Source organism: Roseibium sp. (assembly GCF_048261595.1).
Lineage (GTDB): Bacteria > Pseudomonadota > Alphaproteobacteria > Rhizobiales > Stappiaceae > Roseibium.
Genome location: NZ_JBLXFW010000006.1, coordinates 1 through 230,686 on the forward strand (window position 1 = coordinate 1; position 230,686 = coordinate 230,686).

Below are 230,686 nucleotides of genomic sequence, written 5' to 3' on the forward strand. Positions count from 1 at the left end.
AAAGCCTTCGGACCCTCGAGATTCACCTCCATCACTTCCAAAGGCTTGCCCGCACCAATAGCTACAGCTGCGCGTGTCCGCATAAAACAGTCTCCACATCCCCCCTGGCCACACGTCAGGCGCGTGGCTCATTCGATATTTCGACTATAAAAGCGCTCCCGCTTCTAACAATTGCGACCTTGGTGTGTGTTTTCCGGCATGGACAAGCGATGAAGAAAGATTACCCTTCGAACACGGGAGGTTTAAGCCATGAGAACTACATTCAAAGCTACCGCGGCGCTTCTCGCGCTGGTGGCATTCCAGGCCGAAAGCATTGCTGTTTCAATGGCTGCGACCTTCAATGACCCGACCTGGCCCTGCCTGCAGCGCAAGGTCGAAAACCTTTCACTCGGCCTGATGTGGCAAGGCGCATTGGACGAGGCGCCCAGCGCCGAAAAGCTGCCCGCAGACGCCGGCGATCTGGCTGTGAAGCTGTCCCTTCGGCGCATCTCCCTCGAAGAGGCCGAGCCCCTGGTCCTCGGCTTCGTGGAGACCCACCCTGGGGCCGACGAGGCACTCTTCGGACAGATCTTCAGTGCGGTGTTCAAGAAGGTGAACACCGACCGACGCAAGATCATTTCCGGGATTGCCAGCTACTCGGCCAAGCAGATTGCACTGGCAGAAAAGATCGACACGACGCGCAAGGAAATGGATGATCTGCTGGCGCAGACCGCTCCTGATTATGACCGTATCGACAAGCTGGAGGAGCAGCTCGACTGGGACGAGCGGATCTATCAGGACCGCGCGAAATCCCTGACCTACGTCTGCGAAACGCCGGTCCTTCTGGAAAAGCGCCTCTACGCCATTGCAAAGCTGCTATCGAGCGCGCCGCGATCGGGCAATTGAGCTCTTCCCATCTGAGGTGTCCACTGGGCACTACTCCCATTCAAGCTCGGTAAAGGCGGCCGTTGCATTGCGTGCATTGAACGCCTCGAACCGTTCCCAGCTTCCGGCCTCGGATTGACCTATCGTCCTGATCGCCTCGCTGAGACGCTTTCCGGTCGCAATGGCAGAGCGCGTATCTTGCTCGAGGGCCTGCAGATAGGACCGCACCGGTGCGGTCGCCTCATTTGCCGTGCCGAACGAGATTCGCCCATGCCCCGGAACGATCCGCCTTGGCATATCGATGTCGAGCCCGCTGAGCACGGCAAGCCAGCCTTTTAACGACCCATCCAGAACCGGAACGTGCCGATCAAAAATGATGTCGCCGGCAAAAAGCGTTCCGGTCTTCTCATCCAGGACACCCATGTCTGTCGGGCTATGTGCTGAGGGCCAGATGAAGGTTTCAAGGCGTCTCCCGCCAAGATCTATGGCAGAAGGCGGTTCCCCTTCGTCCGGAACCACCACGCGCGTACCAAGAAAGGCATTGTCTCCAATAAGCCTGCCATACCCTTCGATATAGCTGCCCGTTCTATCCAGAAGCGCCCGGCGCAAGGACGGATGCGCAACAATCTCGGCCCCAGCCTCGACGAACACCGAGGCGCCAAGAACGTGATCCGGGTGCATGTGCGTGAGAAAGACGTGGCTGACGGGTAGATCGCTCAGCCTTCTCACTGCACGGAGCAACGCCTCGCCCGCAGCTCTTGAGCCACCGGTATCGATGACGGCAATGGATCGTTCGCCGATGATCACCCCGAGATTCGCGATACCGCCGAGATTGTCCGGCCCGGCTTCCGCGACAACTCCCTGGTGCACGAAAAGTCCTGGCTGAATTTCGGTGAGGTACAAAGCGTGCCCCTGCTTCTCGCAGCGGCGCGTTTTCGTGATCACCACCCCTTGCGGCAGGACCGGACCATCCGCTTGAGACAATGCTGCGGCTTGCGTGCAGCTGTCCTGAGACCGGAACACCCGATCACTGGCCAGAAGATCGCGGCAGATCTCGGGCTGCGCCATGAGACAGGCCGTCACCACAATCTCGAACATCGCACCCATCTCTCCTCCCGAACGTCCGTGCAAGCGTGCCGCGGGTCATGAACAGATGGCAATGCATCCGGAAGGCTTAATTCCGGCTCCTTACGTTGCGTGATATAAATCGATGAAACTGAACAGCGCAGATGTGCCTTGCCTATCGGTTTTACGGGCGAGGCTGATAATCCATCCGCCGGCACGGCCGTGTTTCCGCCGCGCTGAAGGACGCCACGAAAAGAGCTGATCATGAGCGGTACCCAAAAACACTCGTTCGCCCTAAGCGCATTGCTGGCCCTGCCACTCGCCCTTACGGTGTCCCTGGTTGGCGCGCCAGACATGGTTCAGGCAAGTGAATCCGAAGCGGCGGCCAATCCACTCGTGGACGAGGGCAGCTGGGAGAGCATACGAGGCGACATTCTCGGCGACACAGTACCTGCCGCAGCGAAGGGCATCGTGACGCTTGAGGCACCCTATCGCGCGGACGATGCCGCAACCGTTCCCGTCATCCTGTCGCAGCCTGGTCCGACCAGTGCACCGATTTCGTCGGCGATCCTCGTCATTGATGAAAATCCCGCGCCCGTCGCAGCAGAACTCACATTCGGCCCTGCAATGCATCCGCTCAACATGGAATTGCGTGTCCGGGTGAACCAGTATTCGAACGTCCGTCTGATTGCCCGAACCCCGGATGGACCCGTCATGGATGGCCGGTTCGTAAAGGCCTCAGGCGGCTGCTCTGCCCCGGCAACCCGGGATCCGGAACTTGCCCTGTCGACCATGGGCGAGATCCGCGCCAAGCACTTCGCCCAGCGCGAGGCCGCATCCAGTCAGCGCCGGGAGGCGCAGATCATGATCCGGCATCCAAACTATTCCGGACTGCAGCGGGACCAGATCACCCAGTTGTTCATCGCCGCCCATTTTGTCGACAGGATCGAGGTCCTGCAGGGCGACGAATTGCTGTTCACTGCGGAAGGCGGAATTTCCCTGTCGGAGAACCCGGTCATACGCTTTGCCTACACGGACAATGGGTCGGATTCTCTGACCATTCGCGCCCAAGACACCGACGGCAACAGTTGGGAGAAGGTAGTTTCGAAAGGTCCGGCCAGCTGACTTCGGCGACCTGAATGCCATCAGCTTAAGTGGCTAGCTGCGCGCAATATCGTCGGCCGCCCCATCCACAGCGATCTGGGTTGCTCCCTCCGCTCGGCAAGAGGAGGACATAAAGGGAACATATATTGGGTGCAGCTGGTTGGAATTCCTAGAAACAGAGAATATCCGCCTCGGCCTGGGCACGGCGCAGATTCGCCACGAGGACCTTGGCATTCGCAGCGGTACGGAAAATCGACATGCGTTCCCCACCCACCAGTTGCAGCGACAGCACCGTCTCCGCCTCGACATACTTCTCGTACGGAAGGATTGACGCGATCAGATCGATCGAACAGGAACACCGTCTCAAGGTATCGCTGCTCTGTCCGTTTGCCGCCATGCAGGCGAAGACATAGTCCGCACGTGCAACTGTCGGATAGTCATTGAGGGACTCCGGCAGGCCCTGTGCCGCCGCGCTTCCACAAGCCAGTGCTGTTGCAAGGCCCACGGCCCACGCACCCGCGCGAAACGTTGCTACCAGCCCCTTCATTGCCCGGTCTCCAGCTTGTCGAGGGTTACCGATGACAGATAGACGGGCTTGACATCGTCATCGCCGGTCTTGGCGGTCAGGGAGTAATACCAGCCCGGAATCTTGTCGGACATGGTGATCGTCAGTGCAAGATCCCCGAAACCGCGCATACGCGCCCGATTGGGATCATCCTTGAACGGGTAGAGCGTGACCGAGCGGGCGGGAAGCTCCTGCCCCTGGTAAGTAACCGTCGTCTCCACCACCGGCACATCCTCCAGCAGCGAAGCCTTCACCCTGTTGCGGATGTAGAAGGGGCTTCCACCTGCAGTGCCCGCCATATCCCGTATGACCGTCTCGACGAAATACATGATCATCGGATTGCCGACCGTCGAAGGGAACTGCCCGATCTTGCGGTATTTCTCCCCTTGCAGGAATTTCAGCTCGGCCATGTCATCCGGCCCGAAACTCAACTGCACGGTTCCCGAGCTGCGCTCTCCAAGTTCCGCATCATTCTGGAACGCGACGTCGCGCTCGTATTTCAGGACGGAAACCCGCGACAGCTTGTCGAGCGTTCCGGTCTTGAACAGGAGATCGTAGACTTCCTCGGCGGACGCAACGCCAGGCCCCGCGCAAACGAAAGCCAACATCAGACCGATGACATGAGTGGTGTTTCTGATCCTTCGCATACGAAGCATCTCTTCCTCCCTGCACAAGTGCCCGAAATTTCCCGGGCTTTTGCAGCTAGCCTAGCTTGGTGGCCCTATCAGTCACCGCAGACTTTTGTCTACATTTCGGGGTGGCGTTACTCAAACGTCTCACCCCCTTTGCGTCTCACACGGCTTCCGGTCGCCTCGTCTTCCAGTCGATCAGCGGCCGCAATCTGGAAAGCTGAACAGGTTTCGTCAGAACCGTGAAGCCATGGCGTTGGCTGGCCTCAACGAGCGCTTCGTCGCGGCTTGCGGTGATCATGATCGCTGGTACGTTGGTATGGGTTTCCTCACGCACCGCGGTGATGGTGCGGATGCCATTGTCACCGTTATCCAGCTGGTAATCGGCGAGGATGATGTCAGGAGCCATACCGATCTCGCGAACCTGCTCCAAGGCTTCCTCGGTAGAAACTGCGGTGAGGACGCTGCCGCCCCAGCTTTCAACCTTCTGGGTCGTGGCATAGAGCACATCCGGATTGTTCTCGACGATCAGGACGATCAGGTCCATGTCCTCACTGGTCGCCACCAGGTCATGGGTCTCAGGGCGCTGACGGTCATCGTTTCTCGTTACGATCGGAAGCGTTATCGAGAAGACGGACCCGACTCCGGGTTTGGACCGAACCGACACGGGATGCCCAAGGCGCCTGCAGGCGCGGTCCACGATCGAAAGGCCAAGCCCCATGCCGAAGCCGGGCGTTTCCGACGAGATACGCGTGAACTCGGAAAAGATCCTTTGCTGATCTTTTTTCGAGATCCCGATCCCCGTGTCCCAGACTTCCAGAACCAGCCGATCGCCGCGCACCCGGCATCCAGCGAGCACCCGGCCGCGTTCGGTATACTGTATCGCGTTCACCACCAGGTTCTGAACGCAGCGAAGAAGATAGCGCTGGTCGCTGTGCACCCAATGGCTGCTCGGAACGACATCCAGGCGGATATCCTTTTCCTCTGCAAGCTGGCTGTAGTCGTCACGAACTGACCGCAGCAGGTCGCCGATGCAGAAATCGCCGACGCTCATTTCCGTGCCGGTCGAGTCGAGCCGGGAAATGTCAAGCAGGGCGTGAAGCAGCGACTCGATCGAATTGAACGAGCGACCAAGCCGTTGAACGGTGTCCGCGACAGGCGTTCCTGCAGCGCTTTCATTCAAGGTGGAAATCAGCAGCTTGGCTGCATTGATCGGCTGCAACAGGTCATGGCTGGCCGCCGCGAAGAACTTCGTCTTGGAAGACACCGCCTCCTCAGCGCGTTCCTTCGCCTGGCGCAGCTGTTCGTCGATCCGCGCCTGCTCCTCGTTCTGACGGCGAAGCCGCTCATTGGCTTCCGTCAGCTCGACGGTGCGTTCGCTCACCCTGCGCTCGAGCAGCTCCGTCGTCTGCACCTCGGCCGTTATATCCATCACGTTCATGATGAAGCCCTGATCCGGCAGGCGGTGGATCCGTACGTCGAGAATATCGCCGCTGACGTGACGCACCTTTTTCTCAAGACCGTTTCCGCCGCGAACGATCGCTATCCAGTCTTCCAGTTCCTCGTCAGGCGACAGGCTCTCCAGCAGATTGTGCTTGATGATGAACTCGAGGATCTGGCCAACGGCCGTTCCCTTGCGCACCAGTGAGAAAGGCAACCGAAGCAGTTCGCGAAAGCGCTCATTGTGGATCAACAGGGTGCCTTCCACCGAGAAGGTGCAGACCCCTTGCGCCATGTGATCGAAGGCCCCTTGCAGGAAAAGGGCCTGCTCGTCGATCAACCGGTCCTTTTCCAAACGGTTATGCCGAAGAATGCTGGTGATCTCTGTCGAGAGCAGAATGTCCTTGTTGGACCCGGTCCGCTTAGAGGTAATCTGGTACCAGCGGTCATTGCGGACGCCGATCACAGAGGGCGGTGACCCGGGACCCGCCGGACGAAGCCTGCCAAGGCGTGCGAGACCCCGCTCCTCTCCGCCGTCGGCATCGCCATGCGAGACCACTTCCCGGCTCTCTTCCAGCGCCTTGAAATAGTCGCCGAGCGTCAGACCCGCGATGAGACGTTCGCCAATATCGGGGACCATGCGTTTGAACTGATCGTTGCAGATCTCCAGCTTGCCTTCGGCGAAGAGCGCAAAGCCACCCTCCATGGCATCCAGAGCATCGGCCAGGTTCCGTTCGGTCTGCTCGCGTGCATACTCGGCGATCTTCAGCTGGTTGCTGGCGCGGCCGAGCGTGTCGAGAGCCCGTTCCAGATCGCGGGTCTTCTCCCAGACTTCCCCCTGAAGGGCGATTGCCGACTGAAACAGCGAATAGGCCGACCCGCCAATGTCGTGTTCGCGGTTGGCCCGCTGTATCAAGGCTTCGATGATCTTCGCCTGGCGCTCGACCTGTTGCTCGAGCGGAACACTGTCGTCGATCAAAACAGGCCTCCGTCAGAGGGCGGGAAGAATGCCACGCCCACGAATGTCTGGTTCACATGAACGCCGAGGTGCTGTTCCCCGTAGGTATTGAAGCCGACGACGCGATGCTGGCGCAACACGCCTGACGCCTCGCCCTGCAGATTGTTCTGCTCGATCTCCAGGCGCCGAAGCACACAGTCGAAGCCCAGGATGAAGTCCGGAGCGCGACCCTTTGGATCCGCTTGCGTAAGACCGGCCTCCAATGTTTGCAGGATCTCGGTCCCCTGACCCAGTGTCAGGACAAGACCGTCATCGATCGCGGACAGGAAATAGAGGCCGCCATTGTCTGCCACCTGCTGGATTGCACGCACATGCCAGCTCTTGCCGTTGCGAACGAGTACCGGGTTTTCCGCGAACACCTTCGGCGAAAGGTCCGCCACCGAGCAACCGACATAGCGGGCATATTCCTCAGCTGCCGGCGTACCGTTGATCTCAAGCACGAGCCGGTCCTCTGGCACCGCACGCGTCACCACCATTTGCTTGTCGGTGGGCAGGAAATGGTCGAATCCGATGCCCCGGAAACAGAGATCCGTTTCCAGAAGCAACAGCAAGGCTGCGTTGGAGTGGGTTTCGCCGCCGCGGATCACGAAGGTCTCGTCGAAAGCCAGCCCGTGTCCTGCGGAACCACCAAACACCGGGACGTCGCCGAGACCGGCCTCGAGCGCTGCGACCAGCATGTCTTCCTGCTTGGAAAGACCGTCGGCAATGACCAGCGCAACGCGCCTCCAGTTGGCTGTTCTCGGGAAGCGCGAGGCCAGCGTTCTCGCTTCAGAGGCAATCCGCTCGATCGACGCCGGATTGAGCGGCGAGATGAGGGCCGAGGAGCATCGGAAATGACGGCGCGGAAAAGCAATCATCACCAGCGCATTGTTCTCGTATCCCCCGGGGGTGATCTGGCCGGCTGTCGTGCAGCCGAAGACAGTGGTCGAGGGCATGATCGCGCTGGCGGCATCGGCGACTTCGCAGGCATCGAGATGATCGGGAATGAACATCATGACGAAACAGACCGAATGCAGTGGGAACTCGGCTGCCGCCTCGCTCACGGCATCAACTGCCGAAGGAGCGCGCGAAACACCGACCTTCGCTGTCTCAGGCAGGCTGCGGGGATGGATCGGCTGCTGGTTCATCGGTTTCGCCTCAGCTCAGCAGGGCCCGCGCTTCCGCATCCGACAGCTCCTGCCCTCCGTCGAGGCTGGCGCTTCGGACAAGAACCGCAGCTTGTGTCCTGTTGTTGACGCCGAGCCTGCGCAGCAGCGCCGTGATGTGCGCCTTCACCGTTGCTTCGGCCAATGACAGTTCATAGGCGATCTGCTTGTTCGGCTTGCCCGCACATATGAGCTTCATGATTCTGTTCTGCTGCGGCGTCAGATCGGCGATCTTGTGCGCGATCTGCTGGACGGTGACATCGGACCGTGCCGGGCGCTTGGGCGGTGTATATCCCGGCGGCACAAACCGCCGTCCCTCGCGAATTTCCAGAAGGGCCCGTTGAAGAACCTTGTGAGACGCATCCTTGGGAATAAACCCGGCAGCGCCTGCAGTCAGAAGCGCACTGATGGTCTCATCCGAAGATTCGGCAGAGATCACCAGTACCGGAACATCCGGCAAGCGGTCCTTGACCTTCAGGAAGCCGCTCAGCCCCGTCACATCCGGAAGCTTGAGGTCCAGCATGACCAGGTCCGGCTGGAATCGCGAACCGACCATGCGCAGCCCTTCCTTGAGCGAGGTCGCCTTCTTTACCGATCTGGACTTGAACAGCTTCTCGAGTGCCGAAGCCAGAGCGTCGCAATAGAGCGGATGATCGTCGATCACCAGAATCGAACGGATCACAACCTGTTCTTGCGGATCGCTGGTTTTGCTCATCCGTCTGTCTCCTCCCAAGAGAAGATCAGGATATCAACGAGTTGCGGGCATTCGCAAGACAAGTACCGAAAACAATTCCGACACCACTCGTCAAAAAACAAAGATGATTGCGACCAAAGTATGTATTTCTACGACAAACCGGACCGCACAACCTTACCACAACCAAAAGACGACGAATTTTCAACCGCGCTGGTTTGCGCTGTGGCGGAATAGTATATTGCACCACAGCAATTATTACTTCGCGCAGCAGGCTCCATCACATTCATCCGTTCCCCGGAGTTGCGCTCGCCGGCAAGTCCTAGAACTCGAAGGCAGCAACCGTCTTCCGCCGTCCAAGCGTAAAGGCATCGGCGACGTGGGTCATTGGCGAAAGATCCATGTCGATGCCGCAATTCTGAACGAGCTCTGCCATACGCTTGTAGAGGTTGGCATATTCGTGGTCGCTCGCCTGTTTCACGACAGAGCCATTCACGGACATGACCGCCCCGCCGTTCGCAAGCTTCAACGTCCCCTCATCCGTTTCAACGTCGATATCCCAGGTCTGCGGCCCTTCCTGCAGCCAGTCGAAATCGGCTGAAACCTCGGCACCTGTCGGATCTGTGAAAGTAAGTTGTGCTGCGATCGGAGTGTCGCGGTTGGCCGGAAACTCGAGGGTTGCTGCACTGACATGGACCGCATGCGGAAGGATCTCGGTCATGATGGACAAGGCATTGATGCCCGGATCGAAGACACCGAGCCCGCCCGGCTCGAAGATCCAGTCCTGTCCGGGATGCCATTTGCGGACGTCTTCCTTCCAGGTAATCACGAGCCGCTTGATACGGCGTTCCTTGAGCCATGCCTTGGCATCCGGCACGCAGTCCGCATAACGCGAGTGCCATGTCGCAAAGAGCGTGCACCCGTGTTCGCGAGCAGCAGCCTCAAGCGCATGACATTCGGCAAGGCTCTGGCCCGGTGGCTTTTCCAGCATCACGTGCCGGCCCGCCGCCAGCGCCGCAGCAGCGTAGTCGAAGCGAGGTTGAGGTGGAATAGCAAGGGAAATCGTGTCTATGTCCGGGCGCTTTTCAAGCAGCTCCTCGAGGGTGGTGAAGCTGTCCACGTCCTCGAGGGAGGCGTTGCGACTGACCACGGCCGCCAGTTCCCAATCCGGGTTTGCGGCAATCGCGGGCAAATGCTGGTCCCGGGCGATCTTGCCGATCCCTACGAGTGCAACCTTTCGCGCCATCAGTGCGAATCCTTTCCAACCGGCGAGCCCCGGCACCCTTTCAGAAACGCAAGGTCCGCGCCGGTATCGGCGCCTTCCACCTGCGAGTGATGCAGCCAGGCATAACCGGACCCGGGTTTCTCGACGAGCGGTTGCCACTTGGCGAGGCGCTCGGCGAGCTCTTCGTCCGATATATCCAGGTGAATGCGGCGGGCTTCCACATCGATCTCGATCATGTCGCCGTCGCGGACGACTGCAAGCGGACCGCCTGCGGCAGCTTCCGGAGAGGTATGCAGAACCACCGTGCCGTAGGCCGTGCCGGACATGCGTGCATCTGAAATGCGAACCATGTCCGTAATGCCCTTCTTCAGGACCTTCGGCGGTAGCCCCATGTTGCCGACTTCGGCCATGCCCGGATACCCCTTCGGGCCGCAGTTCTTCAGCACCATGACGCAGGTCTCGTCGATGTCCAGCGCCTCGTCGTTGATCTTTGCCTTGTAATCGTCAATGTCCTCGAAAACGACCGCACGGCCCCGATGCCGCAACAGATGCGGCGAGGCCGCGGACGGTTTCAGAACCGCCCCCTTGGGCGCAAGGTTACCCTTGAGTACGGCAATGCCGCCCTGCTGTGTCAGCGCCCTTTCGACGGGCAAAATGACGTCGTCATTATGGTTGATAGCGTCCTTGACCTCGTCCCAGATCGAGCTGCCCGAGACCGTCAGAGCATCCTTGTTGAGAAGCCCGGCTTCGCCCAGGTGCTTCAGGACGACAGGAAGCCCTCCGGCGTAGAAGAACTCCTCCATAAGATATTTGCCCGAAGGCATCAGGTTGACGATCGTCGCAACGCCCCGGCCCAGCTGGTCCCAGTCATCAAGTGTCAGATCGACGCCGACCCGGCCCGCGATCGCCAGCAGGTGGATCACCGCATTCGTCGATCCGCCGATCGCGCCATTGGTCCGGATCGCGTTGGCAAAGGCTTCCTTGGTCATGATGTCCGATGGTTTGAGATCATCCTTGACCATCTGCACGATCCGCCGACCGGACATCTGCGCCATGACCCGGCGGCGGCTGTCGACCGCCGGAATGGCGGCATTGCCCGAAAGGGCCATGCCGAGGGCCTCGGCCATCGACGCCATGGTCGAGGCGGTGCCCATGGTGTTGCAGGTGCCGGACGACCGCGACATCGATGCTTCTGCCTCCAGGAACTCGTCCTGGGTCATTTCGCCGGCCTTGACCGCCTCGGAGAACTTCCAAAGGTGCGTCCCCGAACCGACCCGTTCGCCCCGGAAATAGCCGTTCAGCATCGGACCGCCTGTAACGACGATGGACGGAATGTCCGTCGAGGCAGCTCCCATCAGCAGGCTGGGAGTGGTCTTGTCGCAGCCGACGAGGAGCACGGCACCGTCGATCGGCTGACCGCGCATGGCCTCCTCGACCGCAAGAGCCGCGAGGTTCCGATACATCATGGCTGTCGGGCGGAAGGTGTTTTCCGACGCGGAGAACACCGGCACCTCCACGGGGAAGCCTCCAGCCTCCCAGACGCCCGCTTTCACCTTCTCCGCCAACTCCCGGAGGTGGCCGTTGCACGGTGTCAGGTCGGACCATGTGTTCATGATCCCGATGACCGGCCGCCCGTCGAACAGGTCGTGCGGATAGCCCTGGTTCTTCATCCAGCCGCGATGGTAGATGACATCACGGGAGGTGCCGCCATACCATTCCTGCGAACGCAGTTTCCGGGGCCAGCTCTTCGGCTTGAAGGTCATGGATCAGAGCGCCTTAACCTGGACCATGCGGTCGTCCGTTTCCCTGGTGACAAGACGGTTGCGCAGTGCGACGCCGAAACCAGGTGCGGAAATTTCGAATTCGTCACCATCCTGGCAGGAGATCTTGTCTGCGAAGGAAAGGGTCGCCGTCCCGAACATGTGCACGTGGACGTCACCCGGCTGGCAGAAAAGCCCATACTTGAAATGATGGTGCTCCAGGTTGGCGAAGCTGTGGGACATGTTCTTCTCGCCGGAGAGGAACGGCTTTTCCCAGATAGCTTCACCGTCACGAAGGATCCGGCTGGTACCCTCGACATCCTGCGGAAGGTCGCCGACCAGGATTTCCGGACCAAAGGACGCCGGGCGCAACTTGGAATGCGCGAGATAAAGATAGTTCTGCCGCTCCATGACATGGTCGGAGAACTCGTTGGCAAGTGCAAAGCCCACACGGAACGGTGTGCCATCGGGCCCGACAACATAGATTCCGGCAAGTTCCGGCTCCTCGCCGCCATCTTCGGCAAAGCACGGACTGACAAGATCGCCCCCCGGAGCGACCGCGGCGATGCCATTGCCCTTGTAGAACCATTCCGGCTGGACCCCGCAATGACCGTTGGACGGCTTGCCGCCCTCAACGCCCATGCGGAACATCTTCATCGAATCTGTTTCCTTCGCAGCCTCTGCCGAATTGGCCGCATGCATGGCGTTGCGCGTGGAAGCGGAACCCAGATGGGTCAGACCGGTACCCGTCAGATGAAGATGGGCCGGATCCTCATGGTGGATCGGCAGGCAGAAACGCCCTTCCCGCGCGATCTGCTCAAGATCGACCGCGCTGCCGAGCGCGTGCGAGCGAATGCATTCGCCAAGCGACTGACCCTTTGCGATGGCCTCCTGAACGAGACTGTAGGTACTCTCGACCCCGGCAAGGACAAAAGCTTCCGAGCCGCTTCGAACGACGACACTGACGCTGTCATCGCCGTTTCGGATTTGCGAAATCAGCATGATCTCACCCCTGCTTGTTTTTGTTGTAGACATCAAAGATGACAGCAGCGAGCAGGACGAGGCCCTTGATCATCTGCTGGTAGTCGATGCCGATCCCCATGATCGACATTCCGTTGTTCATGACACCCATGATGAAGGCACCGACCACCGCGCCGACAATCTTGCCGACGCCGCCGGACATGGAGGCTCCGCCGATGAACACAGCGGCGATCACGTCCAGTTCGAATGCGACGCCCGCCTTCGGGGTCGCTGTGTTGAGACGTGCGGCAAAGATCAAGCCTGCCAGGGCCGCGAGCATGCCCATGTTGACGAAGGTCAGGAAGGTCAGACGCTCGGTCTTGATGCCCGACAGCTTGGCCGCCTTCTGGTTGCCACCGAGCGCATAGATCCGCCGGCCGAGCACGGTGCTTTCCGTGACGAAGGCATAGATGATCGTCAGAATGCCCATCGTGATCAGCACGTTCGGCAGGCCGCGGAAGGTCGACAGCTTGTAGGCGACGAAGACGATTGCCCCTGCGACCAGCGCGTTGCGGATAACAAAGAAGCTGAAGGGTTCACCCTCGATGCCATAGGCACGGTTGCGTGCACGCCCCCGCAAGCCCAACCAGATCAGGGTACCTGCGATGACGATGCCGGCGATAACGGCCAGGCCGTTCATCCGCTTCATCGCGAACATGTCTTTCAGGAACGGGAACAGATCGGGAATGAAGCCGGTCGACAGTGCCTGGAACTCACGCGGGAATGGGCCGACAGACTGGCCTTCGAGCAGCCAGAGCGAGGCACCACGGAAGACGAGCATGCCAGCCAGGGTCACGATGAAGGACGGAATCTTCCAATAGGCGATCCAGTACCCTTGTGCTGCGCCGATGGCGATGCCGATGGCAAGGCAAGCCGGGATCGTCAGATAGATCGACCAGCCCCAGTTGACCATCATCACTGCGGCAAGCGCCCCGACGAAGCCGACGACTGAACCGACCGAAAGGTCGATATGTCCGGCAACGATGACCAGCAGCATGCCCAGTGCCATGATGATGATATAGCTGTTCTGCAGGAACAGGTTTGTGATGTTGACGGGCTTGAGCAGCGTTCCGTCGGTCACGATCTGGAAGAACACCATGATGGCGATCAACGCCAGCAGCATGCCGTAGTCGCGCAGATGGCTGGCCAGATAACTGGCCGTGGAGCGGCGGCGATCCCCCGACTGCCCTGCCTCATTCTTGTCTGCAAGGTCCATGGTCATTCTCAACTCCTCACGATGAACGACATGATCCGCTCCTGGCTGGCTTCGGCTGCACTCAGCTCGCCGACCAGGGCACCTTCGTTCATCACGTAAATTCTGTCGCACATGCCCAAGAGCTCAGGCATTTCGGAAGAAATCATCAGAACACCCCGCCCTTCGTCGGCGAGCTGGTTCATGATCCCGTAGATTTCAAACTTGGCACCGACGTCGATGCCCCGCGTCGGCTCGTCGAGGATCAGAACCTCGGGACCGGCAAACAGCCATTTCGAAAGAACGACCTTCTGCTGATTGCCTCCCGAAAGGTTCACCACCTTTTGGAAAACGCTCGGAGTCCGGATGTTCATCGCCTTGCGGTATCCCTCGGAGACCTTCTGCTCCTCGGCATCATTCAGCACACCGGCGTGAGACACGCCCTCCAGGTTGGCGAGCGTGATGTTTTTCAGGATGGTCTCGTCGAGGACCAGCCCAAGCGCCTTGCGATCTTCGGTGACATAGGCAAGCCCGGCATCTATTGCCTTGCTGACCGTCGAAAGATCGACCGGCTTGCCGTGGACGAGCGCCTCTCCGGAAATATTTTGGCCGTAGCTGCGCCCGAACAGGCTCATGGCAAGTTCCGTGCGGCCAGACCCCATCAGTCCGGCAATGCCGACAATCTCGCCCTTCCCCACCAGGAAGTTTGCATTGCGGATCACCTGGCGGTCGGCATGGTCCTGATGGAAGACGTTCCAGTTCTTCACTTCAAACAGGGTCTCGCCGATCTTGCGTTCACGCTCCGGATAGCGGTGGGCCATGTCGCGGCCGACCATGTCGCGAATAATCCGCTCCTCGCTGATTTCCGCCTTGCGGGCGTGGAGGTTCGATACCGTCGTGCCGTCGCGGATGACGGTGATCCTGTCGGCAACCCGTTCAACCTCGTTCAGCTTGTGACTGATCAGGATCGAAGTGATGCCCTGCGACTTCAGCTCCAGAAGCAGGTCGAGAAGTGCCTGGCTGTCATCTTCCGAAAGGGCAGCCGTCGGCTCATCCAGAATGAGAAGCTTCACTTCCTTGGCCAGCGCCTTGGCGATCTCGACAAGCTGCTGCTTTCCGACGCCGAGCTTGTCGACCAGAGTGGTCGGCGCTTCCTTGAGCCCGACCTTCTTCAAGAGCTGTTCGGTCCGCCGGTAGGTCTGCGGCCAATCGATGACACCCCGGCTCGCGACCTCGTTGCCGAGAAACAGGTTCTCGGCAATGGATAGAAGCGGTACCAGGGCCAGTTCCTGGTGAATGATGATGATGCCGCGCTTCTCGCTGTCGGCAATTCCTGAAAAGGCTGCAAGATCGCCTTCGAAGCGGATCTCGCCATCATATTGTCCATGCGGATAGACACCGGACAATACCTTCATGAGAGTGGACTTGCCCGCGCCGTTTTCTCCGACGATGGCGTGGATTTCCCCCTCGAACACCTCCAGGTTGACCTGATCGAGCGCCTTCACGCCCGGAAAGGTCTTGGTGATGTTGTGCATATTCAAAAGCGGTGACATGACCTGCGTCGCCAATCGATCGGGATATTCGGGCCGTGAGAGTCCGGTTCGCCGCCCGATCGGGCACCGGGCGACGAACCGTCTCGTCAGAAGCTTCGGCGTGGGCTTGCCTCGGCTTCAGGCTGCTTACTTGACCTGGTCTGCGGTGTAGTAGCCGCTGCCGACCAGGATCTCTTCCCAATTGGAGGCATCGACGGAAACCGGCTCGAGCAGGTAGGACGGAACCACCTTGACGCCGTTGTTGTAGGTCTTGGTGTCGTTGATTTCCGGCTCGCCGCCGCCGAGCAGCGCGTCGACCATGCCGACAGTCACGCGTGCAAGTTCACGGGTGTCCTTGAAGACAGTCGAGTACTGCTCGCCGGCAAGGATCGACTTTACGGACGGAACTTCAGCGTCCTGACCGGTAACGATCGGCATCTTCAGATCACCGGAGCCGTAGCCAACGCCCTTGAGCGACGACAGGATACCGATGGACAGGCCGTCATAGGGGCTCAGAGCGCCATGCAGGACGTTGTCGGTGTAGTGAGCGGAAAGGAGGTTGTCCATGCGGGCCTGGGCAACAGCGCCGTCCCAGCGCAGGGTGCCGACAGTGTCCATTCCCATCTGGCCGGAAACGACCTTGATGGTGCCGGCATCGATCAGCGGCTGCAGGACCGACATGGCGCCGTCATAGAAGAAATATGCGTTGTTGTCGTCCGGCGAGCCGCCGAAGAGTTCAACGTTGTACGGACCGTCGCCGAAGCGCTCCTTCAGGCCGTTGACCAGTGAAGTTGCCTGCTGGACGCCAACCTTGAAGTTGTCGAAGGTGGCGTAGTAGTCGACGTTGCCGCTGTCGCGGATGAGACGGTCATAGGCAATGACCTTGATGTCGGCGGCTGCAGCGTTTTCCAGGGCGTTGGACAGCGTCGTGCCGTCGATTGCCGCGATGACCAGAACGTTGACGCCCTTGGTGATCATGTTCTCGATCTGGGCGAGCTGGTTCGGAATGTCGTCTTCAGCATACTGAAGATCTGTACCATACCCGGCAGCCTGGAACTGCTCGACCATGGAATTGCCATCGGAAATCCAGCGTGCGGACGACTTCGTCGGCATCGCGATACCAATGGTTCCCTTGTCCTGTGCGAGAGCCTGGTCGAATTGTCCTAGACCGGACACGACAAAGGCTGCGGCCGCAAAGGCGGCCAGCGTCTTCGATACGACTTTCATATTTTCCTCCCGGGCCGCCATCCCTAGCGGCCTTTAAAACCATCAAACTGGTTATGTGAACACGTTGAATGATCCCGTGTTCTGGCGGGAGTTTTCGGACAGACTTTTATATCGGTCAAATCATTTGTCATGATATAAATATATCACAATCGATATATCCGAGATGAAAGACCGAGAAGCATGACCATCGATCTGCTGCGCCGGGGATTGAAAATGTCGCATCTTCGGCTGTTTTCCGCCCTGTCCGAACACGGCACGCTGACGGAAGCCGCGGCATCCCTGACGATGACCCAACCGGCTGTGTCGCGGTTGATTTCGGAAGCCGAGAAACTGGTCGGTACGAAGCTCTACAACCGGACCGGCCGCGGCATACAGCTCACCCAGGCCGGCCAGCAGCTTGCGGTTCGAAGCACACGCATCCTGCAGGAAATCTGGGATGCAGGCCGTGACATCGAAGAACTGAGGCAAGGGATTTCCGGACGCGTCAAGATCGGCTCGGTGACCGGCCCTGCGATCGAGTATGTGCTGCCGGCCCTGCGCCAGATCCGGCTTAGCTACCCGTCGATCTCGCTGACGGTCGAGATCGGGACCAGTGACATGCTCGCCCCCATGCTGGCGGACGGTCGCCTGGACTTTTCACTCAGCCGGATCCCGGTCGATTACGACCCGGCGCTCTTCTCCGAGGTCCCGCAGATCGATGAACCGGCCTGCATGATTGCGCGGCAGGGACATCCGCTGGCGCGCGCCCAAGCTCCGATTCCAGCGGCACGGCTGCTCGAATACGACTGGGTTCTCCCCCCGGAAGGCTCACCCATCCGCACGACCGCAGAGCGCCGCTTGCGCAGCTTGGGTTTGACATTGCCCAAGCATGTGCTGACCACATCATCGTTTCTCTTCACGCTGGCGACCATCCGGCAAACCAACGCGGTGGCGCCCATCGCGCGATCCGTTGCCCTTTCCTTCGCCGCCGATGGAGACATCGGCACCGGTCTGGCTCTCCTGCCCTGCAATTTCGACCTCTCGGTCGAGACCTATTCCTTCCTGACGCGAGCCGGACAAATCCTGACCCCAGCAGCCGAGCTCGTTGCAACGGAAGTCAGGCGCACGTTGGGATCCGCTAAACCTGCAATAGAAAAACAGATCATGGCGACGTAGAGTACGGATCAAATCCGGCTCGCGGATTCGCCGAAAATGCCTTCTGTAGCACCCGTCGGCAGCACGGTGGAGATCAACGAACGGAACCTCATCAAGCGGGAGGCGTGATGACACTGTCCGAGAAAGAAGTACCGGCGCGGGTCGGCACCTCCAGCGAAGACAAGAGACCGGGACGTTCATCCCTGCCTCAATTCTATGCTTCCGCCACCGTTCTGTCGGCCAACGAACATGCCAACCTGCGCCTGAAGCCCCCGCAGTCCTACGGTTTTGCGGCGCGGGCCCGGTCGCTTCCCCTGAATGCCGTCGAGTTTGCCCATGCGGCCCTCAGCTATCCCATCGTCTTTGTCCCCGGCGGGAAGGCTCCCGCCGCACTGGCGGTGGTCGGCTTGCGCGAGAAGGAGAACCTCTTCGTCGACGATCTGGGACGCTGGGAACCCGATGCCTATGTCCCGGCGTATGCCAGACGATACCCGTTCATCGTCGCGCAGGTCGGCGCTGAAGCGAGCAATGGGGCGCAGTTCACGCTATGTGCCGACTTGGAAAGCGGGTTCTTCGCGCAGGATACCGGCAGCCCCCTGTTCGACGCGGGGAAACCGTCACGCCATGCCAAGGAAGCCCTGAGGTTTTGCCTGTCATATCAGCAGGGAACGGTAGCGACCGATACCTTCATTCAAAAGCTGCTCGAGTACGATCTTCTCGTCCCCAAGCAGGGGCGTTTTACCCTGGCGAGCGGCGAAGACCTGCACCCGCCGAACTTCCTGACCGTCTCGGAAGAACGCCTCAAGAAACTCGGCGATGCCGCCCATCTTGACTTGCGCCGGAACGGCTGGTTGCCGGTGATCCATGCCCAGCTCTTATCGCAGCTAAACTGGACACGCCTGCTCAGTAGAGCCGACCGGCGCTCATCCGGCTAGGCTGACCGAGCGTTTCCTCAACCGCGCCCGGCCACGTTGGCCGATTGGGCGAGCAAGGCGGCGTTGCCGCCTGCTGCCGTCGTGTCGATACAGACGTGCCGCTCGTGAAACACGTGACCAGCGTCGGGCAAATCACCGATCACGGGCAGGATGGGTCCATCCCGCTCGCTGAGCACAGTCGCGTAGGCTTTCGCCTTCTGCTCATCTCCCCACCAGACAAGCCCGGAAAATCCGTCGAGTTGCCGGAACGTCTCCGGCTCTACCGGACTTGCCACCTCGACGGCAATGCCACCCAGGCGCGCCACCTGCTCGGCCTGGGATCGGGCAGCTTCCGCGCCTGGACCAAGGCAAAGCAGAGGCGGACGCACGACCAGATTGAGCGTATTGCTTTCACCCGTCGGTCCGGGCATATCGATCTTGCGGACAGCAGGTTCGGCAGAAGCCGAGGCAATCAGGCGTTCAAGCTCCGAGGTCCCCATCAGCGACCCGTCGATTTCCGGCTCCGCCTCCACAACCCGTTCGGTAGCTGCGCGCGTGAAGCGCGCCAGGTAGTTCGGGCCGCCCGCCTTTGGACCGGTCCCCGACATGCCTTCGCCGCCGAAAGGCTGGCTGCCTACGATTGCGCCGATCTGGTTGCGGTTCACATAGATGTTCCCGACATGCATTCTGGAGGCAATGTCGGCCGCGCGCCCTGAGATGCGGGTGTGCAAGCCGAAGGTCAGGCCATAGCCACAGGCGTTGATGTCGTCGATGACCGTCTCGAGTTCTTCGGCCCTGAAGGTCGCAACATGAAGGACGGGACCGAAGATCTCCCGATCGAGATCGCCGATACCCGACACCCGAATGAGCGCAGGACCTACGAAATGCCCGCGCTTCGGTGCTTCCAGCTGCTTCAGAAGGCGGCCATCTGCTTCAGCTTCGTCAACATGGGCCTGGATGGATGAACGAGCAGCCTGATCGATCAACGGCCCGACGTCCGTTGTGAAGGACCGGGGATCGCCGACGGCAAGTTCGTCCATCGCGCCCTCGATCATTGCGATCAGATCGTGCGCGATATCTTGCTGCACGTACAGGCAGCGCAGAGCCGAGCAGCGCTGGCCTGCGGACTTGAAAGCGGAGCTGACAATGTCCCTTACCGCCTGTTCAGGCAGCGCCGTGCTGTCGACGATCATGGCATTGAGACCACCGGTCTCGGCGATGAGCGGCGCATCTGGCGCACCACCTGCGACCATGGCCCTTCGGATGCGCTTGGCCGTTGCGGTGGAGCCAGTAAAGGCCACGCCCGCAAGACGCGGATCGGAGGTCAGAGCTGTGCCGACCGTTGCGCCCGAACCGACAACGAGCTGAAGCGCTCTTGGTGGGACCCCGGCCTCGCGCAGCAGCTTCACTGCCTCGAACGCTATCAGGGCTGTCTGCTCGGCAGGTTTTGCCACTACTGCGTTGCCGGTCGCAAGGGCGGCCGCAATCTGGCCAGTGAAGATGGCAAGCGGGAAATTCCATGGACTGATGCAGGTAAAGACCCCACGCGCCGGATTGGCCTGTTCCGGCGCTCGAGCGGCGTAATAGCGGAGGAAGTCGACCGCCTCACGGACCTCGCCAACGGCATCGGCAATGGTCTTGCCTGCCTCCTGCGCCAACAGCGCATAGAACCGCCGGGCATGGCTTTCGTAAAGATCAGCTGCACGGTTCAATACCTCTGCCCGCTCCGACGCCGGAACATTCCAGGGCCAGGCAGACTCAAGGGCCACAGCGACATCGCTTTCGCGCGCACTCAGAACCTCGCCAATTGTCTCGCCCGTTGCCGGATTGATTACCGGATGCGGCTCGCCATCGGAAATCTGGCCGACGACCAGAGATGCGGCCTGACAAGGGCTTTCGAGCGAGTAGGCACCGGCGATATCATCCAGAACCACACCCGACGTCAGATCAATACCAACCGAGTTGCGCCGATCCGGACAAAAGAGCTCCGGTGCCGGTACGGTCATTTGTCCGGGCCGGCACTCCACTGCCTCGATCGCGGCGAATGGGCAGGATACGACAATTTCAGGGGCGATCCGATCGTCCACGATCTGGTTGACGAAGGACGAATTGGCTCCGTTCTCCAGAAGCCGTCGAACGAGATACGCCAGCAGATCCCGGTGGGCACCGACAGGAGCATAGATCCGGCAGCGCGTGCCCTTCTGCGCCTTCACGAGGTCATGCAACTTTTCGCCCATGCCATGCAGACGCTGGAACTCGTAAGACTGCGAAGGCATACCTTCTGCCATGCGCAGAACGGCCGCGACCGTGTGGGCATTGTGCGTGGCGAACTGCGGGTAGATGTAGTCGGTCATGCCGAGAAGCTTCCGGGCATTTGCGATGTAGCTGACATCGCTCGCGGCCTTTCGGGTAAAGACCGGAAAGCTGTCGAGCCCTTCGACCTGCGCGCGCTTGATCTCGCTGTCCCAATACGCTCCCTTCACGAGCCGCACCGTGATCTTCCGGTCGAGCTTTGAGGCAAGGTCATGGAGCCAGTCGATCACGACGCCGGCGCGCCGGCTGTAGGCCTGGACGACCACTCCAAGTCCGTCCCAGCCTGCAAGCCGTTCGTCCCGAAGCACCTTGTCGATGAGTTTCAGCGACAGCACCAGCCTGTCGGCTTCCTCGGCATCGATCGTCAGACCGATATTGGCGGCTTTCGCCTTGAGCGCCAGATCAAGCAGAACCGGAGCGAGCTCCGCGATGACCCGGTCTTCCTTGACGACCTCGTAACGCGGATGCAAGGCCGAGAGCTTGACCGAGACACCGGGATTTTCCCGGCAATCGGCACTCGAACTTACCTTGCCGATCGCCTCGATCGTATCAGCATAGGACTGACGGTAGTGATCGGCGGCCTGCCGCGTCATCGCCGCCTCGCCCAGCATGTCATAGGAATAGGTGAACCCTTTGGCTTCCATCCGCTCGGCTCGGTCCATTGCAGAAGAGATGGTCTCGCCGAGCACGAATTGCCGCCCCATTTCCCGCATGCCTTGTGCCACGGCCGCCCGGATCACCGGTTCGCCGAGCCGCTTGACCGCCCCTCTGACAATGCCGGCAAAACCCGGGCTGCGCCCGTCAAGAACCCTTGCCGTCAACTCCAGCCCGATGGTCGAGGAATTGACCAGCGCGGATCTGGACTTGCCGCGATGGCTCGACCAGTCATGAGGAAGGATCTTGTCCTCGATCAGCTCGTCGATCGTGTCTGCGTCCGGCACGCGCAACAAGGCCTCTGCCAGGCACATGAGCGCGATGCCTTCTTCGGTCGACAGGCCATATTCGGCGAGGAACACTTCCATGAGGCCCTGGCGCTGATCGCGGCGGATCTGCCGCACCAGATCGGCAGCCCTTGCAACGATCACCTCGCGCTCGTTTTCTGGCAAGGATGCTTGCGCAATCAGTTCCCTCAACAGCGCCGTTTCATCCTGCTGCTTCAGGGCATCGATCTGATCAAAAGGGTTGCGCATTGCGAGCATGGCCGCGTCTCCGGTTGCATTTCGACCATGATACGATTTAATGAAAATCCGATACGACCAAACATGATGAGAATGCGGTCCAAATGGCTATTTCAAAATCAGATAATCAGACGATTAGCACAATCATAACGAGCGATTTGGACAAATTGGACTACACGATCTTGCGCAGGCTTGCCGGCAACGCTCGCATTTCAATGACCAAACTGGCTGAAGCGGTGGGTCTGTCGAAGACGCCTGTGCTCGCTCGCGTCCGCCGATTGGAAAAGCTGGGCGTTATCACCGGTTACCGAACGATGATCTCGCCGGAAAAGCTCAATCTCGCCCATGTCGCCTTCGTTGAGGTGCGCATGACCGACACACGCGAAGCCGCGCTTCAGGCCTTCAACACCGCTGTTGCCGACGTTCCCGAGATCGAGGAATGCCACATGATCGCCGGCGGGTTCGACTATCTTTTGAAAGTCCGCACCCGCGACATTGCCAGCTATCGCCGCGTCATGGGCGAGAGCATCTCGAGCCTGCCCTATGTTGCCTCCACATCCACCTACGTTGCGATGGATACGATCCGGGAGTCTGGACCAAGAGCGCTATAAAAAACCGGGCGGTAGCTAACCGCCCGGCCAGGGATTTCGAGGATGCGACCAATCAGCGGCCGGTGATCCAGGGCGCCATGATCAGGATCGCCACTGCCAGGACCTGCAGGCCGATAAATGGCAGCAGGGAGCGGAAGATCGTTCCAAGCGAGATATCCGGCGGCGCGACGCTCTTCAGGTAGAAGGCTGCCGGTCCGAATGGCGGCGACAGGAACGACACCTGCATGTTCATGCAGAACAAAACGCCGAACCAGACAGGATCATATCCAAGGCTCACGATGATCGGCACGAAGATCGGCATGGTCAGAAGCGCGATCCCGACCCAATCGAGGAACATGCCCAGCACGAACAGCAGCAGCATCATGAACAAGAGGATGGTGGTCGGATCGTCCGAAATACCGGAAATCAGCGCCGAGACGAACTTGATTCCCCCCATCAGGTTGAAAACGCCAACCAGCGCACTTGCGCCGACGCCGATCCAGACGATCATCCCGACAGTCTGCAGCGTTTGAAGAGCTGCTCCCTTCAAGAGGCCGAACGTGAACTCGCCGCGTACGATAGTTGACAGCAGCACCCCGGCGACACCGACTGCCGACGCTTCCGTAACGCTCGCAATGCCGCCGTAGATCGACCCAAGAACGCCGGCCACGACCGCCATCGGCAAGACCAGCCCCTTGGCCAGCCGCAATTTCTCGGACGTCGTGACGGTCTCGTCATGAGCGGGAACCGGCGCGATGGACGGATTGAGCCAGGCACGGATCAGGACATAGGCGACGTAGAATCCGGCAAGCATGAGCCCGGGGACGAAGGCCGCCGTGAAAAGATCTCCGACCGAGACGTTGGCCGTCAGGCCATAAATGATCAGGACGATTGAAGGAGGGACCATCGTCCCGAGTGCACCGCCCGCGCAGACGACGCCGATGGCAAGGTGCTTGTCATAGCCAAGGCGTAGCATCTGCGGCAGGGCAACAAGCCCAAGCAGGACGACCTCGCCGCCGATGATGCCGCTCATGGCTGCGAGGATGACCGCGACGACAATGGTCTGGATTGCAACACCACCTCTCAGCCGTCCGCCGACAAGCTTCATGGCATCGAAGAGATCGCGCGCGATCCCCGATCGGTCGAGGATCGCGGCCATCAGGACGAACATCGGAACCGATACGAAGACAAAGGAAGATACGAAGGAATAGACCCGGCTCGTAATCAGCGGCACGACCATCGGGCCGAACCAGCCGAGTGCGAAGACGAGCGCTACGAGAAGCGTGACGAATGCGAGCGGAATGCCCGAAACCAGGAGGCCGAGCAGCATGACGAACATGAGCAGCGTGCCGCCCTCGATACCGAGGGCCTGGAAAGATCCGAAGATATCCATTACCGGCGCCCCCGCGCGTAATTGACTGCAAGGATCAGGAACTGCACCGCCATTGCCGCGAGCACAACGAGTAGGAAGACCTTGATCAGTCCCGGGAAGACAGGATCCCAGGCGCTTCCCGAACGTTCTAGCCGGAAGCTGCCATCGGGCCGAAAGGCCGCGCGCTGAACCATGAGCCACGCCGCCCAGGCAAACATCGCGCTGGCCGCAGCGCAGACAAGGGAGATGATCACGTCGAAAATCCGCCGGAACCCGGGAGGCAAGGCATCGTAGATCAGCACGACGCGGATGTGCCGGTCGCGAACGGTGCAATAGAGACCGCCATAGATAAAGGCGGCGCCGCAGAGAAAGATCGTTGTTTCATGCGCCCAGATCGTTGGCGCGTCGAACAGGTACCGCAGCAGCACCTCATTCAGCAAGATAAGCATCGACAGGACAATGCCGATGGCAAAGACTATACCGCCACGGTCAATCCAGCGGCCAAGAACGCCCGTCTCCGGGATTGCTCCGCCGTCTTCGGGACGCCCCGTTTCACTCTGGTGCTCCGACAATTCCTCCCCCTTCGCTCATGGACCGCCGTTTTCCGGCGTGTTGTTGTGCTTGTTGGCAAACGGGCGCCGGAGGCGCCCGTTCACTCAATCGGACAAGGCTTATTGCATCAAGCCGTTTTCCTTGAGGTAGCCAGTCAGAACGTCATAGACCTTCTGCGCGTTCTCGGAGCGGGCCGCCACTTTTTCCCACTCGCCGCGGGCAATGGTACGGAACTTCGCCCGCTCTTCCGCAGACCAGTCGGTGACTGTGATCTTGCCGCCAGCCTTCGCAGCTGCAACGGCTTCAAGGTCGCGCTCGGCAAGGGCCGCCACCTGGCTGACCGCGAACTCGGCGACGCTTTCCTCGATCAAGGCCTGGAGATCGGCCGGCAACGCATCCCATTTCGCCTTGTTCATGGAAACTTCGACGACCGGCATGGAGTGGAAGCCCGGATAGACAGGGTTCGGAGCAACATCGTGCATGCCCTGCGCCTGGTTGACGGAGAACACCGTGTAGTCGGCAGCATCGATGACGCCCTTGTCCAGCGCGGTGAAGACTTCAGATCCCGGCAGGTTGACGGGGGCTGCGCCTGCGGCCGCAAAGACCTGCTGCACGAGACCTTCAGGTGCCCGCATCTTCAGACCCTTGAGATCATCCACGCCGTTCAGCTGCTTCTTGGAAACGAAAGCCTCAAGACCCGGCGTGGTCGCACCGATGAAGTGCAGACCATAGGGCTCCAGCAGTTCGTTCATCAGTTCCTTGCCACCACCCTTGGCCATGAACTGGAACATCTGGTCCGGCGACGACCATGCGCCGACGGGGTTCGCGATCAGGCTGAAGGCCGGGTCCTTGCCGGCGAAATAGGACGTGTCGGTGACATGGCCGTCGAGGATCCCTGCTGCGATCGCATCCTGGGTCTCGTTGTGCGCGACAATCGACTGCACGGGCAGCAATTCGATCTCGACGCGACCACCGGTCTTTTCCTTGACCTTTTCGGTCCAGCCCTGCTGCAGGGTGAAGTTCGGGTTGCCCGCGGTGTCGGCAGACTGGAAACGGAACTTGAATTCCTGGGCGCTTGCGGCCGCGGTCAGGGCACCTGCCGCGACAGCAGCCAACGCCAGTTTGGTGATTGATTTCAGCATGAATTCCTCCCTTTCATGGATTGAACGCCTTCGTGCGCAGAGGCGTCGTTGCATGCGGTGCCACACGTAGCCCGCAACTCTTCCAGTGCCTTTTCGACGACTTCATCGGCAGACAGTGAAATATCGAGAGCAAACCCCGCCTCGTCCGCTTCGAGCGATTCGAGCACCGACAGCTGACTGAACAGCAGGTTGGCTCCAACAAAATGATTCTTCCGGCTCTGCAGCCGGGCCTCGATCAGGCCCGCTTCGCCGGTGAGATGAATGAAAAGACAGTCCTTGAGACCACCGCGCAGACGGTCCCGATAGATCCTGCGAAGGGACGAGCAGGCAACAACCACGCCACCGGCCTCAAGACAGCCTGTGCGGGCAGCGTGAATCACCGCGTCGAGCCACGGCATTCGGTCGGCGTCCGTTAGCGCTAACCCTTTCGACATTTTCGCCTTGTTCGAGGGACTGTGAAAGTCATCGGCTTCCACCATTGCCAGTCCGAGGGCCTGCGACAGGCGTTCGGCGACGAGGCTCTTTCCGACCCCGCAAACGCCCATCACCACCACGGTTTTCCCGTGCCCCATCCCTATTCCCTCACCTTCGCTAGGCAGTTCTACCTGCCAAAATCTTTCGGCCATAAAAATGATAGCGCTAACAATTGTCAATCCATTTTCTTCATGTAATATCGGCGGCGGGGGAGAAATCACGTCAAGCCGTTGAATTGGAACGAATTTGTGAGAGCGACAATTTCCGACGTGGCCCGCGAGGCAGGTGTTAGCGCCATGACGGTGTCGCGTGCCCTCCGCAGCCCCGACAAGGTTTCGGCAAAAACGCTCAGCAAAATCCGGGAGGTGGTCGAACGTCTCGGATATGTGCCCGATCCGGCGGCAAGCGCATTGGCAACGGGCAAGACCAACGTCATTGGCGTCATTGTGCCTTCCGTCACCAACAGCGTCTTCTCCGACGTGATGCGTGGCATCTACGAGACAGCCGAGGGTTTGAGCTGGCAAATTCAGCTCGGCAATTCGCGCTATTCGCCATTGGCAGAAGAACGGCTTGTGCGCACCTTCCTCAGCCAGAAGCCCGCGGGCCTCATGATCTCAGGCATCGACCAGTCGCGGGAGACAGCCGAGCTGCTTCGCGATGCGACCTGCCCGATCGTACAGATCATGGAATGCGGCCCCGCGCCCTTCGACATGATGATCGGCTTTTCGCATCTGGAAGCGTCAAGGGCAGCAACCCGCCACCTGTTGGAAGCGGGATACACGAAGCCTGGCTACATCGCGGCTCGCCTCGACCCGCGCAGCCAGCGCCGTCTCCAGGGTTTCAGGGATGTTGCCGGCGCAGCCGGTGTCCTCGATGAGGCACGCTTTGCCACAACCCCGCGCCCATCGACCGTCACACTGGGCTGCGAGCTGACGGCGGACCTCCTGTCACGAGCACCGGATACGGACGCGATCCTGTGCAACAACGATGACCTTGCGCTCGGCGCCCTGTTCGAATGCCAGCGCCGCGGCCTCAAGGTGCCGCAGGATATCGGCATTTGCGGCTTCAACGATCTGGAAATGATGGCCGTCGCGAACCCGTCGATCACGAGTGTGAAAACTCACCGGCTCGATATGGGGCGCGAGGCGATGTCGATGATGCTGGCGGCGTTGTCGGGCGACGCGCCGAGCCAGAAAGTGATCGATATGGGGTTCGAGCTTATCCCCCGGCAGAGCACTGCCCGAAGGTAGGACGCCGAGACCCGGCGACCCTGTCAGAGGGTAACGGTCACAAGGTTCGTCAGGACCGGACCTCTTCCATTGTTAGAAGGATGCTTGCCGGCTCGTTGGTGCGATTGAACAACGCCCGCGGTTCGCCGGGCGCTATCACGCAGGAATCGAGTGGACCGAGGACGACCTCCTCGGTCCCGTTGCTGACAGTCACCTGACCCGCAACAACCACATAGATCTTTTCCTGATCCGACGCCTTCAGCGAGGTATGCCCGCCCGGCAGGATATGCGACAGACCCACCCACATGGTGCGGGTTTCTGTCGCTTCCTTGCCCTGCAGGCGCAGGCAAGCCATGCCATAGTGCTCGGGCGCCTCATAGCTCGCGGCTTCTTTCAGGCGGGTGACCTTCATGGTGGCTTGCCTCGTCTTTCCGGTTGATTATCAGGGTTTCAGGATCACCCGGTCCGGCGTCGAGCGCAGAACGGAGGCATAGGCCTTTGCCGCATCCTCGAAGCCGTAGACCGACTTCGGATTGATCGGAAACGGCTTCAGCTTGCCCGCTTCGAACTGCGGCTTCAGCTTGTCGAAGATCTTGGCGCCGTAGACGCTGTCGAGCGCAAGCGTGTCGATGCCGATGAACTTGTGACGCCCCCGGAAGAAGGTGAAGATGTCGAAATCCACTGCCCGGTCGAAGGTGGAGATGAAGATCTGCCGGCCTTCCTTGGCCAAAGCCTTGTTCGCCATCTCGAAATACGGGCTACCGACCGTGTTGAAGATGATGTCCGCACCGCGACCGCCGGTCTTCTCGCGCACAATTGCGGCAACATCCTCGCTCGAGTTGTCGAATAGTTCCACGGGAGCGTTGGTGTGCCCCTGGATGGTGGTCGGCTTGTATTCTGCCGCGTAGACCGTCGCACCGGTCAGCGTCGCGAGCTGGATCGCTGCCTGTCCGACCTTTCCGTTGGCGCCGCACACGAGCACGGTGTCCCAAGGCTGAACCCCGCCGGCCTCGCGCAGGCCCTCGAAGGCCGTGATGAAGGGGACGCCGATCGACCCGGCTTCCTCGAAGCTCATGGTCGCCGGTTTTTCACGCACCGCCGCCTGCGGCAGGGCCATGTATTTGGCGTGGGAGCCGTTCTGGGTAATGCCCAGTTCGCCGCCGCCGCCCCACACTTCCTTGCCGAGCAGATGCGCTGGCCCCTCGACGACGACACCTGCGAAATCACGGCCCGGCACCCGCGGCCAGACGGCGTGCGGCATATGGCCGAGCGACGCCTTCACATCGGACGGGTTGACCCCCGCGGCCTTGATCTCGACGATCACCTGTCCGGGTCCGGGCTGCGGACGGGTTGGCTCGATCAGGTCGATCTTGAGATTGTCCAGATCGGCGGATTTCTCGGTCACCCAGAGCGCTTTTCCGGTCACCGTTTTTTGTTGAATGTTCATGGTTCCCTCCCCGTCATTTCCGTATCACTGCGCAAGGCCGAGCATCTGCCGGGCCTCTCCAGTGGTGGCGATCTCGCCTCCGAGTCTTTCGATGAATTCACGCGCGCGCGCCGTCAGCTCGCCATTGCCCGCAGTCAGCTGTCCCTTGCCGAGATAGACCGTGTCTTCCATTCCGATGCGCACATGGCCGCCGAGCAGCCAAGACTGAACCAGCATCGGGAAGGCAAAACGGCCGATCCCGAAACCGGTCCACTCGGTTCCCGCAAGCAGCATCCGCGACGCCATCGCCATGGCGTCCGGTGTACACGGCAAACCGTATTTCACCCCGGTGACCAGCGAGCACATGGCGGGCCCCTCGACGTGTCCGGCGGCGAGGAAGTCATTCGCCATCACGATGTCGCCGGTGTCGAAGAGCTCCAGCTCCGGCTTCACCCCATTGTCGCGGATGATCTCGGCCATGATCTTGACATTGCGCGGCGTGTTGATGACCACCTGCGCGCCGGAATTCATCGTGTTGAAATCGAGCGTGCAGATTTCCGGCCTGATCCTGGCGACATGCTCCACCCGCTTTTCCGGCGGCATGATGGTCGTTCCCGGACCTGCAACCGCAGGGTCCTCGTCCGACGGGACAAACCGGCCGCCTGGACCTGTGGTCAGGTTCAGGATCAGATCCGTGTTCTTTTCCCGGATCAGCTCGACGACCCTCTCGTAGAGGCCAATGTCCATCGACGGCTTTGCGGTCTCGGGATCGCGAACGTGAATATGGGCAATCGCCGCCCCGGCATCGGCCGCATCAAGACAGGCCTGGGCAATCTCCTCAGGTGTCGCCGGCAGGCCCGGATGCTGATCCCGGGTCGTCAGGTTGCCGGTCACAGCGCAGGTGATGATGGTCTTGCGCGCCATGACCTAGAGCCCCCGCCCGGCATCAACGACAATTCGCGTGCCCGTGGAATTGGTCAGATAGGCAACCGATGCGAATATCGCGTCGGCCACATCTTCCGGCTGGGTGACCTTCTGAAGCGGCGTTGCCGCCCCCGCCTTCTCGATCTGCTCGGAAGTCCGTCCCGGCACGAAGCCGGTCGCCACCATCCCCGGAGAGACGGACAGCACACGGATTTCAGGCCCAAGCGCCAATCCGAGGGTATGTGTCATGGAGTCGAGCGCCGCCTTTGCCCCGCAATAAGCCACGGACGAGCCGAAGCCCTTGAAGGCGGCAATCGACGACACGTTGATGATCACGCCGTCACCGCTTTCCTTCAGCATGGGCGTAAAGGCCCGGATCGTGGCAAAGACACCACGGAAATTGGACGCAAAGACCTCATCGATGATCCCGTCGGTAAGGCCGTCCAGATCCTTGTGCGCTACCGGCGTCGTCGTGCCTGCCGAATTGACGAGAATGTCGGCCCGCCCGTACTGGCCAGCGACCGCGTCACGCATGGCCTCGATGGTCTGCGTTTGCATCACGTCCACATGCATGGCGCTGTGTCCGTCGCCCGGCAGCTCGGAAACGAGCGCCTCGGCTGCGGCCTTGCCGGACCGGTAACCGATGACAACCGTCGCGCCAGCCTCGGCGAACAGGCGCACAGAGGCAGCCCCTATTCCGCCGGATCCGCCGACGACGACGGCAACCTTTCCCTTCAAAGAACGGCTCAAGATACTTTTCCCTTGATCGGCGGCTCCGGAAAGCTCGGAACGCCGGGTTTCAAAACGAAGTCGTAGACACAGGTGTAGAAAGGCGCCTGGTCCTGCGGATACTCGTCCAAAGGCGCCTCGTGCAGACGCAAGTTGCCCGCGATCTGATCCTTCGCGCCGAAAACCACGTCATTGACCATGGCGTCCTGGGTATCGGCAAAAATCTGGGTCACAAGGGTCTTGCAATCCGGTGCCGAGACGATGAAGTGAACGTGAGCGGGACGCATCGGCGTGCGGTTCTGTGCCCGCAGGAGGTCCCCGGTCGTCGTATGGGTCGGCACCGGATAGCCCGCCGGCTTGACCGTTCGGATCAGGTAGCGCCCGTCGCTGTCGGTGGTGAACTTGCCCCTAAGGTTGAAGTCCGCCTGATCCTTGTCCTGATTTTCATAAAGTCCATCCGGAGACGCCTGCCAGACGTCGAGGGTTGCGCCGGCGATCGGTTGCCCGTTCACGTCCACCACTCTTCCGCTCAAGATCAGCGGATCCCCCGGCGTTTCGGACCGGGCAATGGTTTCGCCAAAGCTGCATTCGGGCGCCGAACCACGGTAGAACGGCCCAAGCAACGCCGACATGGTCTCGCCCTGCATGCCGTCGTTGTTGATCAGGTCGATCAGTGTCGACGCTCCCAGAACATCGCAGAATAGTACCGCCTCATTGTGTGCGTCGTCGGTCTGCTGGCCGATGGTGTTGAGGATCTGCAGTCCCTTCTCGTATTCGGCCTCCGTCGGCCTGACTTCGCGAATGAAGGCATGCAGGTGACGCACCAAAGCGGTGACGATCTCCTTCAGCCTCGGATCGCTGGTGTCTTCCATCGCCGCCAGCACCGTTGGCGTGACATCGTCCTCGGTTGCGATGAGTTTTGTCTGATTGATGCGGCTGTCCATATTGTCCTCCCTCACGCGGATACCGCCTTGGACTTAGGGCATTCGCGCTCGGCTTTCAGCGCCTGCAGATGGGGATATTTCTCCGTCAGCAGCGAGCCGTGATAGTAGGTTGCGGTAAAGGCGGGCTCTTGCCGGATCCGGTCAAGCCATGCAGCGACAAGGGGCTTGTCGTCCCACGCCTGATGCAGGTTGATATCCTCCATTCGCACGATCACCGGCATGATGGCAACGTCGGCATGGCTTAGTGCCTTACCCATGAGCCATGGCCCAGCGCTGGCCGATAACCACTGGTTCATGCGTTCTACCCCGCGAGCCAGACGCCCGCTCGCTTCATCCATGTCGGCCTGCGGGAAACCCGTGCGTCCCATTTTCATGAGGAACTCGCGGCGCAAGGGCTTGCTGTCGCAAAGCGCCTGAAAATCCTCGGCGCTCATCGCCTGGAAATGCGGCAGAAACGCCAGATTGTAGGAGGGCACGCGAATGGCCGGCGTCGGCACTTCATCTATGAAGCGCACCATCGAACGCATCCGCGCCGCCTCGAAGGGGTCAGCAGGACGCATCGGCGCCGTATCGGGCACGATGTCGTCCAGGTACTCCATGATCACCGCGCTGTCGATAATGGGCCGGTCATCATGGACCAGCGCGGGAACAACGCCATTCGGGTTGATCGCCAGATATTCCGGCTTCAGCTGATCTCCGGAAAAGAGATCAAGCTTGTGTTCCTCGAAGGCCAGCCCCTTCGCATGAAGAACGAAGCGTACCCGTTGCGAACAGGTCGACTGCGGCGCGTTGTAAAGTTGGAAAGCCATCGCCCTAGTCCCAATTCAGGATGCGGGGCAAACGATCCTTTGCCGCGAGTGTGCCGATGATGCCGAGGGGGAAGAACATCAGCGCCAGAGCCATGATCAGACCGGTGGCAAGGATGTTGATCTCCGACGAGCCGAGCGTTGCCACGAAGATCTCGTTGAAGGCAACGATCAGCACCGCCCCGATCACGGGTCCTGCAACCGTGCCCTTGCCTCCCAGGATGCACATGAGAACCATGTTCACGCTGACGAGGATCATCAGAAAGATGTTCGGCCGGATGTAGGTCAGGTATTCGCCCCAGATCGCACCTGCCATGCCGACGAAGGCAGCGGAGATGGCAAAGGCAAGCGTCTTGTAGGTGCGTGTATCGATCCCGGCACTTTCGGCCTTGATCTCGTCCTTGGAGATCGCCCGCAGGCCGAGCCCGAACTTGGAATGCTTGATCTTGTAACTGACGAAGACGGCCAGAGCGGCAAGCACGACAAACGCGTAGTAGTAGGGAAGCTTCGCCCATTCTACGTTGAGATCATTTGCCGGCAAGGCAACACCGTTCGCTCCGCCGACGAAATGCCAGTTGTCGAACAGGATGCGAGCAATCATCACCAGGGCAAGCGAAGAGATGATGAAGCTGGGTCCGCGGGTCTTCAGCGTGACCCGGCCGATCAGATATCCAACCAGCGCACAGGCAACCCCGGCCAGCGGCGCCGTCAACAGCGTCGAAACCCCGAAGCGCGCCAGTAACATGCCGGAGAAGTATCCGCCAACGCAGAAGAAGACATTGTGGCCGAGCGAGATGTAACCGGTAAAACCGCCCAGAATGTTCCAGCCCGAAGCCATGGCCGCATAGCAGGCGGTGAACAGGATGAGGTGGATGACATAGTTGAAGTTGCCGACGAACTGCAGCGCCGGAACACAAAGCAGAACTGCCAGAGCGAGCCAGGGGAACCAGGTCGCCCGCGTCCGGTCTGCCCGGCGTGCGAGACGCTCGTTGTGAGCGGCCCGCGCCTCGAGGACACTGGAGGTTTCATTGAAGACAATGGACATTACGCAAGCTCCGGCTTTTCACCGAACAGCCCCTGGGGCCGCACCAGCAGAATGAGGAACAGGGCGAGGAAGAAGGTCATCGTCGACCAGGTTGCCCCGGCATATGTACCGACGAAGGCGGCAATGACGCTGAGCAGGAACGATGCCACGACGGTGCCAAGGAGAGAGCCCATCCCCCCCAGAACGACCAGCGACATCAGGACGGCAATCCACTCCCAGTGCTTTGCGGGGAAGAAAGAGAAGACGAAGGAAACCAGACTCCCGGCCGCTCCGGCGAGGCCAATCCCGATAGCAAAGCTGACAAGGGCCACCATGCTGACGTTGACGCCGAGCAGCTCTGCCGCTTCCCGGTTCTGGGTGGTGGCGCGGATGGCATATCCGAACCGCGAATATTTCAGGAAAAGCGCAAGCGCGCCGATGATCACCAGTGACAGGATTCCCGCATAGAGCTGGCCTGTCGGGATGAACACATCTCCGATGAAGATCGCGTCCGTTGCATAGTCTGGCGAGGTCACGCGCTGGGTATTGGAGAACATACCCCCGAGCGCCCCTTCCACGATCATTGCGATCGCAAAGGTCAGCAGCACGGTCATCTCGGAATATTTCGCCGAACGGGCTTCGCGCTCGAACACCAGCTTGTAGAGAACGATGCCGATTGCGGCGAGGACCACCATCGCGACCGGCAGCATGACCAGCGGGTCGATGCCATAGAGCCGAAAGCCCCAATAGGCCACATAGGCGCCGGTGATGATCAGAACCGGATGCGCCAGGTTGACGATCCGCATGACGCCGAAGACAAGGCTGAGGCCCGATCCCATCAGGGCGAAGACGCCGCCAAGCGCAAGGCCCAGGACGAGTGTTTGTATGATATCTGCCATTGAAATGCTTCCCGCTCACGCCGCCTTGCTGCCGCCCAGGTAAAGATCCTGGATCCGTGGATCGCGCAGCACCTGGTCTGCCGGTCCGGAAAACAGCGTCCGCCCGAGATCGAGGACGACTCCCCGATCGGCATTCTTGAGCCCCATCAGGGCATTCTGCTCCACCAGGAGGATGGTGATCCCCTCCTCCGCCATCATTCGCATGATGTCGAACATCTCCTGGACGATCTTGGGCGCCAGTCCCAGAGACGGTTCATCGAGCATGACGATGTCGGGCTTCAGGATCATTGTCCGCGCCATGGCGAGCGTCTGCTGCTGGCCTCCGGACATGGTGCCGGCGTGCTGGTCGCGGCGCTCCTTCAGGATCGGAAAGCGCTCCTCGATCTCGTCGATCCGTTTTTCGAGATCCGACGTGTCGGCGAGCGAAAATCCTCCCATGCGCATGTTCTCGCGCACTGTCATCTTCGGGAACAGCGCGCGCTCCTGCGGCACGAAGCATATGCCCTTCCTGAGAACCTGATCCGGCCGCAGTCCCTTCAGGCTCTCGCCCCGGAAACGGACGTCGCCTTGCCGGATTTTCAGCATGCCGCAGATCGCTTTCAGCAAGGTCGACTTTCCGGCACCGTTCGGCCCGATGATGCAATGAACCTTGCCCGGTTCCACGGTAAGCTCGGCGCCATCAAGGATGGCAGGACCGTCACCATATCCCGCGGTCAGGTTCGAGACGTGGAGAAGCTCGCTCATCACGCTGCCTCCTCGAGTACGCCACCCAGATAGGCATCGAGTACGTCCGGGTTCTCGCGCACTTCTTCCGGCGTACCATCGGCAATCACACGGCCCTGCGCCATCACGACGATCTTGTGCGACAGGCGCATGATCAGATCCATGTTGTGCTCGACGATCAGGACGGTAAGTCCATTCTCGTTGAGCTTGCGAATATGTCCGACGATCTCTTCCAAAAGCGTCGGATTGACCCCGCCGGCCGGCTCGTCCAGCAGGATGATCTTGGGGTCGCTCATGAGGAGCGCCGCCAGGTCCATGAGCTTTTTCTGTCCATAGGACAGGTTCGAGCCATCTTCATGGGCGATGCGAGTGATGCCCAGGAAGTCGAGGATCTCCATCGCCTTGTCGACCTCTTCCGCGCCAAGAGCCGGTTTGAAGAGATCCCGCCAGCCGCCGATCTTGGACTGGCAGATCACGTTTTCCAGCACCGTCATGTCCGCAAGGTTTCGGCTGATCTGAAAAGTGCGGCTAAGCCCCATGCGGGTGATCTTGTGAGGACGCAGATGGTCAATCCGCTGTCCGTCCAGGTAGACCTCCCCCGCACTCGGCTCCGTGGTTCGGCTGATGCAGTTGAACGCCGTCGTCTTTCCGGCCCCATTCGGGCCGATCAATGCGGTGATGCTGCCTTGGGGAACCGTAAAACTGCAACCGTCAACGGCGCGGATCCCGCCATAGTGCTTGGCGAGGTTTTTAACGTCGAGCATGTGGAAACACCTTGCTCCGGCAAGAAATCGGAAAAGAAGCCCGGGCGCAAAGGCCCGGGCAGTTGTCGGCTCTTAGAAAGAGCCTTTCGGATAGGTCATTGAGGCAACGCCCTCAAACTCATCCGTGGGGTAAACGAACTGCAGTTCGCCATCATTCCACTGGGTCATCAGGAACGGCTTGTTGGCCGGCAACCCGATCTCATCCCAGTTGAAGCGTCCAAGGATGGTCCGAACCGGCTCATCCTTGGTACGCGCGGACAACCACTTGCCCATGGCCTGATTGTCCGTGGAGCCGGCACCAATCATGGCCTGCTCGATGCCCTGGCAGACAGCAAAGGGGATGGCGGCATCTTCGTCCGGAGCACTGCCGAACTTCGCCTGGTAGGCTGCAACGAAGTCTGAGTTGGAGAAGTCCTTGCCGCCAAGGGTGGACTGGAAGGGGGCGTCCTTGTGCCAGGACGTGTGAACGAGAACGCCTTCGGCGCTCGAACCGGTTCCTTCCAGGTATTCTGCCTGGGTTCCCTGGCTGAAATAGACCAGCTTCGGCTCTGCACGCACGGTCTTGAGAGCGCGGGTCAACTGCACCGCCTCCTCAGCCGAGGCCGTCAGGCCGATGATCAGCTCTGCGCCGGAACGCTTGACCTGGTTGGCAAGGTTCAGCCAGTCGCTGAAGCCTTCTTCCGGCCAGCGCTCGGAGAACACCACCTCGATGCCATTGTCCTTCAGGTAGCCAGGGGAAAGATCGCGAACAAGGCTGCCGTCTGCCGGATCCATGACCTTTTCGCCCATGAGACCGGACCAGACGCCATTGGCGAAGAAGTCATCGGCGGATATCACCGCAGCCGTCTTGGGCGCTTCTCCTTCCGGGATCAGGTCCTTGATGACGCCGGCAAGCGATGCGCCGACATATTCAGCCGCATTCGGCTGGAAATAGAAGATGTTCTCATGCCCCTGGGTGTAGATCCGCAGGGCACCACCGGCTGGCAGCGCATGAACCATGTTGTTCTTGGCGAGCAGACTTGCGACCGGGAACGACAGGCGCGACGAGAAGGTGCCGTAGACGGCCTCGACACCGTCGACGTTGATGAAACGCTCGTACTGGTTGATTGCGGTTGCCGGATCCGAACGGTTGTCCGACACCAGTAGTTCGACCTGCCGGCCAAGAATACCGCCGCGCTCGTTGATCAGATCGACGCAAAGCTCATAGCCCTGCTGGTGCTTCTGTCCCGCGATCGAGAACCCGCCGGTCAGCGGCAGACTGGCACCGATTTTCAGCGCGTCAGCCGCCTGTGCACCGGTCAATGCGCTTGCGGCCATCAATGCCGCTGTGATTGCACCTGTCACCTTCCATTTCACGTTCTTCATCTTATTCCTCCCTGAAGATGATTGTGGGCCCTATGCGGTGGACCCAAGGCCGAACCCTCCCAAGTCCGTGCCAAACCGTTTGTTGCCTTGACTTCCTGCCTTCCGAACTTCGCGTGCCCTTCCACCGTACTCCTGATCACCCCGGTCAAATCCGGGATTATTGGACACTGCCCCCACCCGCAGATGGACCAATGCAATCGATTGCATAACTCTGCAATCGAAATCGCCCTGGTCCGAGTTTACGGGGCGTGCGAGACAATGTTGCCGGCCGACCGGCACCATCCGTAGCGAAGGCAGCGACCGCCAGTTCCCTCCCTCCCGGTCGCGCCTTCCGGAAACACCGGAGTATTTGGGCCTCCATGTTTCCGGCAATCGATACGCAGCTTCCCGGCATCAGCCGAACAGTGCAACCGGTATCCTGTTTCATGCCACTCAGCGGCACGACCCCGGAGCGATTGGCACCTCACGCAATCGATTGCATCATTCGTTAACATACGTATAAAAACACAGTCAACCGTTTTTGTGCAATCGTTTGCGGAACGCGTTCGAAACCGTTATAGACACTCCAAAGGAGTGACCATGACAAAGCGGACGACCCTCAAGGATATTGCGCGAGAAACCGGCGTACACGTCTCGACCGTCTCGCGCGCGCTCGATCCGCAAAAGAGAAGCTCTCTGACGGACGAAGTCGTCCGGAAGATCAAGAGCACAGCCGACCGTCTCGGCTACCGCCCAAATCGGATCGCCTTCAGCCTGCGCAAGCAGAAGACCATGACCATCGGCGTGATGATTCCCGACATCACCAACATGATCTTTCCCGCCATCGTACGCGGCATCGAGAGCGTCATGGAGCCCCTCGGCTATGCATCGATCATCGTCAATACCGACGGCGACAGCGCCCGGGAAAAACGTCTTCTGGAAACACTTCAGGATCGAGGGGTCGACGGCATCATCCATACGGCGGTGCTGCGCAGCGACCCGACCATCGTCGAGGCCGCGCGCCAGGGATTGCCGGTCGTTACCCTGAACCGAAAGGTCGAAGAGGCCGATATACCCTACGTGATCAATGACGAGGAAAGCGGCATCCGGAAGGTGTTCGACCTGCTCTACTGCTCAGGCCATCGAAAGATCGCACATCTCGCCGGTCCACGGGATCTATCAACCGGACTCCTACGCCGCCAGGCGTTCTGCGCAGTTGCGCGGGACTATGGCTTTGAGGAAAATTCGCTCGTCGTCGAGGAGGCCCAGCGCTTCGACGAAAGAGAAGGCAGGCGCTGTGCGAAGGCGATTCTGGAGCGCGCACCGGAAACAACCGCAATCCTGTGCGCCAACGACCGTCTGGGCCTCGGCGCCATCGACCAGTGCAACAGCATCGGCAGACCCTGTCCCGAAAGCATCTCGATCACAGGCTTCAACGACATGGCGCTGCTGGACCACATCCCACCCGGATTGACGACGATCCGGATCGAACAGTTCGAGGCGGGTGCAACCGCTGCTCGCCTCCTCGCAAGGATCCTTGACGGAAACGGCGACAGTGTTCCACGCGAGACCATATTGCCGGTTTCGCTCACACTCCGGAACAGCGTCGGCACAGTGGCCGACGCCCAGCTCTAGCGAAGATCTTCCGGCTCAGTTTTTCTTGATCCGGAACTCCCGATGGCACTCGGAACAGGTCTGAGCTGCCATCTTGAACAGGCCCTGCACCGGCATGTCGGCCAGGGCGACGGGGTTCCCCGTGGCTCCACGCTTTCCCATCATTCCGGACTGCCCCATCATGCCGCTACCACCATGACCGACGGCAAGGCCATTGTCGGCTGCACCTGCAAGCGCCGTAGCAAACTGCTCGAGCTGCTGGGAGAGCTCGGTAAACCGCTCCCATTCCGACCAGATTTCCTCGCGCGCCTCCGACGGACCGCTGATGCTCCCCTCGGGGAAGAGCCTGGTCAGGGCGTCGCCGGAATGCGCCCTGAGCGCCTCCGCCCCCTTCCTCACCGTATCGGCATCGTAGTCGACATCTCCACGAACGATGGGCGCCAGCGATTTCATCGCATCAGCAAGCATTCCCATTGCATCCATGCGCTCTTTCACAATGCCCTTCGCACCACCGTGGGAGTGAACGCTTGCGCCACCTGCAATCAGCAAGGCGCCTGATACCAGCAGGGTAATAATCTTCATATCTTGAATTTTCCTCATGTCCCTTTTCACCCGCCGGTCACAGGACCGCAGGCATGATCTGCATCAGGAAAATCGGCGTGGTGGCGGTGGATCGACAGATCCTGGCGCAGTCGTGACGCCAGCGGACAGAGAGAAGCTGATATCGGCAGATGACATGGCCACCATGCTGAACGCATCAACTACGAGAGCAAGAAGACTTGCACCGCAATGAACGACCTCCTGCGGCAGCTTGGTAAGCAGCTGACCGCCGTCATCGAGATGCTGATGATCGCCGCCCGCGACGCTCTCGTGGGCGTGTGAGTGACCGGCCGGCGCCAGAGAGTGGTTGAACGAACCGCCAGCAACCAGGAACGCCACAAGAGCGAGGCCGGTAAGGAGAATCGAGATCCGTTCTGGCAGGACTTGTCTCATACTTCTCTGGTCAAACCTTCCTGATCGTCTTCTTGGCGCTTCGATACAACAATCAGCGGAACCGCGCTCCGGGTCAAGACTACCGGCATCAGTAAGAATGAGCGCTCACGATCTCTATTCGGCAGGCACTGCCTTACCGGCAACCGACGCCGTCCGCTCCATTGCGCGCCGCTCGTCCATGGCTGGCGCCACACGGCGCAGGCGCAAGGCATTGGTCAACACGAAGACGGAGGAAAGAGCCATCGCGCCTGCAGCAAGTACGGGCGAAAGCAAAACTCCGAAAGCCGGATAGAGTGCACCAGCGGCCACCGGAACCAGCGCCGTGTTATAGGCGAATGCCCAGAACAGGTTCTCGCGGATATTTCGCATGGTACGCCTCGATACCTCGTAGGCATTGATGACCCCGCGTAGATCCCCGGACATGAGCACGACGTCTGCCGATTCGATGGCAACATCTGTCCCTGTACCGATCGCGATGCCGACATCCGCATGTGCCAGCGCCGGCGCATCGTTGATCCCGTCGCCGACAAAGGCGAGCTTCTTGCCGCCTTTGCGCAGACCCTCGAGAGCAGCAACCTTTCCGTCCGGCAGCACCCCGGCGATGACGGTATCGATGCCAGTTTCCGCAGCAATGGCCTCGGCAGTCTCGCGCTTGTCGCCAGTGATCATCGCAACCTCAAGCCCCTGGGCATGAAGTGCTTGCACCACCGCACGGCTGGATGCCTTGACCGGATCGGCAACGCCGATCACGGCAGCGATCCGCCCGTCAATCGCGGCGAACAGCGCAGTGCGTCCCTTCCGTGCCAAGGCATTTTCCTGGGCCGTCATCGGCGCCGTGTCGATGCCTTCGCGCGCCATCAAGCGGTCAGCCCCGACAAGCACTTTTGCGCCTGAAACGACGCCACTGACACCATGTCCGGTGATGGAAGCGAAGCTCGAAACATCTTCAAGGGTAAGGCGCTCTGCCTGACCGGCGCGGACAATCGCTTCGGCCACCGGGTGCTCGGACCGGGCTTCCAGCGCCGCCACCTTGGCAAGGACATCCATCCGTTCAAAGCCGTCCGCCAGAATGAGATCCGTCAGCTCCGGGCGTCCCTGCGTGACCGTCCCCGTCTTGTCGAGTGCAACGACATCGACGTCCGACAAGGCCTGCAGCGCATCGCCCTTGCGGAACAGCACGCCCAGTTCCGCCGCACGGCCTGTCCCGACCATGATCGACGTCGGCGTCGCCAGACCCATGGCGCAAGGACAAGCAATTATGAGCACCGAAACGCCTGCAACCAGCGCCAGCGTCACCGCCGGATCGGGACCGACGAAGAGCCAAACGAGCACCGTCAGGACGGCAACGGCCATGATGGCCGGAACGAACCAGAGCGTGATGCGGTCCACCAGCCCCTGGATGGGGAGTTTGGCCCCTTGAGCCTCTTCGACCATCCGGATGATCTGGGACAACGTCGTATCCGCCCCAACGCGCGTGGCGCGAAACTGCAGACCGCCAGCACCATTGACCGTGCCACCCGTCACAGAGCTTCCCTCGCCTTTTTCAACCGGAACCGGCTCGCCGGTGATCATGCTTTCGTCGACATGGGACTGCCCCTCGACGACTTCGCCGTCAACCGCAATGCGTTCGCCAGGGCGGACGATAACGATGTCGCCGGCGACGAGAGTGTCGATTGCGATTTCCCGGATCGCTCCGTCGCGCAGAACTCTTGCCGTCTTCACCTGAAGACCCAGGAGTTTCTGGATCGCAGCGCCGGTCTTCCCCTTGGCCCGCGCCTCCAGGAAGCGGCCAAGAAGGATCAGGACGACGATCACCGCAGCTGCCTCGAAATAGACCGCCCGCACGTCTGCCGGGATCACATCCGGCAGGAAGGTGGCTACGACCGAATAGAGATAGGCTGCCCCCGTACCGACGGCGACGAGGCTGTTCATGTCCGGCGCGCCGCGCATGAGCGCGGGAAAGCCCTTGATATAAAAACCGCGTCCCGGCCCGATCAAAACCGCCGTTGTCAGAACGAACTGAAGGATCCAGCTTGTCTGCTGGCCGATCGTGGCATTGATGAAGTGATGCAGTGCCGGGATGGCGTGTCCACCCATCTCGATGACAAACACCGGAATGGCAAGCGCCGCCGCCACAATGGTCTTGTTCAGCTGCTCGCGTGCTTCCTCGGCCTTGCGCTCGCTACGCTCGACCACCTGCTCTCCGCCTGACGCTGCGACGCTCGCAGGATATCCCCGCTCCGTAACGATCCTGGCAAGTTCCGCAGGCGTCACCACGCCCTCGGCGTATTCGACCGTCGCCGCTTCGGCCGCCAGATTGACATTGACACTCACAACACCCGGAACAGCTGCCAGAGCCTTGTCAACACGACCGACACAGGATGCGCAATTCATCGACTGGACGGCCAACGAGGTCGTGAGGGTCCGCGCCGGATAGCCGATTTTCTGTAACTCGGCGACGACGGTAGCAACCTTCTCCGGCTCTTCCGCGGCAAACTGTACGCTCTCGCTCGCCAGGTTCACCGCAACCTCATGAACCCCTTCGAGGCGGGACAGTCCACGCTCAACGCGGCCGACACAGGAGGCACAGGACATGCCTTCGACGGACAGGGTGATCTTGCTTTGTGCGGCCATGGCAGGCTCCATCATGAGAACTTCCTGTCTCATCACATGGACCTTCCAGTAAATGGAAGGTCAAGGGCGGACGCCGAAGTTTCCGCACCCTTCCGTGTTTCAACGTATATCCGGCACAAAGTTTCCTGCCCGGGCACCGGCTTTTTGAACGGAAGGACGCAAAAGCCCGCGCATCATCGGCGCGGGCTCAGAATCGCAAATAGATCGTTTCCCGACTTGGGACGAGGAATTCGGCTTATTCAGATCCCGGTGACGCGGAACCGCGAGACCTGGCGATAGGTTTCACCGGGCTGGAGCAGACTGGACGGATATTTCGGGTGATTGGCGGTATCCGGCCAGGTTTGCGGTTCGATGGCGACGCCGGCGAGACGGCCATAGGGCTTGCCGTTGTTCCCTTCGAAGGGAGCGGTATCCAACCCGACGCCAGCGTAGACCTGGAGCCCCGGCTCGGTCGATTCCACAGTCAGGCGCAGGGCCCCGGCCTCAAGCCGGCACATCTCGCAGAGATCGTGGCTTCGCGCTCCGTAAAGGCAGAAATTGTGATCAAGACCCGCATCCGGCGCCTTCGGCACGCGATAATCGAACACGGTTCCCGCAACCGGAGCCGGTGCGCCGAGCGGTATCAGCATATCATCGACCGGCAGGTAGGTTTCAGCGGGGACGGTAAGCCCGTGGCCGGTTACATCGGCAGTTCCGTCCAGGTTCCAGTAGCCATGGAAGGCCGGGGCGAAATGGGTCAGAGCATCGCTTTGCCCCTCAATCTCGATCAGGAGCGCTCCGTCATCTTCAAGCGTATAGCGAACGCGCACGTCAATATTTCCGGGAAAACCGCAAGTTCCGTCTGCATGACGATAGGCGAAGCTGCAGGAGGTGGCGCTGCACTCTGCCAAGGTCCAGTTCACCTGCCCGAAGCCCTTACTCCCGCCATGCAGGGTGGTCGCACCAGCTTCGTTCCGATCGAGAGAATAGGTCTTTCCGTTCAGCTCAAACCGGCCTTTCGCAACCCTGTTGGCGACAGGTCCGACGATGGCCCCGAAATAGAGCATCGGTCCGAAATAGGCAGCCGGGTCAGGACTGCCCAGGACAAGCGAGTGGTCGACACCCTCGCGCCGGAAGTCCTGAAGGCTGGCGCCCCAGGTCATGAAGGTGGCACGGCTGCCGCCGTTGGCAATGGTTGCCTGGAGTATGTCCTCGCCATCCGGAGAGGAACCGCAGTTTCGTATATCTGCGCCGGGAAACGTCGTTGTCATCAAATCTGTCAAGGGAAACTCCCATTGCAAACAAAGGCCTGGCTGGCTGCTCGTCGCGGCAGCCCTGCGCCAGAAGTGAAAAAAGAATTCTCAAGGTTTCAGCCGCGCTGGGGCCTGAACGTTACTCGACCAGAGACAGAGAGATTCGTCCGGATCTGAAGCGTCTGTACCAGAAGGACGCAGAATACAACACTGCCCCCAACAGCTCTGCCGGGTTTGATGCTCCCCAAGGACCACTTCGGCCCCGACCGAGGATCGTGGCAAACATTCGCCGGGGCCGCGGCACTCAATATACTGGAAAGATGCCTCAAACCGGATCATCCGCGAACCGCGAATTAGATGCACACGGCTACCGGACATCCCCGCCTGATATGTACTCGCCATAATTATTTGGCATTGGCCGGAATTAACCGGCATTGGAGGCGTATTTGCGGGAACAGCTGGGAATAAGTGGGAATTGATGATCTTGAAGGATCTGGAACAGCGGGATCATAATCCGCGTGTCGTGGGCTCGAGTTCCCCTTCCGCTGGAAATTTTTCCTATTGATTTATGACAGTTAGATCTCGCCGATCACGAATACTCCTGACCAGGAAAAGTCCGGATTTGAATACAGTGCAGTGGCTCGCCCCAACTATACTCTTCAGTCATTCGCCGCTCATATGTACCAAGATACTCTCGACAATCACAGCCGCGACGTCATGCCAGCTGGCACTTAACGTGCTGTTGGACACCCCACCTTCGCTTGACGACGGCGAGATAACGGACAAGGGCGCGGTCAACCAGCGGTGGGTCTTGACCCTGCGCAGTGCGACGGTTGAGGCTCTCTACGACGGCCAGATCGGCGCGGTTTCAGTTTAGCGCCCCAAGCCAGCCAAGCCTGCCAAAGCACAAGACCATGGACACGCCCAACCCAAGTCGGCGGCGTGGCAGGTGCCTGATCCGGACCTCGCCTGCGAGAGCGGCAATTGCCAACCGATTTCTCTGACCATGACACCGCAGTCAGCAGGTCTCCTCTTCCGCAGATTTCCGCCAATTTCAGGAGAAATCGCCAGACAATAGTTTCACTAATTTGAATATTTGAAGCTGAAACTCCAGTTATTTTTTGTCCAGTTGATCAAAGTCAAGTTGGCCGGTTACCAATCATGCGACGGAAGTTCCGAACACGAGAAATACTAGCGGTTCGGAGAATCTCCAGTGCTACGCCGTTTGCGCAAATTCGCAGTCACAGGTTCAGCAGCCCAACGTATTGGCCTCGCCATTGGCCTCTGGGCATTTGCATGCGCGATCGCCGGTACCATGCCCGCGCGCGCGGCAGATATCGGACGGTTTCTGGATGCGACGGCGGTCTCCGAACTGGTTCCTGGCGCTGATTCCTACGGCGCGCTTCGCAAGGACACACCGGTCGTTCCTGCGTTGAAAAATGGCGAAACCGTCGGCTGGGTCTTCCTGACATCGGACTTCGTTTCCACCACAGGCTACTCCGGCAAGCCGATCCATACGCTTGTCGGCATTGACCCGGACGCCGTACTGACCGGCGTTCGCCTCGTGAAACACTCAGAGCCCATCGTGCTGATCGGCATCCCCGAAAGCAAGATCAAGGCCGTCACCGAGAAATACGCTGGTGTCGACCTCAAGGTTGAGGCTGAAAGCGGCGGTTCCGCCCACGAACTCGACATCATCTCCGGCGCGACCGTCACCATCATGGTCATCGATGATTCCATCGTCCGGGCGGGCATCAAGGTGGCCCGGACGCTCAGGCTTGGCGGACTGTCCGAGGCTGCGGCCGACACCGGTCCACAGATGGTCATTGATGAAGACAACCAGGACATTGAGGACTGGATGACCCTGACGGGTGACGGATCAATCCGTCGCCTTTCGCTGGACGTCGGTCAGATCAACGAGGCCTTCCAGAACCAGGGCGACCCGAAAGCGATCGCCCGTCCCGAATCCGGCCCCGACACCGACGCCTATGTCGACATGTACGTGGCCCTGGTGGACGTTCCAAGCATCGGCCGCTCGCTGCTCGGCGACGCCGAGTACGCGAACCTGCGCAAGCGCATGAAGGAAGGCGACCATGCCATCGCCGTCTTCGGCCGCGGACGCTATTCGTTCAAGGGATCCGGCTATGTGCGTGGCGGCATCTTCGACCGTATCCAGCTGATCCAGGACGACATCTCTGTTCGTTTTCACGACCGCCAGCACCATCGCATTGGCGAGGTCACATCCGATGGCGCGCCGGCATTCACGGAGATGGATCTTTTCATCATTCCCGCTGACAGTGGTTTCGATCCAGCCGATGACTTCCGGCTTCAGTTGCTGGTTCAGCGCGCGATCGGCGCGATTGACAAGGTCTTCCTGACATTCGATCTCGGCTACCACCTTCCGGACGAGTATCTGGAGCCCGCAGAACCGGTTGCCGCTGCTGGTGCTGACAACCCGGCCAACACAGCTGCCACCAGTCTCAGCGACCAGGAAGCTATCCAGAAACTCTGGATGCGGATCTGGAACGATCGCAAGGTCGACATTGCAATCCTCGGCACTGCCGTGGCGGTTCTCACCCTCGTCTTCTTCTTCCAGATGCAGGTGACCAAAAGCGAGCGTTTCACCTTCTGGTTCCGCATCGGGTTCCTGACCTTCACACTAGTGTGGCTCGGCTGGATGGAGAATGCCCAGCTGTCGGTGGTAAACGTCCTTGCCTTTTTCTCCTCCCTGACCGGGGACTTCAGCTGGGACGCCTTCCTGATGGACCCGCTGGTCTTCCTCCTGTGGTTCTCGGTGGCAGCTGCGCTGTTGTTTTGGGGGCGCGGCGCCTATTGCGGCTGGTTATGTCCGTTCGGCGCCTTGCAGGAGCTGACCAACCGTCTGGCGAAGCTGGCGCGCATTCCGCAGTTCGAACTGCCATGGGGCCTGCACGAACGGCTCTGGCCGCTCAAGTACATGATCTTCCTGGTCCTGTTCGGCCTTTCGCTCTACTCGCTGGACGTCGCTGAACATTATGCCGAAGTCGAGCCTTTCAAGACCGCGATCATCCTCAAGTTCGAACGGGCGTGGCCATTCGTTGCCTTCGCCGTCGGTCTGCTGCTTGTCGGGCTTTTCGTCGAACGCTTCTACTGCCGCTACCTGTGCCCGCTCGGCGCGGCGCTTGCGATTCCGGCACGGCTGCGGATGTTCGACTGGCTGAAGCGCTATCGCGAGTGCGGCAACCCATGCGCCCGCTGCGCCAAGGAGTGCATGGTCCAGGCCATCCATCCGGAAGGCCACATCAATCCCAATGAGTGCCTGAACTGCCTGCACTGCCAGGTTCTGTACCAGCACGATCAGAAATGCCCCGTCTGCATCAAGAAACTCGCGCGACGCAAGCGCTTCGAGGTCCAGACGGGACTAGCACCTTCGACCAGTGGTTCCGCGGACGCGGTTCCCACACCGGCCGAATGAACTCCGAACGACGTACAAGGAGAGAAGTCATGACGGAGACATTGAAAGACAAGGCCCTTTCGCGCAGAGCCCTACTGGGGGGCACGGCAAAGACGGCGGTTGTTGCAGGCATGGGGGCCATGACCCTCGGCAGCGCCAACACCGCGTACGCCTCTGAAGGCGGCCAGAAGTGGGAACTGGCTCCGGGTGAGCTGGACGAATATTACGGCTTCTGGTCTTCAGGCCAGAGCGGCGAGCTCCGCATCCTGGGCATCCCGTCCATGCGCGAGCTGATGCGCGTGCCGGTGTTCAACCGTTGTTCGGCGACCGGATGGGGCCAGACCAACGAATCCAAGAAGATCCTGACAGAGGGCCTGCTGCCGGAAACCAAGGCATACCTGGCCGCACACGGCAAGGAAACCTACGACAACGGTGACCTTCACCACCCGCATATGTCGTTCACAGACGGCACCTATGACGGCCGCTACATCTTCGCAAACGACAAGGCCAACACGCGCGTCGCCCGTATCAACTGCACCACGATGAAGTGCGACAAGATCATCGAGATCCCGAACGCGCACGATATCCACGGAATGCGTCCGCAGAAGTATCCGCGCACCGGCTACATCTTTGCCAACGGCGAGCACGAAGCTCCGCTGGTCAACGACGGCAAGATCCTCGACGATCCGTCACAGTACGCCTGCATTTTCACCGCCATCGATGGCGACGAGATGAAGGTCGCGTGGCAGGTCATCGTCTCGGGCAACCTGGACAACACCGACTGCGACTATCAGGGCAAGTATGCCTTCTCGACGAGCTACAACTCGGAAATGGGCACGAACCTCGCCGAGATGACCGAGAGCGAGCAGGACCATGTTGTCATCTTCAACATCAAGGCCATTGAAGAGGCCGTGAAGGCCGGCAACTATCAGGAAATGAACGGTGTCCCCGTTGTTGACGGCCGCAAGGAGGCCAATTCCCAGTTCACCCGCTACATCCCGATCCCGAACAGTCCGCATGGCTGTAACGCGGCTCCGGACAAGAAGCACATCGTCATCAACGGCAAGCTGTCTCCGACCGTCTCCGTGATCGACGTGACCAAGGTGGACGCCCTGTTCAGCGACAACGCCGACCCGCGGTCCGCAATCGTCGCCGAACCGCAGCTGGGTCTTGGCCCGCTCCACACTGCCTTCGACAACAAGGGCAATGCCTACACGACCCTGTTCCTCGACAGCCAGGTGGTGAAGTGGAACATCGACAAGGCGATCCAGGCCTTCACGGACTCCAATGTCGACCCGATCATCTCGAAGGTCGACGTCCACTACCAGCCGGGTCACAACTCGACCTCGATGGGTGAAACCGCAGAGGCCGATGGGAAGTGGCTTGTGTCGATGAACAAGTTCTCCAAGGACCGGTTCCTGAACGTTGGACCGCTCAAGCCGGAGAACGAGCAGCTGATCGACATCTCGGGCGACGAAATGAAGGTTGTCCACGACGGCCCGACCTTCGCCGAGCCGCATGACAGCATCATCGTTCACCGCTCGAAGGTGAACCCGGCAGTCGTCTGGGAACGCAACGACCCGATGTTTGCGGATGCGGTCAAGCAGGCCGCTGCCGATGGTGTCGACCTGGAAGACGCTGCCGACGTCATCCGCGACGGCAACAAGGTTCGCGTCTACATGTCCTCCATGGCCCCGAACTTCAGCCTGGAGAAATTCACCGTCAAGCAGGGTGACGAAGTCACCGTCTATGTCACGAATATCGATGACATCGACGACCTGACCCACGGCTTCTGCCTGTCGAACTACGGCATCGCAATGGAAGTCGGACCGCAGGCAACTGCGTCGGTGACCTTCATCGCGGAACGTCCGGGTGTCCATTGGTTCTACTGCCAGTGGTTCTGCCACGCGCTTCACATGGAAATGCGCGGCCGGATGTTCGTGGAACCGCGGGCAGCCTGACGATGAGCATGCGCCTTTCGACAGTCTGGATGATCGGCCTGGCTCTTGTTTCGTGGAGCTTGGGAACGTCCCTTGCCCACGTCAGCGCCGGCGAAATCCATGTTCCGTCGGAAGGCGGCGCGCTCATCCGCGCAATCGAAACAGCGCAAGCCGGAGACATTCTCCGGCTTGCGCCCGGCACACACCAGGGCCCCATCAGCATCGAAAAGACAATAAGCATCGATGGTGACAGCAAGGCCCGGATCGTCGGGTCCGGTGTCGGAAGCGTGATCCGCATCGAAGCTCCTGACGTGAAGATCACCGGCCTGACGTTGACGGGATCCGGGCTTTCGCAAGACACGCTGGACGCGGGGATCAAGCTGCTCAAGACGGCTGACCGCGCAATCATTTCCCACAACAGGATCCTGGACAATCTCACTGGCGTCGACGTGCATGGTGCCGAAGATGTTCATGTCTTCGAGAACATCATCGAAGGCCGGCGGGACATGCGCGTGAACGAGCGCGGAAACGGCATCTATGTCTGGAACTCGCCAGGTCTCGTTGCAGAACGAAATACAATCCGCTACGGCCGGGACGGCGTTTTCGTGAACACTAGCCACCGGGACACCTTCCGCAACAACCGCTTTGAGCAGCTGCGTTTTGCCATCCACTACATGCATGGCAACCACGGCAAGATCAGCGGTAACGTCTCGACCGACAACGACATCGGCTATGCCCTGATGTTCTCCGACAAGCTTCGGGTGGAGAACAACGTCTCGATCGGCGACCGTTTCCACGGCCTCATGCTGAACTACGCGAATATGGCCAAGATCACCGGCAACCTTGTTCAGCGCGGCGGCGAGAAATGCCTGTTCATGTACAATGCCAACAAGAACGAGGTGACGGGCAATCGCTTCGAGGCCTGCCCGGTCGGAATCCACTTCACCGCGGGATCGGCTCGCAACACCTTTAAGGCCAATGCCTTCATCGGCAATGAAACCCAGGTCAAATACGTGGGATCGCGAAATCTGGACTGGAGTTCGGAGGAAGGCGGCAACTACTGGTCCGACCATGCAGCCTTCGATTTGAATGGCGACGGCTTTGCAGACACGGCCTACCGGCCAAACGACATGGTCGACCAGATCCTGTGGACTCAACCGGCAGCGAAAATGCTGATCGGCAGCCCGGCCATCCAGCTTCTTCACTGGACCCAATCCCAGTTTCCGGCGCTGTTGCCGGGCGGTATCGTAGACACCGCGCCGCTCATGCACGCACCGGTTATCGAACACCCCATCGCAGGAGCAAAGGGATGACCCAGTCTCCTCTTTCGACACTCACACTGCAGAACATCTCCAAGCATTTCGATGGCCGCACCGTCGTCGATGACGTCTCGTTCGACATCAAGCCGGGAGAACGCGTTGCCCTTCTCGGCCACAATGGCGCGGGCAAGACGACGTTGTTCAAGATAATGCTTGGCTTCCTTCGCAGCGAAAGCGGCAAGGTGACCGTTCTTGGCAAGGAGCCGGGCAGCGCGGCCGCGCGGGCTGCGAGCGCTTATCTGCCGGAAGCAGTCGCGTTCCAGAAATCCCTGACGGGGACCGAAGTCATCCGGTTCTACGCCCGCCTCAAGGGCGAGGACCCCAAAGCCGCCCTCACGCTTCTGGAGCGGGTCGGGCTCGGGGACGCCGCCAACCGCAGGGTTGGCACCTACTCGAAAGGAATGCGGCAGCGCATGGGACTTGCCCAGGCATTGATCGGCCATCCCCGCCTTGTTCTTCTGGACGAGCCGACAAGCGGGCTTGATCCGGTTTCGCGCCAGAATTTCTATGATCTGATCGAGAAAGTCGCCCACGACGGCGCTTCGGTGCTCCTGTCCTCCCATGCCCTCACCGAAGTCGAGGCGCGGACCGACCGGGTGCTGATCCTCTCACAGGGACGACTTGTTGCCGACGACACGCTTGCCGGCCTGAGCGCGCGTGCGCATCTGCCGATCCGGATGCGGATCCGCGGTTTTGAAGGCAAGGCCGACGACCTAGCCCAGTCTCTGGGCGGCCGCCGCCTCAATGGCCGGTCTGTCGAGCTGTTCTGCGCGCCGGATGAGAAGGTCTCCTGCCTCGCGAGGATCAGCGAGCACGGTGCATTGATCGATGACATAGACATGCATCTGCCGAGCCTCGACGATGTCTACCGGCACTACTCAAGCCTTCAGAACGGGGAGCAATAAGCCGTGCTGAAACGCATTCTAACCGTCGCAGAACAGGAAATGCGCATCGGGTTGCGCAATCGCTGGATCATGCTCGCGACACTCATCCTGGGTGCCTTCTCGCTCGCACTTGCCCTTCTCGGATCCGCGCCCGCGGGTACTCTCGGCGTCGACCGCATGACCATCACGGTTGCATCCCTGGCAAGCTTGTCCGTCTACCTGGTACCGCTGATCGCCCTGCTTCTGGCGTTTGACGCGATATCCGGAGAGATCGATCGCGGCACGTTACTGCTGATCTTTTCCTGTCCCATTTCACGCATGGAGTTTCTAACAGGCAAGGCGTTCGGCCATTTCCTTGTCCTGACGTTGGCCCTCGTTCTCGGTTACGGCGTCACCGCCCTCCTCCTGATGGCGACGGGCGCCGGGTCGTGGGCCGGCATGCTCGACTTTGCCCGCCTGATTGCGACCTCCTCGGCACTCGGACTGGCGTTCCTCGCGCTCGGTTATCTGCTCAGCGCGATGACCCGTCAGACCGCGACAGCGGCAGCCTTCGCCATCGGGGCGTGGCTGATCCTTGTCGTCCTCTATGACCTGGCCCTGCTCGGCCTCCTGATCGCCAATCCGGAAGGCTCGTTTGCGACCAGCGTCTTTCCCTACGCCATCCTGTTCAATCCGGCGGATGCCTTCCGCCTGTTCAACCTTGCAGCGCTTGGTGCAAGCAATCTCGTCGGCGGTATGGCCGGCGTGGCCGAAAGCCTGCCGTTTCCGGCCATCGGCGGACTGGTCTCCATCGGCATGTTTACGGCACTAACCCTTGCACTCGCCCTTTTGCGGATCCGGAGGATCACGCCATGATGAAAATTCTCGCAGCCGCTGCGGTCGCCCTCGCGCTGACAGCATGTCAGCAGGAAACCAAGGTCGAAAAGCCACTTCCCGTCGCAATGACCGTTGAGGCGACTGGCCACTATTGCCAGATGACGGTCCTAGAACACGACGGCCCCAAGGCTCAAATTCATCTGGCCGGGAATCCGTTTCCTCTCTGGTTCACCCAGATCCGCGATGCCGTTGCCTTCACCCGCTCGCCGGAGGAAGCCAAGGATTATGTCGCGGTCTATGTAAGCGACATGGGCAAGGCTCAGGATTGGGCGCAGCCTGGCGCGGAAAACTGGATTGATGCAGAAGAGGCCTGGTTCGTGATCGCAAGCCGCCAGCGCGGCGGCATGGGTGCGCCTGAAGCCATTCCGTTCGGCGTCGAGGATCAGGCACGCGCCTTCGCAGCCAGCAACGGCGGTGAGGTCGTCCGGCTTGCCGATATCCCATCCCAGTATGTTCTGGACTCCGTCCTGTCATCCGCCGACGGGGGTGACGACGCGACCATTCACCTCGCAGAGACGCATCATGACTGACATTCCTGGCAGCAAGCCGTTGACACGTCGCCGGTTTATCTGCATCAGTGCGGCCGCCGCCGGAACCGCCCTTGCCTGCGGCCCGGTGACAGCCGCCCCTACCCTTCACAGTTGGCGCGGCATCGCTCTTGGCGCCCAAGCCCAGATGCTCCTGAACCATCCGGACCAGGCCCATGCCACGGCGACGTTCCGAAAGATGGAGGCCGAGATCAGGCGGCTGGAGAAAATCTTCAGCCTTTACGACGCCGAAAGCGAGCTTTCGCGGCTGAACCGGGACGGCGTACTCACTTCTCCATCGAACGACATGCTTCAGCTCCTGTCGCAGGTCCGCACCATCCACGCCGCGACCGAGGGAGCATTTGACCCGACGATCCAGCCGCTCTGGGATCTTTACGCAAGATCGGCATCCATCGGACGCTCCCCCACAGCCAGCGAGATCCAGGCGGTTCTGGGAGCTGTCGGCTTGAAGAACGTGCGGATCGAACCGCAGAGCATCACCTTCACCAAGGATCGTATGGCCCTGACACTGAACGGAATTGCCCAAGGCTATATTACCGACCGGATCAGCGATTTACTCAGGACCGCAGGATTTGACGACATTCTCGTGAATCTGGGAGAAATCTCAGCCTTCGGCGACGGATCGGACGGCGAGACCGGCTGGCCTGTCTCGCTCCGCCCGGACCCGGTCAGTCCGCTTATAGCCACTGTCCTGCAAAACCGCTCTCTTGCCACATCGAACAGGTATGGAACCACGTTCGACCAGGACGGCACTCTGTCGCACATCCTCGACCCGCGTACCGGGTACCCGGCGTCCGCCGACTTGGTCGGCATCAGTGTGCTCGGCCCGAACGCTTCCATTGCCGATGGCCTTTCAACGGCGGGGCTGGTTTGCGGGGAAACAGCGCTTGTCAACGCGGCGCGCGCTTTCGATGAGGTTGAGATCCTCGGCGTTCGGGAGACGGACGGTAAGGTTCGCCGCCTGGGCTGACGCCTCGAGGGACGGCAGACATCAGTAGATCGAGGTTGCCATGGAAAAGTCTTCGGTTCCCGTATTCCTGACTGCAGGTTTCCGCTTTTTCTTCCTCGCCGCCGGTATCTTCGGTGCGGCGGCGATGGCGTTCTGGATCTTCTGGCTGACAATCCATCATCTCGGCGGGGCCTTTGTGTCTGCGCCCATGGCGATGGCTCCCCACCTCTGGCACGCCCATGAAATGATCTACGGGTATACGGTCGCGGTCATGGCAGGCTTCTTCCTGACCGCCGTTCCCAACTGGACGGGTGCGCCATCGGCCCGCGCGGCCTACATCAGCTTCACCGGGGTCATCTGGCTGGCCGGACGTTCAGCGATCTGGTTTTCGGCGCACCTGGATCCGCTTCTGGTTGCCGCAATCGATCTCGCCTTCATTCCGCTCTTGATGCAGAAGATCGGCGGCAACCTTCTGAAGAAGACGCAAGCCCGCAACCTGGTCTTCCTGGGCCTGCTCATCGCGATGCTGACCGGCAACATTCTCATGCATCTGGAATGGATTGGCTGGATCGACGATGGAACCTTTGCCGGTGCAAGGCTCGGCATCTTCACCAGCGCCGCCATGATCGTGATCATCGGCGGGCGCGTCGTGCCCGGGTTCACACGCAACGCCCTGAACCGGCGGGGTCATGTCGGTGCGATGCCGTCCAACCATCCCATCGTCGACCGGGTTGCCATCGCATCGTCAGTCCTTACGGCGGTGCTCAGCGCCTTTGCATCCGACAGCATCCTGTTTGCCGGGCTCTGTCTCGTGGCCGGCGCCGCAAATATCGCGCGGGTTGCCGGATGGCGCGGTCAACTGACCGTTCGCGAGCCGATCCTGTGGGTGCTGCACGCGGCCTTCGCGATGGTGGGACTGTCTTATCTCGGCTTCGCAACAAGTCACTTCCTGGCCTATCCCACCGAAGTCGGCGCATTGCATCTCATGGCAATCGGTGCCGTCGGCACGATGACCCTTGCAATGATGACGCGCGCATCGCTGGGCCATACCGGCCGTCAGCTCGTGGTCGCGCGGCCAATTGCTGGCGCCTATGTCGCAGTCCTTCTTGCCGCCGCGATCCGAGGTTTTGGTCCCGACCTGATCGGCTACTATCCGGCACTCTATGCATCGGGTTGCCTTTGGATCGCGGCCTTTTGCGTCTATGTCGCGCTCTATCTGCCGATTCTCGGTCGTGACAGACAGCCACGGGCCAACGTCGGAGCCGCTGAATCAGCTACGTGAGCGCAGGACCTCGGCGCGTTCCTGTTCGAAGAAGTCGCGCAGGCGCGCAATATCCTGGATCGTTGCCATGTTGCGTTTGACGCCGACGCCGTATTCCTTCAGCCGGGCAAAAGCCCGTGAAAGACTTTCGGGCTTCATCCCCAAATGTGCCGCGATCAGCGCCTTGTCGTACGGCAGCGCGATGGTACATGCGCCATCGTCTACGGGCGCATGGGAAAGCATGAACTCGGCAAGCCTTTGGGCGCCTGTATGTGCCTTGAGCTGCTGAACCTGATGGACGAGGGCATGCAAGTGCTGGGATGTGGAGGCCAACATCGACAGCCCGATTTCCGGACTGTTCCGGATACGGTCGAAGAGATGGTTCGACGGGATCATCAGCAACCGGCAGTCGGTGACACCTTCCGCACTGACCGGAAATTTTCCGGCTGTGAAGGCGGCAGCTTCTGCGAAACTCTGACCGGCCGTGAAGATACCAACCACGGCTTCTTCGCCGGCAACGGTCATGCGGTAGATCTTAACCCAGCCATCGAGAACGACGTAAAAGGCATTTGCAGGATCTCCCTGCATGAAGATGACCTCACCGCGTTCCGGGGTCTTCACCACACCGTCCGACAGCAACGCCGTGAGGGCGTCCTCGCCAAGGCCACCAAGAATGGCCGTCTTGCGAACAAGCTCAAGGTCGCGTCCGGTTAATCCGATTGCCAAGTTGGGATCTCCAAGTCAAACCGACGTCGCCGCACGCGGAAATTTCGCCATCCCGCAAGTATCTAGCGTGAATGGCGCCGCGGCAATTGATCTGGATCAATGACGACCGGCTTTCCCGTCTTGAAAGTCGCCAAAGACCGCCCGGCCCTGAAAACCGCGTGATGCCAGTCGCCATTTCATTCGCGCAGCGTTTCACTTCAGCCCAGTCCACCGAGGCAGTGCAGGCCCGGGGTCAATTCCCAGTGTCGCGACGATTCTGGCCGCCATCTGGCGCATGACTTCGTCCATGCTGGTCGCCGCAGCGTAAAAGGCCGGCACGGGCGGATAAACGATGCCGCCGAGTTGTGTCACCTTGAGCATCGCTTCCAGATGGCCTGCATGGAGTGGGGCCTCCCGCGCGACAAGAACGAGCCGCCGGCGCTCCTTCAAGCAGACGTCCGCAGCCCGGATCAGGAGCCCCTCCCCGCATCCACAAGAGATCGACGCCAGTGTCCTCATGGAACACGGGACGACGACCATGCCATCCGTCAGACAGGAGCCACTGGCAATTGACGCGCCGATTTCGTCAGGCGCAAATTCAACCGTCGCCAGTTCGCTGATTTCCCGGCGGCCCGATGCCCCAAGTTCCTGCTCGATGGTCTTTTCCGCGCTCGACGTCACGGTCAGCAGCGTTTCGCATTCGAGGTTCTTCAGGAGGCGCAGAACTTCCAGCCCGAGACCGGCTCCTGATGCCCCGGAAAGACCGACAATGATCCGACGGCTCATCAAGTGACCTCCTCATTCCGGCGTATTGGCTGGGTTCGGCCACTGACGATCCTGGAGAAAATCGTCTCCGCCCGTGCCACCACGTCAGCCGGCATGCGCAGTGCCTCAGCGAAGGGTCTTTGCGTCTCGGTTCCGATCTTGACCGTCGCGTCGATGCCGAGCTTGCCGCCAAGACCTTCGCGCGGGCTGGCGAAGTCAAGCTGATCTACAGGTGTCGAGTTGATCGTCAGGAGGTCACGTTCCGGGTCCGACCTGGTGGCAACCGCCCACATCACTTCGTCCCAATCCCGGATGTCCACGTCCGCATCCACGACGATGATGTACTTCGTCATCGAAAATTGCGGCAGAAGCGACCAGAACCCCATCATCACCCGGCGAGCCTGACCCGGATACGACTTGTCGATCTGGAGAACCGCAGTCCGGTAGGAACAGGTCGCTGGCGGCAAATGAAGATCGCGAATTTCCGGTATCGCCTGTTTCAGCAGTGGTAGGAACACATCGATCATCGCCTCGCCGATGACGGAAGGTTCATCGGGCGCACGGCCTGTGAAAGTCGACAGATAAGGGGCTCCGCGTCTGACCTTCATCGCCTCGAGGTGGAAGACGGGATAGGACGCGGCGTCGTTGTAGTAGCCTGTGTGGTCTCCGAAGGGTCCCTCCATCGCCATGTCGCCGGGTCGGACAGTTCCCTCCAGCACGATCTCTGCGCTCGCCGGCACATGCATCGCGATGTTTGAACAGGGCACGAGACGACTGGCTTCTCCCTGCAGGACCCCGGCAAGGGTCAACTCGCCGACATCGCCAGGGGCTGGCAGGACCGCAGACAGAAGCGTTGCGGGATCACAGCCGATGACGACTGCAACGGGCATGGGTTCATTTGTCCGGCTCCATTCCCGGTAGTGCTGGGCACCGCCGCGGAACGGCAGCCAGCGAAGAATTGCCCGCTGGCCGTCCAGAACCTGCATCCGGTAGACGCCGAGATTGTAATCCCGCGGGTCATCCGCGCCGGGCGGACGCGTTATGACGATCGGCCAGGTGATCAAAGGACCCGCATCGCCCGGCCAACACGTTTGTACCGGCAGGATGCCAAGATCGGGGTCGACATCTTCAAGATGCCTGTCCTGCCGGGTCAGCTTCGGACGGGACGACAAGCCAGCCTTTGCGACCGGTAGAAGGTCCCTGAAATCGCTTAGGTTTCTGGGTGGCTTGGGAGAGCGCAGGAAGCTCAGGAACTCACCCAGACCGGCAAGTCCGGACGGCTCCAGGCCGAGGCCTGCCGCAACGCGTTGACGTGTCCCGAACAGGTTGATCAGCAGGCCAAGGTCGTAGGCCGTGCCGTCGTCGCGCAGAGGACGCTCGACAAGAACCGCAGGGCCACCATCGGCAAGAAGCCTTTGATGAAGTGCGCTGGCCTCAAGCTTCACGCCAACCGGTTCATTTGTGGACAGGAAATCGCCACCGGATTCGAGGTGGCTCAAGAACGATCGAAGATCCGGAAATTTCGGTGTTTGACGTTTGAACATGAGCGTCGCGACATTCGCCGGCGATAGTGCCGACACGTGCCCTTGTTAAAAGATTATTCCCTTTGCGCCTTGACGTTAATCAAGTCCGACGATTGCCGCGGCGACTAGCATTCCCTCCAAAACAGCGAGTGCTTCATGCCGGAAAAATCATCTCTCAACGGACACCTCCCACCGTTTCTGTCTGCTCTGGCGAGACCATTGCCTCGACGACCGATGGAGATCCTTCTGGCACGGCTGATCGATGGGGTTCTCAAACGCCGTCCTTCCCTTGTCACCCGCCTTGGCGCTACAGCTAGCGTGCCGATCGCCGTCGTTCCGGACGATCTTCCCCATGCCTTCCTGCTGACGCTGTCAGACCCGGCCCCAGATGTCCGCATCGTCGAGAAAGACGACATCGCCGAGGCGAAGGCCACGATCCGTGGCCCTCTCCTCACGCTGCTCGGCCTGTTGGACGGCACCTATGACGGAGACGCGGTGTTCTTCAGCAGAAGCCTGCGGATCGAAGGTCGTACCGATCATGTACTGGCATTGAGGAACACCCTTGAGGAAGCGGATCTGACTCCGGCGGAATTCGTTGGCCTGAGTGGAAAACCGGCAGAACTGGCGAACAGCTTCGCTGGGGCGGCTCTTTCGACCGCCCGGCGCCTCACCGGAGCAACGCCCCAGCCCAAATCAGTGCGGGAGGACATGTTCGATGTTCACTAAGGCCGATCCGCTCCTTGAGCTGGTGTGTCCCGCGGGAACGCCAGCAGCGCTTCGCACGGCCGTCGACGCTGGCGCCCACGCGGTTTATTGCGGCTTCAACAACGAGACCAATGCCCGCAACTTCCCCGGGTTGAATTTCTCCGTCGCAGAACTGCGCGCGGGGGTGGCCTATGCGCATTCTGCGGGTACCAAGGTTCTGGTCGCAATTAACACCTTCGCGCGGCCCGGGGCAGTGGACATCTGGAAGCGTGCGGTCGACGATGCGGTCGCCTGCGGCGCGGACGCAATTATTGCAGCGGACATCGCCGTCCTTAGTCATGTGGCCGACAGGCATCCGGACACACGCCTTCACCTGTCGGTACAGGCGGCGGCGAATACGCCTGAGGCCATCGACTTCTACGCCCGGACCTTCGGCGTCAAACGCGTGGTTCTGCCAAGGGTCCTGTCGGTGGCTGAAATCGCGAGCGTCAACCGGGAGATCGACGTCGAGACGGAAGTCTTCGTCTTCGGCGGCCTTTGCGTCATGACCGAGGGCCGGTGCGCCCTCTCATCCTATGCGACGGGCAAGTCACCGAACCTGACCGGGGTATGCTCGCCTCCGGACCATGTTTCATACTCGGAAGATGCCTCCGGAAATCTGTTGGCACGGCTCGGCGGGTTTGCCATCGACCGCTTCGCCCAGGGCGAGCCGGCTGGCTACCCGACGCTGTGCAAGGGACAGTTTTCCGCCGATGGCAAGACGAGCCACCTGTTCGAGGATCCGGTAAGCCTCAACGCGGCAGATTTGCTGCCCGAACTGGCAAGGGCCGGTGTGACCGCTCTCAAGATCGAGGGACGCCAACGCGGCAAGGCCTATGTCGGTCAGGTCGTGCGCTCGTTCCGTGCGGCGATTGAGGCAATCCCGGACGGGCGTCCGCCGGCACCCGACATTGCCCTGCTCGACGGTCTGTCCGAAGGCGGCCGCCAGACGACCGGCTCCTATCAGAAAACCTGGCGCTAGGCGGAGGAACAATCATGATCGAACTCAGCCTTGGCCCGTGCCTCTTCAACTGGTCGGCCGACCACCTGAGTGACTTCTACGCGCGCATCGCCGATGAAGCGCCGGTCGAACGGGTGTATCTGGGGGAAGTGGTATGCGGCAAGCGCATGCCTTTCACCGACAAGATCTGGCCAGACTTGATCGAACGGCTGGAGCGTGGCGGCAAGACCGTCGTCCTGTCGACGCTGGCCCAGCCAAATACGGCACGCGAGCGAAAGACCCTGAGAGTGCAGGCCGATTACGACCTGCCGATCGAAATCAACGACATGTCGCTGGTGACGGCGCGCGCCGGGCGCGAGTTCACCGCCGGTCCGTTTCTCAACATCTACAACGAGGATGCCGTCCGCTTCCTTGCGGATCGAGGAGCGACCGACTGGTGTCCCCCGATAGAGATGCCACTGGCGTCGATCCAGCAGATTTCAGCAATGGTGCCCGAGGTTCGTGTCGAGCTCTTTGCTTTCGGCCGCCTGCCTCTGGCGCTATCGTCTCGCTGCTATCATGCCCGAAGCCATGGCCTGAGCAAGGATTCCTGCCAGTTCGTTTGCGACAGGGATCCTGATGGCATGGCGGTCCGGACGATCGAGAACCATGACTTCCTCGCGGTGAACGGCATCCAGACCCTTTCGAGCAACTATCAGGTTGCGGCTCTAAACCCGGATCACCTGATGAGCCTCGGCATATCGCGCTTGCGCCTGTCGCCCCACACGGCGGACATGGTCCGTGTTGCCGAACTCTACCGCTCCAGCCTTGACGGAGTAATCACCCCGACGGAGCTGGAGGCATGTGTGAACGAACTCGGCCTGCCGGCAGCCATCTGCAATGCCTACCTGAATGGACACGAGGGATGGAAACGAGAAGCAGTGATGTAGACCGTGAGAGATCCGACGGCCTGAGGCAATCAAATGGCGAATGGGTCGTCAGGGTTCAGCGGGCTCTTTCGGACCTCGACATGCCGTGTGGCTGCAAGGAGAAGCTCGACCAGACCATCGTTGCCATCGACGACTGGGAGGGGCGCCGCCTTCGGCGTCATCTCGTCAATCGCGTAACGGAGGACTACACCCAGCTTGAGACTGGCATCGCCTTTCTGGAGGACCTTTCTCGCTTGCAGCATGACCCCCTATCCCCTGAGATCCTGCGCGACCATGCCGAGAGCCTGAAATTTCTCGCCGACATCGCCGACCGCTGCGCACGAGCGGTCTCTTCTCTCGCATATGAGACCGATAAACAACCTCCTTAAATGCCGTCAGGCCATGAGTATCGTAATTGATCATGATCAATGGCTCGAAGTGGCTTTAGGTTCAGTGTGATGAAACATCATTTAGAACGGACAGCACTGCACAGGAACCCGAAGCATGTCTGAAAAATCGCCACTGGATTGTTGCTCTTCGAACAACAAGGATTGCGGCGCGCTCGCCAGTGTTGAACAGACGATCGAGAGTGCGATCGGACTGTGCACGCCTGTCACCGGCACCGAAACCGTCCAGATCAAGGATGCGGTCGGCAGAGTAGCCGCCTACGACGTGGTATCCCTGTTCAGCCTGCCATTGCGCGACCATTCCGCGGTGGACGGCTACGCGTTGGCAGGTCACGGCAGAGGTCCCTTCAGGATTGCCGGTACCGTGATTGCCGGCGATGCCCCGCCGGACCGGCTCGGTCGGGGCGAGGCCCTGCGGATCATGACCGGCGCGCCGATCCCGGCGGGCACCGAGTCTGTGGTCATGCAGGAGCATGTCAGCATCGCCGATGGCAACGTCAGCCCGACTTTCGATGTGCCGGCAGGAGACAACATCCGTCGAAAGGGTGAGGACGTTTCTTCCATGGATGTCCTGATCAAGGCTGGCACCCGCATCGACCCGCGCCACGTCGCCGTTCTGGCGGCCAGCGGCTACCAGGGGATCGAAGTCCGGCGCCGGTTGAAGATCGCACTGCTGTCGACAGGCAACGAATTGCGGGATCCCGGCGTCGGCATGGGACAGGGCAGCATCTTCGACACGAACCGTCCGATGCTCTCGGCACTTCTGTCCGAGGAAAACGTCGAGATCACCGACTTGGGCATCCGTCCCGACAACAGAGACATCATCAGCGAAACATTGGCGAAGGCCGCTGAGAACCATGACGTGATCATAACGTCAGGGGGCGTATCGGTGGGCGTTGAAGACCACCTGCGTCCGGCGGTCGTTCAAGCTGGCGGCAAGATCCGGAACTGGCGCATGGCGATCAAACCAGGCAAACCAATCACGATCGGAAGCTTGGGTCAGGCGATCTACCTTGGCCTGCCGGGCAACCCCCTCGCCTGTTTCGTGGACTTCCTCCTGGTATGCCGGCCGGTTCTGTCCGCTTTGTGCGGACGTCCACACGTCCCGGCGGCACCGCTCAATGCTACTGCCGCGTTCGAGCTGTCGCGGCGCGGCGGGCGACGGGAATTCTTCCCGGCGAGCGTGGTCGGGCTTTCTGAGAGCGGCTTGCCGGTGATCGAGAAGATCGGCAGGGCCGGATCGGCACGCCTGATGCCGTTGATCGAGGCCGACGGTCTCGGCGTCATCGACAGTGACTGCCAAACCGTGGAACCAGGCTCGAGCCTCCAGTTCTTCCCGTTCCGGTCCGAGTTGATCATCTAGAATACCGTACGCGTCAAACACACCTTTCGAGGTGGGCGAAGCGGCAGAGGCCTTTTAAGGCTTGGCCATATAGAGCGATGTTACAACGACAAAAAACCGGCGAAAATCGCCGGTTTTCTGGTCTTCAAGCGCATGACAGGCTTGCTACGCCTCGGACGTCAGCTCGCCTTGTTCGGGCGATAGGTCTTGAGCAGCCGCGGATCGGTTTCGATTGAACCGGCACCAATGACTTCAAGGCAATATGGCACTGCCGGGAACACCGTATTCAGGCAGACCTCAATGCTGGACGGCGCGCCTGGCAGGTTGATGATCATCGTCTTGCCACGAATGCCTGCAGTCTGACGGGAGAGAATTGCGGTTGGCACCTGATCGAGGCTGCTGCGCCGCATCAGTTCACCAAAGCCCGGAAGCTCCTTGACCATGACGGCACGCATCGCCTCGGGCGTGAGATCGCGCGGCGACGGCCCGGTGCCACCAGTGGTCAGGACAAGGTCAACGCGTTGCTGGTCGCACAGATCGATCAGCGCATCGCGAACTTCCTCAAATCCGTCCGGAATGACCTGTCGCGTGATCGTCATGGGGGTCGTAACAGTGGTCTTCAGCCACTTTTCAATCGCAGGCCCACCAAGGTCCGCGTACTCGCCGCGACTGGCGCGGTCCGAGATGGTCAAAATCGTGATTTTCATTTTCTCCCTCCAGAAAAGGAACGGCGGCAGTCTTTGCCGCTTCGAGCGATCTAGGTCTTTTGTCTTGGCACCGTTGCCGTCCCACGCACGACGTTGAGCTAGTGAGTAGCCTGAGTTTACGTGCGCCCTCGCTCCGTCCCATGATTTCAATCAAGGTTCGAGAAAATATCGACCGGGTTCGGCCGCTACTCTGCTGCTTTTTTAGTCAACCCGCATCTTCGGCAGAGACTACCTCGCAAGAACAACCGGTCCGGTGGCAGTTGAGATCCCGCAAGCGACCATCATTGAGGCCGTAGACCCATCCGTGAATCGCCAGTTGCTTACCGCGACGCCATGCCTGTTGAATAATCGGAGTGCGGGCCAGTGCGGATACTTGGGCTTCGATGCTGAGTTCGCACAGCCGATTGTGCCGTTCATCATCGCTCTTGAGTTGCCCAAGCTCTTTTTCGCTCTCGTCCGCGGCATCCCTGATTGGCTGCAGCCAATGATCGATGATGCCGTGCCGGTGTCCGTCCATGGCGGCCCGGACTCCTCCGCACCCATAGTGACCGCAGACGATGATGTGTTTGACCTCCAGGGCCTCTACGGCAAACTCCAGAACCGAGAGCAGGTTGAGGTCGGCTCGGTGCACGAGGTTGGCTACATTGCGATGCACGAATACCTCGCCCGGCTCCAGGCCGGTGATCACATTCGCCGGCACCCGGCTGTCGGAACAGCCGATCCAGAGGTACTCCGGTCGTTGGAGGGCGGACAGACGCCGGAAGTAATCCGGATCTTCGTTGGTCCGCTCATCGGCCCATTTGCGATTGTGTTCGAACAGATCAGACAGCATTTTCCGTCTCCGGAAGCGTGATGCCGCGCCTTGCTGCCATGCTCTGGCCGAGCGCGGTCAGATCGCTGGCCGTCAGGCGCGCGCGTGCTAGCGGCAAGACAATGGCATTTTCACGGGTGAGATGACGACGCTCGTTCTTGGCGAAGCGTCGGATAAGGTCTGCCGCATCAACCGGACAGGCAACGCGACCGTTGACGATGGAGAGGTTCCTGAGAACATCGATGATCTCGCCGGCTGCGCAATGATCACTCATGTGATCGTCCTTCAGCGTGGCAAGCAGCTCTTCGATACGGTCTTCCGGCGTCGCGCGCATGCGCATCAGCGCGTAGAGGTCCTCTTCCTCGTCGCGCAGATGCAGATCGAAGTCGGTCTCGAGAAAGGCAAGCATGGCGGTCAGGTCCTCTTCGTCGCTCCGACCGTCGACCGCCAGTTGCTCCAACATGTTGCACAACGTTCTATGCCGGAAGTGCTCGGCAAAGAGATACTCGATCGGAGCTTCGAACAGGCTTACCGGTGGCGGGACTGTCAGAGCTTCGAGAGCCAGTCTCCGTGCTTCGGTCGAGCTGTTCATTGTTCTTCTCCCCTACTGAACCAGTGGCCCGTCCGCTCCTTCAAGGGTGATGCCCTGGATGTCGGCCTGACTGGCAAGGATCGAGATGTACTGAGACACAGCGCGAGACCAACTGGAGGCCTCGAGCCAGGCGGCGATCTTTTCCTTCACGTGCTCAAAGGGCAGCTGGCGGGGCGGTACGATCTTGTCGAGAGCAATCACATGGAAACCGAACCGGCTTTCGACGGGTTGCTCCGAGATTTCGCCTTCGAGCATCTTTGTCAGAGCAAGGTCGAACTCCTCTGTGGTTTCGCCGCTCGCAATCTGGCCGATCCGGCCGCATTCCTGCGCAGAGGAGCAGGCCGAAAACTCTGCCGCCGCAGCTGAGAACCCTCCCGGGTTTTCATTCAGTCGCTTACACAGGGCAAGTGCGGTCAGCCGCGTCTTGTCCCAGGCAATGACATCTCCGTCGCGGTCTGCAGCCAGAAGGATGTGACGCACTTCGTAGAGCGCCGGAGTGCAGAACTTTGCAGCATTGATTTCAAAATAGCGGCGGCATTCGGCTTCAGTCGCCGCCGGCACGTCGACTTCCTCATCGAGCAGCGCCCGGATGCGTGCATCGTCCGGTGTTTCCCGCCCGTGGCCGTTCGTTTCGCATGCAACGTCACCGATGCCTTGCCGGCCGGCTTCCTGGAGCAGGAGTTCGCGGACGACAAGAGCCTTGGCGGCCGCTCGAACTGCCGCGCCGGGGTTTTCTGCCGGATGGTTCTGGGCCTCCGACAGGATATCGGCTTCCGCAATCACCACTCCGTCAACGCTGATCTCGTCCACGACGGGCTTGGCCTTCGGCGGGATCTTGGTGTCCGGCTCGATGTAGCCGTCATATCCCCGCTTCTCCCCGCCCGGAGTGTCCGGGCGGGTGTTGAGCGACGGGTTTGTATAGAGCGTTGCCATGATCGATCACTCCCCGGGAAGGCGCACGGTCAGCGGGCGGCGTTCCTTTGCCCGCACGACCTGGTAGCCGGGACGCCACAGGTAGCGGACCGGAACGCTGAGCATGTGAACCAGGCGTGTGAACGGGAACAGGAGCAGGATCGTCAGGCCGAGAACCAGGTGCAGCTTGAAGATGATCGACGCCTCGGCGACGTTGTCGGCGGCGCCAGACTGGAACGTAAAGATACCCTGTGCCCAGGTCATGAACTTGACCATCTCGTGGCCGTCCAGATGCTGGAGCGACACGGGGATCGTCAGCAGGCCGAGCGCGAGCTGAGCCCACAGCAGCATGATGATCAGGGTGTCCGACGTGCTGGACGCGGCACGAACCCGCGCATCGAAGAGCCGCCGGTGAACCAGCAGGCTTGCCCCGATGATCGCAATGATCCCGGCTACACCGCCGGCCACGATTGCCAGCATCTGCTTGGCGCCGTGGCTGATGCCCAGTGCGTCGAAGATCACAATCGGGGTCAGCAGGCCGACGAGATGCCCAAAGAAGATGACCAGAACGCCGACGTGAAACAGAACGGATCCGACGACCAGTTGCTTCCTTCGAAGCAGCTGGCTGGAACCGGAGCGCCAAGTGTAGGGTTCGCGGTCATAGCGGACAATGCTGCCCAGGATAAGAACGGCGAGGGCAATGTAGGGGTAGATGCCGAACAGCAAGGTGTTGAGGTAACCCGACATGGTATTTCCTCCTAAAGGGATGCTTGGGCCGAAACATCGGCCGGCTTGCGGGCCGCTGCCCGAATTTGCCGCTGAAGACGGTCGGGGCCGCAGGAGTTCTCACCGGAGTTGCCGCCAAAGGTGACAACCTCCTCTTCCCAAACGGCGTCCAGCGCTTCCAGATCGGCAGGATCGTCTTCCGGATGCTGCAGAAGCTCCTTGACCAGGGCTCGGTCAGGCTTTCCCAGCGCCAGGGACTCCAGCACGATGAAGAGGTTGCGATAGACCGACTTGCGCTTGCGCAGGCGTTCCTTCAGCACGGCCAGAATATGGGCGGTCTGGCCAAGCAGTTCGCTCGCCTCGTTCTCAGGCAGGACCGACAGGAATTCCAGGAACATCGGCAGGTAGTCCGGGAGTTCCTTTGCCCCGATCTCGAAGCCGGCAGCCTCGTAGGTTGCCATCAGGTCCACCATCGCCTGGCCGCGATCCCGGCTTTCGCCGTGAACGTGTTCGAACAGGTGCAGAGCAAGGGAACGCGTGCGATCGAACAGGAACACGTAGCGTTCCTGAAGATCGAACAGGTCCTTGGGCGCCAGATCGTCAATGAAGGAAAGGAGAAGGCGGCGCTGCCGATCTCCAAGCTTCTCGTCCGAGCGGAGGGCCTGGGCGAGTTCGCCCAAGCCTTCTTTCAGTTCCTCGGTCGGATAGGTTAGCAAGAGCGAGATGATCTTGAGGGTCGTATTCATCCGATCTGCTCCTTGAAGATATCGGTAGGCGTCTGGACCGTCTTGGTCCGCTTGGCTCCGAACAGATCCTGGGTGTTGGATCCACCGGAACAGCCATTGCCGAAGGAGAAGCCACAGGAGCCTCGAACGTCATAAGCGTCTTCGCTGATCTCGCGGTGCGACGTCGGAATGACGAAGCGATCCTCGTAGTTGGCGATCGCCATGACGTGGTACATGTCCTCGATCATCTGACCGGTCATGCCGACGCGTTCGGCCACCTGCTCGTCGATCACGCCATCGACGGTCTTGGACCGCATGTAGGACCGCATTGCCATCATGCGTTCCAGCGCATGGACGACCGGCTCTTCATTGCCTGCGGTGAGCAGGTTGGCGAGGTAGCGTACCGGGATACGCATGGACTTCACGTCTGGAACACCGCCATCCATGCCGATCTTGCCTGCTTCTGCAGCAGACTGTAGCGGCGACAGCGGCGGGATGTACCAGACCATCGGCAGCGTCCGGTATTCCGGATGCAGTGGGAAGGCGACCTTCCACTCCATCGCCATCTTGTAGACCGGCGAAGTCTTGGCAGCCTCCAGCCAGGCTTCCGGGATACCGTCCTTGCGAGCCTGTTCGATGACCTTCGGATCGTTCGGATCCAGGAAGATCTTCAGCTGTTGCTCATAGAGGTCCTTCTCGTCATAGCCCGAGGCCACTTCCTCGATGCGGTCTGCATCGTAGAGGATGACGCCGAGATACCGGATACGACCGACGCAGGTCTCGGAGCAGACGGTCGGATGACCGGCTTCAATGCGCGGGTAGCAGAACACGCACTTCTCGGACTTACCCGAAGACCAGTTGTAGTAGATCTTCTTGTAGGGGCAGCCGGAGACGCACATGCGCCAGCCGCGGCACTTTTCCTGGTCGATGAGAACGATGCCGTCGTCTTCGCGCTTGTAGATCGCTCCTGACGGGCAGGATGCGACACAGGCCGGGTTGAGGCAGTGCTCGCAAAGACGCGGCAGGTACATCATGAAGGTGTTTTCGAACTGGCCGTAGATCTCCTTCTCGACCCCTTCGAAGTTGACATCCTTCGACCGCTTGGAGAATTCACCGCCCAGGATTTCCTCCCAGTTCGGGCCCCACTCGATCTTTTCGATGCGTTCGCCGGAGACGAGCGAGCGCGGACGTGCGGTCGGGGTCGCCTGGCTTTCCTTGGCGGTCTGAAGGTGGCCGTAGTCGAAATCGAACGGCTCATAGTAGTCGTCGATTTCCGGCAGGTCCGGGTTGGCGAAGATATTCGCCAGGATCCGCCACTTGGCACCGGCCTTTGGCTGGATCTTGCCGTTCTTCTTGCGGACCCAGCCGCCGTTCCACTTCTTCTGGTTTTCCCATTCCTTGGGATAACCGATGCCGGGTTTCGTCTCGACGTTGTTGAACCAGGCGTATTCGACGCCTTCGCGGTTGGTCCAGACGTTCTTGCAGGTCACGGAGCAGGTGTGGCACCCGATGCATTTATCGAGGTTCAGCACCATGCCGATTTGTGCACGGATCTTCATTCTGCCGCCTCCTTGTTGTAAGCGACCGGCTCCTGATACGGACCTTCCAGCCAATCGATGTTGTCCAGCTTGCGCACGACCACGAATTCATCGCGGTTGGCGCCGACAGTGCCGTAGTAGTTGAAGCCATAGGATTGCTGCGCATACCCGCCGATCATGTGGGTCGGCTTGGTGATGGCGCGGGTCACGGAGTTATGGATCCCGCCACGCTGACCGGTACTGGGCGATCCTGGCGTGTTCACGATCTTTTCCTGAGCGTGATACATGAAGATCGTACCGTCCTTCATGCGCTGGGAGACCACCGCACGAGCGACGATCGCGCCGTTCACGTTGTAGACTTCAACCCAGTCGTTATCGACAATCCCGGCCGTGGCTGCATCGGTTTCCGAAACCCAGACCACCGGTCCGCCACGGTTGAGCGTGAGCATCATCAGGTTGTCCGAGTAGGTGGAGTGGATGCCCCACTTCTGGTGCGGCGTGATGAAGTTCAGCACGACTTGTTTCTGACCATCGTACTTCGCCTCAATCGCCGGCGTGACCGACTTGGTATCGATCGGAGGCCGGTAGACGCAGAACGCCTCGCCGAAGGCACGCATCCACAGGTGATCCTGATAGAGCTGCTGACGGCCGGTCAGCGTGCGCCAGGGGATCAGTTCATGGACGTTGGTGTAGCCGGCGTTGTAGCAGACCTTTTCCGACTCCAGACCTGACCAGGTCGGAGAGGAAATGATCTTGCGTGGCTGGGACACCACATCGCGGAACCGGATCTTCTCGTCTTCCTTGGGAATGGCGAGATGTGTGTGATCGCGACCGGTGTTCTTCGACAGGGCTTCCCATGCCTTCACCGCAACTTCACCGTTGGTTTCTGGCGCGAGCGTCAGGATGACTTCCGTCGCGTCGATGTCGCTTGAGATCTTCGGACGACCCTTGGTCGGGCCTTCCTCGGTCACGACACCGTTCAGCTTGCCGAGGAGTTCTACCTCGTGTTCCGTGTTCCAGGAGATTCCCTTACCACCGTTGCCCAGCTTGTCCATGAGCGGGCCAAGCGCGGTGAAACGCTTGTAGAGGTTCGGGTAGTCCCGTTCCACCACGGCGACCGTCGGCATGGTCTTGCCCGGCATCGGGTCGATTTCGCCCTTCTTCCAGTCCTTGACGTCGAACGGCTGGGCAAGCTCGCCGGCCGTATCGTGCAGGATCGGAACCATGACGACGTCCTTCTCTACACCGAGGATTTCCGGCGCGACGTCGGAGAACTTCCGGGCGATGCCCTTGAAGATGTCCCAGTCGCTCCGTGCATCCCATGCCGGATCCGCGGCGCTTGTCAGAGGATGGATGAACGGATGCATGTCCGAGGTGTTGAGATCGTTCTTTTCGTACCAGGTAGCGGTCGGCAGAACGATGTCGGAATAGACGCAGGTGGTCGACATGCGGAAGTCGAGCGTGACGAGCAGGTCCAGTTTTCCTTCCGGAGCCTCGTCGTGCCATTTGACTTCCTTGGAGTCCTGCAAGCCTTCAGCGCCCAGATCCTTGCCCATGACACCGTGGGACGTGCCCAGAAGGTGCTTGAGGAAGTACTCGTGGCCCTTGCCGGATGAGCCCAGCAGGTTCGAGCGCCAGACGAACATGTTGCGCGGCCAGTTGTGCTCGTCGTCCGGATCCTGGCAGGACATCTCCAGCGATCCGTCCTTGAGCGCCTTGGCGACGTAGTCCTTGGCTTCGACCCCTTCTGCGGCCGCTGCCTTGGCAACCTCCAGCGGATTGGTCTTCAGCTGCGGAGCCGAAGGCAACCAGCCCATCCGTTCTGCGCGGATGTTGTAGTCGATGAGGCTTGCGTTCCAATCGCCTTCCGGTGCTGTCGGAGACAGGATCTCGTCCACCTTCAGGGTTTCGTAGCGCCACTGATCCGTGTGGGCGTAGAAGAAGGAGGTCGAGTTCATGTGCCGCGGCGGACGGCCCCAATCCAGGCCGAAGGCCAGGGGCAGCCAGCCGGTCTGCGGGCGCAGCTTTTCCTGACCCACGTAGTGGCTCCAGCCACCGCCGGACTGACCGATACAGCCGCACATGATCAGGAGATTGATGATCCCCCGATAGTTCATGTCCATGTGGTACCAGTGGTTCAGGCCGGCGCCGAGGATGACCATGGAACGCCCATTGGTCTTCTCTGCATTGGTTGCGAATTCGCGGGCAACCGTGATGATGTTCTTGGCCGGAACACCCGTGATCTTCTCTGCCCATGCGGGCGTGTAGGGCAGGTTCTGGTCGTAGGAGGATGCCGAGTTCGGATCCTTCAGGCCGCGATCGAGGCCGTAGTTTGCCGCGAAGAGATCGAAGACGGTGGCGACGAGCGCTTCGCCGTCCTTGAGCTTCACCTTCTTGGCCGGGACCTTGCGAACCAGAACGCTGTCGTGGTCAGTGCCCTCGAAGAAGTCGTGCTCGCGGTTTCCGAAGTACGGGAAGGCAACATCGGCGATCTCGTCATGGTCGTCATCGAGGATGAGACTCATCTTGAGATCGATGTCATTGCCCTTGGCATCTTTCGATTCAAGGTTCCACTTGCCCTGCTCGCCCCAGCGGAAGCCGATGGAGCCGGTCGGGACGACAACGTCGCCGGACCCGGCCTCGATACCGACCGTCTTCCAGTCCGGATTGTTCTTCTCGCCGAGGCCACGGGCAAATTCCGAAGCGCGCAGGAGCGTGTCCGGAACAAGCTTGCCGTCCTTTTCGACGAGACGGACAAGTAGCGGCATGTCGGTGTAGCGTTTGCAGTAATCCTCGAAGTACTCGGCCTGGCGGTCCAGGTGGTATTCGCGCAGGATGACGTGGCCCATGGCCATGGCCAGAGCCGCGTCCGTACCCTGCTTGGGATGCAGCCACATGTCGGAGAATTTCGCAGCTTCCGAATAGTCCGGAGACACGACGACCGACTTCGTGCCCTTGTAGCGAACTTCCGTGTAGAAGTGCGCGTCCGGCGTACGGGTCTGGGGGACGTTGGATCCCCACAGCATCAGGAAGCCGGCATTGTACCAGTCAGCGGATTCCGGAACGTCGGTCTGCTCGCCCCAGGTCATTGGCGATGCCGGCGGAAGGTCGCAGTACCAGTCGTAGAAGGACATGCAGGTACCGCCCAGCAGCGACAGGTAGCGGGACCCGGCTGCGTAGGACACCATCGACATTGCCGGGATCGGCGAGAAGCCAATGACCCGGTCCGGGCCCCACTTCTTTGCCGTGTAGGCGTTGGCGGCCGCGATGATCTCGTTGACTTCGTCCCAGTCTGCTCGGACGAAACCGCCGTGACCACGAACCTTGATGTATTCGCTGCGCTTTGCCGGATCTTCCTGGATCGCGGTCCAGGCGCCGATCGGGGTCTTTACGGCCCTCTCTTTGCGCCACAGCTTGAGGAGCCGCGAGCGGATCAGCGGATGCTTCACCCGGTTGGCCGAATACATGTACCAGGAGTAGCTGGCGCCGCGCGAACATCCGCGCGGCTCATGGTTCGGCAGGTCCGGCCGCGTGCGCGGATAGTCGGTCTGCTGGGTTTCCCAGGTGACGATCCCGCCCTTGACGTAGATCTTCCACGAACAGGACCCGGTGCAGTTCGCTCCATGGGTCGAGCGAACGATTTTGTCGTGCTGCCAGCGCTTGCGGTACGCGTCTTCCCAAGTGCGGCTTTCATTGGTCGTGACCCCATGACCTTCCGAGAAGGTCTCGCTGGTCTTCCGAGACAGGAAGCTCAGGCGGTCAAGTAAATGCGACATTCTTGTTTCCTCTCCTCTTGGGGCACCGGTTCAGCAGGGAACCGGCGCGTTCTTGCGGGAGTAGTAGGCCCAGGTGATCACCGTGCAGACGGCGTAGAAGATGCCGAAGGTCCACAGAGCCGCTTCCGGTCCGCCTGTCAGGCTGATCGAAGAGCCGTACGCCTTGGGGATGAAGAAGGCGCCGTATGCGGCGATTGCCGAGGTGAAGGCGATGATTGCAGCACTCTCACGCTCAGACTGCTTCAGCGTCGCGGCCTGGTCGAGCTGCGGCATCAGACGCGGCACTTCCTGACGCATGATCGAGGGGATCATCTGGAAGGTCGACGCGTTGCCGACGCCAGTCAGGAAGAACAGGGCCATGAAGCAGGCGAAGAAGCCCCAGAATGCGCCCGGCTGTTCCTTGATGCCGAGGAAGAAGAGCACACCGCCGACGGCGACGATCATGCCGAGGAAGGTCCAGAAGGTAACGCGTCCGCCGCCGAACTTGTCGGAGATCCAGCCGGTTGCCGCACGGCTCAGGGCGCCAACGAGCGGGCCGAGAAAGGCGTATGCAAGAGCATCGACCGCCGGGAACTGCGTCTTCATCAGCAGCGGGAAGCCTGCGGAGTAACCGATAAAGCTACCGAAGGTGCCCGTGTAGAGGATGCACATGATCCAGTTGTGCTTGCGGCTGAAGATAACCGACTGTTCCTTGAAGCTGGCCTGGGCCGAAGCGATGTCGTTCATGCCGAACCACGCTGCGACGGCGCTGACGGCGATAAAGGGAACCCAGATGAAACCGGCGTTCTGGATCCAGAGTTGGGAACCGTCGGACAGGGTCTGAGGCTCGCCGCCGATGGCGCCGAAGACACCAGCCGTGATGACCAGCGGAACAACAAACTGCATGACCGAGACGCCGAGGTTGCCGAGGCCGGCGTTGAGCGCCAGGGCGTTGCCCTTGGTCTTCTTCGGGTAGAAGTAGGCGATGTTGGCCATCGAGGAGGCGAAGTTGCCGCCGCCGAAGCCGCACATCAGGGCCAGAACCAGGAATGTAACGTAGGTGGTTTCCGGGTTCTGTACGGCAAAACCGATGCCGATGGCCGGCAGGAGCAGGGATGCGGTCGACAGCGCCGTCCACTTGCGGCCGCCGAAGATCGGGATCATGAAGCTGTAGAAGATGCGCAAGGTCGCGCCCGAAAGGCCAGGAAGCGCCGCAAGCCAGAAGCGTTGGTCGACGGAGAAATCGAAGCCTATGGCCGGCATCTTCGCAACGACGACGGACCAGACCATCCAGACCGAGAAGGCCAGAAGCAGGTTCGGGATCGAGATCCACAGATTGCGCGTAGCAATGGACCTTCCTGTAGCGTCCCAGAAGGCGGGATCTTCAGGCCGCCAGTCTGTCAGGAGTGGCCCCTTTTGAGAGGCCTGAGCGGTTGCTGTTGCCATTTTCGTATTCCTTGATGGAGAAAATCGGGAGGCAGGCCGCCTGCGGCGGCCTGCCACGCCAGGTCATTGTGCCGGACTGGGACGTGCGGTACCTGAGACCTGACCTTGGGATGCGTCCGGCTTGGCAAGTGGCATCTCCGGGACATCCGAGAGATATTTTTCTTCTTCCAGGCCCGGGTGACGCTTCATTTCCATTCGGCGGATGGCGACGTGCATCCAGACTGTCGAAACGGCAACCAGCACGAACATCAGCATGAATGGGGCCGTCCAGACACCGGTTGCGTCGAGCAGGATCCCGAAGGCGATCGGAAGAACGAAACCGCCGAGCCCGCCAATCATGCCCACCAGACCACCGACCGAGCCGACGTGGTGTGGGTAGTAGACCGGGATGTGCTTGTAGACAGCTGCCTTACCAAGGCTCATGACGAAACCGAGGATGACCGTCAGGGCTACGAAGAGGGACAGTCCAATGCCGAACTGGAAGACGATCGTGCTCGAGATCCCCTGAACGGTGTACTGGGTCTGCGGGTAGCTCATGATGAACAGACACGCGAGCGAGACGATGAAGGTCAGATACATGACCCAACGGGCGCCCCAGCGGTCGGACATCCAGCCCCCAAGTGCACGGAAGACGGAGCCTGGCAGGGAGTAGAGACCTGCAAGGACGCCGGCGGTGGTCAGTTCAAGACCGTATGCTCCGACGTAGTAGCGCGGCAGGAACGATGCGAGCGCGACGAATGCGCCAAATACGAAGAAGTAATAGGTCGCGAAGCGCCAGACCTGAATGTTCTTAAGGGGAGCAAGCTGTTCCGCAGCGGAGACAGCTGAAGCACCGGTCTTCTTGCGTGCAGCCTGCGCGGGGTCATCTTTCGTGAGCACATAGAAGAGCACTGCAGTGATCGCCAGAACCACGGCATAGACCTTCGCAGTACCTTCCCAGCCGAGGGCAACGACAAGGAACGGGGCTGCAAAGTTCGTGACGGCAGCACCGACGTTACCGGCACCGAAGATGCCGAGTGCAGTACCCTGCTTTTCCTTTTCGAACCACTGGGACACATAGGCGACACCGATGATGAAGGAGCCGCCAGCGAGACCCAGACCGAGAGCAGCCAGGAGGAAGACTTCATATGTTCTTACGGAGGTCAGAAGCCAAACGCAGACAGCGGTGACGAGCATCTGGAGCGGGAACATGATGCGCCCGCCGAACTGCTCGGTCCAAACGCCAAGGAAGATTCGGCTGATGGATCCCGTAAGAACCGGCGTCGCGACCAGGAGACCGAACTGGGTATCGCTCAGACTCAGCTCTCCCTTGATCTTCACGCCGATGATCGAAAAAATCGTCCAGACAGCGAAACACACTGTGAACGCGAAGGTGCTTAGTCCAAGCGCCCGGTACTGATCCGAACGCGTGACGCCTTTCAGCGAATGCATCGTTCTACCCCTTATTTTGGGAGGCAAGACTGCATCTCCCGTTGCAGGTGGAAAGAACATCTTCATTCACGCGGAGTTTTTATTGACTTCGATCAAGTCGAAGCATGTTTCAGATCGAAACAAGGCCGAAGACAAGCCACATCAATTTTGTGCCTGCAAAGATCAAAATCATGATTGAGTTCGGCAAATCTAACTGCTAGTTCTGTCAATGGAGCTCTTGATATTTATCAAGTGTCGGAGAGGAACAGCAATGCGTGCGAGCGACTTGCCCGAAGTCCGCGAATTGAGTCTTTTCAGATCTATGTCGGACAGCAACTTCGATATGTTGATGCAGGCGGCCTACCTGCAGACATTTCCCGCACATCTTGATCTAATCAACGAGGGCGACCCGGCAGATTTTCTCTATGTTCTGATTGACGGCTGCGTCGAACTCTGCGCGTCGTCCAACGGACGCAATGCCACGATGGCCCTGGTGCGCCCCATCGGTACCTTCATCCTGGCAGCAGTCTTGAAAGATGCCGTCTATCTGATGTCCGCAAGGACCTGCGAAAAATCGAAAGTCCTGCTGATCCCGTCCGAAGATATCCGCAAGGCATTTTATGAAGACCCCGGCTTCGCACGTTCCATCGTGACCGAATTGGCGACCTGCTATCGGGGGGTCATCAAGGAATACAAGGACCTGAAACTTCGGTCGGCGGTCGAGCGCCTTGCCAACCGCCTGCTACGTTATCATCGGGAACAGGGCAGCACAGGCGTTCTGGAGCTGCCCCATGACAAGCGACGGTTGGCCTCCATTCTCGCGATGACGCCTGAAAATCTATCGAGGGCGTTCAACACCCTGGCTCCCTATGGCGTTGCCGTCTCCGGCAGCACGATCGAACTGACGGACATTCCTGCGCTCACGACTCTGGCACGGCCAAGCCCGCTCATCGACGACAATCAGGTGTGAGTGTAGGAGAGACCAGAGTTCCTTCACCTGAGGCCAGCCAAGACGATCATCCTTGCCACTCCTCGTATCAACGAGGAGACAGTTTAATTGTGCTTAGATCAAGAATCCTACGCGATCCAGACAAACCAGACTGTGACCAACACCTTCAAACCCGAATGGGGAAACTCCTACCGATCATGCACCTACAATCAACCGGGACCATTCAAGCGGGCTAATCAAACCGATCCGATGCGCCATTCACAAATAGCTCTCTACCGCTTTCGACTGTGGACGTGCGGTCACATCAACTGCTGCAAATTTAAAAAAACGAAGCTTACACTGACACGCGATCTCGTGTCATTTTGCGCACGCTCAGCTGAACGTCCCAACACCTGTATGATCATCTGCCCGCCAAAAGTTTCAAATCTTTCTTACTTCCATAAATCGTCAGGAACGCCGTTTTCAGGTGATGCATCTGAATGCTGCCCGACGCGCCTCTGAGCTGCTCGGCAAACGTCAGCAGCCGTACGAGATCACGAACGGATGTCTGGTGCCCGAAGTTGCGCAGGGCGTCGTAGGCGTCTTTTCCCTCCACGTCGAAATCAATGCCGATATTGCGGCAGTCCTCTTCCGTCGGAGCCCCGAGCTCCACCCGAAGCCCTAGGCGGCTGACGATCTGATCGAGCGCAGAATCCTGGATTCGGGTCCGCGCTAGACGTCTATCGTTGCCACTCAGAACAAGAGAAAAGCCGCACATTTCCTGTAACCGCAGAAGTTCCCTAAAGGCAGATAACTCCAGTGTCTGCACCTCATCGACAATAATCATCATAGGACCAAAATACTCGACCGAAAGCCGTTCGATAGCCGTTTCGCTCAAATCCTTGATGTATTGATAACCTGAGGAATAGCCCGTAGCGTCTATGAGCATCTTGAGCATCCCCTTGGTGCTTTTGCTTGCCTGCCCCGCTTCGCAATAAAATGTCCCCTTGTCTTCTGCGTGGTGCTTGAGCGCCGTCGTTTTTCCCATACCAGGCTTTGAGCTGATCAGTACCGGATATTGCGGAATATCCTTGGCGATTTCCATTGCCTTGCGGATTTCCCGGCTGGCCTCAATGTCCACGAACCGGTGTTTTGGTTTCCGGTCCCTGCTGCTCTTCGCTTCTAGCATCTGTCCCGTCCTATCGATTTGACAAAGGTGTCCCTCACCGCAGCAATTTCCCTACGCTGCTTTTCCTCTTCCGTCTCTTTGAACGGCTCGCCGTATTCCGGTTTAAAAGCCTGATCACATGTAGGTTCAGTTGTGACGCTGATCGTTCCATGGGGGGCATTCGGAACGACATCAGGCACACGTCTGCCAAGCTGAAGCAGCTCCCTACCGACATCGAGGGTCGGAGCGGACCTATCTGCTTGTTGAAGTGCCTTGTTCCGCGTCTTGACCCGTTCGGCGGAGCGTTTCGCGCCACGCGGATCTCGGAACTCAAATTCCTCTTCTGGCCGGGCTATCCCGATGAACTCACCGCTGGGACCAGTCAGCCTTAAGGCGTTGTAGCCGTGATACTGGGGGACATGGACTGTAATGGTGTCTTCAAAGTAAGCATCCAGTTCATCGCAGGTCCATCTCCGCCCTCCAACAGAGATGCCATGCTCCCTGACCTTCCGGGTCTCCGGTCGGGTGAAGACGGTATACAGCTGATTGGGATCGATGATTGTCGCCGCCCAGCCTTCTCTGACATGGGCTTCAAAAGCCTCTCTTGGAGACCTCCCCTTCAAAGCGCCTGATTGCGGCAAGACTTCATAGGCTTTTAAAAGCCCTTTGAAGAAGTTTTGAAAGGCCTCAAAACCACCATTAAACGGCTTGGGCAACTTTCCAAGTGCCGGACGCTTTGGGTCCATCCGATTGTCGCCGATGTAGCCCTGACACGTCTTCAAAAATTGTTGCTCAAAGTGACCGAACCAAGCTTCGATCGGTTTGGCCGCAGCATTGTAGGGCAAGGCCCGAATGACCCGCGACTTGCCCGGTTCTCCAGGTACCGGAAGCAATAGCTGCATGGCGTCGTTTAGAAAATCTGCAAAGAGATATTCGGCGCCATTGTCGCAATAAAGGGTCTGCGGCAAGCCGAAGGCCGAATGCCGGGCCATGGCGACAAAAGCCTCGATAACATCTGAATTGCGCACGCCGCCGCGGTGTTCGATAAACACAAGTTCCGCCCAAACCCGGCGGGTGGCGATATCCATAAAGGCCAGAAGTTTCGGTGTGGCCGTCGTACCGTTTTCCCGGCGAAGCAGAACATTGATGTGATGGACATCCATCACCACGCATTCCATCGGAACCATGCCCGCGGTTGTGCGCTTGACCCGAGGCCGGTCATCATCGCTTGCCTTCCGGTCGTGCTTGTGGCGATAGACCTTTTTATAATGCTGCTCGGAGCGAATGAGCGCCCGAGGAAACTTACAGATCCGATCGAGCACCTTCGGATCATTCGGCCGGAAGCCATTGGCACTCGTAATCTTCTTCAGGTAGTCAGAGGCCAGAGCAGCCACGATTTTGCCGGTTGCCCCGCTCTTGATCAGTCCCCGGACCTGCTGGCGAAGACCGGCGGCAATCTCCTGCTTCAGCGCATCGTCAAACCGCTCTGACACGGCATTGTCCCAGACACGTGAGACAACAACCCGCTTCTGGCCACGGTCAGAGCGGCGTTGGCGCGACAGAGCGGAAATCGATTGTTCCCGTTCATATGCTGCGCACCGACGCTGGATCTGACGGAAGCTCGGTAGGAAAGGCCTGCCGTTCCAATCGAACGTCTCGGTTCGGGCGAGCTTCCGCATAGCCTCGCCACGCTCCAAAGATCCCTTCGGTTTTGCAATAACTGGCTGTAGTAACGTTAGCCACCAATTGCGCTCTGCAAGTTTATTGTGACAAGAATCCGCGGTTCGACCGTCGAAAGTTTCCCGTTTTTCAAACTCAAACCGCAGCTGGATATGGCTCGGCAGACTTTCAAGCGCTATCTCATAGTTGATGCCGCTTCTGCCTCCCCGGCCCTTAACCACTCTGATTATCAATCTGCTTCCATGCCAACTCCGCTGCTCATTTTCCAGAATGGACTTGCAAATCTCTCTGATCCGGCGATCTGAAACACCGCCTGCCGCGGCTACTTTGCTTGCCGGTAGCCAGACTGTCATTTCTGCTCCAAACTCGCCTGGAGGATTCGTTCGCGCAACACATGGGCGGCTGGACCATTCCGAACACCGGTTAGCGCATGAGTGGCCCAAACCCGGTTTACTCCGTGGATTTGGCACCACTTGTTCAAAGATGATCCTTGGGCGATAAAACTCGCCCTAATTCGCAATAAGAGCTCACGGCCTGGGAGTGGCTGCTGAGAATCGGTGTTCATAGATTTCATTATGTAGTCTATGACTTCACACTCATACGTTGTCAAGAAATCAATGAGCGAACCCGTACGAGTTTACATAGAGCGAATGAAGTCGTTGTTCGGAGTTAAAACGGATCTAGAACTCGCTGAACACCTAGGTTGCTCCAAACAAGCAATTGCCAACTGGAGAAGACGGGACACAATTCCGTTTTCTGTGGAGGCTGATCTCGTCCAAAAATACGGTTCGGTTTTCGCCCGAAGCGAAGTCCTGCTGGGTATTAGTAAGGCGCAGGAAAAACAGGTATCTCATGCAGCGGCTACATATTGCCTGCATAAATTCTTGAGCCGATTAGACGAGCCAATCCCGGTACACACCGTAGCTTCGCTTGGTAACGTGCTTCCCATTCTCATCGAAGAGTTTAGACGGCTGCTATATTTCGAAGAGTATGATGCCCCTGTTGGCGACATCCTCACATCCCTTGAAAAGAAACAGCAAAACGGGCAACTCCCAGAAGTCGATCGCATTTTGGCTCAAATAGACCTGCGAACGTCTCCTCTTCCTAAAGGGTCAGCTTGAGGGGTTCCGCAATGGGTTCCGCAATCCAATCGGATTACGGCTCATCGACCTTTCGACTGCCTCAAGATTCGAAATGTTTTCAATATGTTCCGGAATTATTCGGCAATCTACGGCATTGCGGAACCCCATGTTCCGCAATCCATTTCTGGACATCGCGTTGATCTGCAAATGTTTTATTGGATCGAGTGTCGCTTAATTACGGCCAAACAAGACGGCTCCATTGCCGATTAATTCTGGCGAGTACAGATAACCGAGCGAACATGACAACCGTTCCTTAAGGCTTGCGGAACACAATAAGAACAGCTAAGCTACGTTCATGATTTGTACCAGGCTGTAAAACAGCAAAGAGGGTCAGGATGCTAACCCGCAAGCAATACGAGCTTCTCATGTTCATTCATGAGCGGCTGAAGGAAACCGGTGTTCCCCCTTCATTTGATGAAATGAAGGATGCACTCGACCTTCGCTCCAAATCCGGGATTCATCGCCTGATCACCGCGCTGGAAGAACGGGGCTTCATTCGCCGCTTGCCCAACCGGGCGCGCGCAATGGAAGTGATCCGGCTGCCCGATTCCATCGCCCCCGGGCTTGCGACACCGCCCTCGCGCGGAACCTTTGAACCCGAGGTCATCGAGGGATCAAAGGGCAAGTCGGAGCCCGTTGCAGCTCCGCCAGTCATTGAAGTGGCCGGGCATGAGATCCCCGTGATGGGCCGCATCGCCGCCGGCGTCCCGATCGAGGCGATCCAGACCCACAGTCATTCGATCACCGTTCCGCCGGAGCTGATCGGCAGGGGCGAACACTACGCTTTGGAAGTCCGTGGCGATTCCATGATTGAAGCCGGCATTCTCGACGGCGATACGGTGCTCATCCGCCGGACCGACACCGCTGACAGCGGGGACATCGTGGTTGCCCTTGTCGATGACGAGGAAGCGACGCTCAAGCGTCTGCGAAAGAAAGGCGCCTCGATTGCTCTCGAGGCGGCGAACCCTGCCTACGAGACACGCATTTTCGGCCCCGGCCGTGTTCGCGTACAAGGTCGTCTGGTAGCACTGTTCCGCCAGTACTGACCAAGGCGCTGCTGCCGCCTCGCCTCATGGCAAGGCCCTCGAAATTTTTGCGCGATCCGGTTTGACTTCCGGGTCGCGTTTTTTGTTCGCCGCCCCTCAGCCTCCCGCTCTGAAAGAATTCGGCCAAGTGCAAGGCATCCGGTCCGGAAGAGCGCGACGTATCCATCCACGCATCACGCTGGCCGGTCTTTTCCGGGCCGCCGAAACCCTCCGTTCGATCGTTGACGCGCAAAGCCCGGTTGCCAGCCTCCTTTTAGCCACCGATCAGCGATGCCAGGGACGCGCCGGGAAGGACAGCGCCCCTTTCCATTCAATTGCATAGGGTAGCGCTTTTGGATCGACCGGCTCCATTTCACGCTCATCACCGCGCCGGCCCCGCGTTTCCTGATCCCGTTTATGGCCGGGCAAGGCGTTCAGCCATATAGCCACCGCGCCATGGCGCGCACGAACGCCCCCGTCAACGACAAAGCCTGCGCCACACTCAATTGGAGCGATCAAATCGCTAACGATTATATCAGCAATATCGCAATCTGCCGCCATGGCCTCTGGTGTCTCGGGCAAGGCTACGAGGACTGGGCCTTCATGTCCCCCTGCCGCTGGCCAGGCCTTTACGACGCACCCACCGCCGTCGCAGAGGCGCTGCCCGCGCGCCATCTTGAGGCTTGCCGGGACCGCGCGCCCCTCCCCCTCAGCTTGCAGCCACATCTGAGTCTCAAAGCTGTCGCGCCCGGAAGAAAACTTGAGCCGACCAAGCTCATCTCGTGCTGCGATGGCGACACCGTCAGACGACAGCTGGATGTCGGGTGGCCGACCCATCACATGAAGGAAACTCGCAAGCAATAAAATCGGGAGCGATATGATCGCCTGAGATCGCCAGCCAAACAGGACCAGAACGAACATCGCGGAGACCATCAGCAGCGTTACACCACCCGACGGAGGCACCAGATACCCCTGCCCCTGATCAAGTTCGGCCGTCCACCTTGCAATCGCGAGCAGCATGTCCAACCCGAACGCCATCAGTTTCAATGGATAAAGGGCAAGCCCGAACGGCAGCAGGAAGAGAGCAAGGACCCCTATCGGCATAACCATGAGCGAGAAGATCGGCATGGCCAGGACATTCCCCACAAGCCCGAGCGGCGCATAGCGGCCGAAGTGATAGGCCCCGATGATACCCGTTGCGATGCCTGCGATGAGCGCCGTTGCCGCAAGTCCGGCAACGAACCCGGCGCTCTTGCGAAACACTCGCCACCACAAGGCCTGAGAAGAGCGGTCGTCGCTCCATCCGGCGGCTTGCTGCCGGTCCCTCCAGCGCTGGTAAACTGCTATGAGACAGATCACCGCCGCAAACGACATCTGGAACCCGGGATGCACGAGCCTCTCGGGTGCAAGAACAAGCAAGACCATGGCAGCCAGGGCCACACTATGCAGCGACAGCCCCTTGCGCGACACCAGGATGCCAAGAAAGACCAGCGCAATCATGAGGAAGGACCGCTGGGTCGCGATGGACGCACCGGAAATGGCCAGATAGGCAGTCGCAGAGGCCAGAGCGACGATCGCCGCGATCTTGTGGGTCGGCCAACGCAGCGCAACAGCCTCGACACACCCCAGCACCAGCAACACACCTGAAAACGCCCCTCCGGCGAACAACGCCATGTGCAGCCCGGAAATCGCAAGCACATGCGCCAGACCGGCTGCCCGCAGCGCCTCTTCGGTGTCCTCCGACAGGCCTGCCCTGTCCCCGATCAGAAGGGCGATCGCAAGGGCTCCTGCATCGGTAGCGCCAAGTAACTGCCCGATGGAGATAGACAGACTGCCCCTGAGATCATCCAGCCAGCGCGAGAAATGTCCGACGCCTGCCAACTGCTTGTGCCGCAGGATCTCCGGCGCCCCGTAAGTGAAACCGGTCGCACCGATCTTTTCGAAATAGGCGCGGAAGGAAAAGTCGTAGCCGCCGGGCCGCACCGGACCAGCGGGCGGAAAAAGCCGTACCTTGGCCTCGATCACGTCGCCGGTTTTCACCTGACTTGCCGCCGGGATGGCAACACGTACACGATGCGGAAACTCGCGGTCTCCTTGCCCGCCCACCCTCGACTGCCCGAAATCGTGAACCTCGAGCACAATGCGCGGACCTCGACGTGCGTCCTCGCGATCGATCACCCTCCCGGTCACCGACGTTGTCACCGCCGCCCCAAGCTTTGGCGCCTCGACCAGGGTTGTGCGCAGTGACCCGGCAAAGGCGCCCCCGGCGATCATTGCTGTCATCAGCAGCACCGAGGCCTCCCGGCCGTTTCGGTGTGCGTGAAACCAGAAACCGGCAAGCGAGATAAAAAGCGCAGCGAGCGCCGGCAGCGACGGCTCCGCAGGAAGGTTGAGATATCCGAGAATGCCTGCAGAGAAAGCGAAGGCGCAATTCAGCAAGCGCCTGTCGTCGGGCCTGAACGCGGTCGGTCGCACCCGCTTGTCCTGCCCTAATCCCGGCGCCACCCCAAGGCGTGCAGAAGAAGACGATCGCTGAAATATTAGGGGAAGGCCATGAAACGCTATCCTTCGCTTGCGAAGGTCATCATGCGCATCGCCTGCCCTCCCTTCATCTGCCGGATCCGGTCGCCGGATGGCCGGGCGGGAGTGCCTGCGCCTGTCTGTCTCGCCCTGCAGTTGCGCAGAGCCAGGCTCCGTGTTCCCCACGGTGAAACGCCTCCAGCCCCTTTGGACTTTCCCAAGGCTATGGTAAGACGCCGCCAACTTGGGCAGCATGCCCCCTCATCATTCTGGCAGAGACAGCACAAAACCACCATGGCCAATCAGATCGTCACCCGTTTCGCTCCCTCGCCGACAGGCTTCCTGCATATCGGCGGTGCTCGTACAGCCCTGTTCAACTGGCTTTTTGCCAAGCATCACGGCGGCAAGATGCTGCTACGCATCGAGGACACGGATCGCGCTCGTTCGACCGACGAGGCTGTTGACGCCATTCTCGACGGCCTGACATGGCTCGGCCTGGACTGGGACGGCGAACCGATCTCGCAGTTCGAGCGCGTCGCGCGACACAAGGAAGTGGTCGACCAGATGTTGGCCAACGGCACGGCCTATCGCTGCTATTCGACGCCGGAAGAACTCGACGCGATGCGCGAAAAGGCCCGCGCGGAAGGCAAGCCGCCCCGTTATGACGGCACCTGGCGCGACCGGGATGCATCGGAAGCTCCCGCCGGCGTTGACCCGGTCATCCGCCTGAAGGCTCCCGAGGACGGCGAAACCGTTGTCGACGACATGGTCCAGGGCCGTGTCGTGATCCCGAACAAGGATCTCGACGACCTCGTCCTGCTGCGCTCCGACGGCACGCCGACCTATATGCTTGCCGTGGTCGTCGACGATCACGACATGGGCATCACCCACATCATCCGCGGGGTCGACCACCTGACCAATGCGGCTCGCCAGACGCTGATCTTCCAGGCCATGGGCTGGGAAGTGCCGAAAATGGCGCATATCCCGTTGATCCACGGACCCGATGGCGCAAAGCTCTCCAAGCGCCACGGCGCGACTGGTGCGGAAGCCTATCGCGCCATGGGCTACCTGCCCCAGGCCATGCGCAACTATCTCGTTCGCCTCGGCTGGAGCCATGGCGATGAAGAAATCTTCTCCCTGGAGCAGATGGTCGAACTGTTCAACATGGACACGGTCGGTCAGTCTGCCGCCCGATTCGATTTCAAGAAGCTCGAGAACCTGAACGGGCACTATATGCGTTCGACGGACGATGCCGAACTCATGCAGCATTGGAAAGCCTGCCTGGCCCACAACGAGGGCGGTGATGCGGTGCTGGCCTGGTTGGCTCAAGGCGGCAACGAGGCAACGGCGCTGAGCGCCCTCCCCGGGCTCAAGGAGCGTGCGAAGACACTGGTGGAGCTCACCGAAAGCGCCAGCTACCTGTGGCGTCAACGCCCGCTCGACTGCGATGAAAAGGCCGCCAAGATCCTCGACGGAGAGGCCCGTGCGGTTCTGAAGGACCTCCACGAGGTGCTGGAACGGACCGCCGCCTGGGAGGCCGAGCCGCTCGAGGTCGCTGTGAAGGCCTATGCAGAGGAAAAGGAGCTGAAACTGGGCAAGGTCGCGCAACCGATCCGCGCCGCTCTGACCGGCCGTGGCACTTCCCCGGGCATCTACGATGTACTGGTCGCACTGGGGCGTGAAGAATCTCTCGCGCGCATTGCCGATCAGACAGCCTGACAACAAATATTGATGCAGGGCAGCATTACAGTGCCTTAACGATTTCAGAGGCTTCAACGACCTTTGACCAAAGCGTTAGGGAGCCCAGCTTGCGGCCCTGCACCAAATGGGATAGTCAAAGCGCGACCATTCCTCCAGCAGCATCCCGCTGGACCGCGTTCGACCATTACGAACCGCGGAAAAGCCGTCTGGATATTGTGAGGGAGTTTACAGAAGGGGGTTTCCTGAATGGCCGAAAACAACGCCAAACTGAACGTCGGTGGTTCCGACCACGAATTCAACGTTCTTGAAGGTTCGATTGGCCCGTCCGTCGTGAACATCTCGTCCTTGTACAAGGACACCGGCATGTTCACCTATGATCCGGGTTTCACGTCTACCGCTTCCTGCGAATCCAAGATCACCTACATCGATGGTGACGAGGGCACGCTTCTTTATCGCGGTTACCCGATCGAGCAGCTTGCGGATCACGGAGACTTCCTGGAATCCTGCTACCTGCTTCTGTATGGCGAGTTGCCGACGAAATCCCAGAAGGAAGACTTCGTTCAGCGTGTGACCTATCACACGATGATCCACGAGCAGATGAGCCGCTTTTTCTCCGGTTTCCGCCGCGACGCCCACCCGATGGCGATCATGGTTGGCACCGTGGGTGCTCTCTCCGCCTTCTACCACGACAGCACCGACATCTCCGATCCGCATCAGCGCATGGTCGCGTCGCTGCGAATGATCGCGAAGATGCCGACGATCGCTGCCATGGCCTACAAGTACCATGTCGGTCAGCCGTTCGTTTACCCGCGCAACGACCTGGACTACTCGTCCAACTTCCTGCGCATGTGCTTTGCGGTTCCTTGCGAAGAGTATGAAGTAAACCCGGTTCTGGCCCGCGCCATGGACCGTATCTTCATCCTCCATGCTGACCACGAGCAGAACGCTTCGACCTCGACGGTTCGCCTTGCCGGTTCTTCCGGTGCCAATCCGTTCGCCTGTATCGCAGCCGGGATTGCCTGCCTGTGGGGTCCGGCACACGGCGGCGCCAACGAGGCGGCCCTCAACATGCTGTCCGAGATCGGCTCTGTCGACCGCATTCCGGAATTCGTGGCACGCGCCAAGGACAAGAACGATCCGTTCCGTCTCATGGGCTTCGGTCACCGGGTCTACAAGAACTACGACCCGCGCGCCAAGATCATGCAGAAGACCTGCCACGAGGTTCTGGGCGAACTGGGCATCAAGGACGATCCGCTCCTCGACATTGCGATGGAACTGGAAAAGATCGCCCTCAACGACCCGTATTTCGTCGAGAAGAAGCTCTACCCGAACATCGACTTCTACTCCGGCATCACGCTGCGTGCGCTCGGTTTCCCGACCACCATGTTCACCGTGCTGTTCGCTCTGGCCCGTACCGTCGGCTGGATCGCACAGTGGAAGGAAATGGTGGAAGATCCGTCCCAGCGTATCGGTCGCCCGCGCCAGCTCTACACCGGCGCAACCAAGCGCGACTACACGCCGATCGAACAGCGCTAAGCGTCTCGAACCGAGTATGCCAAAGGGCGCCCCAGCGGGCGCCCTTTTTGCGTCTGGAAGTGTTACCAGTGCCGATAGACCAGATCTTCCGGATCTGGCGATTCTGCCGTTACATCCACGCTCGCCCCGAGCCGCTCCGCCAAGGCGCGTGAGCGCAGATTGTCCTTATCAATATAACTGACCAGAGTGGGAAGCTTCCGCTCCTTCAAAGCCCAGGTTCTCAGAACGGATGCGGCCTCGAAGGCGTAACCCTTGCCCTCAGCCTCGCCATAAACGAACCAGCCAAGTTCGTATTCGGGAAACAGAGGCCCTGAATTGATGCCTGCCTGCCCGACACAGCGCCCGGTCGTCTTGTAGTCGACCATCAATGCTCCGACCTCAAACAGCTGCCATTGAACCAGATCGTGGCAGAACATGCCCCAGGCGAAGGATTCCGCGTGCGGACCTCCCATACCCTTGGCGCGCTCCGACATCATCAGCTCCCGGTAAGCCGGCCAGTCGTCATGGGTTTGCGGGCGCAGGATCAGGCGCTCGGTTTCAAGTTTGGGAATGATCATGAAAGAAACCTGCTAGAGAAGAGGCGAACAACATTGCCCCGACCTCCTGGACAGGCTCAAGACGAATAGGTCTGCCCTGCGCGATCTCGTCCGAGAACCTCCAGCACGACGTCCGCAGCCGCCTCGCTCTGGGATTTGCCGTCAGGCAAACGCATTGCCTTGTCGAGCTCGCTCAATCCGGAAACTTGTGTCCGGCGCTCAGGGCTGTCATTCAGGAGCTTCAGCGTTTCCCCGGCAAGACGCTCGCTGGTCACCTCTTCGTCGAGGAATTCCGGAATGAGCTTGCGGCCAAGGATGATGTTCGGAAGCACGAACGACGTCAGCGACGATATCGGGAAGACCTTGTTGAGGTCCTTGATACGACGCATGAACCAGTCGACCTTATAGGCAACGACCATGGGAACACCGGAGATTGCAAGCTGGAGCGTAACCGTTCCCGATGCTGCAAGCGCAGCATTCGCACTCCGGAAGGCAGCCTGCTTTGCCTCCTCCCCACGAACGATCGTAGGCCGCACCGGCCAGCTTTGGGTTTGCGCCTCAATACGTTCTGCCAGATGAGCGACCGCCGGCAGCACGAAATCAACCTCCGGCCGTGCCGCCGCGATCTGAGCAACGGTTTCTCCGAACACCGGCAGGAGACGCTCGATCTCACTGCCTCGACTGCCAGGCAATACCAGAAGCACCGGCTTCCTCTCAGAGAGATCCTTCCGCTCGCCGACCTGAGGCCGCAGGTCGTCAAGGCGCTCGATCAGTGGATGACCGACGTAATGTGTCCTGGGTCCGCCAAGACGGGCGTGCACCCCCGGTTCGAATGGCAACAGCGCAAGCAGTTCGTCCACGTAGGCTTTCATCTTGCGCGCACGGCCTGAGCGCCACGCCCAGACGGACGGTGACACATAGCCGACAATCGGAATATGCGGGGCCCGTTTACGAACCCGCTTGGCAACCGCGTGGGTGAAGTCAGGACTGTCGATGATGATGAGCACATCGGGGTTTTCCGAGACAACGAAATCCACCGTCTCATGCACGCGTCTGATGATCAGGGGTAATCGCTTGAGCACAGCGGTGAGCCCCATCACGGATGTATCCGCGATGTCGAACAGGCTAGTCATCCCCTCGGCCATCATCCGCGCGCCGGCAACGCCACAAAACTGTGTCTCGCCGGGCAGTTTCGCCTTGAGCGATGCCATCAGTGCCGCACCAAGGAAGTCGCCGGACTCCTCACCAACGACGAGCGCGATCTTCGGTGCCTTGCCATCAGTACCGAAATCTCCGGGCCCTGCCTCCGTCACGGCTGACGCCCCTGCCCCTGTTCCGATACCAGACCAAAAAGAAACAGACCGGCACTGTCGGCTGCCGAAATTGTTGCCTGCCGCTCAGCGATCAGCGCGCCGCCCGCTTCGACCGCAATTCCCTCGAGCCCGGCAGCGACAGCAAGTTCCACCGTCTTCGGGCCGATGGTCGGCAGATCGACCCGCAGGTCCTGACCCGGCTTCACGGTCTTTACCAGCACACCACAGCGGCCCTTGGCGCGCACGCGGCCGCTCTTCAAAAGTTCGGCGCAGCGCTGGAGCATGGCATCGGTTCCCTCTGCCCCTTCCATTGCAATGACGCGCCCTCCAAGCGCAACGGCCGCCTGCCCTATATCCAGGTCTCCAAGGCGCCGTGTTGCCTCAAGCGCGAGCGCCATGTCGGCTTTTGCCGCTTCGCTTGGTCCAACCTTGCCGAGCGGTCCCTCACTCGCCAGAATCTCCGGAGCCACATCGTTGATACCAACCACCTGGAACCCCTCCTCTTCGAACAGGCCAATGACCTTGGTGAGGAGGCTGTCATCGCCACCAAGAAGGGCCTTCAGGATACGCGGCAGACGTCTGAGCGTTCCGAGATCGCCAACGATCGAGGTGAAATCTGGACGCTTTGAGACGCCCCCGATCAACACGACTTCCCGGCAGGCGCGCTGGCCAAGAAACTTGTAAAGCCGTCCGATCTCACCCCATCCAAGAACGGTATCGGCTCGCTCCAGCACTTTGGAGTCCGCCTCGCCGCGTATGGCGATCACGCAAGCCGCGCGGCCCCGGCGCTCCAATGCGGTCAACACCTGAAGCGGGATGGATCCGTTGCCCGATATGACGGCAACAGGCGCCGAGTTGTCGGCGCCCAATGCCAGGAGCTCTTCGGCAATCGTCGATCCGCTGGCCACCACTTCCGTCACTCCCCGCGCGGGGTGCAGAACCGGCGGTTTTCCTTCTCCAGGATGAAGTCCGTAACAGTCTTCACCAATGGCTCATTGGCACTTTCCGCGGCAACCTTTTCGGCACGCTCGCGCAAGGTTCCCTCTTCGCTCTCGAAGAGCTCGCGGTAGGCGGCGCGCAAGGCATGGATCTGCTCGCGCGGGAAGTTCTTGCGCTTGAGACCCACGAGGTTCAGCCCGGCGAGACGCGCCCGGTCGCCAATGACAGATCCGAAGGGAATGACGTCGAATTCGACACCGGTCATTCCGCCTACAATGGCACCCGTGCCGATACGGCTCCACTGGCGCACTGCACTCAAACCGCCCAGAATGACAAAGTCGGCAAGTTCGACGTGACCGGCAAGCGTCGCATTGTTGGCGAGGATCGCATGGTTGCCGACAATACAGTCATGGCCGACATGCGAGCCCATCATGAACAGGCAGTTGCTGCCGACGCGGGTAATGCCACCGCCGCCCGCGGTACCCGGGTTCATGGTCACATGCTCACGGATCTGGTTGTTCTCACCGATCTCCAGAGCAGTGTCCTCACCGGCGTATTTAAGATCCTGCGGCTGATGGCCGATCGATGCGAACGGAAAGATATGGGTGCCTGCGCCGATGGTCGTGCGACCGGCAACGGCTACATGTGCTTCAAGCCTGACACCTGCTCCAAGCGTCACTTTCGGCCCAATGACACAGTAAGGGCCGATCTCGCAACCTTCAGCGATCCGGGCACCGTCCTCGACAATCGCTGTGGGATGAATATTTGCCATCAAATCCTCACGCGTCCACAAGCATGGCGCTGATCTCGGCCTCGGCGACCTTCTGGCCATCAACCTTGGCAACCGCGTCAAACTTCCAGATGTTCGAGCGCTGCTTGGTCTTCGTCACGTGGAAGTGGACCTGATCCCCCGGAACAACGGGCTTGCGGAACTTTGCATTGTCTATGGTCATGAAATAGACCAGCGATGGCGGGCCGTCATTGCCGCGGGAATCCACGCAAATAGCCCCGGCAGTCTGTGCCATTGCCTCGATCAGGAGCACACCCGGGAAAACCGGCCGGCTCGGGAAGTGTCCGGTGAAATGCGGCTCGTTGATCGTCACGTTCTTGATGCCGATCGCGCTGCTGTCGCCGTCGATCTCGATGATCTTGTCGATCAGCAGGAACGGATAGCGATGCGGAAGCAACTCCATGATCCGCATGATGTCGGCAGTGCCCAGAGTTTTCTTTTCAGCTTCTTCCATCTCAAGCCCCTCGACGCCGAATGCGCCTCAATTTGTCACGATCGCCGAGCGATCTTCATGAATCATTGCCGCGTTCCGCAAGCTTGCGGATCGCAGCCAGTTCGCGGAACCATTGCTTGACCGGCTTGGCCGGAGTTCCACCGTATCTTCCCCCCGCCGGGACATCGTCATTGACGATGCTGACGCCGGCAATCTGCGCGCCCATTCCGATCCGCACGTGTCCACGCACACCGGTCTGCCCGCCAATGGCAACATAGTCCTCCAGCGTACAGCTGCCGGACAGGCCGACCTGAGAGACGATCACGCAATGGCGCCCGATGACAACGTTGTGGCCGACCTGAACCTGATTGTCGATCTTGGTTCCCTCGCCGATCACCGTATCCCGGTTCGCGCCCCGGTCGATCGTCGTGTTTGCACCGATCTCAACATTGTCCTGAATGATGACGCGGCCGATCTGAGGCACCTTCAGGTGCCCTCCAGGTCCCATCGCATATCCAAAACCGTCCTGACCAATGCAGACGCCCGGGTGGATGTAGACACGGTCGCCGATCAACGCGTGCTGAACGGAGCTGTTCGCGCCGACAACGCCATTGCGACCAATCCGTACGCCCTCTCCGATCACCGCATTCGCACGTACCACGGTGCCTGCTCCGACTTCGACGCCGGCACCGATGACTGCACCAGCCTCCACGACAACACCGTCTTCCAGCGCTGCCGATGGATCGACGATTGCACGAGCGTGAATGCCTGTCGCTTCCGCAGACTTTGGGACCATCGCCTCGGGATAGAGCCTTGCCAGAACCATGGCCCAGGATCGATAGGGTTCCTTGCAGACAAGAACTGCGGTCCCTTCAGGCACCTTGTCCTTGTGCTTCCGCCCAATCAGCACCCCGGCAGCCTTGGTCTCGGCAAGCTTGTCGAGATAAGCCGTATTGTCGAAAAACACCAAAGACCCGGGTACGGCATCTTCTACCGGAGCGACCCCGGTGATTTCCAGAGCTGCGTCACCCCTGACAATCTCCGCAGCAGCCCACTCGGCAATCTCCGACAGAGAGACGGGTGCGGGCGCGGGAAAAAATACGGGATCGGTCATGCTCATCTTCCAATAAAAAACGGCCGCCAAATTAGCGGCGGCCGTCTTATCTCACATATCGGCTGTCGTTAGAAGCGGGTACCACCGCTCAGGCGGAAGACCTGGGTCTTATCCGCATCATCCTTCAAGAGCGGCCAGGCGAAGTCGGCACGCAGCGGACCGAATGGCGAGTCCCAGCGAACGCCGGCGCCAACCGATGCGCGCAGGTCGAACTCATTGGAGATCACGCTGTTCGAGCCAACTACCTTGATGAGGTCACTGTCAGCATCCCAGACCGAACCCGCGTCCGCAAAGAGCGCTCCGCTCAGACCGAATTCCTTGGGAACGGCAGGGAACGGGAACGTGGTTTCGACGGTTGCCGCAACATACATGGTGCCGCCGATGGCATCACCCGTGTTCCGGTCACGCGGACCGATACCCTGGTTTTCAAAGCCGCGGATGATGTTGCCGCCAACCATGAACTGCTCGGATACCCGAAGACGCTCGTCACCGAAGGACGTGATGTGGCCACCCTTGACGCTCGCCTTGCCGACGACGCCGAAATCCGGAACGATCTCCTTGTACGCACGCGCTTCGGCAGTGGTCTTGATGTAGTAGGAGTCACCACCGATGCCGGCAAACTCCTGACCGAAGGAAGCATAGAAGCCATCGCTCGGGTTCAGGTTGTTGTTCAGCGTGTTGTGCACCAGCGTGTAACCGGCAAGAGACGTCAGGTAGGTCCCCAGGGAGTCACAGATCGCAGGCGACAGAGACGAGTTGGAAGAACAGTTGCTCAGGCCCGTTGCAAGGTTGTCCGGATCGGAGATCTTCTGCTGGAAGATCTGATAGTACAGGCGCAGTGTCAGCTCTTCCTCGCGAAGAGGCAGAGAGAAGCCGAAGCCACCACCGATCTTGTCTTCGTCATAGGAACGATAATCGTTCGCATCAGTGACACGCTTGTAGACATCCAGATCCAGAGCGATACGGCGACCAAGGAAGAACGGCTCGATGAAGGCGAACTCGTAGGTCTGCGTATCGGTACCGCCACCGACACCCAGCTTCACGTACTGGCCACGGCCGAGGAAGTTCTTCTCGGTGACCGAAATATCACCGATGACGCCGTCGGTCGTCGAGTAACCGATACCGAACGAGACCTCACCAGTCGGCTTTTCCTCGAGCTGAACGTTGATCACGACGCGGTCGGGAGCAGAGCCCTGAGCGGTGGTGACGTTCACACGCTCGAAGAACCCGAGATTGCGCAGGCGGCGCTCGGCCTTGTCGACCAGTGCACGGTTGAACGCATCACCTTCGGCCAGGTCGAACTCACGGCGAATGACATATTCGCGGGTGCGGTCGTTACCGATGATATTGATGCGCTCAACGTAGGCGCGCGGACCTTCCTCGATGTAGTAGGTCAGAGAGATGGTCTTGTTTTCGTAGTCACGCGAACCGCGCGGACGAACCTGTGCGAACGCATAGCCACTTTCGGCGACCTTCACCGTAATGTCTTCAACGCTCTGCTCTACCCTCAGGGAATTGAAGGTCTGGCCCGACTTGGTACGAACTTCGGAGCGCAGCGATTCAGCGTCGACTTCTGCAAGAGACGAAACCACCTCGACATCGCTGATCTTGTACTGATCGCCCTCATCCACGGTGAACGTGACATGGAAGACGTTCTGCTCGCGATCGAGGTCAGCGGAAGCCGATACGATGCGGAAGTCAGCGTAGCCCTTCTTGAAGTAGTACTGACGCAGCAGTTCCTGGTCGGCAGCAAGACGGTCCGGATCATAGGTATCCGTGCTGCGCAGCCAGCTGAGCAGGCCGCTCTCACGGGTACGGATCACGTCCTGAAGACGGTTATCGGAAAAAGCCTGATTGCCGATGAAGGTGATGCGCTCGACGCCGGTCTTGGCACCTTCGTCGATTTCAAAGACGAGATCGACGCGATTGCTGCCCCGGTCGATGATCTTCGGCTCGACGGCAGCGCCATAGCGGCCGGAGCGACGATACGCCTCGAGGATGTTCTGAACGTCGGTCTGGACCTTCGCGCGGGTCAGCATCGTGCGCTCGGTGGAGCGGACAGCCGTCTTCAGCGCGTCATCCTTGACCTTCTTGTTCCCCTCGAAGGAAACACGGTTGATGATCGGGTTCTCGGAGACCGTAACGACGACCGTTCCGCCCTGCGGGCTGATTTTGACGTCGGCAAAAAGACCGGTGGCAAACAGCGCCTTCAGTGACTCGTCAACGTCGGAGGCGTTGTAGGAACGCCCCGGCTGAATGGTCATGTAGCTGAGAACTGTCTCTTCCTCGATACGCGTGTTTCCGCGCACGACGATACTACGTGCAACAGCTGCCTCGGCGGCACCGACGGAGAGTGGACCAAATGCGTTTGGAAGGATCGCGCCCGTCGAAAAAACGGCTGCCGCAAGAATGGCGGCGCGAGTGAGTTTCTGCAATCGCTGCATAAGTGCGCTATGCCTTTGTCTTTTTAAAATCCCCATGCGCCGAGGCGCAGGGATAACCCCAGATTCTCAGCAACTGAAATCGTTTTACAGGCTTTTGCCAAATTGGCAACCACATGCGTGACCCGAAACGGATTTCATTTGAATGCGTTGCGACGATGCCACTACGGAAGGTGGAGACATCGTCTCTTCGCTCAAAGCCTTGTCAGATGAAGCACATCGTTCCATGTCGCGAAAACCATCAGCAATAGAACGATGCCGATCCCGATGCGGAAACCGAAGTCCTGAACCCGCTCGCTCAGCGGTTTTCCGCGAACAGCCTCGGCGAAGTAGAACACCAGATGTCCGCCATCCAGCATCGGAATCGGCATCAGGTTCAACAGCCCGATCGAAATCGAAAGGACAGCAGCGAGGCTCAGCAGAGGAATGATGCCCTGCGTTGCAACCTGCCCCGAGACCTGTGCCACGCGGATCGGTCCCCCGAGCTGATCGGCAGCCTCTCTGCCCGAAACGACGCCCCACAGGTAGTCCAGGGTACGAACAGCGATATAGACCGTCTCCTTCGAGCCCTCGGCAACCGCCTCGAGCGGGCCATAGGTCACCTGAATCAGGTCTTCGGGTTTCGGACTTTGGGATACACCAAGAAGACCGATCCTCTGCACATTGCCGAAGCGGTCCTTCAACTCCTTGTATTCCGGCGTCACCGTCAACGTCACGACGGTGTTGCTGCGCTCGACATCGAGGACGAGCGGCACGTCGGCACTCACGGAAACAACCCGCTGAAGATCGGCGAAAGTTCCAATCTCCTCCCCATCCACGGACAGGATGCGGTCGCCGGGAAGAAGACCACCAATCTCGGCAGCACTTCCAGGGCGGACGTCCTCGACCACGGGCAGCGTCACGATTTTGCCGAACGCCATGAAAATCATCGAGAAAATGACAACTGCGAGGACGAAATTCGCAAACGGCCCGGCCGCCACGACAGCTGCACGCTGCCATACCGGCTTGGCGATGAATGCCGTTTCCCTCTCCGCAGCGCTCATCGACGCAATGCGCTCGCGGTCGGGAACGCTGGCTGAATTCTCGTCGCCGGCAAACTTCACATAGCCGCCCAGCGGCACCAGAGACAGTTTCCAGCGCGTGCCCTTGGAGTCCGTCCGGCCAAAGATCTCGCGGCCGAATCCGACGGAAAAGGCATCAACCTTCACCCCGCACCAGCGCGCGACAAGGAAGTGCCCAAGTTCGTGAAAGAACACCACTATGGTCAGAACGAACAGGAACGGCACGATATAGCCGATGAGAAGATCGTAAGCGGAAATTAGAAGATCCATAACCGGGTCCCGTTCGAAGGGTCTGACTGCAGTTTGAGAACCATATAAGCCTAGGCAATTAAGGCAGGTTAAAGGTCAAACGCTTTTTTGAATTCCATTCAGCCTGCCCTCCCCGCATTACCTGCCCGCGATCCATTGACCACAGGTTTTGCGCGCCTCGGCGTCGACCGCAAGGACATCATCGACGTCCATCAGTTCTCTGCCGCCGTGACGGGCATCCAGCGCTTCAAGACAGCTCTCTACGACGGCGGGTATGTCCATGAAACCGATCTGTCCTGCAAGGAAGGCGGCGACCGCGACCTCATCGGCGGCATTCAGAATGGTCGTCGCCCCGCCGCCGCGTTTCATGGCCTCAAGCGCCAATCGCAATGCCGGGAACCTGACCTGATCCGGAGCCTCGAACGTGAGGCTGCCGATCTTTGCAAGGTCCAGCCGCTCGACCGGAACGCTCATGCGTTTGGGCCAGGCGAGACAATGGGCAATCGGCGTACGCATGTCAGGCGAACCGAGTTGGGCGAGCAGCGAGCCATCGCGATACTGCACGAGCCCATGAACCGCGGACTGCGGATGCACCAGTACCTCGAGCTGATCCTGACCAATCTGGAACAGGTGAAACGCCTCGATGACCTCGAAGCCCTTGTTCATCATCGTCGCACTGTCGATGGTAATCCGGCTTCCCATGTCCCAGTTCGGGTGTTTGAGAGCCTGCGCAGGGGTGACCTTGTGCATTGCATCGAGCGGCATCGTGCGGAACGGCCCACCGGAAGCGGTCAGGATGATCTTTTCGATCTGCTCGGCATTGCCATTCTCGAAAACCTGGAAGATCGCGCTGTGTTCGCTGTCGACCGGAAGAAGCGTCGTTCCGCTACGCCGAACCTCGGCCATGAACAATGCTCCAGCAGAAACAAGGCACTCCTTGTTTGCCAGGGCGACACTGTTTCCCTGGGCAACCGCGGCAAGTGTCGGCTTCAGACCAGCGGCACCTACGATGGCCCCGATCACCATGTCCGTCGGCCTTGCCGCCGCGTCCAGGACGGCAGCTTCACCGGCTGCCGCCTCGATACCCGACCCAGCGAGCGCATCCCTCAATTGGCCCAGACACTCCTCACGAGCGACAACAGCCAGCTTCGCACTCGTCTTGCGAGCCAGAATTGCCAGTTCTTCCGCATTGGAATTGGCCACAACCGCAACGACATCGAAGCGCCCCGGGTTGCGAAGCACGATGTCGATTGCGCTCTGACCGACAGAGCCGGTGGCACCAAGCACTGTCAAACGCATGGGCGGCAAGTCATACTCGTGGCCGGCTGCAGTCGGCTCTACCTGAGTGTCCATGAAAGGCTTCATCCTTGCCCGGCTGTGAAGATCAGCCGAGGCCTAGTCCGGAAATAGGGTCGATGAGCGATCCGCCCAGCACAACGCCGAGCAGAGCCGCGCCGATCGCGGCAGCGACGAGCCCGTCGATGCGATCCATGATACCCCCATGCCCCGGAATGAGATTGCTCGAATCCTTGACGTCGAAGCGCCTTTTGATCGCCGATTCCAGCAAATCGCCAGCTTGCGAGATGATAGATAGAAACGCCGCAAGTGCGCCCCATTGGACCAATTGTGTCATGCCGGCGAAGGCGACAAACCCGGTCCCGAGCACGACGGCGAAACACAGGCCACCGAGCGCTCCAGACCAGGTCTTGTTCGGAGAAACCTTCGGCCAAAGCTTTGGACCCCCGAAAGCACGGCCGACGAAATAGGCGAAGATGTCGGTCGCCCACACGACGATCAGCAGATAGAAGATGAAGACAACGCCCGAGCTTCCGCCGCGCGCGGCAAGCAGGGAAAGCATGGCAAGGCCCGAGTAGAGCATTCCTTCTGCACCCCAGCGAGCCGGCTTTGTCATTTTCCCGAGCAAGTAGACTGCACCCACTCCTGCAGAAACCAGCGCAAGCGCGATTTCAGGCTGTCCCAGGTGATAGGAGATACCGGCGGCGACCAGAAGTACGTAGCCCGCTACGGCGGAGACTGTCTTGTCTGCGGTGCCCGTGATCGAAAACCATTCGTGCTGAAACAGGATCGCGGCAACCAGAATCAAGCCTAGAAACGCAACGCCTCCGAAATAGGCAATGGCAAGAACCGCCGGCCCCAGAATTGCAGCTGAAATCAACCGAAGCTTCAGATCAGACATTTTCGACGACTGACCTTTTCTGGCGATGTCCCCCCGGTCTGCCATCTAGAGAGCTTTGGCCTTGAGCCCGCCGAACCGGCGCTCGCGTCCGGCATAGTCGGCAAGCGCCCTGTCGAATTCCACCTCGTCGAAATCAGGCCAGTGGCATTGGCAGAAATAGAATTCTGAATAGGCGGCCTGCCACATGAGAAAATTCGAAAGCCTCATTTCACCGCTGGTCCGAATAATCAGATCCGGGTCCGGGATACCGGCCGTGTCCAGTTCCTCCCCGATCATGTCGCCGGTGATATCCACCGGATTGATCTGCCCGGCCTCAACCTTTTTCGCCAGCGTTCTCACAGCACGGGTGATTTCGTCCCGCGAACCGTAGTTGAACGCCACGACGAGAGTCATGCCGGTGTTGTCGCGCGTAAGCTCTTCAGCGTCGACCAGAAGCTGCCGGATGCCCGGCTCGAGCGTTTCGCGGTCACCTATGACCCTGATTTTCACATTGGCCTGATGGATTTCGGAAAGATCACGCTGAACGAAGCGCCGCAACAAGGCCATCAGGAAGCTGACTTCCGTCTCCGGGCGGTTCCAGTTCTCGGACGAGAAGCTGTAGACGGTCACGAAACGGAGCCCGATGGCAACCGAGTGACGGATCATCCGACGGAGAGAATCGAGACCATGCCGGTGACCCTCGGTGCGGGAAAGGCCCCTGGCCTGCGCCCACCGGCCATTTCCGTCCATGATCACCCCGACGTGCCGAAGACCTCCCGGAAGGCAGGTCGCCTTCTGGCCGGGCTCCGTCACAACGTCGGGCTTTGCAATCATCGATTTCCCCAAGCTTGGTCAGGATTGCGTCGGACTGAAAATCAGACCTGGGAAATTTCCTGCTGTTTCTTCTCCAGCATCACATCGACTTCTGCGATCATGCTGTCGGTGAGCTTCTGGACCTCGTCGGACGCAACACGGCTGTCGTCCTGGCTGATGTCACCGTCTTTTTCGAGCTTCTTTGCCGTGTCCATGCCGTCACGGCGGACGTGACGGATCGCCACCTTGGCCTGCTCTGCATATTTGTGGGCGACCTTGATCAGCTCCTGACGACGTTCCTGATTGAGTTCAGGAATCGGAAGGCGCAGAAGCTGGCCGTCGACGACAGGGTTGAGGCCGAGGTTGGACTCCCGGATTGCCTTTTCGACGGCCGAGACCATGCCGCGGTCCCAGACCTGAACGGCAACCATGCGCGGTTCGGGCACGCTGACGGTCGCGACCTGATTGACCGGCATCTGCTGGCCATAGGCATCGACGGTGATCGCATCCAGCATGCTCGAGGACGCCCGGCCGGTCCGCAACCCGGAGAAATCGGTTTTCAGTACCGACAATGCACCCTGCATGCGGCGCTTCAGATCATCCAGGTCCAAACCTTCTACAGGCATAACTTCCTCGCTGAATTCTTGTTTTGTTGGCTTAATATCGAACAGCCGCCGCCAAGATCGCACACTCGCGCCGAAACTCAAGTGTGCAGGCGGTCCTTATTGGCAGATCTGTCAGTCGCCCACAACCGTGTAACGGCCAGTTTCCTGAAGAACGCTGACCAGAGCACCGGGAGAATGGATCGAGAAGACGATCACCGGAATGGAGTTGTCGCGCGCAAGGGCAATTGCCGTCGTGTCCATCACCTTCAGATTGCGCTTGATGACTTCCTCGTAGCCAAGGGTCTCGTAGCGCTCTGCATCCGGATTGGTCTTGGGATCGTCCGAGTAGACGCCGTCAACTTGGGTACCCTTTAGGAAGGCGTCGCAACGCATTTCGGCCGCGCGCAGGGCAGCACCAGAGTCGGTGGTGAAGAACGGGTTGCCGGTACCGCCCGCAAAGACGATGACGTCACCGTCTTCCATGTAACGCTCGGCGACGCGCTGGCTGAAGGTTTCGCAGATGGAGGGAACCGAAACCGCAGACAGGACACGGGCCTGAACCTTCAGACGGCGCAGGGCGTCTGCAATGGTCAGCGAGTTCATGATCGTCGCCAGCATGCCCATGTGGTCACCGGTAACCCGGTTGCCGCCCTTGGCCGCAACAGCAACGCCGCGGAAGATGTTCCCGCCGCCGACAACCACACCTACCTGAGCCCCTAGCGCAACGGCATCGGCGATTTCCTTGGCAATACGTTCCACGATCGCGGGATCGATCCCGAAAGCCTGGGAGCCCATCAGGGCTTCGCCGGAAAGTTTCAGCAGCACGCGCTTCCAACGGAGGGGCTTGGTCATTGTGTGGCCTCTTGTTTTTGGTCCTTCTACAAAAAAGGCGCCGGTTTTACCGGCGCCTTTCAAGAAGCTTAGTTTCCAGCGGCCGCTGCCACTTCGGCCGCGAAGTCCGTCTCTTCCTTCTCGATCCCCTCGCCAAGGGCGAAGCGAACGAAACCGGTGAGCTTGACGTCGGTACCGAGTTCCTTGGCCAGTTCCTCGACCGCCTTCTCGACGGTGAGGTCCGGATTGATCACGAAAGCCTGCTTTACGAGGGTTACTTCCTCGTAGAACTTGCGGATACGGCCTTCGACCATCTTTTCGATGATGTTGTCCGGCTTGCCGGATTCGCGGGCCTGCTCGATGAAGACGTTGCGCTCACGCTCGACAACAGTCGGGTCCAGCTCTTCGGTGTTCAGAGCCAGCGGGCTGGTTGCAGCAACGTGCATGGCGATCTGACGGCCAAGTGCGTTGAGCTTGTCTGCATCGCCGGAAGATTCCAGCGCGACCAGAACGCCGATCTTGCCAAGGCCATCGGTGACAGCACCATGGACATAGGAAGCAACTGCGCCGCTGGAGACTTCCAGAACGGCGGTACGGCGAAGTGTCATGTTTTCGCCGATCGTTGCGATCGCGTCAGTGATTGCCTCGGAAACCGGCTTGCCGCCGAGATCGGCAGCAGAAACAGCTTCAAGCGAACCGTCGGTTTCAGCAGCGATCTTTGCGACCTTGCCGACCAGTTCCTGGAAGCCTTCGTTGCGCGCAACGAAGTCGGTTTCGGAGTTCAGCTCGACAACGGCAGCCTTGGTGCCGTTGGAAGCAACGCCAACCAGACCTTCGGCAGCAACGCGGCCAGCCTTCTTGGCAGCCTTTGCCAGGCCCTTGGTGCGCAGCCAGTCAACAGCGGCTTCCATGTCGCCACCCGACTCAGTCAGGGCGGTCTTGCAGTCCATCATGCCAGCGCCGGATTTCTCGCGGAGCTCTTTTACCATCGCAGCGGTAATGCTCATCGATTGCCTCGTGGATGGGGGTTTAAGATCCATACGGTTTAGCCGACGGCCACCGTACCATTATGACGAAAGCGCAAAGATTAAGCGCAAATTCGCAATTAAAAGCCGCCCTCTGCCGAAAACCGGCAGAAGGCGCAATACTTTAGGCTTCAGCAGCCGCTTCTTCAGCGAGTGCTTCTTCCACCGGAGCCTCTTCGGAAGCGCCGACATCCATGCCGGATGCGCCCTGGGCACGGGAAATGCCGTCGATGGCAGCACGTGCGATCAGGTCGCAGTAGAGCGAGATCGCGCGGCCGGCGTCATCGTTACCCGGAACCGGGTAGGTGATGCCTTCCGGGCTGGAGTTGGAGTCCAGGATCGCAGCAACCGGGATGCCCAGACGGCGAGCTTCCTGGATGGCAATGGCTTCACGGTTGGTGTCGATCACGAAGATCAGGTCCGGAATGCCACCCATGTCCTTGATACCGCCGAGGTTCCGCTCGAGCTTTTCACGCTCGCGGTCCATGAACAGACGCTCTTTCTTGGTCAGAGCGTTTGCTGCGTCGGAGTTCAGGGTCTCTTCCAGCTTGCGCAGGCGCTGAATGGACTGGGAGATGGTCTTCCAGTTGGTCAGCATGCCGCCGAGCCAGCGAGCATTGACGAAGTACTGGGCAGAGTTGCGGGCTGCAGAAGCAACAGCTTCCTGCGCCTGACGCTTGGTGCCCACGATCAGGACGCGGCCACCGCCGGCGACGGTGTCGCTGACAGCCTTGAGCGCCTGATGGAAAAGCGGAACGGTCTGCGCCAGATCGATGATGTGGACATCGTTGCGAACGCCGAAGATGTACTGGCCCATGCGCGGGTTCCAGCGGTGCTTCTGGTGACCGAAGTGAACGCCTGCTTCCAGCAGCTGGCGCATGTTGATATCGGGAAGAGCCATTGCTCTTGTCTCCTGGTTTTCCGGTTGTACCTCCGCAAGAGGGTTTGGACGGTCGGCAATCCCGGCCGTCACCGGATGGAAGACATGATCAGCTCAGCTTCCGCCCCTTGCGTGTGGAATGGGCGCCTTATATGCGGAGCAATTCCCGAATTCAAGACCCGGCCCGGGGTTTTCTCGGCAAAAGCAGCCCGTGGTGCGGCTTCAATGGTCAGGGCGGCCAAGAAGCCGGCGGAACAGGCTGAAATGGCTCACGCGATCTGGACGTCGGTGACACCCGGGACCGCCTTCAGGGCGCCGGCGATTTCCGGTGAAAGCTTGAACCGGCCCGGCAGCTTCACCTCGACCTCGCGCGCACCGTTTTCCAGCATCACGACCACCGTCACGTCGCCCTCGCCCCGCTGGTTCAAATGCTTGGCAAGGGAGGGAATCGGCCGGTCGTCGCGCAGGAACACCCGCATGCTCTTCTGCACCCGGGCAGCGACCTTCTCGATCGGGTCCACCTGTTCAATGCGGATCGATGGTTCGTCGTCGCGCATGTCGGCTCCGACCAAAATGACCATGGACCGGCCCGGTTCCAGCACATCCCGGAACTGCTCGAGCTTTTCCTTGAACAACAGGCCCTCGAATTGGCCGGTCGAATCGGAGAAGCGGACGATGCCCATCTTGTTCCCCGTCTTGGTCTTGCGCTCCTGCTTCGACAGAACCGTTCCGGCAAGTCGTCCGGCCGAAGCCCCCTTTTTCACCGCTTCCGCGAATTTCGACCAGGGCTGGACACGCATCTTCTCCAGAAGCTCGCCGTATTCGTCGAGCGGGTGTGCTGAAAGATAGAAACCGATCGCCGAATGCTCGCGTTGCAGCCGCTCCTCTCCCGTCCAGCCATGGACGTCCGGCAGAACCAGCGGCTCCTCGCTGTCACTGCCGCCAAACATGTCGTTCTGGCCGAGGACCTTGTCCTCCTCGGTGCGCTGTGCAAGGCCCATGAGCCGGTCGAGTCCCTCGACAATGCGGGCCCGGTTCGGCTCCAGTTCATCGAAGGCGCCTGCCGCGATCAGGTTTTCCAGAGTTCTCTTGTTGAGCTGCCTCGGCGAGATCCGGCGCGCAAAGTCGCCAAGGCTCTTGAACGGCTTGTCGCCGCGGGCCTCGACAATGTGCTCGACAGCCTGCTCCCCCACACCCTTGATGGCGCCCATGGCATAGATAATCTTGCCGTCCTGGACGTCGAAATAGACCATCGAACGGTTGATCGAGGGTGGCACGATCTCGATGCCCATGCGGCGTGCTTCCTGCCGGAAGTCACCGAGCTTGTCCGTGTTGCCCAGATCAAGCGTCATGGAGGCGGCCATGAACTCGACCGGGTGGTTCGCCTTCAGCCATGCCGTATGATAGGAGACGAGCGCGTAAGCGGCCGCGTGCGACTTGTTGAAGCCGTAGTTTGCGAACTTCGCCACGAGATCGAAGATCGTCCCCGCCTGCCCCTTGTCGATGCCGCGTTCCACGGCGCCGTCAACGAAGCGGGCACGCTGGATTTCCATCTCCGCCGCGATCTTCTTGCCCATGGCCCGTCGCAGAAGGTCAGCTTCGCCGAGCGAGTAGCCTGACAGCACCTGCGCGATCTGCATCACCTGCTCCTGGTAGACGATGATCCCATTCGTCTCCATCAGGATCGGTTCCAGCAACGGATGCAGACAGTCCGGCTCCTGCTCACCGTGCTTGACGGCGTTGTAGACCGGGATGTTCTCCATAGGCCCCGGACGGTAGAGAGCCACAAGCGCGATGATGTCCTCGAACCGGTCAGGCCGCATGCCGGCGATCGCCCGGCGCATGCCCTGGCTTTCCAGCTGGAACACGCCGAAGGTCTCGCCCTTGGCCAAAAGCCTGTAGGTCGGCTCGTCGTCGATCGGAAGCGCTGCCACGTCGACCTTGATGCCGCGCCGCTCGATCAGCTTCACCGCCGTGTCGATGACTGTCAGCGTCTTCAGGCCGAGGAAGTCGAACTTCACCAGCCCTGCGTCCTCGACCATCTTCATGTTGAACTGGGCGACAGGCATGTCCGAGCGCGGGTCGCGGTAAAGCGGCACCAGCTGCTCAAGCGGCCGGTCTCCGATCACCACACCAGCGGCGTGGGTCGAGGCATGACGGTAAAGACCCTCGAGCTTCTGGGCGATGGTCAGAAGCTTGTCGACGATCTCTTCCTCGCGCGCAGCTTCCCGCAGACGCGGTTCATCCTGGATCGCCTGTGCCAAGGTGACCGGGTTGGCCGGGTTCGCCGGAACCAGCTTGCACAGCCGGTCGACCTGGCCGTAGGGCATCTGCAGGACACGGCCGACATCGCGCAGCACCGCGCGTGCCTGCAGGGATCCGAAGGTGATGATCTGGGCAACCTGCTGGCGGCCGTATTTCTCCTGAACGTAACGAATGACCTCTTCGCGCCGGCTCTGGCAGAAGTCGATATCGAAGTCCGGCATCGATACGCGTTCTGGATTGAGGAAGCGCTCGAACAGAAGCGAGAAGCGCATCGGATCAAGGTCGGTAATCGTGAGTGCCCAGGCCACCAGAGAGCCTGCGCCGGAGCCGCGGCCCGGACCGACCGGAATGTCATGATCCTTGCCCCACTTGATGAAGTCGGCAACGATCAGGAAGTAGCCCGGGAATTTCATCCGGTTGATGATGCCAAGCTCGTAGTCGAGCCGGTCCCAGTAGTCCTTCTCTTCAAGGCCAGGCGCCAGTCCGTGGGCATCGAGCCGGGCCTGCAATCCTTCGCGGGACTGGCGCTCAAGCTCTTCCGCCTCGGCCTTTTCCGCTTCTGCCGGGTCCGCATCGGCGCCTGCAAACCGCGGCAGGATGGGATCGCGACGCAAGGGGCGATAACTGCAACGCTGCGCGATCTCGACCGTTGAGGCCAAAGCCTCGGGTAGGTCGGAGAACAGCTCGACCATTTCCGCGCGCGATTTGAAATAATGTTCAGGTGTCAGGCGACGGCGATCATCCTCGATGATGACCCGGCCTTCCGAGATACAGATCAGCGCGTCATGGGCCTCATAGTCCTCGCGCTTTGGGAAGAAGGCCTCGTTGGTGGCTACGATCGGAAGACCAAGCTCATAGGCCAGTTGCAGGAAGCCATCCTCGGTCTTGCGTTCGGCCTCCATGCCGTGGCGCTGCAACTCCACGTAACACCGGCCCGGAAATGCCGCAGCCAGCTTTTCCAGCCTCTTGCGCGCAAGCGATGTGTTCCCGGTCAGAAGCGCCTTGCCGACAGGACCGCCAACACTGCCCGTCAGCAGTATGATGCCGTCGCTCTTCTGAAACAGGTACTCCAACGGCACATGGGCCTTCAGCCCGGTCTCCGTATCGAGAAACGCCCGCGAGCTGAGATCCATCAGGTTCTCGTAGCCCTTCTCGGAACTCGCCAGGACGATTACATCGGCCAGGTCGGGTCCGCGCCGGTCGTCGCCCTGCCCGTCATCAAGCGCGATCGACAGCTGGCTGCCGATGATGGGCTGGATGCCCGCCCCCCAGGCCTTCGCGGAAAACTCCTGGGCACCGAACAGATTGCCGGTGTCAGTGATCGCCAGGGCCGGCTGGTCGTCTTCCTTGGCAAGGTCCAGCAGCTTCTTAATTGGAAGCGCGCCCTCAAGCAGGGAGAGCGCCGAGTGCACGCGCAGATGTACAAAGCCCGGTCCTGCTCCGACAGCGGACTGCCCGTTCCCGGTCTGCAAATTTTCGGAAGCACTGGACATGAGACGACACCCGGCACACGCAGCATCGGCCGTTCATGACCACAGCTGCAGGAATTTCAGAATCGCCGCCAAGTGAAACGCGTCCGCTCTATCATGTCGACCCGCAGAGGACGCTGTCTGCGAGGTCATCACCGCTGTTCACCGATTTCTTCGACCCACGCCCCCTGTAGCCGGGAGCAGAAAGGTCATTTGAAATCGACACCTCGCTCTGGCGAGGCTACTAGCCACCGAAAGTCACGCAATCACCGGTGACCGTCAGTGGACTGTCTTAGCTCGACAGCCCCATAAGCACGTCACCCCAGACAAACAGGGTCGTACAAAAGGCAACCATGGAACCGAAAGCGGCAAAGTCACGAGCCATGTGGATCATCTGTCCCTCCAACACGCAAGGTCATCAACACCATGGAGAGACTATGTTCTAATTATGTTCTCCTTGCAAGCACTTTTTGTTCTCATCGCAATTCATGCGTAGAGAAGCCATCAACCAATTGATTCAATTGATAATTTAGAATAGGCAGATCAGAACAGCGGCCCCTTTGGGGTGCGGACGTAAACACTCAGCCTAGCGTCAGGTCGACGATATGGCCGTCGCGAAGGGTCACGCATCGATCCATCTGGCCGGCCAGTTCCATGTTGTGGGTCGCAAACAGCGTCGCCACGCCGGACGCACGCACCAGGGCCTTCAGCGCCTCGAAGACATAGTGAGCGGTTTCGGGGTCCAGGTTGCCCGTCGGTTCATCAAGCAGGAGCACCCGAGGCGCATTGGCAACGGCCCTTGCGACGGCAACGCGCTGCTGTTCACCGCCGGACAGTTCGGAGGGGCGATGGCTCGCCCTGGCGCCCATGCGCATGTATTCCAGCAGTTGTTGAGCCCGTTCGGCCGCCTCGACCTTGCCCAGTCCCGCAATCATCTGCGGCATCATGATGTTTTCAAGTGCCGTGAACTCCGGCAGCAGATGATGGAACTGGTAGACGAAACCGACATCGTGACGGCGGATCGCCGTTCGTTCGTCATCTGACAGCTGCGCGCAGTTGCGGCCGCAGATAAAGACGTCGCCGCTGTCGGGATGTTCCAGAAGGCCGGCAATATGTAGCAAGGTCGACTTGCCGGTACCCGATGGAGCAACGAGGGCGACCATTTCGCCGGGCTGAATGGCGAAGTCGACACCCTTGAGGATGTGCAGCTCGCGCTCGCCCTCTGAGAACGACCGGGTGATGCCGAGGAGGGCAAGTGCCGCTGTTTCGGCTTCTGCCTCGTGGACATGCATGTTCATGCTCTGACCTTCCCGCCCCATCACTCGTACCTCAGCGCGTCCACAGGATCGAGGCGCGCGGCACGCCATGCCGGGTATAGCGTCGCGATAAGCGAAAGGATCAGCGCCATGGCCAGGATCATCATGGTCTCGCCGGTGTCCATTTCGGCCGGAAGCCGTGACAGGAAATAGAGCGTGGGATCGAAGATCTGCGTTGCCGTCAGCCAGGAAACAAACTGCCGGATGCTCTCGATATTGAGGCACACCAGCAGCCCGAGCAGAAAGCCGGCAACAGTGCCGACAAAGCCAATGCTCGCGCCGGTGATCAGGAAGACACGCATGATCGCCCCCTGGGTCGCCCCCATGGTGCGCAGGATCGCGATGTCCCTGCCCTTGTCCTTCACCAGCATGATCAGGCCGGAAATGATATTGAGCGCGGCAACGAGAACGATGAGCGTCAGGATAATGAACATGACGTTCCGCTCGACCTCCAACGCGGAGAAGAAGGTCACGTTTCTCTGGCGCCAATCGGTGACGAATGCGGGCCGGCCCGCTCCGTCTTCGACCAGGGGACGCATGCCGCCGACGAGGTCCGGATCGGTCACATAGATCTCGACCCCGGTCGCCTTGTTCTCCATGTTGAAATAGGCCTGCGCCTCCTCGAAGGGCATGAAGACGAACGTGCTGTCGTACTCACTCATCCCGATCTCGAATATGGCCGTCACCGGATAGGCCTTGCGACGCGGCATGATCCCCATGGGCGTGACGCTGCCACCTGGCGTGGTCAGGGTCAGGTTGTCGCCCAGGACGATGCCGAGCTGCTGGGCCATGCGCGTGCCGATGGCAACGCCGCCGCCGACATCGAAATCGTCCAGCGTCCCCTGCCGGATGTTGTTGGCCACAAGCGGCAGGCGCCGGATATCGGCTTCCTGAAGGCCGCGGACCAGACCACCGAGGCTATTTGAGCGGCCGGTCACCAGCGCCTGCCCCTCGACAAAGGGAAGCGCGGAAACGACACCCGGGATATCCTCGATCCGGCGCGCGACATCGGCATGATCCGTGAGCGGCGTATCGATCGGCTGAACCAGCATGTGGCCGTTGATGCCCAGGATCTTGCCGAGCAGTTCCGCCCGGAACCCGTTCATCACGGCCATGACGATGATCAGGGTGGCAACACCCAGCATGATGCCCACAAAGGAAAAGCCGGCAATCACGGAGATGAAGGTCTCCTTGCGCCGCGAGCGAAGATAACGCCCGGCGATCATCCACTCGAACGGCGCAAAGGGACGCGTCGATTTCACCGACGCTGCCCCTTTGTCATCGACCTCGTGTCTCGTCGTACCTGACGTCATGACCACTCACCTGCCTTTCGCGCCCCCGCGAATCCTCAAGGGCGAGGATCGGCGAGGCGCCTCAAGCCGTCAATGCCGCAATCAGCTTGTTGACGGTCGCCTCGGCGGAGAGCATCTCTTTTTCACCGGTTTTCCGGTCCTTCACCTCAAGCAGGCCGTCCTTCAGGCCGCGCGGCCCGGCAACGACCTGGAACGGCAGACCGATCAGGTCCATCGTCGCGAACTTGGCGCCCGCACGCGAATCCGTATCGTCGTAAAGAACCTCGACACCGGCCTTTTCCAGCTGGGCGTAGAGATCTTCGCAGACCGGATCGGTCAGCTCGTCGCCCGGCTTCAGGTTGACGAGACCAACATGGAACGGGGCCACTTCCTTCGGCCAGATGATGCCATCATCGTCGTGACACGCCTCGATGATCGCACCCAGAAGGCGCGAGACCCCGACGCCATAAGACCCCATATGAACGGGCACTTCCGTTCCTTCCGCAGTCGCAACCTTGGCGCCCATGGGCTCAGAGTACTTCGTACCGAAATAGAAGGTCTGCCCGACCTCAATGCCTCGGGCGACAATGCGCTTGTCTTCCGGAACGGTTGCCTCAAACTCGGCCTTGTCGACAACGTCCTCGGTTGCGGCATAGAGCGATGTCCAGTCGCTGACGATACCGGACAGGTCGCCATTGAAGTCGACATCCTCGCCCGGCACGGCCTTTGCGAGATAATCCGCATGGCAATAGACCTCGCTCTCGCCGGTGTCGGCCAGAACGATGAACTCATGGGACAGGTCGCCGCCGATCGGGCCGGTTTCGGCCTTCATCGGGATAGCCGTCAGACCCATGCGCTTGTAGGTGCGCAGGTAGGCAACGAACATGCGGTTATAGGATTCGACCGCCTTTTCCTGGTCGAGGTCGAAGGAATAGGCATCCTTCATCAGGAACTCGCGCCCGCGCATGACGCCGAAACGCGGACGAACCTCGTCCCGGAACTTCCATTGGATGTGATAGAGGTTCAGCGGCAGGTCCTTGTAGGAACGCACATAGGACCGGAAGATGTCGGTGATCATCTCCTCGTTCGTCGGGCCGTAAAGAAGATCGCGCTCGTGACGGTCGGTGATGCGCAGCATTTCCTTGCCGTAGGCATCGTAACGCCCGCTTTCGCGCCACAGGTCAGCGGACTGCAGGGTCGGCATCAGCAGCTGGATCGCACCGGCGCGCGCCTGCTCTTCCTCGACGATGCGCTCGATCTTGCGCAGCACCCGATGGCCGAGCGGCAGCCAGGAGTAGATACCGGCCGACTGCTGGCGGATCATGCCGGCGCGCAGCATCAGACGGTGCGAAACGATTTCCGCTTCCTTGGGCGTTTCCTTCAGGATCGGAAGAAAATAGCGGGACAGGCGCATGGGGACTCTCTTGATTGAGGCGATTGCCGAATTGTTGCGCAGTGAAACCGCATGAACGAGCCAAAGACAAGTCCTGACCCAACAATTCGCGAAGAATTTTACACTGTTGTTTTATGCCGAATTGAAAGCACAAACTTGCGAATGAAAGGAATTCGAAAATGGGTCGAAGACTGACACTTTGATGCGCAAGCAAAAAAAATAAGCTAATGCGCACAAATAGGTGACAAGATGATTTCAATCCGTTAGTGTCACAAAACATAAGAAAAAGGGCTGTGGGTAAGCTTACCTACACCCGGACAGACATCGCGGTCTGAGTCTTGGGAGGAAGATCCCTCCGGCGCACCCTAACAGGTTCGCAGCCGACCCACTGGGCCCTTTTGGGACCGGTGAGGCATGAGGGGTATTAGACGCGGAACTTCAGAAAAGCAGGACTTCGGTCCTGCTTTTTTTTACGCAAATCGTTGATGGCAGTCCAATGTGCCATCTGCGCGCCTATAGCACCTCATCCATCACGCCCATCACCGCCGAAAACACAAAGACCGAACGAATGCTTCATGCGGCCTCTACTTTCACGATGACTGCGGCAGCGTCCGGCTGAAGCGGTCTGACCTAGCGCGCCGAGGGCGGCTTGAGAAACGGGATATCGTCGAGGCTGAAGCCGGACGTCCGCAAGAGGTAGAAGCCCCCGAAAATGGCTGTCGCGACGATGGTTGTCAAAATGATCACCCTCAGAAACCGCGGCCGCTCCGGAGCGCTTGCCTCGGAACCCGGAACAACCGCCCCCGCCTCCTCCTGGCTGCGCACGCGCCCAAACGGGAGGATCGCAAACAGAATGATCCACCAGATCATGAAATAGACGGCAATGGAGAAGGTTACGGTCATCTTGGCGACTTGTCGTTATCAGGCTTCTTCAAGCTCGGTGAGCGTGCCGAGGAAGTCCTTGGGATGCAGGAACAGAACCGGCTTGCCATGGGCGCCGATCTTAGGCTCCCCGTCCCCCAGAACCCTTGCGCCGTCGGCAACCAGCTTGTCACGCGCGGCGATGATATCATCGACCTCGTAACAGACATGGTGGATGCCGCCGGACGGATTCTTTTCGAGGAACTTGGCAATCGGCGAGTTTTCACCGAGCGGTTCCAGAAGTTCGATCTTGGTGTTCGGGAGATTGATGAACACCGTGCTGACGCCATGATCCGGCTGGCCGACTTTCTCGGAGACATCAGCCCCAAGCGTGTCGCGATAAACGGCAGTCGCTGCCTCGATATCCGAGACTGCGATCGCTACGTGATTCAGGCGTCCAATCATTCCTCAAAACTCCCAACCGGCTCGGCGAACGCCTACGAGCGCTTCCGAACAATCATCTCATAGCCGCGTCACCAGAACCTGGCAAAGCGTCTTCTTGCCCCATACCTCCAGCACCGCCGAACGGGCGGCCCTGCGTGCGGCTTCGCCGACCAGATCCTTGTCCTTGCGCCGTGCCTTCGGAATGCTGGTCACGGCACCGACGATGGCCTTGGAGACAATATCCTCCATCGGTTCACCCTCGTCGTCCGTGTCCGGAAGCCCGAGCAACGACATCTGCGGATCGTCCAGCAGTTCTCCCTGCTTGTTGATGACCAGAGACACCACCAGCGCCCCGGCATAGGAGAGCTTGCGCCGTTCCTTCACGCCGGTCACTTCCGGATCGTCAAGGATCGACCCGTCCTTAACCAGGATGCCGAACGGTGCTTCATCAATGATGCCCGCACGGCCCTGGTTCAGGCGGATGATGTCGCCGTTCTTGCCCCGGACAACTTCCGGCACCTTCATCGAGCGGGCGAACTCCGCATGGGCGGCAAGATGCAACGGTTCGCCGTGAACGGGAACCACGACTTTGGGAGTCAGCAATTTGTAGAGTTGCTCAAGCTCGCCGCGGCGCGGATGGCCGGAAACGTGAACAAGCGCATGAGAATCGGTGACGATCTCGACGTCGGACTTGGCGAGGTTGTTCATGACCTCGCCGACGGCCTTTTCGTTGCCCGGGATCGTGCGCGAGGAAAAGATCACCATGTCGCCCTTGGAAAGGGCAATGTTGCGATGATCGCCGGCCGCGACACGGGCGAGCGCTGCTCGCGCCTCCCCTTGCGAACCGGTGCATAGCAGCACGGTCTTTTCACGCGGCAGGTAGCCAAACGCCTCTTCGTCATGGAACGCCGGCAAGCCGTCCAGATAGCCGAGTTCTCCGGCCACCTCGATCACCCGGTGCATGGAACGGCCAACTACGACCACATCGCGCTCGCAGGCAGCGGCGGCTTCCGCAATGGCACGAATACGGGCAACGTTGGAAGCAAAGGTCGTCACTGCAATCCGGTGCTTGGCCCGCGCCATGACCTTCTTCAGCTCAGCTGCCACATCGCCTTCGCTCGGGCTGACCCCGTCCCGCGTCGCGTTGGTGCTGTCGCAAACGAGGGCCATGACGCCCTCGCGTCCGAGTTCGGCCAGACGGTCGAGATCGATCGGGTCGCCAATGCCCGGCGTGTGATCGATCTTCCAGTCGCCTGAATGGACCACAAGACCGGCTTCGGTCCGGATCGCCAGGGCGCAGGGTTCCGGGATCGAGTGCGTCATGGTGACGAACTCGACATTGAACGGACCGATATCGATGCGATCGCCTTGCTTGACGATGGTCACCGGCACCTTCTCGGCACCCGGCTCGCTCTCGAACTTTGCTTCCAGAAGACCGGCTGTGAAGGCCGTCGCATAGACCGGCACTTTCAGATAGGGCCAAAGGTGAACGATAGCGCCGTAATGGTCTTCATGGGCATGGGTGATGACCATGCCGACAATGTTGTCCGCTTCCTCTTCCAGGAACTTGATATCCGGAAAGACCAGATCGATCCCCGGCAATTCAGGTCCGGCGAAGGAAACGCCGCAATCGACCATGAGCCAGGAGCGGTTGTCTTCAGGTCCGACCCCATAAAGGGCCAGGTTCATTCCGATTTCACCCACGCCACCAAGCGGCAGAAAAACCATATCGTTGGCAGATGCCATTAATTACTCCAGATCCAATTCGGGATGCGAGGACGAGCCGTTTCAGGCTGCTAGCCCTTCAGAAAGACGTCACCGGCGAAAATAGTCTCCCGGCGACCATTCTCAAGTGAAAGAACGAGATGACCTCGCGGATCGAGGTCCTGAAAAGTCCCGGTCAGCTCCTGTTGACCGTTGCGAACAGTGATTTTCTGTCCAAGATGCGCCGCACGAGCGAGCCATGCCTTGCGCACCGTGTTGAACCCGTCACTCCGGCGCCAAATGCCCAACCAATTGTCGAGTTCGCGTGCGAGCACTGAGAATAGCCCTTCAGCACTGACACTGAAACCGAGCGCGGCAAGATCCGTACACGGATAAAGGCTTTCACGAGGATGGCTGACACAATTTACGCCGAGGCCCAGCACTACTGCTGTGCGGCTGTCCGGCATGGTCTCCGCTTCAAGCAGGATGCCTGACAGCTTTGCCCCATCGACCAAGAGATCGTTGGGCCACTTCAACTTTGCCAATTGGTATGTGCCGGCGCATTTGTCAATCGCTTCGGCAAGGGCAACGGCCGCCACAAGTGGCAATTCGCCAATCCGCTCGCGCGGGTCGGGTGCCAGCATCATGTAGCTGGCGAAGAGATTGCCGACCGGCGACGACCAGTCACGGCCACGGCGCCCCCGCCCAGCGGTCTGCTCGTCCGCAACGATCCAGATGTGACCCGGATCGCCGGCACGGGCCCTTTCGAAGGCGAGCGAATTCGTCGAGCCGACGCTAGTATGCCGCTCAACGCGCAAACCCGGCGCCAGAGACGCCGGGTCTGTGAATTCAAAGCCTGACGCAGACGCGATCAGAAGAGCGCCCCTGCGGCTGCATTTGCTGCTTCGACGATCGGTCCCGGCATCGCCGCGAAGAAAATCACGAACAGACCGGACAGTCCGAGCACGAAACGCAGCTCCATCGGCATCGGCTCGAAGGCTTCGACCGGCTCATCGAAGAACATGATCTTGATGATGCGCAGGTAGTAGTAGGCACCCACGACCGACATGACGACACCGATAACCGCCAGCGGGTAAAGGCCAACCTCGACGGCGGCCGAGAAGACAAACCACTTGGCGAAGAAGCCGACGAACGGCGGGATACCGGCAAGCGACCACAGCAGAATCGCAAGCAGGATCGCCATCGGCAGATTGGTCCGGGACAGGCCGGCCAGATCACTGATTTCCTCGACCATTCCGTCCTTGCGGCGCATGGACAGGATGCAGGCAAAAACGCCGAGGGTCATGGCAAGATAGGCGGTCATGTAGAAGACAACGCCTTCAACACCCACCTGCGTGCCGGCTGCGAGACCGACGAGCGCATACCCCATGTGACCGATGGATGAATAGGCCATCAGGCGCTTGATGTTCGACTGGCCGATCGCCGCGAACGCACCGAGCGCCATGGACGCAAGCGCCACGAAGACAATGACCTGCTGCCAGTCGGAGGTGACGGGCTGGAAGCCGTCGATCACGATGCGGATCAGCATGCCCATGGCAGCAACCTTGGGAGCTGCGGCAAGGAAAGCCGTGACCGGCGTCGGAGCCCCTTCATAGACGTCCGGCGTCCACATGTGGAACGGAACGGCGGAAATCTTGAATGCGATGCCAGCCAGGATGAAGGTCAGGCCGATGACAAGACCGATCGATGCGCCTTCATGAGCCAGAGCTTCCGCAATCTGCGGGAAACCGATCTGGCCGGAGAAGCCGTAGACCAGCGACATGCCGTAAAGCAGCATGCCCGACGACAACGAACCGAGCACGAAGTACTTCAGGCCTGCTTCCGTGGATCGCACGGACTCGCGGTTGATTGCCGCAATCACGTAAAGCGCCAGGGACTGAAGTTCCAGACCCAGATAGAGCGCGATCATGTCGTTTGCGGAAACCATCAGCAGCATGCCGAGGGTCGCGAGCACGATCAGCACCGGATATTCGAACTTGTCGAAGGACTGGCTCTTTGCGAAAGCCCATGACATGGCAATCGCGAAGAACGATCCGATCAGGATCAGGAGCTTCAGGTAGTAGGCATATTCATCGAGGATGAAGGATCCGCCGAAGGTTTCCCCGAGGCTCGCGCCGAACGGCAGGACGAACAGAGCCGTCGCCGCGATCAGGCCCATGGACATCCCGTTGACCAGGAAGCTGACCCGCTGACCACCGAAGGCACCGATCATCAGCAGAACGAGAGACCCGACGGCCAGGAAGATCTCTGGCAGAACCGGGAGCAGATCTGGCAATTGTGTCATGTCAGACATTGGCTTTCATCTCGCCTTCGGTACGTTAGTGCGCTGCGGCCGCGGCGTGCTGGATCTGGCCAGCCGCCTCGAGAGCTGCGTGATACTGCGTGAGCAGGTTGTCGACGGCACCCTGGGTCACATCAAGGATCGCCATCGGGTAGAACCCGAAGAAGATCGTCAGGATGATCATCGGGATCAGGATCACCTTCTCGCGCAAGTTCAGGTCAAGGAGGCCCTTGAGGCTTTCCTTTTCTAGCGCGCCGAAAACGACGCGGCGATAAAGGTAGAGCGCATAGGCGGCCGACAGGATGACACCGGAGGTCGCGAAGAAGGCAACCCAGGTATTTGCCTGGAAGGCACCCAGGAGCGTCATGATTTCACCGACGAACCCGGAGGTGCCCGGAAGGCCGACGTTGGCCATGGTGAAGATCAGGAACGCCACCGCGTATTTCGGCATCCGGTGGACCAGGCCGCCATAGGCCGCGATCTCGCGGGTATGCATGCGGTCGTAAATCACGCCGACGCAGAGGAACAGCGCTCCCGATACGATGCCGTGAGAGAGCATCTGGAAGATACCGCCCTGCACGCCCGCTTCAGTCATCGTGAAGATGCCCATGGTGACGTAGCCCATGTGAGCGACGGACGAATAGGCGATCAGCTTCTTGATGTCTTCCTGGGCCAGCGCCACCAGCGAGGTGTAGATGATGGCTACGACCGACAACGTGAACACGAACGGCGCGAACATGTCGGAGGCCAGCGGGAACATCGGCAGCGAGAAGCGCAGGAAGCCGTAGCCGCCAAGCTTCAGGAGAACGCCAGCCAGGATCACCGAACCAGCGGTCGGCGCTTCAACGTGGGCGTCCGGCAACCAGGTGTGAACCGGCCACATCGGCATCTTCACGGCAAAGCTTGCGAAGAAGGCGATCCAGAGCCAGGTCTGCATGCTTTCCGGGAACGGATGCGCCAGCAGCGTCGGAATGTCCGTCGTCCCTGCTTCCCAGTACATTGCCATGATCGCGATCAGCATCAGAACCGATCCGAGCAGCGTGTAGAGGAAGAACTTGTAGGAAGCGTAGACGCGGCGGGCACCACCCCAGACACCGATGATCAGGAACATCGGGATCAGACCGGCTTCGAAGAAGACGTAGAAGACTACCAGATCCAGCGCGCAGAAGACGCCGATCATCAGGGTTTCCAGAACCAGGAACGCGATCATGTATTCCTTCACGCGCTTCTGGACGCTCTCCCAGGAGGCGAGCACGCAGAACGGCATGAGGAAAGTGGACAGGATCACGAACAGTACGGAAATGCCGTCAACGCCCATCTTGTAGGAGATGGAACCGCCGAGCCAGTCCATGGTCTCGACCATCTGGAAGCCCGGGTTGTCGTAATCGAACCAGAGCCAGATGAACAGAGAGGCGACGAAGGTGAACAAAGTGGTCACCAGCGCGACCATGCGCACGCTGTGCTTGCCGGCTTCGTCTTCACCCGGCACCAGCAGGATGAACAGGACGCCGATCAGCGGCAGAAACGTGACCGTCGAGAGAATTGGCCAATCCATCAGTGAGCTCCTCCGGTACCGGCGCCGGTGAACATCGACCAGGTGATGAGCGCAGCAATACCGATCAGCATCGCAAAGGCGTAGTGGTAGAGATAGCCGGTCTGCAGCTTCACGACCCAGGTCGTGACGTTCTGGACCCGCGCTGCAACCGCGTTCGGGCCGTAACCGTCGATCACCGTGCCATCACCCTTCTTCCAGAGTTGACGGCCGATCCACAACGAGGGACGGACGAAGAGAACGTTGTAGAGCTCATCGAAATACCACTTGTTGAGCAGGAACTGGTAGAGGCCCGAATGTTCTTCGGCCAGCTTCTTCGGCGTTTCCGGAGAGCGGATGTAGAACTGGTAGGCAACCAGGAAACCACCGACCATCATGACAAAGGGCGACACCCTCACCCAGGCCGGAACCTCGTGCATGTCATGCAGCACATGGCTGGCGTCGAAGGCCGGCAGCGCGCCCTTCCAGAAAGCCTCATAGGAGGCTGCGTCGTAGAAGAACGAACCGTAGAAGACCATGCCTGCAAGCACGGCGCCGACGGACAGGATGAACAGCGGAACCGTCATCACCAGCGGCGATTCATGCACATGCTTCATCACATCGACGGAAGCACGCGGCTTGCCGTGGAAGGTCATGAAGGTCAGGCGCCAGGAGTAGAACGACGTCAGACCGGCAGCGATAACCGTCAGCCAGAAGCCGTACTGGGACATCGCGTTATGACCGGCGTAAGCCGCCTCGATCACCGCGTCCTTGGAGATGAACCCGGCAAAGCCGATATGAGTGAACGGAATGCCGACACCGGTCAGGGCAACTGTTCCGATGAACATCGTCCAGTAGGTGATCGGGATGTGCTTCCTGAGGCCGCCCATCTTGCGCATGTCCTGTTCGTCCGAAACGGCATGAATGACCGAACCCGCGCATAGGAACAGGAGAGCCTTGAAGAAGGCGTGCGTGAACAGGTGGAACACGGCGATGGAGTAGGCCCCCACGCCCAGAGCCACGAACATGTAGCCGAGCTGCGAACAGGTCGAATAGGCGATAACGCGCTTGATGTCGTTCTGCACGAGGCCGACCGTTGCAGCAAAGAACGCCGTCGTCGCACCGAAGAATGTCACGACCGTCAGGGCGGTGTGGGACAGCTCGAACAGCGGCGATAGACGCGCGACCATGAAGACACCTGCGGTCACCATCGTCGCGGCATGGATAAGAGCCGACACCGGGGTCGGGCCTTCCATCGCGTCCGGCAGCCAGGTGTGCAGCAGGAACTGCGCCGACTTGCCCATGGCGCCCATGAACAGCAGCAAGCAGACGACAGTCATCGCGGCATGCGCATCCAGGTGATAGCCGAGGAAGTTCAAAACCTCGCCATGGCCCTCGCCTTCCATCAGCGCCGGAGCGTTGGCGAAGATGGTCGAGTAATCGACCGTGTCGAACAGGTAGTAAACGCCGAAGATGCCAAGTGCGAAGCCGAAGTCACCCACGCGGTTGACCACGAATGCCTTCATGGCGGCCGCATTTGCGGACGGCTTGTGATACCAGAAACCGATCAGCAGGTAGGACGCAAGACCCACGCCTTCCCAGCCGAAGAACATCTGCAGCAGGTTGTCGGAGGTCACCAGCGTCAGCATGGCGAAGGTGAACAGCGACAGATAGGCAAAGAACCGCGGACGGTGGGGATCGTGGTGCATGTAGCCGATCGAATAGACATGCACGAGCGCGGACACTGTGTTGACCACGACAAGCATGACAACCGTCAGCGTGTCGACGCGGATCGACCAGGTAACGTCGAACGTACCGGCCGTGATCCAGCGCATGATCTCGATCTGGTAAAGGTTGGTCTCGCCGTAGCCAACGGTGACGAAGGCCACCCACGACAGCAGCGCTGCGATGATCACCAGCCCGCTGGTGATGTATTCGCAGGCCTTTGCACCGAGCACCCGACCGAACAGACCTGCAATGAGGAAGCCGATCAGAGGCAGGAATACGATTGCGGAGTACATTCGCCCCTAGCCTTTCATCATGTTGATGTCTTCCACGGCGATGGAGCCGCGGTTTCGGTGGAACACCACCAGGATTGCAAGGCCGATCGCCGCTTCTGCAGCGGCAACGGTCAGCACCAGCATGGTGAAGATCTGCCCCATCAGGTCGCCGAGATGCGACGAAAAGGCGACAAAGTTGATGTTCACCGACAGCAGGATGAGCTCGATGGACATCAGGATGACAATCACGTTTTTCCGGTTCAGGAAGATCCCGAAGATCCCGATCGTGAACAGGATGGCTGCGACTGACAGATAGTGCGACAGACCGATTTCCATGGGCGCCTCGCCGTGCTCCCCCTCGTTAAATCCCACCCGGACGAGGCGCGGAAGTCTCTCGCCGCCGTCCGGTACAAATGAAGTGCGCTTTAATGCGCGTTAGATACCCTTGCCCGACTCGACCTTGCGGATCTCGATCGCCGTTTCCGGCGTCCGTGCAACCTGCGTGGCAATGTCCTGGCGCTTGACGAAGTCCTTGTGGCGCAGCGTCAGTACGATCGCACCGATCATGGCGACAAGCAGCACCATCCCCGCCACCTGGAAGAAGAAGACATACTTGGTGTAGAGGACGCTGCCGATCAGGGAGACGTTGTTCTCCGCCCCGAGCCCCGCCATCGGTTCGGCCGTATGCCCGACCAGTTCCGGCGCGATCACCCAGGCACCCAGGCCCATGAGCAGCTCGACCAGCAAAATGATGCCGACCAGCGATCCGATCGGCAGGTACTGCAGGAAGCCCTGGCGCAATTCGACGAAGTCCACATCGAGCATCATCACGACGAACAGGAACAGAACCGCCACTGCGCCGACGTAGACGACGACAAGGAGCATCGCCAGGTATTCGGCGCCAAGCAGAACGAAGAGCCCGGCGGAATTACAGAACGCGAGGATCAGGAACAGAACCGAGTGCACCGGGTTGCGGGACGCGATGACCATGAAGGCCGACGCAACCGTCACCCCGGCAAACAGATAGAAGAAAAGCGCGTTCAGGATCATGGATAGACCTGCCTGTCGTCTGGCCGTTTCCGGCCTTGAGGAGACACCCGGCCGGATTGCCGTACCATCTCAATAAGTTGCGTCATGCTCCTAGCGGTAAGGAGCGTCCATTTCAATATTGCGGGCGATTTCCCGCTCCCAACGGTCACCGTTCGCGAGCAGCTTCTCTTTCGAGTAGTAGAGCTCTTCACGGGTTTCGGTGGCGAATTCGAAGTTCGGACCTTCGACGATGGCGTCCACCGGGCAGGCTTCCTGACAGAAGCCGCAATAGATGCACTTCACCATGTCGATGTCGTAGCGGGTCGTACGGCGCGTGCCGTCGTTCCGGCGCGGACCGGCCTCGATGGTGATCGCCTGAGCCGGACAGATGGCTTCGCACAGCTTGCAGGCGATGCAGCGCTCTTCCCCATTGGGATAGCGGCGCAAGGCGTGTTCGCCGCGGAAACGCGGGCTCACGGGTCCCTTTTCAAAGGGATAGTTGATTGTCGGCTTCGGCTTGAAGAAGTAGCGCATGGCCAGAAAGAACGCCGAAACGAACTCCTTCAAGAACAGCGATTTGGCGGCCTGATCAAGTCCCATCGCCCTGTTGCCTTCCTTCGTGCTTACCCGACAAGTTGACTGCCGGCCAGATACCCGATGATCGGAAACCCGATGATCGGAACTGCAAAACTCAATCCTCGCAGGAGGGCGCCATACCTGGCGACAAGGCCGCCGTCGCCGCCCCCGCGTCTGTTCTTTTCCTCAACCGCCTGAAGCACCCCTTTCAGGATCTTCCAGTCGAGCCAGCCGAGGTATCCCCCGAGCGCCGCTCCGACCAGACCGGCGATTGAAACACTCACTTACGGCGCCCAGCCCATGATCATCAGCACGGCGGCGACGATCACGACCATTGCCAGCGACAGCGGCAGGAACACTTTCCAGCCAAGGCGCATCAGCTGGTCGTAGCGATAGCGCGGTACCATTGCCTTGACCATCGCGAACATGAAGAAGCCGAGCAGACACTTCAGGATGAACCAGATGATACCCGGAACCCATGTGAAGGGCGCAAAGTCGAACGGCGGCAGCCATCCACCCATGAAGAAGATGGTCATCAGGGCGCACATCAGGCAGATCGCCACGTATTCGCCAAGCATGAACATCATGTACGGGGTGGAGCCGTATTCGACCATGAAGCCGGCAACCAGTTCCGATTCCGCTTCCGCCAGATCGAACGGCGGACGGTTCGTCTCGGCGAGCGCCGAAATGAAGAACACCACGAACATCGGGAACAGCGGCAGCCAGTACCAGTTCAGGAACGTCAGCGCCGGAACGCCGAGCATGTCCGCAAGTCCGGTCTGCTGCGACATGACGATTTCAGTCAGGTTCAGCGAGCCTGCGCAAAGAAGAACCGTCACGATCACGAAACCGATGGAAACCTCGTAGGAAACCATCTGGGCCGCCGAGCGCAGGGCCGACAGGAACGGATACTTGGAGTTGGAGGCCCAACCGCCGATGATCACGCCGTAGACTTCCAGTGACGAGACCGCGAAGACGAAGAGGACGCCGACGTTGATGTTGGCGATTACCCAGCCTTCGCTGACCGGGATCACGGCCCAGGCACTGAGCGCCAGGAGCACGGACACCAGCGGCGCCAACAGGAAGAGTACCTTGTTGGAGCCGGACGGGATGACCGGTTCCTTCAAGACGAACTTCAGAAGATCGGCAAAACTCTGGAGAAGCCCCCAGGGTCCGACCACGTTCGGGCCGCGGCGGATCTGGACGGCGGCCCAGATCTTGCGGTCCGCGTAAAGCACGTAGGCGACGATCACGAGAAGAACGACGAGCAGCAGAACGCTCTGGAATGCCATCCAGAGGAACGGGAAGCCGTAGTTCGTCATGAATTCCGACATGTCTGTCCCCTGCCCCTTATTCCGCTGCTTCCGCCGCGCGCGTCTTGGCCAGGGCGGAGCATTCCGCCATCGTGGCCGACGCACGTGCGATCGGGTTGGTCAGATAGAAATCGCTGATGACGTTGTGGAACGCTGCAGACGTCGCATTGCCGCCGAGACCGGCCAGCTTTTCGACATCAGCGGCATCGCCAGTGGCGATTGCATCGATTTCCGCCAGATGCGGATGCGCTTCATATAGCTTGGCGCGCAGTTCACCGAGCGAGTCGAACGGCAGCGTCTGGCCCAGTGCGGCAGACAGCGCACGCAGGATTGCCCAGTCTTCGCGAGCGTCCCCGGGAGGGAAGCCAGCCCGGTCGCCCATCTGAACACGGCCTTCCGTGTTGACGTAGGTCGCGGACTTTTCCGTGTAGGCAGCGCCCGGCAGGATCACGTCGGCGCGATGTGCACCGCGGTCGCCGTGGGTACCCTGGTAAACCACGAAAGCGCCTTCCGGAATTTCGACTTCATCAACGCCAAGCAGGAACAGGACATCCATGCCGTTTTCGGCAAGGATCTGGCCCGTCGATTGACCGCCCTCACCCGGAACGAAGCCGATGTCGAGCGCGCCGACCTGGGCAGCTTCCGTGTGCAGGATGTTGAAGCCGTTCCAGCCGTCCTTGATGGCGCCGAGTTTCTTGGCGGCATCAGCGAGCATGGCAAGCACTGCTGCGCCGTCCGGACGATTGAGCGCACCTTGGCCGATGATGAACATCGGACGTTCTGCTTTCGCCGGAGCATGGTCCAGCAATGCCTTGACGCTGTCAGGGCCTGCGCCGAGATAGGTCACCGGATAGGTCAGGTCGGCGTTCTGGCCGACGAGCCCGATGGTAACGTCGCCGCGGGTCCAGCGCTTGCGGATGCGGGCGTTGAGTACAGGCGCCTCGATACGCGGGTTGGTACCGATCAGGATGATCGCGTCGGCATCCTCGATGCCTTCGACCGTCGAGTTGAACAGGTAGCTGGCGCGGCCGTTCTTCGGGTCAAGCGGGGAGCCCGGATAGCGGCTGTCGATGTTCTTCACACCAAGGCTGTCCATCAGGCTCTTGAGAGCGAACATTTCCTCGACACCGGAAAGCTGGCCGGCGAGCGCGCCGATCTTCTCCGGAGCTGTTGCCTTGACCTTGTCTGCTATGATCTGGAAAGCTTCTGCCCAGGACACCGGCTGCAACTTGCCGTTCTTCTTGGCATACGGCCGGTCGAGCCGCTGGGTCTTCAGACCATCCCAGATGTAGCGGGACTTGTCGGACAGCCATTCCTCGTTTACCGCCTCGTTGAGACGCGGCATCACGCGCATGACTTCCTTGCCGCGCGTGTCGACGCGGATCGCCGAGCCGAGCGCGTCCATGACGTCGATGCTCTCGGTCTTGGTCAGTTCCCACGGACGGGCATGGAATTCGTAAGGCTTGTGGGTCAGCGCGCCAACCGGGCAAAGGTCAGCAACGTTGCCCTGCATTTCTGACGAAAGAGCCGCTTCCAGATAGGTGGTGATTTCCGCGTCTTCGCCGCGGCCAATCAGACCCATGTCGGCCACACCGCAGACTTCCGTAGTGAAACGGACACAGCGCGTGCAGTGAATGCAGCGGGTCATGATCGTCTTGATCAGCGGACCGATCTGCTTGTTCTGAACCGCGCGCTTGTTCTCGTGGAACCGGGAACCATCGACGCCGTAGGCCATCGCCTGGTCCTGAAGGTCGCATTCACCGCCCTGGTCGCAGATCGGGCAATCCAGCGGATGGTTGATCAGGAGGAACTCCATCACACCTTCACGGGCCTTCTTGACCATCGGGCTCTTGGTTTCAACTACCGGCGGTTCGCCGTTCGGGCCCGGACGCAGGTCCTTGACCGACATGGCGCAGGAGGCGGTCGGCTTGGGCGGGCCGCCCTTCACTTCCACCAGACACATGCGGCAGTTGCCGGCAATCGACAGCCGGTCGTGATAGCAAAAGCGCGGAACCTCGGCGCCCGCTTCTTCACATGCCTGAAGCAGCGAGTAGTCCGCCGGGACGTCTACCTCTTTGCCGTCGATGATCAGTTTTGTCATCGCCTGCTCTCCAAATCCCGTTCCGCGTTACTCGGCTGCGACCATCGCCGCAGGCTTTGCCTTGGCGACATAGTCATCGATACGTGCCTCGATCACATGTCTGAAATTCTTGATCAGACCCTGGATCGGCCAGGCGGCCGCATCACCGAGCGCACAAATGGTGTGGCCTTCGACCTGCTTGGTCACATTGAACAGCATGTCGATTTCTTCGTAGGACGCCTCGCCCCTGACCATGCGCTCCATGACGCGCCACATCCAGCCGGTTCCCTCCCGGCAGGGTGTACACTGTCCGCAGCTCTCATGCTTGTAGAAATAGCTCAAGCGGGCGATTGCCTTGATGATGTCTGTGGACTTGTCCATGACGATCACGGCGGCGGTGCCAAGGCCCGAGCCCAGACCGCGCAGCGTGTCGAAGTCCATCGCGGTGTCCTTGATCTGCTCTGCCGTCAGACAGGGCACGGACGAACCGCCCGGGATCACCGCGAGAAGATTGTCCCAGCCACCGCGAATACCGCCGCAATGCTTCTCGATCATCTCGGAGAACGGGATGCCCAGTTCTTCCTCGAAGGTCGAGGGCTGATTGACGTGGCCGGAGACGCAGAAGAGCTTGGTGCCGGTGTTGTTCGGCTTGCCGAGACCGGCGAACCAGCCACCGCCACGACGCAGGATGGTCGGTGCAACGGCGATTGATTCCACGTTGTTCACGGTCGTCGGGCAGCCATAGAGACCGACGTTGGCCGGGAACGGAGGCTTCAGGCGCGGCTGACCCTTCTTGCCTTCAAGGCTTTCCAGCAGAGCCGTTTCCTCGCCGCAGATATAGGCGCCGGCACCGTGGTGAACGTAGATGTCGAAATCGTAGCCGTTCTTGTTGTTCTTGCCGATCAGACCGGCGTCATAGGCCTGGTCGATCGCAGCCTGCAGGCGCTCGCGTTCACGGATGAACTCGCCGCGCACGTAGATATAGGCGGCAATCGCACCCATGGCGAAACCGGCAACCAAGCAGCCCTCGACCAGCGTATGCGGATCGTGGCGCAGGATCTCGCGGTCCTTGCAGGTGCCCGGCTCGGATTCGTCGGCGTTGACCACGAGGTAGGCCGGACGGCCATCGGATTCCTTCGGCATGAAGGACCACTTCAGGCCGGTCGGGAAGCCTGCGCCGCCACGTCCGCGAAGACCGGAAGCCTTCATTTCCTCGATGATCCAGTCGCGGCCCTTGTCGAGCAACGCCTTGGTGTTGTCCCACTGGCCACGCTTCCGGGCGCCTTCAAGGCCCCAGTCGTGAAGACCGTAGATATTGGTGAAGATCCGATCCTGATCTTTCAGCATCTCTTCCCCCTTACCCTTCGTTCTTGCTCGAGGGCACATTGCCCTTGGCAACGCGCTTGGAGAATTCGGTTTCCCCGCCGGAAGCGAGGGTCTTGGCCTGTTCGATCCAGCCGTCGCGCTCGATGCGGCCCTTGAACTTAAGGCGGCTGTCGACCCATGCGACTTCCTCGGCGGTCCAGGCAGCAACCTGGTCGAAGTGGAAGAAGCCGAGCTCGTTCAGCGTTGCCTCAAGCTTCGGACCGACGCCCTTCAGTTGCTTCAGGTCGTCGGCCTTGCCGCCGCGCGCTTCCTTCAGGAGCTCGGGAGCCTTTTCGGCGACATCTGCTGCCGGCTCGGCCTTCGGCTTTGCCTTGGAAACAGGTGCCGGTTCGGAAGGCTTGGCAGCGGCCTTTTCGACCTTTTTCTGCGTGTCAGCAACGGCCGGGGCGGACTGCTTGGCAGCGTAGGCCGCCTTGACCTTGGCAACAGCGTCTTCGGCCGGGGTCGGAACGCCGTCGAAGTCGTTGCCACCACCATTGATCGACGCGCCCGCAAAGGCATGAGAGGCCTTTTCGTTGCCCTCGACCACATGCGGCACCGGCAGGACGCCCTTGGTGTCGTCGTCGATCTCGGTCAGGCTGGTCTGGCCACCTTCGGCCATGGAGAAGCGGCGGCCGTTCTGCGGACCGGGCGTTACTTCCTTGCCGGCGGCAATGTCGTCGATCAGCTTGTTAAAGCTGTCAGGCGTCAGGTCTTCATAAGTGTCCTTGAAGATCTGAACCATCGGGGCGTTGACGCAAGCACCCAGGCACTCGACCTCTTCCCACGAGAACATGCCGTCCTCGGAGATCTCGTGCATGTGCTTGGCGATGCGCGACTTGCAGATCTTGATCAGGTCTTCGGACCCGCGCAGCTGGCATGGCGTCGTGCCACAGACCTGGATGTGGGCCTTCTTGCCCACCGGCTGCAGCTGGAACATCGTGTAGAAGGTCGCCACCTCGAGAACGCGGATATGGGGCATGTCCAGCATTTCTGCGATGTAGCGGATCGCCGGCTCGCACACCCAGCCCTCGTTCTGCTCCTGTGCGCGCCACAACAGCGGAATGACGGCGGAGGCCTGCCGGCCCGCCGGATAGCGGTCGATCAGCTTCCTCGCCCACGCGAGGTTCTTCTCGGTGAACGCGAAGCTCTCAGGTTGTTCCGCGGCAAGTCTGCGAACCGCCATGGTGTTTTCCCCGTTTTGTTTCGGCGACCGGAGCTACCAGAAGCAGCTGCCAGGGTCGGAATGACTGAGTGGGCCGGCCGCTTAGCGGTCGACCTCACCGAACACGATGTCCATGGACCCAAGCACAGCCGAGACATCGGCGAGCTGGTGTCCACGGCAAACAAAGTCCATGGCCGACAGGTGGCTGTAGCCCGGCGCCTTGATCTTGCAGCGATACGGCTTGTTGGTGCCGTCAGCCACGAGATAGACGCCGAATTCCCCCTTCGGCGCCTCGACGGCGGCATAAACCTCGCCGGGCGGGACGTGATACCCTTCGGTGTAGAGCTTGAAGTGATGGATCAGCGCTTCCATCGACCGCTTCATCTCGCCGCGCTTGGGCGGAACGATCTTGCCGTCGGTGGCCGAAACCGGACCGGTTTCGACAGTCAGCTTTTCCAGGCACTGCTTCATGATGCGGACCGACTGGCGCATCTCTTCCATGCGGATGAGATAGCGATCGTAGCAGTCACCGTTCTTGCCGATCGGAATATCGAAGTCGAGATCGGCGTAGCACTCATAGGGCTGCGACTTGCGCAGATCCCAAGGCGCGCCGGACCCGCGAACCATGACCCCGGAGAAGCCCCAGGCCCAGGCATCATCAAGGTCGACAACGCCGATATCGACGTTGCGCTGCTTGAAGATGCGGTTGTCGGTCAACAGGCCTTCGATGTCATCCAGCGTCTGCAGGAACGGGTCACAGAAGTCCCAGATGTCATCGAGCAGATCGCGCGGCAGATCCTGGTGCACGCCACCCGGGCGCACATAGGCAGCGTGCATGCGCGCACCGCAAGCCCGCTCGTAGAACACCATCAGTTCTTCGCGCGGCTCGAACCCCCAAAGCGGCGGCGTCAGCGCGCCAACGTCCATGGCCTGTGTGGTCACGTTTAGAAGATGGGACAACAGACGGCCGATTTCCGAGAACAGGACGCGGATCAGCTGACCGCGCATCGGCACGGTGATGCCAAGCATCTTCTCAACCGCCAGGGCATAGGCATGCTCCTGGTTCATCGGCGCGACGTAGTCGAGGCGGTCGAAATACGGAACCGCCTGCAGGTAAGTCTTCTGCTCGATCAGCTTCTCGGTACCGCGATGAAGCAGACCGATATGCGGGTCGACACGGGTCACCACTTCGCCGTCCAGTTCCAGCACGAGACGCAGAACGCCGTGTGCCGCCGGGTGCTGCGGACCGAAGTTGATGTTGAAATTTCGAACCTGGGCTTCAGCCATGGAGCGCCGCCTTAATTCGTGGTTGCTTTTTCATCGCCCGGAAGCACGTAGTCCGTGCCTTCCCATGGCGAGAGGAAGTCGAAATTGCGCATTTCCTGGTTCAGGCGGACCGGCTCGTATACGACCCGCTTCTTCTCGTCGTCGTAACGCACTTCGACGTAGCCGGTCACAGGGAAGTCCTTGCGCAGCGGATGTCCGTCGAAACCATAGTCGGTCAGGATGCGGCGCAGGTCCGGATGTCCGGAGAACAGGATGCCGTACATGTCGTAGGCTTCGCGCTCGAACCATTCAGCACCCGGGAAAAGACCCGTGATCGACGGAACCGGCGTCACGTCGTCGGTCATGACCTTGACGCGGATGCGCTGGTTCTGGACCGGGGACAGGAAGTGGTAGACCACGTCGAAGCGCTTGTCGCGCGCCGGCCAGTCGACACCGCAGACATCCGTCAGGTTGACGAACTTACAAGAGCTGTTGTCGCGCAGGAAGCGCACGACGTCGAGAATATCCGACGGGCTGACAACCACCGTCAGCTCACCGAACTCCACGGTCCAGGACAAAAGCGAACTTCCCAGAGCATGCTCGATATGCTCGGCCAGTTCCTTCAGCGTCTCGTCCATGTCTTATGACCTCACTCCGTTGGAGCCCTCTGGAGGGGCGGCGCGCCGTCCCCCGGAATTTCAGTTCTAGCGTTCGATCGTGCCGGTCCGGCGGATCTTCTTCTGCAGCATCATGACGCCGTAGAGAAGCGCTTCCGCAGTCGGCGGGCATCCCGGGACGTAGATATCGACCGGGACGACGCGGTCACAGCCGCGAACAACCGAATAGGAATAGTGATAGTAGCCGCCACCGTTGGCGCACGAGCCCATCGAGATGACGTAACGCGGTTCCGGCATCTGGTCGTAGACCTTGCGCAGGGCCGGAGCCATCTTGTTGGTCAGCGTTCCGGCAACGATCATCACGTCGGACTGACGCGGGGATGCGCGCGGTGCGAAACCGAAGCGCTCGGCGTCATAGCGCGGCATGGACATCTGCATCATTTCAACTGCGCAGCATGCCAGACCAAAAGTCATCCACATCAGAGAGCCGGTACGGGCCCACTGGATCAGGTTGTCGGTGGAAGTGACCAGGAAGCCCTTGTCGGCCAACTCGTCGTTGACTTCCATGAAAAACGGATCATTCGCACCCACCGGCTTGCCGGTGTTCGGGTCGATGATGCCCTTCGGCTGCTGGGCGATGAGCGGGCCGGTTGTGGTCGTCAATCCCATTCCAGCGCTCCCTTTTTCCATTCGTAGATGAAGCCGACCGTCAGCACGCCGAGGAATACCATCATGGACCAGAAGCCGTACCATCCAAGGTCACCGAACTTCACGGCCCAGGGAAACAGGAACGCGACTTCGAGATCGAAAATGATGAAGAGGATGGACACGAGGTAGAAGCGAACGTCGAACTTCATGCGCGCATCGTCAAAGGCGTTGAAGCCGCACTCGTAAGCCGAGAGCTTTTCCGGATCCGGGTTCTTGTAAGCCAAGAGGAATGGGGAAACGAGCAGCGCGATGCCGATCACCAGCGCAATGCCGATGAAGACGACGATCGGGACATATTCCCGCAAGAGTTCTTCCATGTCTTTCGCGTCCTTGCATATGGAGGGCGGATCGGGAGGGAGACCCAGCCTTCAAGGCAGCACGGTATCTCAGGTTGGACACTCGGGATAGCGCACAGCCTGTCGGCGCGTGATCGGCCAACATGCGAAGGCACGCTTATCCCACGGTCCTCATCAACGCAAGACCCTTGCCAGTCAAAGAAATGACATGGTTCCGCCGGTTTTGATGCCCTGCCGCGTGAACCTTGCCTTTCAGGTCCTTGCTGATCGGTTGAAAACTTCTCATCCATCGGCACAAATGCGAGAAATCTTCGAAATTTCCTGCACAAGGAGAATCGCTCGGCACCCTCGCCCGACATTTATCGGGCCGTACTCGGCATTTAGGCCTAGGGCAAAAGTCTGAGCGGATAACCCGTACTTTGCAGAACGGTAAAATAGAAAAAGCGCACCGGACAGCCATGCGGCATACGGTCACGAATTCGTTGCTTTGTGGAGATATCCTGAAAAAACCGTAAGTGGCGCGAGTGACGGGGCTCGAACCCGCGACCTCCGGCGTGACAGGCCGGCACTCTAACCAACTGAGCTACACCCGCACACTTTACGGTATATTTGCGCCGACTTTCTCAGGAAGAAAGTGGCGCGAGTGACGGGGCTCGAACCCGCGACCTCCGGCGTGACAGGCCGGCACTCTAACCAACTGAGCTACACCCGCTTCGTTCGGCGACGTGGTGACGCCGTGAAGTGGCGCTGATGTACGGCGGCTGGGATTGGAAGTCAAGCGCTCTGCCTGTGCAAAAAACGCGTTTTTCCGAAAGCGTGGAAAATGCCCCCTCCCCGGAGCCCATGCAGCATACCTTCATTGTGGATAACCTATTGATCGCAAAAGGATTGGTTTTCGAAAAGAACGCTTCTGGACGCTTGTGAAGCCCCACGAACCGCGTTTTTCACGCTCACCTGAACATATATGTGAGCGGATTCGCCAGCAGCGCCTCCCAGCGGCGATGGCACGCCCTTCATCGATCCGAGTTTCACAAACTCATCGACTGACGCTCGGCACGAGAGCCGATTTTCCTGCCTGCACCCGTAAAAGAGGTAAATCTACCATCTACCCGTTCCCTGGCTTTTGAGGTCCTCTGCAACGGGACGCTCGGCGTCGGGGGGATTGATGTATTTGAAAGATATCGCACAACTCGTTGAGTTGCACTTCGACAGCCATGTTGCGTCAGCGCCAGACCAGGATCCGGGAACGCTCCATGCGGATATCCTTCCACTCATCCTGGGAGATCTGAGCGCACGGCGGGACAAATTTGCTCCCAGTGCAGCTACCCGCGGACCTGGCGTAGAGACAGAGGGCGAGGAAGACCTGATCAAGGTTCAAACCGAACTGGCCTCCAAGCTGCTTGAAAACCTGATTCAGTCACGCACCGGCCATGTGAACGACTAGCGTAGCTTCGTCTTGCCCTTGCCGGCCATCACTCCGCCGGAACGAGACGGCTTTCGCGCAACTGCCCCTCATGAACCAGAATGGGGACGGCAACGGCTGCGAACAGCGAGTTGATCTCCTTCAGGCTGCGCACCACTTCCATATGCGCATTGCTGCTCGCCAGGCTTTCCGGTGTCTTTTCGCGCAGTCTCGTCAGGTGACGGTCGTGACTGCCGCGCTCCAGCGCCCTCATCCTCTCCTTTTCTGAGATCAGTTCGCGCGCCGATTCCAGATCACTGGATATGAGAACGTTCAGCGCCAGCTGCATGTTGGCGAGCACTCGGTCATGCATGGTGATGAGCTCCGCCAGCCCCTCCTTCGAAAAACCGATATTGTTCCGCCTCAGATTCTCCGCCTGATCGAGCAAATTCTTGACGATCAGATCTCCTGCCCGCTCCAGATTGACCGCAAAACTGACCAGTTCCATGCTCCGCTCTGCCTCTGCCGCTGTCAGTTCAGCGCGGTTGACCTCTGCGATGTAAAGCTTGATAGCCGAGTGCAGTTCGTTGACCTGCCTGTCGAATCCCCTGAGCCGTGCAATCTCCTCCGGTCTGCCGCTCTCCAGGATTCCCATCACCGGGCCAGCCATGCCCATGACGAGTTCTCCCATGCGCAGCAGCTCGCGCGTCGCGCTCGCAAGCGCCAGCCTCGGAATATGAACGACGCGATGATCGAGTGCACTCGGATGTTCCAGGGCCTCCGCGATCTGATCGGAACTGCGCAAGGACTTGAGCCGGGCAAGCGCCCATGCAAGCGGCCGCGTCAATGGCAAGCAGATGAACAAGAGCGCGATATTGAACAGCACGTGCGCTGCGACGACCTGCTGCGCCGCCCCTCCCGGAACGAGGTGAAGCGGCAAATCGACCTGAGAAAACAGTATGATTCCGGCAATTGCACCAAGCAGCCGAAACACGAAATTTCCGAGTGGAAGCACCCGCGCGGACGAATCCATTCCTCTCGTCAGCCACACGCCTATGAGTCCCGCACCGACATTGATCCCAAGGACCAGCGGTACGGCTGCCTCTAATGGAAAACCTGCATTTCCGACAAAGGCAATGACCATGAGCACGGCGGCGACACTCGAATGCAGCACCAACGCAAGCATGGCACCAGCCACCATCGCAGTCAGCGGATCGCCCGCCAGGTAGCCGGCTATCTGTGGCATGAAACGCAACTGCTTCAGCGGTTCGGTCGCCTCTGCGATCATCTGCAATGAGAGCAGGATAAAGGCGATTCCGAGCATGATCCGCGCGCTCTGCCTGACTGCCCGCGACTCGAACTTCAGGAAGCACCATCCTCCGACGGCAAGCAGCAGCGGCACCAGCCAGCTAAGATCCAGAACCAGGAACTGTACCACCAGGGACGAACCCACGTCGGCACCGAGAAGCACCGCAAGACCGGCGGCTCCCGTCAGGAAACCCGACGCTGCAAAGCCGGCTGCCAGCATGGCAACGGCGGTTGAGCTTTGAAGCAGTATCGCCACGGACGCCCCGGCGAGCGCGCCCCTCACCGGCCCCGCAGATGCACTTGCAAGCAGACGTCGCAGCGCCGGGCCTGATGCGCGTTCAAACCCTGTACGCACCATGCGCACGGCGTAGAGCAGCAGCATCACCGCTCCGAACATTTTTACCAGAACCAACAGCGCCATGATCGTCTCGGAATTTCAGACTGAACTTCTATGTTTCACAGCCTAATATGAAGATTCTCGAAACCAAACGAAATCAAGACGCGCCCACGCATCCACACAATCGTGTCAGGAAAAGTATCCACGCACGAACGAGCGCAAGGCTGCAGATCACCTGGCCGCCCGCGTTGGGTCACCCGCATCAGGGTCGCGCTTAAGCGCAGAAAACCACGACTGCGCAATGCCGCTTCTGTCATTCAAAGATAAATTGGGAAAATGGTGGGCGATGAGAGACTCGAACTCCCGACATCCTCGGTGTAAACGAGGCGCTCTACCAACTGAGCTAATCGCCCTGAAGCGTCCGGGGTGGCCCCGGCGTTCGGTGAGACGGGTTCTAGGACCTTTCACCGGCCTTTGCAAGGAAAAGCCATCGACTTATCAACAAGAGCTGCCACGGCTTCGCGCAACGCTCCCGGACGCCGCGCACGCCCTGCCTGCCTCTGGAAACTCGAGAGGCATCTACAATGAAAAACCCCGCGCACTTTCGTGCACGGGGTTTGGCAATTCAGCCAGTGTAACTCCGGATCAGGAGTTGACGGCATCCTTGAGGCCCTTGCCGGCCTTGAACTTCGGCGTCTTGGAAGCCGGGATCTGGATCGTTTCACCAGTGCGCGGGTTGCGGCCTTCGGTGGCAGCACGCTCGGAAACGGTGAAGTTGCCGAAACCGATGATGCGAACTTCACCACCGCCCTTGAGGGTCTCGGTGACAGCTTCAAAGGTTGCGTCGACAGCTTCGCCTGCCTGAGCCTTGGTGAGGCCGGTCTTTTCTGCGACGGCTGCGATCAGATCGTTCTTGTTCATAGCAGATACCTTTCTAAGAAACGGCGGGTGGCCGACGATTCTCGTCAGCGCCGTTGCCGGAAAGTCGGGCGAAATGGCTTTCGATGCAAGCCATAATTTCGCAGAAAACCGCCATTTACCTGGGTTTTTCATAAGAAAAGCCCCGGCAAAGCCGGGGCTTTTCGATTTATGCAATGCAACATGCGTTGTCAGTGAGCGACAACGCCTGCCGATTCGTCTTCCGCGGCCTTTGCCTTGGCTGCCGCTTCGGCACTTGCCTCATCCCATTCGATGGGGTCCGGCACCCTGACCAGAGCGGTCTTGAGTACCTCTTCCATGCTCGACACGGGAATGATCTCGAGCGAGTTCTTCACGCTGTCCGGAATGTCGGTCAGGTCCTTGGCATTGTCTTCCGGGATCATGACGGTCTTGATCCCACCGCGAAGAGCCGCAAGGAGCTTTTCCTTCAGTCCGCCGATCGGCAGGACACGGCCACGCAGAGTGATCTCACCCGTCATCGCAACATCACGGCGCACCGGGATGCCCGTCAGTGTCGAGATGACCGCAGTGGCCATTGCGATACCGGCAGACGGACCATCCTTCGGGGTCGCCCCTTCCGGAACGTGGACGTGAATGTCCCGCTTGTCGAACAGCGGCGGCTCGATCCCGAAATCGACAGCACGCGAACGGACGTAGGATGCCGCAGCGGAGATCGATTCCTTCATGACATCGCGCAGGTTGCCCGTCACGGTCATCTTGCCCTTGCCCGGCATCATCACGCCTTCGATGGTGAGCAACTCGCCGCCGACTTCCGTCCAGGCAAGACCGGTGACAACACCGACCTGGTCTTCCGTCTCCGCTTCACCGTAGCGGTAGCGGGGTACGCCCAGGTACTTCTCGACAACTTCCTCGGTGACCGTGATGCTCTCCTGATCACTCATGAGGATGTCCTTGACCGCCTTACGGGCAAGGGTCGCCATTTCGCGCTCCATGTTACGCACACCCGCTTCACGAGTGTAACGGCGTACCACGAACCTCAGTGCTTCATCCGTGATCGAGAACTCGCCCTCGCGAAGGCCGTGGTCCTTCTCGGCTTTCGGGATCAGATGACGCCGACAGATCTCGACCTTCTCATCCTCGGTGTAGCCGGCGATACGAATGATTTCCATGCGGTCCATGAGAGGGCCAGGAATGTTCAGCGTATTCGCGGTGGTCACGAACATGACGTCTGACAGATCGTATTCGACCTCCAGATAGTGATCCATGAAGGAACCGTTCTGTTCCGGATCGAGCACTTCAAGGAGGGCCGATGACGGATCACCGCGGAAGTCCATGCCCATCTTGTCGATCTCATCGAGAAGGAAGAGCGGATTGGACTTCTTTGCCTTCTTCATCGACTGGATGACCTTACCGGGCATCGAACCGATGTATGTCCGGCGATGACCACGGATCTCGGCCTCATCGCGCACGCCGCCGAGCGACATGCGGACGAACTCACGCCCCGTCGCCTTGGCGATGGACTTGCCAAGCGAGGTCTTGCCGACGCCAGGAGGACCGACGAGGCAGAGGATCGGACCCTTCAGCTTGTTCGCACGCTTCTGCACGGCAAGGTATTCGACGATACGTTCCTTGACCTTTTCGAGGCCGTAGTGGTCGGTATCGAGCACCTTTTCCGCAAGCTCGAGGTCATGCTTGACCTTGCTCTTCTTGCCCCACGGAATGCCGACAAGCCAGTCCAGATAGTTGCGCACGACGGTCGCCTCGGCGGACATCGGGCTCATCTGCTTGAGCTTCTTGATCTCGGCTGCAGCACGCTCGCGAGCTTCCTTGGACAGCTTGGTCTTCTTGATCTTTTCCTCAAGTTCGGCCACTTCGTCACGGCCGTCCTCGCTGTCGCCAAGCTCCTTCTGAATGGCCTTCATCTGCTCATTCAGATAGTACTCGCGCTGGGTCTTCTCCATCTGGCGCTTGACGCGCGAGCGGATACGCTTCTCGACCTGAAGGACCGAAATCTCGCTTTCCATCATGCCCAGGACGCGCTCGAGACGCTCGGACACGGAAACGATGCCGAGGATCTCCTGCTTTTCCTGGATCTTGATCGCCAGATGCGAGGCAATGGTGTCGGCGAGCTTCGAGTAGTCATCAATCTGATTGACTGCGCCGAGAACTTCCGGCGAGACCTTCTTGTTCAGCTTGACGTAGTTCTCGAACTCGGTGATGACCGAGCGGGCCAGAGCCTCGACCTCGATGTTCTCGCCATCTTTCTCGGGCAGAACCTCGGCGCTTGCCTCATAGTATTCGGCACGATCGGTGTACTCGTCGATGCGCGCGCGAGCGCCGCCTTCGACCAGAACCTTGACCGTATTGTCCGGCAGCTTCAGAAGCTGGAGGACGGTCGCAAGGGTTCCAACCTCATAAATCTGGTCCGTGTCCGGATCGTCATCGGCAGCATTCACCTGCGTCGCCAGCAGGATATGCTTGTCGGTGCTCATGACCTCTTCGAGGGCCCGAATGGATTTCTCGCGGCCGACAAAGAGCGGAACGATCATGTGCGGGAAAACCACGATGTCCCGCAGAGGCAGCACAGGATAGACGGACTTGCCGTCTTCGTTCGAAGAGCGGATTTCGGTTTCGCTCATTTCCATTCCTTTCTCTGCGCATCCCACCCCCCGGATTGTCCAGCGGTGCGAGATACTGACGGACGGCGGCAAACGGGAGGTGTTTGCAAGGTGCTGAACCGGATCACCCCATTGGGCATGATTGCGGTCCCCAAGGCCGTCGTGTTGTCCTATTAGGTGGACACCGGTCGCCCCACTGTCAAGGCAACGGCGCAAGTTCCCCCCAAAGGTTGCGCCAGCTTATCATTACGGTGGAAAACTGAAGGCTTTTCCAAGATTGAAACGAAAAATGCCGCCCGAGTGGGCGGCATTTTCTCATTCGCGTGATGACGCAATCAGGCGCTGGTCGCAGAAGATTCTTCGCGGTCTTCGTAGATGTACAAAGGACGAGCCTCGCCCTTCACCACCTCGGGCGAAATCACCACTTCCTTGACGCCTTTCAGGCCCGGCAGCTCGTACATGGTATCGAGCAGGATGGCCTCCAGGATAGAGCGCAGGCCACGCGCACCGGTCTTGCGCTCGATTGCCTTGCGGGCAATCGCCTTCAGAGCTTCATCGTGGAAGGTCAATTCGACGTTTTCCATCTCGAACAGGCGCTGATACTGCTTGACCAGAGCATTCTTCGGCTCGGTCAGGATCGTCACCAGAGCTTCTTCATCGAGGTCTTCCAGTGTCGCGATGACCGGCAGACGACCGACGAATTCCGGGATCAGGCCGAACTTCAGCAGATCTTCCGGCTCCATGACGGAGAACAGTTCGCCGATACGGCGATCTTCAGGCGCGTGCACCTGTGCCTTGAAGCCGATGGAAGTCTGGGTTCCGCGATCCGAGATGATCTTGTCGAGACCTGCAAACGCACCACCGCAGATGAACAGGATGTTGGTCGTGTCCACTTGCAGGAATTCCTGCTGCGGGTGCTTGCGGCCACCCTGCGGCGGCACGGAAGCCACGGTGCCTTCCATGATCTTCAAGAGGGCCTGCTGAACGCCCTCGCCCGACACGTCGCGGGTGATCGAAGGATTGTCCGACTTGCGGCTGATCTTGTCGACCTCATCGATGTAGACAATACCGCGCTGAGCGCGTTCCACATTGTAGTCGGCGGACTGCAGAAGTTTCAGAATGATGTTCTCGACATCCTCGCCCACATAGCCGGCTTCGGTCAGCGTGGTCGCATCGGCCATGGTGAACGGCACGTCGAGGATGCGCGCCAGCGTCTGGGCCAGGAGCGTCTTGCCGCAGCCGGTCGGACCGACGAGCAGGATGTTCGACTTCGCCAGTTCCACGTCGTTGTTCTTGGAAGCGTGGTTCAGGCGCTTGTAATGGTTGTGAACGGCAACCGACAGGACCTTCTTCGCGCTGTTCTGCCCGATGACATAGTCGTCGAGGACATTGCGGATTTCCTGAGGCGTCGGGATACCATCACGGGACTTCACCAGCGAGGACTTGTTCTCCTCGCGAATGATGTCCATGCACAGCTCGACACATTCATCGCAAATGAAAACAGTCGGGCCGGCGATCAGCTTGCGCACTTCATGCTGACTCTTACCGCAGAACGAGCAGTAAAGGGTATTCTTGGAGTCGCTGCCGCTGGCCTTGGTCATTTATTCAACCCCGCGTACTTTAGGAGGACAAGCGCCTCCTTACCTTTCAAGATCGAACCAAAATAAGGCATCTGGTTCGAATTTTCCGCCTAGGACCGATTTTACTCTTAATGGCGATCAATGTGACCATGCTTCGCCCGTAAAAATCAATATAGGTTTAAGGCGAAAGAGTAAAACGACCATATCTAGCGGTCACAAATGCCTGTCCACGGCTTTCCCGCAGACAGGCATAAGGATCACTTGGCTTCCGCGTCCGCCGCCAGGCTGGCGCGATCGGTGATCACGTTATCGATGATCCCGAATTCCTTGGCGCGATCGGCGCTCATGAAATTGTCGCGCTCAAGAGCCTCTTCGACAGCATCCAGGGACTGGCCCGTGTGCTTGACGTAGATCTCGTTGAGACGGCGCTTCATCTTCAGGATCTCCTGGGCATGCAGCATGATGTCAGCAGCCTGGCCACGGAACCCGCCGGACGGCTGATGAACCATCACGCGTGCATTGGGCAGCGAGAAGCGCATGTCTTTCTCACCGGCAGCCAGAAGCAGCGACCCCATGGAACAGGCCTGACCGATGCAGAGCGTGGACACTGCCGGACGGATGAACTGCATGGTGTCGTAGATCGCCAGTCCGGCAGTCACGAGACCGCCAGGCGAGTTGATGTAGACAGCGATTTCCTTGGTCGGATTTTCAGCTTCCAGGAACAGCAGCTGGGCGCTGATCAGGGTGGCCATGTGGTCTTCGACCGGACCCGTCAGGAAGATGATCCGCTCCTTCAGGAGACGCGAGAAGATATCGAAGGCCCGCTCGCCGCGGTTCGTCTGTTCGACGACCATCGGAACGAGAGTGTTCATGTAGATATCGACAGGATCCTTCATACCTCATCCATATTCTTTGAGACGGCCGTGGGCTCCACGGCCAGATACCGCCCTGTAGACGCCGGAACGAATCCAGGGCCTGACTCGAAAAAAGCGACACCCCATACATAGGGGATGTCGCCCTCAACGCAAAGACATGGCAGATGCGGCGTGAAGGCAAGGTTAAAGCCGGGGCCGCATCTGCTGATTTTTCGAAGGAAAACGCTTACGCCGCGTCGTCCTCATCGGCGACAAGCTTCTCAAGCTCTTCCTTGGTGACCGTCTTGTCGGTGACCTTGGCCAGCTCGAGCATGTAGTCGACGACCTTTTCCTCGTAGATCGGCGCACGCAGCGAAGCGAGAGCCTGCTGGTTGTTCTTGTAGAATTCGAACACCTGCTGCTCCTGGCCCGGGAACTGGCGGACGCGGTCATAAAGAGCGCGCTGCAGTTCTTCGTCGGTCACCTGGATCTCGTTCTTTTCACCGATTTCGGACAGGACCAGACCAAGGCGCACACGGCGCTCGGCGATCTTGCGGTAGTCGGCCTTCGCAGCTTCCTCGGTCGTACCTTCGTCTTCGAAGGTCTTCTCGTTGCGCTTCATGTCTTCCTCGACCTGGCGCCAGACTGCATCGAACTCGGAGTTCAGCAGGCCTTCCGGCAGATCGAAGGAGTAATGCTCATCGAGCTTATCCAGAAGCTGGCGCTTGACGCGCTGACGGGTCATCTGACCGAACTGGCTCTCGATCTGGCCGCGGACGATTTCCTTCAGCTTGTCGAGCGACTCAAGGCCAAGGCCCTTGGCGAACTCGTCGTCGATCTTGGCTTCGCCAGGTGCCGCGACTTCCTTGACGACGATGTCGAAGGTTGCCGGCTTACCAGCCAGGTGCTTTGCCGGATATTCTTCCGGGAAGGTCACTTCAACAACCTTCTCGTCGCCAGCCTTCACGCCGATCAGCTGATCTTCAAAGCCCGGGATGAACTGACCGGAGCCGAGAACCAGCTGGCCGTTTTCGTCGGCCCCGCCTTCGAAAGGCTCACCATCGATCTTGCCGAGATAGGACATGGTGACCCGGTCACCTTCCTTGGCCTTGCCCTTCTTTTCCTCGAACGGGGTGTTGTTCTTGGCGATCTCGGCGACCTGCTCGTCAACTTCGCTTTCCGGGATCTCGACAACCGGGCGTTCGATTTCGATGCCCTTGAAGTCGACGATCTCGAATTCCGGCAGGATGTCGTAGGACATGGAGAAGGACAGGTCGGCGTCGCCGGCCAGGATCTTTTCCGCTTCCTCATCCGGAAGGTCGATGGACGGGTTCAGGGCCGGACGCTCGGAGCGGTCCTCAATGGCCTTCTGAGTGGTTTCCTGGATGGTATTCGACAGGATTTCCGCCATGGCCTGACGGCCATACATCTTCTTCAGATGGGAAACCGGCACCTTGCCCGGACGAAAGCCCTTGATCTGTGCCTTGGACTTCATGTCCTCCATATAGGCGTCGAGCTTTGCAGCCAGATCACCGGCCGGAATTTCGATTTTCAGCTCTCGCTTGAGGCCCTCATTGAGGGTTTCGGTAACCTGCATGGGTTTGCTTCGTCCTCGGTCTGGAACGATCCGTTCCGGATGCTTGTTGTAAAAATTCGATCTCGGCGTCTCCCGGCGCCCGCCAGTCACGAAGGAGGCGATCAATCAGGCTACGCCGCGCCTCATGATAATCGCGAGGCGCACGATGGGAGCGCGATAAAGGGTGGGCCCGAAAGTGTCAAGGGGATAGGCCGATTTGCGGCTCTGTCTCTACGCTTTATCCGGCCTGAAACGCTCAGTATCGGTCTGGCATCAAGGCCACAGCCGATTTTGCGCTCACGGCGCGCGCAGCGCGATAGCGCAAGCAAGAATGGTGCGGATGGAGGGACTTGAACCCCCACGCCTTGCGGCACCAGAACCTAAATCTGGCGTGTCTACCAATTTCACCACATCCGCAGACGCCAGGGCCAGGCCCGGCGTCGAAGCGCGGCCTCTATAGCACCGGCTTCCCGACCGTCAAAGGGCCAAGCGGTTTTTTTCATGCTTTCCCGTCAGGCTTTTTCCACAAGCCGGGCGATTACGGGCCGAAGCGCGGAACCGAGATCCTCGGCAATCAGCCCCGGTCCCGCCTCGATCCCGGACGCACCATGCAGCCAGACTGCCATGCATGCTGCCTCGAATGCCGGCACAGACTGGGCGAGAAGTCCGGTGACGATCCCTGCAAGCACGTCACCCGAACCGGCCGTGGCCAGCCAAGGAGGCGCGTTGTCGTTGATCGCCGCCTGTCCCGAAGGATCCGCGATGACGGTATCCGGCCCCTTCAATATGACCACCGCGCCAGAGCGCTCGGCCGCCTTTTTTGCCCGCTCCAGTTTAGAGAGTTCCGCGAGATCGGGGAAAAGCCGCCTGAATTCACCATCATGAGGCGTCAGCACGACACTGGCTTCCCGCCCACGAATTTGCTCAAACAACGAAGCCGGGTCCTGCTGGAAACTCGTCAGCGCATCCGCGTCTAGAACCACGCAGGCACCGGATCCGAGAATGGCCATGACCGCGGTCGCGCAGCCCTCGCCGACGCCATAGCCCGGGCCAATTGCAACCGAGTTGAAGCGTCGGTCCTTCAGGAGATCTATAATATTTTCTCGATCCCTGACCGGACGCAGCATCACCGCCGTCAGATGCGCGGCATTGGTCATCAAGGCAGATGGAGGCGACGCGACCGTTACCAGTCCCGCACCAGCCCTGAGAGCCGCCGCCGCAGCAAGGCGCGCCGCGCCAGTGGAATGCATCGGCCCCGAGAAGACAACCGCATGGCCGCGTTCGTATTTGTGACCATTGACCTGGGGGACAGGCCAGTGCCCCATCCACAGCCCCGGGAGATTTCGAGACGTTTGCGGCCTGATATCGCTCAGAACGTCATCCGGGATCCCGATATCGACACACTTTACCTCACCGCGTAGCGCGCGCCCCGGGTAAAGCAGGTGCCCGGGCTTGAGCCGGAAGAAAGTGATGCTTTTTTTGGCATGCACCGAGGCACCCATGACCTGGCCGGTTGCGCCATTGACACCGGACGGCAAATCCACGGAAAGAACATCGACACCGCTGGAATTGATCAACTCGACACAGTCAGCGGCCAGCCCCTCTAAGTGCCGGTCAAGCCCCGCTCCGAACATCGCGTCGATCACGAGCGCCGCCCCGGATAGGCTTTGCGACAGGCCGGCCAGGTCCACGGGCCGGGGTTCAAAGCCCATCTCCTGAAAGGCCTGGGCCGCATCACCCCTGAGTTTATCCGCCTCACACAAGAGCCAGACGTCCACCGGGTACCCATGACCTTTCAGGTATTTCGCGGCAACAAACCCGTCACCTCCATTGTTTCCCGGGCCAGATACGACGACCACCCTGCCCCCTGGACGGCACAGCGTTTCAGCGACCCGACCGACATGAGCTCCCGCTGTCCGCATGAGCTCTATGCCCGGAACACCACCGGCGATTGCTGTGCGGTCAGCCCTCCCCATCTCGTCGGGCGTCAGAAGTTCGATTGCGTCGGTTGAAAAATCGGTCACGAAACCGTCCCTTGAAACAATGGGAAATGATGGAACAACTTGGATCGATCGTAGTCTCATCCGAGCCCACATGCACTCCGTCGCGCATCGGAATTCAATGGATTACTGCCAGAAGGGAGAATGGACTGGATGAGCGGCCTTGGCCGTCTTGTCCGCGTTGGAAGCCGAGATAAATACAAATTTGCACATTTATTATGCGGACTGCATACTAATTATGCAAAAATTGCGAGCGACTTGACCTTGGCTTCGCTTACGCTGCTCTGAAATGCTCAATTTTCCGGCGTTTTGAGGCGTCAGCACCAATTGGCACGAGATGTGCTAACACCGAAGTGGAGTTCCTGGTCAAACCTGCCAAGGCACGACCAACCCGCCATCATTCATGGCCAAGAAATTTGGAGAGAGACGAAGGTGATGAAAAAGATCGAGGCGATCATTAAACCCTTCAAGTTGGATGAAGTTAAGGAAGCTCTCCAGGAGGTCGGCCTCCAGGGGATCACTGTAACGGAAGCCAAGGGTTTCGGACGCCAGAAAGGCCACACCGAACTCTACCGCGGCGCTGAGTATGTCGTCGATTTTCTGCCGAAGGTGAAAGTCGAGATTGTGCTCACCGGCGATATGGTGGAAAAAGCCGTCGAGGCGATTCGGTCTGCCGCCCAGACTGGGCGCATCGGTGACGGCAAGATCTTCGTTTCCAACATCGAGGAAGCAGTGCGTATCCGTACCGGTGAATCCGGCGAAGACGCCATCTGATTTTCTCCCCACCGGCCGCCAACGGCCAAACCCGGAATTCGATCCGCACGCACGTGAAAATTTCAAACGACGGCGTATCGAGACGAACCCTACTGATCAAATAAGTTAAAGGGATGGACAGTATGACCACCGCCTCTGAGGTCCTCAAGGAAATCAAGGAAAAGGACGTTAAATTCGTCGACCTGCGTTTTACCGATCCGCGCGGAAAGATGCAGCACGTCACGTTCGACGTTGCTCTCATCGATGAAGACATGTTCGCTGAAGGTACCGCCTTCGACGGTTCCTCGATTGCCGGCTGGAAGGCCATCAACGAGTCGGACATGATGATGGTTCTCGACCCGGAAAGCGCGCATATCGATCCGTTCTTCGCTCAGACCACCATGGCGATCTTCTGCGACATCGTCGACCCGATCACCGGTGAAGCCTACAACCGCGACCCGCGCATGACCGCGAAGAAGGCGGAAGCCTACGTGAAGTCCGGTGGCTTCGGCGACACCATCTTCGTCGGTCCGGAAGCTGAATTCTTCGTCTTCGACGACGTTCGCTTCGCAGCTGACCCGTACAACACGGGCTTCAAGCTCGACAGCTCCGAGCTGCCGACCAACATGGATGCTGAATACGAAACCGGCAACCTCGGCCACCGCGTCCGCACCAAGGGCGGCTACTTCCCGGTTCCGCCGATCGACAGCTGCCAGGACATCCGTTCTGAAATGCTTTCCGTCATGGCCGAAATGGGCGTTCCGACCGAAAAGCACCACCACGAAGTGGCGTCCGCTCAGCATGAGCTCGGCATGAAGTTCGACACGCTGACCAAGTGCGCCGACAACATGCAGATCTACAAGTACGTCGTGCACCAGGTTGCTCACGCTTACGGCAAGACCGCGACGTTCATGCCGAAGCCGGTCTTCGGTGACAACGGCACTGGCATGCACTGCCACCTGTCCATCTGGAACGACGGCAAGCCGACCTTCGCCGGCAACCAGTACGCAGACCTCTCCGAGACCTGCCTGTACTTCATCGGCGGTGTCCTGAAGCATGCCAAGGCCCTGAACGCCTTCACCAACCCGTCGACCAACTCCTACAAGCGTCTGGTCCCGGGCTACGAAGCACCGGTTCTGCTGGCATACTCCTCGCGTAACCGTTCGGCTTCCTGCCGTATCCCGTTCTCGTCCAACCCGAAGGCAAAGCGCGTTGAAGTCCGCTTCCCGGATCCGACCGCGAACCCGTACCTCTGCTTCTCGGCTCTGCTGATGGCTGGTCTCGATGGCATCAAGAACAAGATCCATCCGGGCGACGCCATGGACAAGAACCTCTACGATCTGCCGGCTGAAGAACTGGCCGAGATCCCGACCGTCTGCCGCACCCTGCGCGAAGCTCTCGAAGCAGTTGATGCGGACCGTGAGTTCCTCAAGGCCGGTGGCGTGTTCGACGACGACCAGATCGACGCTTACATCGAACTGAAGATGGAAGAAGTCGAGCGTTACGAAATGACGCCGCATCCGGTCGAATTCGACATGTACTACTCCGTCTAATCCTCCCAAGGATTTCGGAAACGGAAAGGCCGGGCATTCGCCCGGCCTTTTTGTTTTCCTCCGGAGAAGATCGAGAGCGACGTGGTCAGTCGCCGCCCCCATGCTCAACGATATCAAAGCCTTCGGCCGGCGTTGGAGCAACGAAATGCCGCGTGATTGCGTCGAACTGCTCATCGCTAACCGTGAATTCATGGCCGCCACCGGCATTGCGCGCCTGCAGCCGCGCCTTGCAGACATCGTCCGGAACATTCAGGTAGTGCAACGTGTGCTCGCATCCACTCGCGTCGATAACCTGCTTCATCCAGGCCCGGGTCTCCGGGGTGTTTGCCGGGAAATCGAGGACGACCGACACTCCGGCTTCAAGCAAGGCAACCACATGTGGAGCCATGACCTGCCGCAGGCGCCCGGAACAACGGACATAGTCCCTTATCGTCGCCATTTCAGGACCGAACAGCGATGCAAGCCATTCATCCTCGCTGATGAGTACATGACCCGGCTTGGAGGACACGTCTCGCGCCAGTGTCGATTTTCCGGCGGCGATCTTTCCTGAAAGAAGATGAAGAAATCCAGACAAGTTATTGTATCCAATTAAGTTCGAGCATTCTAACCTGGCCCGCTGCGCGCTTTGTCAGCGCCGGAACGCTGTCACCTCCAGCCATTCGCACGTTCTGGCTTCAGGGTCCGCATTTGCGAGAACGTCGGTCACGACTGCCACGCTGTCCGCACCGGCCCGAAGCGCCGCGTCTGCCCGTTCCGGCGTCATGCCCCCAATCGCAACGAGTGGCAGGGAGCCGGCCCTTTCCTTCCAGGTGGCAAGCCGGTCGATTCCCTGCGGGGCCCACTTCAACTCCTTGACCGTCGTCTCAAACACCGGGCCAAGCGCGATATAGTCCGGCTCTGCTGCCAAGGCGCGGTCCAGCTCGGCACCGTCATGGGTCGACAGCCCGAGCTTCAGGCCTGCGCTGCGGATAACCGCCAGATCGGCGTCATCGAGATCCTCCTGCCCCAGATGAACCCACGCGCAGCCTTCATCGATGGCCATGTCCCAGTAATCGTTGATGACCAGGGTCACTCCATGCTTGTCGGCCGCCCGCTTAGCATCGCGTATCTGCTGACGGATCTCAGCGGCCGGTAGATCCTTGAGCCGCAGCTGCGCCAGCTTAAGACCCAAAGGTCCGAGGCGATCAATCCACTCCGCCTTGTCGACGATCAGATAAAACGGATCCAGTTTCATGAAAGTGCTGCCTGTCGTTGGGATCGGTACTCGGAAAACGCAATGAGGCTCGGGAAATGACGGCAATCCGGCTGCCCTGTCAATCCGGGACGAAAAGCACGTGAGAACGACCGCATTCCACCTCCCCAAGGTCAGTGAACAGATTGCCTCGCCCCCTTTCGGTGTTTCAGGAACTTTTTTGCCATTGCCCCGTGAAATCTGCCACGACATCCGATATAGCGGGCGAAACGCAAATACTGACGGCCATTTGGGCTGCCTGAGCACGACACGGAACCGGTGATGAGCGAATTCAAGTCAGAGTTTTTGAAAGTCCTCTCCGAGCGCGGATTCATTCATCAGATCTCCGACCCGCAGGGTCTGGACGAGCTGTGCGCGAACGAGACCGTGACGGCCTACATCGGCTTTGACTGCACCGCCCCGAGCCTCCATGCCGGGTCCCTCGTTCCGATCATGATGCTTTACTGGTTCCAGCAGACCGGTCACCGGCCGATCGCCCTGATGGGCGGCGGAACCACCCGCGTCGGCGACCCCTCCGGCAAGGATGAAAGCCGCAAGCTGCTGACCGAAGAGACCATCGAGGAAAACAAGGCCGGCATCCGCAAGGTCTTCGAAAAGCTGCTGACGTTCGGCGATGGTCCGACCGACGCCATCATGATGGACAACGCCGAGTGGCTGCTGAAGCTGAACTACGTCGACTTCCTGCGCGAAATCGGGAGACATTTCTCCGTCAACCAAATGATCCAGCGCGACAGCGTGCGTCTTCGCCTCGAGCGAGAACAAAACCTGTCGTTCCTGGAATTCAACTACATGCTGCTGCAGGGCTACGACTTCCTGGAGATTTACCGGCGTACGGGTTGCCGACTGCAGATGGGTGGCTCTGACCAGTGGGGAAACATCCTCTCCGGCACCGACCTTGTACGCCGCCTGGAAGAAACGACTGCCTTCGCCCTGACATCGCCGCTGCTGACCACGGCATCGGGAGCGAAGATGGGCAAGACCGCCGCAGGTGCAGTCTGGCTCAACGAGGAGCAGCTTTCGGCCTATGACTATTGGCAGTACTGGCGCAACACGGAAGACGCCGACGTCGAGAAGTTCCTGAAGCTCTTCACCATTCTACCGATGGATGAGATCAAGCGCCTCGCGAACTTGGAAGGCGCTGAGATCAACGAAGCCAAGAAGGTTCTGGCCACCGAGGCGACGACGTTGATTCATGGCCGCGAGAAGGCGGAAGCCGCTGCGGAGACAGCCCGAAAGGCCTTCGAGGAAGGTCAGTCTGCGGAAGGCCTGCCGACCGTTGAAGTTGCAAAATCCGACCTCGATGCCGGCATCGGCATCCTCAATGCCTTTGTGACCGCCGGGCTTTGCGCCTCAAACGGCGAGGTGCGCCGCAACATCAAGGGCGGTGCCGTCAAGATCAACGACAAGGCAGAGCAGAGCCACGAGCGCGAACTGACCTCGGGCGACCTGACCGAAGAGGGCATCATCAAGCTCTCGCTTGGCAAGAAGAAGCACGTTCTGCTGAAGCCGGTCTAGGACAAGCGACGACACATGAAACGAAAAGGCCGGGCAACTGCCTGGCCTTTTCGTTTGTCTAGTTGAATTCGAACATCTTGCGAAAGATCCCGGGCGCGATTGCAGAGATCGGATTGACCGAAAGAACCGGATCTCCGAGTGGACCGCTTACCTTGTAGGTCACACCGATCAGCCCCTCCTGGGATCCGCCCCCGAGCGCAAAACCGAGAATCGGGATCTTGGCGAAGATATTGTTCAGCGCGTAGATCGGCACAAAGGTTCCCGTCAGATCAAGCGTTTGCGCCTTGAGGTCGACATCGCCCGTTACCGTGCCTCCGATCACCGCCCCTTGAAGGGCGCCTTTCGTGATTGTCAAACGGTCTCCCTGGCGAACGAAAGCAATGTCCAGGGTTTCGAAGGACGCCTCACCGCCCTGCTGACCGCGAATGGCATGGATCGCGCCCTGATCCCGTTGCCCCAACAGCCCGGGTTGTTCGCGCAGCTTGCGGATGGCAGGGTCTTCGGTGATCGACATGGATCGGACCCCGAAAGTACCCTCCCAGCTCTCATGACTTTCCATCCGGGCCTGAAGCTGTCCCTGGCCGCCGCGCATGCGGTCGTAGAGATTGAGAAACTTGAGCATTGCACCTGCGTCATCGAATGCCCCGATCGCATTGCGCCCTGCCCCATCGCTGCGATCCTCGATCTCGAAACTGAACGGAGCCCGGCCATTGAGCATGCCCGTAACGTCAGCTGCTGTCAGCCCGTTGGCATCCGTTTCCAGAATGCCGGTGAACTTCTCGACGTTTGTGTCGTTGAAGCCCTTTAGCCGGGAAACATTCGCCGTGATGGCGAGCCCCTTGGAAAAGCCGGAGCTGCTGTCCCCGCCCCTGGGTTTCCCGACCTGGCGGATCAGCCCTCGCGCGTCGAACTCTTCCCCGGACATGGCGACCTTGTACTTGCCGCCGGAACCGCGCTGGATCGTCAGCGAGACGTTGTCCCCAGCCCGCAGCCGGAACCTTGAGAACGACGCCTCTACCAGATCTCCCCCGGACGAAAGAGAAAGATTGCCCGCAACCTCCACGCCATCTGACAGGAGCCGGAAGTCCCGAACTTCCTGGCCATCGTCCTGCGGATCGAGAACGAAGCGGACCGTTGCGGGAACATTGGGCGCCTTCTCCCAACCAAGAGCGTCGAGACGCACGCGGGTCTGCTCCAGATCGATCTCGAAGGTTCTCTGACCGGCAAGATCGACAACGCGCACGACCATCGGCCCGTCGAGGAATGCCGTCAGGTCTATGCCACGCTGCTTCAGCTGGTCGGCCGAGACATCCAGAACAACGCCTTGCCGCGGCTTGACCTTCGAACCACCGAGCGGGAGCAGCAGATTGATATCCGCAGGCAGACCATCCAGAACGCCTTTCCCGACAACTGCCAGCTGGGACCGGTCGGCCTGCAGACGAATATTGCCCTTGGCGATCGTGTGCCCCTTGATCGGTTTGCTGGCAGTGAAACTCTTTGAGACCGCTTCCGCCCACCAGTCGACCTCAGCCAGATCCACCTGCTTGCGCATCGGGAACTCGGCATGGATCGTCGCTTCCGAGGGACCCGAAACCCCGTCGCTTGAGACGTCTGCGCGCTCGAGCACCCGGAACGGCTCCCGGTCGACGATCTCGCCAAGGTCGCCAGCGTCTCCGACCAGATCGACATCAAGAACGCCGAGCTTGTTCTCCCGGTCACGCAGGTTCAGGATCTTGAAGGTTGCCGAGGGGACCTCCACCTCCGAACCATCTTCGGTCCGTGCGATGCCGTCTGAACCTCGTACTGTCAGGATTTCGTCGGCAATCGTTACGGTTCCATCAACTCCGGAGATACGGGGAACGTCGCCGACGGGTTCAATCTCAGCACCCTGGAATTGAAGCTCCATGGTCATGTCGTTGCCCGACCAACCCGGATCAGGATCAGCCGGGTTGAACGCCGGAGGGCGAACCGCTGCCTGATAGCTGAAATGCGTGATCCTTCCGTCATGGATCCTGTCGATGATCCAGCGGCGCGCCGGCGGGACGAGCGTTATCGGCCAGACCTGCTTCGTCAGACCATAGGGAATGTCTTTTCCGTCCACTGCCACTGCAATGTAGGGGCCGTCAGCGCGCAACTCGACGGAGCCCGACGCCATGATCTGGGATGGCCCGGACTTGAGCAACGCCTCATCGAAGAAGAAGGTACGCCCAACCGGGTCAATGCGCCCGTCGATCGAGATTCCGTCGATTGTCATCGGGGCCAGCGGAATGTCCGAAGACCCGAACTGCGCGCGCTCGGTTGCAAGATCGATCGTCCAGTCCGCACCGGCCTCTTCAGGAATCTGAATCGATCCGCTGAAGAAGATCTGCGTGTTGCCATAAATTGCGTGAGACGTGGTGATCTCGATCCCGGGACGGTCGGCGACCCATTCAAGCGCAAGGGCCACATCATCATATCGTACCGAGGACCTGCCAAGCTGAAACCAGCCGTCGCTGGCCCTGGTAACCAGGCTGGCGACCTTGAACGCACCGTTATTTTCAAACCTGGTGTCGAAGCGCACGCTGAGCGGCAGGCCAAGCCCCTTGCCGCTGCGTACTTCCTGCTCCGCATCCAGCAGTTCGCCGAGAGAAATCTCGCGAAACAGCAGTGACAGACGCTTTTCGTCTTCCTCGCCCTCGCCGATGCGCCGCGTCAGCTGCAGCTGCCAGGGACCGACGCGTCCCGCAACGCGCGCCAGCGCGTCGATACGGGTGTCATCACGGCGACGCACTGTCGCATCGATGCCCCTGAACGAGCGCGCCAGCGCGCCAGTGACTTCAACTTCGCCGTTCGCAACCTCGACTTTCTCGAGGTTGCGTCGCGAGAACTCAAGATCGACAACATCCGCAACCTTGTCGATAGCTTCCATGAGATGAGACATCTCGGGCAGCTCACGCTCACTCTGTTCGACGCCCAGCACGATTTTTGGACGATCGAGAACAAGCGATTCGAAATGAATTTTCCCGGCAAGCAGAGCCATTCCGTCAAGCGGTGCCTCGACGCGTGGGAGCAGGACCTCTACCGCGACTTCGCCTTCAAGCCGAAGATGGGCCTCCCGGACAACAACCCGAATGCCATCCTTGTGGGCAAAGTCTATGGACGCATCGACGATCGTGAGCTTTGCAGGTCCACGGCTGGCCTGCTCTGCCATGAACCTTGCGAACATCGGCAGATGCACCGGCCCGCTCATCAGCCGGACACCGAGAACCGCGATGCAGACGACCAGAAACAACCCGACACTGGACGCGATCCTCCGGCGGCGGCTCCATCCGCGCCAGATATGCGTCCCTGCCTTGATCGCTGCACTCATTGATGTGTGAAGACCTCGTATCTTCCGCGCGCTCCATGTCGCCGCTGCGGCAGGTTTTTGTCCATGTCGCAATTGATCGAGTCGCCGTGGGCCCTATGATACCAATGCACACTGCAAAAGCACTAAACCGAAGCGCAAACTCGCGGATTTCCCGCAACCTTTAAACGGCTTAGTGTGTCGGAAGGAAGGCAAAAATGACTGTATTGGCAGCGGGCAGCGTTGCACCGGATTTCGAACTGGATACCGATGGCGGGAATCGGATCAGACTCTCCGATCTAAAAGGCGCGCCGGTCGTCGTCTATTTCTATCCCAAGGACGACACGCCGGGGTGCACCAAGGAAGCAATTGCCTTCACCGAGCTCGCGCCGGAATTCGAGAAGCTGGGGATCAGCATTGTCGGGATCTCACCTGACACGGCTGCGAAGCACGACAAGTTCAAGGCCAAGCACAACCTTTCGGTGACGCTGGCAGCCGACCCCGATCAAGCCGCAAGTAATGCCTTTGGCGTTTGGGTGGAAAAGTCCATGTACGGAAAGAAATACATGGGGATCGAGCGCTCGACCTTCCTCATCGCAGCCGACGGCACGATCGCCCGAACCTGGCCCAAGGTGAAGGTGCCCGGACACGCGCAGGAAGTTCTGGAAGCCGCGAAGGATCTCTAAGCTCGGCGATTACCGGCGCACAGGCGCCGCTTGAATATTCAGAACCCGGCACTCGCCGGGTTTTGTTTTGCCTGAAACACCGGACCAGCCGTTAACCCGTCGCTTCGCGCTCTCGTCTGGGCAAGGTCCCCGCTGCAAACCAGCGCCTTCATCTGGCTGCCGAATGGTTTTCCGTGAACGAAGGCTCCGAAAAATGAGCCGGAAACAATTTTTATTAACCTTAACGGCCTCTAATCAGGATCAACGACTCAACACCGTAGCCAAGTGATGCGAGAGACCTTGTTCCGTCAATCTCAATCCGGTCAAAGCGGTTTCGCGACCGAAAGACTGGATCGCCAGACACGCCCCAGAAACGGGCAGACAGCGGCCTTCTCTATCCGGCCTCGTACTGCTATTGCGCTCGCGGCCCTGCTTGCAGTCACCTCCCTTTCCTCTCTCGGCTCGCTTTCCTATTGGCTGCTACGAACCGACATGGTCGAGGCCGCGCAATCAAGGCAGGCAGCGTTGGAGGTCAGCTATCAGGATCGCATCGACCGTTTGCGGGCAGAACTCGACCGGATGAGCAGCCGGCAGGTTCTCGACCGTCAGAGTGTCGAGCAGCAGGTGTCCGAACTGATCCGCAAGCAGCAGGAACTGAACCAACGCCACTCCATCGTCAGCAGTCTGGTCGAGCGCGCGGAGCGCAGCGGCATTCGCCTGGCGATTGGAAACCATCTTCCGGGCCGAAAGCCGGAGCCGTTGTCGACAGCAGCAACAGTGGTTGAAGACGATGACAGGTCTGCGATCGGCGGCGAATCGGAACCGCTTGACGATCCGCTCAAGGCTCTGGGGCTCAGGGGCAGTTCTTCGGCTGAGGAACTTCCGCAAAAGACAACCGAACATACGCCGACATCCGGTGACCAGGCAGCGCTCGATCAGGTCGACGCCGATTTGCGCGCCATGACGACCGAAAGCGCTGCTGCACTCGACGCCCTTGCCGTGGCCGCCGAGGACCAGATCGACACGATCCTGGCTTCCACACGCCCGCTCGGGGTAAATCTTGCCGCGGTTGCCAAAAGGACCCGTGCGCGCGGCAGTGTCGGCGGCCCCTTTGTCCCGTTCCATGGACAAGGCTTCTCCGGACGCGTCAAGCGGGCGGAGCGTGCCTTGGTCGCTCTTGATGATCTGAAGCTTGCAGCTCAGCGGCTGCCGATTGCCCGGCCAATGAAAAGCGTCAAGATCTCCAGCAACTTCGGACCACGGATCGATCCTTTCCTCGGCAAGATCGCGATGCATACCGGCATGGATTTCAAGGCCCCGTATGGCGCCCGTGTATATTCCGCCGCACCCGGCACCGTGATTCATGCAGGGCGCAAGGGCGGCTACGGCAAGCTTGTCGAAATCCGTCATGCCAATGGACTTGTCACCCGCTACGCCCATCTCAGCCGTCTGCAGGTGGCAGAAGGCGACCATGTCACTGCTGGCGACGTCATAGGACACGTCGGGTCTACCGGCCGGTCCACCGGCCCTCACCTGCACTATGAGATCCGTATCGGCAACGAAGCCCTTGATCCGGCAGACTTTGTCGCGGCCGGCGACCGGCTGGACAAGCTGATCCGCAGCTGATCTGCAGGCTATGGGAAAAGAAAAAAGGCGCTGTCGTGGACAGCGCCTTTTTCATTGACGGAACAGGGTTGGACGATCAATCGATGTCCTGAACTTCCGCCTGGTCGCCGCCGAAGACCCGCTGGGCCAGCGCAGCTTCCATGAACTTGTCCAGGTCCCCATCCAGAACGTCCTGCGGAGACGTGCTTTCCACGCCCGTACGCAGATCCTTCACCAGCTGGTAGGGCTGAAGAACGTATGAACGGATCTGATGGCCCCAACCGATGTCGGTCTTGGAGGCCTGTTCCTTGTTGGCAGCTTCCTCGCGCTTCTTCAGCTCGGCCTCGTAAAGCCGGGCCTTGAGCATGGACCACGCGGTCGCGCGGTTCTTGTGCTGCGAACGTTCGGACTGGCACTGCACCACGATCCCTGTCGGCTGGTGCGTGATACGCACGGCCGAGTCGGTGGTGTTGACGTGCTGACCACCCGCGCCCGATGCACGGTAGGTATCGATCCGGCAATCACTTTCATTGACCTCGATATCGATCGAGTCATCAATGACCGGATAGACCCAGGCGCTGGAGAAGCTGGTATGCCGACGCGCCTGACTGTCGTATGGCGAGATGCGCACAAGGCGGTGAACACCGGATTCGGTCTTCAGCCAGCCGTAGGCATTCTCACCCTTGATCAGCAGGGTTGCTGACTTGATACCGGCTTCTTCGCCGTCATGATATTCCAGAACCTCGACCTTGAAGCCACGCTTTTCCGCCCACCGGCGGTACATCCGCAACATCATCGAGGCCCAGTCCTGGCTCTCGGTACCACCTGCTCCAGAATTGATTTCCAGATAGGTGTCGTTGGCGTCTGCTTCGCCTGAGAGCAGCGACTGGAGTTGAAGCTGGTTAACCTTGTCCTTCAGACCGCGCAGCGCATCCTCGGCGTCCTCGATCACCGACTTGTCGTCTTCCATCTCGCCGAGTTCAATCAGCTCGATGTTGTCCGCAAGGTCCCGCTCGAGGCCTTTGACGCCATTGATACCGTCGTCCAGCTGCTGGCGTTCCCGCATGAGTTTTTGCGCCTTGGCTGGATCATTCCAAAGCGTCGGGTCTTCGGACGCAGCGTTGAGTTCATCTAGTCTGACGAGAGCCTGATCCCAGTCAAAGATGCCTCCTCAGCAGGCTTATGGCCTGCTTGATTTCATCGACGATGCCTTCCATTTCGGCGCGCATCGGATACCTCGCTCAATTTGTGAAAGAAGCCCGGCCCCACGCATTGGGGACCGGGCAGAAAGTGGGCGGACATTAGCCGCGTCGTTCCGGCCTGTAAACCGGCAAAGCCGATCGTCAGTAGAGACCGCCGGTACCGCTCAGAACGGCTTGGCCAGCCTCCGGGGAGACCTCGCGCGGGATCCCCATCTCGTCCTGGAAGCCAATAACCGAATAGCTGTCCGGTGGGGCCATACCCGGCTTGAACGCTTCCAGAATCGTACCGGGAGTTCCCGCAGCAGCACGAAGGCCGGTGCGGCGGTTGATCGGAATCAGCTGCAGGCCCTTGGGCACGCGGAACTCGACCGGTGGCTTGTCGGCAAGAGCCTGCTTGACGAAGTCGGTAAAGATGGGAGCGGCCACCTGGCCGCCCGTCGCCCCGCGCCCCATAGGGCGCGGCGTGTCGTAGCCGACGAAGACACCGACCGCCAGGTCCGGGGTAAAGCCCATGAACCAGGCATCTTTTTCGTCATTCGTGGTTCCGGTCTTGCCGGCCACGGGACGCCCGACCGCCTGAACGCCGGTGGCCGTTCCGCGCTGAACCACGCCTTCCATCATCGAGGTGATCTGGTAGGCGGTCATCGGATCGAGCACCTGTTCGCGGTCATCGATCAGCTCCGGTTCGGCCTGCCCGGTCCAATCATCCTGGGTACACCCGTCGCAGATCCGGCTGTCATGCTTGTAGATCGTGCGCCCGTAGCGATCCTGGATACGGTCGATCAGGGTCGGCCTGATCCGTCGGCCGCCATTGGCAATGGTCGCGTAGGCAGCAGTCATGCGCATGACGGTCGTCTCGCCAGCGCCAAGGGACATGGACAACACTGGCAGCATGTTGTCGTAGATGCCGAAGCGCTTTGCGTATTCCGCCACGAGCGGCATGCCCATGTCTTGAGCGAGCCGGACCGTCATCACGTTCCGTGACAACTCGATGCCGGTTCGGAGCGTCGAGGGCCCATAGAACTTGCCGCCATAATTCTGCGGTCGCCACGTGCCCAGACCCGGTCCCTGGCTGATCTCGAGAGGAGCGTCCATGACCACCGACGACGGCGTGTAGCCGTTGTCGAGCGCGGCAGCGTATAGGAACGGCTTGAACGAAGACCCTGGTTGGCGGTAGGCCTGTGTGGCACGGTTGAACTCGCTTTGTGCAAAGCTGAAGCCGCCAACCATGGCAAGCACGCGTCCGGTATAGGGGTCCATAGCCACGATAGCGCCGGACACCTTCGGAATCTGCCGAAGCTCGAAGCTGCCCGGGGCAACTGCGCTTTCCTGCACGTAGACGACATCACCCGGCTTGAGTACATCGGAAACAGCGCCGGGTTCGCGACCGCTGACACGAGCCCATTTCATGGTTTCAAGAAACAGCTTGCCAGTTGTGCGGTCCGTCGAAAGCTGGCCACTTACGAGTGTTCTGGGCTGCAGCCCGACGGTTGCAGAGGAAGAACCGCTTTCAAGCACAACGGCCAACCGCCACTCGGGCAAGTCACCATAGGCTTCGACACTTCCCAGTTCCACGCCCCAGTCACCGGAAATGTTGATCTGCTTTACCGGTCCGCGCCAACCGTCGCGTTTGCGGTCAAAGTCGATCAGGCCTTCATGAAGAACCCTGCGTGCAAGAACCTGCAGCTTTGGATCGAGCGTGGAGCGAACCGACAGACCACCTTCGTAAAGGCGGTTTTCGCCGAAGATATCGGCAACCTCGCGCCGCACCTCCTCGGTGAAATATTCGGCAGCCTCCAGCTGAATACCGGTGTCGCGCGGCGTCACCTTCAACGGCTTGGCCTTGGCTTCCTCGCCTTCCTCGACCGAAACGAACCCGCTGGCGACCATGCGATCGAGAACATAATTCCGGCGTTCAATCGCGGCCTCCGTCTTGCGGAAGGGATGATAGTTGCTCGGGCCCTTGGGCAGTGCGCCAAGATAGGCGATTTCCTCTAGGGTCAACTCATGTACGGATTTGTCGAAGTAGAGAAGCGATGCTGCGGCGACGCCGTAAGCGCCGAGACCGAAGTAGATCTCGTTCAGGTACAGCTCGAGGATCTCGTCCTTGGTGTAGGCCTGCTCGATGCGCAGCGATAGAATCGCTTCCTTGATCTTGCGCTCGATCGACACGTCGTTGGTGAGCAGGAAGTTCTTTGCCACCTGCTGCGTGATCGTCGATGCACCTTCCGGACGCCGCCCGCTTCCAAGGTTCTGCACATAGCGGATTACCGCTCGGGCGATGCCTTCAGGGTCGACGCCGATATGGCTGTAGAAGTTCTTGTCTTCCGTCGCGATGAAAGCCTGCTTCAGGCGATCTGGAATGGCCTGGATCGGCAGGAACATGCGCCTCTGGCGCGCATATTCGGCCATCAGGCTGCCGTCAGACGCGTGAACGCGGGTCATGACCGGCGGTTCGTAGTTCTTCAGCGCGGTATAGTCCGGCAGGCCCTCGTTGAGGCGCTGCAGGTAAATCCACACGCCAGCTGCCACAACGAGCCCCAGGGCTGCGCCGATCCCGAACAGATAGCCAAAAAACTTCACAAGGAATTTCATACCGCGGGCTCGTCTTTCCCGGATCATTGTTGTCACGCGGGTCTTAACACATGCCCGCAAGGAACACACCGGATTCGGACCGGCGGAACCTCAATCAATTCACTGCCTTCCTCTTCCACCAATATGGCGATGCTGAGGCAGCGCGAAATGCCGCTTCCGGCCGCAAACTGCGGCGCGTCGGGCTATTGGGTCTCTTCGGCCTGCTGGCGCGCCAGACGGGGCCGGAAGAAGTTGTCGACAGATGCCACGATCGCCCCCGCCATACGGTCGCGCCACTCGTCTGAAATCAGCAGTTTCTCATCGTGTTCGTTGGACAGGTAACCCAACTCGACCAGAACCGAAGGAACATCATGGGCCTTCAAAACACGGAAACCCGCAGACCTGTGCGGATTGTTGATCAGTTTCACCGCACTCTTGAGCTCGGAAACAAGGGTCCGGGCGTAATGGACCGAGAAATTGCGTGTCTCGCGCCTCGCTAGGTCGAGCAGGATGTCGGTCACCTCTGTAGGCTCGTCCTGGAGCTCTACGCCGGCGATGATGTCGGACATGTTCTCGCTTTCGGCAAGTTCCCCGGCAAGATCGTCCGATGCCTCTTCGGAGAGCGTATAGACTGTCGCCCCACGGACGACCTTGCGACCGCGCCTGACCGAATCGGCATGGATGGAAATGAACAGATCTGCTTCCAGCCGGTGGCCGATTTCAACTCTCTTGCCGAGCGGAATGAACGTGTCATCCTCGCGGGTCAGGTGCACCGAATAGCGTCCGGTCTCCTCCAGCCTCCGCTTGAGAATGCTTGCGAAGTCCAGAACAACGGCCTTCTCAAGCGTTCCGGCAATTCCCTCCGCGCCTGTATCGATACCGCCATGCCCCGGATCGAGAACGATCACAGGTCGATCCCCCTTCGCCTCCGGGGCATCAAGTCGGTCGCCCTTTCGCCCACCGTTGCGCTGTTTCATTTCCTCGCGGGAGATGCGCACGAACTCCAGGAAATCGTCGCGGGTTGTCTTGACGAGATCGATGACAAGACGCGCCGGCTGGTCATCGACAGCCGGAAGGACGAAGGTCTTGTCGATGGAGACCGGCTCGTTCACGTCGATCACGATCCGCGACTTGCCGGCAGCGAACAGCCCATAGCGCCAAGCCGAAACAAGACCCCGGCCTTCTTTTCCCGCATCGTCCGGCAGAGAAAACCCGACTTCGGGCAAATCCAGTATCAACCGATAGGGATCGGCGAGGCCGGACATGGCAACATCCATCTGGCCTTCGAGATCCAGGATGAACCGCGTTCTGACGAGGTCACCCGCAACCCGTGCACCGACCACCTTCACCGGCTGCCCAGGTGTCGATGCACCATGGCCAGCCTGAACTTGGACACAGATCACCATCAGGCCCGCCAGAAAAAGACGCAGGGGAACCAAAATGACTGGGCCGGTCGCCTTCGCCAATAAGTTGTTCCACGCCTTCGCCAATCGCATTTTCTCCAGCCTGTCGTTCGTGTCTGTCACAACCGCGGCTGACCCGGCACACAACCGGCTGCCGCTGTCAGGGCCGCGCCCTTGCGGGTGCGCACTTCAAAAGAACTTTTATCGCATTCACATTGCTTGCAAATAGATGTCATGGATCGTAAAAGTACCTTACGGATTTCGGTCTGAAATCGGTACCTTCCGAGGCGTGGGAAAGTTTGATCTTTCCACATGTCATCGTAACCGACGGCAATGTCAGGGGCAAAATTTTGAGGCCTTGTCCCCTTTCCGAATGCCCGGATACTTCAGGAAAATGGCACCGGCAAGACCAGGTAACGTCGTGCCCGCGGAACTCGTGACAACATTGATTTCAATGTCTGTCGTAGGAGGTGCCGCGAAGCAGGATTGCCACCGGTCCGCGGCACATGGATGCGGAATTTCGCAGGGTAATACCGCGATTCGCTCTCCATGCAATGTAACGACATACAAACTCACGGGCCGGCGTGCCCCGAAGGAAGCGCGATGAGAACAGCAACGAACAGACAGGCAGGCACCGCTTTTGCGGCCCCTGGCGTTCCTTGCATGACCGCGCCCGACGCCGTCTCCCGCCTTACCCACTTTGACACCTATAATACGGCACCGGACCTCGCTTCGGGCGTGACGCGCATTCTTGGCGCGACAGACCCGCGTGCCGTGGAGACATTCATCAATGGCAAACAAGATGCTGATCGATGCGGCCCACCCGGAAGAGACTCGGGTGGTCGTCGTTCGCGGCAATCGGGTTGAAGAATTCGACTTCGAGGCAGCTAACAGGAAGCAGTTACGCGGTAACATATATCTGGCAAGAGTGACCAGAGTGGAGCCCTCGCTCCAGGCGGCATTCGTCGAATACGGCGGAAATCGTCACGGCTTCCTTGCGTTCAGTGAAATCCACCCGGATTACTATCAGATTCCCGTCGCGGATCGTCAGGCCCTGCTGGAAGCAGAAGCTGCCGAAGCCGGTCACGGCGATGACGAAGCGGACGAAAAGCCGAAGCGGCGCCCGCGTCGCCGCTCCCGTGCAGCTTCCAACAATGGCGGCGAAACGGTCGCTTCGGAAGTTGAAGACGCAACGTCCGGGGACGGCGAAGAAGTAGCTGCGGAGGCCAATGCCCAGTCTGCGGTTGATGGCGATGGCGGCGAGAGCGTCCCGGCCGAAAACGCTGCTTCCGACGATGACGCCGACCTGGACGAATCGGACGACAGCGACAACGGTTCCGACGACAGCAATGACGACGAAGACCAGGTTGAATCGGTCGGCGCCGAGGATGCCATGGAAGAAGTGCCGGTGCGCCGTCAGGCCCGCCGCCAGTACAAGATCCAGGAAGTCATCAAGCGTCGCCAGGTGATCCTGGTGCAGGTTGTCAAGGAAGAGCGCGGCAACAAGGGCGCTGCCCTGACCACCTATCTGTCACTTGCAGGCCGCTATTCGGTGCTGATGCCCAACACCGGCCGTGGTGGCGGCATCTCCCGCAAGATCACCCAGCCGACCGACCGCAAACGCCTGAAGAAGATCGCCTCCGAACTGGATGTGCCGGAAGGCATGGGTGTCATCCTGCGCACGGCCGGTGCAAGCCGCACCAAGGCCGAGATCAAGCGCGACTTCGAATATCTGATGCGGCTTTGGGAAACGGTTCGCGAGCTGACACTGAAGTCGACCGCGCCAAGCCTCGTCTACGAGGAAGGCAGCCTGATCAAGCGATCGATCCGCGATCTCTACAACAAGGATATCGACGAGGTTCTCGTTGCCGGAGAAGAGGGCTACCGCGAGGCCAAGGACTTCATGCGCATGCTCATGCCGAGCCATGCCAAGAACGTCCAGCCTTACCGCGACGCCTCTCCGCTGTTCATCAGATACGGCGTGGAACCGCAGCTTGACGCCATGTTCTCTCCGCAGGTGACGTTGAAGTCCGGCGGCTACATCGTCATCAACCAGACGGAAGCCCTGGTCTCCATCGACGTGAACTCGGGCAAGTCGACCCGTGAGCACAATATCGAGGACACCGCGCTCCAGACCAACCTGGAAGCTGCGGAAGAAGTGACCCGCCAGCTCCGCCTGCGCGACCTTGCCGGCCTTGTCGTGATCGACTTCATCGATATGGAGGAGAACAAGAACAACCGTGCGGTCGAGCGCAAGCTCAAGGATTGCCTGAAGAACGACCGGGCCCGCATCCAGGTCGGCCGGATCTCCCATTTCGGCCTTCTGGAGATGTCGCGCCAGCGCATCCGCACAGGTGTCCTGGAAAGCTCCACGACCCCCTGCCCGCACTGCCATGGCACCGGCATGATCCGTTCCGTGGAATCGGTGGCCCTGCACGTTCTGCGCTCGCTGGAAGACAACCTTCTGAAAGGCGCAACCCACAATCTGGTCATCACGACCACGACGGAAGTCGCTCTCTATATCCTGAACCAGAAGCGCCGGAACCTTTCGGATCTCGAAGCCCGTTTCGCGGTCGAGGTCGAAGTCCAGGCCGACGTCATGGTCAACGGCCAGCTTTACGTGCTGGAGCGCGCGGATCCGGTGGACCGCGAACGCAATCCCCAGCCCGTGATTCCGATTGTCCAGCCGGATACGATCGATCTGATGGACGAACCGGAAGTCGAGATCGAGGAAGAGGTCGAAGCCGAAGCCGAAGAGCAGGCAGAAGACGGTGAGCGCGATCGCCGCCGCCGTCGCCGCCGCAAGCGTCGGCGTGGCGGATCGGACAACTCCGAGCAACAGGAAGCGCGCAGCTCCGAGGGTGAGGAATCCGGTGAAACGGCCGAAGCTCGCGAAGGCGACGAGGAGAACAACGGCGACGATAGCGACGAACCGCGCCGCAAGCGCCGCCGTGGTCGCCGTGGCGGACGTCGCGGTCGCCGTGGCAACGAGGAAGCTCAGGCGGAAGAGGTTTCGGCTGAATCCGCTGAAGGAGCGGACAACGCGGATGCAGAAGCTGCTCACGCCGAAAAGCCTGTGGAAGCTGCTGACGCTACCGCCGATGAAACCGCCAGTGTAGCTCTCAGTGAGCCGGCTGGTGAGACCACGGAAGCGCCCGCAGAGCCGGAAGCTCCGGCTCAGGCCGCAGCAGTCGAAGCAACGGAAGCTGCCGAAGAGACACCGCAGCCAGTCGCAGAAGCGGAAGAAACACCGGTCGACGAGCGGAAGATCGAGATCTCCACTCCGGTATCGACAGCACCGGCCGAGCCGGTTGTGACCAGCGAGCGCAGCTCTGGTGATGACGATACCCCGTCCAAGCCCAAGCGCGGCGGATGGTGGCAGCGCCGATCCTTCTTCTGAGGATCGCGTCTCAGATCGAAAACAGGAAAGGCGGCCAATCGGCCGCCTTTTTATTTGCGCGAGAATTGCGATCCGGTCAGTCGGATCGACCGAGCCAGGAGCCCAGGCTGTCAACGGCACGCTGCATGTCGGAATATGAGCCGGCGAACGAGAGTCGCGTGTAGCTTGCCCCGCGCGCGACATCAAAGTCGGCCCCAGGCGTCGCGGCAACGCCTGCCTCGTGCAACATGGCCCGTGTGAACTCCAGTGAGTCGGGGGAGAAGCTGCTGGTATCCGCATAGATGTAGAAGGCACCATCGACCGGCAACAGCTTGTCGAAGCCGATCTTCGGCAACTCCCGGAGCAGCAGCTCCCGATTTCGCGCATAGCCGGCCTTGACCGCTTCCAGCTCGTCCCGCGCCTCAAGTGCGGCTGAAGCGGCAATCTGCGACAGTTCCGGTGGCGAGATGTAAAGGCTTTGCGCTATGCGTTCGACCGGCCGCATCAAGGCTTCGGGCAGAACCATCCAGCCAATGCGCCATCCGGTCATGCAGTAGTATTTCGAGAAGCTGTTGATGATGATCGCCTGATCGGAGGTCTCAAGCGCGCACGCCTGCTGCCCCTCATAGACAAGACCATGATAGATCTCGTCGGAAATGAACCAGATCCGCTCGGCGTCGCAATAATCAACGAGTTCGGCGAGGGCCTCCGCGCTCATCATCGTGCCGGTCGGATTGGCGGGGCTGGCAACCAGAACGCCGCGCACCGGCCCGTCCTTTTGGGCCCTTGCGATATGGTCCGGCGTCAGGCGCCAGCGGGTTTCCGGGCCGACATCGATCTCGACCGGCACTAGTCCGAGCGCCTTCAGGATATTCCTATAGGCCGGGTAGCCCGGCGAAGTCAGAACGATCCGATCGCCCGGATCGAACGCTGCAAGGAAGGTCAGGTTAAAGCCCGCCGACGACCCGGTCGTCGCCATGAAACGCTCCGCTGGAACATCGACGCCATATGCGGTCCGATAATGTGCACTGAGCTTCTGTCTGAGGCTCAGATGGCCTCTTGCTTCCGTGTAGCCGAGCCTTCCATGCTCCAGCGCGGACCGGGCTGCCGCCAATGCTTCTTGCGGCGCCGGTGCGGCAGGCTGGCCAACCTCCATGTGAATGATGGTGCGACCGGCCGCCTCGAGCTTTGCCGCTTCGGACAAGACATCCATGGCCAGAAACGGCGCTACTTCACTACGCCTTGAAATCGCCGGACTGTGGCCAGACATTCACCCAAACTCCTGTTTCGCCTCGCTTTGCGAACGCTTCTAGCAGGTGACAGGAGAATTTGGTACGCCGGCGACGCTTGACCTAGCCTCGCCGCCGAACCTACGGTCAGCCCGCAATTAACGAAAGGGACAGGCGTGACGGTTTTGCGAGCTCCGAATGCATCCGGAAAACAGACTTGGTCCAAGCTTGGAAAGGGTTTTGCCCACCGGATGACCGCATCGCTCTGCGCGCTCGGCATAGCACTACCCCTTGCCCTGCCCGCGGCGGTAACGCAGGCAGAGGCCCAGGGTCGGGGCCTGGCGCTCGTTCGCGATGCCGAGGCAGAAGACCTGCTGAAGGACTATGCCGCACCGATCTTCAAGGTCGCCGGTATCGGCAACTCGCCGGTCGAGATCATTCTCGTCAATGACAAGTCCTTTAACGCATTCGTCCCGGACAGCCGGCGCATGTTCATCAACCTTGGCGTCCTGATGGAAGCGGATACTCCGAGCGAGGTTATCGGGGTGATCGCACACGAGACGGGGCATATCGCCGGCCGGCACCTTGTCCGCCTGCGCTCGGCAGCCGCAAACGCGCAGATCATGTCCGTCATCGGCATGATTCTCGGCGCCGGGGCCATGGCGGCCGGCGCAGCAGCCGGTTCATCCGACGCAGCACAGGGCGGGGCTGCAGCGGCCCTGGGTTCCGGAACCCTCGGCCAGCGGACCTTCCTGTCCTACCAGCGCGGCGAGGAAGCCGCTGCCGACCGCGCTGCCCTCAAGTACCTGAATGCCACCGGTCAAAGCGCCAAGGGCATGCTGAAGACCTTTGAACGTTTTGCCGAACAACAGGTTTTTTCGGCACGGTTCGTCGACCCTTACGCGGTCAGTCACCCCATGGCCCGGGACCGATATCGTTCGCTCGCCGACGCGGCGCAGAAGAGCAAGTACTTCAATACACCGGATCCGGCGGGCCTCCAGCGTCGTCACGACATGGTCAAGGCAAAGCTCATTGCCTTCACAAGCCACCCAAACGCTGTCGCGCGGGCATTCCCGCGCTCGGACAAGAGCATGCCTGCGCAATACGCCAGAGCGATTGCGGCCATGAAGAGCCGTGCACGGGGATCGGTGAAACTGATCGACGACTTGATCAGGACGGAACCGAACAACCCGTATTTCCATGAATTGAAGGGTCAGGCACTGCTTGAAAGCGGTAATCCCAAAGCTGCGATCGCTCCCTTCCGCCAGGCCGTTGCGCTGAGACCCAACGAAGGACAATTCCTGATCTGGTTGGGCTACGCTCTTGTCGGGTCGAACAATCCAGCGGTCTTGCCGGAAGCGGAAAGCGTGTTGAAGAAAGGTCTTCAACGCGACCCGAATTCCGGCGTCGGCTACAGCCAGCTGGCGATCGCCCATGCCCGCCAGGGCGAGCAGCCGGAGGCAGATCTGGCGACGGCGAAGGGTCTCATGGTGGCCGGAGACTTTGGTGCGGCGAAGCGATATGCGGCCCGAGCTCAAAAGAATTTGAAGCGCGGAACGCCAGCATGGCTTCAAGCTGACGATATTGTGTCTTACAAACCACCACAACTGGACCGACGTTAGGGGCCGAAGCGGCGACAGCAGACGCCGTGTTCGATCTTCAAAGACAAACGCCGCACGAAGGCGGCGCAGGAGTAGACAATGACAACCGTACACGCTGTGATTTCCAGCGTTGCGCGTCGCCTCAAGGCTGCAAGCCTGGCAACGCTCATCGCCCTTACGTCCCTCACCGCATCATCCTCGCTGGCAAGCGCAGAAGACTTCTCGAAGTCGGATATCGAAACGATCGTGCGCGAGTATCTCGTCAGCAATCCTGAGGTTATCCGCGAAGCTCTTGAAGAGCTGGACCGCCGTGAAAAGGCAGCCGCAGAAGCCGCGCGCCTGCAGGCTGTCACCGACAGCTCGGACATCCTGTTCAATTCATCCCGCCAGGTCGTTCTCGGCAACCCGCAGGGCGATGTCACGATGGTCGAGTTCTTCGACTACAACTGCGGCTACTGCAAGCGCGCGCATGGCGACATGATCCGCCTGATGGAAGAAGACGCAAACCTGCGCGTGGTCCTGAAGGAATTCCCCGTCCTTGGCCAGGGCTCGGTGGAGGCCGCCCAGGTCGCCGTCGCCGTGAATGACGTGGCCCCGGAGAAATATGAGGCCTTCCATGAGGCATTGCTGCTCCAGCGCGGTCAGGCGAATCGCGCAAGTGCGCTGGCCGCCGCCAAGAGCATAGGTCTGGAAGAAGCGGACCTTGCCAGCTCCCTCGCAGGCGATCTGGCCGGCCAGACGATCGAAGAGGTCTACACGCTCGCAAACCGTCTCGGCCTCACCGGAACGCCCTCCTATGTCGTCGGAGACGAGGTGATCATGGGCGCCGTCGGCTACGATGAACTCAAGCAAAAGATCGACGCTACCCGCAATTGCGGACAAACGACCTGTTAATCGGGCGATTTCGACCGGCGGCATGGGCGATCGGGGCTTTTCCTTGGTTTAATCAATGCCTATAAGGATCCAGCCCGATGGTTCCCCATCGGAACGGTATTCCTGTTGTCAGGGCGCCCATGCCACAGTGGCTAGGCCCGCCGCCAGCAACGCAACGCAGTTCAGGCCCGGGTAAAGGACCAACCAGTGTCCGGTGCCCGGACCACTCCGGGTCGAGCGACGGCATCGGCTGCGCTTCACTGCCCCGGATGAACGAGATCGAGTACGAAAGCTCTGAGACATGTCGAAAGATAACAAGAAGTTTGACACGGACCTGATCCGCGACCTCGCCCTCCTTCTGGACGAAACCAATCTCACAGAGATTGAACTCGAGCAGTCCGATTTCCGCGTCCGCGTCGCTCGCGAAATCCGCTACGATGCTCCGGTCACGGTCGCAGCGCCTGCTCCCGTCGCAGTAGCACCCGCTCCTGTCGCAGCACCGGCCGCTGCAGCTGCTGCTCCGGCAGCATCCGGCCCGCATCCGGGCACGATTACCTCGCCAATGGTCGGCACCGCCTATCTCTCCCCGGAGCCGGGTGCAAAGGCTTATGTCCAGGTTGGCGACAAGGTCAGCGAAGGCCAGACCATCCTGATCATCGAAGCCATGAAGACCATGAACCACATTCCGGCGACCAAGTCCGGGGTCGTGAAGGAAATCCTCGTCACCGACGCTCAGCCCGTCGAATTCGGCGAACCGCTGATTATCGTCGAATAAGGATTGCTTCGGCATGTTCTCCAAGATCCTCATTGCAAACCGCGGCGAGATCGCCCTGCGCATCCTGCGAGCCTGCAAGGAGCTGGGTATCTCGACGGTCGCGGTCCACTCCACGGCAGATGCGGACGCCATGCATGTGCGCCTTGCAGACGAAAGCGTCTGCATCGGCCCGCCCGCTGCCCGCGACAGCTATCTCAACATCCCTCAGCTTCTTGCTGCCTGTGAAATCACCGGCGCCGATGCTGTTCACCCGGGATACGGCTTCCTGTCCGAAAACGCCCGTTTCGCGGAAATCCTGGAAGCACACAACATCGTCTTCATCGGCCCGACCTCCGATCACATCAAGATCATGGGCGACAAGATCCAGGCCAAGCAGACGGCAAAGGATCTCGGCATTCCGGTTGTGCCCGGCTCTGACGGCGCAGTGCGTCCCGAAGACGATGCTCATGCCATCGCACGCGAGATCGGCTATCCGGTGCTGGTCAAGGCCGCTGCCGGCGGCGGCGGGCGCGGCATGAAGGTTGCCAAGACCGAGGCGGATCTGGACAACGCGCTGTCGACGGCCCGTGCCGAAGCAAAGGCTGCCTTCGGCGACGATGCTCTCTACATGGAGAAGTATCTCGGCAAGCCACGCCACATCGAGATTCAGGTCCTCGGCGACGGCAAGGGCAACGCGGTTCACCTGGGCGAGCGGGACTGTTCGCTGCAGCGCCGTCACCAGAAGGTTCTGGAAGAGGCCCCCTCGCCTTGCCTCAATGCGGAAGAACGCTCGAGGATCGGCGAGATCGTTGCCAACGCGATGCGCAAGCTCAAGTATCGCGGCGTCGGCACGGTCGAGTTCCTTTACGAGAACGGCGAATTCTATTTCATCGAGATGAACACCCGCCTTCAGGTAGAACACCCGGTCACCGAGATGATCACCGGCATCGACCTGGTTAACGAGCAGATCCGCATCGCCGCAGGTGGTTCCCTGGATATCTCGCAGGAAGACATCAAGTTCGAAGGTCATGCCATCGAGTGCCGCATCAACGCGGAAGACCCTCGTACATTCGCACCGTCTCCGGGCACGATCACCTACTACCACCCGCCCGGCGGTCTGGGCGTGCGCGTCGATAGCGGTGTCTATCAGGGTTACAAGATCCCGCCGTATTACGACAGCCTCATCGGCAAGCTGATCGTTCACGGCCGCAACCGCGTGGAGTGCATGATGCGCCTGCGCCGCTGCCTCGACGAATTTGTTGTCGATGAAATCAAGTCCACGATACCGCTGTTCCGCGATCTGGTCGACAATCAGGACATCGCCAACGGCCAGTATGACATCCATTGGCTTGAACAGTATCTGGAAGCCAAGTCGGACTGACGAATGCAAGTGTGCCTTCATGGCAAAACACAGTGACGATATCGTCTTTGAAATCACGCCGCAGGTGTTGCTGAAAGCCTACGCCTGCGGCCTGTTTCCCATGGCGGAGTCTGCCGAAGACTCAGGCCTGTTCTGGCTGGAGCCGGAACACAGGGGCATTCTGCCACTCGACTCATTTCACCTGCCAAAGCGCCTGAGGCGCACGATCCGCTCCGATCGCTTCGAGATCCGCATCAGCACGGATTTCGAGGGTGTGATAAGCGGCTGCGCCGGCGATAGCCCCGACCGCCCGCAAACATGGATCAACCGGGACATCCGCCGCCTGTATGGCGACCTGTTCGAGATGGGTAATTGCCAGACCGTCGAGGCCTGGCAGGATGGAAAGCTCGTCGGCGGGCTCTACGGCGTCAATTTGAACGGCGCTTTCTTCGGTGAAAGCATGTTCACCCGCACAACGGACGCCTCGAAGGTCTGCCTCGCCCATCTGGTTGCCAGGCTTGTCGTCGGCGGATACAGCCTGCTCGACACGCAGTTCGTCACCGAACATCTGTCGCGTTTCGGAACGCTCGAAATCAGCCGCGAGGCCTATTCGGAAGAGCTGAACAAGGCTCTCCAGCTCGAAGGCGACTTCCTGGCTCTCTCGGAGACCGCGACCGGTCAGGAAGTCCTCGACATCCTTGACGCCGCAGTCAAGCAACCCAGAACGCCAACCTGCTAGGCCGTTCTCGACAGTCTCCAAGGCAGATCTAGTCACCAGAGGCCTCAGCAGAGAGCTGCTGATTTTCCGGCTGTTCGATTGCCGTTACCACGCCTCGAATGACTAAATCTCATCCGGCAGCTGTTCATGTCTGCCGGATGGACCTGATAGAATGGAAATAGGGCAGCCTGCAGCGGCTATCAGGATGGCTTGCGCAGTGGAACGCGCGGTCCCGTATCGACCCCATCATCCGGACCGGCAAGGGGATCGACGTCAGCGGCAGGAGCCTGCTGCACGGCCGGGCCGTCATAGTTCTCCGGCGGCGGCACGTTGGACGAGAGTTTGCAGTCGGTCAGCCAGATATCATAGACACCGTGCTCTACTGCATGAAGCCCCGGGCTCGCAGCGTACATCCAACCGGAAAAAATCCGGCGCACCTCGTTGTTCAACGTGATCTCGTCGACCTGTACGAAAGCAGTTGTCAGCGGATTCTCGGTCGCAGGACGCGTATGGCAGACCCGTGGCGTCACCTGCAACGCCCCAAACTGGACGGTTTCCCCGATATAGACATCGAAGGAAATGATCCGGCCGGTGATCTTGTCGAGACCGGAAAAGACCGCAACCGGATTCTCGATCTTCTCGCCTTCCGCGGAGACTGGAAGGGCCGTGAACGGCACGAGCATCGCGCAGGCGGCAAGCTTGCCCAAAGACCCGCCCACGATCCGGCGTTTCCCATTCCGTTTGCTCATCGGCGCCATGCCCATGTTGTCCCGTCCAGATGTCCGATACCTATTGAGGCTCGCTGCTAGCATCGGAATAAGGCCCGGAAAAGACAAGATCTTATCCGGGCCATCCCCAAGTCCGATTTTCTCGAAATCAGCCGATTTCTGAAAGGCGGCCGAGCGCGATCCGGATCTTCTCGAGCTTGCCCTTTGCTTCCTCGATCTTTTCCTTTTCGCCGTCGACGACTTCTTCGGGCGCCTTGGCCAAAAAGCCCGGGTTGGAAAGCTTCTTCTCGATCTTGGAGATTTCTGCTTCCAGCTTGCCCGAATCCTTCGTCAGACGTGCCTTCTCGGCGCCCAGATCGATGACACCTGCCAGCGGAATGCAGAAGGTTGCCTCGCCGACGATGATCTGGGCGGAGCCTGCGGGTGCCGCGTCAGCGATGGAAATGCTTTCTGCACGTGCCAGACGCTGGATCGCGGATTCATGCGTTGCGATGCGAGCCTTGGTAATATCGTCGGCACCAACGACTTCGAGCTGTACCTTCGCGCCCGCCGGGATGTTCATCTCGGCACGAACAGAGCGGATCTCGGAGATCAGGCTCACGAGCCAGTTGATCTCATTCGCTGCCGCATCATCACCGACCTGTGCGGCTGGCCAGGACGTCAGCATCAGAAGGCTATCAGCCTTGGCACCGTCGTCGCCCAGACGCTCCCAAAGTTCTTCGGTCAGGAACGGCATGAATGGATGCAGGACCTTGAGTATCTCGTCGATCGCCCAGGCAGCGGTCGCCCGGGTTTCAGCCTTTGCTGCCTCGTCATCACCGTTGAAGATCGGCTTGGCCAGCTCCAGATACCAGTCGCAGAACGTGTTCCAGACGAACTTGTAGGCACCACCGGAGGCATCGTTGAAACGATAGTCTTCAAGAGCCTTGGTGACTTCCTGGATGCAACGGCCCATTTCGGTCGCGATCCAGCGGTTAAGCGTATGGGCCGTGGAAGCCGGGTCGAAGCCTTCGACACGGGCGCAGCCGTTCATTTCGGCAAAACGGGCCGCATTCCACAGCTTGGTGGCAAAGCGCTGACCGCCTTCGGCTGCCTGATCCGACATGCGCAGCGTGCGGCGGCCCTGCACTTCCTGGCTGGCGAGCGCAAAGCGCGTCGCATCAGCCCCGAACTGGCCGATCAGCTCGAGCGGGTCGAGAACGTTGCCGAGCGACTTCGACATCTTCTTCCCGTTCTTATCGACCACGATCGAGTTGATGTAGACCGTGTGGAACGGCACTTCCTTCATGAAGTGGATGCCCTGCATCATCATGCGGGCAACCCAGAAGAAGATGATGTCGAACCCGGTGATCAGGACGTCGGTCTTGTAGTAACGCTCAAGCTCCGGCGTCTTGTTCGGCCAGCCGAGCGTCGAGAACGGCCACAGGGCGGACGAGAACCAGGTATCGAGGACGTCCTCGTCACGGGTCAGCGCCTTGCCGCCAGACATCTCGATGGCTTCTTCCTCGCTGGTGGCGCAGTATTCATTGCCATCGGCATCGTACCAGACTGGGATCTGGTGGCCCCACCACAGCTGGCGCGAGATACACCAGGGCTGAATATCGTTCAGCCAGTTGTAATAGGTCTTGTCCCAATTGCCCGGAACGAACTTGGTGTCGCCATCCTGGACCGCCTTCAGCGCCGGCTCGGCCAGCGTCTTGGCATCGACGAACCACTGGTCGGTGAGCATTGGCTCGATGACCACTTTCGAACGGTCGCCATAGGGCTGCATGATCTTCTTGGATTCGACCATCGGCAGCATGGCAGGGGCTTCGTCTCCCTCACCGAGCGGACGAACGACGGCCTTGCCGTTGACGTTCCATTCCGGTGCCTGCCCCTTCATCCAGGCGACATCCGGATGATCGGCCGGGACCATGACCGCAAGGCCTTCGGCCGTGATCTGGTCGATGACGCGCTTGCGCGCCTCGTAACGGTCAAGACCGCGAAGATCGTCCGGCACGATGTTGATCAGATCGATCTCGTTGATCGTCATCTCCGCGCCGTCGATGATGGCCTGTGCTTTCCTCGCCTCGTCGTCGTAAGGCGCACCGTCGGAGCGCATCGCACCTCTGGTGTCCATCAGACGATACATCGGGATCTTGCCCCGCAGCGCGACCTGATAGTCGTTGAAGTCATGGGCACCGGTGATCTTCACCGCACCGGAACCGAAGTCCGGATCCGGATAGTCATCGGTGATGATCGGGATCAGACGGCGATGTTCCTTCGGCCCAACCGGGATTTCACAGAGCTTGCCGACGATCGGCTTGTAGCGCTCGTCGTCAGGATGGACGGCAACCGCACCATCGCCCAGCATGGTTTCCGGGCGGGTCGTCGCGATGGAGATATAGTCGCGGATCTCGCGAAGGGTAACGTTCCCCTCCTCGTCCTTCTCGACATACTCGTAGGTTTCACCGCCGGCGAGCGGATACTTGAAGTGCCACATGTGGCCATCGGTCTCGATGTTCTCGACCTCGAGATCCGAGATGGCCGTTTCGAACTTCGGATCCCAGTTGACCAGGCGCTTGGACTTGTAGATCAGGCCTTCGTTGTACAGATCGACGAAAACCTTCAGGACCGCCGCCGACAGGTTCGGGGACATCGTGAACTCGGTCCGGCTCCAGTCACAGGACGCCCCGAGGCGCTTCAACTGGCCAAGGATCGTGCCTTCGGACTTGCGCTTCTGCTCCCAGACCCGTTCGACAAAGGCGTCACGGCCCATCTCACGGCGGCCTGGCTGCTGATGCGCGGCAAGTTCGCGCTCAACCACCATCTGGGTCGCAATGCCAGCGTGGTCAGTGCCCGGCTGCCAGAGCACATCGTAGCCCTGCATGCGCTTCCAGCGGACCAGAATATCCTGCAACGTGTTGTTCAGTGCGTGACCCATATGAAGGGACCCGGTCACATTGGGAGGCGGAATTACGATGGTAAAGGCATCCGCGCCCTCGCGAGCGCCGGCACCGGCCTTGAAGGCACCTGCCTTTTCCCAGGTTTCGTAAATCCGCGGCTCGACCGCCGCTGCATCATAGGTCTTTTCAAGCATATGGAAATCTCGAGGCGTATGTTCCGTGTGGGCCGTGTAAATCGGATGCGGCAGGCCAAGTCAACAGCAGAGCGTACCGGGAAACCGGAATTGCTTCATTCTGGTCCGCAAACGCGAAAACGCCGCCCAGAGGACGGCGAATGCTGATCAATCGGGGAGAAGGTGCACCGCCTATCGGCGACGGGTGACCCGCTCGATTTCCTTCTTCACCATCTGCTCGACCATGCCGGGCAGGTTCTGGTCCAGCCACGCCTTCAGCATCGGCCGCAACATGTCCTTGACCAGTTCCTCTACGGTCTGGGCCTGGCTCCCGACAAAGAGGTTCGACAGGTTGTCGAAGGCCGCGTGGACGGCATCGCCGGTCTGCATCGAAGTGAGCGGACTATCCGACTCCACATTCGGCAGGTCCATGTCAGGCACCGGAGATGTCGGAATCGTTGATTGTGGAGGGGGCGGAGGCGGCGAAGGCGCCGCAAACACCGGCTCATCCATTTCGACCGGATCATCCTGCTCCAGAAACGCTACATCGCTTTCATCGGAATCGAGGCCATCCGGCATTCCGCCCACCATGGCCATGGGCTCGCCTTCCTCGACATCGTCTTCGGAAAGTTCCAGGTCCTCGGTCAGCTCGAACGCGTCATCGTCGTCTTCAGGTTCTTCTTCGGCCGCTTCCTCGGCCATTGCAGCGGCCATGTCATCGTCTGCTTCCGCTTCAGAAACATCGTCATCGCCGCCGTCATCCATGTCGAACAGCTTGTCCAGGTCGTCCTGGGACATTTCAGACGCGTCACCCATATCGTCAGCCGCCTCGATTTCAACCGGGTTGTCTTCTAGCGCGTCGCCCGCGGGCGCGCTCGCTTCGCCGTCGCTGGCCTGGGTGTCTTCATCGGATATGATCCGGCGGATCGATGCGAGGATCTCCTCCATCGACGGCTCTTCAGCCTGACTCGCCTGCGCCATGACATCCCCCAGTACTATTCGGCTACTCTGCCGAATCGCCCGCCGCAAAACTGAACGATTCGTTAACCGAAATTATAGAGGTGCCAAACGGCAAGCGAAAAGCGAAGCAGCCAACTGACTTCGCCTTATCCCCTGCAAGCTGGTTTACCGGACAAACACAACAAAGGGGTTCCGTGCCGGATTTTTTCGGCCCGGATGGTGAACGACAGATTAACAGCGAGAAAAAATCGGAAGCTAAGTCAGGTATTTAACGACCATCGGGCGTGCGCAGGCCATACCATTTGTCCCGCACCGCCTTGTAATGCTCGGTCGGCTGATACCGAGCGACCCTCAGGTTCAGCGTGTCGGCATCAAGCTTGCCGATTGCGGACACAAGTTGGTAGCCGCCAACGATTCGGTTGCGCTGCGCCGTAACCAGATTAACGCGCTGATTGACCAGTTCACGCTGGGCATCGAGCACGTCGAGCGTTGTCCGCTGACCGACACGCTGCTCTTCGATTACGCCTTCCAGGGCAAGCTGCTGAGCCTCGACGGCAGACCTTGCGGCACTGATCGAAGCTTCGGCGGCCTGATAGACGCCCCATGCCGAAATGACGTTTGCCCGCACCTGGTCGCGCGTAACATCAAGCTGAAGCCGGGTCTGGCCGAGTTCTTCCTTGGCCTGACGCACCCGCGAACTGACCGCACCGGCCTGATAGAGCGGAATGCTTACACGGCCGACAATGCTCGCACTGTCCTGCTCATCGATGTTGGACGACGGCTTCCAGGTCCGGCTGACGGTTCCGTCAACCGATACCGTCGGCAGTAACTCGCCCTCGATCGCTTTCGCGTTGAAGATCGCCGCGTCCACAAGGTGCTGCGCCTGCCGGATCAACGGCTGTGTGTCCTCGCTGACGCGCAATGCCTCGTCGATAGACTTCGGCACCACCAGGCTAATGGTCGTATCGGCTGAAAGGTTCTTCGCTTCAGTCCCGACGATCTGACGATAGATCGCGCGGCTGGTGTTCAGATTGGCGAGCGAGGTATTGAGATTGGCCTGCGCTTCGGCCCGGCGGGCATCCGCCTGGGAAACGTCGGTTCGTGTTCCCTCACCGACTTCAAAACGATCCTTGGCTGCACGAACCTGCTCGCTCAGGAACTGAAGGTCGCTGCGCTGGAGCGAGACAAGGGCCGTATCCCGAATGACATCGACATAGGCCTGCGCGGCCGCGAGCAGGACGTCCTGCTCCGTGGAGGCCAGGCTCTCGCGCTGGGCACGAATGATCGCTTCTGCCTGGCGGGTCGAATTGACGGTCCGGAACCCACGGAAGACGGCCTGACTGATGGACAGGGAGATCGATGCATTGTTCCGGTAGCTGTCACGGCCATCGGAATTTGCGTAGTTGGACCCGACCTGTCCGGAGGCCGTCACGGTCGGACGCCATCCGGCCAGCGCCTGAGGCACTCGCTCATCCACACCGCGAAGCTGCGCACGCGCCGCGTTCAGGCTCGGATTGTTGGAATATGCAAGAGCAAGAGCTTCCTTGATGGTTTCGGCACTCACCGCGTTGACCGCACTCAACATGAGAAGAGTTGCAAGCGCAGTTTTCATCGGAATTCGCATAACCACCAGATGCTCCTTCTAGGATTCGGACACACTATCCGTAAGGCTAGGTAAACTGACCAGTGTTTTCAGGCAACCGACACGACGACGAAACGGTCAAAATTCGGAAACTGCGGCATATAGGCAACAATCGAGGACCATTGAGCGGAGACTGAGGACAAAAACAAAAAGGCAGCCGTCAAGCTGCCTTTTCAAATGCGTTTCAGCTCTTCAACCTGAGTCGGTGGAAAACACGCCTCAGAAAACGAACTCGGCCTTTTTCTCGAAGCCCGGCAGCACGGCGACGGAAGCGTTGAAACCGAACCGCGATGCGCTGGCATCTCCGGATGCCTGATAGAGCCGCGCCGCGCCGGCGCCTCCCCGGCCCTCGATGACAACGAGACGCCCGCCATCCTTGAGCTGCTTAAGCAGGCTCTGCGGAGTGACGTCGACCGCACCGTCGATGATCACCGCATCATAGGGTCCTTCCGACGCACAGCCGTCGGTCAGCTTGCCTTCGATCACGGCAGCATTCTCGATGCCCAGATCCACCAGCCTGTCGCCCGCAGCAGCTGCAAGGCCAGCATCCTCCTCGACGGCGACAACGGAAGCCGCCAATCGTGACAGGACAGCAGCGCTGTAGCCGGAGCCGGTGCCCACGACCAGAACAACATCGTCCGGGCGAACAGCGGCCAGCTGAACCAGTTTGCCGAAGACATGCGGCTTCATAAGGAAACGCGTGCCTTCCGTGTTCAGCGGAAGTTCTTCGTCGATATAGGCAACGGCCTGCTTGGAAGCGGGAACGAACTTCTCGCGCGGGACCCATTCCATGGCGTCCAGGATACGGTGATCCGTCACGTCGTTGGTGCGCAGCTGGTTATCCACCATCTTGCGGCGGGACTGGGCAAAGTCAGTCATTTCGACCCTCTTCCTCGGTAGCGGCCTCTCTTGCCTTGGTTCATTAACGAGTGCGGCCTTCACTGACAAGCGCCTGATTGCCCCATTCCCCTGCCTCGAGCACACATCTCATCCACACCCCTGTCATTTTCCACCAAAAGAGCCATTGAGCTTTTGCAATCGCTCTGGTAATCACCACCGCCATCGGTTGGCGAAAGCCGATGACGCGTTACGGGGCCTCTTGGCGGAGTGGTGACGCAGCGGATTGCAAATCCGTGTACGCCGGTTCGATTCCGGCAGAGGCCTCCAAATTCTTCCCAGCATCACATATTGAAATCGGACTTCGCCTTCGGGCGACGCGAAGCCTCTTCGTTATCCGTCGAGGAAAACCGCAAGCTATTCACGATGCCGGTGAAACCGTCGCTTACAGTCCATTTCCTGACGCCAAGCCTCTATACGCAGCCAGCATGAATGGCCTAGAACGCCGCAAGAGGATTTGCGGAGGCATCACGATTCCATGAAGCACGGCGGAGACCTGACCACGGCAATGCATCGCTTTGGCGGCCCTGCCGAAGATTGGCTGGACCTGTCGACCGGCATCAATCCTCACGCCTATCCGGTGCCAGAGGCTCTCGCACGGACGTCTTGGACCTCGTTGCCGTCACAAGAAGCTCACGACCGACTGATCCGCACTGCGCGCGCGGCCTATGCCTGCCCGGACCATCTGGAACTGGTGGTAGCTCCCGGAACACAGATCCTGATTTCACAGCTTGCCGACATCCTGCCCGATGGTCCGGTGGCAATCTGCGGCCCGACCTATTCCAGCCACGCCGAAGCCTTTGCCCGTGCCGGGCGGCAGGTTGAGGACGTGTCCTCGCCCCATGCTCTGCCCGATCACGCCACGATCGCCGTCATCGTCAATCCGAACAATCCAGACGGACGCCTGGTCGATGTCACGAGCCTCAAGGCCATTGCCGCCAGCCTGCAGCAACGCGGTGGTGTCTTGGTCATCGACGAAGCCTTTGCCGATGCCGTGCCGGGTTCCAGTGTTCTGCCGCACTTGAACGCAAGCAACGTCGTTGTCCTGCGCTCCTTCGGGAAATTCTTCGGGCTTGCGGGTCTTCGTCTTGGTTTCATGGTCGCCACCCCGGAACTGGCAGCCCAAATGGAAAACCGTCTGGACAGCTGGGCAGTCAGTGGCCCGGCCTTGGAAATTGGGGCCTTGGCGCTGGCAGACGCCGCATGGCAGTCGCGCATGGTCAACCAGCTGGCCGACGAGATGGCGGACCTCACCCTCGCCCTCGGCCAGGCCGGTCTGACGGTGTTCGGCGGCACGCCCCTTTATGCCCTGGCGGCCTGTCGCAATGCTCACATGCTGCACGAAGCCCTCGCCCAGCAACGGATATGGACGCGTGTATTCGATTATGCACCAACCTGGATCCGTCTCGGCCTGCCGCCTTCCAGAACGGATAACGAGCGTTTGATCCAGGCCCTTGCCGCAGCCGCATCGAAGCTCTAAAGCCCGAATATGCTGCTTTATCAGAACGCCCTCGCCCTGCTCTTCACCGCGATCATCCTCGACGCGATTATCGGCGACCCCAAATGGCTCTGGGCGAGGTTAACCCACCCGGTCGTTGTTATCGGTCGATTGATCACGGTTCTGGAGCGAAGCTTAAACCGCCAGTCCTTTTCGGCAAGGCGGCGAAAGGCTGGAGGTGTGGCAACGGCGATGCTGCTTGTGGGGCTAAGCTCCGCTGTGGGCGCTGCCGTTCATGGTTTGGCTGACCTTCATCCCGCCGGGTATGCGCTCGTGGTCCTTTTCGCGGCCATATTGATCGCGCAGAAAAGCCTGTACGAACACGTCGCCGCTGTCCGTGACGGCCTGCTTCGCGAGGGGCTCGAGGGCGGGCGCAGGGCAGTTGCCATGATTGTCGGCCGCGATCCCAAGCAACTCGATGAAGCCGGCGTCTCGCGCGCGGCTATCGAGTCCTGCGCGGAAAATTTCTCCGACGGAGTTGTTGCGCCGATCTTCTGGTTCGCCGTTGCGGGACTACCCGGGCTGATTGCCTACAAGGCCATAAACACCGCCGACAGCATGATCGGCCACAAGACGGACACCTACCGGGAATTCGGCTGGGCATCCGCCCGCCTGGACGACTTGATCAACCTACCGGCTTCAAGACTGTCAGGCCTTCTGATTGTTGCAGTTGCCCCGCTCCTGGGCGGATCCGCAGGCGGTGCCCTCCACGCAGTCCGCAACGATGCAAGCAAGCACCGTTCTCCCAATGCCGGGTGGCCGGAAGCGGCGATGGCCGGAGCCCTCGGCCTGGCACTTGCAGGACCGCGGATTTATCCCGGCTACACGGTCAACGACCCATACATGAACAGGTCTGGCCGCAAGGCGGCCACCGCGCGCGACATAACGCGTGCACTCCAAATGATGCTTGGTGCTTGCGTCTTGCTGGCTTTGCTGGTTCTGTTGGGGGCAGTGTTTCTCTAAACTTGTCAGACAATAGCAAAGACCCGAGCCGAAAGAGATGCTTCCCTTTTCCGCAGCTGCCGAAAACAACAAACGTCCCATCCTCGAAGTCCTGAAGACAGCTTTTGCCGATACCACGCGCGTTCTGGAGATCGCGAGCGGTACGGGCCAGCACGCCGTCTATTTCGCGGAAAAACTGCCCCATCTCGATTGGCGGCCCAGCGACCTCGACGAGCATTTGCCAGCGATTGACCAGCGTATCGTCGAAGCCGACATGAACCTCGTCAACCTGCTGTCACCGATCGCACTTGATGTCGAAGACCTGCCGTGGCCGGTTTCAGCTGCAGACTATGAAGACGCCTACGACGGTATTTTCACCGCCAATTCCCTGCATATCGTGGCCTGGCCTCTTGTGGAGGCCTTCTTCGACGGGGTCGGCGAAACACTGAAAGCCGGTGGCACGCTTTGCGTCTACGGCCCCTTCAAGTACGAGGGCAAGTTCACCACCGCCTCCAATGAAGCCTTCGATGAGCATCTGAAGGAAAAGGACACCAACAGCGGCATTCGCGACTTCGAGGCGGTGAATGCATTAGCCCAAAAGATCGGCCTGATCCTTCAGGGTGATCACAAGATGCCTGCCAACAACCAGTTGCTGGTCTGGAAGCGCGGCTAAGCGGCTTCCAAGCGACCACGGAACACTCCCGATCCCGGCCAACAGCCGGGATCGTTGCGTTTCAGCGCGCCTTTGCGATTTCCAGCAAACGTTCGACATCCAGCGAAGCGTCAAGGTGCGCGGCAAGGTCGTCCAGCACTGCGTCGATGCTCTGATCATATGCAACGCTGGAACTCGCCCCGAGGCCTTCCAGGAAGGCCTTGCGGAAGCTGTCGTCCGTAAACAGTCCATGCAGATAGGTCCCGCCAACCCTGCCATCGGCCGACATTGCGCCGTCCAGCTTGGGCCTGCCCTCGCCATCGCGGATGTGAAGCATCGGCCGGGCACAGTCCGGTCCGCTGGTCCTGCCGATATGGATCTCGTATCCGGACACGGAAGCACCGGTCGGTAGATGCTTGCCCTTGGCCTCGACCAGCGATTTCTCCGGGCTCAGGACAGTATCGACATCCAGGTACCCGAGCCCCTCCACGGTTCCTGCCTGCCCCTCGATCCCGTGGGGGTCTGATATGGTCCGTCCCAGCATCTGGTAGCCGCCGCAAATCCCCAGGATCCTGCCGCCCCGCCGGTGATGGGCCTTCAGGTCCACTTCCCAGCCTTGAGCCCGCAGGAAAGCAAGGTCTCCGACAGTCGACTTGGAACCGGGAAGCAGAACGACATCGGCATCTGCGGGCAACGGGTTACCTGGCTGCACCAGTTCAAGCGTAACATCGCTTTCAAGACGCAGCGGATCGAGGTCATCGAAATTGGCGATACGTGACATGACGGGCACGACGATTTTTACCGGACCACGTCCTTCCCCGTCCTCCAGACCAAGCGCATCTTCGGCCGGCAGCTTCGCAGCATCGGCAAACCACGGCACGACGCCAAGCCCGGCCCAGCCCGTGCGGATCTCGATCTGCCGCATGCCCTCGTCGAAAAGACTGGTATCACCCCGGAACCGGTTGATGAAGAACCCCTTGATCCGTTGGCGCTCTTCCTCTTCCAGCACCGCGTGGGTTCCGACCAGCGAAGCAATCACCCCGCCGCGGTCAATGTCTCCGCACAGGATGACGGGCAGGTTAGCGGCTTCCGCAAAGCCCATGTTTGCAATGTCGCCTGCTCGCAGATTGATCTCGGCCGGGCTGCCTGCTCCTTCGACGATGACCAGATTCGCCCCGGATTCAATCTTTGAGAAACTCTCCAGAACCTTTGGAAGCAACTCGGCTTTTTGCTTCCCATACTCGCGCGCGCGCATCGTTCCGTAGCGCTTGCCCTGCACGATGACCTGCGCCCCCGTATCCGTTTCCGGCTTCAGGAGGATCGGGTTCATGTGGACCGTCAGTGGCACACGGCAGGCCATGGCCTGCAGGGCCTGCGCCCGGCCGATCTCTCCGCCATCTGAGGTGACGGCGGCGTTGTTGGACATGTTCTGAGGCTTGAACGGCATCACTTTCAGTCCACGGTCGGCCATCAGGCGGCACAGCCCGGCAACAATCAGGCTCTTGCCGACATTCGAGCCGGTTCCCTGGATCATCAAGGCTGGCGCGCGCCCGCTCATGCGCCGCCCGCCACCAGGCTTTTCGAAAGCCGCGAAAACGCCATGCCGCCGACCCGCTTACCCGTCCCGGTTTCCTCGTACCCGAGCGACAGGTAGAACCGCCGCGCTGTCGCGGAGCTTTCAAGGCTCGCCTCTTCGATACCCCATTCCCGAAAATGGCGCTCGACCGCCCGCATCAGAGCCTTGCTGACCCCACTGAACCTCGCCTCTGGCAGGACGTAGTTCAGCGTTATCGCTCCATCCAGCGTTCCCGCCGCGACACCAAGCACCTTGCCATCCGCATCCCTCGCCGAGAAGAAACATCCCGGTTCGCCAATCCATTTCTCCACCTGGTCCGCTGTCTTGTTCGCGACCCACGCCTTGTAGCGCCCAGGATCGCCGTCATGGTCCTCGGTGCAGAGCTCAACGATGGAACGGCGCAGAAGCGCAGCGATTTCATGTGCATCCGCGCTGCTCGCGGTTTCGATCGTGAAAGGCATCTTGGATCCCAGGCAGCGTTAGAACTCAATGCCTTCCTGCGGCTTCACGCCAGAGCGGAACGGATGCTTTATCTGGGTCATCTCGGTCACCAGATCGGCAATCTCGATCAACTCGTCCTTGGCGTTGCGACCTGTGATGACAACATGAACGTCGTCGGGTTTTTCGTTCTTGAGGAAGTCGACCACCTCCTCGATCGGCAGATAGTCATAGCGCAGGACGATGTTCAGCTCGTCGCAGAGGATCAGCCGGTAATCACCGCTTGTGATCATGTCCTTGGCCGCTTCCCAGGCCTGGCGCGCCGCATCGATGTCGCGCTGACGGTCCTGTGTCTCCCAGGTAAAGCCCTCGCCCATGCGCTTGATCGTGACCAGATCGCTGAACCGCTCCAGCGCCATGCGTTCGCCGGTCTCGATCCTGCCCTTGACGAACTGCACAACACCGACCTTGTGGCCGTGCCCGAGCGAGCGGAAGACCATGCCGAACCCGGCAGTCGACTTGCCCTTGCCCTTGCCCGTGTGGACGATCAGGAGACCCTTCTCGATGGTCTTGGTCGCCATGATCTTGTCGCGCGCCGCCTTCTTCTTGCGCATCTTGTCCGCGTGACGGGCGTTGAGTTCTTCTTCGGACAGATCTTGTTTCTTGTCGCTCACGTTTCATCCCCATCGTGTTTGCGTTTAAAGCCTGCGCGAAGTTCGGCAAGGCGAGCATGCGTGCTATTGCGCCGCGGTGTCCAGAGCTCGCGGGCGATGGCCTCGTCGAAACGGGCCAGAATGTCCCCATAAGCGGCAGGGTTCGCGTCCTCGATGAAGGCGCGCACCTCCCCGTTCTCCAGATAGGCCTCGAAAAGCTGGTCGAAGTGATGATCGCCGACGGCCCGCGTCGTTGCCGAGAAGGCAAAAAGATAGTCGAGTGTCGCCGCGATCTCGAAGGCGCCCTTGTAGCCATGGCGCATGACACCGGCGATCCATTTCGGATTGGCCGCCCGCCCGCGCACGACCCGGCCGATCTCCTCCGACAAGGACCGAACGACGGGCCGCTCGGGTCGCGAGTGATCGTTGTGATAGACCTTCGGCGCTTCGCCCCTGAGCGTTTCGACCGTTGCCGCCAGTCCGCCCTCGAACTGGTAGTAGTCGTCGGAATCAAGCAGGTCGTGTTCGCGGTTGTCCTGGTTGTGCAGAACCGCATCGACCGCCGACAGGCGCGTTTCGAGTTCACTCCTCGCTGACGTGCCCGAGGCACCGCCTCCATAGGCGTAGCCGCCCCACTCCAGAAAGGCCTCGGCAAAATCTCCGCGCTCGTCCCAGATTCCCTCGTCGATCAGCGCCTGAAGCCCAGCGCCATAGGCACCCGGTTTCGATCCAAAGACCCGGAAGCCCGCCCGGCGAAGTGACTCCTCGGCATCAAGACCTTCTGCCTCGAACTTGATTCGATCCCTCAAGACCCGCGCAGCAATCGGGTTGGCCGCTTCCGGTTCATCGAGCGCTGCAACGGCCCTGACCGCACTGTCGAACAGATCCATCTGATGCGGGAAGGCATCGCGGAAGAACCCGGAAACCCGGAGCGTCACGTCGATCCGCGGGCGTCCGAGGTCCGACAGGCTCATGATCTCGAACCCGGTGACACGGCCGGATCCTGCCTCCCAGACCGGGCGCGCACCAAGCAGCGCCAGCGCCTGGGCAACGTCATCACCGCCGGTGCGCATGTTGGCCGTCCCCCAGCAGGTCAGGACCAGCGAGACGGGCCATTCGCCTTCTTCCTGGAAGTAGCGCTCCGCAACAAGCGAGGCCGACTGCTGGCCGAGCCGCCAGGCCGTTTCCGTAGGCACGGCCCTGACATCGACGGAATAGAAATTCCGGCCAGTCGGCAGCACGTCCGGACGGCCACGCGTCGGCGCCCCGGATGGTCCCGGAGCCACGAAACCGCCGCCCAGCGCCGTAAGCACGGCCTGCGTTTCCGCATCGCCCGACCCGGTCACAGCTGGTTTCAGGCGGAGATCGATCTCCTCAAGAACCGCGCGCGTCGCGAACCAGTCTTCTTCCGGCTTCATTTCGCCACGAACCAGTTTCTGCGCCAGCAACTCTATCCGTTCGACGGTATCGCCGTTGGAGCGCCAGGGATCCGGTGAAACTTCATCGAGAACCTGCGGTCTGACGCCGGTCCACTCAGCAGAGAAGTCGCAATCGAGAGGATCGAAGGCAGCAAATCCAAGATCCACTGCAATTGCCCGCTGCAAACTCTCCTGTTCGGGGCCATTGCCACGCGGAACACGAGCAAGCGCCACGAGCAGATCAGTCAGCAGATCGCCATCCGGGCTGATGCCAAGAATATGCAGCCCATCGCGGATCTGCAGTTCCTTGAGATCGCACAGGTGCGCATCCAGACGGGCCAGACGCGTCTCCTCGCCCATGTCGTCGGTGAGGCCGATGTCCTTGTCGAGGCCATGACGGGTGGCAGTATCCAGAATGTCTCGCGTCAAAGCCTTGAGGCGACGCGGATCGACACCGCTGGCGAGATAATACTCGTCCAGAAGCGTCTCCATCTCTTCGGCGACGCCGTGTCTCTCGGCCCGTGTCAGCGGTGGGGTCAGGTGATCGACGATGACCGCAGACGTGCGGCGCTTGGCCTGGGCACCCTCGCCCGGATCGTTGACGATGAATGGGTAGATATTCGGCACGGGCCCCAGAACTGCTTCCGGATAGCAGCTCTCCGACAGCGCCAGCGCCTTGCCCGGCAGCCATTCCAGATTGCCGTGCTTGCCGAGATGAATCACCGCGTCGACGCCGAACTCCAAGCGCAGCCAGATGTAGAAGGCGAAATAGTGGTGCGGCGGAACGAGATCCGGATCGTGATAGGTCTCTTTCGGATCGATATTGTAGCCGCGGGCCGGCTGTATCCCGACCATCTGGTTGCCGAACCGGTGGAGCGCGAGACGGAAAGCGCCACCCGCAACATGCGGATCGTCCTTCGGCTGACCCCAACGCTCGGTCACTTGCAATCGCAGTCTTTCCGGAAGGACGGCAAAGGCCTCTGCATAAGTGTCGAGCGGCAGCTCCTCATAGCCCTGACGATCTTCCCGGCCAACTAGAGCATTGGTGACACCGCCGGTGAGGACATCCATCAGATCGCGAGAGGACTCAGGCGCACTCCCGACATCGAAACCGGCAGCTCCCATCGCGTTCAGGAGAGTGACGCAGGAGGCCGGGGTATCGAGACCGACGCCATTGGCTAGACGCCCGTCCTTGTTCGGATAATTGGCGAGGATGAGCCCGGTCTTCTTTGCCTCCGGTCCTATGTGCGAAAGTCTCGCCCAACCGGCGGCAAGTTCAGCCACGAAACCGATCCTGTCGGCCACGGGCACGAACCTGACCGGCGTCGATTGGGTCGCCTCGTCGTAGGCCCCCTCCTCCTTGAAGGACACCGCACGGGTCAGAAGTCGGCCGTCGACCTCCGGCAGGACCACATGCATCGCAAGATCGCGGATCGACAGGCCCTGATCGCTCTCCTCCCACCCCTCCCTGGAGGAGGACGAAAACACCACCTGCAGCACCGGCTTGCCCGGCGCATCGAGCGGCGTCGTCTCATGCGCGTCCCCGGCCTTGGACACGGCAAAGGCCGTCGCGTTGATCACCACGTCGGGCGGAGCGTCCGCGAAGAGCTGTGCAAGGACAGCAGCAGATTCGGCTTCCTTGAGCGACGAGACGAAGACCGGCAAGGCATTCACCCCTGCCTTGTCGAGCGCCCCGATGAGCGCATCGACCGGCGCTGTTTGCGCTCCCTGTACAAGGGCACGGTAGAAGGTGATCGCCGCGACAGGACGGTTCGGATCGCCCCATGTCGCCTTAAGGGCATCAATGCCGGGCGACGCATGCCCCGGCATGTAGATCCCGGCTCTCGGCAAGGGCGCTGGGGGCAGCGGCTCTTCGGTCTTGCCGATCAGATGGCCCAGGTAGCTCAGGGCGTTCTGGTAGTTCGAAGTGCCGCCTTCCACGCAATAGCGCCAGAAACGCCGCGCTTCTTCCGGCGCGACGGTGGATCGCGCCGCCAGTTGCTCGTCCCACTTGTCGTCGCCGGGCACGATGACCAGCTTCACGCCGCGGCCACGTACAACCTCCTCCAGACGTTCAACTCCATAGCGCCAGTATTCCACCCCGCCGAGCAGGCGAAGCGCGACAATGCGGGATCCTGCAACGGTCCTCTCGGCATACATGTCGACCGAATAGGGATGCTGAAGCGCCATGATGCTGGCAAGACGCAGGGACGCGGCAACTCCGCCAAGCCCGGCATGGGCGCTGGCGAAGGACCCCAGTTCCGTGTCCGCGGCCGATAGAAAGACGATGTCGGCCGGGTCCTGCGCCAGGTCGACAGCCTCTTCGCCGTTGTCAATCGTCCGCGTCTGGCCGGCGAGAATATGCATTCAGTCTCTCAGATCCGTCTGGCTGTGGTGATGCGAGCGTCGTTCAGGCGTTATTCAGCCGCCTCGGCAAGACCGCCAAGACAGGCGCGCACCGCTTCCAGATCCAGCCCCTTCAGGCCAATGACGACCAGCCGGCCGGACGTATCGGCACCAGCGGCAAACCAGGTCTCCACCCGCGGACCAACGGCCTGCACCATGGCCGGAGCCGACTTGCCCTCAATGACCACGGCACCCTTGATGCGCAGCACGCCCTTCTTGGCCATTGCGTCCAGCACTCTGGCCTCGGCATCCTTCAAGCTTGCAAATGTGCCGACCGGGAGCACGTGGCTTTCGAAATCATCGTGGTGATGATGATGGTCGTGGTGGTGATCATGGTGATGTTCGTGATGATGGTCATCATCGTGGTCATGGTCATGATGGTGGTGATCGTCGTCGTGCTCATGATCGTGATCATCGTGGTGATGATGGTGGTGTTCGTGCCGGGCCGCCATGTCGTCCTCGGCAGCGGACTCACGTCCAAGCAAAACCTCGATCGGCAGCGTGCCCTTTTCCGAGGTGACGATGTGGACATTGGCCCGGATATCGGCAGCGATGCGGGCCTGTACATCGGCCAAGCGCTCGGCGCTGACCAGATCCGCCTTGTTCAGCACCACTAGGTCCGCGCACTTCAGCTGATCATGGAAAAGCTCCTCGACCGGGCTCTCATGATCGAGGGCCTCATCAGCGGCGCGCTGGGCTTCAAGAGCCGCCTCGTCAAGGGCGATACGGCCTTCGGCCAGTGCCGCAGCGTCCAGCACGGTGACAACCCCGTCGACCGTCACCTTCGGCTTGACGCTTGGCCAGGAAAAGGCGCGCACCAGCGGCTGCGGCAGCGCAAGTCCCGACGTCTCGATGACGATATGCTCCGGCGGGGTTTCCCGGGACAGAAGCATTTCCATGGTCGGCAGAAAGTCGTCGGCCACCGTGCAGCAGATGCAACCGTTGGTCAGCTCCACCACTTCCTCGGCGGCGCAATCCGGATCGGCGCAACCGTTGACCAGCGAACCGTCGAAACCCATATCGCCGAATTCATTGACGATCAAAGCGATGCGCTTGCCCTGCGCGTTCTGCAGGAGATTGCGGATCAGGGTCGTTTTCCCGGCGCCAAGAAAGCCGGTGACGATGGTGGCGGGAATTTTCTGGCCGGTGGTCATAGCGAAATGTCCGGTTGCTGACGGGGTTTGAGAAGAAGCGGCAGGCCGGCGGCGACGAACACCACCTGACGGCAAACTGCGGCCATGTCCTGATTGAGCTTGCCCTGCAGGTCTCTAAACGACCGGGCAAGCCTGTTTTCCGGCACGATGCCCATGCCGGTCTCGTTGGAAACGAAGATGCACGGCCCCTTCAGATGGGCCAGCGACTGACACAGCGCATGGCCGTGCTCGGCGACGTCGAGTTCGCGATAGATGAGATTATTGAGCCAGAGCGTCAGGCAGTCGATGAGAATGACCGTATCGGGCGCGGCCTCGCAGGACAGCACACCGGCAAGATCCACCTCTTCCTCAAGCGTGCGCCAATGGTCGCCGCGCTGCCGTTTGTGGAGAGCCACGCGATCACGCATTTCCTCGTCGATGATCGGGCTGGTCGCCACGTAAAGCCGCTTTAGGCCGCTTTTCAGCGCCAGGTCTTCGGCAAAACGGCTCTTGCCTGACCGAGCTCCACCGAAAACCAATGTGGCCCCGCCTGCGACGGGCTCCGTCGATGTCATGCTCGCAACTCCCTGGCGTCCACCCGACGCGGGTTGATGGTCCATGTCAGGCCGGTCTCCTGGCTTACGGCTCTGGCAGGCTCTTGCGCCTTCCCGGGGTCAATACCCCCAGTGGCTCGTCGCAAGGCCCTCACCGCTCACAGTTGCGGGGGCAGCTGCGGGCTCGAGCCTGCCTCTTTCACCGAAGCCGGATCTCACCGCATTCCCGTTTATCCGCCAGCCTCGTCACGACGACGATCCCGGCAGACACCTGACCAAACCTGTCTAGCCGGTCACGACGCCCCAAACAAGCGCACCTTTCGGCTTCCTGCTGATGGGTCGCATGTCCGGCCTGCCGAACGATGCGAGCCGCCAGACCCGATTGCACCAGATAGATGCTGGAACATGTCCCCAAAGGCGTATTTCCAACGATTTCAAACTCGCGCAGACGCCGACAACGCACTGAAATCCATTGACTTTTCCACATGCCCCACAACGAATTTCGGAATTGTTCCAAAATAATTCGATACGGGACTTGGCAAACCGGCAAAGCCTTTGATATACGCATCCCCATCGACGGGGGCGGCGCCACGCTGCCTCACTGTGATGATCCCTGATAGCTCAGTTGGTAGAGCAAGCGACTGTTAATCGCTGGGTCGTAGGTTCGAGTCCTACTCAGGGAGCCATCTCACAGCCGGAATGACCGGCCAAACTCCTCCCATTTAAAATTTTCCGATCAAGCACCGCTGGACTAACACCTGTGTGTCCGCGTAACGCGAGAAACTCGTGTTGGCTCAACCCTTTCGCTGCTACGCTATAGCTCGAATTCGATGGCTCATCATATGCGGCGGACCGACATGAAACTTCTCGACATCTGGATCAACTGCCCGGACGCGGAAACGGCGGACAGGATCGCCGCAAGTCTTCTGGAACAAAGACTGATCGCCTGTGCAAATCGGCATGCCATGGTCCAGAGCCAGTACGAATGGGACGGCCAGATCGTCAGCGAACCCGAGACACCACTGCTGGTAAAGACCAGAAGCGATTTGTTTGAGGCGGTACGCGCCGCGGTCGAATGGCTTCACCCGTATGAAATTCCCGCCATTGTCGGCATCGAAGCAGCCTATGTGAACACCGCATATCTTGATTGGGTCGCGAACGTGACCATCCCGGTTCAAGTCTCTTCGACTTAACGCATCCCGACCGCAGATGACGTCCCGGCCGCCTCCAGCGGACGATGAAACCCGCCCTGATGCCCAATCGTTTTTGGATACTCAATCAAAAGCTGTTCCCGGCGCAGCACATTACTTGACTATCAATTTCATATTTTATACCCGTTAAGCTGAAAGTCTTATTCATATATTCCACCCGACCACGCTGGTCCGCTCCGGACCGTCTCGGGGCGAATTCGATCAAAGGGGACATAACTCCAGATGCGGTATCTCGTGAAGCGGACGATTGCGCGCGGTTTCGCCCTCAGGCAGCGCGCTGGCATCACATTGGCGGCCGCGATGACGTTTGCCTTGGCCTCTCCCTTCATGGTTCAGGCGGCAGAAACGTCGCTGTCCCTGGAGCTCAACCGCGCTGCGAATACAGAGCGTGGCTGCATGCTGACCTTCGTCGCGTCCAATCGGACGACGCACGCGATCTCCGGCGTTGCCTACGAATTCGTTCTTTTCAACAAGGAAGGCCTTGTCGAGAAAATGACGGCTTTCGACTTCGGTGCCCTGCCGCAGGAAAAGACCGTCGTGCGCCAATTCGAGCTCGCCGGATCTCAATGCCCCGGCATTGGCCAGATACTCGTCAACGGTGCAGCCCGCTGCGACCTTGCCGATCCGCAACCGGGGACGGACGGCACCTGTATCGGTGATCTCGCCCTGTCCAGCCGCACCGACATCACGTTCATCAAGTAAGAGTATTCTCCCATGGACCAGACCAGCCTCATCCAGCCTGTCCTCAATCTGCTGGAGACCGGTGGCCCCGTGGTTGCGCTGATTGCCGCCCTTTCGGTTATCGCCTTTGCGCTCGTGCTCATGAAGCTCGGCCAATTCTGGCGCGAAGGCGTAGGCCGCAGCGGCCGCGCCCGTAGCGCCGTGCAGCTCTGGCGTCAGGGACATCAGCGAGAAGCCATCCGCCTCGTCGGAACTCCGCGCAGCGCGTCCGAGGAAACCGTCGCAACCGCCATGCGCCTGTCGATGAACGGCACACTGGACAAGTCCGCAATCGAGGAAGAGATAACGCGCCGCGCCCTCGCCCGCCTGCACAATCACCAGTGGGGTCTGAAAGCGCTTGATGCGATCGGCCAGGTTGCCCCTCTGCTCGGCTTGTTCGGCACGGTTCTGGGCATGATCGAAGCCTTCCAGGAACTCCAGAGTGCAGGCAACTCGGTCGATCCTTCCATGCTCGCCGGCGGGATCTGGGTCGCCCTTCTGACCACCGCTGCGGGCCTTGCCGTCGCCATGCCGGTCTCGCTTCTTCTGACCTTCTTCGAAAGCCGCATCGATCATGAGCGCATTGCGATCGAGACACTTGGTGCCGGAGTCCTGCTGGCCCATGTGCCCGACGCTGCAATGCTGTCGCCGGAGCATGGCTTCCAGGCTATCGACGCCGCAGCTCCCCTGAACCAACAGGCTGTTCATGCGCATTGACCTGCCGCAGGCCCGATCCCGGAAGCTGTCGCTGACATCGCTGATCGACGTGATCTTCCTGTTGCTGCTGTTCTTCATGCTCACGTCTACCTTTACCAAGTTCGGTGAGGTGGAGATCGCACCACCGGGAGGCAACGGCACAGGATCCGGCAAGGGCCCGGGGATCATCGTTTCTCTGTCGGGTGAAGGCCTGCGCATCAACGGTCAGAGCGCGACACATGAAACCGCCGGCACCCTGCTACAGGAATTCGTCGCCAAGGGAGCCACCGCCGCTCTCCTCGTCCCCAAGCCTGACGCCACCGCACAGGACCTCGTGACCGCCATGGAGACCATCCGGCGCGTCGAAGGTCTGACCCTGACGGTCGCCAAGTAAGCCGACCGACCACCCTCCCCGATCCGTCACCGGGACGGAGCTTAGGACCATGAAGAAACTGCCGATCGCGCCGATCAAGCGCCAGAGCGAGAATACGATCTCCTTGATCAACATCGTCTTCCTGATGCTGATCTTCTTCCTCATTGCAGGGCAGCTAGCCCCTCCGATGGACAAGACCGTGGAGCTGATCGACAGCCAGGACGCCGAAGCTACGCCGCCGCCCGATGCTCTGGTGGCGCGCGAGGACGGATCGCTCTTCTTCCGCGGCGACTCGATCACCATCGAAGCCTATCTTGCCCAGGCCGCGCAGAGCTATGTCCCGGATGCCGAGGACACAGAGACCGGAAAACTTCCGGTACGCCTCGTTGCCGACAAGGACCTGTCGGCGATCGCACTCGTTGAACTTGTCGGCGAGCTTCAGAAGGCCGGGGCCGGCAAGGTCACGGTCGTGACGATGAGGGCACAATGACGATTGACGGCATCCGCCCCCCGGCGTGGCGCAGTCTTGCCTTCATGGTTTGCCTGTCGCTTGCGCTGCATCTGACTTTTGCGGTCTGGGCCACCTGGCAGGACGACGAGATAAAAATTGCCGGCGGCGCCGAATCCGCTGCAACAACCGTGGGCCAGGCATTTGCCGACACCCTCGTTGCCGGCACGGACATGCCGGTGATCGAACCCGAGGTCCAGAACCCGGATGAGGTCGTCGAAGCAGAGGCAGTCGAAACCCCTCAGGCCGTTGCGGCGATAGAGCCTCAGGCAGTGATGCCGACTGAAGTTTCTGAAATCACGCCGGTCGTTTCGGAGTTGACCGCTGGTGTCGTGAACTCGGCAACCGAAGGCCGTTTCATCGAAGCCGAGACCGCGATGGAACTGCCGCTCGAAGTCGAAGCCGCCAAGCCTGCTGAAATCAAACCTGAGGAACTTCGGCCCGAAGAGCCAAAGCAGGAAGAGCTGACCGAAACGAAACCGTTGGAGGTCACCAAACCTATCGAGCTTCTCAAGCAAGCGGAAATCAAGACCATTGAACCGCAGCAGGTGAGCGAGCCTTCAAAGGTTGAGCCGGTTGAAACCGTCGAACCGGATGTTCAGCAGCCTGTCGAACAGCAGGTCGCCGAAGCAGTACCTGTGCCCAATGTTCGGCCGGAGCCGCCGAAGCCGGCGAAAAGCCAGAAGCCGAAAACCCAGAAAAAACCAGCACAGAAAGCCAACTCCGCAACCGGCGCCGGGGGAGCTGCCAGCCGGAATGCCCAGAAAGGTGGCGCGAGCAGTGCTCGCCAGGCTTCCCAAGCCGGGAACGCTGCCGTATCGAACTACCCCGGCCAGATTGCAAGGAAACTGCGGCGCGCACGCCGTTATCCATCGGCGGCCAAACGCAAGCGTTTGACCGGTGAGGTCGTGGTCGCTTTCACCGTCGACCGATCAGGCCGCGCAAGCAGGATCCGGATCGCAAGAAGCTCCGGTCATGACATTCTGGATCAGGCAGGGCTCGAAACAGTGCGCCGGGCGAGCCCGTTTCCGAAAATCCCGCCGGAAGCTGGCCGGACATCCTGGAATTTCACGGTACCGCTGGCGTTTCAACGCTAGCGGCAACGTCCAGTGCCTACCCTTCCGTGGTATTACCGACAACATAGGCTGATCGGCCTTTCAGGCCCGCTTCTTCCGCGGCGATCCCCGCCTGCACCAGAGCTTCCCTGACATCCGTGGCGCCACTTAGCTTGACGATCCCGGCGTGATTGCTCGGGTCAAGCTTTTCGCCATCCAATACGAACGGTGCATCGAGCAGATGAAGAACACGCGTTGCTATCGCCCCAAGCACGCTGTCATCACCCTTGACCGCCCGATAGAGGACCGCAAACCGGCCATCATCAAGCCGGGAAAGCATGTCGGTGGGGCGAATACATTCCCGGATTCTATGCGCGACAATCAACGTCGTGCGTCGATCGAGAGGTTCGCTCAGACCAGCTTCGTAGTTCCGGGCATAACCAGGCTCAAGAACCATCAAGGCGGCAAACCCACCCTTCTGACGAACGTCCTCCACCGCTTCAGCAGCCTCATCCAGCAGCCAGGCTTCGTTGGCAGCACCCGTCACAGTGTCAACCTGGCTACGGCGCTTGTAGGACCGATAATCCGGATGATCCTTCCGGACCTCTTCCTGAGTGCCGATCCAGCCGCCGTCGGGCGTGGGAGCATGGGCGCAGCATACCAGGTTGCCTGACCTCAGCATGGTAAAGGTCTGGACCACCTCTCCCTCGGAGAGCCGCTCCCGCAAGTCTTCCAGGTGCGCATCAATGTCACCGTCGAAATCACCGCGCTCGACCTGTTTCTCCAAAAGCTCACGCAGTGTGACGCCGCGATAGACTTCGTCGACCGGCTTTTCGAAAACCTCCAGGTACTTCTGGTTCCAGAACTGCAACCGGCCTTCCTTGTCGAAGACACTGATTCCCTGTTCCATGCTTGCAAGGGTGAGTTCCAGTTCCTCGCTCTTTTCGCGAGCCTGACGTTCCTTGTCCTTGAGTCGCTCCTCGTAGCGCCGCCGCATGGTGATATCTTCCAGGATGGTCAGCAAACCGCCATCCGGCATCGGTATCCCCTTGATCTCATGAACGGTTCCGTTCGACAGCACACGTTCATAGACCACCGTATGACCGGACGAAAAGCGGGAGATAGTCCGGTTGACGGCAAGCTCCAGTTGTTCCTCCCCCAGGCCTTCGCGCAGGGCATTGCGTTCGACCATGCTTCTCAAAGTGGGACGTTGAGCAAGAAAGGCGCCGTCTATTTCAAGCAACTGCATGAGAGCGCCATTGATACGCGTCAGCTTTCGCTCATGATCGAAAAGGGCCAGCCCGCCCGGATAGCTCTCGAAAACCGCCTCCAGAACCGCACCATGGTTCTTGATCTCGGTCACATCGGCGAAGTAGTCCGCCCGGTACGACGATGGAGTGATCCGTGAACTTGTCTGGATCCAGTGTTTGTTGTCCAGAAGATCCAGGTGATTGCCGGTGCCTATCAGATAGTCCGATACCCGTTCCTCGATCCATCCGGCCCAGGCGGTTTCCTTTCCGACAAGATCCGCAAAGCGCCCGGCCGCAAGATTGCGCAAGAGCAGTTCCGCATAGGTTTCCCGCTTGGCAAGCTGCGTCCCGTTCAAGGCATATGCGGACCTGTAGGACCCGTTGGCCATGACAATCCGGTCGTCCTGATCATAGATCGCAAAGCCGTTTGGAATGGCCTCGAACGCTTCGTTTAGTATATCCTCGTTGCGCTTCATGGTCGTGATGTCTTCGACGGAGATGACGAGGCCCACGAACTCACCGTCCTCGCGGCTGACCAATGGCTCCGATCGGCATCGAAGCCATTTGCGAACCTGATCCGGGCCAACCTTCACCTGAAGCGACAGGCTTCGACTTTCCTCACTGTTGAGAAGACCAACCAGAAGCGAGCAGTCGCCATACTCGTCTTCCCCCGAACCGATCATGGGAATGTCGGCAGGCTGTACGGAACACGCTATGTCCGCCAGGTGCGTCATGTTCTCGTAAATGGTGGTGCAGTCGAGAATATCTTCGGCTGCTCCATTATGCCACCGCACGATACCGTCGTTCCCGGCAACCAGAATGCCTTCAGAAAGCGCGTTGAGCGTTGAGCGATAGAGCCGTTGAGAGCGGTCGATTTCATCCTGAGCGCCGCGCTTGGCGCTCACATCCATCAGCGACCCGACAAGACGGACACTTCCATCTTCCTTGAAAACCGGCTGACAGATCGACGAGACCCAGATGCTGCGGCCCGTCGCGGTGGAGATGGGCAAATCCATTTTCCAGCCGGTTCCCGAGCGTATCGCTTCGCGATAAGCAAGCATGATGCGGTCGCGGTAGGCTTTGTCGCACTGTGCGAACCACTCATCCAGTGCGGGTGCGTATCCCGACGGACGATCGTGAATCCTGCAGGTTTGTTCAGTCCAGGTTACCGTGTGCGAGGCAGGATCGATTTCCCATCCCCCGACACCTGCAAGCTCCGTAAAACACTCAAAATGGTCCTTGACCAATTGTGCATCGGCCACCTGGCGCTCCGCCGCCGCCTTTGCCATGTCGAGGGTCAGCAAGCTTGCAGCAATTCCGGCATGGCCCGAAACAAGATCAACGCCGGTGGCCAGATCATCGCGGGCACATTCGCAGGCGAGCACCAGGAACCAGTCTTCAGCATCGGGGCCAAGCTCGGCCACACAAATGCGCCTCGCGATCGCCAATCCACCTCCGGGCCCAAAGGCGCGGGAAAAGGCAAGGTCACCCTCTGTGACCTTGTCTGCTTCGTCTGCAGCCGGGAAACCGGACCCGTCAGCTGCGAGGAACCAGACATCGGCCATGTCACCGACTGAAACGACCGGGACAAAAGTGCCAGCCGTGTATCTGACGACCGCGGCGGCCTGTGCGGAAAAAGAACGTAGGAGATTGGAGAGCAGACCAAGGAAGCCTGCATCGCGGCTGGACAACTCCCCTGCATCAGCCTTGCGGACTGAAGACCTTTGGACGCCGACGTCAGACAAGGCAGGGCCCACCGGAACTCCCTTCGCAATCCTCTATTCGATCGCCTGACCTTAGCGGCAAACTTACTAACTCAAGGTAACTGGCCTTTGTTGTTGCAACGAATAATAAAACGAAAATATCCTCAGTATTGATATTTAAAGCACTGATATTTATGCCAATAAAATCATCTAACCCAGCCCCAAGGAACAGAGGCTCGTCACAAATATTACCAAAAAGTTAATAACATCACGTAAATTTGCGCGCCAAAGGCAAGAAATTATCCGAAATGTGGTGTAATAATGGCAGCAACGTGGCAGCCGACGGAGAAGAAGGCACTGACAGCAAATAGTTATCGGTCAAATGAAACCCAGCGGCGCTGTCCACGTTAATAGGTTGTATCAGCCCAGGAGGCGACAATGCACCAATTGATGAGCCCCACACGTGTAATCGCAGCAGCAGTTCTCCTGATCGCCTCGATCAGTGTGACAGAAGCTACACCGCTGCCGAAGCAGACCGTGATGCTGGAACATGAGAGCTTGGCCGTCACTGTTGCATCTGCGGATATTTCCCAGGCTGATCCACTGAACTCAGATCTGACCATTTGGGTCGGTGAAATCGAATTGAATGATCGCAAGATGATCTGGGTCGAACTGATCGACGGCTTCGGCGAGGTCATCTACGATTCCGAAGTGCGAGCAAACGAAACCCATCTGCTCCCCGATGGCAGAGCAGTCGTCGTCCGCTCCGCCGATCCTGCAACCGCCATTGCGAAAATCGATGACTCCCGTATTGAGAGCGACACGCCCCACCTTGTAACCCGCCGCGTGGTTGAGGATGCGGCCGGATCGACTTCTGTTGAATTTATCGAGACCTCCAAACCCGAAAGAAAGTCTCGCCTCCTCGATATCGCGGCCGTTGGCAACCTGATCTGGAGCGCCATCGCCACCTTGTTTGAGGAGACTTCAGACCGGATCCAGGTCGCCTGGAACTGGCTCGTGGACACAGTTCGCGTCTAGACGGACCAACTCAAACCGAAAAAGAAAGACCGGCGCACCTGGGTGTGGCCGGTTTTTTTGTATCTCCAATATCTATTTGAGATCATTGGTGATCCGATCACACAATAGAGACGTAACCTGGCAGCAAAACAATGGGCCCCGCAAACGGGAGCACCGAACCAAGAAGGAAATGCCATGCGGATTGCCGTCATCGGCTCCGGCATCGCCGGAAACAGTGCAGCTTGGGCCCTCAGCAAAAAACATGAAGTGGTTCTGTATGAGAAACGCCTTCGCCCAGGGGGCCATAGCGCCACAGTTGACATTGACTACGATGGCACTTCGATCTCGGTGGACACGGGTTTCATTGTCTACAACGAACTGAACTACCCGCACTTCACCGCTCTCCTTGAGCATCTTGGCGTTGAAACCGAAGAGAGCGACATGAGCTTCGCCCTCTCCTCTCATGGCGGCAAGCAGGAGTGGTCGGGGCAAAATCTCTCGACGATCTTCGCAAGGCGCAGCAACCTTCTGTCTCCGCGCTTCCTGATGATGCTGCGCGACATCTTGCGCTTCAACAAACAGTGCACACAGGACAAGGCCGCTGGTCGCCTGGCTGGCCTCTCCCTTGGCCAATATCTTGACCGCTGCGGGTTCTGCAGCGCCTTTCGCGACGATTACCTGCTGCCGATGGGGGCAGCGATCTGGTCGACACCGCTCAGAGAGGTGGAGGATTACCCGGCCGAGAACTTCGTGGCATTTTTCGAGAACCACCGCCTGATCAATTTTGACCGCCCCACCTGGCGCACCATCAAGGGTGGCAGCCGCAACTATGTCCAGAAGCTCCTTGCCCCGCTTGCCGGCAACATTCGGCTCGGCGCTATGGTCACGGAAATTCTCCGAGAAGACGGCAAGGTTACGGTCCGGGATGTTGCAGGAACGACAGACACCTTCGATCAGGTTGTTCTTGCTGGCCATACGGACCAGTCGCTTGCCATGCTGGGAGATGCTTCGGATGACGAACGCCAGATCCTCGGCGATATCCGCTATCGCCCCAACAACGTTTTTCTCCACCGGGACGAGAGCCTCATGCCAAAACGCAAGAGCGTATGGTCGTCCTGGAACTATCTGGCCCAGCAAGATCCGGGATCGGACCGGGAGGTCACTGTCAGCTACTGGATGAACCGCCTCCAGAACCTTCCTGCTGACAAGCCTCTTTTCGTGACACTCAACCCGCCGAGCCCGCCGCAGGAAGACCAGACCTTCGCACATTTCGTCTACGATCATCCGCAATTCGACGCCAAGGCAATCGAGGCCCAAAGGTCGCTCTGGCGCATTCAGGGCAAGAACCGGACCTGGTATTGCGGCGCCTGGGCAGGTTCCGGCTTCCATGAAGATGGCCTCTCGGCCGGCCTTGCAGTTGCACGGCAACTGGGTGCTATTCTTCCCTGGGAAGCACAGGATCAGACCGCTCCGCTCTTGGAAGCTGCCGAATGAAACGACTATGCGCAACGAGCATGACCCAGAATGGTCCGGCGCCAGCAGCTCCCGCTGCTCTTTACGCCGGTTCCGTCATGCACCAGCGCATGAAGCCATCGGCACACAGGTTTGCTTACGAGGTATTTTCGCTTCTGATCGACCTGGACAGGCTCCAAGACGCGGGAAGGATGTCGCCGCTGTTTTCGGTTGGCCGGTTCAATCTCATGTCCTTTCACCAGAAGGATCACGGACCAAGAACCGGCGCCAGCCTGCGTGCGCACGTTGACGGCCTTCTGACCAGACACGGGGTCGCCAGACCGGCGCGCGTTCTGCTGCTTGGCTATCCGCGCATTCTTGGAACGGTGTTCAACCCGCTCGCCGTCTACTACGCTTTCGATGCGAACGAACATCTGACCGGCGTAATCTACGAGGTTCGAAACACATTTGGCGACATACACCACTACGTCGCCCCGGTTGATTGCTCGCAGATCACGGAAGCAGGTCTCAAGCAGGATCAGGAGAAGCTCTTCTACGTCTCGCCCTTTATCGACATGGAGCAACACTACCACTTCCGCCTGCTTCCACCTGGCCGGTCCGTCCGGATCCGAATTCTCGAGACGGATGCTGAAGGTCCTCTTCTGTCGGCGACCTTCGCCGGGAACCTTTGCCCGCTGAGCACCAGCACGATCCTCCGGCTGTGCCTGCGCATCCCCCTGCTCACACTCAAGGTTCTGGGCGGCATTCACTGGGAGGCCTTTAAAATCTGGCGCAAGCGTGTACCCTTTCATTCGAGACCCAAGAACGCTGTACGCGCGACCCAGACTTCCGAAGACGGGTCCATTGTGGCCAGATGACAACCGCCGATCGCAACCGGTCGAGCCTGAGGGTTTTGGCATGACGCAACCAATTCCAGTTACTTCAGACAACATGCAAGAGGCCATGAAGGGCCTGCCGAAAATGGCGGCGATCGGCTTCAGGATCCTCATAAGGCTTCATCTGGGAACGTTGCTGGTCTCCGTACCTGACGGCAGGACCTTCCGTTTCGAGGGCAAGGCGCCCGGGCCAGAGGCCGAGCTGACCATCCATGACTGGAAATTCCTGAACATGGTCATCGACGATGGCGACGTCGGCGTCGGCGAGGCCTTCATGGCCGGCTACTGGTCCTCGCCGGACATCACCTCGTTTCTCGAGCTTTTCTGTCTCAACCGGGATGCAACGCTCGACGCACTCAAGGGCCGCCCGATCGCGCGTCTGGCACTCCAGCTTCGGCATTGGCTGAATGCCAACACCCGACGTGGTTCCAAGCGGAACATCTCCGCCCACTACGACCTTGGAAACGCATTTTACAGGGAATGGCTCGATCCATCGATGACCTATTCCTCGGCCCTGTTCGAAGAAGGCACGACCGACCTCGAAGCTGCTCAGCGACAGAAATACGCCGCACTGGTTCGTGAAACGGACATCCGGCCTGATCACCACGTTCTGGAAATCGGTTGCGGCTGGGGAGGATTTGCCGAGTTTGTCGGCAAGGAGGTTGGCGCCAAGGTACGCGCTCTCACCATTTCTCGAGAACAGTATGACTATGCACGCGAGCGCATCTTCAATGCCGGTCTGAGCGAGAAGGTGGATGTCGTCTTCCAGGATTACCGGGATGAACGCGGCAAGTTCGATCGTATCGCGTCGATCGAGATGTTCGAGGCCGTGGGCGAGCGTTACTGGCCGACCTATTTCGGCCAGCTGTCCAATTGCCTGAAACCCGGCGGACGTGCTGGCCTTCAGATCATTACGATCCAGGACCGCATGTTCGATGATTATCGCCGCAGCACCGACTTCATCCAGCGCCACATTTTTCCTGGCGGCATGCTGCCGCCGCCGGCCAAGCTGGTCGATATCGGCAAGAAACTGGGCCTCGACCTCGCCGATCAGCGGATCTTCGGCCAGGATTACGCCCGCACCCTGGCCGAGTGGCGCGAACGCTTCCGCGAAGCCTGGCCGCGGATCAGCCCGCTTGGCTTCGACGAACGTTTCAAGCGGCTATGGGAGTTCTATCTTCATTATTGCGAGGCCGGCTTCCGGTCCGGAAACATCGACGTCCGCCAGATGGTCTACGTGAAGCCTGAGTAAACGGCGAAACACGTCGCGGCTGCCAGCAGATCAAGAAACAAGAGGCGCCAACCGGCGCCTCTTGCTTTTACCTCTTCAGTGGTGGGCATGACCCGGTTCGGTAATTGTCACCGCGGGTGCGGGATGGTCGATCCGCGTGGCATCGCCTTCAGCCGGGATATTGATCCATTCTTCCTTGCCGTTTGCACATTCCTGGATGGCAGGGATGTAAACCTTCTTGCCCACTTCAAGCGCCTCCGAGAAATACCCCCGGAAGGTGAACTCATCGAAATGAGCGTCGTCGAGCGAGCCTGTCCAGATGATTTCCTTCACACCGTCGGTGATCTTGCTGCCATGAAGTTCGTAGCTGTTGGCATAGTCCCCGATCACCGTCTCCAGCCCCCAACCGGCCTTCGGCATCGGCTTGACCGCGACGATACCCTCCGGGATTTGCAGGCGAACCTTGAGGGTCGGTTCACCCTTGCAGCCATGGGGAACGCGAAGGACCATCTTCGCAGTGCTTTTCTGCGTCACGTCAGGGGTTTCAAACGTTGCATGGGCAAGGGCTGCTTCGGACATCAGAACAAGCGCTGCCATGGAAATTGCGAGCTGTTTCATAACTTCAACCTTTTTGACGGCGCGGACGTAGCCGCACCATGATTTGGATATGTCGAGAGAATGGCGGCACCCAGACGCGCCGCCGAGTTGGCGCTTGGCCCCACAACTGCATGACAGCACACGCACTTCGGACCTGCTGCCCTAGCGCACGGCAGGTGGTTCCATGGCTTGCGCAGGTACATCCGCGCAGAACGAATCTGCTGGAGCACTTCGAAAGCAGGAAAGCATGCCAGTACGGTGAGACGGGAGTTTTTGAACGGGCGCCTGTCAGCGCAGGGCGGTCATCTCAGACGCCGAAACCATGTGGGGGCGCACGCGGGCGATATTGGGTGCGAACCGCAAGCAGCTGAACCTGATCGCCATCGGGGCGCTGCATCGCGGCCAGATAGCCGTCTTGCCGAAAGTCGAAACTCGTCGGCGGCACATCGGCCAAGGCCTTGGCGAGGACGCATGCCGGACACGTCGGCCGCTCCGCCTCGCCGTCCGTCGTTCCGGAATTGATGCAGAGCGACGGCAGGGAGCCGTCCGGCAAGACAAAATCGGAGAATTCTCCCTCGGACCCGCCAACTGCGCGCGCCGATCCAACAGAATGAACGGTGAGGAGTGCGAGCAAGCAGAGCGACAAGAGGACGCTCAGCAGTCGTGTCTCCGGGAGTTTTCGCAAACCGTTCATAAGGATCAGCTAGCACCGGTCAGATGATATCGACAAGTGCCGGTCGCCCTCGATAAGCTGATTGTCCCGCGGCAAAGCGCCTCGTGACAAGTGTTGAAGCTAGTCCGTCTTGCGGTCCCAGCCCGTCGCCTTTGCAAGTACCGGAAAGAACCACCGGTATGGCAAAAGGCGCAGAAGCTTCATCTTGCGCACGAATGCTTTCGGAAACGCGATTTCGAACCGTTTGGGATCGTTCAAGCCCTTGCGAAACTCGACAACCGCTTCGTCAACCGTCATCAGATCAGGCATCGGGAAAGGGTTGCCCCTGGTCGCAGGCGTGTCAACGAAGCCCGGATTTACGACCTGGATCCGGATATTGGCCCGATCAAGATCGAACTTCAGTGCCTCGGCCATATTGATCAGGCCTGCCTTAGTCGCACCATAGGCAGCCGAAGTCGGCAATCCTCGATAACCAGCTACCGAAGACACGATCGCGATCTGCCCCCGCCCCTGCTCCTTCATGCGGGAAATCACCGGAAGCAAAACGTTCACCGTGCCGTTCAGATTGACCGCGATTGTCTGCCGCCATTCCTCGGGGTTTCCAGCCAAGCCATCTTGCGGGTGATAGACCCCGGCATTGGCCACAAGAAGCGCAGGCACGCCAAGATCGCGCACGATATCATCGCACGACGAGATCATGCTCTCGGCATCAGTGACATCACCTGGCACGGGAACAATTCGCCCGGAAAAGCCAGACGCTTCAGCGCAAAGAGTATCGAGTTTGTCGGAGGAACGCGCGGTGGCAACCACCGTCCACCCGTCACGCGCAAGGGACAAGGCAAGAGAGCGACCGATCCCGGAACTCGCGCCGGTAATCCAGGCGCAGCCGTCGTCCGGCGCAGCAACGTAACTGGAAGAGGTCATGACATCTCCATGGGTTTTAGCTTTTTACGGCCTCCCCCACGGATCGGATCGCACGCAATGAAAATCGCGCGCGATCTTGTCTTTTACTTCAGGAACGGGGCGAAGAACCGGCCGACAGGACCCGTCAGCCGCAAGCTGCCCTCTGTCACGGCAAAGCAGATGCAATCCTCACCTTCGTCGGCAATCGGCTTGTGATCGATCTCATGGTCGGCAAAGGCGATATCACCGCGCACGAAATGACCGTCGGAGTCGCTGAAACCGCCCTGAAGAACCAGCGTCAACTCAGTCCCCTCATGGGTGTGAGAGGGCATGGCCTTGCCGGCGCGAACCCAGATCAGGGAAGCCGAACAGCCGTCGATCTCTCCGAACTTGCACTCCTTCACCCCCGGCAACAAGGTGCGCCAGGGCAAAGTGTCGAGTGACTGTCCGACAATATCGCGCAGGCTCGCAGGCAGACGCTTGTCACTACCGGATTGTCCGCCAGACAGACCGATATCCGCACCACTTACGTCGATCGGCTCGGATGCGAAGATAGCTGCGAGCTTTTCGTCACGGCCGCCGATCTGGACCGGCGACGTTTCCTCAAGCCCGATACCCCCAAGGGCCTCGAGCGAAGAGACATAATCCCGGTTGGACTCGGACAGCTCCAGATGGGCGCCCACGAGCGCCTGTGCCGGTGCAGCCAAGGTTCCTGCCGCAAAGCCGGCAAGCAACTCATCGAGACCGGTAACGTTTTTTTCCATGCAGTCGCTCATTGGGCTCCCGTAGTCGGAAATAGCAAAACTTTTCCCGCTTACGAAGCATCATCAGGATCAGATCACTGCACAAGTGCCCAATCTTGCGAGACGTGGCAAGTGACCGGTCTATAAAGTAGAATAACAGGGCCCCAATTTTCAACCAATTCGGACCTGTTTCCATCCCATACGCTTGATCCGGCATGGCAGGACCACTAGCTTCGCCCTCAAAGCCGAAGAGCGAATTGGGACAAATTTCAAAATGACCGTGTGCAAATCCGTTGTCGATGCCATCGGCAATACGCCGCTTATCCGCCTGAATGCCCTCTCCGAGGAAACCGGTTGCGAGATCTTCGGCAAGGCCGAGTTCATGAACCCCGGCCAGTCGGTCAAGGATCGGCCAGCGCGTCAGATGATCCTGGAAGCGGAAGCCCGCGGCGACCTGAAACCCGGCGGCCTGATCGTCGAAGGCACAGCCGGTAATACCGGGATCGGGCTCGCACTCGTCGCGAGTGCCCGCGGCTACCGGACCGTCATCGTCATTCCGGAAACCCAGACCCAGGAAAAGAAGGACATGCTGCGGATGTGCGGCGCCGAACTCCTGGAAGTTCCGGCCAAGCCCTTTTCCGATCCCAACAACTATCAGCACATTGCGCGGCGACTTGCCGAACAGCTGGCCGAGAGTGAACCCAACGGCGTGCTCTTCGCCGATCAGTGGAACAATCTCGACAACCGCAAGGCGCACTATCTAACGACCGGCCCGGAAATCCTGGAACAGACCGACGGCAAGGTCGACGGTTTCATCTGTGCGGTCGGCTCCGGTGGCACCCTGGCAGGTGTTTCGACATTCCTGCGTGAAAACAAGCCCGGTGTTACCATCGGCTGTGCCGACCCGCTTGGCGCTGGCATGTACCACCTCTTCAAGGACGGAGCTGCCAAGGCGACAGACGGCAATTCAATCGCCGAAGGGATCGGCCTTGGCCGCTCTACACCGATTGTCGGAGACATCAAGGTCGACCTGCCCTACGCGATTTCGGACGAGGAAGCCCTCCCGCTGGTCTTCGACCTCGCCGAGCACGAGGGTCTTCTGCTCGGCGGCTCCTCCGCAATCAATCTTGCCGGCGCGCGGCGCATGGCAAAAGAGATGGGGCCCGGCCATACCATCGTGACAATCCTGTGCGATCATGGAACCCGCAGCCAGTCCAAGCTTTATAATCCTGAGTTCCTGAAATCTAAGAACCTGCCGGTTCCAGGATGGCTTGAGCGATCCGGCACACTGACGGCTCCCTTCGCATAAGGGAGCCATGGGGAGGCACAATGGGGCCCAGCAGCGGGGGGCAATCGACAGTATCAGGCGCCGACATTGTAATCGCCAATCTCGGTTTCCTTGAAGCCATTGTCAGCAACCTCGGCATTGTAGCAGCCGTTGCGCTCTGCTTTTACGCGGCGGCCGCGATCTGTTCGGTCCGCGAGATCATGAACAGCCGAACGCCCCAGGGCTCGATCGCCTGGTTGCTCTCCCTTGTCTTCCTGCCCTTCCTCACCGTTCCGCTTTATATGGTCTTCGGCTGGCGGTCTTTCTCCGACTACACCCATATCCAGCACCGGCTCGGGCGCAGCGCAAGGGCGCAGCGCGCCAGAGATCTCAACCTGATCGACGAGGAAGGCAGCCGGCATTGGCCGGTTCTGACCAAAGTCGCCAACATACCCTTTCTTGCCGGAAACAAGGTCGACCTTCTGGTCGATGGCGAGGCGACCTTCGCTTCAATGCTCGAGGGCATCGCGGAAGCCAGACACACGATCCTTGCGCAATTCTTCATCTACCGGGACGACGAGATCGGACGGAAATTTGCCCAGGCGTTGATCGACAAGGCCCGCCAGGGCCTGACCGTCCACGTGCTTTACGACGAGATCGGAAGCCAATCCCTGCCCGACAGCTATCTCGCGCGCTTGACGGAGGCCGGCATCAAGGTCAGCGGCTTCAACGAGAACCACAAATATCTGCGCCTTCTCGGGCCGATGAGGCTAAACTACCGCAACCATCGCAAGATCCTGGTGACCGACTTCGAACATGCCTGGGTGGGCGGTCTGAACATTGGCGACGAGTATCTCGGCCGCACGGAAGAGTTCAGCACATGGCGCGACACTCACGTGAAGGTGTCTGGTCCGGCAGCCGTCGCCTGCGCACTGTCCTTTTCCGAGGATTGGCAGTGGGCCAACAACACCGAGATTTCTCTCGAAGAGGTCAAGAGCTTCCCGAAGCCCGGTGACGAATCCGTCCTCGTCATGCCGACAGGTCCCGCCGATGACCTTGAACAATGCGCCATCGCATTCGTCGAGGCCGCGGCCCGCGCCCGAAAGCGGCTCTGGATCACCTCGCCCTACTTCGTCCCCTCCATCGACGTCACTACCGCGCTTTACGCCGCCTCCATGCGCGGCGTCGATGTTCGCATCCTGCTTCCGGAAAAGGCGGACCACACCACCGTCTGGCTCGCCAGCCAGGCCCATGCCGACGAGATGGTTGCCAGAGGCGTCAAGGTCTACCAATACACCGAAGGATTCCTGCATCAGAAGGTAACTCTCGTTGACGACGAGCTGGCCTCAGTCGGGACAGTCAATTTCGACAACAGGTCCTTCCGCATCAATTTCGAGATCACTCTGTGGTTCACCCATGCACGAATGATCGAGAAGATTGCGGCCATGCTCGAAAAGGATTTTGCCATTTCGCACCAGGTTGCCGAGGACGACCTAGACAATCGCAGCTATGCGTTCCGGGTGCTTGCCCAGGGTGCAAGGCTCCTGTCGCCGATACTGTAGATCCAGAGGCGCTGCATGGCTTGTCCCTTGAAGGCGCAATCAGCCCTTGGCACGTCTTCGATCCGGGCGTAAGACTCAGACCAGCAACGCATCTTCCGGATCACCATTCCATGACCTTCGTTCCCGACCTGACCATTCTGGCAGCCTTCACCCTCGCCGCAGCAATCCTCACGATCACACCGGGTCCGGATATGACCCTGTTCATGGGCAAGACCCTGCAACAGGGCCGCAAGGCCGGCATCGCGGCAGTTCTGGGCGCAGCATCAGGTATCGTTGTTCACTCGCTTTTTGCTGCCCTTGGCATTTCTGCTCTCCTGGCGACCTCAGCGACTGCGTTCTCGGTGCTGAAATATGCCGGAGCTGCCTACCTGATCTATCTGGCGGTCCAGGCAGTCCGGAATGGCTCGGCACTCACTCTTGAGGATACAACCGTCAAGAAGGAGAGCTTTGCGCGCATCTGGTCGCAGGGGCTGCTGATCAATCTTCTGAACCCCAAGATCATCCTTTTCTTCGTGACCTTCCTACCCCAGTTCGTGACAGTCGGCGACCCGCATGCTGCCGGAAAGCTGTTGTTCCTGGGCTTCTATTTCATCGCCCTCGGTGTTCCCGCGTGCATTCTCATGGTCTATTTCGCCGGTCAGTTTGCGAGTTTCCTCAAAGGCTCGCCCAAGGCGATGCGTGCATTCGACTGGGCCTTTGCAGGCGTGATGGGCACATTTGCTCTGAAACTGCTGGCAGCGCGTGCGGCCGCGAACTAACAGCTTTTCTCCCTCTGACCTGTGAAACAGTCGATCACAGGCCCGAGCGGTCTTGCAAGCCACGATGAAGGTTGCTCAACTCGGCGCGTGATTGACCAAGGACCGGAGCGCCGGATGACTGCCCCCCTGTTTCGTGATGATGCCTACCTGAAGTCCTGCGAAGCGACCGTGGTTGCCGTGAATGAGCGAGGCGGGATTGTGCTCGACCAGACCGTTTTCTATGCCACAGGCGGCGGGCAGCCAGGTGACCGCGGCAGGCTTGTCATGGATGATGGGACGGAGATCGAAATTGCAACGGCGGTGTATGACGAGGACAAGAGCGCGATCGTTCATGTCCCGGCGGAAGGCCAGTCCTTGCCCTCCGCCGGGAGCGTCGTCACAGCGAAAATCGACTGGGACCGCCGCTATAGATTGATGCGCGTTCACACCGCCCTTCACCTTCTCTCCGTGGCGCTTCCCTTTCCGGTCACCGGCGGCCAGATTGGCGAAGGCGAAGGACGCCTCGACTTCGACATGGGCGAAGAGGTGCTCGACAAGGAAGCCGTTGCCGCGCGGGTGAACGAGCTGGCCAGCGGCAATCACGAGGTGACCAGCGAATGGATCACCGATGCAGAGCTGGATGCCAATCCTGGCCTCGTGAAGACAATGTCGGTGAAGCCGCCGCGCGGTTCCGGCAAGGTTCGTCTCGTTCGCATCGGCAAGGACGTCGACTTGCAGCCTTGCGGCGGAACTCATGTGGCGCGGACCGGCGAAATCGGTACCATCGAACTCGGCAAGTCCGAGAAGAAGGGCAAGCAGAACCGCCGCGTTCGCATCAAACTCATCGACTAATCAGCATTACGGATCTGATCAACATGACCGACCAGCCTATCGTTTCAACCCAGTGGCTTGCCGATCACCTGTCCTCTCCGGATCTCGTGGTCATCGATGGATCCTGGTATCTGCCCCAGATGGGACGCGATGCAGCGAAGGAATATCTCGACGGCCACATCCCCGGGGCAATCCGCTTTGACATCGACGATGTCAGTGATCCCTCCTCCGGCCTTCCCCACACCCTGCCCCAGCCGCATGTGTTTTCGTCCAAGATGCGCAAGCTCGGTATCGGCGACGGCCAGACTATCGTTGTCTATGACGGCATGGGCTATTTCTCGGCCCCTCGCGTCTGGTGGATGTTCAGGGTAATGGGAGTGTCCGACGTCTATGTACTCGACGGCGGCATGAAGAAATGGGCCGCGGAAGGCCGCCCCCTTGAGGATGGTGGCACGCCGCTTCGCCCCGAGCGCCACTTCACCGCACGCCTCGACTATAGTGCCCTGGCCGACATTGACGACGTCAAGCGTTTCACGTCGGATGGCAGTGTCCAGATTCTCGATGCGCGACCTGCGGAACGGTTTACAGGACAGGCCCCGGAGCCGCGCGAAGGCATGCGCTCGGGTCACATGCCTGGCGCCTTCAACCTCCCCTTCATGAAGCTCATGAATGAGGACGGTACGCTCAAGGATGCGGCCTCCATGAGGGAACTGTTCATCGAAGCGGGTCTCGATCTCGACAAGCCTGTCGCGACCACATGCGGCTCCGGCGTCACTGCCGCTGTCCTGACCTTGGGCCTGACTATTAGCGGAGCACGAGGACTGAAGCTCTATGACGGCTCATGGAGCGAATGGGGCGGACGCGAGGACACCGAGGTCGTCACCGGAAACTGATGGCGCCACCGACTATCTGACTTCCACAAAGCGTGCGATTTCGACCCCCTGGCTATCGAGAAGGAGAAGGGCCTTCTCGCCCGGCAGCCGTTTGAAATCGCGCGTCTCGTTCAGGATACGCAGGAATGTTTGCTCCTGCTCCAGAACCTTCGGCTGACAAGCCTTGCGGGTTACCGAAAGCGGACCGATGCGCAGAACGCCCGCGTCACTTACCACAGGGCCAAAGATCCGGTTGCAGCCGCCGTTGCCTCCAACTGTTCCCGCGTCCTCGATCTTCAGCAGGCTCATGATGTCCTCGGAGATCGGCTCGCCTCGAAACATGACGGCCTTCCAGTAACCTGGCAACCCGATTGGGAGTTCCGTATCGTCTGCATTGGCCGGCAAGCTGGCCATCAGCATACTGGAGACGATGGTCACAAGCAGGGGTGCAGCGATCGCGAAGGTGCGATGGAAACAGGCAAAACCGGTCATCGGCGCATCCTCTCTTTTGATTTTGGTTGGCCAGAGAGTGCGGCAATCACAATAACGCAAGGTAAACTTCCTAACACCAAAGTCCGCCGCCATCGGCGGTGCCAACTGCCGCCGGTTTGTGTAACAGCGCTTCAACCCAAGATTCGCCAATTGAACCGGAAGGCCCCTCGCGCGTTTGCCTCTCACACGCAGTTTCGCGACACGAGAGGAAAATCGCCATGGTGTGGATGTCACCAAGCCACCAAACCCTAAGCAAAAGGTCCGGCCTTGGGCGCCTTGCCGCGGCCTTCGCCGCCTCGACGCTCCTGACCTCTGCTGCGCTCGCACAAAGTCAGGCCGAAACAGAGGTTCAAGTTCAAACCGAAGTCACTGTCGACTGCGCCAAGACGCCTGAAGCAGAAGCCTGCGTCAATTTGAATGCCGGAACCGAAGCAACTTCCGAAAAGCCTGTCCCAATCGAGGAGCCTGCGGCAGACAACGAAAAAACGCAGCCGCAAGAGCCAGAGCAGGCGACCTCCGACGCCCCGCCCACCCTTGAGGCAGAAAGCGCGGGTCAGGCCGAAGCGGCCGAAGAGGTAAAGCCAGACGCCAAGCAGACCGAGGGCGCTGCGTCTTCGGAACAGCCCAAAACGAGCGAACTGCCGGAACCAAAGGCCGAAAGCGCGGCGGAAACTCCATCCAGCGAGTTGCCTCAGGAAAAACCTGTAAATGAGGACTCGGAGACCCAGGCGGCCGAAACTGAAGCCGCGCCTCCCGCTCCCTCCGCAGAACCGAGACCGAAAGCCCTGCGAACGGAATCAAACCGCTCCGGCACCAGCGAGCAGCCGCAGGAGCGGCGGCAGAGTTCTGGTGGAGAAACGCGCGAGCGTGAACGTCGGCGCTCCTCCGAGCGCGATGGTCGCAGAGGCGACGAGGGTCCGACCCTCCAGTTTTCTCTGCCGATCCCGAATGTTGACGCACGTGTGGTGATTGGCACAGGTGCCGATGCTCGCGTGGAGCGCGATGACGACCGCCGCTTCCGCACACCTGAGACCGAACGCTACGTGGAACGGATGCGCAACGGCGGTCGCCGCATAATCATCGTTCGGCCCAATGGCTCCAGGGTTATCACCGAAGAAGACCGGGATGGAAACATCTTGCGCCGCATCCGTGAACGGCCCGACGGCCGCCAGATTGTGCTGATTGACAACACCCGGACGGAACGTCGCGAGCGCCAACGCGACCGTTTCGATCTGCCGCCGTTGCGCGTGGAAGTGCCCCGCGAGCGCTACATCGTGGATGGCGTCCGTGCAGACCGTGAAGCTTATAGCCGTGCGCTCACGGCTGCGCCCGTGGAGCGTGTCGAACGCGCCTATTCCCTGAACGAAATCCGCGACAACGAGCGACTGCGTGCAAAGTTGCGCCGTGTCAACCTCGCCGTCAATTTCGCGACCGGGTCTGCCGCCATTCCGCGTAGCCAGTTCGATACACTGTCCCGTTTGGGTGAGGCAATCGAGGCACGTCTCGAACGCAATCCGGAAGACGTGTTCCTGATCGAAGGCCACACGGACGCCGTCGGCGATGATATTTCAAACCTGCGCCTGTCGGACGCCCGCGCTGAATCGGTCGCTTACGCGCTGACAGAGTATTTCGACATTCCGCCGGAAAACCTGATCATCCAGGGCTACGGCGAGCAATACCTGAAAGTGCGGACGCAAGCTGCCTCAGCAGAGAACCGCCGCGTCAGCATCCGCCGGATCACTCCGCTCCTACGCGGAAACTCGGACAGCTGATTTCAGCTGATAAAAAGAAAGGCCGGCGCTCATCGCCGGCCTTTTGCATTCCAGGACGTTCCCGAGCATCAGGCGACGGCCGGTCTTACTGATCGTGCTCTCCGGCGCCGGGCGTTCAAAGAAATCATGAACTCTGGACGCGTTCCTTTGAGATGATGATCCGGCCAGATCTCCAGGGCTTCGACCAGGTTTCCGCGCGGATGAAGCAGCTTGATCTTTGTCTGCAGTTCCTCGGCGACGCGCCGCTGTCCTAGCCCGAAGACATCCATCATGGCCCCCCGGCTCAGGAGATGCGCCTCTGCCCCGTGCAGACGGCTGGAGACATAGCCATTCAGATGCAGGCCGATTGCCTCGCCGACCGCACGCACTCTCGCAGGATCATGCCCCTTGCTTGCTAGCCTGCGTGCGGCACGCTCGGCCCCATAGACGACGAAGCAGCACGTGCACGGTTCTTGCTCTCGCCCCTTGGCAAGACCGACATCATGCAGGATAGCCGCTGCGAACAGGATTTCACGGTCCACATCCAGCCTGCGGTACTCACCGAGAAGGACACCCCAATAGTACGTCCGCCAGCTGTGGCTGAGGACCTCAGGCGACTGGACTTCGGCGGCAAACGCAAGAGCATCTTCCACGAGACGCGTTTCCGGCGGGGCAAGACTTTCCAGCTCTGAGCTAGATGGTTGCAGGAACCCGAAACGACTCGCGACCCCGTCGCCAATTTCCAGCAACGCCATGCGTCCCAGATTGCCAAGCAGCGCAAGCTTCTCACGGCGTGTCAGCCTGCCATTCGAGAACGGCTTCTTACGCCTGCCCCAGGCTCGCGATCCCAGAACATTTTCGTTTCCAGAAACAGGCTCGCACGCGAAATCCATCACCATCTCCATTTTTGTACCAATTCGCATATTAATAGACATGCAACGATTTTTATGCAAGTCAGTACAAAATGGATCAGAAACCAAAGCGCGGTAGACCGCGGCAGTTCGATGAGCAGGAGACCCTGACCCGGATCATGAAGTTGTTCTGGGATCAGGGTTATTCCGCAACCAGCCTAGATCAGATCTGTGAAGCGACGGGCCTCAACCGCCCAAGTCTCTACCGGGCGTTCGGCGACAAGAAGCAGATCTATTTCAAGGCTTTGCGACACTACTCGGAAGACGCGTACAGGCGCGTGAAGGCAAGGGTTTCCGACATGCCTCCAGGCCGGGAACGGGTACTGGCCGTTCTGGACATCATGATCGACATTTACACCCAGCCGGGAACCAACCTGATCGGACGAGGCTGCTTCAACCTGAACACACTTCCCGCTGAAGCGGGAAATGACCCTGAATTTCGCGAAGAAATGCAGAAGCAGCTCGACTGGATGGCCCGGGGCTTTGCTAACTCGGCCGGGGTCGGTGACCAAAAAGTGGAAGAGCTCGGAAAGCTGCTCGCCATGACCCAGCTCGGGCTGTCCACGCTCGCCAGAGCAGGAATGCCCCCGGACGAGTTGCGCTCGATCGCCAAGGCCAATGTCGAACGTTTGCTCCCACCAGAAGCTGAACAGGAATGACAAACAAAAAGGGCGCCATCAGGCGCCCTTTTCTCATTTCGGCATGGACCGGATGATCAATGATGCAGGATCTGGCTCAGGAACAGCTTCGTCCGCTCGTGCTGCGGGCTGGTGAAGAAGGCTTCCGGCTCGTTCTGTTCAACGATCTGCCCGGCATCCATGAAGATCACCCGGTTTGCCACCTTGCGGGCGAAACCCATTTCGTGGGTTACGCAGAGCATGGTCATGCCTTCTTCGGCAAGGCCCACCATGACGTCGAGCACTTCCTTGATCATTTCCGGATCAAGCGCAGAAGTCGGCTCATCGAACAGCATGATTTTCGGGCTCATGCAGAGCGAACGGGCAATCGCAACGCGCTGCTGCTGACCGCCGGACAGCTGGCCCGGATACTTGTTTGCCTGTTCGGGGATCTTGACGCGCTCAAGGTAGTGCATCGCGATCTCTTCGGCTTCCTTCTTCGGCATCTTGCGAACCCAGATCGGTGCAAGCGTGCAGTTTTCCAGAATGGTGAGGTGCGGGAACAGGTTGAAGTGCTGGAAGCACATGCCAACCTCGCGGCGGATCTCGTCGATCTTCTTCAGATCGTCAGTCAGCTCGTTGCCGTCGACGATGATCTGTCCCGCCTGATGTTCCTCCAGGCGATTGATGCAGCGGATCATGGTGGACTTGCCCGAACCGGACGGCCCACAGATGACGATACGCTCGCCCTTCATCACCTTGAGATTGATGTCTCTCAGAACATGGAAATCGCCGTACCACTTGTTCATGTTCTTGATTTCGACGGCCACTTCCGTGTCCGAAATCGTCATGCGCGAGCGGTCTGCTGCCAGTTCTTCAGCGTTCACAGCATTGTCTGTCATTGGGTTTCTCCAACAAATTTCTTGATCGGCCGGGACAGGTCAGACCGTCCCGGCATGCCGAAGAACGGCTAACGTTTGTGTCCGGTGTGCAGCTTCTTCTCCATGAAGATCGAATAGCGCGACATGCCGAAGCAGAAGATGAAGAACACGATGGCGGCAAAGAGATAGCCCGTGTGCCCCTGCGTCGGTGTCGACCAGTTCGGATCGGAGAAGGAGGACTGGATCTGGCCGAGAAGGTCGAACATGCCGACAATCAGAACCAGCGTCGTGTCCTTGAACAGACCGATGAATGTGTTGACGATGCCCGGGATCACCAGCTTCAGCGCCTGCGGCAGGATGATGAGACCCATCATCTGCCAGAAGCGCAGGCCAAGTGCCATCGCACCCTCGTACTGACCCTTCGGGATTGCCTGCAACCCGCCGCGGACGACCTCGGCCATATAGGCCGCGGAGAACAGCGTCACGCCGATCAGCACGCGCAGCAATTTGTCGAAGGTCACGCCCTCCGGCAGAAACAGCGGCAGCATTACCGACGACATGAACAGCACCGTGATCAACGGCACACCGCGCCAGAACTCGATGAAGATGATCGAGACCAGCTTGATGATCGGCATGTTCGACCGGCGTCCGAGAGCCAGAAGGATCCCGAGCGGCAGTGACGCAACGATACCGGTCACCGCAATGACCAGCGTCACGAGCAGGCCGCCCCAGACCGCGGTTTCCACGATCGGAAGGATCACAGCGTCACCGATCACCAGGCCGGTGAGCAGGAAGTAGGCAATGATCGGGAAGACGACCAGGAAGAGAACCGCGTTGGTCTTTTTGAACGGCGCACTCGGAATTGCCAGTGGAACCAGTAGAGCCGTGAACATCGCATAGACAATGTTCACGCGGTAGACTTCCTCGCTCGGATACCGGCCATAGATGAACTGTGGCAGATAATCGATCACATAGGCCCAGCAGGCACCGGCATGGCCCTGCCCTTCGGCTGGAAGACATGCCGCGCGATTGTCGCCTGTCCAGATCGCATCGATGATCGCGAACTGAACGAAGGGAGCGATGATCGACCAGGCGATCAGCGCTCCGATGACTGTCAGGATGGTGTTGCCGATTGACGAGAACAGGTTCTGCCTCATCCAGCCGATGACACCGGTGGTGGAGACGGGCGCCGCCAATCGCGGCGCCTCCTCTGTACGGATTTGAAAGATGTCAGCGTTTGCCATGGTGCAGCCCTACCGTTCCACAAGCGCCATGCGCTGGTTGTACCAATTCATGAAGCCGGAAGTCGCGAGGCTCAGCGACAGGTAGACAATCATCCAGATGCCGATGATCTCGATCGCCTGACCCGTCTGGTTGAGCACCGTACCGCCCACGGATACGAGATCCGGGAAGGCGATGGCGACAGCCAGGGACGAATTCTTGGTAAGGTTGAGGTACTGCGACGTCAGCGGCGGAATGATCACGCGCATGGCTTGCGGGATGATCACCAGACGCAGCGTCGGCCCAGGGCGAATGCCGAGAGCATGCGCTGCTTCCGTCTGGCCATGGCTGACTGCCTGAATGCCGGCACGCACGATCTCGGCAATGAAGGATGCCGTGTAGATCGCAAGTGCAAGCGTCAATGCCAGGAATTCAGGAATCAGGTTGAAGCCCGTTCCCAGGACGAAGCCCTGCCGCAGACGCGGACCGGTTTCGTTGAAAACCGGATAGTCGAGATGAACCGGCATGCCGGCGATGAAGTAGGCAACCACCGGAAGCGCAATGATCAGGCCCAGACCTGTCCAGAACACCGGAAACTGCTGCCCTGTCGCCTCCTGGCGCTTGCGCGACCATTGCGCAATCCCGAAAGCCAGCACCAATGCGGCAATGAGCGCCCAGCCAATTAGAGACGACCCATCACCGAACACAGGCTTGGGACCGCGAAGGCCGGCGATGTTCAGGTGGAACGTGTCGAAGAGGAAAGACCACTTGCTCCGCTTGTCGGGAACGGCGCGCAGAACTGCAAAATACCAGAAGAATATCTGCAGAAGCAGCGGAACGTTCCGGACCAGCTCCACGTAGCAGTAGGCCAGCCGGGAGATCACCCAGTTGTTGGAAAGCCTGGCGACACCTATGACGAAGCCGAGGATGGTTGCCAGCAGAATACCGATTGCCGCAACAAGTAGCGTGTTGAGAAAGCCGACGAAGATCGCCTGGCCGTAGCTGGACGTTTCCGAATAGTCGGTCAGCGCCTGAATGATGCCGAAACCGGCCGTGTTTTCCAGAAATCCGAAACCGGATGCAATGTTCTGGCGTTCAAGGTTGGCGATCGTGTTGCTCACGATGAACCAGCCGAACGACACGAGCGCGACGATCAGGACCACTTGGTAAAACAGTCCACGCGCTTTCGGATCATTCAACAGCGAAGCACGCGCCGGCGCCCCCGCCGAGTCCTGCTCCTGAATTGACATGTAACCTCGCCCGATAAATTTCCGCAGCCGAATTTAGCCAATATTTCTGTTGTGCTGCGGGAAAACGGCCACCCAAACCAAGTCCCCTGTCGACGTGGATGGCCAGAAAATGGCCCGGCAGCTGTTTCGCCGCATCTCAGGCCCCATCAGGTTGGGGTCCGGCAGCGAATGCCGCCGGCTCCCGATAGTTTGTTTCAGCTACGACTTAGCGGATCGGCGGAGCGTAGAGGAAACCACCCTTGGACCAGAGCGCGTTCACACCACGAGCGATGCCGAGCTGAGTGTCCGGACCAACGTTGGCGTTGAAGGACTCTTCGTAGTTACCAACCTGCTTGACGATGTTGTACGCCCAGTCGTTGGACAGACCGATAGCTTCGCCGAATGCGCCTTCAGCGCCCAGCAGACGCTTGACGTTCGGGTCTTCGGAACCCTTCATCTCGTCAACGTTCGCGGAGGTAATGCCGAGCTCTTCAGCGTTGACCATCGCATTGAGGGTCCACTTGGCAATGTTGAACCACTCGTCGTCACCCTGACGAACGACCGGGCCAAGCGGCTCCTTGGAGATGATTTCCGGCAGAACCATGTGGTCGCCCGGGTTGGTCAGCTTCAGGCGCTGAGCATAGAGGCCGGAAGCGTCCGTGGTGTAGACGTCGCAGCGGCCAGCGTCGTATGCAGCAACAACTTCGTCGGCCTTTTCAAAGGCGACGATTTCGTACGGCATGTTGTTGGCACGGAAGTAGTCGGCAACGTTCAGCTCGGTGGTGGTACCGGTGTTCGTGCAGACGGAAGCGCCGGACAGCTCGAGAGCGGACGTGACGCCCAGATCCTTGCGGACCATGAAGCCCTGACCGTCATAGTAGTTCACGCCGGCAAAGTTCAGGCCGAGCTGCGTGTCACGGGACATGGTCCAGGTGGTGTTACGGGACAGGATGTCGATTTCACCGGACTGCAGCGCTGTGAAGCGCTCCTTGGCGGACAGCGGGGTGAACTTGACAGCCGAAGCGTCGCCGAAGACGGCAGCGGCAACACCGCGGCACAGATCAACGTCGAGACCGGTCCAGTTGCCCTGTGCGTCAGGATTGGAGAAACCCGGCAGACCCTGGCTCACGCCGCACTGGACGAAGCCCTTGGCCTTAACGTCTTCGAGCGTCGTAGCGTTCGCTGCGGACGCGGCAACGCCCATTGCGGCGCCGAGTACGAGCGGAAGGATTTTGTTAGTCATGGATATGCAGCCTTTTGTTACCCATACTTTTTTACTGTTTATTGTGAAGATCCCCGAGCACCAAACGTTCACCCCTGACCGGGGTTAAACCGTCAACCGGACATGCCGGCTGCTTCCTCCTGGCACGCGCGTCCTTCCCAATGGATGCATTCGATGGCATTTGACGCATCGGGTCAAGGGGTTGCACACTCAGTTATACGAGATTTCCCGGACCGACTCACCAATTTGGTTACCGGCGAAATGCACAGAAGGTGAACATGACTACAAAAAAGCCGTCGCCTGCCTTAAAAGCAGACACTGTCCTCGCACATGCCGGCCGCAACCCAAGAGAGTTTCACGGATTTGTAAACCCTCCGGTGGTTCACGCATCGACGGTCTTATTTCCAGACATTGAAACTATGGCGTCCGGAAACCAGCCCTACGTGTATGGCAGACGCGGTACTCCGACGACGGCGGCCCTGGAGCATGCCATCACCGAACTCGAAGGCGCAGCGGGGACGAAACTGGCGAACTCCGGCCTGAATGCGATCGCCCTGGCCTGTCTTTCCTGTGTCAAGTCCGGCGACCACATGCTGATAGCGGACACTGCCTATGGCCCGACCCGCCATTTCGCCGACACGGTGCTGCCGAACTGCGGCGTTCATGTCGAATACTACGATCCGGCGCTCGGCGGCGACATCAAATCCCTGTTCAGGGACAACACTTCTGCCGTCTTCACCGAGGCGCCCGGCTCCCTCACCTTCGAGATGCAGGACATCCCGGCGATATCCGCCGCCGCCCGGACCATCGACGCAACGGTGCTGATGGACAACACCTGGGCCAGCCCGCTCTACTGCAAACCGATCGATCTCGGCGTCGATCTGTCCATCCAGGCCGGGACGAAATACATCGTCGGACACTCGGACGTCATGCTTGGGACCATTGCAGCCAGTGAAAAGGCCTGGCCAGCATTGAACGCCCTCCACGGAGCGATGGGCGTGCACGTTGCACCCGATGACGTCTATCTGGCCCTGCGCGGCCTGCGGACCTTGTCGGTCCGCCTTGAGCGCCACATGAAAAACACGCTCGAAGTCACAGACTGGCTGCAATCCCGGCCAGAGGTTGCCGCCATCCGTTACCCCGCACTCCAGAGCGATCCCGGCCATGCGATCTGGAAACGTGACTTCTCCGGCGCCTGCGGTCTTTTCGCGTTCGACTTCAAGGATGGCACCACGGAGGAACAGTCAGCCGCATTCTTCAATGCATTGGAGCTTTTCGGCCTCGGCTATTCCTGGGGAGGCTTCGAGAGCCTCGCGCTTCCGGTCAAGCTGAAAGGCCTGCGCACGGCGGCTCCGGCCGCACCGGATCAGAAGATTGCGAGGCTTCATATTGGCCTCGAAGACCCGGAAGACCTGATTGCGGATCTTTCGCAGGCCTTCGAGAAGGCATTCTGAGCGATCGCTCCGCTCTTGAGACAAGCGGCAGACCGGGTCAGGTCCCTAGTGGCTTGACCCGGAAGCCCGCGATGCCACCCGTTTCCATACAGAGCCCGGAAGCGTCGCCAGCAACAATCCGGCCATCACACAGCCAAATCCGATGAAGTGGAAAGGCTGCAGGGTTTCACCAAGGAAGGTGACGGCCATCAGCACGCCATATGGCGGCAAGAGATACATGAAGAAGCCGGTTACAGACGGGCCGATCGTTTCGATGCCATACTGGTAGAACGTAAAAGCCAGCAACGACACGAAGACCACCGTCCCTGCGATTGCCGTCCAGGCGTCGACCGTCACGGGAAACGACTGCGTCACGATGGTTTCCCAGACCATGAAAGGCAGCAACGTCAGCGCCCCTGCCCCGGCAACGACTGCGAAGACCGCAACAGTTGGGACCTGCGCCAGGTCGCGGCTCTTGAGCAGAACCGAATAGATTGCCCAACTGATCGCCGCCAGCGCCATAGCGAGATCGCCGAGGTTGAAGGTCAGTCCGAGCAGAACAGCCAGGCTGCCCTTGGTAAGGATCATGACCACGCCAACGAGTGCCAATGCGACGCCCACGACCTCCCGACCTCCCATCCTACGGCCGCGGAAAGCCCATTCCAGCAACAGGATCAGGATTGGCGATGAGGTATAGATCAAGGTGGCATTCGTCGCGGTGGTGAAATGCAGAGCGTGGTAGACAATCCCGCCGCAGATCCACATGCCAAGGAAGCCCAGGAAAACAATGGTCTTCCACTGCGCCTTGAGGATGTCCCGATGCGCCCGAATTCCGCTCCAGGCAAACGGAAGCAGAAAAACGAAGGCGAAGAACCAGCGCAGAAAGGCAAACGTCCAGGGCTCGACCGACGTGATCGCCGCCCTGCCGAAGATCAGGTTCGACGAGAAGAACAGCGGCATGAACATCAGCACCACATAGGGTTTCCATCCACCGGATCGATTGGAGTTCATTTGCGTCCCGCGTCAGCCGTAAAAAGAAAGAGTCGGGAGACCTCGGAAAACCGGCCATCCGACAGCATTGATGGCACCGCTTATCCGTCTCGCCGGCATGGTCGGCAAGGCCATTCAAAGGCGAATAAGGCCTGTCGGTGTCAGATCGCCGGATCCTGGCGCTTTTCCCTGAAGATCAGCCAGAGGTTGCGGAAGTAGATCACCAGGCCCAGGCCCTGCCCGAGGATGATGATGGGCTCCTTCTTGATCACCCCGTAGACGAACAGCATCACGCCGCCCGCAATCGAGAAGAACCAGAATGCGATTGGCACGATCGAGCGCCCAACCCGCTCCGATGCCATCCACTGGACGACGAAGCGCATCATGAACATGGCCTGCGCGGCGAGACCGAACAGCATCCAGAAATCGAAATTCTCGATAAAGACCGAGTAAAACCAGTTGAGCAGCTGATCCATCAGATGTCAGTCCGTTATGCTTGGTATCGTCGCGTTCACTTGGTCAATGCGCTGACGGAAGGAATTTTCTTGCGGCGGCGGCGCAGCCACCACACACCGACGAGATCGAGAACACCAACGAGTGCCCGATCGAAAATGCCGTACTTGGATGTGCCGTGACGGCGCTGACGATCCAGGACATCGACGTGAACTACGCCAAAGCCTTCGCGGATCACCAGGGCAGGCAGAAACCGGTGCCAGCTGTCGAAATACGGAATCTGCAGGAAGACTTCACGGCGCAGAGCCTTGAGACCGCAGCCGCTGTCGCGGGTATTGTCCTTCAGGATCGCTCCGCGCACCTTGTTGGCAAACTTGGAGGCCAGCCGCTTCGCAAGGCTCGCCTTGCGGCCAAGGCGCTGACCGGCGGCAAGCGCCACGGTCGGGCCGCCCGCCTTGAGGGCATCGAGCAGCTCCGGGATATAGGCCGGATTGTTTTCGCCATCGCCGTCAATGGTTGCGACCACATCGCCGCGCGCATTCTGAACGCCTGTCCGGACCGCACAGCTCTGCCCGCAGGAGCTTTCGTGCCGGAACGGGCGGAGCCATGTGTTCGCCTCGGCATAGACCTGCAGCACCTTGTCGGTACCGTCGCTGGACCCATCGTCGATCACCAGGACCTCGAAAGTCCGGCCCTGCAGTGCATCGCGGATCTCATCGAGCAGGATTGGCAGGTTCTCGGCCTCGTCCTTAGCCGGGACGACAACGCTGACCTCCAGGAGTCCGGAGGAAGCAGCAAGGGCTTCGGCGTAACTGCTAGTCATCTTGATCTCGATCGATGTTCTTTTGTGGCTCGTGACCGCCGGTCTGCGTCGAGCGCCAAGGGTTGCGGCGACCGGACATGCCATACCAAACGGCCTTGACGCAACGGGCAGCCGACGCCCGGCTCATTATGGGCTCGATGCGTCCGGCCTCCGAAAGCTGAAAACCGATGCGGCGGCGCGCCATCGCCCGAACCGTAAAGAATGTGAAGGTCATGCCAAGCAAGGTCCCGGCGATCACGTCCGAGGGATAGTGCGCGCCGACCATGATTCTACTGAAAGCCGTCCAGAACGCGGCAACGACAATGAGCCAGCGCCAGGTCGGAAAGATGAAGGCGAGTGCCGTGGCCAGTGCGCCAACAGTTGTAGAATGCCCTGAGGGAAAGCTCGTGTAGGCACCGTGAAACGCGAAGAGATCGAACTCGACCGGCCCGACCTGCTCATAAAGCTTCGGCCGTGCACGACCCAGGCTCCACTTGAAGATGATCGCAAGGATCCCCGTCGCGGCGACCGAGTAGAAGATGAACCCAGCGTATGTAAAGGCTGCTCCCACTGCCATGCGCAGGCGGAAGGTAAGGCGTGATGCCTCCAGCGCCAGGAGATAAAGGCACAGCAGTCCCGTCGACCACAGAATCCAGTGGGCCTTCCCGACGTCCGTGAAGGCAGCAAAGGTGCGCCAGTATTCGCCCGGAAGCGACCGGATCCATGGATAGGTGGGAATATCGAAGAGGACAACCGCGATACCCACGGTCAAAAGAAGTATCGCAAGGAGATCTTGCGGCCTTTGTCCGGGGCGCAATGGATCATGAAACCGGCGGCCACGCTCTGCGCGAGCAGCTATGAGCTGCCGCACGCCGCGAAAGTTTCGACGCATGCGCTGCGCAATCGCTCGAACTTTACCGGAAAAGTTCCTTCTCGTTTCTTCGCTCACCTGCGCAACGTCCGCTATTGTGTGTTCGACTGCGATTTTGGCGCCCGATAGACCCCAATGTCCATCTGCTTCCCACCGTTGATATTCAGGCCGTCTACCCTGCTTACCAGCTCCGGCACAAGACCCAAGGACTGTGCGGCCCCAAGAAACGCCGTTCCCTCCCGGCTTTCGATGACCGCAACGCGGCATTCGCCTGTCCCACTCTCGGCGATGAACTCGGCTGCCTGGCTGGCCGGCACGATATGCGTATCCGTTCCTTGCAGGAAAATGAAGCTCGGCTCGTGAAAACCAGTGGTCACAACCTTTGGCGCAGGACAGGCCGGGACCGCGTCGATAGCGGAAACGAGGCGAGGACTCACCCAGATTGTAGACAGGGATGGTCCGACGAAACCCCAGAAACCGATGGCAATTGAAAGAGCAGCAATGACCGCGGTCGGAACCGCATGCAGCGCAGCACCGGACAATAACCTGGACGCAGCCAGCAAGGCCGCAGCTGCTCCAAGGCCGCATAGAACAACCCCGGGGGGGGATGGCCAGTCGCCGAGATAGAGAGGCCCGGCAAACGCTCCTGCGGTCAGGCCGAGCGGCGGCAGGACAACCAGAATGACGGCGGCCCAGCGCAAGACGCGGCTTGCACGTATGCCCGCGCCATCGATCAGGGCTGCGGCCACAGGTAGTGCCAGGGCAGGAAGCAGCGGCATGGTGTAATGCGGCAGCTTCGTCGCAACCAGTTCGAAGACAACCCAGGACGGGAAGAACCAGGCAGCCGCGAAGACCACCAGCGGGCTGGACTTCTCACGCCAGATCGTTGTTGCAGACAACAGAAGGAAGCCCGGCAGCGGCCAGAAAATTCCGAACATGGCGAGCAGATGGGTCAAGGGCGGCGCTCCGTGCCCTTCCTGCCCGTCGCCGACCTTGCCAAGAAGATCCTTGCCGATTGCCTCTTCAAAGAAGGTGCCGTCCGTAGCGATCCAGATGGCGACAAACCAGGGCAGGACCAGAAGAATGAACCAGAAGAACCCAATGAGCGGCGCTGCCGCCTTGAACCAGCGAACCTTGCGCGTCAGGACGAACAGTCCGGCGACCGTCAGTCCGATCACCATAGGCGCGACAGGCCCCTTTATCAGCACGCCTGCTGCCAGAGCCGTCCAGAAAACGAAGGCCAGTCCCCATTGACGTTGCTCGGTGTCGCGCAGCCACAGCCGCGCCAATGCCCCTTGCGCCAGAACGATGGTCGCAAACAAGGTTGCGTCAGTCTTTGCAAGACGAGACTCGACCCCGAGAATGATTGCCGCCGCAGCAAGAAGACCAACCACAAATGCCACCGGCGGCCCCGCAAAGGCACGCGCCATCCAATAGCTGAGAAGGACGACCAGTACACCACTGACGATAGAAGGAAGACGATAGGCCCAGAGCGGGGCATTTGCGTCATAGCCGGTCAGTTTCACCGCGGCAGCCTGAAGCCAATATATGCCGACGGGCTTCTTGTGACGTGCCTGATCCTGAAACCTGATGTCGACATAGTCGCCGGTTTCCAGCATCTGCTTGGTTGCCTGGGTGAACCTTGGTTCGTCACGGTCGAGCGGTGGCACCGTCCACGTCCCGGGGACGAAGAGGGCCAAGGCCAGGACCAGGAGCAGCAGCGGTGCCGACAGATCGTGACCGAACAGCCGCATCCAGACGGGACGGACCGCCGCAGCATTCTGTCCCATGGAAGTGCTGTCAGCGTGGGACGATTGAGTGACGCTTTCGCCGACGGCTTGCCCGTCCTTGCTCCGTTCGTCCTGCTGGTCTTCACTCATGCTTCGACGTCCATCCAATTCCTCAGGTTCATGACAAGACTGTCACAACCAACCGATATGAAAGTCCCGCCGCTCCTCCTACATGAGCCTGCGGAAAAGGGAAACAGGCGCTTGCCACCGTGCGACGCTCGGGTATCGTCATTCCCAGTCCCCGGCTCATATCCCACCAGGAACAGATATGACACTCATCGCCCACATTACAGACCTGCATCTTCGCCCCAGCGGCCTGACCTGCTACCGCGTCAGTGACACCAACATGCTGGCAGAACGTGCAATTCAGGCAATACGGTCCCTCGATCATCGCCCGGATGCGGTCATCGTGACTGGAGACCTGACCGACCGCGACGATCCGCGCGAATATGCAATGGCGCGCCATATCCTGGCCAAGCTCCCCATGCCGGTCTACCTGATACCGGGCAATCATGACACCACTGCTGGGATGCGCAGTGCCCTATCCGATTATCCGGGAATTCGCGACGCTTCCGGCGACAAGCTGTTCTATGCCGCCGACATCGGCGAGATCCGTCTGCTGGCCCTTGATTCGAACGTTCCGGGCAAGCCGCATGGCCAGCTCGGACATCAGCAGATCGAATGGATTTCGTCGCAGCTTGAGGAATGCGACCGCCCGACCATGATCGCCGTTCATCATCCGCCAATCCTGACCGGCATTCCGCATATGGACGAAATCGGCCTTGCCGATGCCGATGCCCTTGGCGAGGCTATTGCCCCCTACGCTCACGTGGAGCGGATCATCTGCGGTCATGTTCATCGGCCGATCGTCGCTTCCTTTGCCGGCAAGATCATGACCCTGGCTCCAAGCGTATCCCATCAGGTCGTGCTCGACTTCAATCACACCGCAAACGGCATGTTCAACTTCGAGCCGGCTGCCTACTTTCTTCATCGCTACACGGCAACGTCTGGCATGGTGACACATACAGCTTATGTGGAATCGGCTCCGGGTCCTTATCCCTTCTGGGCCGATGAAGGCGTTACCTGGCCGGGAGACGACAACGCATGAGCCGTTCGACGCTGGTCATGAAGCTCCCGATCCTTATGGCGCTGGCGACGGCACTCTCATTGCTGGCGTCCTGTGGCGTATTGGACAGCGGCAAGGATCTGGAAGAAGCCCCAGTCATCTCGAACGTTCCCGTCGATAACTCTGCCATGCTGTCGATGTTGAATGCCTATCGTTCGCAGAACGGCCTACCGCCCCTTGCCATCGACGAGACGCTCAACCGGGTCTCCGTCGACATGGCACGTCACATCGCGGAGCGGGACAGCATGGATACCTGGCAGCACAGCGATTTCGGACTGTCGCAGCGGCTCGACAAGGCCGGCTATCCGAACTACGCCGGGGCAGAGAACCTTGGCGCTGGATATGCCTCGCTTGATGCCGCATTCCGGGGTTGGCAAGGATCGGCCGGTCACAACAAGAACCTGCTCAACCCTTACGTGACACGGGTCGGAATCGGACGAATGGTCCGCTCCAACGGGAAATGGCGGAATTTCTGGGCAATGACGCTTTCGCGGCCCAAGGAAGATGGACCACCCACCATCCGCTAGCTGCAGGCAAAAAAAGAGCGGGCACGAAGCCCGCTCAGTAAAGTTTCCAGAGACCCCAAAAGGGCCAACCGGCAATCGCCAGTGAGAAATCAACTCATAATATGAGTTTTAATCTCATGTTTTAGATATCCCGCTGCTCCGCCGCTGTCAACAGGCCTGCGGAGAAAGGCTCGAGACTGCAAATACCTTTATTCAAAAGGGAAATGGCCTCGCCGATAGAATGCTCTCGGGAAGAGGTTCATCTGCATGCCCCCGGCGGACGACACCCTCAAACAGACGTGCCTTGCCGAATCTTGGCTGCCATGAGCACAGGTCCCCGGACAACACCTTCACGCAAGGTATTCCGATGTCCGCGCGCGTCGCGTTGAAGGCGTACAGACCGAGGCCCTTTTCAAGGCAACTATCGATCAGGTCGTCCGTAGCATGGGTCTTGGCCAGCTCGCGTAAATCAGCTTCGGGAAATGCGGAAATACCTAGATCCTTGTCCAGATCGACGGTTGCTCCATACCGGACGTCTGCTGGCCATTGCGGGAAATCCAGGGATTGCGCCGAGCGGACGGCAAGAGATCTGGATCTCTCACTCTGTAGCAGTTCGCCCAGCGCCGAAGCCATCGCCTCGCCAACACTCCTGCCGGCGGCAGACCCCACGCAAGCTCCCAATCCATCCGGTTCGCGAGACACAGCCAGAACGACATGCGTGGCAAGATCTGTGTCAAGGATGAGAAAATCCGTCCTCCGAGGACGGTTCTGCAGATAGTCGCATGGGTTTCGGTGGATAAACTCCTGCCAAAACATGGATTCCAGCACCGTTATCCCCAAGCGGTTGTACCAGGCCTGGGACACAACGTCTCTTTCCACCACTTCCTCGACCGCGCGCCGCAATGCCTCCTCGTGACTGTCGTAGACCGCTGTGCCGGAGGTTGAGACCAGTCCCAACCCTCCAAGACCGAGCCCTCGCCCTTCTCCCATCAGAACGCCAAATGCAGGAACGGCTGATGCCCTGCCGGATCCAACCTCACGTACCTGGACGCGCCTGTCGCATAATCTGTTCCAGTCGATACCACCCGAAGAAGAGACTGTGCTCAGGCCCCGATAGGTCTGCGCAAGTTCCAGTTCCTGACGAACGCTGAAGCCCAGCACCGGTCCAAGCTCCAGCTCCGGACACGCACCTGTTCGAAAAACCCTCGGATCGTTTTCCCCGCTCGTCCACAAGCTAAGGCGCTCAGCTAATTCTCCGAATGCAGAAAGCAACGCCTCCGCCTTCGTGTCCCCTTGACCTCCCGCAACGAGTTCAAGCGTTTCAATCTCCGCCGGCAAAGCATGCGCCTGGTCAAGTTCGGCAAGCACCGCGACCATTTCCACCGGGGCATGGGGAAGCGTTGTGTCTATGACCTTGATTTGAACCAGATCGAGCAGCGGAGCGAATAGCGCCAGTGTCGCCTCTGTCCACGGAGGTGTCAGGCCGAACCCCTCTTTACACCAATCAGCAGCCCCCCACTCACATAGGCGCCGCACCGCGTCCTGCGTGGCCGGCAAAACGGGTGTAATGCGCCCGCCCGGAGCAGCTTCAGCCCACATCCGCGCCAGCTCCCGGAAAGGAGAGACAACAGGCTTTTCATATGAAGCGGGAACATCCACAGCCGGAAACTACCCAGAATTGAATTCCGATACGTTATCTATCGCCATTATTGCCAATCCGGTGCGGATCGAGAAGCGTTATTCCGTGAACGAGAAAAGACAGGCATCAGCCTTCCGGAACAATTCATCCCCTGAGCTGCCTCCGGTTCCACTGCCTCTTTTCCCGTGCGCAACGAACGGCTGTGCCAACGCGAACGCACCGTTCAGTAACCAACACCCGCGTGAATGGAAAGGCGTCCAATGACACATCTTGCTACTCGTGAGGACACTCTCGCACTTGGTGCGAAACTCGGCGCAAAGCTGCAGGACAAGGATGAGCGTGCGAAACTTGCAGACAGCCTGGCGGCAACGGGCGAACTCACTGTTCTCGCAGATACGCCCGATACGGTGCATCTTGTGATCCCGTCGAGTGTCGACGCGTCCAAAGTCGATGATGAAGCCTATCTGGAAGAACTTGGCAAACGCGCGCTCGGCTCATGCGTCTATCACATTCAGCCTGATTGATTTTCCATCGGAGCTCCGGCTGATGCCGGGGCTCCATCCAACCGTCATGCCTCCCAATCAGTGAGACCCTAGATGCCAAGATTTCCTGTCTATGAGCGCAACATAAAGGAACTGGGCCGGATCCTCGCACGAGCGGCTACCGATCCTGAATTCAAGCGCCGCCTGATGGACGATCCGGCAGAAGAACTACGGCGCGCTGGATTGCCAGAGGCGACGGTGCAGCTTTTCGTTTTCAGCGTGATCGACGAGAGCAGTCTCGATCGGCCGCCCGTGGTCCTTCCGTTCAGGCTGAACGAAACAAAGCTTGCGGCGCAGGACCCTGAATATCTCGACCAGGTCGCCAGCATCGTCCCGGCTGGACATGTGAACTGACCGCTCTAGTTCGTCAGGAAGCCTCTGACGAGATCTACCCCGCGCGTGTAATTCGCCCGAACAGTCGGGTCCTGGTACAAATTCGAGCGGTCCAGCCAACCGGCAATCGCCCTAGGGCCTTCCTGAACCGCCTGGGCGAGCGGCCCGGTGCTCCGCCGTGAAAGATCGGCAAGCGCCAGATAGGCTTCCTTCTCCCGCCCGGAACACGCCAGCGCCGCCACCTTCGTCGTGATCGCCGACATGCTTTCCTGCGATGCTCGATTGAGCATGTCGAGCGTCGTCTCGAATGCTCCTGCCGCGAACTGGATATTGGCCAGATACTCGTAGAAGAACCGGGGCACCACCGGAAGCAGCGAGAACGCCCGCTCCGAATATTTCTCGGCTTCGGACACCTCCCCGATATAGGCAAGCCCCTCCGCCACCGACATCAGGTTTGTCGGGTCGAACGGGTTCAGGCGAGCAGCCTCTGCAAATGTCCGATGCGCATCACTCTTGAAGCCGGATTGCAGCAGAGACCAGCCACGCATCCTTTGACAGAAGACATGCCAGGGATCGAGAAAGACGGCACGCTCGGCGAGATCAAGGATCTCCGATGGCGCTGGATGCAGGCCATTGTTGTCAGGATAGTGCAGCAGTTCCTTGAGACCGATCGAGGCCATTCCGGCATAGGCGACGGAATAGGAGGGAAAGTTCTTCTGCAGATCCTTGAGGATGGTCAGTGCCTTCTTGTCGGCAGAACGATTGAACTCGCACAACAACGCCTCTGCCTGGCACCAGCGCGAAAATGGCAGCTTGCTTCCGCCCTGCCCACGCAGCCGGCCGACAATGCGAGCCTGAATCCGGTTTACGGTCTGCGAAGCCGTCTCGCGCAGCTGCCGCGCGTGCGTGACATCCTTCAGATCGATCACTTCGTTGAACAGAACCTGCCCGGAGACCCGATTTTCAAGTTGCAGATAGACCGAGGACATCATGTCATCATAGCGGAACCGCAGCATGTAGGTGCCGAGCTCGTCTCCGCCCTCGACCATCGTCATCGCGGCCTGAGCGTTTCCGGTCCCAAGATCGCTTTCATAGATCTGTATGTTCCGGTAGGCGCCAAGGCAGGTGCGAATGTCATCGAGAATCGACAGGGCCCTTGCTTCGAGCTCTTGAGGATTTGCGAAAGAGGCAATCATCAGCCTCGGGAGCCGGATAGGACCATCCGTATCGCCCTGCTGCCAACGCGCGGCCGCCATATCCCTGAACGGGTCGATCGTCAGGCCGTGTGCCGCAACCGGTGGCAGCGGTTTTTCCTGGTCGAACAGCCTGAGCGTTTCCTCCTCAGGCGCGACGTCCAGAATCGCGCGAAGTTCCGCCTCGCATCTTTTCATCTGCTGCTGCGCTTCGGCTTTTCTGCCGGTGGAGAGATAGGTCTTGATCAGCAACCGATGGGCATGTTCACACGCGCCATCCAGTTTGAGGAGAAAGTGACAGCCGGCTTCCAGTGCCGGCAGATCGTCCACTGCGGCCAGCCGGTCGACCACTCGAAGTCCGCGCGACATGAGATCCGAAAGAACCCTTTGACGCTCCACGATCAGCCAGTCGCCATAGACGGGATCCAGATTGTCGAAGCCGTTCATAAAACCGCCGCGCAGGAGGCTTTGTGCAAGTTCCAGCGCCTTCACTTCCCCCGTATCGATCAGGTCGAAGATCCGGGTCAGGTCACTCGAGATCGCCATTCCCGTAATGGCAAGGTCCGTCTTCCCGGCAATCAGGAAGCTGACACCCGTCGCCTGCTCAATCTTGCGCAACTGTCGAACAGCCTGGCGCAAGGACTGGATAGCTTTTTCCCGCGGCGCATTGCTCCACAGAATATCGGCAACCTGCTCTCGCGGGACGCGGTTTTCCGGATTGAGAAGTAAAAAAGCCAGAATTGCCAGGGACTTTCGCGTTGCGACTGCAACTGGCGCCCCAGCGTCATCAACCAGCTGAGGCGACCCCAAGCATTGCATGATCAGCCGAGCCGTCATCCCGTGGTCCTTGTTTGCAAACCGGCAGAAATCATCGAAAAGCCATCGAAATTAAGCAAGTAACGGCATTTCACACCAAAAGTCCCCACAATTTATCACGGTAATTTCACGCTTGAAACTGATCCTTGCGCTCAACAAACTATCGAAAGGAAGAACGACACGATATCATCGCTTGCTACAACAGCCCCAGTGCGCGCCACATTGCATTGCCGATATCCGGCGGAAGCAAAGAGGCGACGGGGCGTCGAGTGTCATCAAGCCATATGCGTCGTGTGCGATCGTAACGTCCGATAGCAAGGTTCACGTGATCATCCTGCCCTTATCTCATGCAGGCTGTCATGGTGATGTTCAAAGGACTTGAATGGAAACGGTTAAGCCCATGTCGAATGCAAAAGAATCCAACAAAGCCAAGTCTCAGGAAGAACTTGACCAGGATGAAAGCCTTCGCCGGATGATCGCCTTTACAAAGCGGGAAGCGGAAAAGGATGGTCGGACCTTCTGCGCCTATCTCCTGGACATGGCAATGAACGCCCTGAGTGAGGACACCCCGGAGATGAACATGGCCCTCAAGGCCAAGATCACCCCGCTGTCTCTCGAGCAAGGCCGCACCAACGGCTGATGGCCAAGCGCCTCGCGACAGCACCACCGATGCGCGAGGCGGCACTTTGCGTCTACCGTGAATTGAGCGTGAAAATCATGCAGCAGTGATGCGGTGTTTCGTTTCGGGAAATCCTACTCAAATCCAGGAAACCTCGATTATTTTTGCCAATTGCATTCCGTACTATGATCGCTAGTGGTGAGAAAGCGATGTACCCTCGGGACTTTTTTTGATCCCCATTTGCGTGGGGTTTCTAAGGCGGTCTATAGAGTATTCCGGTAGCTAAGATTTGCCGGAAGGCAGCGTCACCCATGCGACGTATTTCAACTGGAAAAAGAGACACGCCGGACTGCTGACGGATCAGATGAACCCGCCGCCGACCAAGAGGACAGTAGCAGCGATCTAAAAAAGATCGTTACAGATCTGACACTTGAGCGCGAGTCGCTCGACTACGCCCTCATTCGAGAGTTGCGAGGCCCGACCGGAACCCCAAACTGGTCGAAGGGATGCTGGCCGATTGGAGAGCAAACTCGCTCGGGTCACAGAGGAACGTCGCATCTTAAATTGAAGCCGGGTTAAACAATCGATTCAGTGAAATCGATTGCCCGAAAAAACGCGACTGCGTACTTCGAAAAGGATATGAAGTGAGGTACGCGTTCGTCGCCGAACGTCGCTCCGTATTTTCGGTGCGGACGATGTGCTTTTGTTTCGCATACCTTCTGGCAGCTTCTACGCTTGGCTTGAGCGATCCGCTGAGCAATCGCACCAGGCGGACATTCGTCAGGCGTAGTTGATCCCAGTCAGTCCGGCCAGACTAGCTGGGATCAAGGCTCAGGTCGGCTGCTACCGGCGTCGACCCGGCTTCTATGGCAGCAAACCCGCTGTGGTGGTCGATAACACCCTGGCCCGGCAGTTCGATGTCGATGCACGGGACACCGCCTGGGTGACCGACATCACCTACATCAGGACCAAGGAGGGCTTTGCCTACCTGGCGGTGATCACCGACCTGTTCTCATGCCGTGTTCTTGGCTGGTTCCTGCAATACCGGCAGACAGACGAGCTTAACCTCAGGCTTTGAAGATAGCCGTTGGCGCAGTAAGACTCAGAACACGGTGCTGATCCACCCAATCAGGAGGCTCAATCCACGAGCATGAAATGGGCCCGCTTCCTTCGACACCACAGTATGAATCGTTGTATGAGCCGACGCGCAAACTGCCACGGCAATACTGTGGCAGAGACTTTCGTCAATCTTCTCAAGCGCGAAAGAATCGGCGCAGAACCTATCGAAGCCGGAATGACGCGCGTCAGGATACGTTCGACTACATCGAGATGTTCTACAATCGAACCCAAAAGTACGCCCAGACCCGGATACTCTGGCCCGCCGACTTCGAGAACAGACACCAATCATGAACTAAAAGGTACCTACGAGAGGCAGGTTTATTCAAGTTCCCCCGACACAGGCCTTCACGCGCCCCCCGTCCCTAAGCCAGAAATGTATAACCCGCCCACAAGCGGCGACTGTAGGTCAATATTTCTTGACTATAAACGATACACTAAAATTCAATCCGGACCACCGATAGGAACACAAAAAATGACTGATAATACGAGTTTAAAACTCATATTTTCTACAAACAAACAAACTCGATATGGCGCGTCATCCGTTGGTGGATTTGCAGATCGCATAAAGGGCGCAGCGACAGCATTTATTCTCGCGAAGTTATTCAACAGGAAATTTTATATTGATTGGAGTCTTCCCGAAGAAGTCGAGAATATTTTTCGCGTCCAACCGAAATTTAAACTGCCAGCTTCATTGCATCATGACGGGTCGCGCCAATTCAAAACCTTAGATCTTATTGATATACATTCCCGAAATCTCTTAGATTATGAGCTGAAATTAGCCTTAAAATATCGTCACAAAAAATCTATTTTTGGCAAGAATGATATGTACTTAATACATGCGAATTTTTTTGATATGAGCCTTTTTAGTGCTGTTATAGATGATGTGTTTGAAGCATTTGGAATAACACAAGCTGAAAATCAAAATGAAAACTTTTTGTTCAGGACGATATTCAATGAATTGTTTTACTATGCGAACCCCCTAGAGAAAAAGCCGCCAAACGAGGCGCTAACCGCCATCCGTAACGCGAATGATCTATTGGTAGGCGTACACTTCCGAACTGGCGCTAATGTAAACTGGTCTGACCCAGAAATGGATTCCGAAGACAATTGGAGGCTTGTTGTAAAAGCCTGCCAAACCTTTGCTGCTCAAAATGCCGGGCAAAAAATTGGCTTCATTGTTGCATCCGATAACCCCGCATGCAGACAGAAAATTTCTGACACCCTACACCGTGAGTTCCCGGTGTTTACCTTCTCAAGCGAGATTTTTCATCTTGAGAGAAGCGCCTTAAAACTTAACACGCAACCTCCGCTTTCTGATGTATTCTTCGAACACTCCTGTTTATCGATAGCCGATGTCGTTATTTGCGGGAGTGGAGGCTTCGCGCAAACAGCGAGTGCAATTGGGGGCGGAAAATTATACTTATATTCTGACCTAATCGCACCAGTTGACCAAAAGAGAGCCTTATCTGCTCCTAAAAAACTGGCACAAAATCTACTAACGGATCGCTTGAAAAGGTTGCTAATCCGCGCAAAGTATCCTTTCCGCTGTTAGAGCCTTGATACTTCTTGAATGACCACGCGTTCCACTTACAACTATTCGTCCATGAACCACGCTAGGTTTGCCGGAGGTTGCTTGGTTTAAGTTATGCAGCCCCGGTCGTTTGTTCCAGCGTGGCGTAATAATGTTCCTCCGCTTCAGCTCGAGGAATGTTTGCTATGGGCTCCGGAAGGCGCTGGTAGTGGAACCAGTCATCCCATTCGAGTGTTGCGAATTCGACAGTTTCGAAGCTTTGCCACAGCCCCCGACGATGAATGACGTCGGCCTTTAAAGCCAGTTGATCGTTTCGGCGAGAGAATTGTCGCAGATGTCGTCGACACTTCCTATCGAGGGCTCGATATCTGCCTCAGCCAGCCGCTCCGATACCTGATCGACACATATTGAATATCCCTGTCAGAGTGGTGGACGAGGCCGCCTCCATGAATGGGACGCCGATCATAAAGCGCTTGTTCCAGGGCATCGATAACGAAGGTGGCATACGCCGTCCGGCTGACGTGCCAACCGGCGATACGCAGTGCAACAGGCAACATCGAAGCCCTCAAGCTGCAATTGCCACCAGACCTTGCGAACGCCATAGACCTGGAAGTTCTCCTCGAAGACATGGCGGATCTCGATCTTCAGGGTTGTATCGCGGCGAGCGCGGACTAAAAGTCGATCCACGTCCACTCGCCTGGAGATGTTCCCACAATAAGTCGATGGGGCAATCGGTAGAACTCTGCAAATCGGCTCGACCCCAAACACCCCTCGATGTTCTTCGACGAAGGCAATCATCGCTTCAATGGACGCCCAAACTCTTTGGCTCGCTCCGCTTGGGCAAAATAAGCAGACGCCTTACGCAAGATCTCGTTGACCCGACGAAGCTCAAGGT

193 protein-coding genes, 6 tRNA genes, 2 pseudogenes, 1 riboswitch and 1 other annotated feature (1 of these 203 cut by a window edge) are annotated in these 230,686 nt (G+C 59.6%); of the genes and pseudogenes, 68 read left to right on the forward strand and 133 right to left on the reverse strand.

Annotation, left to right across the window (positions count from 1 at the left end; translation table 11 throughout):
• Window positions 1–249: 249 nt before the first annotated feature.
• Window positions 250–885 (forward strand): hypothetical protein, encoded by a 636-nt coding sequence (locus ACN0SY_RS17245; protein ID WP_417689341.1) that lies wholly within the window; start codon window positions 250–252, stop codon window positions 883–885.
• 30 nt (window positions 886–915) lie between these two features.
• On the opposite strand, the gene ACN0SY_RS17250 is transcribed toward ACN0SY_RS17245, so the two are convergent.
• A complete protein-coding gene (locus ACN0SY_RS17250) occupies window positions 916–1,962 on the reverse strand; it encodes a quinoprotein relay system zinc metallohydrolase 2 (RefSeq protein ID WP_417689343.1) in 1,047 nt (348 codons plus the stop codon).
• A gap of 231 nt (window positions 1,963–2,193) precedes the next feature.
• On the opposite strand from ACN0SY_RS17250, the gene ACN0SY_RS17255 reads away from it, so the two are divergent.
• On the forward strand, window positions 2,194–3,054 hold the full coding sequence (locus ACN0SY_RS17255) for a quinoprotein dehydrogenase-associated SoxYZ-like carrier (protein ID WP_417689345.1): 861 nt from the start codon (window positions 2,194–2,196) through the stop codon (window positions 3,052–3,054).
• A gap of 148 nt (window positions 3,055–3,202) precedes the next feature.
• Here the strand turns inward: ACN0SY_RS17255 and ACN0SY_RS17260 are convergent, their stop codons facing one another.
• The 11 genes from ACN0SY_RS17260 to chvE form a co-directional block, all read right to left on the reverse strand.
• Complete coding sequence (locus ACN0SY_RS17260; RefSeq protein WP_417689347.1) at window positions 3,203–3,580, reverse strand: hypothetical protein; 378 nt, start codon at window positions 3,578–3,580, stop codon at window positions 3,203–3,205.
• Window positions 3,577–4,254 carry a hypothetical protein gene (locus ACN0SY_RS17265; protein WP_417689349.1) on the reverse strand — a complete coding sequence of 226 codons (678 nt, stop codon included), beginning with the start codon at window positions 4,252–4,254 and terminating at the stop codon, window positions 3,577–3,579. The genes ACN0SY_RS17260 and ACN0SY_RS17265 overlap by 4 nt, the downstream gene beginning before the upstream one ends.
• Before the next feature lie 136 nt (window positions 4,255–4,390).
• The gene (locus tag ACN0SY_RS17270; RefSeq protein WP_417689351.1) at window positions 4,391–6,646 is read right to left on the reverse strand and encodes a PAS-domain containing protein; all 2,256 of its coding nucleotides are present in this window, start codon (window positions 6,644–6,646) and stop codon (window positions 4,391–4,393) included.
• Entirely contained in the window at window positions 6,643–7,812 is a 1,170-nt protein-coding gene (locus ACN0SY_RS17275) for an FIST N-terminal domain-containing protein (protein WP_417689353.1), read from the reverse strand. Before ACN0SY_RS17275 ends, ACN0SY_RS17270 begins: the two co-directional genes overlap by 4 nt.
• 10 nt (window positions 7,813–7,822) lie before the next feature.
• Window positions 7,823–8,545 carry a response regulator gene (locus ACN0SY_RS17280; protein ID WP_417689355.1) on the reverse strand — a complete coding sequence of 241 codons (723 nt, stop codon included), beginning with the start codon at window positions 8,543–8,545 and terminating at the stop codon, window positions 7,823–7,825.
• Between the two features lie 298 nt (window positions 8,546–8,843).
• Window positions 8,844–9,767: a Gfo/Idh/MocA family protein gene (locus tag ACN0SY_RS17285; protein ID WP_417689357.1), complete on the reverse strand. Its 924-nt coding sequence runs from the start codon at window positions 9,765–9,767 to the stop codon at window positions 8,844–8,846.
• Window positions 9,767–11,509 (reverse strand): L-arabinonate dehydratase, encoded by a 1,743-nt coding sequence (gene araD, locus ACN0SY_RS17290; RefSeq protein ID WP_417689359.1) that lies wholly within the window; start codon window positions 11,507–11,509, stop codon window positions 9,767–9,769. The genes ACN0SY_RS17285 and araD overlap by 1 nt, the downstream gene beginning before the upstream one ends.
• A gap of 3 nt (window positions 11,510–11,512) precedes the next feature.
• Window positions 11,513–12,508 (reverse strand): AraD1 family protein, encoded by a 996-nt coding sequence (gene araD1, locus ACN0SY_RS17295; protein ID WP_417689361.1) that lies wholly within the window; start codon window positions 12,506–12,508, stop codon window positions 11,513–11,515.
• A 4-nt stretch (window positions 12,509–12,512) separates the two neighbouring features.
• Window positions 12,513–13,742: a multiple monosaccharide ABC transporter permease gene (gene mmsB / locus ACN0SY_RS17300; RefSeq protein ID WP_417689725.1), complete on the reverse strand. Its 1,230-nt coding sequence runs from the start codon at window positions 13,740–13,742 to the stop codon at window positions 12,513–12,515.
• An 8-nt stretch (window positions 13,743–13,750) separates the two neighbouring features.
• Window positions 13,751–15,271 carry a multiple monosaccharide ABC transporter ATP-binding protein gene (mmsA, locus tag ACN0SY_RS17305; RefSeq protein ID WP_417689363.1) on the reverse strand — a complete coding sequence of 507 codons (1,521 nt, stop codon included), beginning with the start codon at window positions 15,269–15,271 and terminating at the stop codon, window positions 13,751–13,753.
• A 126-nt stretch (window positions 15,272–15,397) separates the two neighbouring features.
• Window positions 15,398–16,477 (reverse strand): multiple monosaccharide ABC transporter substrate-binding protein, encoded by a 1,080-nt coding sequence (chvE, locus tag ACN0SY_RS17310; RefSeq protein ID WP_417689366.1) that lies wholly within the window; start codon window positions 16,475–16,477, stop codon window positions 15,398–15,400.
• 180 nt (window positions 16,478–16,657) lie between these two features.
• On the opposite strand from chvE, the gene ACN0SY_RS17315 reads away from it, so the two are divergent.
• The gene (locus ACN0SY_RS17315; protein WP_417689368.1) at window positions 16,658–17,632 is read left to right on the forward strand and encodes a LysR family transcriptional regulator; all 975 of its coding nucleotides are present in this window, start codon (window positions 16,658–16,660) and stop codon (window positions 17,630–17,632) included.
• 107 nt (window positions 17,633–17,739) lie between these two features.
• Complete coding sequence (locus ACN0SY_RS17320; protein ID WP_417689370.1) at window positions 17,740–18,546, forward strand: SapC family protein; 807 nt, start codon at window positions 17,740–17,742, stop codon at window positions 18,544–18,546.
• 17 nt (window positions 18,547–18,563) lie between these two features.
• Here ACN0SY_RS17320 and putA read toward each other — a convergent pair whose 3' ends face one another.
• On the reverse strand, window positions 18,564–22,037 hold the full coding sequence (putA, locus tag ACN0SY_RS17325; protein ID WP_417689372.1) for a bifunctional proline dehydrogenase/L-glutamate gamma-semialdehyde dehydrogenase PutA: 3,474 nt from the start codon (window positions 22,035–22,037) through the stop codon (window positions 18,564–18,566).
• An 83-nt stretch (window positions 22,038–22,120) separates the two neighbouring features.
• On the opposite strand from putA, the gene ACN0SY_RS17330 reads away from it, so the two are divergent.
• Window positions 22,121–22,627, forward strand: coding sequence for an Lrp/AsnC family transcriptional regulator (locus ACN0SY_RS17330; protein ID WP_417689374.1), 507 nt, complete (start codon window positions 22,121–22,123; stop codon window positions 22,625–22,627).
• A gap of 52 nt (window positions 22,628–22,679) precedes the next feature.
• Here ACN0SY_RS17330 and ACN0SY_RS17335 read toward each other — a convergent pair whose 3' ends face one another.
• The 4 genes from ACN0SY_RS17335 to ACN0SY_RS17350 all read right to left on the reverse strand — a co-directional run bounded on the left by ACN0SY_RS17335 (window position 22,680) and on the right by ACN0SY_RS17350 (window position 26,325).
• Window positions 22,680–23,999 carry a TRAP transporter large permease gene (locus tag ACN0SY_RS17335; protein ID WP_417689376.1) on the reverse strand — a complete coding sequence of 440 codons (1,320 nt, stop codon included), beginning with the start codon at window positions 23,997–23,999 and terminating at the stop codon, window positions 22,680–22,682.
• On the reverse strand, window positions 23,999–24,550 hold the full coding sequence (locus ACN0SY_RS17340) for a TRAP transporter small permease subunit (protein ID WP_417689378.1): 552 nt from the start codon (window positions 24,548–24,550) through the stop codon (window positions 23,999–24,001). The genes ACN0SY_RS17335 and ACN0SY_RS17340 overlap by 1 nt, the downstream gene beginning before the upstream one ends.
• Window positions 24,551–24,649: 99 nt before the next feature.
• Window positions 24,650–25,672, reverse strand: a complete 1,023-nt coding sequence (locus ACN0SY_RS17345) for a TRAP transporter substrate-binding protein (RefSeq protein WP_417689380.1) — start codon at window positions 25,670–25,672, stop codon at window positions 24,650–24,652.
• Window positions 25,666–26,325 carry a gluconokinase gene (locus tag ACN0SY_RS17350; protein WP_417689382.1) on the reverse strand — a complete coding sequence of 220 codons (660 nt, stop codon included), beginning with the start codon at window positions 26,323–26,325 and terminating at the stop codon, window positions 25,666–25,668. Before ACN0SY_RS17350 ends, ACN0SY_RS17345 begins: the two co-directional genes overlap by 7 nt.
• A gap of 69 nt (window positions 26,326–26,394) precedes the next feature.
• On the opposite strand from ACN0SY_RS17350, the gene ACN0SY_RS17355 reads away from it, so the two are divergent.
• On the forward strand, window positions 26,395–27,396 hold the full coding sequence (locus ACN0SY_RS17355; RefSeq protein ID WP_417689384.1) for a LacI family DNA-binding transcriptional regulator: 1,002 nt from the start codon (window positions 26,395–26,397) through the stop codon (window positions 27,394–27,396).
• 49 nt (window positions 27,397–27,445) lie between these two features.
• Here the strand turns inward: ACN0SY_RS17355 and ACN0SY_RS17360 are convergent, their stop codons facing one another.
• The 11 genes from ACN0SY_RS17360 to ACN0SY_RS17410 form a co-directional block, all read right to left on the reverse strand.
• A complete protein-coding gene (locus tag ACN0SY_RS17360; protein WP_417689386.1) occupies window positions 27,446–27,787 on the reverse strand; it encodes a cupin domain-containing protein in 342 nt (113 codons plus the stop codon).
• Between the two features lie 30 nt (window positions 27,788–27,817).
• Window positions 27,818–28,822 carry a quinone oxidoreductase family protein gene (locus tag ACN0SY_RS17365; protein WP_417689388.1) on the reverse strand — a complete coding sequence of 335 codons (1,005 nt, stop codon included), beginning with the start codon at window positions 28,820–28,822 and terminating at the stop codon, window positions 27,818–27,820.
• Window positions 28,823–28,846: 24 nt separating this feature from the next.
• A complete protein-coding gene (locus ACN0SY_RS17370; RefSeq protein WP_417689390.1) occupies window positions 28,847–29,725 on the reverse strand; it encodes a 3-keto-5-aminohexanoate cleavage protein in 879 nt (292 codons plus the stop codon).
• Window positions 29,726–29,728: 3 nt separating this feature from the next.
• Window positions 29,729–30,475 (reverse strand): SDR family NAD(P)-dependent oxidoreductase, encoded by a 747-nt coding sequence (locus ACN0SY_RS17375; protein ID WP_417689392.1) that lies wholly within the window; start codon window positions 30,473–30,475, stop codon window positions 29,729–29,731.
• Window positions 30,472–31,398, reverse strand: a complete 927-nt coding sequence (locus tag ACN0SY_RS17380; protein ID WP_417689394.1) for a dioxygenase — start codon at window positions 31,396–31,398, stop codon at window positions 30,472–30,474. The genes ACN0SY_RS17375 and ACN0SY_RS17380 overlap by 4 nt, the downstream gene beginning before the upstream one ends.
• Before the next feature lie 11 nt (window positions 31,399–31,409).
• Entirely contained in the window at window positions 31,410–32,207 is a 798-nt protein-coding gene (locus ACN0SY_RS17385) for a glutathione S-transferase family protein (RefSeq protein WP_417689396.1), read from the reverse strand.
• 4 nt (window positions 32,208–32,211) lie between these two features.
• The gene (locus ACN0SY_RS17390) at window positions 32,212–33,249 is read right to left on the reverse strand and encodes a branched-chain amino acid ABC transporter permease (protein ID WP_417689398.1); all 1,038 of its coding nucleotides are present in this window, start codon (window positions 33,247–33,249) and stop codon (window positions 32,212–32,214) included.
• Window positions 33,249–34,127, reverse strand: coding sequence for a branched-chain amino acid ABC transporter permease (locus tag ACN0SY_RS17395; protein ID WP_417689400.1), 879 nt, complete (start codon window positions 34,125–34,127; stop codon window positions 33,249–33,251). Before ACN0SY_RS17395 ends, ACN0SY_RS17390 begins: the two co-directional genes overlap by 1 nt.
• 15 nt (window positions 34,128–34,142) lie before the next feature.
• On the reverse strand, window positions 34,143–34,871 hold the full coding sequence (locus tag ACN0SY_RS17400; protein WP_417689402.1) for an ABC transporter ATP-binding protein: 729 nt from the start codon (window positions 34,869–34,871) through the stop codon (window positions 34,143–34,145).
• On the reverse strand, window positions 34,871–35,614 hold the full coding sequence (locus tag ACN0SY_RS17405) for an ABC transporter ATP-binding protein (RefSeq protein WP_417689404.1): 744 nt from the start codon (window positions 35,612–35,614) through the stop codon (window positions 34,871–34,873). The genes ACN0SY_RS17400 and ACN0SY_RS17405 overlap by 1 nt, the downstream gene beginning before the upstream one ends.
• A 72-nt stretch (window positions 35,615–35,686) precedes the next feature.
• Window positions 35,687–36,979, reverse strand: coding sequence for an amino acid ABC transporter substrate-binding protein (locus ACN0SY_RS17410; protein ID WP_417689406.1), 1,293 nt, complete (start codon window positions 36,977–36,979; stop codon window positions 35,687–35,689).
• A gap of 579 nt (window positions 36,980–37,558) precedes the next feature.
• Between ACN0SY_RS17410 and ACN0SY_RS17415 the strand changes: the two genes are divergently transcribed.
• Window positions 37,559–38,593 (forward strand): LacI family DNA-binding transcriptional regulator, encoded by a 1,035-nt coding sequence (locus tag ACN0SY_RS17415; RefSeq protein ID WP_417689408.1) that lies wholly within the window; start codon window positions 37,559–37,561, stop codon window positions 38,591–38,593.
• 15 nt (window positions 38,594–38,608) lie between these two features.
• Here the strand turns inward: ACN0SY_RS17415 and ACN0SY_RS17420 are convergent, their stop codons facing one another.
• From ACN0SY_RS17420 to ACN0SY_RS17435, 4 genes are all read right to left on the reverse strand, one after another.
• Window positions 38,609–39,154 (reverse strand): c-type cytochrome, encoded by a 546-nt coding sequence (locus ACN0SY_RS17420; protein ID WP_417689410.1) that lies wholly within the window; start codon window positions 39,152–39,154, stop codon window positions 38,609–38,611.
• A 63-nt stretch (window positions 39,155–39,217) separates the two neighbouring features.
• Window positions 39,218–39,565: a hypothetical protein gene (locus ACN0SY_RS17425; protein WP_417689412.1), complete on the reverse strand. Its 348-nt coding sequence runs from the start codon at window positions 39,563–39,565 to the stop codon at window positions 39,218–39,220.
• 114 nt (window positions 39,566–39,679) lie between these two features.
• Window positions 39,680–42,199 (reverse strand): heavy metal translocating P-type ATPase, encoded by a 2,520-nt coding sequence (locus ACN0SY_RS17430; protein WP_417689727.1) that lies wholly within the window; start codon window positions 42,197–42,199, stop codon window positions 39,680–39,682.
• A gap of 239 nt (window positions 42,200–42,438) precedes the next feature.
• Window positions 42,439–43,461, reverse strand: coding sequence for an aldose epimerase family protein (locus ACN0SY_RS17435; protein WP_417689414.1), 1,023 nt, complete (start codon window positions 43,459–43,461; stop codon window positions 42,439–42,441).
• A 706-nt stretch (window positions 43,462–44,167) separates the two neighbouring features.
• Between ACN0SY_RS17435 and ACN0SY_RS17440 the strand changes: the two genes are divergently transcribed.
• From ACN0SY_RS17440 to ACN0SY_RS17480, 9 genes are all read left to right on the forward strand, one after another.
• A complete protein-coding gene (locus ACN0SY_RS17440) occupies window positions 44,168–44,308 on the forward strand; it encodes a hypothetical protein (protein WP_417689416.1) in 141 nt (46 codons plus the stop codon).
• A 438-nt stretch (window positions 44,309–44,746) separates the two neighbouring features.
• Window positions 44,747–46,885: a 4Fe-4S binding protein gene (locus ACN0SY_RS17445; RefSeq protein WP_417689729.1), complete on the forward strand. Its 2,139-nt coding sequence runs from the start codon at window positions 44,747–44,749 to the stop codon at window positions 46,883–46,885.
• 29 nt (window positions 46,886–46,914) lie between these two features.
• Window positions 46,915–48,825 (forward strand): TAT-dependent nitrous-oxide reductase, encoded by a 1,911-nt coding sequence (gene nosZ / locus ACN0SY_RS17450; protein ID WP_417689418.1) that lies wholly within the window; start codon window positions 46,915–46,917, stop codon window positions 48,823–48,825.
• 2 nt (window positions 48,826–48,827) lie between these two features.
• Window positions 48,828–50,117 (forward strand): nitrous oxide reductase family maturation protein NosD, encoded by a 1,290-nt coding sequence (locus ACN0SY_RS17455; protein ID WP_417689420.1) that lies wholly within the window; start codon window positions 48,828–48,830, stop codon window positions 50,115–50,117.
• Window positions 50,114–51,028, forward strand: coding sequence for an ABC transporter ATP-binding protein (locus tag ACN0SY_RS17460; RefSeq protein ID WP_417689422.1), 915 nt, complete (start codon window positions 50,114–50,116; stop codon window positions 51,026–51,028). Before ACN0SY_RS17455 ends, ACN0SY_RS17460 begins: the two co-directional genes overlap by 4 nt.
• A gap of 3 nt (window positions 51,029–51,031) precedes the next feature.
• Window positions 51,032–51,862, forward strand: coding sequence for an ABC transporter permease (locus ACN0SY_RS17465; protein WP_417689424.1), 831 nt, complete (start codon window positions 51,032–51,034; stop codon window positions 51,860–51,862).
• Entirely contained in the window at window positions 51,859–52,413 is a 555-nt protein-coding gene (locus tag ACN0SY_RS17470; protein ID WP_417689426.1) for a nitrous oxide reductase accessory protein NosL, read from the forward strand. The genes ACN0SY_RS17465 and ACN0SY_RS17470 overlap by 4 nt, the downstream gene beginning before the upstream one ends.
• On the forward strand, window positions 52,406–53,401 hold the full coding sequence (locus ACN0SY_RS17475) for an FAD:protein FMN transferase (RefSeq protein ID WP_417689428.1): 996 nt from the start codon (window positions 52,406–52,408) through the stop codon (window positions 53,399–53,401). The genes ACN0SY_RS17470 and ACN0SY_RS17475 overlap by 8 nt, the downstream gene beginning before the upstream one ends.
• Window positions 53,402–53,441: 40 nt before the next feature.
• Window positions 53,442–54,662 (forward strand): NnrS family protein, encoded by a 1,221-nt coding sequence (locus tag ACN0SY_RS17480; protein ID WP_417689430.1) that lies wholly within the window; start codon window positions 53,442–53,444, stop codon window positions 54,660–54,662.
• On the opposite strand, the gene ACN0SY_RS17485 is transcribed toward ACN0SY_RS17480, so the two are convergent.
• From ACN0SY_RS17485 to ACN0SY_RS17495, 3 genes are all read right to left on the reverse strand, one after another.
• Window positions 54,651–55,367, reverse strand: a complete 717-nt coding sequence (locus ACN0SY_RS17485; protein WP_417689432.1) for a Crp/Fnr family transcriptional regulator — start codon at window positions 55,365–55,367, stop codon at window positions 54,651–54,653. The genes ACN0SY_RS17480 and ACN0SY_RS17485 overlap by 12 nt on opposite strands.
• A gap of 192 nt (window positions 55,368–55,559) precedes the next feature.
• Window positions 55,560–56,132: a UbiX family flavin prenyltransferase gene (locus ACN0SY_RS17490; protein WP_417689434.1), complete on the reverse strand. Its 573-nt coding sequence runs from the start codon at window positions 56,130–56,132 to the stop codon at window positions 55,560–55,562.
• Window positions 56,132–57,610: a UbiD family decarboxylase gene (locus tag ACN0SY_RS17495; protein ID WP_417689436.1), complete on the reverse strand. Its 1,479-nt coding sequence runs from the start codon at window positions 57,608–57,610 to the stop codon at window positions 56,132–56,134. Before ACN0SY_RS17495 ends, ACN0SY_RS17490 begins: the two co-directional genes overlap by 1 nt.
• A 180-nt stretch (window positions 57,611–57,790) precedes the next feature.
• On the opposite strand from ACN0SY_RS17495, the gene ubiT reads away from it, so the two are divergent.
• The 5 genes from ubiT to glp all read left to right on the forward strand — a co-directional run bounded on the left by ubiT (window position 57,791) and on the right by glp (window position 62,017).
• Window positions 57,791–58,360, forward strand: a complete 570-nt coding sequence (gene ubiT, locus ACN0SY_RS17500; RefSeq protein ID WP_417689438.1) for a ubiquinone anaerobic biosynthesis accessory factor UbiT — start codon at window positions 57,791–57,793, stop codon at window positions 58,358–58,360.
• Window positions 58,350–59,360 (forward strand): ubiquinone anaerobic biosynthesis protein UbiU, encoded by a 1,011-nt coding sequence (gene ubiU, locus ACN0SY_RS17505; protein WP_417689440.1) that lies wholly within the window; start codon window positions 58,350–58,352, stop codon window positions 59,358–59,360. The genes ubiT and ubiU overlap by 11 nt, the downstream gene beginning before the upstream one ends.
• A gap of 14 nt (window positions 59,361–59,374) precedes the next feature.
• A complete protein-coding gene (ubiV, locus tag ACN0SY_RS17510) occupies window positions 59,375–60,268 on the forward strand; it encodes a ubiquinone anaerobic biosynthesis protein UbiV (RefSeq protein WP_417689442.1) in 894 nt (297 codons plus the stop codon).
• A complete protein-coding gene (locus tag ACN0SY_RS17515; RefSeq protein WP_417689444.1) occupies window positions 60,244–60,636 on the forward strand; it encodes a hypothetical protein in 393 nt (130 codons plus the stop codon). Before ubiV ends, ACN0SY_RS17515 begins: the two co-directional genes overlap by 25 nt.
• A 115-nt stretch (window positions 60,637–60,751) precedes the next feature.
• Entirely contained in the window at window positions 60,752–62,017 is a 1,266-nt protein-coding gene (gene glp / locus ACN0SY_RS17520; protein ID WP_417689446.1) for a gephyrin-like molybdotransferase Glp, read from the forward strand.
• 158 nt (window positions 62,018–62,175) lie between these two features.
• Here the strand turns inward: glp and mog are convergent, their stop codons facing one another.
• The 9 genes and pseudogenes from mog to ACN0SY_RS17565 form a co-directional block, all read right to left on the reverse strand.
• Entirely contained in the window at window positions 62,176–62,703 is a 528-nt protein-coding gene (mog, locus tag ACN0SY_RS17525; RefSeq protein ID WP_417689448.1) for a molybdopterin adenylyltransferase, read from the reverse strand.
• A gap of 205 nt (window positions 62,704–62,908) precedes the next feature.
• Entirely contained in the window at window positions 62,909–63,535 is a 627-nt protein-coding gene (locus ACN0SY_RS17530) for a carbonic anhydrase (RefSeq protein WP_417689450.1), read from the reverse strand.
• Window positions 63,525–64,106, reverse strand: coding sequence for a hemerythrin domain-containing protein (locus ACN0SY_RS17535; protein ID WP_417689452.1), 582 nt, complete (start codon window positions 64,104–64,106; stop codon window positions 63,525–63,527). Before ACN0SY_RS17535 ends, ACN0SY_RS17530 begins: the two co-directional genes overlap by 11 nt.
• A gap of 12 nt (window positions 64,107–64,118) precedes the next feature.
• A complete protein-coding gene (locus tag ACN0SY_RS17540; RefSeq protein WP_417689454.1) occupies window positions 64,119–65,039 on the reverse strand; it encodes a peptidylprolyl isomerase in 921 nt (306 codons plus the stop codon).
• A gap of 6 nt (window positions 65,040–65,045) precedes the next feature.
• The gene (gene narI / locus ACN0SY_RS17545) at window positions 65,046–65,765 is read right to left on the reverse strand and encodes a respiratory nitrate reductase subunit gamma (protein ID WP_417689456.1); all 720 of its coding nucleotides are present in this window, start codon (window positions 65,763–65,765) and stop codon (window positions 65,046–65,048) included.
• 11 nt (window positions 65,766–65,776) lie between these two features.
• Window positions 65,777–66,490, reverse strand: coding sequence for a nitrate reductase molybdenum cofactor assembly chaperone (narJ, locus tag ACN0SY_RS17550; protein ID WP_417689458.1), 714 nt, complete (start codon window positions 66,488–66,490; stop codon window positions 65,777–65,779).
• Window positions 66,487–68,028 carry a nitrate reductase subunit beta gene (gene narH / locus ACN0SY_RS17555; protein ID WP_417672497.1) on the reverse strand — a complete coding sequence of 514 codons (1,542 nt, stop codon included), beginning with the start codon at window positions 68,026–68,028 and terminating at the stop codon, window positions 66,487–66,489. The genes narJ and narH overlap by 4 nt, the downstream gene beginning before the upstream one ends.
• Window positions 68,025–71,783: a nitrate reductase subunit alpha gene (locus ACN0SY_RS17560; protein ID WP_417689460.1), complete on the reverse strand. Its 3,759-nt coding sequence runs from the start codon at window positions 71,781–71,783 to the stop codon at window positions 68,025–68,027. Before ACN0SY_RS17560 ends, narH begins: the two co-directional genes overlap by 4 nt.
• Window positions 71,784–71,813: 30 nt before the next feature.
• Window positions 71,814–74,621: pseudogene (locus tag ACN0SY_RS17565) on the reverse strand (nitrate/nitrite transporter); the annotation flags it as partial.
• Between the two features lie 268 nt (window positions 74,622–74,889).
• On the opposite strand from ACN0SY_RS17565, the gene ACN0SY_RS17570 reads away from it, so the two are divergent.
• A complete protein-coding gene (locus ACN0SY_RS17570) occupies window positions 74,890–75,588 on the forward strand; it encodes a cyclic nucleotide-binding domain-containing protein (RefSeq protein WP_417689462.1) in 699 nt (232 codons plus the stop codon).
• A 379-nt stretch (window positions 75,589–75,967) separates the two neighbouring features.
• Here ACN0SY_RS17570 and ACN0SY_RS17575 read toward each other — a convergent pair whose 3' ends face one another.
• Window positions 75,968–76,735: an AAA family ATPase gene (locus ACN0SY_RS17575; protein WP_417689464.1), complete on the reverse strand. Its 768-nt coding sequence runs from the start codon at window positions 76,733–76,735 to the stop codon at window positions 75,968–75,970.
• Window positions 76,729–78,747: a hypothetical protein gene (locus ACN0SY_RS17580; protein WP_417689466.1), complete on the reverse strand. Its 2,019-nt coding sequence runs from the start codon at window positions 78,745–78,747 to the stop codon at window positions 76,729–76,731. Before ACN0SY_RS17580 ends, ACN0SY_RS17575 begins: the two co-directional genes overlap by 7 nt.
• Before the next feature lie 264 nt (window positions 78,748–79,011).
• On the opposite strand from ACN0SY_RS17580, the gene ACN0SY_RS17585 reads away from it, so the two are divergent.
• Window positions 79,012–79,515: a helix-turn-helix domain-containing protein gene (locus tag ACN0SY_RS17585; RefSeq protein ID WP_417689468.1), complete on the forward strand. Its 504-nt coding sequence runs from the start codon at window positions 79,012–79,014 to the stop codon at window positions 79,513–79,515.
• Between the two features lie 356 nt (window positions 79,516–79,871).
• On the forward strand, window positions 79,872–80,582 hold the full coding sequence (gene lexA / locus ACN0SY_RS17590) for a transcriptional repressor LexA (protein WP_417689470.1): 711 nt from the start codon (window positions 79,872–79,874) through the stop codon (window positions 80,580–80,582).
• Between the two features lie 264 nt (window positions 80,583–80,846).
• Here lexA and ACN0SY_RS17595 read toward each other — a convergent pair whose 3' ends face one another.
• The gene (locus ACN0SY_RS17595; protein WP_417689472.1) at window positions 80,847–83,036 is read right to left on the reverse strand and encodes a ComEC/Rec2 family competence protein; all 2,190 of its coding nucleotides are present in this window, start codon (window positions 83,034–83,036) and stop codon (window positions 80,847–80,849) included.
• Window positions 83,037–83,375: 339 nt separating this feature from the next.
• Here ACN0SY_RS17595 and gltX point away from each other — a divergent pair, with 339 nt between their 5' ends.
• A complete protein-coding gene (gene gltX / locus ACN0SY_RS17600; RefSeq protein ID WP_417689473.1) occupies window positions 83,376–84,800 on the forward strand; it encodes a glutamate--tRNA ligase in 1,425 nt (474 codons plus the stop codon).
• A gap of 228 nt (window positions 84,801–85,028) precedes the next feature.
• Window positions 85,029–86,318 carry a citrate synthase gene (gene gltA, locus ACN0SY_RS17605; RefSeq protein WP_417689475.1) on the forward strand — a complete coding sequence of 430 codons (1,290 nt, stop codon included), beginning with the start codon at window positions 85,029–85,031 and terminating at the stop codon, window positions 86,316–86,318.
• A 62-nt stretch (window positions 86,319–86,380) separates the two neighbouring features.
• Here the strand turns inward: gltA and ACN0SY_RS17610 are convergent, their stop codons facing one another.
• The 40 genes from ACN0SY_RS17610 to ACN0SY_RS17805 all read right to left on the reverse strand — a co-directional run bounded on the left by ACN0SY_RS17610 (window position 86,381) and on the right by ACN0SY_RS17805 (window position 129,228).
• Complete coding sequence (locus tag ACN0SY_RS17610; protein ID WP_417689477.1) at window positions 86,381–86,875, reverse strand: GNAT family N-acetyltransferase; 495 nt, start codon at window positions 86,873–86,875, stop codon at window positions 86,381–86,383.
• Window positions 86,876–86,931: 56 nt separating this feature from the next.
• Entirely contained in the window at window positions 86,932–88,167 is a 1,236-nt protein-coding gene (lpxB, locus tag ACN0SY_RS17615; protein WP_417689479.1) for a lipid-A-disaccharide synthase, read from the reverse strand.
• The gene (locus tag ACN0SY_RS17620; protein WP_417689481.1) at window positions 88,164–89,075 is read right to left on the reverse strand and encodes an LpxI family protein; all 912 of its coding nucleotides are present in this window, start codon (window positions 89,073–89,075) and stop codon (window positions 88,164–88,166) included. Before ACN0SY_RS17620 ends, lpxB begins: the two co-directional genes overlap by 4 nt.
• A gap of 8 nt (window positions 89,076–89,083) precedes the next feature.
• Window positions 89,084–89,878, reverse strand: coding sequence for an acyl-ACP--UDP-N-acetylglucosamine O-acyltransferase (gene lpxA / locus ACN0SY_RS17625; protein WP_417689483.1), 795 nt, complete (start codon window positions 89,876–89,878; stop codon window positions 89,084–89,086).
• 7 nt (window positions 89,879–89,885) lie between these two features.
• Complete coding sequence (gene fabZ, locus ACN0SY_RS17630) at window positions 89,886–90,350, reverse strand: 3-hydroxyacyl-ACP dehydratase FabZ (protein ID WP_417689485.1); 465 nt, start codon at window positions 90,348–90,350, stop codon at window positions 89,886–89,888.
• A gap of 55 nt (window positions 90,351–90,405) precedes the next feature.
• Window positions 90,406–91,443 (reverse strand): UDP-3-O-(3-hydroxymyristoyl)glucosamine N-acyltransferase, encoded by a 1,038-nt coding sequence (lpxD, locus tag ACN0SY_RS17635; protein WP_417689487.1) that lies wholly within the window; start codon window positions 91,441–91,443, stop codon window positions 90,406–90,408.
• Between the two features lie 68 nt (window positions 91,444–91,511).
• The gene (gene bamA, locus ACN0SY_RS17640; protein WP_417689489.1) at window positions 91,512–93,887 is read right to left on the reverse strand and encodes an outer membrane protein assembly factor BamA; all 2,376 of its coding nucleotides are present in this window, start codon (window positions 93,885–93,887) and stop codon (window positions 91,512–91,514) included.
• Window positions 93,888–94,078: 191 nt separating this feature from the next.
• Window positions 94,079–95,215, reverse strand: coding sequence for an RIP metalloprotease RseP (gene rseP / locus ACN0SY_RS17645; RefSeq protein WP_417689491.1), 1,137 nt, complete (start codon window positions 95,213–95,215; stop codon window positions 94,079–94,081).
• Window positions 95,216–95,332: 117 nt separating this feature from the next.
• Window positions 95,333–96,547: a 1-deoxy-D-xylulose-5-phosphate reductoisomerase gene (locus ACN0SY_RS17650; RefSeq protein ID WP_417689493.1), complete on the reverse strand. Its 1,215-nt coding sequence runs from the start codon at window positions 96,545–96,547 to the stop codon at window positions 95,333–95,335.
• Between the two features lie 31 nt (window positions 96,548–96,578).
• Entirely contained in the window at window positions 96,579–97,391 is an 813-nt protein-coding gene (locus tag ACN0SY_RS17655) for a phosphatidate cytidylyltransferase (RefSeq protein WP_417689495.1), read from the reverse strand.
• Window positions 97,392–97,436: 45 nt separating this feature from the next.
• Window positions 97,437–98,204, reverse strand: a complete 768-nt coding sequence (locus ACN0SY_RS17660) for an isoprenyl transferase (RefSeq protein WP_417689497.1) — start codon at window positions 98,202–98,204, stop codon at window positions 97,437–97,439.
• A gap of 41 nt (window positions 98,205–98,245) precedes the next feature.
• The gene (frr, locus tag ACN0SY_RS17665) at window positions 98,246–98,809 is read right to left on the reverse strand and encodes a ribosome recycling factor (protein ID WP_417689499.1); all 564 of its coding nucleotides are present in this window, start codon (window positions 98,807–98,809) and stop codon (window positions 98,246–98,248) included.
• 111 nt (window positions 98,810–98,920) lie between these two features.
• A complete protein-coding gene (pyrH, locus tag ACN0SY_RS17670) occupies window positions 98,921–99,640 on the reverse strand; it encodes a UMP kinase (protein ID WP_417689501.1) in 720 nt (239 codons plus the stop codon).
• A 68-nt stretch (window positions 99,641–99,708) separates the two neighbouring features.
• On the reverse strand, window positions 99,709–100,626 hold the full coding sequence (tsf, locus tag ACN0SY_RS17675) for a translation elongation factor Ts (RefSeq protein ID WP_417689503.1): 918 nt from the start codon (window positions 100,624–100,626) through the stop codon (window positions 99,709–99,711).
• 142 nt (window positions 100,627–100,768) lie between these two features.
• Window positions 100,769–101,545 carry a 30S ribosomal protein S2 gene (rpsB, locus tag ACN0SY_RS17680; RefSeq protein ID WP_417689505.1) on the reverse strand — a complete coding sequence of 259 codons (777 nt, stop codon included), beginning with the start codon at window positions 101,543–101,545 and terminating at the stop codon, window positions 100,769–100,771.
• 248 nt (window positions 101,546–101,793) lie between these two features.
• Complete coding sequence (dnaE, locus tag ACN0SY_RS17685; RefSeq protein WP_417689507.1) at window positions 101,794–105,282, reverse strand: DNA polymerase III subunit alpha; 3,489 nt, start codon at window positions 105,280–105,282, stop codon at window positions 101,794–101,796.
• 557 nt (window positions 105,283–105,839) lie between these two features.
• Window positions 105,840–106,556, reverse strand: a complete 717-nt coding sequence (locus tag ACN0SY_RS17690; RefSeq protein ID WP_417689509.1) for an ABC transporter ATP-binding protein — start codon at window positions 106,554–106,556, stop codon at window positions 105,840–105,842.
• A 20-nt stretch (window positions 106,557–106,576) separates the two neighbouring features.
• Window positions 106,577–107,887 carry a lipoprotein-releasing ABC transporter permease subunit gene (locus ACN0SY_RS17695; protein ID WP_417689511.1) on the reverse strand — a complete coding sequence of 437 codons (1,311 nt, stop codon included), beginning with the start codon at window positions 107,885–107,887 and terminating at the stop codon, window positions 106,577–106,579.
• Window positions 107,888–107,948: 61 nt separating this feature from the next.
• Window positions 107,949–109,280 (reverse strand): proline--tRNA ligase, encoded by a 1,332-nt coding sequence (gene proS, locus ACN0SY_RS17700; RefSeq protein ID WP_417689513.1) that lies wholly within the window; start codon window positions 109,278–109,280, stop codon window positions 107,949–107,951.
• Between the two features lie 609 nt (window positions 109,281–109,889).
• Complete coding sequence (locus ACN0SY_RS17705) at window positions 109,890–110,162, reverse strand: DUF1467 family protein (protein ID WP_417689515.1); 273 nt, start codon at window positions 110,160–110,162, stop codon at window positions 109,890–109,892.
• Window positions 110,163–110,180: 18 nt separating this feature from the next.
• Window positions 110,181–110,585, reverse strand: a complete 405-nt coding sequence (gene mce, locus ACN0SY_RS17710; RefSeq protein WP_417689517.1) for a methylmalonyl-CoA epimerase — start codon at window positions 110,583–110,585, stop codon at window positions 110,181–110,183.
• A 57-nt stretch (window positions 110,586–110,642) separates the two neighbouring features.
• The gene (locus ACN0SY_RS17715; protein WP_417689519.1) at window positions 110,643–112,310 is read right to left on the reverse strand and encodes a ribonuclease J; all 1,668 of its coding nucleotides are present in this window, start codon (window positions 112,308–112,310) and stop codon (window positions 110,643–110,645) included.
• A gap of 50 nt (window positions 112,311–112,360) precedes the next feature.
• Window positions 112,361–113,086, reverse strand: coding sequence for a biotin--[acetyl-CoA-carboxylase] ligase (locus ACN0SY_RS17720; RefSeq protein ID WP_417689521.1), 726 nt, complete (start codon window positions 113,084–113,086; stop codon window positions 112,361–112,363).
• A gap of 53 nt (window positions 113,087–113,139) precedes the next feature.
• Entirely contained in the window at window positions 113,140–114,582 is a 1,443-nt protein-coding gene (gene nuoN, locus ACN0SY_RS17725; RefSeq protein ID WP_417689522.1) for an NADH-quinone oxidoreductase subunit NuoN, read from the reverse strand.
• A gap of 25 nt (window positions 114,583–114,607) precedes the next feature.
• Complete coding sequence (locus ACN0SY_RS17730; RefSeq protein WP_417689731.1) at window positions 114,608–116,128, reverse strand: NADH-quinone oxidoreductase subunit M; 1,521 nt, start codon at window positions 116,126–116,128, stop codon at window positions 114,608–114,610.
• A complete protein-coding gene (gene nuoL, locus ACN0SY_RS17735; RefSeq protein ID WP_417689524.1) occupies window positions 116,125–118,122 on the reverse strand; it encodes an NADH-quinone oxidoreductase subunit L in 1,998 nt (665 codons plus the stop codon). The genes ACN0SY_RS17730 and nuoL overlap by 4 nt, the downstream gene beginning before the upstream one ends.
• Before the next feature lie 6 nt (window positions 118,123–118,128).
• Complete coding sequence (gene nuoK / locus ACN0SY_RS17740) at window positions 118,129–118,437, reverse strand: NADH-quinone oxidoreductase subunit NuoK (protein WP_417672384.1); 309 nt, start codon at window positions 118,435–118,437, stop codon at window positions 118,129–118,131.
• Between the two features lie 99 nt (window positions 118,438–118,536).
• Entirely contained in the window at window positions 118,537–119,151 is a 615-nt protein-coding gene (locus tag ACN0SY_RS17745) for an NADH-quinone oxidoreductase subunit J (RefSeq protein WP_417689526.1), read from the reverse strand.
• 90 nt (window positions 119,152–119,241) lie between these two features.
• Window positions 119,242–119,730, reverse strand: coding sequence for an NADH-quinone oxidoreductase subunit NuoI (gene nuoI, locus ACN0SY_RS17750; protein ID WP_417672382.1), 489 nt, complete (start codon window positions 119,728–119,730; stop codon window positions 119,242–119,244).
• A gap of 23 nt (window positions 119,731–119,753) precedes the next feature.
• Window positions 119,754–119,990, reverse strand: a complete 237-nt coding sequence (locus tag ACN0SY_RS17755; RefSeq protein ID WP_417672381.1) for a hypothetical protein — start codon at window positions 119,988–119,990, stop codon at window positions 119,754–119,756.
• Entirely contained in the window at window positions 119,991–121,040 is a 1,050-nt protein-coding gene (gene nuoH, locus ACN0SY_RS17760) for an NADH-quinone oxidoreductase subunit NuoH (RefSeq protein WP_417672380.1), read from the reverse strand.
• Between the two features lie 16 nt (window positions 121,041–121,056).
• Entirely contained in the window at window positions 121,057–123,120 is a 2,064-nt protein-coding gene (gene nuoG, locus ACN0SY_RS17765) for an NADH-quinone oxidoreductase subunit NuoG (protein ID WP_417689528.1), read from the reverse strand.
• A gap of 27 nt (window positions 123,121–123,147) precedes the next feature.
• Entirely contained in the window at window positions 123,148–124,446 is a 1,299-nt protein-coding gene (nuoF, locus tag ACN0SY_RS17770; RefSeq protein WP_417672377.1) for an NADH-quinone oxidoreductase subunit NuoF, read from the reverse strand.
• Between the two features lie 10 nt (window positions 124,447–124,456).
• Entirely contained in the window at window positions 124,457–125,650 is a 1,194-nt protein-coding gene (locus tag ACN0SY_RS17775; RefSeq protein ID WP_417689530.1) for an NADH-quinone oxidoreductase subunit E, read from the reverse strand.
• Window positions 125,651–125,731: 81 nt separating this feature from the next.
• Complete coding sequence (locus tag ACN0SY_RS17780; RefSeq protein WP_417689532.1) at window positions 125,732–126,916, reverse strand: NADH-quinone oxidoreductase subunit D; 1,185 nt, start codon at window positions 126,914–126,916, stop codon at window positions 125,732–125,734.
• A gap of 11 nt (window positions 126,917–126,927) precedes the next feature.
• Window positions 126,928–127,533, reverse strand: coding sequence for an NADH-quinone oxidoreductase subunit C (locus ACN0SY_RS17785; RefSeq protein WP_417689534.1), 606 nt, complete (start codon window positions 127,531–127,533; stop codon window positions 126,928–126,930).
• A 66-nt stretch (window positions 127,534–127,599) separates the two neighbouring features.
• A complete protein-coding gene (locus ACN0SY_RS17790; RefSeq protein WP_417689536.1) occupies window positions 127,600–128,181 on the reverse strand; it encodes a NuoB/complex I 20 kDa subunit family protein in 582 nt (193 codons plus the stop codon).
• Window positions 128,172–128,537 (reverse strand): NADH-quinone oxidoreductase subunit A, encoded by a 366-nt coding sequence (locus ACN0SY_RS17795; protein ID WP_417672373.1) that lies wholly within the window; start codon window positions 128,535–128,537, stop codon window positions 128,172–128,174. The genes ACN0SY_RS17790 and ACN0SY_RS17795 overlap by 10 nt, the downstream gene beginning before the upstream one ends.
• Before the next feature lie 495 nt (window positions 128,538–129,032).
• Window positions 129,033–129,109: transfer RNA gene (locus ACN0SY_RS17800), tRNA-Asp, on the reverse strand.
• 42 nt (window positions 129,110–129,151) lie between these two features.
• A tRNA-Asp gene (locus ACN0SY_RS17805) sits at window positions 129,152–129,228 on the reverse strand.
• Between the two features lie 453 nt (window positions 129,229–129,681).
• On the opposite strand from ACN0SY_RS17805, the gene ACN0SY_RS17810 reads away from it, so the two are divergent.
• Window positions 129,682–129,960, forward strand: coding sequence for a hypothetical protein (locus tag ACN0SY_RS17810; protein WP_417689538.1), 279 nt, complete (start codon window positions 129,682–129,684; stop codon window positions 129,958–129,960).
• A gap of 28 nt (window positions 129,961–129,988) precedes the next feature.
• Here the strand turns inward: ACN0SY_RS17810 and ACN0SY_RS17815 are convergent, their stop codons facing one another.
• From ACN0SY_RS17815 to ACN0SY_RS17855, 9 genes are all read right to left on the reverse strand, one after another.
• Window positions 129,989–131,647 (reverse strand): Na/Pi cotransporter family protein, encoded by a 1,659-nt coding sequence (locus ACN0SY_RS17815; protein WP_417689540.1) that lies wholly within the window; start codon window positions 131,645–131,647, stop codon window positions 129,989–129,991.
• Between the two features lie 253 nt (window positions 131,648–131,900).
• A tRNA-Val gene (locus ACN0SY_RS17820) sits at window positions 131,901–131,976 on the reverse strand.
• Between the two features lie 232 nt (window positions 131,977–132,208).
• Window positions 132,209–132,484, reverse strand: a complete 276-nt coding sequence (locus ACN0SY_RS17825; protein WP_417689542.1) for an HU family DNA-binding protein — start codon at window positions 132,482–132,484, stop codon at window positions 132,209–132,211.
• Window positions 132,485–132,672: 188 nt separating this feature from the next.
• Window positions 132,673–135,102, reverse strand: a complete 2,430-nt coding sequence (gene lon, locus ACN0SY_RS17830; protein ID WP_417689544.1) for an endopeptidase La — start codon at window positions 135,100–135,102, stop codon at window positions 132,673–132,675.
• Window positions 135,103–135,416: 314 nt separating this feature from the next.
• A complete protein-coding gene (gene clpX, locus ACN0SY_RS17835; RefSeq protein WP_417689546.1) occupies window positions 135,417–136,682 on the reverse strand; it encodes an ATP-dependent Clp protease ATP-binding subunit ClpX in 1,266 nt (421 codons plus the stop codon).
• Between the two features lie 236 nt (window positions 136,683–136,918).
• Entirely contained in the window at window positions 136,919–137,557 is a 639-nt protein-coding gene (locus ACN0SY_RS17840; RefSeq protein ID WP_417689548.1) for an ATP-dependent Clp protease proteolytic subunit, read from the reverse strand.
• 205 nt (window positions 137,558–137,762) lie between these two features.
• Window positions 137,763–139,112: a trigger factor gene (gene tig / locus ACN0SY_RS17845; RefSeq protein WP_417689550.1), complete on the reverse strand. Its 1,350-nt coding sequence runs from the start codon at window positions 139,110–139,112 to the stop codon at window positions 137,763–137,765.
• A 311-nt stretch (window positions 139,113–139,423) separates the two neighbouring features.
• Window positions 139,424–139,508: transfer RNA gene (locus ACN0SY_RS17850), tRNA-Leu, on the reverse strand.
• A 95-nt stretch (window positions 139,509–139,603) separates the two neighbouring features.
• The gene (locus ACN0SY_RS17855) at window positions 139,604–141,067 is read right to left on the reverse strand and encodes an NAD(P)H-hydrate dehydratase (protein ID WP_417689733.1); all 1,464 of its coding nucleotides are present in this window, start codon (window positions 141,065–141,067) and stop codon (window positions 139,604–139,606) included.
• A gap of 459 nt (window positions 141,068–141,526) precedes the next feature.
• Here ACN0SY_RS17855 and ACN0SY_RS17860 point away from each other — a divergent pair, with 459 nt between their 5' ends.
• Both ACN0SY_RS17860 and glnA read left to right on the forward strand, forming a co-directional pair.
• Window positions 141,527–141,865 (forward strand): P-II family nitrogen regulator, encoded by a 339-nt coding sequence (locus ACN0SY_RS17860; protein ID WP_153768889.1) that lies wholly within the window; start codon window positions 141,527–141,529, stop codon window positions 141,863–141,865.
• A 122-nt stretch (window positions 141,866–141,987) separates the two neighbouring features.
• The gene (gene glnA, locus ACN0SY_RS17865; RefSeq protein ID WP_417689552.1) at window positions 141,988–143,397 is read left to right on the forward strand and encodes a type I glutamate--ammonia ligase; all 1,410 of its coding nucleotides are present in this window, start codon (window positions 141,988–141,990) and stop codon (window positions 143,395–143,397) included.
• Between the two features lie 85 nt (window positions 143,398–143,482).
• On the opposite strand, the gene ACN0SY_RS17870 is transcribed toward glnA, so the two are convergent.
• On the reverse strand, window positions 143,483–143,971 hold the full coding sequence (locus ACN0SY_RS17870; protein WP_417689554.1) for an AAA family ATPase: 489 nt from the start codon (window positions 143,969–143,971) through the stop codon (window positions 143,483–143,485).
• 54 nt (window positions 143,972–144,025) lie between these two features.
• A complete protein-coding gene (locus ACN0SY_RS17875) occupies window positions 144,026–144,631 on the reverse strand; it encodes a thiamine phosphate synthase (RefSeq protein WP_417689556.1) in 606 nt (201 codons plus the stop codon).
• Window positions 144,632–144,910: 279 nt separating this feature from the next.
• On the opposite strand from ACN0SY_RS17875, the gene tyrS reads away from it, so the two are divergent.
• Window positions 144,911–146,164, forward strand: a complete 1,254-nt coding sequence (gene tyrS, locus ACN0SY_RS17880) for a tyrosine--tRNA ligase (RefSeq protein WP_417689558.1) — start codon at window positions 144,911–144,913, stop codon at window positions 146,162–146,164.
• A 58-nt stretch (window positions 146,165–146,222) separates the two neighbouring features.
• On the opposite strand, the gene ACN0SY_RS17885 is transcribed toward tyrS, so the two are convergent.
• A complete protein-coding gene (locus ACN0SY_RS17885) occupies window positions 146,223–149,513 on the reverse strand; it encodes an AsmA-like C-terminal domain-containing protein (protein WP_417689560.1) in 3,291 nt (1,096 codons plus the stop codon).
• 194 nt (window positions 149,514–149,707) lie between these two features.
• Between ACN0SY_RS17885 and bcp the strand changes: the two genes are divergently transcribed.
• Entirely contained in the window at window positions 149,708–150,175 is a 468-nt protein-coding gene (bcp, locus tag ACN0SY_RS17890; protein ID WP_417689561.1) for a thioredoxin-dependent thiol peroxidase, read from the forward strand.
• Between the two features lie 279 nt (window positions 150,176–150,454).
• Window positions 150,455–151,780 carry a M23 family metallopeptidase gene (locus ACN0SY_RS17895; RefSeq protein WP_417689563.1) on the forward strand — a complete coding sequence of 442 codons (1,326 nt, stop codon included), beginning with the start codon at window positions 150,455–150,457 and terminating at the stop codon, window positions 151,778–151,780.
• Between the two features lie 76 nt (window positions 151,781–151,856).
• Here ACN0SY_RS17895 and prfB read toward each other — a convergent pair.
• From prfB to ACN0SY_RS17910, 3 genes are all read right to left on the reverse strand, one after another.
• Window positions 151,857–152,988 (reverse strand): peptide chain release factor 2 gene (gene prfB / locus ACN0SY_RS17900; RefSeq protein WP_417689565.1). Its coding sequence is split into 2 segments (ribosomal slippage): window positions 151,857–152,918 and window positions 152,920–152,988, totalling 1,131 coding nucleotides; the frame shifts between segments, so codons are not numbered across the junction.
• A 114-nt stretch (window positions 152,989–153,102) separates the two neighbouring features.
• Window positions 153,103–155,556 (reverse strand): penicillin-binding protein 1A, encoded by a 2,454-nt coding sequence (locus ACN0SY_RS17905; protein WP_417689567.1) that lies wholly within the window; start codon window positions 155,554–155,556, stop codon window positions 153,103–153,105.
• A 182-nt stretch (window positions 155,557–155,738) separates the two neighbouring features.
• Entirely contained in the window at window positions 155,739–157,001 is a 1,263-nt protein-coding gene (locus tag ACN0SY_RS17910) for an N-acetylmuramoyl-L-alanine amidase (RefSeq protein WP_417689569.1), read from the reverse strand.
• A 727-nt stretch (window positions 157,002–157,728) separates the two neighbouring features.
• On the opposite strand from ACN0SY_RS17910, the gene ACN0SY_RS17915 reads away from it, so the two are divergent.
• The gene (locus tag ACN0SY_RS17915) at window positions 157,729–160,338 is read left to right on the forward strand and encodes an Rne/Rng family ribonuclease (RefSeq protein ID WP_417689570.1); all 2,610 of its coding nucleotides are present in this window, start codon (window positions 157,729–157,731) and stop codon (window positions 160,336–160,338) included.
• A gap of 76 nt (window positions 160,339–160,414) precedes the next feature.
• Here ACN0SY_RS17915 and ACN0SY_RS17920 read toward each other — a convergent pair whose 3' ends face one another.
• A complete protein-coding gene (locus ACN0SY_RS17920; protein ID WP_417689572.1) occupies window positions 160,415–161,587 on the reverse strand; it encodes a pyridoxal phosphate-dependent aminotransferase in 1,173 nt (390 codons plus the stop codon).
• A 135-nt stretch (window positions 161,588–161,722) separates the two neighbouring features.
• Here ACN0SY_RS17920 and ACN0SY_RS17925 point away from each other — a divergent pair, with 135 nt between their 5' ends.
• The 5 genes from ACN0SY_RS17925 (at window position 161,723) to aat (ending at window position 166,873) form a co-directional block, all read left to right on the forward strand.
• Complete coding sequence (locus tag ACN0SY_RS17925; protein WP_417689574.1) at window positions 161,723–163,168, forward strand: M48 family metalloprotease; 1,446 nt, start codon at window positions 161,723–161,725, stop codon at window positions 163,166–163,168.
• Between the two features lie 78 nt (window positions 163,169–163,246).
• Window positions 163,247–164,041, forward strand: a complete 795-nt coding sequence (locus tag ACN0SY_RS17930) for a DsbA family protein (protein ID WP_417689576.1) — start codon at window positions 163,247–163,249, stop codon at window positions 164,039–164,041.
• A gap of 280 nt (window positions 164,042–164,321) precedes the next feature.
• Window positions 164,322–164,795, forward strand: a complete 474-nt coding sequence (gene accB, locus ACN0SY_RS17935) for an acetyl-CoA carboxylase biotin carboxyl carrier protein (RefSeq protein WP_417689578.1) — start codon at window positions 164,322–164,324, stop codon at window positions 164,793–164,795.
• A gap of 13 nt (window positions 164,796–164,808) precedes the next feature.
• Window positions 164,809–166,155, forward strand: coding sequence for an acetyl-CoA carboxylase biotin carboxylase subunit (gene accC, locus ACN0SY_RS17940; protein WP_417689580.1), 1,347 nt, complete (start codon window positions 164,809–164,811; stop codon window positions 166,153–166,155).
• 19 nt (window positions 166,156–166,174) lie between these two features.
• Window positions 166,175–166,873 carry a leucyl/phenylalanyl-tRNA--protein transferase gene (aat, locus tag ACN0SY_RS17945; protein WP_417689582.1) on the forward strand — a complete coding sequence of 233 codons (699 nt, stop codon included), beginning with the start codon at window positions 166,175–166,177 and terminating at the stop codon, window positions 166,871–166,873.
• 179 nt (window positions 166,874–167,052) lie between these two features.
• Here the strand turns inward: aat and ACN0SY_RS17950 are convergent, their stop codons facing one another.
• The 5 genes from ACN0SY_RS17950 to ACN0SY_RS17970 all read right to left on the reverse strand — a co-directional run bounded on the left by ACN0SY_RS17950 (window position 167,053) and on the right by ACN0SY_RS17970 (window position 174,119).
• Entirely contained in the window at window positions 167,053–167,535 is a 483-nt protein-coding gene (locus ACN0SY_RS17950) for a DUF2155 domain-containing protein (protein WP_417689735.1), read from the reverse strand.
• 193 nt (window positions 167,536–167,728) lie between these two features.
• Complete coding sequence (locus ACN0SY_RS17955; protein ID WP_417689584.1) at window positions 167,729–170,659, reverse strand: valine--tRNA ligase; 2,931 nt, start codon at window positions 170,657–170,659, stop codon at window positions 167,729–167,731.
• Window positions 170,660–170,830: 171 nt separating this feature from the next.
• Window positions 170,831–171,619 carry a PopZ family protein gene (locus ACN0SY_RS17960; protein ID WP_417689586.1) on the reverse strand — a complete coding sequence of 263 codons (789 nt, stop codon included), beginning with the start codon at window positions 171,617–171,619 and terminating at the stop codon, window positions 170,831–170,833.
• A gap of 247 nt (window positions 171,620–171,866) precedes the next feature.
• Entirely contained in the window at window positions 171,867–173,222 is a 1,356-nt protein-coding gene (locus tag ACN0SY_RS17965; RefSeq protein ID WP_417689737.1) for a TolC family outer membrane protein, read from the reverse strand.
• 237 nt (window positions 173,223–173,459) lie between these two features.
• Window positions 173,460–174,119 (reverse strand): protein-L-isoaspartate O-methyltransferase family protein, encoded by a 660-nt coding sequence (locus ACN0SY_RS17970; protein ID WP_417689588.1) that lies wholly within the window; start codon window positions 174,117–174,119, stop codon window positions 173,460–173,462.
• Window positions 174,120–174,333: 214 nt separating this feature from the next.
• On the opposite strand from ACN0SY_RS17970, the gene ACN0SY_RS17975 reads away from it, so the two are divergent.
• From ACN0SY_RS17975 to ACN0SY_RS17990, 4 genes are all read left to right on the forward strand, one after another.
• Window positions 174,334–174,407 (forward strand) — tRNA-Cys (locus ACN0SY_RS17975).
• A 208-nt stretch (window positions 174,408–174,615) separates the two neighbouring features.
• The gene (gene cobD, locus ACN0SY_RS17980; RefSeq protein ID WP_417689590.1) at window positions 174,616–175,617 is read left to right on the forward strand and encodes a threonine-phosphate decarboxylase CobD; all 1,002 of its coding nucleotides are present in this window, start codon (window positions 174,616–174,618) and stop codon (window positions 175,615–175,617) included.
• Between the two features lie 9 nt (window positions 175,618–175,626).
• Window positions 175,627–176,598, forward strand: coding sequence for an adenosylcobinamide-phosphate synthase CbiB (gene cbiB, locus ACN0SY_RS17985; protein WP_417689592.1), 972 nt, complete (start codon window positions 175,627–175,629; stop codon window positions 176,596–176,598).
• 37 nt (window positions 176,599–176,635) lie between these two features.
• On the forward strand, window positions 176,636–177,250 hold the full coding sequence (locus tag ACN0SY_RS17990) for a DUF938 domain-containing protein (protein WP_417689594.1): 615 nt from the start codon (window positions 176,636–176,638) through the stop codon (window positions 177,248–177,250).
• A gap of 61 nt (window positions 177,251–177,311) precedes the next feature.
• Here the strand turns inward: ACN0SY_RS17990 and ACN0SY_RS17995 are convergent, their stop codons facing one another.
• Genes ACN0SY_RS17995 through cobU form a run of 6 tightly spaced genes read right to left on the reverse strand, consistent with a single transcriptional unit; the run spans window position 177,312 to window position 185,428 of the window.
• On the reverse strand, window positions 177,312–178,787 hold the full coding sequence (locus tag ACN0SY_RS17995; protein WP_417689596.1) for a cobyric acid synthase: 1,476 nt from the start codon (window positions 178,785–178,787) through the stop codon (window positions 177,312–177,314).
• Window positions 178,784–179,266, reverse strand: a complete 483-nt coding sequence (locus tag ACN0SY_RS18000; protein WP_417689598.1) for a GNAT family N-acetyltransferase — start codon at window positions 179,264–179,266, stop codon at window positions 178,784–178,786. The genes ACN0SY_RS17995 and ACN0SY_RS18000 overlap by 4 nt, the downstream gene beginning before the upstream one ends.
• An 18-nt stretch (window positions 179,267–179,284) precedes the next feature.
• The gene (gene cobO, locus ACN0SY_RS18005) at window positions 179,285–179,917 is read right to left on the reverse strand and encodes a cob(I)yrinic acid a,c-diamide adenosyltransferase (protein ID WP_417689600.1); all 633 of its coding nucleotides are present in this window, start codon (window positions 179,915–179,917) and stop codon (window positions 179,285–179,287) included.
• Entirely contained in the window at window positions 179,914–183,681 is a 3,768-nt protein-coding gene (gene cobN / locus ACN0SY_RS18010) for a cobaltochelatase subunit CobN (RefSeq protein ID WP_417689602.1), read from the reverse strand. The genes cobO and cobN overlap by 4 nt, the downstream gene beginning before the upstream one ends.
• A gap of 50 nt (window positions 183,682–183,731) precedes the next feature.
• Complete coding sequence (gene cobW, locus ACN0SY_RS18015) at window positions 183,732–184,874, reverse strand: cobalamin biosynthesis protein CobW (protein ID WP_417689604.1); 1,143 nt, start codon at window positions 184,872–184,874, stop codon at window positions 183,732–183,734.
• On the reverse strand, window positions 184,871–185,428 hold the full coding sequence (gene cobU / locus ACN0SY_RS18020; protein WP_417689739.1) for a bifunctional adenosylcobinamide kinase/adenosylcobinamide-phosphate guanylyltransferase: 558 nt from the start codon (window positions 185,426–185,428) through the stop codon (window positions 184,871–184,873). Before cobU ends, cobW begins: the two co-directional genes overlap by 4 nt.
• 31 nt (window positions 185,429–185,459) lie before the next feature.
• Window positions 185,460–185,697, reverse strand: a riboswitch (cobalamin riboswitch).
• A gap of 320 nt (window positions 185,698–186,017) precedes the next feature.
• Between cobU and ACN0SY_RS18025 the strand changes: the two genes are divergently transcribed.
• From ACN0SY_RS18025 to ACN0SY_RS18055, 7 genes are all read left to right on the forward strand, one after another.
• Window positions 186,018–186,093: transfer RNA gene (locus ACN0SY_RS18025), tRNA-Asn, on the forward strand.
• Between the two features lie 171 nt (window positions 186,094–186,264).
• Window positions 186,265–186,600: a divalent-cation tolerance protein CutA gene (gene cutA, locus ACN0SY_RS18030; RefSeq protein ID WP_417689606.1), complete on the forward strand. Its 336-nt coding sequence runs from the start codon at window positions 186,265–186,267 to the stop codon at window positions 186,598–186,600.
• A gap of 240 nt (window positions 186,601–186,840) precedes the next feature.
• A complete protein-coding gene (locus tag ACN0SY_RS18035) occupies window positions 186,841–187,320 on the forward strand; it encodes a hypothetical protein (RefSeq protein WP_417689608.1) in 480 nt (159 codons plus the stop codon).
• 12 nt (window positions 187,321–187,332) lie between these two features.
• Window positions 187,333–188,055, forward strand: a complete 723-nt coding sequence (locus ACN0SY_RS18040; RefSeq protein ID WP_417689610.1) for a MotA/TolQ/ExbB proton channel family protein — start codon at window positions 187,333–187,335, stop codon at window positions 188,053–188,055.
• Entirely contained in the window at window positions 188,045–188,428 is a 384-nt protein-coding gene (locus ACN0SY_RS18045; RefSeq protein ID WP_417689612.1) for an ExbD/TolR family protein, read from the forward strand. The genes ACN0SY_RS18040 and ACN0SY_RS18045 overlap by 11 nt, the downstream gene beginning before the upstream one ends.
• A 49-nt stretch (window positions 188,429–188,477) precedes the next feature.
• On the forward strand, window positions 188,478–188,897 hold the full coding sequence (locus tag ACN0SY_RS18050) for an ExbD/TolR family protein (RefSeq protein ID WP_417689614.1): 420 nt from the start codon (window positions 188,478–188,480) through the stop codon (window positions 188,895–188,897).
• Window positions 188,894–190,012: a TonB family protein gene (locus ACN0SY_RS18055; protein ID WP_417689616.1), complete on the forward strand. Its 1,119-nt coding sequence runs from the start codon at window positions 188,894–188,896 to the stop codon at window positions 190,010–190,012. Before ACN0SY_RS18050 ends, ACN0SY_RS18055 begins: the two co-directional genes overlap by 4 nt.
• Before the next feature lie 16 nt (window positions 190,013–190,028).
• Here ACN0SY_RS18055 and ACN0SY_RS18060 read toward each other — a convergent pair whose 3' ends face one another.
• Complete coding sequence (locus tag ACN0SY_RS18060; protein ID WP_417689618.1) at window positions 190,029–192,965, reverse strand: PAS-domain containing protein; 2,937 nt, start codon at window positions 192,963–192,965, stop codon at window positions 190,029–190,031.
• Between the two features lie 396 nt (window positions 192,966–193,361).
• On the opposite strand from ACN0SY_RS18060, the gene ACN0SY_RS18065 reads away from it, so the two are divergent.
• The 4 genes from ACN0SY_RS18065 (at window position 193,362) to ACN0SY_RS18080 (ending at window position 197,540) form a co-directional block, all read left to right on the forward strand.
• Window positions 193,362–193,961 (forward strand): hypothetical protein, encoded by a 600-nt coding sequence (locus tag ACN0SY_RS18065; protein WP_417689620.1) that lies wholly within the window; start codon window positions 193,362–193,364, stop codon window positions 193,959–193,961.
• A 174-nt stretch (window positions 193,962–194,135) separates the two neighbouring features.
• Entirely contained in the window at window positions 194,136–195,434 is a 1,299-nt protein-coding gene (locus ACN0SY_RS18070) for an NAD(P)/FAD-dependent oxidoreductase (protein ID WP_417689622.1), read from the forward strand.
• Entirely contained in the window at window positions 195,431–196,270 is an 840-nt protein-coding gene (locus ACN0SY_RS18075) for a DUF1365 domain-containing protein (protein ID WP_417689624.1), read from the forward strand. Before ACN0SY_RS18070 ends, ACN0SY_RS18075 begins: the two co-directional genes overlap by 4 nt.
• Before the next feature lie 40 nt (window positions 196,271–196,310).
• On the forward strand, window positions 196,311–197,540 hold the full coding sequence (locus tag ACN0SY_RS18080) for a class I SAM-dependent methyltransferase (protein WP_417689626.1): 1,230 nt from the start codon (window positions 196,311–196,313) through the stop codon (window positions 197,538–197,540).
• Between the two features lie 75 nt (window positions 197,541–197,615).
• Here the strand turns inward: ACN0SY_RS18080 and ACN0SY_RS18085 are convergent, their stop codons facing one another.
• The 4 genes from ACN0SY_RS18085 to ACN0SY_RS18100 form a co-directional block, all read right to left on the reverse strand.
• Window positions 197,616–198,137 (reverse strand): YcnI family protein, encoded by a 522-nt coding sequence (locus ACN0SY_RS18085; protein WP_417689628.1) that lies wholly within the window; start codon window positions 198,135–198,137, stop codon window positions 197,616–197,618.
• A gap of 286 nt (window positions 198,138–198,423) precedes the next feature.
• On the reverse strand, window positions 198,424–198,810 hold the full coding sequence (locus ACN0SY_RS18090) for a hypothetical protein (protein WP_417689629.1): 387 nt from the start codon (window positions 198,808–198,810) through the stop codon (window positions 198,424–198,426).
• 99 nt (window positions 198,811–198,909) lie between these two features.
• Complete coding sequence (locus ACN0SY_RS18095; protein ID WP_417689631.1) at window positions 198,910–199,713, reverse strand: SDR family NAD(P)-dependent oxidoreductase; 804 nt, start codon at window positions 199,711–199,713, stop codon at window positions 198,910–198,912.
• Between the two features lie 83 nt (window positions 199,714–199,796).
• On the reverse strand, window positions 199,797–200,456 hold the full coding sequence (locus ACN0SY_RS18100) for a ChrR family anti-sigma-E factor (RefSeq protein WP_417689633.1): 660 nt from the start codon (window positions 200,454–200,456) through the stop codon (window positions 199,797–199,799).
• A 253-nt stretch (window positions 200,457–200,709) separates the two neighbouring features.
• On the opposite strand from ACN0SY_RS18100, the gene ACN0SY_RS18105 reads away from it, so the two are divergent.
• The 5 genes from ACN0SY_RS18105 to sseA all read left to right on the forward strand — a co-directional run bounded on the left by ACN0SY_RS18105 (window position 200,710) and on the right by sseA (window position 205,725).
• On the forward strand, window positions 200,710–201,744 hold the full coding sequence (locus ACN0SY_RS18105) for a cysteine synthase A (RefSeq protein WP_417689635.1): 1,035 nt from the start codon (window positions 200,710–200,712) through the stop codon (window positions 201,742–201,744).
• Window positions 201,745–201,764: 20 nt separating this feature from the next.
• Window positions 201,765–203,264: a cardiolipin synthase gene (cls, locus tag ACN0SY_RS18110; protein WP_417689637.1), complete on the forward strand. Its 1,500-nt coding sequence runs from the start codon at window positions 201,765–201,767 to the stop codon at window positions 203,262–203,264.
• Window positions 203,265–203,374: 110 nt separating this feature from the next.
• Window positions 203,375–204,022 (forward strand): LysE family translocator, encoded by a 648-nt coding sequence (locus tag ACN0SY_RS18115; RefSeq protein ID WP_417689639.1) that lies wholly within the window; start codon window positions 203,375–203,377, stop codon window positions 204,020–204,022.
• A gap of 114 nt (window positions 204,023–204,136) precedes the next feature.
• Window positions 204,137–204,853, forward strand: a complete 717-nt coding sequence (locus tag ACN0SY_RS18120; protein WP_417689641.1) for an alanyl-tRNA editing protein — start codon at window positions 204,137–204,139, stop codon at window positions 204,851–204,853.
• 23 nt (window positions 204,854–204,876) lie between these two features.
• On the forward strand, window positions 204,877–205,725 hold the full coding sequence (gene sseA / locus ACN0SY_RS18125; RefSeq protein ID WP_417689643.1) for a 3-mercaptopyruvate sulfurtransferase: 849 nt from the start codon (window positions 204,877–204,879) through the stop codon (window positions 205,723–205,725).
• Window positions 205,726–205,737: 12 nt separating this feature from the next.
• Here sseA and ACN0SY_RS18130 read toward each other — a convergent pair whose 3' ends face one another.
• Entirely contained in the window at window positions 205,738–206,196 is a 459-nt protein-coding gene (locus ACN0SY_RS18130) for an META domain-containing protein (protein WP_417689645.1), read from the reverse strand.
• A gap of 218 nt (window positions 206,197–206,414) precedes the next feature.
• Between ACN0SY_RS18130 and ACN0SY_RS18135 the strand changes: the two genes are divergently transcribed.
• Window positions 206,415–207,968 carry an OmpA family protein gene (locus tag ACN0SY_RS18135; RefSeq protein ID WP_417689647.1) on the forward strand — a complete coding sequence of 518 codons (1,554 nt, stop codon included), beginning with the start codon at window positions 206,415–206,417 and terminating at the stop codon, window positions 207,966–207,968.
• Window positions 207,969–208,036: 68 nt separating this feature from the next.
• On the opposite strand, the gene ACN0SY_RS18140 is transcribed toward ACN0SY_RS18135, so the two are convergent.
• A complete protein-coding gene (locus tag ACN0SY_RS18140) occupies window positions 208,037–208,840 on the reverse strand; it encodes an HD domain-containing protein (protein ID WP_417689649.1) in 804 nt (267 codons plus the stop codon).
• A gap of 137 nt (window positions 208,841–208,977) precedes the next feature.
• Between ACN0SY_RS18140 and ACN0SY_RS18145 the strand changes: the two genes are divergently transcribed.
• Window positions 208,978–209,517, forward strand: a complete 540-nt coding sequence (locus tag ACN0SY_RS18145) for a TetR/AcrR family transcriptional regulator (protein ID WP_417689651.1) — start codon at window positions 208,978–208,980, stop codon at window positions 209,515–209,517.
• Window positions 209,518–209,573: 56 nt separating this feature from the next.
• Here ACN0SY_RS18145 and ACN0SY_RS18150 read toward each other — a convergent pair whose 3' ends face one another.
• From ACN0SY_RS18150 to ACN0SY_RS18165, 4 genes are all read right to left on the reverse strand, one after another.
• On the reverse strand, window positions 209,574–210,377 hold the full coding sequence (locus ACN0SY_RS18150; protein WP_417689653.1) for an amino acid ABC transporter ATP-binding protein: 804 nt from the start codon (window positions 210,375–210,377) through the stop codon (window positions 209,574–209,576).
• 68 nt (window positions 210,378–210,445) lie between these two features.
• Window positions 210,446–211,600: an amino acid ABC transporter permease gene (locus ACN0SY_RS18155; RefSeq protein ID WP_417689655.1), complete on the reverse strand. Its 1,155-nt coding sequence runs from the start codon at window positions 211,598–211,600 to the stop codon at window positions 210,446–210,448.
• Between the two features lie 9 nt (window positions 211,601–211,609).
• The gene (locus tag ACN0SY_RS18160; RefSeq protein ID WP_417689657.1) at window positions 211,610–212,827 is read right to left on the reverse strand and encodes an amino acid ABC transporter permease; all 1,218 of its coding nucleotides are present in this window, start codon (window positions 212,825–212,827) and stop codon (window positions 211,610–211,612) included.
• Window positions 212,828–213,032: 205 nt separating this feature from the next.
• The gene (locus ACN0SY_RS18165; RefSeq protein ID WP_417689659.1) at window positions 213,033–214,049 is read right to left on the reverse strand and encodes an amino acid ABC transporter substrate-binding protein; all 1,017 of its coding nucleotides are present in this window, start codon (window positions 214,047–214,049) and stop codon (window positions 213,033–213,035) included.
• 257 nt (window positions 214,050–214,306) lie between these two features.
• Between ACN0SY_RS18165 and metC the strand changes: the two genes are divergently transcribed.
• Complete coding sequence (gene metC, locus ACN0SY_RS18170) at window positions 214,307–215,482, forward strand: cystathionine beta-lyase (protein ID WP_417689661.1); 1,176 nt, start codon at window positions 214,307–214,309, stop codon at window positions 215,480–215,482.
• 45 nt (window positions 215,483–215,527) lie between these two features.
• On the opposite strand, the gene ACN0SY_RS18175 is transcribed toward metC, so the two are convergent.
• The 5 genes from ACN0SY_RS18175 to ACN0SY_RS18195 form a co-directional block, all read right to left on the reverse strand.
• On the reverse strand, window positions 215,528–216,472 hold the full coding sequence (locus ACN0SY_RS18175; RefSeq protein ID WP_417689663.1) for a DMT family transporter: 945 nt from the start codon (window positions 216,470–216,472) through the stop codon (window positions 215,528–215,530).
• A 140-nt stretch (window positions 216,473–216,612) separates the two neighbouring features.
• The gene (locus ACN0SY_RS18180) at window positions 216,613–216,927 is read right to left on the reverse strand and encodes a lipid-A-disaccharide synthase N-terminal domain-containing protein (protein WP_417689665.1); all 315 of its coding nucleotides are present in this window, start codon (window positions 216,925–216,927) and stop codon (window positions 216,613–216,615) included.
• 35 nt (window positions 216,928–216,962) lie between these two features.
• Window positions 216,963–217,727, reverse strand: a complete 765-nt coding sequence (locus ACN0SY_RS18185; RefSeq protein ID WP_417689667.1) for a glycosyltransferase family 2 protein — start codon at window positions 217,725–217,727, stop codon at window positions 216,963–216,965.
• Window positions 217,720–218,472: a phosphatase PAP2 family protein gene (locus tag ACN0SY_RS18190; RefSeq protein ID WP_417689741.1), complete on the reverse strand. Its 753-nt coding sequence runs from the start codon at window positions 218,470–218,472 to the stop codon at window positions 217,720–217,722. Before ACN0SY_RS18190 ends, ACN0SY_RS18185 begins: the two co-directional genes overlap by 8 nt.
• A gap of 197 nt (window positions 218,473–218,669) precedes the next feature.
• Window positions 218,670–220,457 (reverse strand): ArnT family glycosyltransferase, encoded by a 1,788-nt coding sequence (locus ACN0SY_RS18195; protein ID WP_417689669.1) that lies wholly within the window; start codon window positions 220,455–220,457, stop codon window positions 218,670–218,672.
• A 178-nt stretch (window positions 220,458–220,635) separates the two neighbouring features.
• Here ACN0SY_RS18195 and ACN0SY_RS18200 point away from each other — a divergent pair, with 178 nt between their 5' ends.
• Window positions 220,636–221,475, forward strand: a complete 840-nt coding sequence (locus ACN0SY_RS18200; RefSeq protein WP_417689671.1) for a phosphodiesterase — start codon at window positions 220,636–220,638, stop codon at window positions 221,473–221,475.
• On the forward strand, window positions 221,472–222,020 hold the full coding sequence (locus tag ACN0SY_RS18205) for a CAP domain-containing protein (protein WP_417689672.1): 549 nt from the start codon (window positions 221,472–221,474) through the stop codon (window positions 222,018–222,020). Before ACN0SY_RS18200 ends, ACN0SY_RS18205 begins: the two co-directional genes overlap by 4 nt.
• 192 nt (window positions 222,021–222,212) lie before the next feature.
• Here the strand turns inward: ACN0SY_RS18205 and ACN0SY_RS18210 are convergent, their stop codons facing one another.
• Window positions 222,213–223,598, reverse strand: coding sequence for a YcaO-like family protein (locus ACN0SY_RS18210; protein WP_417689674.1), 1,386 nt, complete (start codon window positions 223,596–223,598; stop codon window positions 222,213–222,215).
• 300 nt (window positions 223,599–223,898) lie between these two features.
• On the opposite strand from ACN0SY_RS18210, the gene ACN0SY_RS18215 reads away from it, so the two are divergent.
• Complete coding sequence (locus tag ACN0SY_RS18215) at window positions 223,899–224,162, forward strand: hypothetical protein (protein ID WP_417689676.1); 264 nt, start codon at window positions 223,899–223,901, stop codon at window positions 224,160–224,162.
• Window positions 224,163–224,234: 72 nt separating this feature from the next.
• Complete coding sequence (locus ACN0SY_RS18220) at window positions 224,235–224,534, forward strand: hypothetical protein (RefSeq protein ID WP_417689678.1); 300 nt, start codon at window positions 224,235–224,237, stop codon at window positions 224,532–224,534.
• A gap of 5 nt (window positions 224,535–224,539) precedes the next feature.
• Here ACN0SY_RS18220 and ACN0SY_RS18225 read toward each other — a convergent pair whose 3' ends face one another.
• Window positions 224,540–226,543, reverse strand: coding sequence for a BTAD domain-containing putative transcriptional regulator (locus tag ACN0SY_RS18225; RefSeq protein WP_417689680.1), 2,004 nt, complete (start codon window positions 226,541–226,543; stop codon window positions 224,540–224,542).
• Window positions 226,544–226,922: 379 nt separating this feature from the next.
• On the opposite strand from ACN0SY_RS18225, the gene ACN0SY_RS18230 reads away from it, so the two are divergent.
• The 3 genes from ACN0SY_RS18230 to ACN0SY_RS18240 all read left to right on the forward strand — a co-directional run bounded on the left by ACN0SY_RS18230 (window position 226,923) and on the right by ACN0SY_RS18240 (window position 229,812).
• The gene (locus tag ACN0SY_RS18230; protein ID WP_417689682.1) at window positions 226,923–227,162 is read left to right on the forward strand and encodes a hypothetical protein; all 240 of its coding nucleotides are present in this window, start codon (window positions 226,923–226,925) and stop codon (window positions 227,160–227,162) included.
• Between the two features lie 769 nt (window positions 227,163–227,931).
• Window positions 227,932–228,219 (forward strand): DDE-type integrase/transposase/recombinase, encoded by a 288-nt coding sequence (locus ACN0SY_RS18235; protein ID WP_417689684.1) that lies wholly within the window; start codon window positions 227,932–227,934, stop codon window positions 228,217–228,219.
• 513 nt (window positions 228,220–228,732) lie between these two features.
• Entirely contained in the window at window positions 228,733–229,812 is a 1,080-nt protein-coding gene (locus tag ACN0SY_RS18240) for a hypothetical protein (RefSeq protein WP_417689686.1), read from the forward strand.
• A 91-nt stretch (window positions 229,813–229,903) separates the two neighbouring features.
• Here ACN0SY_RS18240 and ACN0SY_RS18245 read toward each other — a convergent pair.
• Window positions 229,904–230,686: pseudogene (locus ACN0SY_RS18245) on the reverse strand (IS3 family transposase); it runs 246 nt beyond the window's last position.
• Window positions 230,515–230,643: a sequence feature (AL1L pseudoknot), on the reverse strand. Its footprint overlaps the pseudogene before it by 129 nt.

What these genes read in the sequence shown, in the direction of transcription:
- ACN0SY_RS17480 (WP_417689430.1), top strand. Translation starts at nt 53,442, where the DNA reads ATGGAAAAGTCTTCGGTTCCCGTATTCCTGACTGCAGGTTTCCGCTTT.
- ACN0SY_RS17570 (WP_417689462.1), top strand. Translation starts at nt 74,890, where the DNA reads ATGCGTGCGAGCGACTTGCCCGAAGTCCGCGAATTGAGTCTTTTCAGA.
- ACN0SY_RS17445 (WP_417689729.1), top strand. Translation starts at nt 44,747, where the DNA reads ATGCCCGCGCGCGCGGCAGATATCGGACGGTTTCTGGATGCGACGGCG.
- fabZ (WP_417689485.1), bottom strand. Translation starts at nt 90,350, where the DNA reads ATGGAAGAAGCTGAAAAGAAAACTCTGGGCACTGCCGACATCATGCGG.
- ACN0SY_RS18115 (WP_417689639.1), top strand. Translation starts at nt 203,375, where the DNA reads ATGACCTTCGTTCCCGACCTGACCATTCTGGCAGCCTTCACCCTCGCC.
- ACN0SY_RS18035 (WP_417689608.1), top strand. Translation starts at nt 186,841, where the DNA reads ATGCGGTATCTCGTGAAGCGGACGATTGCGCGCGGTTTCGCCCTCAGG.
- ACN0SY_RS17385 (WP_417689396.1), bottom strand. Translation starts at nt 32,207, where the DNA reads ATGGCTTTCCAACTTTACAACGCGCCGCAGTCGACCTGTTCGCAACGG.
- ACN0SY_RS17370 (WP_417689390.1), bottom strand. Translation starts at nt 29,725, where the DNA reads ATGGCGCGCAAGACCATCATCACCTGCGCTGTGACCGGCAACCTGACG.
- ACN0SY_RS18045 (WP_417689612.1), top strand. Translation starts at nt 188,045, where the DNA reads ATGCGCATTGACCTGCCGCAGGCCCGATCCCGGAAGCTGTCGCTGACA.
- ACN0SY_RS17650 (WP_417689493.1), bottom strand. Translation starts at nt 96,547, where the DNA reads ATGGACACTCAGGTAGAGCCGACTGCAGCCGGCCACGAGTATGACTTG.
- ACN0SY_RS18040 (WP_417689610.1), top strand. Translation starts at nt 187,333, where the DNA reads ATGGACCAGACCAGCCTCATCCAGCCTGTCCTCAATCTGCTGGAGACC.
- gltA (WP_417689475.1), top strand. Translation starts at nt 85,029, where the DNA reads ATGGCCGAAAACAACGCCAAACTGAACGTCGGTGGTTCCGACCACGAA.
- ACN0SY_RS18210 (WP_417689674.1), bottom strand. Translation starts at nt 223,598, where the DNA reads ATGTGGGCTGAAGCTGCTCCGGGCGGGCGCATTACACCCGTTTTGCCG.
- tyrS (WP_417689558.1), top strand. Translation starts at nt 144,911, where the DNA reads ATGAGCGAATTCAAGTCAGAGTTTTTGAAAGTCCTCTCCGAGCGCGGA.
- lpxD (WP_417689487.1), bottom strand. Translation starts at nt 91,443, where the DNA reads ATGACCGATCCCGTATTTTTTCCCGCGCCCGCACCCGTCTCTCTGTCG.
- ACN0SY_RS18225 (WP_417689680.1), bottom strand. Translation starts at nt 226,543, where the DNA reads ATGACGGCTCGGCTGATCATGCAATGCTTGGGGTCGCCTCAGCTGGTT.
- ACN0SY_RS17825 (WP_417689542.1), bottom strand. Translation starts at nt 132,484, where the DNA reads ATGAACAAGAACGATCTGATCGCAGCCGTCGCAGAAAAGACCGGCCTC.
- ACN0SY_RS18175 (WP_417689663.1), bottom strand. Translation starts at nt 216,472, where the DNA reads ATGAACTCCAATCGATCCGGTGGATGGAAACCCTATGTGGTGCTGATG.
- ACN0SY_RS18090 (WP_417689629.1), bottom strand. Translation starts at nt 198,810, where the DNA reads ATGAACGGTTTGCGAAAACTCCCGGAGACACGACTGCTGAGCGTCCTC.
- mmsB (WP_417689725.1), bottom strand. Translation starts at nt 13,742, where the DNA reads ATGGACCTTGCAGACAAGAATGAGGCAGGGCAGTCGGGGGATCGCCGC.
- tsf (WP_417689503.1), bottom strand. Translation starts at nt 100,626, where the DNA reads ATGAGCATTACCGCTGCGATGGTAAAAGAGCTCCGCGAGAAATCCGGC.
- lon (WP_417689544.1), bottom strand. Translation starts at nt 135,102, where the DNA reads ATGAGCGAAACCGAAATCCGCTCTTCGAACGAAGACGGCAAGTCCGTC.
- ACN0SY_RS17320 (WP_417689370.1), top strand. Translation starts at nt 17,740, where the DNA reads ATGACACTGTCCGAGAAAGAAGTACCGGCGCGGGTCGGCACCTCCAGC.
- tig (WP_417689550.1), bottom strand. Translation starts at nt 139,112, where the DNA reads ATGCAGGTTACCGAAACCCTCAATGAGGGCCTCAAGCGAGAGCTGAAA.
- ACN0SY_RS17585 (WP_417689468.1), top strand. Translation starts at nt 79,012, where the DNA reads ATGAGCGAACCCGTACGAGTTTACATAGAGCGAATGAAGTCGTTGTTC.
- ACN0SY_RS17365 (WP_417689388.1), bottom strand. Translation starts at nt 28,822, where the DNA reads ATGAACATTCAACAAAAAACGGTGACCGGAAAAGCGCTCTGGGTGACC.
- ACN0SY_RS18105 (WP_417689635.1), top strand. Translation starts at nt 200,710, where the DNA reads ATGACCGTGTGCAAATCCGTTGTCGATGCCATCGGCAATACGCCGCTT.
- nuoI (WP_417672382.1), bottom strand. Translation starts at nt 119,730, where the DNA reads ATGGGACTTGATCAGGCCGCCAAATCGCTGTTCTTGAAGGAGTTCGTT.
- ACN0SY_RS18070 (WP_417689622.1), top strand. Translation starts at nt 194,136, where the DNA reads ATGCGGATTGCCGTCATCGGCTCCGGCATCGCCGGAAACAGTGCAGCT.
- ACN0SY_RS17715 (WP_417689519.1), bottom strand. Translation starts at nt 112,310, where the DNA reads ATGGCATCTGCCAACGATATGGTTTTTCTGCCGCTTGGTGGCGTGGGT.
- rseP (WP_417689491.1), bottom strand. Translation starts at nt 95,215, where the DNA reads ATGGATCTTCTAATTTCCGCTTACGATCTTCTCATCGGCTATATCGTG.
- ACN0SY_RS17915 (WP_417689570.1), top strand. Translation starts at nt 157,729, where the DNA reads ATGGCAAACAAGATGCTGATCGATGCGGCCCACCCGGAAGAGACTCGG.
- nuoN (WP_417689522.1), bottom strand. Translation starts at nt 114,582, where the DNA reads ATGTCTGACATGACACAATTGCCAGATCTGCTCCCGGTTCTGCCAGAG.
- ACN0SY_RS17775 (WP_417689530.1), bottom strand. Translation starts at nt 125,650, where the DNA reads ATGGCGGTTCGCAGACTTGCCGCGGAACAACCTGAGAGCTTCGCGTTC.
- ACN0SY_RS17335 (WP_417689376.1), bottom strand. Translation starts at nt 23,999, where the DNA reads ATGGATATCTTCGGATCTTTCCAGGCCCTCGGTATCGAGGGCGGCACG.
- ACN0SY_RS17965 (WP_417689737.1), bottom strand. Translation starts at nt 173,222, where the DNA reads ATGCGAATTCCGATGAAAACTGCGCTTGCAACTCTTCTCATGTTGAGT.
- ACN0SY_RS18165 (WP_417689659.1), bottom strand. Translation starts at nt 214,049, where the DNA reads ATGACTAACAAAATCCTTCCGCTCGTACTCGGCGCCGCAATGGGCGTT.
- cutA (WP_417689606.1), top strand. Translation starts at nt 186,265, where the DNA reads ATGAAACTTCTCGACATCTGGATCAACTGCCCGGACGCGGAAACGGCG.
- ACN0SY_RS18160 (WP_417689657.1), bottom strand. Translation starts at nt 212,827, where the DNA reads ATGTCAATTCAGGAGCAGGACTCGGCGGGGGCGCCGGCGCGTGCTTCG.
- clpX (WP_417689546.1), bottom strand. Translation starts at nt 136,682, where the DNA reads ATGACCAAGGCCAGCGGCAGCGACTCCAAGAATACCCTTTACTGCTCG.
- araD1 (WP_417689361.1), bottom strand. Translation starts at nt 12,508, where the DNA reads ATGCTGATTTCGCAAATCCGAAACGGCGATGACAGCGTCAGTGTCGTC.
- nosZ (WP_417689418.1), top strand. Translation starts at nt 46,915, where the DNA reads ATGACGGAGACATTGAAAGACAAGGCCCTTTCGCGCAGAGCCCTACTG.
- ACN0SY_RS18080 (WP_417689626.1), top strand. Translation starts at nt 196,311, where the DNA reads ATGACGCAACCAATTCCAGTTACTTCAGACAACATGCAAGAGGCCATG.
- lexA (WP_417689470.1), top strand. Translation starts at nt 79,872, where the DNA reads ATGCTAACCCGCAAGCAATACGAGCTTCTCATGTTCATTCATGAGCGG.
- ACN0SY_RS18100 (WP_417689633.1), bottom strand. Translation starts at nt 200,456, where the DNA reads ATGGAAAAAAACGTTACCGGTCTCGATGAGTTGCTTGCCGGCTTTGCG.
- narH (WP_417672497.1), bottom strand. Translation starts at nt 68,028, where the DNA reads ATGAAGATCCGTGCACAAATCGGCATGGTGCTGAACCTCGATAAATGC.
- glnA (WP_417689552.1), top strand. Translation starts at nt 141,988, where the DNA reads ATGACCACCGCCTCTGAGGTCCTCAAGGAAATCAAGGAAAAGGACGTT.
- ACN0SY_RS17380 (WP_417689394.1), bottom strand. Translation starts at nt 31,398, where the DNA reads ATGGACAGCCGCATCAATCAGACAAAACTCATCGCAACCGAGGACGAT.
- ACN0SY_RS17255 (WP_417689345.1), top strand. Translation starts at nt 2,194, where the DNA reads ATGAGCGGTACCCAAAAACACTCGTTCGCCCTAAGCGCATTGCTGGCC.
- ACN0SY_RS17345 (WP_417689380.1), bottom strand. Translation starts at nt 25,672, where the DNA reads ATGCTGAAATCAATCACCAAACTGGCGTTGGCTGCTGTCGCGGCAGGT.
- ACN0SY_RS17535 (WP_417689452.1), bottom strand. Translation starts at nt 64,106, where the DNA reads ATGAACAGCTCGACCGAAGCACGGAGACTGGCTCTCGAAGCTCTGACA.
- narJ (WP_417689458.1), bottom strand. Translation starts at nt 66,490, where the DNA reads ATGAATACGACCCTCAAGATCATCTCGCTCTTGCTAACCTATCCGACC.
- ACN0SY_RS17460 (WP_417689422.1), top strand. Translation starts at nt 50,114, where the DNA reads ATGACCCAGTCTCCTCTTTCGACACTCACACTGCAGAACATCTCCAAG.
- ACN0SY_RS17285 (WP_417689357.1), bottom strand. Translation starts at nt 9,767, where the DNA reads ATGGCGCGAAAGGTTGCACTCGTAGGGATCGGCAAGATCGCCCGGGAC.
- bcp (WP_417689561.1), top strand. Translation starts at nt 149,708, where the DNA reads ATGACTGTATTGGCAGCGGGCAGCGTTGCACCGGATTTCGAACTGGAT.
- ACN0SY_RS18205 (WP_417689672.1), top strand. Translation starts at nt 221,472, where the DNA reads ATGAGCCGTTCGACGCTGGTCATGAAGCTCCCGATCCTTATGGCGCTG.
- chvE (WP_417689366.1), bottom strand. Translation starts at nt 16,477, where the DNA reads ATGAAAGTCGTATCGAAGACGCTGGCCGCCTTTGCGGCCGCAGCCTTT.
- ACN0SY_RS17875 (WP_417689556.1), bottom strand. Translation starts at nt 144,631, where the DNA reads ATGAAACTGGATCCGTTTTATCTGATCGTCGACAAGGCGGAGTGGATT.
- cobN (WP_417689602.1), bottom strand. Translation starts at nt 183,681, where the DNA reads ATGCATATTCTCGCCGGCCAGACGCGGACGATTGACAACGGCGAAGAG.
- ACN0SY_RS18120 (WP_417689641.1), top strand. Translation starts at nt 204,137, where the DNA reads ATGACTGCCCCCCTGTTTCGTGATGATGCCTACCTGAAGTCCTGCGAA.
- ACN0SY_RS17580 (WP_417689466.1), bottom strand. Translation starts at nt 78,747, where the DNA reads ATGACAGTCTGGCTACCGGCAAGCAAAGTAGCCGCGGCAGGCGGTGTT.
- ACN0SY_RS18180 (WP_417689665.1), bottom strand. Translation starts at nt 216,927, where the DNA reads ATGGATCAGCTGCTCAACTGGTTTTACTCGGTCTTTATCGAGAATTTC.
- ACN0SY_RS17930 (WP_417689576.1), top strand. Translation starts at nt 163,247, where the DNA reads ATGACAACCGTACACGCTGTGATTTCCAGCGTTGCGCGTCGCCTCAAG.
- ACN0SY_RS17575 (WP_417689464.1), bottom strand. Translation starts at nt 76,735, where the DNA reads ATGCTAGAAGCGAAGAGCAGCAGGGACCGGAAACCAAAACACCGGTTC.
- frr (WP_417689499.1), bottom strand. Translation starts at nt 98,809, where the DNA reads ATGCCTGTAGAAGGTTTGGACCTGGATGATCTGAAGCGCCGCATGCAG.
- ACN0SY_RS18055 (WP_417689616.1), top strand. Translation starts at nt 188,894, where the DNA reads ATGACGATTGACGGCATCCGCCCCCCGGCGTGGCGCAGTCTTGCCTTC.
- ACN0SY_RS17390 (WP_417689398.1), bottom strand. Translation starts at nt 33,249, where the DNA reads ATGTCCATTGTCTTCAATGAAACCTCCAGTGTCCTCGAGGCGCGGGCC.
- ACN0SY_RS17970 (WP_417689588.1), bottom strand. Translation starts at nt 174,119, where the DNA reads ATGACTGACTTTGCCCAGTCCCGCCGCAAGATGGTGGATAACCAGCTG.
- ACN0SY_RS17315 (WP_417689368.1), top strand. Translation starts at nt 16,658, where the DNA reads ATGACCATCGATCTGCTGCGCCGGGGATTGAAAATGTCGCATCTTCGG.
- ACN0SY_RS17420 (WP_417689410.1), bottom strand. Translation starts at nt 39,154, where the DNA reads ATGAAGATTATTACCCTGCTGGTATCAGGCGCCTTGCTGATTGCAGGT.
- nuoH (WP_417672380.1), bottom strand. Translation starts at nt 121,040, where the DNA reads ATGTCGGAATTCATGACGAACTACGGCTTCCCGTTCCTCTGGATGGCA.
- ACN0SY_RS18215 (WP_417689676.1), top strand. Translation starts at nt 223,899, where the DNA reads ATGACACATCTTGCTACTCGTGAGGACACTCTCGCACTTGGTGCGAAA.
- ACN0SY_RS17860 (WP_153768889.1), top strand. Translation starts at nt 141,527, where the DNA reads ATGAAAAAGATCGAGGCGATCATTAAACCCTTCAAGTTGGATGAAGTT.
- ACN0SY_RS17790 (WP_417689536.1), bottom strand. Translation starts at nt 128,181, where the DNA reads ATGGGATTGACGACCACAACCGGCCCGCTCATCGCCCAGCAGCCGAAG.
- ACN0SY_RS17995 (WP_417689596.1), bottom strand. Translation starts at nt 178,787, where the DNA reads ATGAGCGGGCGCGCGCCAGCCTTGATGATCCAGGGAACCGGCTCGAAT.
- dnaE (WP_417689507.1), bottom strand. Translation starts at nt 105,282, where the DNA reads ATGTCCAGTGCTTCCGAAAATTTGCAGACCGGGAACGGGCAGTCCGCT.
- ACN0SY_RS18200 (WP_417689671.1), top strand. Translation starts at nt 220,636, where the DNA reads ATGACACTCATCGCCCACATTACAGACCTGCATCTTCGCCCCAGCGGC.
- ACN0SY_RS17275 (WP_417689353.1), bottom strand. Translation starts at nt 7,812, where the DNA reads ATGAACCAGCAGCCGATCCATCCCCGCAGCCTGCCTGAGACAGCGAAG.
- ACN0SY_RS17560 (WP_417689460.1), bottom strand. Translation starts at nt 71,783, where the DNA reads ATGTCGCATTTACTTGACCGCCTGAGCTTCCTGTCTCGGAAGACCAGC.
- pyrH (WP_417689501.1), bottom strand. Translation starts at nt 99,640, where the DNA reads ATGACCAAGCCCCTCCGTTGGAAGCGCGTGCTGCTGAAACTTTCCGGC.
- ACN0SY_RS18135 (WP_417689647.1), top strand. Translation starts at nt 206,415, where the DNA reads ATGGTGTGGATGTCACCAAGCCACCAAACCCTAAGCAAAAGGTCCGGC.
- cobU (WP_417689739.1), bottom strand. Translation starts at nt 185,428, where the DNA reads ATGACATCGACGGAGCCCGTCGCAGGCGGGGCCACATTGGTTTTCGGT.
- ACN0SY_RS18145 (WP_417689651.1), top strand. Translation starts at nt 208,978, where the DNA reads ATGAAGTTGTTCTGGGATCAGGGTTATTCCGCAACCAGCCTAGATCAG.
- ACN0SY_RS17280 (WP_417689355.1), bottom strand. Translation starts at nt 8,545, where the DNA reads ATGAGCAAAACCAGCGATCCGCAAGAACAGGTTGTGATCCGTTCGATT.
- ACN0SY_RS17540 (WP_417689454.1), bottom strand. Translation starts at nt 65,039, where the DNA reads ATGGCAACGCTCTATACAAACCCGTCGCTCAACACCCGCCCGGACACT.
- ACN0SY_RS17400 (WP_417689402.1), bottom strand. Translation starts at nt 34,871, where the DNA reads ATGAGCGAGCTTCTCCACGTCTCGAACCTGACCGCGGGATATGGTGAC.
- ACN0SY_RS17660 (WP_417689497.1), bottom strand. Translation starts at nt 98,204, where the DNA reads ATGATTGCAAAGCCCGACGTTGTGACGGAGCCCGGCCAGAAGGCGACC.
- ACN0SY_RS17780 (WP_417689532.1), bottom strand. Translation starts at nt 126,916, where the DNA reads ATGGCTGAAGCCCAGGTTCGAAATTTCAACATCAACTTCGGTCCGCAG.
- ACN0SY_RS17245 (WP_417689341.1), top strand. Translation starts at nt 250, where the DNA reads ATGAGAACTACATTCAAAGCTACCGCGGCGCTTCTCGCGCTGGTGGCA.
- ubiT (WP_417689438.1), top strand. Translation starts at nt 57,791, where the DNA reads ATGCCGGAAAAATCATCTCTCAACGGACACCTCCCACCGTTTCTGTCT.
- bamA (WP_417689489.1), bottom strand. Translation starts at nt 93,887, where the DNA reads ATGCAGCGATTGCAGAAACTCACTCGCGCCGCCATTCTTGCGGCAGCC.
- ACN0SY_RS17360 (WP_417689386.1), bottom strand. Translation starts at nt 27,787, where the DNA reads ATGAAGGTCACCCGCCTGAAAGAAGCCGCGAGCTATGAGGCGCCCGAG.
- ACN0SY_RS18195 (WP_417689669.1), bottom strand. Translation starts at nt 220,457, where the DNA reads ATGAGTGAAGACCAGCAGGACGAACGGAGCAAGGACGGGCAAGCCGTC.
- mog (WP_417689448.1), bottom strand. Translation starts at nt 62,703, where the DNA reads ATGAAAATCACGATTTTGACCATCTCGGACCGCGCCAGTCGCGGCGAG.
- metC (WP_417689661.1), top strand. Translation starts at nt 214,307, where the DNA reads ATGACTACAAAAAAGCCGTCGCCTGCCTTAAAAGCAGACACTGTCCTC.
- gltX (WP_417689473.1), top strand. Translation starts at nt 83,376, where the DNA reads ATGGCCAATCAGATCGTCACCCGTTTCGCTCCCTCGCCGACAGGCTTC.
- cobD (WP_417689590.1), top strand. Translation starts at nt 174,616, where the DNA reads ATGAAGCACGGCGGAGACCTGACCACGGCAATGCATCGCTTTGGCGGC.
- aat (WP_417689582.1), top strand. Translation starts at nt 166,175, where the DNA reads ATGGCAAAACACAGTGACGATATCGTCTTTGAAATCACGCCGCAGGTG.
- ACN0SY_RS17815 (WP_417689540.1), bottom strand. Translation starts at nt 131,647, where the DNA reads ATGGCGCTGTTGGTTCTGGTAAAAATGTTCGGAGCGGTGATGCTGCTG.
- ACN0SY_RS17785 (WP_417689534.1), bottom strand. Translation starts at nt 127,533, where the DNA reads ATGGACGAGACGCTGAAGGAACTGGCCGAGCATATCGAGCATGCTCTG.
- nuoF (WP_417672377.1), bottom strand. Translation starts at nt 124,446, where the DNA reads ATGCTGAAAGATCAGGATCGGATCTTCACCAATATCTACGGTCTTCAC.
- narI (WP_417689456.1), bottom strand. Translation starts at nt 65,765, where the DNA reads ATGTCGGGTTACCTCAACACCTTGCTGTTCGGCATCTACCCCTACATT.
- ACN0SY_RS17690 (WP_417689509.1), bottom strand. Translation starts at nt 106,556, where the DNA reads ATGAACATGCATGTCCACGAGGCAGAAGCCGAAACAGCGGCACTTGCC.
- ACN0SY_RS17795 (WP_417672373.1), bottom strand. Translation starts at nt 128,537, where the DNA reads ATGGAAGAACTCTTGCGGGAATATGTCCCGATCGTCGTCTTCATCGGC.
- ACN0SY_RS17695 (WP_417689511.1), bottom strand. Translation starts at nt 107,887, where the DNA reads ATGACGTCAGGTACGACGAGACACGAGGTCGATGACAAAGGGGCAGCG.
- putA (WP_417689372.1), bottom strand. Translation starts at nt 22,037, where the DNA reads ATGCTCGCAATGCGCAACCCTTTTGATCAGATCGATGCCCTGAAGCAG.
- ACN0SY_RS17395 (WP_417689400.1), bottom strand. Translation starts at nt 34,127, where the DNA reads ATGGCAGATATCATACAAACACTCGTCCTGGGCCTTGCGCTTGGCGGC.
- ACN0SY_RS18095 (WP_417689631.1), bottom strand. Translation starts at nt 199,713, where the DNA reads ATGACCTCTTCCAGTTACGTTGCTGCGCCGGACGACGGCTGCGCCTGG.
- ACN0SY_RS17405 (WP_417689404.1), bottom strand. Translation starts at nt 35,614, where the DNA reads ATGCTCGACGTTAAAAACCTCGCCAAGCACTATGGCGGGATCCGCGCC.
- ACN0SY_RS17265 (WP_417689349.1), bottom strand. Translation starts at nt 4,254, where the DNA reads ATGCTTCGTATGCGAAGGATCAGAAACACCACTCATGTCATCGGTCTG.
- accC (WP_417689580.1), top strand. Translation starts at nt 164,809, where the DNA reads ATGTTCTCCAAGATCCTCATTGCAAACCGCGGCGAGATCGCCCTGCGC.
- proS (WP_417689513.1), bottom strand. Translation starts at nt 109,280, where the DNA reads ATGCGCCTGTCCCGCTATTTTCTTCCGATCCTGAAGGAAACGCCCAAG.
- ACN0SY_RS17950 (WP_417689735.1), bottom strand. Translation starts at nt 167,535, where the DNA reads ATGCTCGTGCCGTTCACGGCCCTTCCAGTCTCCGCGGAAGGCGAGAAG.
- ACN0SY_RS17610 (WP_417689477.1), bottom strand. Translation starts at nt 86,875, where the DNA reads ATGATCATTCCCAAACTTGAAACCGAGCGCCTGATCCTGCGCCCGCAA.
- ACN0SY_RS17990 (WP_417689594.1), top strand. Translation starts at nt 176,636, where the DNA reads ATGCTTCCCTTTTCCGCAGCTGCCGAAAACAACAAACGTCCCATCCTC.
- ubiU (WP_417689440.1), top strand. Translation starts at nt 58,350, where the DNA reads ATGTTCACTAAGGCCGATCCGCTCCTTGAGCTGGTGTGTCCCGCGGGA.
- ACN0SY_RS18065 (WP_417689620.1), top strand. Translation starts at nt 193,362, where the DNA reads ATGCACCAATTGATGAGCCCCACACGTGTAATCGCAGCAGCAGTTCTC.
- ACN0SY_RS17955 (WP_417689584.1), bottom strand. Translation starts at nt 170,659, where the DNA reads ATGCTTGAAAAGACCTATGATGCAGCGGCGGTCGAGCCGCGGATTTAC.
- ACN0SY_RS17855 (WP_417689733.1), bottom strand. Translation starts at nt 141,067, where the DNA reads ATGGGGAGGGCTGACCGCACAGCAATCGCCGGTGGTGTTCCGGGCATA.
- ACN0SY_RS17530 (WP_417689450.1), bottom strand. Translation starts at nt 63,535, where the DNA reads ATGCTGTCTGATCTGTTCGAACACAATCGCAAATGGGCCGATGAGCGG.
- lpxA (WP_417689483.1), bottom strand. Translation starts at nt 89,878, where the DNA reads ATGGCAAATATTCATCCCACAGCGATTGTCGAGGACGGTGCCCGGATC.
- ACN0SY_RS18230 (WP_417689682.1), top strand. Translation starts at nt 226,923, where the DNA reads ATGTCGAATGCAAAAGAATCCAACAAAGCCAAGTCTCAGGAAGAACTT.
- ACN0SY_RS17425 (WP_417689412.1), bottom strand. Translation starts at nt 39,565, where the DNA reads ATGAGACAAGTCCTGCCAGAACGGATCTCGATTCTCCTTACCGGCCTC.
- ACN0SY_RS17885 (WP_417689560.1), bottom strand. Translation starts at nt 149,513, where the DNA reads ATGAGTGCAGCGATCAAGGCAGGGACGCATATCTGGCGCGGATGGAGC.
- ACN0SY_RS17655 (WP_417689495.1), bottom strand. Translation starts at nt 97,391, where the DNA reads ATGTCTGATCTGAAGCTTCGGTTGATTTCAGCTGCAATTCTGGGGCCG.
- cobW (WP_417689604.1), bottom strand. Translation starts at nt 184,874, where the DNA reads ATGACCACCGGCCAGAAAATTCCCGCCACCATCGTCACCGGCTTTCTT.
- ACN0SY_RS18000 (WP_417689598.1), bottom strand. Translation starts at nt 179,266, where the DNA reads ATGCCTTTCACGATCGAAACCGCGAGCAGCGCGGATGCACATGAAATC.
- cbiB (WP_417689592.1), top strand. Translation starts at nt 175,627, where the DNA reads ATGCTGCTTTATCAGAACGCCCTCGCCCTGCTCTTCACCGCGATCATC.
- ACN0SY_RS17470 (WP_417689426.1), top strand. Translation starts at nt 51,859, where the DNA reads ATGATGAAAATTCTCGCAGCCGCTGCGGTCGCCCTCGCGCTGACAGCA.
- ACN0SY_RS18240 (WP_417689686.1), top strand. Translation starts at nt 228,733, where the DNA reads ATGACTGATAATACGAGTTTAAAACTCATATTTTCTACAAACAAACAA.
- ACN0SY_RS17330 (WP_417689374.1), top strand. Translation starts at nt 22,121, where the DNA reads ATGGCTATTTCAAAATCAGATAATCAGACGATTAGCACAATCATAACG.
- nuoK (WP_417672384.1), bottom strand. Translation starts at nt 118,437, where the DNA reads ATGGAAATCGGTCTGTCGCACTATCTGTCAGTCGCAGCCATCCTGTTC.
- araD (WP_417689359.1), bottom strand. Translation starts at nt 11,509, where the DNA reads ATGACCTTCAAGCCGAAGAGCTGGCCCCGGAAACTGCGTTCGCAGGAA.
- ACN0SY_RS17410 (WP_417689406.1), bottom strand. Translation starts at nt 36,979, where the DNA reads ATGAAGAACGTGAAATGGAAGGTGACAGGTGCAATCACAGCGGCATTG.
- ACN0SY_RS18155 (WP_417689655.1), bottom strand. Translation starts at nt 211,600, where the DNA reads ATGGCAAACGCTGACATCTTTCAAATCCGTACAGAGGAGGCGCCGCGA.
- nuoL (WP_417689524.1), bottom strand. Translation starts at nt 118,122, where the DNA reads ATGTACTCCGCAATCGTATTCCTGCCTCTGATCGGCTTCCTCATTGCA.
- accB (WP_417689578.1), top strand. Translation starts at nt 164,322, where the DNA reads ATGTCGAAAGATAACAAGAAGTTTGACACGGACCTGATCCGCGACCTC.
- ACN0SY_RS17810 (WP_417689538.1), top strand. Translation starts at nt 129,682, where the DNA reads ATGTATTTGAAAGATATCGCACAACTCGTTGAGTTGCACTTCGACAGC.
- ACN0SY_RS17475 (WP_417689428.1), top strand. Translation starts at nt 52,406, where the DNA reads ATGACTGACATTCCTGGCAGCAAGCCGTTGACACGTCGCCGGTTTATC.
- ubiV (WP_417689442.1), top strand. Translation starts at nt 59,375, where the DNA reads ATGATCGAACTCAGCCTTGGCCCGTGCCTCTTCAACTGGTCGGCCGAC.
- ACN0SY_RS17745 (WP_417689526.1), bottom strand. Translation starts at nt 119,151, where the DNA reads ATGATCCTGAACGCGCTTTTCTTCTATCTGTTTGCCGGGGTGACGGTT.
- rpsB (WP_417689505.1), bottom strand. Translation starts at nt 101,545, where the DNA reads ATGGCTCTTCCCGATATCAACATGCGCCAGCTGCTGGAAGCAGGCGTT.
- glp (WP_417689446.1), top strand. Translation starts at nt 60,752, where the DNA reads ATGTCTGAAAAATCGCCACTGGATTGTTGCTCTTCGAACAACAAGGAT.
- nuoG (WP_417689528.1), bottom strand. Translation starts at nt 123,120, where the DNA reads ATGACAAAACTGATCATCGACGGCAAAGAGGTAGACGTCCCGGCGGAC.
- sseA (WP_417689643.1), top strand. Translation starts at nt 204,877, where the DNA reads ATGACCGACCAGCCTATCGTTTCAACCCAGTGGCTTGCCGATCACCTG.
- ACN0SY_RS17515 (WP_417689444.1), top strand. Translation starts at nt 60,244, where the DNA reads ATGGAAACGAGAAGCAGTGATGTAGACCGTGAGAGATCCGACGGCCTG.
- ACN0SY_RS17905 (WP_417689567.1), bottom strand. Translation starts at nt 155,556, where the DNA reads ATGAAATTCCTTGTGAAGTTTTTTGGCTATCTGTTCGGGATCGGCGCA.
- ACN0SY_RS17840 (WP_417689548.1), bottom strand. Translation starts at nt 137,557, where the DNA reads ATGAAGGATCCTGTCGATATCTACATGAACACTCTCGTTCCGATGGTC.
- ACN0SY_RS17415 (WP_417689408.1), top strand. Translation starts at nt 37,559, where the DNA reads ATGACAAAGCGGACGACCCTCAAGGATATTGCGCGAGAAACCGGCGTA.
- ACN0SY_RS17260 (WP_417689347.1), bottom strand. Translation starts at nt 3,580, where the DNA reads ATGAAGGGGCTGGTAGCAACGTTTCGCGCGGGTGCGTGGGCCGTGGGC.
- cls (WP_417689637.1), top strand. Translation starts at nt 201,765, where the DNA reads ATGGGGCCCAGCAGCGGGGGGCAATCGACAGTATCAGGCGCCGACATT.
- ACN0SY_RS18185 (WP_417689667.1), bottom strand. Translation starts at nt 217,727, where the DNA reads ATGACTAGCAGTTACGCCGAAGCCCTTGCTGCTTCCTCCGGACTCCTG.
- ACN0SY_RS18140 (WP_417689649.1), bottom strand. Translation starts at nt 208,840, where the DNA reads ATGGATTTCGCGTGCGAGCCTGTTTCTGGAAACGAAAATGTTCTGGGA.
- ACN0SY_RS18220 (WP_417689678.1), top strand. Translation starts at nt 224,235, where the DNA reads ATGCCAAGATTTCCTGTCTATGAGCGCAACATAAAGGAACTGGGCCGG.
- ACN0SY_RS17430 (WP_417689727.1), bottom strand. Translation starts at nt 42,199, where the DNA reads ATGGCCGCACAAAGCAAGATCACCCTGTCCGTCGAAGGCATGTCCTGT.
- ACN0SY_RS17455 (WP_417689420.1), top strand. Translation starts at nt 48,828, where the DNA reads ATGAGCATGCGCCTTTCGACAGTCTGGATGATCGGCCTGGCTCTTGTT.
- ACN0SY_RS18150 (WP_417689653.1), bottom strand. Translation starts at nt 210,377, where the DNA reads ATGACAGACAATGCTGTGAACGCTGAAGAACTGGCAGCAGACCGCTCG.
- mmsA (WP_417689363.1), bottom strand. Translation starts at nt 15,271, where the DNA reads ATGTCACCGCTTTTGAATATGCACAACATCACCAAGACCTTTCCGGGC.
- mce (WP_417689517.1), bottom strand. Translation starts at nt 110,585, where the DNA reads ATGATTGGACGCCTGAATCACGTAGCGATCGCAGTCTCGGATATCGAG.
- ACN0SY_RS18085 (WP_417689628.1), bottom strand. Translation starts at nt 198,137, where the DNA reads ATGAAACAGCTCGCAATTTCCATGGCAGCGCTTGTTCTGATGTCCGAA.
- ACN0SY_RS17960 (WP_417689586.1), bottom strand. Translation starts at nt 171,619, where the DNA reads ATGGCGCAGGCGAGTCAGGCTGAAGAGCCGTCGATGGAGGAGATCCTC.
- ACN0SY_RS17705 (WP_417689515.1), bottom strand. Translation starts at nt 110,162, where the DNA reads ATGACCGTAACCTTCTCCATTGCCGTCTATTTCATGATCTGGTGGATC.
- ACN0SY_RS18075 (WP_417689624.1), top strand. Translation starts at nt 195,431, where the DNA reads ATGAAACGACTATGCGCAACGAGCATGACCCAGAATGGTCCGGCGCCA.
- ACN0SY_RS18050 (WP_417689614.1), top strand. Translation starts at nt 188,478, where the DNA reads ATGAAGAAACTGCCGATCGCGCCGATCAAGCGCCAGAGCGAGAATACG.
- ACN0SY_RS17250 (WP_417689343.1), bottom strand. Translation starts at nt 1,962, where the DNA reads ATGTTCGAGATTGTGGTGACGGCCTGTCTCATGGCGCAGCCCGAGATC.
- ACN0SY_RS17920 (WP_417689572.1), bottom strand. Translation starts at nt 161,587, where the DNA reads ATGTCTGGCCACAGTCCGGCGATTTCAAGGCGTAGTGAAGTAGCGCCG.
- ACN0SY_RS18130 (WP_417689645.1), bottom strand. Translation starts at nt 206,196, where the DNA reads ATGACCGGTTTTGCCTGTTTCCATCGCACCTTCGCGATCGCTGCACCC.
- ACN0SY_RS17490 (WP_417689434.1), bottom strand. Translation starts at nt 56,132, where the DNA reads ATGAGCCGTCGGATCATTGTCGGTCTTTCCGGGGCATCAGGAGCCGGT.